The 230,686-nt window shown below is 45.8% G+C and carries 213 protein-coding genes, 9 tRNA genes, 1 other RNA gene and 1 pseudogene (1 of these 224 only partly in view); 137 read left to right on the top strand and 87 right to left on the bottom strand.

Annotated elements, in window-relative coordinates:
- Positions 1-1,418, bottom strand: the 5' portion of a protein-coding gene (gene glpK, locus ACVLR6_RS11075; protein ID WP_016659445.1) for a glycerol kinase GlpK. The gene continues 67 nt to the left of window position 1, outside the view; the window shows 1,418 of its 1,485 coding nt (coding positions 1-1,418); its start codon is at positions 1,416-1,418; its stop codon lies off the left edge, out of view.
- 132 nt (positions 1,419-1,550) lie between these two features.
- On the opposite strand from glpK, the gene ssrA reads away from it, so the two are divergent.
- Positions 1,551-1,910: a transfer-messenger RNA gene (gene ssrA, locus ACVLR6_RS11070) on the top strand.
- A gap of 214 nt (positions 1,911-2,124) precedes the next feature.
- Here ssrA and ACVLR6_RS11065 read toward each other — a convergent pair.
- On the bottom strand, positions 2,125-3,057 hold the full coding sequence (locus ACVLR6_RS11065) for an IS5 family transposase (RefSeq protein WP_194087063.1): 933 nt from the start codon (positions 3,055-3,057) through the stop codon (positions 2,125-2,127).
- A gap of 221 nt (positions 3,058-3,278) precedes the next feature.
- Here ACVLR6_RS11065 and ACVLR6_RS11060 point away from each other — a divergent pair, with 221 nt between their 5' ends.
- Positions 3,279-3,389, top strand: a complete 111-nt coding sequence (locus tag ACVLR6_RS11060; protein ID WP_005179737.1) for a hypothetical protein — start codon at positions 3,279-3,281, stop codon at positions 3,387-3,389.
- A 138-nt stretch (positions 3,390-3,527) separates the two neighbouring features.
- Here the strand turns inward: ACVLR6_RS11060 and tehB are convergent, their stop codons facing one another.
- Positions 3,528-4,394: an SAM-dependent methyltransferase TehB gene (gene tehB, locus ACVLR6_RS11055; protein ID WP_455995219.1), complete on the bottom strand. Its 867-nt coding sequence runs from the start codon at positions 4,392-4,394 to the stop codon at positions 3,528-3,530.
- 443 nt (positions 4,395-4,837) lie between these two features.
- Between tehB and ACVLR6_RS11050 the strand changes: the two genes are divergently transcribed.
- From ACVLR6_RS11050 to pgaD, 5 genes are all read left to right on the top strand, one after another.
- Complete coding sequence (locus ACVLR6_RS11050; protein WP_455995218.1) at positions 4,838-5,233, top strand: transposase family protein; 396 nt, start codon at positions 4,838-4,840, stop codon at positions 5,231-5,233.
- Positions 5,181-5,651 (top strand): transposase family protein, encoded by a 471-nt coding sequence (locus ACVLR6_RS11045; protein ID WP_104470204.1) that lies wholly within the window; start codon positions 5,181-5,183, stop codon positions 5,649-5,651. The genes ACVLR6_RS11050 and ACVLR6_RS11045 overlap by 53 nt, the downstream gene beginning before the upstream one ends.
- Positions 5,652-5,889: 238 nt before the next feature.
- Positions 5,890-7,815: a poly-beta-1,6-N-acetyl-D-glucosamine N-deacetylase PgaB gene (pgaB, locus tag ACVLR6_RS11040; RefSeq protein WP_455995216.1), complete on the top strand. Its 1,926-nt coding sequence runs from the start codon at positions 5,890-5,892 to the stop codon at positions 7,813-7,815.
- Between the two features lie 17 nt (positions 7,816-7,832).
- Positions 7,833-9,092 carry a poly-beta-1,6-N-acetyl-D-glucosamine synthase gene (gene pgaC / locus ACVLR6_RS11035; protein ID WP_455995214.1) on the top strand — a complete coding sequence of 420 codons (1,260 nt, stop codon included), beginning with the start codon at positions 7,833-7,835 and terminating at the stop codon, positions 9,090-9,092.
- Positions 9,093-9,124: 32 nt separating this feature from the next.
- On the top strand, positions 9,125-9,562 hold the full coding sequence (gene pgaD, locus ACVLR6_RS11030) for a poly-beta-1,6-N-acetyl-D-glucosamine biosynthesis protein PgaD (RefSeq protein WP_160241067.1): 438 nt from the start codon (positions 9,125-9,127) through the stop codon (positions 9,560-9,562).
- Positions 9,563-9,663: 101 nt separating this feature from the next.
- On the opposite strand, the gene ACVLR6_RS11025 is transcribed toward pgaD, so the two are convergent.
- The gene (locus ACVLR6_RS11025; RefSeq protein ID WP_016659392.1) at positions 9,664-9,861 is read right to left on the bottom strand and encodes a hypothetical protein; all 198 of its coding nucleotides are present in this window, start codon (positions 9,859-9,861) and stop codon (positions 9,664-9,666) included.
- A 375-nt stretch (positions 9,862-10,236) separates the two neighbouring features.
- On the opposite strand from ACVLR6_RS11025, the gene sbmA reads away from it, so the two are divergent.
- From sbmA to ACVLR6_RS11010, 3 genes are all read left to right on the top strand, one after another.
- Complete coding sequence (gene sbmA / locus ACVLR6_RS11020; RefSeq protein ID WP_168390086.1) at positions 10,237-11,433, top strand: peptide antibiotic transporter SbmA; 1,197 nt, start codon at positions 10,237-10,239, stop codon at positions 11,431-11,433.
- Between the two features lie 230 nt (positions 11,434-11,663).
- Positions 11,664-12,629, top strand: a complete 966-nt coding sequence (locus ACVLR6_RS11015) for a hypothetical protein (RefSeq protein WP_104499288.1) — start codon at positions 11,664-11,666, stop codon at positions 12,627-12,629.
- 135 nt (positions 12,630-12,764) lie between these two features.
- A complete protein-coding gene (locus tag ACVLR6_RS11010) occupies positions 12,765-13,265 on the top strand; it encodes a hypothetical protein (RefSeq protein ID WP_168395771.1) in 501 nt (166 codons plus the stop codon).
- 289 nt (positions 13,266-13,554) lie between these two features.
- Here ACVLR6_RS11010 and ACVLR6_RS11005 read toward each other — a convergent pair whose 3' ends face one another.
- Positions 13,555-13,806, bottom strand: a complete 252-nt coding sequence (locus ACVLR6_RS11005) for a hypothetical protein (protein ID WP_455995212.1) — start codon at positions 13,804-13,806, stop codon at positions 13,555-13,557.
- Positions 13,807-13,847: 41 nt separating this feature from the next.
- Here ACVLR6_RS11005 and ACVLR6_RS11000 point away from each other — a divergent pair, with 41 nt between their 5' ends.
- On the top strand, positions 13,848-14,780 hold the full coding sequence (locus ACVLR6_RS11000) for an IS5 family transposase (protein ID WP_194087063.1): 933 nt from the start codon (positions 13,848-13,850) through the stop codon (positions 14,778-14,780).
- A gap of 330 nt (positions 14,781-15,110) precedes the next feature.
- Positions 15,111-16,316, top strand: a complete 1,206-nt coding sequence (locus ACVLR6_RS10995) for an IS256 family transposase (protein WP_004911237.1) — start codon at positions 15,111-15,113, stop codon at positions 16,314-16,316.
- Here ACVLR6_RS10995 and ACVLR6_RS10990 read toward each other — a convergent pair.
- From ACVLR6_RS10990 to gatC, 4 genes are all read right to left on the bottom strand, one after another.
- Entirely contained in the window at positions 16,313-16,888 is a 576-nt protein-coding gene (locus tag ACVLR6_RS10990; protein WP_455995210.1) for a hypothetical protein, read from the bottom strand. The two genes, ACVLR6_RS10995 and ACVLR6_RS10990, sit on opposite strands and share 4 nt — an antisense overlap.
- 61 nt (positions 16,889-16,949) lie before the next feature.
- Complete coding sequence (gene gatB / locus ACVLR6_RS10985; protein ID WP_455995208.1) at positions 16,950-18,425, bottom strand: Asp-tRNA(Asn)/Glu-tRNA(Gln) amidotransferase subunit GatB; 1,476 nt, start codon at positions 18,423-18,425, stop codon at positions 16,950-16,952.
- Positions 18,425-19,903 (bottom strand): Asp-tRNA(Asn)/Glu-tRNA(Gln) amidotransferase subunit GatA, encoded by a 1,479-nt coding sequence (gene gatA, locus ACVLR6_RS10980; protein WP_104470939.1) that lies wholly within the window; start codon positions 19,901-19,903, stop codon positions 18,425-18,427. Before gatA ends, gatB begins: the two co-directional genes overlap by 1 nt.
- A 49-nt stretch (positions 19,904-19,952) precedes the next feature.
- Entirely contained in the window at positions 19,953-20,267 is a 315-nt protein-coding gene (gene gatC / locus ACVLR6_RS10975) for an Asp-tRNA(Asn)/Glu-tRNA(Gln) amidotransferase subunit GatC (protein WP_005179709.1), read from the bottom strand.
- Between the two features lie 132 nt (positions 20,268-20,399).
- On the opposite strand from gatC, the gene ACVLR6_RS10970 reads away from it, so the two are divergent.
- From ACVLR6_RS10970 to ACVLR6_RS10945, 6 genes are all read left to right on the top strand, one after another.
- On the top strand, positions 20,400-21,446 hold the full coding sequence (locus tag ACVLR6_RS10970) for a rod shape-determining protein (RefSeq protein ID WP_005179708.1): 1,047 nt from the start codon (positions 20,400-20,402) through the stop codon (positions 21,444-21,446).
- 16 nt (positions 21,447-21,462) lie between these two features.
- Complete coding sequence (gene mreC, locus ACVLR6_RS10965; protein ID WP_168384258.1) at positions 21,463-22,320, top strand: rod shape-determining protein MreC; 858 nt, start codon at positions 21,463-21,465, stop codon at positions 22,318-22,320.
- Complete coding sequence (gene mreD, locus ACVLR6_RS10960; RefSeq protein ID WP_455995206.1) at positions 22,307-22,801, top strand: rod shape-determining protein MreD; 495 nt, start codon at positions 22,307-22,309, stop codon at positions 22,799-22,801. Before mreC ends, mreD begins: the two co-directional genes overlap by 14 nt.
- Positions 22,786-23,355 (top strand): Maf family nucleotide pyrophosphatase, encoded by a 570-nt coding sequence (locus ACVLR6_RS10955; protein WP_455995204.1) that lies wholly within the window; start codon positions 22,786-22,788, stop codon positions 23,353-23,355. The genes mreD and ACVLR6_RS10955 overlap by 16 nt, the downstream gene beginning before the upstream one ends.
- A gap of 40 nt (positions 23,356-23,395) precedes the next feature.
- The gene (rng, locus tag ACVLR6_RS10950) at positions 23,396-24,850 is read left to right on the top strand and encodes a ribonuclease G (protein WP_005179701.1); all 1,455 of its coding nucleotides are present in this window, start codon (positions 23,396-23,398) and stop codon (positions 24,848-24,850) included.
- 132 nt (positions 24,851-24,982) lie between these two features.
- On the top strand, positions 24,983-25,156 hold the full coding sequence (locus ACVLR6_RS10945) for a PA1571 family protein (protein ID WP_171293480.1): 174 nt from the start codon (positions 24,983-24,985) through the stop codon (positions 25,154-25,156).
- Between the two features lie 109 nt (positions 25,157-25,265).
- Here the strand turns inward: ACVLR6_RS10945 and ACVLR6_RS10940 are convergent, their stop codons facing one another.
- Together ACVLR6_RS10940 and ACVLR6_RS10935 are read right to left on the bottom strand one after the other, a co-directional pair.
- Entirely contained in the window at positions 25,266-26,657 is a 1,392-nt protein-coding gene (locus ACVLR6_RS10940; RefSeq protein ID WP_005179696.1) for a WS/DGAT/MGAT family O-acyltransferase, read from the bottom strand.
- A 163-nt stretch (positions 26,658-26,820) separates the two neighbouring features.
- Complete coding sequence (locus ACVLR6_RS10935; protein ID WP_005179693.1) at positions 26,821-27,555, bottom strand: phosphoadenylyl-sulfate reductase; 735 nt, start codon at positions 27,553-27,555, stop codon at positions 26,821-26,823.
- Positions 27,556-27,757: 202 nt separating this feature from the next.
- On the opposite strand from ACVLR6_RS10935, the gene thrH reads away from it, so the two are divergent.
- The gene (gene thrH / locus ACVLR6_RS10930; RefSeq protein ID WP_075168141.1) at positions 27,758-28,375 is read left to right on the top strand and encodes a bifunctional phosphoserine phosphatase/homoserine phosphotransferase ThrH; all 618 of its coding nucleotides are present in this window, start codon (positions 27,758-27,760) and stop codon (positions 28,373-28,375) included.
- A 127-nt stretch (positions 28,376-28,502) separates the two neighbouring features.
- Here the strand turns inward: thrH and ACVLR6_RS10925 are convergent, their stop codons facing one another.
- The 7 genes from ACVLR6_RS10925 to fahA all read right to left on the bottom strand — a co-directional run bounded on the left by ACVLR6_RS10925 (position 28,503) and on the right by fahA (position 35,802).
- A complete protein-coding gene (locus ACVLR6_RS10925; RefSeq protein ID WP_180061858.1) occupies positions 28,503-29,627 on the bottom strand; it encodes an OmpP1/FadL family transporter in 1,125 nt (374 codons plus the stop codon).
- Between the two features lie 309 nt (positions 29,628-29,936).
- Positions 29,937-31,439 (bottom strand): outer membrane protein transport protein, encoded by a 1,503-nt coding sequence (locus ACVLR6_RS10920; RefSeq protein WP_455995201.1) that lies wholly within the window; start codon positions 31,437-31,439, stop codon positions 29,937-29,939.
- A 455-nt stretch (positions 31,440-31,894) separates the two neighbouring features.
- Complete coding sequence (locus ACVLR6_RS10915) at positions 31,895-32,542, bottom strand: 3-oxoacid CoA-transferase subunit B (RefSeq protein ID WP_455995199.1); 648 nt, start codon at positions 32,540-32,542, stop codon at positions 31,895-31,897.
- 3 nt (positions 32,543-32,545) lie between these two features.
- Positions 32,546-33,247, bottom strand: a complete 702-nt coding sequence (locus ACVLR6_RS10910; protein WP_455995197.1) for a CoA transferase subunit A — start codon at positions 33,245-33,247, stop codon at positions 32,546-32,548.
- An 18-nt stretch (positions 33,248-33,265) separates the two neighbouring features.
- On the bottom strand, positions 33,266-33,841 hold the full coding sequence (locus ACVLR6_RS10905; protein ID WP_005179677.1) for a VOC family protein: 576 nt from the start codon (positions 33,839-33,841) through the stop codon (positions 33,266-33,268).
- A 25-nt stretch (positions 33,842-33,866) separates the two neighbouring features.
- The gene (gene maiA / locus ACVLR6_RS10900; protein WP_104472661.1) at positions 33,867-34,505 is read right to left on the bottom strand and encodes a maleylacetoacetate isomerase; all 639 of its coding nucleotides are present in this window, start codon (positions 34,503-34,505) and stop codon (positions 33,867-33,869) included.
- The gene (gene fahA, locus ACVLR6_RS10895; protein ID WP_104511580.1) at positions 34,492-35,802 is read right to left on the bottom strand and encodes a fumarylacetoacetase; all 1,311 of its coding nucleotides are present in this window, start codon (positions 35,800-35,802) and stop codon (positions 34,492-34,494) included. Before fahA ends, maiA begins: the two co-directional genes overlap by 14 nt.
- A gap of 296 nt (positions 35,803-36,098) precedes the next feature.
- On the opposite strand from fahA, the gene ACVLR6_RS10890 reads away from it, so the two are divergent.
- Together ACVLR6_RS10890 and ACVLR6_RS10885 are read left to right on the top strand one after the other, a co-directional pair.
- Entirely contained in the window at positions 36,099-37,166 is a 1,068-nt protein-coding gene (locus ACVLR6_RS10890; RefSeq protein WP_455995195.1) for an RNA-guided endonuclease InsQ/TnpB family protein, read from the top strand.
- Between the two features lie 62 nt (positions 37,167-37,228).
- Complete coding sequence (locus tag ACVLR6_RS10885) at positions 37,229-38,005, top strand: IclR family transcriptional regulator (protein WP_005179671.1); 777 nt, start codon at positions 37,229-37,231, stop codon at positions 38,003-38,005.
- A gap of 105 nt (positions 38,006-38,110) precedes the next feature.
- Here the strand turns inward: ACVLR6_RS10885 and ACVLR6_RS10880 are convergent.
- Positions 38,111-38,186, bottom strand: a tRNA-Arg gene (locus ACVLR6_RS10880).
- An 85-nt stretch (positions 38,187-38,271) separates the two neighbouring features.
- Entirely contained in the window at positions 38,272-39,627 is a 1,356-nt protein-coding gene (locus tag ACVLR6_RS10875; RefSeq protein WP_034597873.1) for an amino acid permease, read from the bottom strand.
- Between the two features lie 328 nt (positions 39,628-39,955).
- Between ACVLR6_RS10875 and prpF the strand changes: the two genes are divergently transcribed.
- Together prpF and ACVLR6_RS10865 are read left to right on the top strand one after the other, a co-directional pair.
- Positions 39,956-41,146, top strand: coding sequence for a 2-methylaconitate cis-trans isomerase PrpF (gene prpF / locus ACVLR6_RS10870; protein WP_168395425.1), 1,191 nt, complete (start codon positions 39,956-39,958; stop codon positions 41,144-41,146).
- A gap of 207 nt (positions 41,147-41,353) precedes the next feature.
- Positions 41,354-42,262: a farnesyl diphosphate synthase gene (locus tag ACVLR6_RS10865; RefSeq protein ID WP_005179661.1), complete on the top strand. Its 909-nt coding sequence runs from the start codon at positions 41,354-41,356 to the stop codon at positions 42,260-42,262.
- Between the two features lie 36 nt (positions 42,263-42,298).
- Here the strand turns inward: ACVLR6_RS10865 and ACVLR6_RS10860 are convergent, their stop codons facing one another.
- The gene (locus ACVLR6_RS10860) at positions 42,299-42,655 is read right to left on the bottom strand and encodes a hypothetical protein (protein WP_005179658.1); all 357 of its coding nucleotides are present in this window, start codon (positions 42,653-42,655) and stop codon (positions 42,299-42,301) included.
- A 470-nt stretch (positions 42,656-43,125) separates the two neighbouring features.
- Here ACVLR6_RS10860 and ndhC point away from each other — a divergent pair, with 470 nt between their 5' ends.
- The 16 genes from ndhC to ACVLR6_RS10780 all read left to right on the top strand — a co-directional run bounded on the left by ndhC (position 43,126) and on the right by ACVLR6_RS10780 (position 60,112).
- Positions 43,126-43,671 carry an NADH-quinone oxidoreductase subunit A gene (gene ndhC, locus ACVLR6_RS10855; protein WP_005179655.1) on the top strand — a complete coding sequence of 182 codons (546 nt, stop codon included), beginning with the start codon at positions 43,126-43,128 and terminating at the stop codon, positions 43,669-43,671.
- A 6-nt stretch (positions 43,672-43,677) separates the two neighbouring features.
- Complete coding sequence (locus ACVLR6_RS10850; RefSeq protein ID WP_005179652.1) at positions 43,678-44,355, top strand: NuoB/complex I 20 kDa subunit family protein; 678 nt, start codon at positions 43,678-43,680, stop codon at positions 44,353-44,355.
- A gap of 87 nt (positions 44,356-44,442) precedes the next feature.
- Positions 44,443-46,230: an NADH-quinone oxidoreductase subunit C/D gene (nuoC, locus tag ACVLR6_RS10845; protein ID WP_005179647.1), complete on the top strand. Its 1,788-nt coding sequence runs from the start codon at positions 44,443-44,445 to the stop codon at positions 46,228-46,230.
- A 14-nt stretch (positions 46,231-46,244) separates the two neighbouring features.
- Positions 46,245-46,754 carry an NADH-quinone oxidoreductase subunit NuoE gene (gene nuoE, locus ACVLR6_RS10840; RefSeq protein ID WP_005179645.1) on the top strand — a complete coding sequence of 170 codons (510 nt, stop codon included), beginning with the start codon at positions 46,245-46,247 and terminating at the stop codon, positions 46,752-46,754.
- Positions 46,751-48,082: an NADH-quinone oxidoreductase subunit NuoF gene (gene nuoF / locus ACVLR6_RS10835; RefSeq protein ID WP_005179643.1), complete on the top strand. Its 1,332-nt coding sequence runs from the start codon at positions 46,751-46,753 to the stop codon at positions 48,080-48,082. The genes nuoE and nuoF overlap by 4 nt, the downstream gene beginning before the upstream one ends.
- An 11-nt stretch (positions 48,083-48,093) precedes the next feature.
- Entirely contained in the window at positions 48,094-50,772 is a 2,679-nt protein-coding gene (gene nuoG, locus ACVLR6_RS10830) for an NADH-quinone oxidoreductase subunit NuoG (RefSeq protein WP_455995192.1), read from the top strand.
- Between the two features lie 3 nt (positions 50,773-50,775).
- Entirely contained in the window at positions 50,776-51,777 is a 1,002-nt protein-coding gene (gene nuoH, locus ACVLR6_RS10825) for an NADH-quinone oxidoreductase subunit NuoH (protein ID WP_005179637.1), read from the top strand.
- Positions 51,778-51,793: 16 nt separating this feature from the next.
- On the top strand, positions 51,794-52,336 hold the full coding sequence (gene nuoI / locus ACVLR6_RS10820) for an NADH-quinone oxidoreductase subunit NuoI (protein WP_005179629.1): 543 nt from the start codon (positions 51,794-51,796) through the stop codon (positions 52,334-52,336).
- On the top strand, positions 52,336-52,854 hold the full coding sequence (gene nuoJ / locus ACVLR6_RS10815) for an NADH-quinone oxidoreductase subunit J (RefSeq protein ID WP_171065113.1): 519 nt from the start codon (positions 52,336-52,338) through the stop codon (positions 52,852-52,854). Before nuoI ends, nuoJ begins: the two co-directional genes overlap by 1 nt.
- Complete coding sequence (nuoK, locus tag ACVLR6_RS10810; protein ID WP_005179622.1) at positions 52,854-53,162, top strand: NADH-quinone oxidoreductase subunit NuoK; 309 nt, start codon at positions 52,854-52,856, stop codon at positions 53,160-53,162. The genes nuoJ and nuoK overlap by 1 nt, the downstream gene beginning before the upstream one ends.
- The gene (gene nuoL / locus ACVLR6_RS10805; RefSeq protein WP_005179621.1) at positions 53,159-55,054 is read left to right on the top strand and encodes an NADH-quinone oxidoreductase subunit L; all 1,896 of its coding nucleotides are present in this window, start codon (positions 53,159-53,161) and stop codon (positions 55,052-55,054) included. The genes nuoK and nuoL overlap by 4 nt, the downstream gene beginning before the upstream one ends.
- A gap of 1 nt (position 55,055) precedes the next feature.
- Entirely contained in the window at positions 55,056-56,669 is a 1,614-nt protein-coding gene (gene nuoM, locus ACVLR6_RS10800; RefSeq protein WP_104491474.1) for an NADH-quinone oxidoreductase subunit M, read from the top strand.
- A gap of 3 nt (positions 56,670-56,672) precedes the next feature.
- The gene (gene nuoN / locus ACVLR6_RS10795) at positions 56,673-58,166 is read left to right on the top strand and encodes an NADH-quinone oxidoreductase subunit NuoN (RefSeq protein WP_005179615.1); all 1,494 of its coding nucleotides are present in this window, start codon (positions 56,673-56,675) and stop codon (positions 58,164-58,166) included.
- Between the two features lie 122 nt (positions 58,167-58,288).
- The gene (gene upp / locus ACVLR6_RS10790; RefSeq protein ID WP_045796291.1) at positions 58,289-58,924 is read left to right on the top strand and encodes a uracil phosphoribosyltransferase; all 636 of its coding nucleotides are present in this window, start codon (positions 58,289-58,291) and stop codon (positions 58,922-58,924) included.
- An 80-nt stretch (positions 58,925-59,004) separates the two neighbouring features.
- Positions 59,005-59,298 carry a cold-shock protein gene (locus tag ACVLR6_RS10785; RefSeq protein WP_005179613.1) on the top strand — a complete coding sequence of 98 codons (294 nt, stop codon included), beginning with the start codon at positions 59,005-59,007 and terminating at the stop codon, positions 59,296-59,298.
- A 112-nt stretch (positions 59,299-59,410) separates the two neighbouring features.
- On the top strand, positions 59,411-60,112 hold the full coding sequence (locus ACVLR6_RS10780) for a cold shock domain-containing protein (protein ID WP_016659365.1): 702 nt from the start codon (positions 59,411-59,413) through the stop codon (positions 60,110-60,112).
- Positions 60,113-60,161: 49 nt separating this feature from the next.
- Here the strand turns inward: ACVLR6_RS10780 and gigC are convergent, their stop codons facing one another.
- The gene (gene gigC, locus ACVLR6_RS10775) at positions 60,162-61,043 is read right to left on the bottom strand and encodes a LysR family transcriptional regulator GigC (RefSeq protein WP_005179612.1); all 882 of its coding nucleotides are present in this window, start codon (positions 61,041-61,043) and stop codon (positions 60,162-60,164) included.
- Between the two features lie 85 nt (positions 61,044-61,128).
- Between gigC and ACVLR6_RS10770 the strand changes: the two genes are divergently transcribed.
- From ACVLR6_RS10770 to ACVLR6_RS10755, 4 genes are all read left to right on the top strand, one after another.
- Complete coding sequence (locus tag ACVLR6_RS10770) at positions 61,129-61,890, top strand: ferredoxin--NADP reductase (RefSeq protein WP_034597870.1); 762 nt, start codon at positions 61,129-61,131, stop codon at positions 61,888-61,890.
- 70 nt (positions 61,891-61,960) lie between these two features.
- Positions 61,961-62,143 (top strand): hypothetical protein, encoded by a 183-nt coding sequence (locus ACVLR6_RS10765; RefSeq protein ID WP_455995189.1) that lies wholly within the window; start codon positions 61,961-61,963, stop codon positions 62,141-62,143.
- 48 nt (positions 62,144-62,191) lie between these two features.
- Positions 62,192-62,344 (top strand): hypothetical protein, encoded by a 153-nt coding sequence (locus tag ACVLR6_RS10760; RefSeq protein WP_455995187.1) that lies wholly within the window; start codon positions 62,192-62,194, stop codon positions 62,342-62,344.
- Between the two features lie 3 nt (positions 62,345-62,347).
- Positions 62,348-62,623 carry a hypothetical protein gene (locus ACVLR6_RS10755; protein WP_104505627.1) on the top strand — a complete coding sequence of 92 codons (276 nt, stop codon included), beginning with the start codon at positions 62,348-62,350 and terminating at the stop codon, positions 62,621-62,623.
- Between the two features lie 94 nt (positions 62,624-62,717).
- Here the strand turns inward: ACVLR6_RS10755 and ACVLR6_RS10750 are convergent, their stop codons facing one another.
- Positions 62,718-63,140 carry a hypothetical protein gene (locus tag ACVLR6_RS10750; protein WP_034598216.1) on the bottom strand — a complete coding sequence of 141 codons (423 nt, stop codon included), beginning with the start codon at positions 63,138-63,140 and terminating at the stop codon, positions 62,718-62,720.
- 442 nt (positions 63,141-63,582) lie between these two features.
- Here ACVLR6_RS10750 and ACVLR6_RS10745 point away from each other — a divergent pair, with 442 nt between their 5' ends.
- From ACVLR6_RS10745 to ACVLR6_RS10730, 4 genes are all read left to right on the top strand, one after another.
- Positions 63,583-63,915: a flagellar basal body-associated FliL family protein gene (locus tag ACVLR6_RS10745; RefSeq protein WP_005179600.1), complete on the top strand. Its 333-nt coding sequence runs from the start codon at positions 63,583-63,585 to the stop codon at positions 63,913-63,915.
- Between the two features lie 199 nt (positions 63,916-64,114).
- Positions 64,115-65,905, top strand: a complete 1,791-nt coding sequence (locus tag ACVLR6_RS10740) for a mechanosensitive ion channel (protein ID WP_455995185.1) — start codon at positions 64,115-64,117, stop codon at positions 65,903-65,905.
- Between the two features lie 76 nt (positions 65,906-65,981).
- The gene (locus ACVLR6_RS10735; RefSeq protein ID WP_005179595.1) at positions 65,982-66,176 is read left to right on the top strand and encodes a hypothetical protein; all 195 of its coding nucleotides are present in this window, start codon (positions 65,982-65,984) and stop codon (positions 66,174-66,176) included.
- Between the two features lie 133 nt (positions 66,177-66,309).
- Positions 66,310-66,456 carry a hypothetical protein gene (locus tag ACVLR6_RS10730; protein WP_005179593.1) on the top strand — a complete coding sequence of 49 codons (147 nt, stop codon included), beginning with the start codon at positions 66,310-66,312 and terminating at the stop codon, positions 66,454-66,456.
- Positions 66,457-66,480: 24 nt separating this feature from the next.
- Here the strand turns inward: ACVLR6_RS10730 and ACVLR6_RS10725 are convergent, their stop codons facing one another.
- Positions 66,481-67,683, bottom strand: a complete 1,203-nt coding sequence (locus ACVLR6_RS10725) for an NAD(P)/FAD-dependent oxidoreductase (protein WP_455995183.1) — start codon at positions 67,681-67,683, stop codon at positions 66,481-66,483.
- A gap of 330 nt (positions 67,684-68,013) precedes the next feature.
- On the opposite strand from ACVLR6_RS10725, the gene ACVLR6_RS10720 reads away from it, so the two are divergent.
- From ACVLR6_RS10720 to ACVLR6_RS10710, 3 genes are all read left to right on the top strand, one after another.
- Positions 68,014-68,286 (top strand): hypothetical protein, encoded by a 273-nt coding sequence (locus tag ACVLR6_RS10720; RefSeq protein ID WP_455995182.1) that lies wholly within the window; start codon positions 68,014-68,016, stop codon positions 68,284-68,286.
- Between the two features lie 12 nt (positions 68,287-68,298).
- The gene (locus ACVLR6_RS10715) at positions 68,299-70,239 is read left to right on the top strand and encodes a YncE family protein (protein ID WP_455995180.1); all 1,941 of its coding nucleotides are present in this window, start codon (positions 68,299-68,301) and stop codon (positions 70,237-70,239) included.
- A 263-nt stretch (positions 70,240-70,502) separates the two neighbouring features.
- Positions 70,503-70,832: a DUF4870 family protein gene (locus tag ACVLR6_RS10710; protein ID WP_104499095.1), complete on the top strand. Its 330-nt coding sequence runs from the start codon at positions 70,503-70,505 to the stop codon at positions 70,830-70,832.
- Positions 70,833-70,857: 25 nt separating this feature from the next.
- Here ACVLR6_RS10710 and ACVLR6_RS10705 read toward each other — a convergent pair whose 3' ends face one another.
- The gene (locus tag ACVLR6_RS10705; RefSeq protein ID WP_455995178.1) at positions 70,858-71,718 is read right to left on the bottom strand and encodes a 1-aminocyclopropane-1-carboxylate deaminase/D-cysteine desulfhydrase; all 861 of its coding nucleotides are present in this window, start codon (positions 71,716-71,718) and stop codon (positions 70,858-70,860) included.
- Between the two features lie 157 nt (positions 71,719-71,875).
- Between ACVLR6_RS10705 and ACVLR6_RS10700 the strand changes: the two genes are divergently transcribed.
- Positions 71,876-72,085, top strand: a complete 210-nt coding sequence (locus ACVLR6_RS10700; RefSeq protein WP_410113937.1) for an NF038215 family lipoprotein — start codon at positions 71,876-71,878, stop codon at positions 72,083-72,085.
- 235 nt (positions 72,086-72,320) lie between these two features.
- The gene (locus ACVLR6_RS10695; RefSeq protein WP_455995176.1) at positions 72,321-72,944 is read left to right on the top strand and encodes a LysE family translocator; all 624 of its coding nucleotides are present in this window, start codon (positions 72,321-72,323) and stop codon (positions 72,942-72,944) included.
- A 73-nt stretch (positions 72,945-73,017) separates the two neighbouring features.
- On the opposite strand, the pseudogene ACVLR6_RS10690 reads toward ACVLR6_RS10695, so the two are convergent.
- A pseudogene (locus ACVLR6_RS10690) lies at positions 73,018-74,206 on the bottom strand (ammonium transporter).
- A 449-nt stretch (positions 74,207-74,655) separates the two neighbouring features.
- The gene (locus ACVLR6_RS10685; protein WP_455995174.1) at positions 74,656-75,627 is read right to left on the bottom strand and encodes an MBL fold metallo-hydrolase; all 972 of its coding nucleotides are present in this window, start codon (positions 75,625-75,627) and stop codon (positions 74,656-74,658) included.
- A 348-nt stretch (positions 75,628-75,975) separates the two neighbouring features.
- On the opposite strand from ACVLR6_RS10685, the gene ACVLR6_RS10680 reads away from it, so the two are divergent.
- Positions 75,976-77,051 (top strand): IS3 family transposase gene (locus ACVLR6_RS10680; RefSeq protein ID WP_455995172.1). Its coding sequence is split into 2 segments (ribosomal slippage): positions 75,976-76,228 and positions 76,228-77,051, totalling 1,077 coding nucleotides; the frame shifts between segments, so codons are not numbered across the junction.
- 75 nt (positions 77,052-77,126) lie between these two features.
- The gene (locus tag ACVLR6_RS10675; protein ID WP_455995170.1) at positions 77,127-77,357 is read left to right on the top strand and encodes a hypothetical protein; all 231 of its coding nucleotides are present in this window, start codon (positions 77,127-77,129) and stop codon (positions 77,355-77,357) included.
- A gap of 27 nt (positions 77,358-77,384) precedes the next feature.
- On the opposite strand, the gene metG is transcribed toward ACVLR6_RS10675, so the two are convergent.
- On the bottom strand, positions 77,385-79,442 hold the full coding sequence (gene metG / locus ACVLR6_RS10670; protein WP_455995168.1) for a methionine--tRNA ligase: 2,058 nt from the start codon (positions 79,440-79,442) through the stop codon (positions 77,385-77,387).
- Positions 79,443-79,692: 250 nt separating this feature from the next.
- Between metG and apbC the strand changes: the two genes are divergently transcribed.
- On the top strand, positions 79,693-80,970 hold the full coding sequence (gene apbC / locus ACVLR6_RS10665) for an iron-sulfur cluster carrier protein ApbC (protein ID WP_005179565.1): 1,278 nt from the start codon (positions 79,693-79,695) through the stop codon (positions 80,968-80,970).
- A 53-nt stretch (positions 80,971-81,023) separates the two neighbouring features.
- Here the strand turns inward: apbC and ACVLR6_RS10660 are convergent, their stop codons facing one another.
- Genes ACVLR6_RS10660 through ACVLR6_RS10650 form a run of 3 tightly spaced genes read right to left on the bottom strand, consistent with a single transcriptional unit; the run spans position 81,024 to position 84,537 of the window.
- Entirely contained in the window at positions 81,024-83,042 is a 2,019-nt protein-coding gene (locus tag ACVLR6_RS10660) for a TRAP transporter permease (protein ID WP_455995166.1), read from the bottom strand.
- Complete coding sequence (locus ACVLR6_RS10655; RefSeq protein WP_160242911.1) at positions 83,039-83,536, bottom strand: DUF1850 domain-containing protein; 498 nt, start codon at positions 83,534-83,536, stop codon at positions 83,039-83,041. Before ACVLR6_RS10655 ends, ACVLR6_RS10660 begins: the two co-directional genes overlap by 4 nt.
- Positions 83,536-84,537, bottom strand: a complete 1,002-nt coding sequence (locus ACVLR6_RS10650) for a TAXI family TRAP transporter solute-binding subunit (RefSeq protein WP_168399715.1) — start codon at positions 84,535-84,537, stop codon at positions 83,536-83,538. Before ACVLR6_RS10650 ends, ACVLR6_RS10655 begins: the two co-directional genes overlap by 1 nt.
- Positions 84,538-84,944: 407 nt before the next feature.
- On the opposite strand from ACVLR6_RS10650, the gene ACVLR6_RS10645 reads away from it, so the two are divergent.
- The 6 genes from ACVLR6_RS10645 (at position 84,945) to ACVLR6_RS10620 (ending at position 92,224) form a co-directional block, all read left to right on the top strand.
- Positions 84,945-85,538 carry a LysE family translocator gene (locus ACVLR6_RS10645; protein WP_127798614.1) on the top strand — a complete coding sequence of 198 codons (594 nt, stop codon included), beginning with the start codon at positions 84,945-84,947 and terminating at the stop codon, positions 85,536-85,538.
- Between the two features lie 112 nt (positions 85,539-85,650).
- The gene (dcd, locus tag ACVLR6_RS10640) at positions 85,651-86,220 is read left to right on the top strand and encodes a dCTP deaminase (RefSeq protein ID WP_005179553.1); all 570 of its coding nucleotides are present in this window, start codon (positions 85,651-85,653) and stop codon (positions 86,218-86,220) included.
- 244 nt (positions 86,221-86,464) lie between these two features.
- On the top strand, positions 86,465-87,925 hold the full coding sequence (locus ACVLR6_RS10635) for a hypothetical protein (RefSeq protein ID WP_104487475.1): 1,461 nt from the start codon (positions 86,465-86,467) through the stop codon (positions 87,923-87,925).
- A gap of 13 nt (positions 87,926-87,938) precedes the next feature.
- Complete coding sequence (locus tag ACVLR6_RS10630; protein ID WP_455995163.1) at positions 87,939-88,592, top strand: hypothetical protein; 654 nt, start codon at positions 87,939-87,941, stop codon at positions 88,590-88,592.
- Positions 88,593-88,619: 27 nt separating this feature from the next.
- Entirely contained in the window at positions 88,620-90,875 is a 2,256-nt protein-coding gene (locus ACVLR6_RS10625) for a DUF6160 family protein (protein ID WP_455995161.1), read from the top strand.
- A gap of 29 nt (positions 90,876-90,904) precedes the next feature.
- Positions 90,905-92,224: a hypothetical protein gene (locus ACVLR6_RS10620; protein ID WP_455995159.1), complete on the top strand. Its 1,320-nt coding sequence runs from the start codon at positions 90,905-90,907 to the stop codon at positions 92,222-92,224.
- A 55-nt stretch (positions 92,225-92,279) separates the two neighbouring features.
- On the opposite strand, the gene ACVLR6_RS10615 is transcribed toward ACVLR6_RS10620, so the two are convergent.
- The 4 genes from ACVLR6_RS10615 to ACVLR6_RS10600 form a co-directional block, all read right to left on the bottom strand.
- Entirely contained in the window at positions 92,280-93,995 is a 1,716-nt protein-coding gene (locus tag ACVLR6_RS10615; RefSeq protein ID WP_455995157.1) for a proline--tRNA ligase, read from the bottom strand.
- Positions 93,996-94,092: 97 nt separating this feature from the next.
- Positions 94,093-97,197: an efflux RND transporter permease subunit gene (locus tag ACVLR6_RS10610; protein WP_455995155.1), complete on the bottom strand. Its 3,105-nt coding sequence runs from the start codon at positions 97,195-97,197 to the stop codon at positions 94,093-94,095.
- 6 nt (positions 97,198-97,203) lie between these two features.
- Entirely contained in the window at positions 97,204-98,349 is a 1,146-nt protein-coding gene (locus tag ACVLR6_RS10605) for an efflux RND transporter periplasmic adaptor subunit (protein WP_168399066.1), read from the bottom strand.
- A gap of 54 nt (positions 98,350-98,403) precedes the next feature.
- Complete coding sequence (locus ACVLR6_RS10600; RefSeq protein ID WP_225876431.1) at positions 98,404-98,955, bottom strand: hypothetical protein; 552 nt, start codon at positions 98,953-98,955, stop codon at positions 98,404-98,406.
- Positions 98,956-99,326: 371 nt separating this feature from the next.
- Between ACVLR6_RS10600 and pilG the strand changes: the two genes are divergently transcribed.
- The 6 genes from pilG (at position 99,327) to ACVLR6_RS10570 (ending at position 107,861) form a co-directional block, all read left to right on the top strand.
- Positions 99,327-99,710 carry a twitching motility response regulator PilG gene (gene pilG / locus ACVLR6_RS10595; protein ID WP_104505638.1) on the top strand — a complete coding sequence of 128 codons (384 nt, stop codon included), beginning with the start codon at positions 99,327-99,329 and terminating at the stop codon, positions 99,708-99,710.
- A 16-nt stretch (positions 99,711-99,726) separates the two neighbouring features.
- The gene (locus ACVLR6_RS10590; protein ID WP_005179539.1) at positions 99,727-100,095 is read left to right on the top strand and encodes a response regulator; all 369 of its coding nucleotides are present in this window, start codon (positions 99,727-99,729) and stop codon (positions 100,093-100,095) included.
- Positions 100,096-100,098: 3 nt separating this feature from the next.
- Positions 100,099-100,635, top strand: a complete 537-nt coding sequence (locus ACVLR6_RS10585) for a chemotaxis protein CheW (RefSeq protein ID WP_005179538.1) — start codon at positions 100,099-100,101, stop codon at positions 100,633-100,635.
- 45 nt (positions 100,636-100,680) lie between these two features.
- On the top strand, positions 100,681-102,753 hold the full coding sequence (locus ACVLR6_RS10580; protein ID WP_168399065.1) for a methyl-accepting chemotaxis protein: 2,073 nt from the start codon (positions 100,681-100,683) through the stop codon (positions 102,751-102,753).
- 156 nt (positions 102,754-102,909) lie between these two features.
- Entirely contained in the window at positions 102,910-107,403 is a 4,494-nt protein-coding gene (locus ACVLR6_RS10575; protein WP_455995153.1) for an Hpt domain-containing protein, read from the top strand.
- Positions 107,400-107,861 (top strand): hypothetical protein, encoded by a 462-nt coding sequence (locus ACVLR6_RS10570; RefSeq protein WP_075167114.1) that lies wholly within the window; start codon positions 107,400-107,402, stop codon positions 107,859-107,861. The genes ACVLR6_RS10575 and ACVLR6_RS10570 overlap by 4 nt, the downstream gene beginning before the upstream one ends.
- Positions 107,862-107,930: 69 nt before the next feature.
- Here the strand turns inward: ACVLR6_RS10570 and dapE are convergent, their stop codons facing one another.
- The 3 genes from dapE to ACVLR6_RS10555 all read right to left on the bottom strand — a co-directional run bounded on the left by dapE (position 107,931) and on the right by ACVLR6_RS10555 (position 110,340).
- Positions 107,931-109,064 (bottom strand): succinyl-diaminopimelate desuccinylase, encoded by a 1,134-nt coding sequence (gene dapE, locus ACVLR6_RS10565; RefSeq protein ID WP_005179534.1) that lies wholly within the window; start codon positions 109,062-109,064, stop codon positions 107,931-107,933.
- Positions 109,065-109,190: 126 nt separating this feature from the next.
- On the bottom strand, positions 109,191-109,337 hold the full coding sequence (locus tag ACVLR6_RS10560; protein ID WP_005179532.1) for an entericidin A/B family lipoprotein: 147 nt from the start codon (positions 109,335-109,337) through the stop codon (positions 109,191-109,193).
- Positions 109,338-109,437: 100 nt separating this feature from the next.
- On the bottom strand, positions 109,438-110,340 hold the full coding sequence (locus ACVLR6_RS10555; RefSeq protein WP_016659332.1) for a DUF1853 family protein: 903 nt from the start codon (positions 110,338-110,340) through the stop codon (positions 109,438-109,440).
- Between the two features lie 90 nt (positions 110,341-110,430).
- On the opposite strand from ACVLR6_RS10555, the gene ACVLR6_RS10550 reads away from it, so the two are divergent.
- The 11 genes from ACVLR6_RS10550 (at position 110,431) to ACVLR6_RS10500 (ending at position 113,099) form a co-directional block, all read left to right on the top strand.
- A complete protein-coding gene (locus tag ACVLR6_RS10550; RefSeq protein WP_075167111.1) occupies positions 110,431-110,820 on the top strand; it encodes a YbaN family protein in 390 nt (129 codons plus the stop codon).
- On the top strand, positions 110,817-111,347 hold the full coding sequence (gene elsL / locus ACVLR6_RS10545) for a cell wall-recycling L,D-carboxypeptidase ElsL (RefSeq protein WP_104488696.1): 531 nt from the start codon (positions 110,817-110,819) through the stop codon (positions 111,345-111,347). The genes ACVLR6_RS10550 and elsL overlap by 4 nt, the downstream gene beginning before the upstream one ends.
- Before the next feature lie 276 nt (positions 111,348-111,623).
- Positions 111,624-111,699: transfer RNA gene (locus tag ACVLR6_RS10540), tRNA-Val, on the top strand.
- Positions 111,700-111,725: 26 nt separating this feature from the next.
- Positions 111,726-111,802: transfer RNA gene (locus ACVLR6_RS10535), tRNA-Asp, on the top strand.
- A 51-nt stretch (positions 111,803-111,853) separates the two neighbouring features.
- Positions 111,854-111,930, top strand: a tRNA-Asp gene (locus tag ACVLR6_RS10530).
- A gap of 20 nt (positions 111,931-111,950) precedes the next feature.
- A tRNA-Val gene (locus ACVLR6_RS10525) sits at positions 111,951-112,026 on the top strand.
- A gap of 15 nt (positions 112,027-112,041) precedes the next feature.
- A tRNA-Asp gene (locus ACVLR6_RS10520) sits at positions 112,042-112,118 on the top strand.
- Positions 112,119-112,183: 65 nt separating this feature from the next.
- Positions 112,184-112,259 (top strand) — tRNA-Val (locus tag ACVLR6_RS10515).
- Between the two features lie 51 nt (positions 112,260-112,310).
- A tRNA-Asp gene (locus tag ACVLR6_RS10510) sits at positions 112,311-112,387 on the top strand.
- A gap of 99 nt (positions 112,388-112,486) precedes the next feature.
- Positions 112,487-112,562, top strand: a tRNA-Val gene (locus tag ACVLR6_RS10505).
- A gap of 75 nt (positions 112,563-112,637) precedes the next feature.
- Complete coding sequence (locus ACVLR6_RS10500; protein ID WP_005179520.1) at positions 112,638-113,099, top strand: DUF2750 domain-containing protein; 462 nt, start codon at positions 112,638-112,640, stop codon at positions 113,097-113,099.
- A gap of 13 nt (positions 113,100-113,112) precedes the next feature.
- Here the strand turns inward: ACVLR6_RS10500 and ACVLR6_RS10495 are convergent, their stop codons facing one another.
- From ACVLR6_RS10495 to yccS, 4 genes are all read right to left on the bottom strand, one after another.
- Positions 113,113-113,907, bottom strand: coding sequence for a YdcF family protein (locus tag ACVLR6_RS10495; RefSeq protein WP_455995152.1), 795 nt, complete (start codon positions 113,905-113,907; stop codon positions 113,113-113,115).
- 114 nt (positions 113,908-114,021) lie between these two features.
- Positions 114,022-116,622, bottom strand: a complete 2,601-nt coding sequence (locus ACVLR6_RS10490) for a PepSY domain-containing protein (protein ID WP_455995150.1) — start codon at positions 116,620-116,622, stop codon at positions 114,022-114,024.
- A 166-nt stretch (positions 116,623-116,788) separates the two neighbouring features.
- Complete coding sequence (locus tag ACVLR6_RS10485) at positions 116,789-117,349, bottom strand: YcxB family protein (RefSeq protein WP_005179510.1); 561 nt, start codon at positions 117,347-117,349, stop codon at positions 116,789-116,791.
- 84 nt (positions 117,350-117,433) lie between these two features.
- Positions 117,434-119,608 (bottom strand): YccS family putative transporter, encoded by a 2,175-nt coding sequence (yccS, locus tag ACVLR6_RS10480; protein ID WP_104488698.1) that lies wholly within the window; start codon positions 119,606-119,608, stop codon positions 117,434-117,436.
- A gap of 135 nt (positions 119,609-119,743) precedes the next feature.
- Between yccS and ACVLR6_RS10475 the strand changes: the two genes are divergently transcribed.
- Complete coding sequence (locus ACVLR6_RS10475; RefSeq protein WP_455995148.1) at positions 119,744-120,964, top strand: multidrug effflux MFS transporter; 1,221 nt, start codon at positions 119,744-119,746, stop codon at positions 120,962-120,964.
- A gap of 93 nt (positions 120,965-121,057) precedes the next feature.
- On the opposite strand, the gene ACVLR6_RS10470 is transcribed toward ACVLR6_RS10475, so the two are convergent.
- Positions 121,058-121,762: a nitroreductase gene (locus tag ACVLR6_RS10470; RefSeq protein WP_455995146.1), complete on the bottom strand. Its 705-nt coding sequence runs from the start codon at positions 121,760-121,762 to the stop codon at positions 121,058-121,060.
- A gap of 384 nt (positions 121,763-122,146) precedes the next feature.
- On the opposite strand from ACVLR6_RS10470, the gene ACVLR6_RS10465 reads away from it, so the two are divergent.
- The 4 genes from ACVLR6_RS10465 to ACVLR6_RS10450 all read left to right on the top strand — a co-directional run bounded on the left by ACVLR6_RS10465 (position 122,147) and on the right by ACVLR6_RS10450 (position 128,059).
- On the top strand, positions 122,147-123,394 hold the full coding sequence (locus ACVLR6_RS10465) for a DcaP family trimeric outer membrane transporter (protein ID WP_455995144.1): 1,248 nt from the start codon (positions 122,147-122,149) through the stop codon (positions 123,392-123,394).
- A gap of 126 nt (positions 123,395-123,520) precedes the next feature.
- A complete protein-coding gene (locus tag ACVLR6_RS10460) occupies positions 123,521-124,672 on the top strand; it encodes an IS4-like element ISAbe18 family transposase (protein WP_005176703.1) in 1,152 nt (383 codons plus the stop codon).
- Positions 124,673-125,270: 598 nt separating this feature from the next.
- Positions 125,271-126,509 (top strand): sodium/glutamate symporter, encoded by a 1,239-nt coding sequence (gltS, locus tag ACVLR6_RS10455; protein ID WP_168389851.1) that lies wholly within the window; start codon positions 125,271-125,273, stop codon positions 126,507-126,509.
- A 74-nt stretch (positions 126,510-126,583) separates the two neighbouring features.
- Complete coding sequence (locus tag ACVLR6_RS10450) at positions 126,584-128,059, top strand: alanine/glycine:cation symporter family protein (RefSeq protein ID WP_160241105.1); 1,476 nt, start codon at positions 126,584-126,586, stop codon at positions 128,057-128,059.
- 64 nt (positions 128,060-128,123) lie between these two features.
- Here the strand turns inward: ACVLR6_RS10450 and chrA are convergent, their stop codons facing one another.
- Positions 128,124-129,323: a chromate efflux transporter gene (gene chrA, locus ACVLR6_RS10445; protein ID WP_455995142.1), complete on the bottom strand. Its 1,200-nt coding sequence runs from the start codon at positions 129,321-129,323 to the stop codon at positions 128,124-128,126.
- Positions 129,324-129,452: 129 nt separating this feature from the next.
- On the opposite strand from chrA, the gene ACVLR6_RS10440 reads away from it, so the two are divergent.
- The 7 genes from ACVLR6_RS10440 to ACVLR6_RS10410 all read left to right on the top strand — a co-directional run bounded on the left by ACVLR6_RS10440 (position 129,453) and on the right by ACVLR6_RS10410 (position 135,344).
- The gene (locus ACVLR6_RS10440; protein WP_104491508.1) at positions 129,453-130,484 is read left to right on the top strand and encodes a patatin-like phospholipase family protein; all 1,032 of its coding nucleotides are present in this window, start codon (positions 129,453-129,455) and stop codon (positions 130,482-130,484) included.
- Positions 130,485-130,753: 269 nt separating this feature from the next.
- Positions 130,754-130,933, top strand: coding sequence for a hypothetical protein (locus tag ACVLR6_RS10435; protein WP_225876368.1), 180 nt, complete (start codon positions 130,754-130,756; stop codon positions 130,931-130,933).
- A 286-nt stretch (positions 130,934-131,219) separates the two neighbouring features.
- Positions 131,220-131,735: an acyl-CoA thioesterase gene (locus ACVLR6_RS10430; protein WP_005179490.1), complete on the top strand. Its 516-nt coding sequence runs from the start codon at positions 131,220-131,222 to the stop codon at positions 131,733-131,735.
- Between the two features lie 153 nt (positions 131,736-131,888).
- Positions 131,889-132,470 (top strand): TetR/AcrR family transcriptional regulator, encoded by a 582-nt coding sequence (locus ACVLR6_RS10425; protein WP_104488704.1) that lies wholly within the window; start codon positions 131,889-131,891, stop codon positions 132,468-132,470.
- 4 nt (positions 132,471-132,474) lie between these two features.
- Complete coding sequence (locus ACVLR6_RS10420) at positions 132,475-133,674, top strand: MFS transporter (protein WP_127801585.1); 1,200 nt, start codon at positions 132,475-132,477, stop codon at positions 133,672-133,674.
- Positions 133,675-133,685: 11 nt separating this feature from the next.
- On the top strand, positions 133,686-134,579 hold the full coding sequence (locus ACVLR6_RS10415; protein ID WP_075174579.1) for a LysR substrate-binding domain-containing protein: 894 nt from the start codon (positions 133,686-133,688) through the stop codon (positions 134,577-134,579).
- Between the two features lie 147 nt (positions 134,580-134,726).
- Entirely contained in the window at positions 134,727-135,344 is a 618-nt protein-coding gene (locus ACVLR6_RS10410) for a glutathione S-transferase family protein (protein WP_005179481.1), read from the top strand.
- Between the two features lie 70 nt (positions 135,345-135,414).
- On the opposite strand, the gene ACVLR6_RS10405 is transcribed toward ACVLR6_RS10410, so the two are convergent.
- Together ACVLR6_RS10405 and ACVLR6_RS10400 are read right to left on the bottom strand one after the other, a co-directional pair.
- Entirely contained in the window at positions 135,415-137,019 is a 1,605-nt protein-coding gene (locus tag ACVLR6_RS10405; protein WP_168390807.1) for a bifunctional 3-(3-hydroxy-phenyl)propionate/3-hydroxycinnamic acid hydroxylase, read from the bottom strand.
- 311 nt (positions 137,020-137,330) lie between these two features.
- A complete protein-coding gene (locus ACVLR6_RS10400; RefSeq protein ID WP_104488708.1) occupies positions 137,331-137,543 on the bottom strand; it encodes a hypothetical protein in 213 nt (70 codons plus the stop codon).
- A gap of 456 nt (positions 137,544-137,999) precedes the next feature.
- Between ACVLR6_RS10400 and ACVLR6_RS10395 the strand changes: the two genes are divergently transcribed.
- The 4 genes from ACVLR6_RS10395 to ACVLR6_RS10380 all read left to right on the top strand — a co-directional run bounded on the left by ACVLR6_RS10395 (position 138,000) and on the right by ACVLR6_RS10380 (position 142,069).
- Positions 138,000-139,007 carry a CobW family GTP-binding protein gene (locus ACVLR6_RS10395; protein ID WP_104471181.1) on the top strand — a complete coding sequence of 336 codons (1,008 nt, stop codon included), beginning with the start codon at positions 138,000-138,002 and terminating at the stop codon, positions 139,005-139,007.
- A 63-nt stretch (positions 139,008-139,070) separates the two neighbouring features.
- Positions 139,071-139,601 carry a YaeQ family protein gene (locus ACVLR6_RS10390; protein WP_016659315.1) on the top strand — a complete coding sequence of 177 codons (531 nt, stop codon included), beginning with the start codon at positions 139,071-139,073 and terminating at the stop codon, positions 139,599-139,601.
- A 125-nt stretch (positions 139,602-139,726) separates the two neighbouring features.
- Complete coding sequence (locus ACVLR6_RS10385) at positions 139,727-140,068, top strand: FKBP-type peptidyl-prolyl cis-trans isomerase (RefSeq protein WP_005179461.1); 342 nt, start codon at positions 139,727-139,729, stop codon at positions 140,066-140,068.
- 117 nt (positions 140,069-140,185) lie between these two features.
- The gene (locus ACVLR6_RS10380) at positions 140,186-142,069 is read left to right on the top strand and encodes a diguanylate cyclase domain-containing protein (RefSeq protein ID WP_455995137.1); all 1,884 of its coding nucleotides are present in this window, start codon (positions 140,186-140,188) and stop codon (positions 142,067-142,069) included.
- Between the two features lie 17 nt (positions 142,070-142,086).
- On the opposite strand, the gene ACVLR6_RS10375 is transcribed toward ACVLR6_RS10380, so the two are convergent.
- Positions 142,087-142,485: a GNAT family N-acetyltransferase gene (locus ACVLR6_RS10375; RefSeq protein WP_228148571.1), complete on the bottom strand. Its 399-nt coding sequence runs from the start codon at positions 142,483-142,485 to the stop codon at positions 142,087-142,089.
- Positions 142,486-142,840: 355 nt separating this feature from the next.
- Here ACVLR6_RS10375 and ACVLR6_RS10370 point away from each other — a divergent pair, with 355 nt between their 5' ends.
- On the top strand, positions 142,841-143,308 hold the full coding sequence (locus ACVLR6_RS10370; RefSeq protein ID WP_286426796.1) for a hypothetical protein: 468 nt from the start codon (positions 142,841-142,843) through the stop codon (positions 143,306-143,308).
- Here the strand turns inward: ACVLR6_RS10370 and ACVLR6_RS10365 are convergent, their stop codons facing one another.
- A complete protein-coding gene (locus ACVLR6_RS10365; RefSeq protein WP_163170307.1) occupies positions 143,309-144,229 on the bottom strand; it encodes an alpha/beta hydrolase family protein in 921 nt (306 codons plus the stop codon).
- Between the two features lie 141 nt (positions 144,230-144,370).
- On the opposite strand from ACVLR6_RS10365, the gene ACVLR6_RS10360 reads away from it, so the two are divergent.
- Together ACVLR6_RS10360 and ACVLR6_RS10355 are read left to right on the top strand one after the other, a co-directional pair.
- Complete coding sequence (locus ACVLR6_RS10360; RefSeq protein ID WP_455995136.1) at positions 144,371-144,667, top strand: hypothetical protein; 297 nt, start codon at positions 144,371-144,373, stop codon at positions 144,665-144,667.
- A 106-nt stretch (positions 144,668-144,773) separates the two neighbouring features.
- Entirely contained in the window at positions 144,774-145,271 is a 498-nt protein-coding gene (locus ACVLR6_RS10355) for a DUF2505 family protein (protein ID WP_016659309.1), read from the top strand.
- A gap of 61 nt (positions 145,272-145,332) precedes the next feature.
- Here ACVLR6_RS10355 and ACVLR6_RS10350 read toward each other — a convergent pair whose 3' ends face one another.
- Positions 145,333-146,619: an MFS transporter gene (locus tag ACVLR6_RS10350; protein ID WP_005179439.1), complete on the bottom strand. Its 1,287-nt coding sequence runs from the start codon at positions 146,617-146,619 to the stop codon at positions 145,333-145,335.
- A 127-nt stretch (positions 146,620-146,746) separates the two neighbouring features.
- The gene (locus tag ACVLR6_RS10345) at positions 146,747-147,760 is read right to left on the bottom strand and encodes a GGDEF domain-containing protein (protein WP_455995135.1); all 1,014 of its coding nucleotides are present in this window, start codon (positions 147,758-147,760) and stop codon (positions 146,747-146,749) included.
- A 355-nt stretch (positions 147,761-148,115) separates the two neighbouring features.
- On the opposite strand from ACVLR6_RS10345, the gene ACVLR6_RS10340 reads away from it, so the two are divergent.
- Positions 148,116-149,390, top strand: coding sequence for a glutaminase (locus ACVLR6_RS10340; protein ID WP_455995134.1), 1,275 nt, complete (start codon positions 148,116-148,118; stop codon positions 149,388-149,390).
- 211 nt (positions 149,391-149,601) lie between these two features.
- Here ACVLR6_RS10340 and metH read toward each other — a convergent pair whose 3' ends face one another.
- Complete coding sequence (gene metH, locus ACVLR6_RS10335; RefSeq protein ID WP_168390106.1) at positions 149,602-153,291, bottom strand: methionine synthase; 3,690 nt, start codon at positions 153,289-153,291, stop codon at positions 149,602-149,604.
- Between the two features lie 481 nt (positions 153,292-153,772).
- On the opposite strand from metH, the gene ACVLR6_RS10330 reads away from it, so the two are divergent.
- A complete protein-coding gene (locus tag ACVLR6_RS10330; protein WP_005179429.1) occupies positions 153,773-155,392 on the top strand; it encodes an inorganic phosphate transporter in 1,620 nt (539 codons plus the stop codon).
- Positions 155,393-155,716: 324 nt separating this feature from the next.
- Here ACVLR6_RS10330 and ACVLR6_RS10325 read toward each other — a convergent pair whose 3' ends face one another.
- The 3 genes from ACVLR6_RS10325 to ACVLR6_RS10315 form a co-directional block, all read right to left on the bottom strand.
- Positions 155,717-157,255, bottom strand: a complete 1,539-nt coding sequence (locus ACVLR6_RS10325; RefSeq protein ID WP_455995133.1) for a hypothetical protein — start codon at positions 157,253-157,255, stop codon at positions 155,717-155,719.
- Positions 157,256-157,429: 174 nt separating this feature from the next.
- Positions 157,430-157,588, bottom strand: coding sequence for a putative periplasmic lipoprotein (locus tag ACVLR6_RS10320; RefSeq protein ID WP_005179424.1), 159 nt, complete (start codon positions 157,586-157,588; stop codon positions 157,430-157,432).
- 122 nt (positions 157,589-157,710) lie between these two features.
- The gene (locus ACVLR6_RS10315) at positions 157,711-158,328 is read right to left on the bottom strand and encodes a rhomboid family intramembrane serine protease (RefSeq protein ID WP_005179422.1); all 618 of its coding nucleotides are present in this window, start codon (positions 158,326-158,328) and stop codon (positions 157,711-157,713) included.
- 159 nt (positions 158,329-158,487) lie between these two features.
- Between ACVLR6_RS10315 and nfuA the strand changes: the two genes are divergently transcribed.
- Together nfuA and ACVLR6_RS10305 are read left to right on the top strand one after the other, a co-directional pair.
- Positions 158,488-159,126: a Fe-S biogenesis protein NfuA gene (gene nfuA / locus ACVLR6_RS10310; RefSeq protein ID WP_005179419.1), complete on the top strand. Its 639-nt coding sequence runs from the start codon at positions 158,488-158,490 to the stop codon at positions 159,124-159,126.
- Positions 159,127-159,304: 178 nt separating this feature from the next.
- Positions 159,305-161,491: a TonB-dependent receptor domain-containing protein gene (locus ACVLR6_RS10305; RefSeq protein ID WP_455995132.1), complete on the top strand. Its 2,187-nt coding sequence runs from the start codon at positions 159,305-159,307 to the stop codon at positions 161,489-161,491.
- Positions 161,492-161,530: 39 nt separating this feature from the next.
- Here ACVLR6_RS10305 and ACVLR6_RS10300 read toward each other — a convergent pair whose 3' ends face one another.
- Complete coding sequence (locus ACVLR6_RS10300; RefSeq protein ID WP_455995131.1) at positions 161,531-162,538, bottom strand: hypothetical protein; 1,008 nt, start codon at positions 162,536-162,538, stop codon at positions 161,531-161,533.
- Between the two features lie 14 nt (positions 162,539-162,552).
- Complete coding sequence (locus ACVLR6_RS10295) at positions 162,553-163,575, bottom strand: alpha/beta fold hydrolase (protein ID WP_455995130.1); 1,023 nt, start codon at positions 163,573-163,575, stop codon at positions 162,553-162,555.
- Positions 163,576-163,884: 309 nt separating this feature from the next.
- Between ACVLR6_RS10295 and ACVLR6_RS10290 the strand changes: the two genes are divergently transcribed.
- Positions 163,885-164,499: a carbonic anhydrase gene (locus tag ACVLR6_RS10290; RefSeq protein WP_034598190.1), complete on the top strand. Its 615-nt coding sequence runs from the start codon at positions 163,885-163,887 to the stop codon at positions 164,497-164,499.
- 96 nt (positions 164,500-164,595) lie between these two features.
- Here ACVLR6_RS10290 and ACVLR6_RS10285 read toward each other — a convergent pair whose 3' ends face one another.
- The gene (locus tag ACVLR6_RS10285; RefSeq protein ID WP_016659292.1) at positions 164,596-165,207 is read right to left on the bottom strand and encodes an arylesterase; all 612 of its coding nucleotides are present in this window, start codon (positions 165,205-165,207) and stop codon (positions 164,596-164,598) included.
- 32 nt (positions 165,208-165,239) lie between these two features.
- On the opposite strand from ACVLR6_RS10285, the gene ACVLR6_RS10280 reads away from it, so the two are divergent.
- Positions 165,240-165,965, top strand: coding sequence for an ABC transporter ATP-binding protein (locus ACVLR6_RS10280; protein ID WP_005179393.1), 726 nt, complete (start codon positions 165,240-165,242; stop codon positions 165,963-165,965).
- Position 165,966: 1 nt separating this feature from the next.
- Positions 165,967-168,450 carry an ABC transporter permease gene (locus tag ACVLR6_RS10275; protein ID WP_455995129.1) on the top strand — a complete coding sequence of 828 codons (2,484 nt, stop codon included), beginning with the start codon at positions 165,967-165,969 and terminating at the stop codon, positions 168,448-168,450.
- Positions 168,451-168,484: 34 nt separating this feature from the next.
- Here the strand turns inward: ACVLR6_RS10275 and ACVLR6_RS10270 are convergent, their stop codons facing one another.
- Entirely contained in the window at positions 168,485-169,303 is an 819-nt protein-coding gene (locus tag ACVLR6_RS10270) for a rhomboid family intramembrane serine protease (RefSeq protein WP_455995128.1), read from the bottom strand.
- Between the two features lie 78 nt (positions 169,304-169,381).
- Between ACVLR6_RS10270 and mtgA the strand changes: the two genes are divergently transcribed.
- Both mtgA and ppk1 read left to right on the top strand, forming a co-directional pair.
- A complete protein-coding gene (gene mtgA / locus ACVLR6_RS10265) occupies positions 169,382-170,056 on the top strand; it encodes a monofunctional biosynthetic peptidoglycan transglycosylase (RefSeq protein WP_005179383.1) in 675 nt (224 codons plus the stop codon).
- Between the two features lie 111 nt (positions 170,057-170,167).
- Complete coding sequence (gene ppk1 / locus ACVLR6_RS10260; RefSeq protein WP_455995127.1) at positions 170,168-172,249, top strand: polyphosphate kinase 1; 2,082 nt, start codon at positions 170,168-170,170, stop codon at positions 172,247-172,249.
- 93 nt (positions 172,250-172,342) lie between these two features.
- On the opposite strand, the gene oxyR is transcribed toward ppk1, so the two are convergent.
- The 4 genes from oxyR to rubA form a co-directional block, all read right to left on the bottom strand.
- A complete protein-coding gene (gene oxyR / locus ACVLR6_RS10255; RefSeq protein ID WP_005179377.1) occupies positions 172,343-173,242 on the bottom strand; it encodes a LysR family transcriptional regulator OxyR in 900 nt (299 codons plus the stop codon).
- 13 nt (positions 173,243-173,255) lie between these two features.
- The gene (locus tag ACVLR6_RS10250; protein WP_045796061.1) at positions 173,256-174,191 is read right to left on the bottom strand and encodes an alpha/beta fold hydrolase; all 936 of its coding nucleotides are present in this window, start codon (positions 174,189-174,191) and stop codon (positions 173,256-173,258) included.
- A gap of 51 nt (positions 174,192-174,242) precedes the next feature.
- Complete coding sequence (locus ACVLR6_RS10245) at positions 174,243-175,421, bottom strand: NAD(P)/FAD-dependent oxidoreductase (protein ID WP_005179371.1); 1,179 nt, start codon at positions 175,419-175,421, stop codon at positions 174,243-174,245.
- Between the two features lie 77 nt (positions 175,422-175,498).
- Positions 175,499-175,663: a rubredoxin RubA gene (rubA, locus tag ACVLR6_RS10240; protein WP_005179369.1), complete on the bottom strand. Its 165-nt coding sequence runs from the start codon at positions 175,661-175,663 to the stop codon at positions 175,499-175,501.
- A 504-nt stretch (positions 175,664-176,167) separates the two neighbouring features.
- On the opposite strand from rubA, the gene ACVLR6_RS10235 reads away from it, so the two are divergent.
- On the top strand, positions 176,168-176,710 hold the full coding sequence (locus ACVLR6_RS10235; RefSeq protein WP_005179368.1) for an adenine phosphoribosyltransferase: 543 nt from the start codon (positions 176,168-176,170) through the stop codon (positions 176,708-176,710).
- A 53-nt stretch (positions 176,711-176,763) separates the two neighbouring features.
- Here the strand turns inward: ACVLR6_RS10235 and ACVLR6_RS10230 are convergent, their stop codons facing one another.
- The gene (locus tag ACVLR6_RS10230) at positions 176,764-177,270 is read right to left on the bottom strand and encodes a YqiA/YcfP family alpha/beta fold hydrolase (protein ID WP_034598188.1); all 507 of its coding nucleotides are present in this window, start codon (positions 177,268-177,270) and stop codon (positions 176,764-176,766) included.
- A 256-nt stretch (positions 177,271-177,526) separates the two neighbouring features.
- On the opposite strand from ACVLR6_RS10230, the gene lysS reads away from it, so the two are divergent.
- The gene (gene lysS / locus ACVLR6_RS10225) at positions 177,527-179,053 is read left to right on the top strand and encodes a lysine--tRNA ligase (protein ID WP_005179355.1); all 1,527 of its coding nucleotides are present in this window, start codon (positions 177,527-177,529) and stop codon (positions 179,051-179,053) included.
- A gap of 94 nt (positions 179,054-179,147) precedes the next feature.
- Here the strand turns inward: lysS and ACVLR6_RS10220 are convergent, their stop codons facing one another.
- Positions 179,148-179,690 carry a hypothetical protein gene (locus ACVLR6_RS10220; protein WP_016659284.1) on the bottom strand — a complete coding sequence of 181 codons (543 nt, stop codon included), beginning with the start codon at positions 179,688-179,690 and terminating at the stop codon, positions 179,148-179,150.
- Between the two features lie 324 nt (positions 179,691-180,014).
- Between ACVLR6_RS10220 and cysD the strand changes: the two genes are divergently transcribed.
- From cysD to ACVLR6_RS10205, 3 genes are all read left to right on the top strand, one after another.
- A complete protein-coding gene (cysD, locus tag ACVLR6_RS10215) occupies positions 180,015-180,929 on the top strand; it encodes a sulfate adenylyltransferase subunit CysD (RefSeq protein ID WP_005179347.1) in 915 nt (304 codons plus the stop codon).
- 102 nt (positions 180,930-181,031) lie between these two features.
- Positions 181,032-182,645 (top strand): sulfate adenylyltransferase subunit CysN, encoded by a 1,614-nt coding sequence (cysN, locus tag ACVLR6_RS10210; protein ID WP_286423041.1) that lies wholly within the window; start codon positions 181,032-181,034, stop codon positions 182,643-182,645.
- 144 nt (positions 182,646-182,789) lie between these two features.
- A complete protein-coding gene (locus ACVLR6_RS10205; RefSeq protein ID WP_005179342.1) occupies positions 182,790-183,062 on the top strand; it encodes a hypothetical protein in 273 nt (90 codons plus the stop codon).
- 70 nt (positions 183,063-183,132) lie between these two features.
- Here ACVLR6_RS10205 and ACVLR6_RS10200 read toward each other — a convergent pair whose 3' ends face one another.
- A complete protein-coding gene (locus ACVLR6_RS10200) occupies positions 183,133-183,477 on the bottom strand; it encodes a thioredoxin family protein (protein WP_455995126.1) in 345 nt (114 codons plus the stop codon).
- A gap of 129 nt (positions 183,478-183,606) precedes the next feature.
- Here ACVLR6_RS10200 and ACVLR6_RS10195 point away from each other — a divergent pair, with 129 nt between their 5' ends.
- The 4 genes from ACVLR6_RS10195 to ACVLR6_RS10180 all read left to right on the top strand — a co-directional run bounded on the left by ACVLR6_RS10195 (position 183,607) and on the right by ACVLR6_RS10180 (position 186,706).
- Positions 183,607-184,599, top strand: coding sequence for an NAD(P)H-quinone oxidoreductase (locus tag ACVLR6_RS10195; protein ID WP_455995125.1), 993 nt, complete (start codon positions 183,607-183,609; stop codon positions 184,597-184,599).
- Positions 184,600-184,823: 224 nt separating this feature from the next.
- Positions 184,824-184,994 carry a hypothetical protein gene (locus ACVLR6_RS10190; protein WP_005179332.1) on the top strand — a complete coding sequence of 57 codons (171 nt, stop codon included), beginning with the start codon at positions 184,824-184,826 and terminating at the stop codon, positions 184,992-184,994.
- 168 nt (positions 184,995-185,162) lie between these two features.
- On the top strand, positions 185,163-186,059 hold the full coding sequence (locus ACVLR6_RS10185) for a helix-turn-helix transcriptional regulator (protein ID WP_005179331.1): 897 nt from the start codon (positions 185,163-185,165) through the stop codon (positions 186,057-186,059).
- Positions 186,060-186,199: 140 nt separating this feature from the next.
- Positions 186,200-186,706 carry a hypothetical protein gene (locus ACVLR6_RS10180; protein ID WP_016659280.1) on the top strand — a complete coding sequence of 169 codons (507 nt, stop codon included), beginning with the start codon at positions 186,200-186,202 and terminating at the stop codon, positions 186,704-186,706.
- A gap of 74 nt (positions 186,707-186,780) precedes the next feature.
- Here ACVLR6_RS10180 and ACVLR6_RS10175 read toward each other — a convergent pair whose 3' ends face one another.
- Complete coding sequence (locus tag ACVLR6_RS10175; protein ID WP_005179329.1) at positions 186,781-188,097, bottom strand: hemolysin family protein; 1,317 nt, start codon at positions 188,095-188,097, stop codon at positions 186,781-186,783.
- Between the two features lie 124 nt (positions 188,098-188,221).
- Positions 188,222-189,211 carry a LysR family transcriptional regulator gene (locus tag ACVLR6_RS10170; protein WP_168399263.1) on the bottom strand — a complete coding sequence of 330 codons (990 nt, stop codon included), beginning with the start codon at positions 189,209-189,211 and terminating at the stop codon, positions 188,222-188,224.
- Positions 189,212-189,848: 637 nt separating this feature from the next.
- Here ACVLR6_RS10170 and ACVLR6_RS10165 point away from each other — a divergent pair.
- Entirely contained in the window at positions 189,849-191,450 is a 1,602-nt protein-coding gene (locus tag ACVLR6_RS10165) for an isocitrate lyase (protein ID WP_005179327.1), read from the top strand.
- Between the two features lie 101 nt (positions 191,451-191,551).
- Here the strand turns inward: ACVLR6_RS10165 and tnpA are convergent, their stop codons facing one another.
- Positions 191,552-192,001 carry an IS200/IS605 family transposase gene (tnpA, locus tag ACVLR6_RS10160; RefSeq protein ID WP_016659780.1) on the bottom strand — a complete coding sequence of 150 codons (450 nt, stop codon included), beginning with the start codon at positions 191,999-192,001 and terminating at the stop codon, positions 191,552-191,554.
- Between the two features lie 72 nt (positions 192,002-192,073).
- Here tnpA and ACVLR6_RS10155 point away from each other — a divergent pair, with 72 nt between their 5' ends.
- On the top strand, positions 192,074-193,465 hold the full coding sequence (locus ACVLR6_RS10155) for an RNA-guided endonuclease InsQ/TnpB family protein (protein WP_016658436.1): 1,392 nt from the start codon (positions 192,074-192,076) through the stop codon (positions 193,463-193,465).
- A 142-nt stretch (positions 193,466-193,607) separates the two neighbouring features.
- Here the strand turns inward: ACVLR6_RS10155 and ACVLR6_RS10150 are convergent, their stop codons facing one another.
- Together ACVLR6_RS10150 and ACVLR6_RS10145 are read right to left on the bottom strand one after the other, a co-directional pair.
- Positions 193,608-194,372 (bottom strand): copper resistance protein NlpE N-terminal domain-containing protein, encoded by a 765-nt coding sequence (locus ACVLR6_RS10150; RefSeq protein WP_455995124.1) that lies wholly within the window; start codon positions 194,370-194,372, stop codon positions 193,608-193,610.
- Positions 194,373-194,550: 178 nt separating this feature from the next.
- Positions 194,551-195,015, bottom strand: a complete 465-nt coding sequence (locus ACVLR6_RS10145; RefSeq protein WP_160241119.1) for a copper resistance protein NlpE — start codon at positions 195,013-195,015, stop codon at positions 194,551-194,553.
- A 264-nt stretch (positions 195,016-195,279) separates the two neighbouring features.
- On the opposite strand from ACVLR6_RS10145, the gene ACVLR6_RS10140 reads away from it, so the two are divergent.
- A complete protein-coding gene (locus ACVLR6_RS10140; RefSeq protein WP_455995123.1) occupies positions 195,280-195,873 on the top strand; it encodes a 1-acyl-sn-glycerol-3-phosphate acyltransferase in 594 nt (197 codons plus the stop codon).
- A 162-nt stretch (positions 195,874-196,035) separates the two neighbouring features.
- On the opposite strand, the gene ACVLR6_RS10135 is transcribed toward ACVLR6_RS10140, so the two are convergent.
- Together ACVLR6_RS10135 and ACVLR6_RS10130 are read right to left on the bottom strand one after the other, a co-directional pair.
- Positions 196,036-196,368 (bottom strand): hypothetical protein, encoded by a 333-nt coding sequence (locus ACVLR6_RS10135; RefSeq protein ID WP_005179319.1) that lies wholly within the window; start codon positions 196,366-196,368, stop codon positions 196,036-196,038.
- A 124-nt stretch (positions 196,369-196,492) separates the two neighbouring features.
- Positions 196,493-197,254: a 3-oxoacyl-ACP reductase gene (locus tag ACVLR6_RS10130; RefSeq protein ID WP_455995122.1), complete on the bottom strand. Its 762-nt coding sequence runs from the start codon at positions 197,252-197,254 to the stop codon at positions 196,493-196,495.
- 143 nt (positions 197,255-197,397) lie between these two features.
- On the opposite strand from ACVLR6_RS10130, the gene ACVLR6_RS10125 reads away from it, so the two are divergent.
- The 5 genes from ACVLR6_RS10125 (at position 197,398) to ACVLR6_RS10105 (ending at position 201,997) form a co-directional block, all read left to right on the top strand.
- The gene (locus ACVLR6_RS10125; protein WP_016659274.1) at positions 197,398-198,273 is read left to right on the top strand and encodes an urease accessory protein UreD; all 876 of its coding nucleotides are present in this window, start codon (positions 197,398-197,400) and stop codon (positions 198,271-198,273) included.
- 155 nt (positions 198,274-198,428) lie between these two features.
- Complete coding sequence (ureA, locus tag ACVLR6_RS10120; RefSeq protein WP_005179314.1) at positions 198,429-198,731, top strand: urease subunit gamma; 303 nt, start codon at positions 198,429-198,431, stop codon at positions 198,729-198,731.
- A gap of 9 nt (positions 198,732-198,740) precedes the next feature.
- Positions 198,741-199,049 carry an urease subunit beta gene (locus tag ACVLR6_RS10115; RefSeq protein ID WP_005179311.1) on the top strand — a complete coding sequence of 103 codons (309 nt, stop codon included), beginning with the start codon at positions 198,741-198,743 and terminating at the stop codon, positions 199,047-199,049.
- 12 nt (positions 199,050-199,061) lie between these two features.
- Positions 199,062-200,762 (top strand): urease subunit alpha, encoded by a 1,701-nt coding sequence (ureC, locus tag ACVLR6_RS10110; RefSeq protein WP_168384311.1) that lies wholly within the window; start codon positions 199,062-199,064, stop codon positions 200,760-200,762.
- A 102-nt stretch (positions 200,763-200,864) separates the two neighbouring features.
- Positions 200,865-201,997, top strand: a protein-coding gene (locus ACVLR6_RS10105; protein ID WP_455995121.1) for an IS3 family transposase whose coding sequence is annotated in 2 segments (ribosomal slippage) — positions 200,865-201,117 and positions 201,117-201,997 — 1,134 coding nt in all. Because the reading frame shifts where the segments join, the coding sequence is not laid out codon by codon here.
- On the opposite strand, the gene ACVLR6_RS10100 is transcribed toward ACVLR6_RS10105, so the two are convergent.
- Complete coding sequence (locus tag ACVLR6_RS10100; RefSeq protein WP_455995120.1) at positions 201,950-203,155, bottom strand: IS256 family transposase; 1,206 nt, start codon at positions 203,153-203,155, stop codon at positions 201,950-201,952. The two genes, ACVLR6_RS10105 and ACVLR6_RS10100, sit on opposite strands and share 48 nt — an antisense overlap.
- Before the next feature lie 357 nt (positions 203,156-203,512).
- Here ACVLR6_RS10100 and ACVLR6_RS10095 point away from each other — a divergent pair, with 357 nt between their 5' ends.
- The 5 genes from ACVLR6_RS10095 (at position 203,513) to ACVLR6_RS10075 (ending at position 206,517) form a co-directional block, all read left to right on the top strand.
- Entirely contained in the window at positions 203,513-203,722 is a 210-nt protein-coding gene (locus ACVLR6_RS10095) for a hypothetical protein (RefSeq protein ID WP_455995119.1), read from the top strand.
- Positions 203,723-203,849: 127 nt separating this feature from the next.
- On the top strand, positions 203,850-204,335 hold the full coding sequence (ureE, locus tag ACVLR6_RS10090; protein WP_104487343.1) for an urease accessory protein UreE: 486 nt from the start codon (positions 203,850-203,852) through the stop codon (positions 204,333-204,335).
- Positions 204,322-204,987, top strand: coding sequence for an urease accessory protein UreF (locus ACVLR6_RS10085; RefSeq protein ID WP_005179301.1), 666 nt, complete (start codon positions 204,322-204,324; stop codon positions 204,985-204,987). Before ureE ends, ACVLR6_RS10085 begins: the two co-directional genes overlap by 14 nt.
- Positions 204,988-205,132: 145 nt before the next feature.
- Entirely contained in the window at positions 205,133-205,747 is a 615-nt protein-coding gene (ureG, locus tag ACVLR6_RS10080) for an urease accessory protein UreG (protein ID WP_005179298.1), read from the top strand.
- 338 nt (positions 205,748-206,085) lie between these two features.
- Positions 206,086-206,517: a hypothetical protein gene (locus ACVLR6_RS10075; RefSeq protein ID WP_286409190.1), complete on the top strand. Its 432-nt coding sequence runs from the start codon at positions 206,086-206,088 to the stop codon at positions 206,515-206,517.
- A 52-nt stretch (positions 206,518-206,569) separates the two neighbouring features.
- Here ACVLR6_RS10075 and rsmD read toward each other — a convergent pair whose 3' ends face one another.
- Both rsmD and mrdA read right to left on the bottom strand, forming a co-directional pair.
- Positions 206,570-207,124 (bottom strand): 16S rRNA (guanine(966)-N(2))-methyltransferase RsmD, encoded by a 555-nt coding sequence (gene rsmD, locus ACVLR6_RS10070; RefSeq protein ID WP_160241127.1) that lies wholly within the window; start codon positions 207,122-207,124, stop codon positions 206,570-206,572.
- 3 nt (positions 207,125-207,127) lie between these two features.
- Positions 207,128-209,140 (bottom strand): penicillin-binding protein 2, encoded by a 2,013-nt coding sequence (gene mrdA, locus ACVLR6_RS10065; RefSeq protein WP_104473178.1) that lies wholly within the window; start codon positions 209,138-209,140, stop codon positions 207,128-207,130.
- Between the two features lie 239 nt (positions 209,141-209,379).
- Between mrdA and ACVLR6_RS10060 the strand changes: the two genes are divergently transcribed.
- From ACVLR6_RS10060 to ACVLR6_RS10045, 4 genes are all read left to right on the top strand, one after another.
- Positions 209,380-209,898, top strand: coding sequence for a hypothetical protein (locus tag ACVLR6_RS10060; protein WP_104484164.1), 519 nt, complete (start codon positions 209,380-209,382; stop codon positions 209,896-209,898).
- 62 nt (positions 209,899-209,960) lie between these two features.
- Positions 209,961-211,277 carry a hypothetical protein gene (locus ACVLR6_RS10055; protein WP_005179289.1) on the top strand — a complete coding sequence of 439 codons (1,317 nt, stop codon included), beginning with the start codon at positions 209,961-209,963 and terminating at the stop codon, positions 211,275-211,277.
- An 82-nt stretch (positions 211,278-211,359) separates the two neighbouring features.
- Entirely contained in the window at positions 211,360-212,019 is a 660-nt protein-coding gene (gene adk, locus ACVLR6_RS10050) for an adenylate kinase (RefSeq protein WP_005179287.1), read from the top strand.
- 88 nt (positions 212,020-212,107) lie between these two features.
- Positions 212,108-212,314, top strand: a complete 207-nt coding sequence (locus ACVLR6_RS10045) for a hypothetical protein (protein ID WP_168405578.1) — start codon at positions 212,108-212,110, stop codon at positions 212,312-212,314.
- Positions 212,315-212,407: 93 nt separating this feature from the next.
- Here the strand turns inward: ACVLR6_RS10045 and nth are convergent, their stop codons facing one another.
- Positions 212,408-213,118, bottom strand: a complete 711-nt coding sequence (nth, locus tag ACVLR6_RS10040) for an endonuclease III (protein WP_005179284.1) — start codon at positions 213,116-213,118, stop codon at positions 212,408-212,410.
- A 3-nt stretch (positions 213,119-213,121) separates the two neighbouring features.
- Positions 213,122-213,919, bottom strand: a complete 798-nt coding sequence (locus ACVLR6_RS10035) for an RnfABCDGE type electron transport complex subunit B (RefSeq protein WP_104470011.1) — start codon at positions 213,917-213,919, stop codon at positions 213,122-213,124.
- Between the two features lie 341 nt (positions 213,920-214,260).
- On the opposite strand from ACVLR6_RS10035, the gene gdhA reads away from it, so the two are divergent.
- On the top strand, positions 214,261-215,604 hold the full coding sequence (gene gdhA / locus ACVLR6_RS10030) for an NADP-specific glutamate dehydrogenase (protein ID WP_168399686.1): 1,344 nt from the start codon (positions 214,261-214,263) through the stop codon (positions 215,602-215,604).
- 78 nt (positions 215,605-215,682) lie between these two features.
- On the opposite strand, the gene ACVLR6_RS10025 is transcribed toward gdhA, so the two are convergent.
- The 3 genes from ACVLR6_RS10025 to rlmH form a co-directional block, all read right to left on the bottom strand.
- On the bottom strand, positions 215,683-216,444 hold the full coding sequence (locus tag ACVLR6_RS10025) for an META and DUF4377 domain-containing protein (RefSeq protein ID WP_016659258.1): 762 nt from the start codon (positions 216,442-216,444) through the stop codon (positions 215,683-215,685).
- Positions 216,445-216,581: 137 nt separating this feature from the next.
- Positions 216,582-217,358, bottom strand: coding sequence for a dioxygenase family protein (locus tag ACVLR6_RS10020; protein ID WP_168395342.1), 777 nt, complete (start codon positions 217,356-217,358; stop codon positions 216,582-216,584).
- A gap of 112 nt (positions 217,359-217,470) precedes the next feature.
- Positions 217,471-217,953: a 23S rRNA (pseudouridine(1915)-N(3))-methyltransferase RlmH gene (rlmH, locus tag ACVLR6_RS10015; protein WP_005179274.1), complete on the bottom strand. Its 483-nt coding sequence runs from the start codon at positions 217,951-217,953 to the stop codon at positions 217,471-217,473.
- 152 nt (positions 217,954-218,105) lie between these two features.
- Between rlmH and ACVLR6_RS10010 the strand changes: the two genes are divergently transcribed.
- The gene (locus ACVLR6_RS10010; protein WP_005179272.1) at positions 218,106-219,068 is read left to right on the top strand and encodes a M28 family peptidase; all 963 of its coding nucleotides are present in this window, start codon (positions 218,106-218,108) and stop codon (positions 219,066-219,068) included.
- A gap of 236 nt (positions 219,069-219,304) precedes the next feature.
- On the opposite strand, the gene lon is transcribed toward ACVLR6_RS10010, so the two are convergent.
- Both lon and ACVLR6_RS10000 read right to left on the bottom strand, forming a co-directional pair.
- Entirely contained in the window at positions 219,305-221,731 is a 2,427-nt protein-coding gene (lon, locus tag ACVLR6_RS10005) for an endopeptidase La (RefSeq protein WP_016659256.1), read from the bottom strand.
- A gap of 126 nt (positions 221,732-221,857) precedes the next feature.
- Entirely contained in the window at positions 221,858-222,466 is a 609-nt protein-coding gene (locus tag ACVLR6_RS10000; RefSeq protein ID WP_455996179.1) for a 5-formyltetrahydrofolate cyclo-ligase, read from the bottom strand.
- A 274-nt stretch (positions 222,467-222,740) separates the two neighbouring features.
- On the opposite strand from ACVLR6_RS10000, the gene ACVLR6_RS09995 reads away from it, so the two are divergent.
- The 3 genes from ACVLR6_RS09995 (at position 222,741) to ACVLR6_RS09985 (ending at position 226,324) form a co-directional block, all read left to right on the top strand.
- Positions 222,741-223,991: a YncE family protein gene (locus ACVLR6_RS09995; RefSeq protein ID WP_455995118.1), complete on the top strand. Its 1,251-nt coding sequence runs from the start codon at positions 222,741-222,743 to the stop codon at positions 223,989-223,991.
- 37 nt (positions 223,992-224,028) lie between these two features.
- Positions 224,029-224,526: a hypothetical protein gene (locus tag ACVLR6_RS09990; RefSeq protein ID WP_455995117.1), complete on the top strand. Its 498-nt coding sequence runs from the start codon at positions 224,029-224,031 to the stop codon at positions 224,524-224,526.
- 217 nt (positions 224,527-224,743) lie between these two features.
- Positions 224,744-226,324, top strand: coding sequence for a sensor domain-containing diguanylate cyclase (locus ACVLR6_RS09985; protein ID WP_455996177.1), 1,581 nt, complete (start codon positions 224,744-224,746; stop codon positions 226,322-226,324).
- A 511-nt stretch (positions 226,325-226,835) separates the two neighbouring features.
- On the opposite strand, the gene ACVLR6_RS09980 is transcribed toward ACVLR6_RS09985, so the two are convergent.
- The 5 genes from ACVLR6_RS09980 to ACVLR6_RS09960 all read right to left on the bottom strand — a co-directional run bounded on the left by ACVLR6_RS09980 (position 226,836) and on the right by ACVLR6_RS09960 (position 230,521).
- Positions 226,836-227,111: a DNA-binding protein gene (locus ACVLR6_RS09980; RefSeq protein ID WP_321121075.1), complete on the bottom strand. Its 276-nt coding sequence runs from the start codon at positions 227,109-227,111 to the stop codon at positions 226,836-226,838.
- A gap of 284 nt (positions 227,112-227,395) precedes the next feature.
- The gene (locus tag ACVLR6_RS09975) at positions 227,396-228,010 is read right to left on the bottom strand and encodes an HAD family hydrolase (RefSeq protein WP_321121076.1); all 615 of its coding nucleotides are present in this window, start codon (positions 228,008-228,010) and stop codon (positions 227,396-227,398) included.
- 80 nt (positions 228,011-228,090) lie between these two features.
- On the bottom strand, positions 228,091-228,426 hold the full coding sequence (locus tag ACVLR6_RS09970; protein ID WP_455995116.1) for a hypothetical protein: 336 nt from the start codon (positions 228,424-228,426) through the stop codon (positions 228,091-228,093).
- Positions 228,427-228,881: 455 nt separating this feature from the next.
- The gene (locus tag ACVLR6_RS09965; RefSeq protein WP_228761291.1) at positions 228,882-229,244 is read right to left on the bottom strand and encodes a hypothetical protein; all 363 of its coding nucleotides are present in this window, start codon (positions 229,242-229,244) and stop codon (positions 228,882-228,884) included.
- A 527-nt stretch (positions 229,245-229,771) separates the two neighbouring features.
- Positions 229,772-230,521, bottom strand: coding sequence for a hypothetical protein (locus tag ACVLR6_RS09960; protein WP_423562548.1), 750 nt, complete (start codon positions 230,519-230,521; stop codon positions 229,772-229,774).
- Between the last annotated feature and the right edge of the window lie 165 nt (positions 230,522-230,686).

Below are 230,686 nucleotides of genomic sequence, written 5' to 3'. Positions count from 1 at the left end.
TCTCCCATGCCGGGTTCAAACGCGCGTTCCAGCTGCCAGTTATCAGCAATATCATTCAGGCTGTTAAACACCCCGGATTTAAGCCCGGCCATTGCCGCTGCGCCCCAGGCGGTGGATTCTCGCATTTGCGGCCTTAACACTGGCACATTGAGCAGATCGGCCTGAAACTGCATTAGCATATCATTACAGCTGGCGCCGCCATCGACCCGTAATTCTTTGAGCGGTTGCTGAATATCTGACTGCATCGCGCTGAGAACATCGGCCACCTGAAAGGCAATTGCTTCAAGCGCTGCCCGGGCGATATGGGCTTTGTGAGTGCCACGCGACATACCGCAGAGCAGGGCACGTGCATCACTGTCCCAATGCGGCGCACCTAGACCGGTAAAAGCCGGCACCAGCACCACGCCATCGGTATCGCGGACCTGACTGGCCAGCTGTTCGACCTCGGCACTCTGTTGAATGATGCCCAAACCATCGCGTAGCCATTGCACAATCGCACCGGCCATAAACACACTGCCTTCAAGCGCATAATGGGTCTGGTTCTGGCATTGCCAGGCCAAGGTGCTGAGCAGTTTATTCTGGCTGTATTGCAGTGTCGAACCGGTATTAAACAGCATAAAGCAGCCGGTGCCATAGGTGTTTTTGGCCATGCCCGGCTCAAAGCAGGACTGGCCGAACAGGGCCGATTGCTGATCACCCAGAATGCCGCTGATTGGAAGTCGGGCGCCGAGTAAGCCGGCAGCGGTATCGGCCACATAATGGTCGGAACTGATGATTTTTGGTAAGACCGAAGCGGGAATCTGAAAAAGTTGCAGCAGCTCTTCATCCCAGCTTTGGGTCTGTAAATTCATGAGCATGGTGCGTGAGGCATTGCTGACTTCAATTACATGCTCGGCGCCTTGGGTCAGGTTCCAGATTAGCCAGCTATCGACGGTACCAAAGGCAACATGACCTTGCGCTGCCAGTTCGGCCAGACCGGGAATATGCTTAAGCAACCAGACCAGCTTGCCGGCACTAAAATAAGGGTCAATTAATAATCCGGTGGTCTGCTGTATTTTTTGTTGCAGTCCCTGTTGCAGCAGCTGATTACACCAGTCGGCTGCGCGCCGGTCTTGCCAGATGATGGCCGGCGCCAAGGGCTGGCCATTGCGTTTGTCCCAGACGATGGTGGTTTCCCGCTGGTTGGTGAGGCCAATGGCCTGAATATCTTTGGCCAGAATCCGTGCAGATGCTAGCGCCTGTTGCACCACAGCCATCTGGCTGCTCCAGATTTCCTGGGCATCCTGTTCCACCCAGCCGGATTGCGGGGTGTTGATTTGGGTTTCGCGTTGCGCGCTGGCCTGAACCTGCCCATGTTCATTAAAAATAATCGCGCGACTTGAGGTCGTGCCCTGATCCAGGGCGAGTAAATAAGTCATAATTTATACTGTTATCTGACTTGAAATTTAAAATATTAGCGCAATTATGTTATTAAGCGCAGATCTTGCGGTGAATAGTTGTGAAATGATCTCGTAATTTTCAACTTTTATGCTATGATGGCGCTGTAGTCTGGGGGTGTTATTGGCTTCGACGCTGATGATGAAACTCATAGATGCATGCCGAGAGCGCATTTTCTCTCGTAAATCAAATTTGCATTTAAATAGTCGCAAACGACGAAACTTACGCTCTAGCTGCCTAAGGGCCGCTTGTCCGCTTCACTGAATACTTGTGGTCAGTGAACCCGACCGAAGCGAACGCACACAAGTCCGTATAGAGCCAAGCCTCGGGGCTTTATACCAAACTTAGAGGATCGCACTTTGAACCCTGTTCGTCGGGTCTTAAAGTGTTAAAACAATAGACGATATCTAAGCATGTAGTATTCTCGAGCGTAGTGTTGGCGGACGCGGGTTCAACTCCCGCCACCTCCACCAAAATTCAACTTCATATGATCTCATATGACATCTAAAGGCATGAAAATTAAACATTTTCATGCCTTTTTTGTTTCTTATAGTGTCTTACGGTTTCATACAGTCTCATGCGTTGTGTTGGTATAAGTGTTGGTATAAAACTATTTCCAAGCTAATTTTTGGAATGGCTTTGTTGCATAAAGATTTTAAAGATAGAGCTTTCCTAAGTTGTTTAAATTTAAGTGACAACTTGGGTATGAGCTCGGCCTAATTCTATAAATTTATTTAATACTGCCACACGTGCATGAATCTCATTCACCTGGCTTTGAAAACTCCGTGCACTGAGTTTATCTCCCAATAATTTGATGCAATGCATCTTGGTTTCTACCAAGCTTCGGCGATGATACCCAGACCACTTTTTCCAAATTGCTCTTCCTAGGCATTTAACCGTTTTCAACAATTCATTTCTTTCTAAAGATCTCAGCTTTTTGTCTTTCCAGGGCTTCGCATTTTTTCTTGGCGGAATCACCGCATGTGCCTGTCGATCTGAAATGACTTTTCTGCAGTGTTTCGTGTCATAAGCACCATCTGTATAGACAGAATCAATCTGCTCATCAAGTGGAATTTGATCAAGTAAATCTTCGAGTACTTGTGAATCACTGACATTGTTTGTCGTGAGCTGAACGGCCCGTATTTGCAGCGTTTCAGCATCTATACCAATGTGAAGTTTACGCCATTGGCGACGATATTCAGGCTGATGTTTCTTACGTTTCCATTCACCTTCACCTAAAAACTTCAAGCCAGTAGAGTCGACGAGTAGGTGGAGACCATCACGACTTTTCTGATAGCTTATCGCAATATCAATATGCTTTTGTCTTCTACAAATAGTCGAATAATCTGGCGCTGTCCAATCTAATCTACAAAGTTTAATGAGGCTCTGAACAAAGCCAGTGACCATGCGTAAAGTGAGTCTAAATAGAGATTTGATCATCAAACAGCATTGAATCGCTATGTCGGAGTAGGTTTGACTTCGACCTTGTTTGCCTTGAGGTTCTGCATACCATTGTGTTTTTGGATCGAACCAAATGGCAATATTCCCACGATTAATGAGAGCTCGGTTATATGCGGGCCAATTGGTTGTGCGGTAGATTTTGTGTGTAGGCTTCTTCATTTGGAAATTATATTGCTGAAGAAGCCGTCTATGCTAGGTTTGTGCAACAAAGTCATATGAACATAGCAAATTCAGGCAATTACACAATTTAATTTACAGTCTCGAGTGATGAGTAATTGCACTTCTGGATTTTTTTAGTCAGCACGATAAACTCCAATTTCTCTTTAAAAATCCTCAAATTGGGGTAAGATGTGACAACAGATTCTACCGTTGAGATCACAATGAGCTTTTTAAAAAAGAAAAATAGCGCGAGTTTTGTCTTCTTTATTATTACGCTGTACTCATTGATTGGTTTTGGTCTAGGCTATGTGATTTGGGAATATCTGTTGTAACATTTTCTTATTCGCTGTATCCAATAATTATTGAATCATCAGCAAGTTCTTAAACTTGCTGACCATCACTGTTTTTATTCTTCCTCTAAAGCCGACCCTCATCCAGATAATCAGCTTTTATATGTAAGGATAAATTTTTTACGCTATTTTCTGTGCCAATAACGTCGCAAAACGCTGTTGAATACGCTTGCCCTGTTCATCGACACGGTGCAGTTCACCGATATTTTCATTGTATTTCAGCAAATTCCAGCCCTCATAATAAGCCTTTAACTCTCCGGCTTTAAAGCTAAAAGGGAAGTCCGGTTGAACCGGATAATCTTCACTATCCATTGCACAAACAATCAGATTAAGGCCGCCAGCTTTGGTGCCCTGCTGCATCTGCCGAATTAGGGTTGGGATGGTGTCGGGTTGTAAAAACATCATCACCACCGTGCAATACACAAAATCGTATTGGCCCTGAATCTGTGGATTAATATTTAAATCCCGCAGTGCGGTGTGAATGTTCTGAATCTGTTCCTGCTGAATAATCTCGTTCAGGCGCTCCAGACTTTGGGCATTGACATCCCAGGCATCGACCTGAAAACCGTGCTGACTTAAAAACAGAGCATTACGACCACTGCCACAGCCAACATCCAGCGCCGTGTTGCCCTGTAAAGATGGCTGTGCGGCCAGAATTTCTGAATGGGTCGGGGTCAGTTTATATTTTTTGGCAAAGTAGTCATCGGCTGTGCAGTAGAAGCTGAGCTGACATTCAATATCGGCACTGGCTGAAACAATCTTGTGCCACACCTGCGGTTCAAGCATGGGCGGTTGCTGCTTCGGGCTAAACAGATGTTCAGACAACAGCGTGCCTGCTTCATCGAGCAAGGCAAAACGCAATTCACCTTTTAAAACCTTCAGTTGGGCCCAAGTGCCGGCTTTGGTATTGTGCTGGCGTAAAAAGCCGGGCGGGATAGTGTCTTGTGTCCAGATCGGCAGCTGTTTATAGCATACGAGCGTTTGCATCTTTTCTCCATGTGCACTTGGGGCAAATGTCATTAAACCCTAAGCCTGCACAATATGCCAGAGAGGGGAGGGTAAAGGGCATGATTTCATCGGCCCACTTCCAATCATCTAGATGGCTCAATCCATACTATTTCAGCCATGAAGATTCAGCTCAAAATGATCTCCACATTTCCATTTTTGCAGATGTATTAGCTTTTTGAAAAATGCTTCAGTATCAAATGGTGAGAATTTAAAATTGAAAACCAGATCACATTTTGGGCTTATAAAAGCGTCTACCCTTTAGAAAATTATCAACTGACCCGTTGGCGGGTGGCTAAAAAATAAGTAAAACTAAGTGAATGATATAAAATCATAAATAGATCTCTTTCATAAATCAAAAAACGATCTTCTTTTTGGTTGATATTTGCACTCCAGATTTCTTGGCATTCATGCATAATCTGCGGATGAAATACATCGATTCAAACAAGCTTTCTGATCCTCAGTTCAAGCGATACACGGGCATCTCATGGTCAACCTTTGATTTAATGGTTGAGCAATTGAAGAAACATGTCCCTGCCAAAGGCAGACCGCCCAAGTTAAGCCTGGAAGACCAGGTTCTGCTCTGTCTAAGCTATTGGCGTGAATACCGAACATTGTTCCATGTCGCAACAAGTTATGGTGTGTCAGAGCCCACAGCCTCAAGAATTGTCCGTCATGTAGAGGATTGCCTAATCAAGTCTAATCTATTTAATTTACCGAAGAATTTGCCTGAAGGCGAAGGTCTTGACTGGAATGTGGTGATCGTAGATGCCACAGAAATTCCAATCCAAAGGCCTAAAAAAACAGAAGAAAAGCTATAGCGGCAAGAAAAAGACCCACACCTTCAAAGTACAGGCCATCATTCATTATCAAACTCAAAAAATCCTGAGTTTATGTACGAGTCGTGGTGCCGTACATGATTTCGAACTCTTCAAACGTAACTTGAATCAGATTCCTGCAGGTGCATTTATCCTTGCGGATAAGGGTTATCAGGGAATTTATACAGTGTATCCAAATAGCTTGTTGCCATTAAAAGCAAAGAAGCGCTGTAAACTGGATTCCGAACTAAAAATCTATAATCAGGAAATCAATAAAAGAAGAATTGGAATTGAGCATGTATTTGGCAGTTTGAAAACCTTCAAAATTCTTGCTGAGCGATATCGCAATCGAGGCAAAAGACTAGCATTAAGATTCAATCTAATTGCTGGAATTTATAACTTGGAGCTGAGTAAAAAATGACTTATGAAAGAAATCTAATATTTTATTGCTTTATTTTGAAAGCAAGGGCAAAAAGCAAAAAAACGGGATTAATTAACAAATGTATACACAAATAATAATAAAATAATGGTTGAATCTGCGCAATTGCTCGAATGTAGCATCGTATCTTCTTGTCTGTACCATGAATTCCGCGCGCCTTATGTCTCCTCTATTTCAGTTTATTAAAGCGGTCCAGATTTTTGTTTTCTTTCTTTGTAGTATGCTCATGGGTTGGGCACAGGCGGGAAATGAAATGAAAAACTTGACGATCCTTGCCTACCACGAAGTCACTTCTGAACCACAACCGTTAATGCCTGAATATGCGATTGAGCCTAAACAATTGCAGCAGCATCTGGACTGGCTGGTACAAAATGGCTTTCAGTTTATTGGCAGTCAGCAACTGTTAGAGGCACAGCAACACAACAAGGCGCTACCGGAAAAATCAGTCTTGCTCAGTTTTGATGATGGCTATCAAAGTTTTTATCAGCATGTCTATCCTGTTTTAAAACAGCGGAATATTCCGGCTGTGTTGTCGGTGGTCGGGCACTGGTTAGAACCAGCAGAACAGCAACAGGTTAATTTTGGCGGGAAAATGGTGTCACGCCAGCATTTTTTAAGCTGGGCACAGTTAAAAGAATTACAGGCCAGCGGTCTGGTGGAAATTGCCAGCCACAGTTATGACCTGCATAAAGGCATTGTGGCCAATCCGCAGGGCAATGAATTGCCGGCCACCGTAGCACGTGCCTATTTTCCGCAGCAGCAGCGTTATGAAGATGACAACGCTTATCAAAAACGCATTCAGCAGGACTTAAAGGCCAATCAGCGTCTGTTGCAAAAACATGGTCTGAAAGCACCAAAAATTATGGTCTGGCCCTATGGTCGCTATAACTTGCATACGGTAAAAATTGCTGAAAAACTGAAGATGCCAATCAGCCTGACGCTGGATGATGCCGAGAATCAACCTGTAAACAGTTTTTCCAGATTGCCGCGAATCCTGATTCAAAAACACATGGATGCAGCGCTACTGGCCAAAGAAATCCAGAAACATCAGCAGCAGCGCACGGACAATGACCGTCCGCAAAAGATCATGCATGTCGATATTGACTATATTTATGATCCGGACCCGCAGCAGCAGGAACGTAATTTAGGCTTATTGCTGGACCGGATTCAGCAGATTGGCGTCAATACCGTATATTTGCAGGCATTTTCTGATCCGGATGGCAATGGCTCGGCCGATCTGGTCTATTTCCCGAACCGTTATATTCCAATGCGTGCCGACCTGTTTAACCGTGTGGCCTGGCAAATCCAGACCCGGACTCAGGTACGTCGTGTCTATGCCTGGATGCCGGTATTTGCCTGGGAATTACCGGTCTCGAATCCGGTGGCCAAAGATCTGGTGCAAACCGAGCAGCCACATAGCGGCAAACATCTGAACATGGGCTATCACCGTTTAAGCCCATTTTCGCCGCGCGCCCGCAACACCATTAAAGGCATTTATGAAGATCTGGCCAAATCGGCGCAGTTCAACGGTATTATTTTCCATGATGATGCCACCTTGTCCGATTATGAAGATGCTAGCAGCTGGGCCAAAAAGGCCTATCAGCAGCAGGGCTTAGCGACCGATATGGCACAACTGCGTGCTGATGATGCTGCCTTGCAGAAATGGACAGCCTATAAAGTCAAAGTAATTGATGATTTTGCCATGGAGCTGGCCGAGACCGTGCGGCAGTTTCAGCCTTATTTGCAGACCTCGCGTAACCTGTATGCGCAGGTGGCGCTGTCGGCCTATTCAGAAAACTGGTATGCCCAGTCGCTGGAACAGTCGCTAAACCGTTATGACTTCACCGCGATTATGGCCATGCCATATATGGAACAGGTCGATGATCCGGCGCAATTTTATCGGCAGCTATTGAGTCGGGTGCAGCAGTATCCGCAAGGGCTGCGTAAAACGGTGTTTGAATTGCAGGCCGTCGACTGGCGTAATGGCAATAAAATTCCATCTGCGGAAATTGCGGAAACAATTCAAACACTCTATCAGGCCGGTGTGAAGCACATTGCCTATTATCCGGATGATCCAATCCAGAATCATCCCGATCCGACTGTGCTGCGTCAAGCTTTTCAGCCTCAGCCAATATCTGCACCGTAACCGGCTAGAGAACAACCATGTTGCAAGAACTCTGGCAATCGGTGCTGAACTTTGTGTTTTATTATCCGCTGTTCATGTCCTATTTATGGATGATGGGCGCGCTGATTTTCTATGTCAAAGAGCGCAAAGATCCGGCCTTTACCCAGCCACCGGTTTTACAGGAATATCCTTTGGTGGCGGTGCTCATTCCGTGTTTTAACGAAGGTGATAATGCCGAGGAAACCATCACCCAGGCACTGGCATTAAAGTATCCCAACTTTGAAGTCATCGCGATTAATGATGGCAGCTCGGACAATACTGGCGAGGTACTGAACCGTCTGGCGGCCCAGCATCCACGGTTAAGGGTGGTGCATCTGGCAGAAAATCAGGGCAAGGCCATGGGCCTGCAAGCCGGCAGTCTGGTTACCGATGCCGAATACCTGCTTGGAATTGATGGTGATGCCTTGCTCGATCCGCATGCCGCCAGCTGGATGCTGCGCCATTTCCAGCGTGATCCGGCGGTGGCCGCCGTTACGGGCAATCCGCGAATTCGCAATCGCTCGACCTTATTGGGCCGGGTCCAGGTCGGAGAATTCTCCTCGATTATTGGCATGATTAAACGTGCCCAGCGCACCTATGGCCGTATTTTTACTGTTTCAGGGGCGATTACCGCCTTTCGTAAAAGCGCGGTGCACCAGGTCGGTTACTGGTCGCACGACATGCTGACCGAAGATATTGATATTTCCTGGAAACTGCAGCGTGCCGGCTGGAAAATTGAATTTGAACCGAATGCACTGGTCTGGGTACTGATGCCGGAAACCCTGCAAGGCTTATGGAAACAGCGTTTGCGCTGGGCCATGGGTGGGGCGCAGGTGTTAAATAAAAATATTGATGTAATTTTTAAGCCCAAGCTGAATTATTTGTGGCCGCTGATTCTGGAAATGATGCTGACTCTGGTCTGGTCATATCTGCTGCTGTTGCTGTGTCTGCTCTGGATGTTAAGTTTCTGCCTGCCTATTTTACCGTTGCCGGAACTGCAATCGCCGTTTTTACCGCAAGGGGTGGGTATTATGCTGGGCGCGACCTGTTTGTTCCAGTTTATGGTCAGCAAATGGATGGACAGCCGCTATGAAAAAAATCTGGCCAAAAACTATTTCTGGATGATCTGGTATCCGTTCATGTTCTGGCTGATTACCGTATCGGCCAGTATTGTGGCGTTTCCAAAAATGCTGCTGCGTGGGGAAGGGAAACGTGCACGCTGGATCAGTCCCGATCGTGGAATTAAACGTGACAGCTAACTGTCGCGATGTGATGTGTTGAGAGTAAAGTTGTGAAAGCCAATACTTTAATTATTGATTATCGCTATGAATTGCCGTGGCAAAAGCGTTATGCCTCGAACGTGTGTACCGCCGGCTTATGGCTGACCTGGGGCCTGTTGTGGCAGCCAGTTTTAAGCAGTCTGGGTTTACTGGATTTGGAACGGGATGCACTGATTCAGCAAGTGGCCCAGCTAATGCTAAGTATTCTGCAAAATGGCTTTAGCGCGCTGGTGGCTTGTGGCTTGAGTTTATGGCTGTGGACTAATTATATTCCGGCGCACTCCATCCAGACCATGCAACCGGCACCGCTAAACCAGTTTGCCGAGCATTTTCAGCTGGAACCGGTCATGTTAACGCAATCCCGTCAGGCCAAAATTGTCACGGTCTATCATGATCAGGAGGGCAAGATTGTCGATTTACAGGCACATTCCCAGCACCCTGTATCTTAAAGGTTGGCTGGAATTCGGCTGCTCTGGTTTTATATCTGCAAAAAAACAGGCAGCCTGATAAGCTGCCTGAATGGAGATAAGAATCGCGCTTGGAATGAGGATTAAAGCTTGCGCCAGACCTTGTGTTCATCTTGAAATGAAATGGTGAAATTAAATTCAGTGTCGGCGGTGACCAGATACGCCGTTGGCGTGGTCATCAGAACTTTTAAAATAGTGCCTGTCTCAAAATGGATAGGTGGGCAGTTCTCTTTCTCAAGTACCAGAGGCTGAATAAGTTCAACAGCTTTCACTTCCATCATGATTTCCCTCAAAAATGTATTATGTATCACATATTTATCTTAGCATTGTCTGGTCGGGAATATGGGTTTTATTTGTCAGATTATAAATAAGTAATTGATATTTTAAAAAATAAAGTTAAATTTTTAGTCTAAAAATTGGTATTTTAAGCTCTTGATTTTTTATTGTTTTACTAAAAATAGTCAGGGGGAGTATTGGGGTTTTATATTGCTTTAAATACTGGTCAGCGGAAAAATCGGTACTGAAAAGTACATGCGCTGTCGGGGAAATCTTGTATATTGCTCATGTTGAAGTCATCGCGTGGCGCATTGCACGCTGCAATGTTGTAAACGCTGCTTTTCAACATCTTGAAAAGAATAAAGGAAATAGAACACTGCATGTTTAAGTCATTTTTTCCACATCCGAAATGGTTTTTTAGTTCGCTGTTACTCTGGTTCATCTTTAATCTGGTGCTGTGGTATTCCGGTGGACAAGGCTGGGGCACTATCATCGGTTTGCCTGAAGGCTATCATGAAGCAGAACTCCCGATTGGGGTTAGCCGTTTCTGGTCACCGGCATTTCTCTGGTTCTATCTCTGGTATTTTCTGGCCACAGCCATTTTTGCAATTTTCTGGCGGATTCAATCGGATAATCCCTGGCAGCGCTGGTCGGTATGGGGCTCATCTTTCATTCTGTTTAATATCTGGTTCTGGGTGCAGGTGAGCGTGGTCATTAACGCCTGGTACAGCCCGTTTTATGACCTGATCCAGCAAATGCTGAGTAATGGCGGCGGTGATGTGAATAACCTGTATGCCGAGATCATGACCTTTTTGTATGTGGCAATTGTGGCGGTGACGGTTTCGGTATTTAACCTGTTCTTTGTCAGCCACTATGTGTTCCGCTGGCGGACGGCAATGAACAATTATTACACCGCCTACTGGGACCGCTTACGTCATATTGAAGGGGCATCGCAGCGTATTCAGGAAGATACCATGCGCTTTGCCCGTACCACCGAAGGTCTGGGGGTGAGCCTGATTGAAGCGCTCATTACCCTGATTGCCTTTTTACCGGTTTTGGTAACGCTATCGAGCCATGTGAAAACCCTGCCAATTCTGGGGGAAATTCCTTATGCGCTGGTGTGGGCGGCAATTGGTTGGGCGGTGTTTGGTACCGTACTGCTGATGGTGGTCGGTTATAAACTGCCAGGACTGGAGTTTAACAACCAGAAGGTGGAAGCGGCTTATCGTAAAGAACTGGTCTATGGGGAAGATCATGCCGAGCGTGCCGATCCGCTGACTTTAAAAGAGCTGTTTAGCAAGGTTCGTCTGAATTATTTCCGCCTGTATTTCCATTATGCCTATTTTAACCTGGTACGAATCTGGTACATGCAGCTGGACAATATTTACGGTCTGTTTGTGCTGTTCCCAAGTATTGCTGCTGGAGCGATTACCCTTGGCCTGATGATGCAGATTGGTAACGTGTTCGGTAAGGTACGTGAATCGTTCCAGTATTTAATTGCCTCCTGGCCAACCATTATTGAACTGCTGTCGATTTATAAACGTTTAAAAGCCTTTGAATCGACCCTGGATGATTAAGTCATTCCCAACTGACCCGCTGTTAAGGTGGGTTTTTTAATGATCGGATGAAAGTGTTAAGGCGTTCAGGTTTCGTTGTTAAAACTCTGGATATTTTGCATTTATCAGATGATAGTGCGGGGCAGTAGTAATAAATAAACGAGAAATATCAAGTAAAATCAATTGGCTAGATTTGTTATTTGCGCCTATTTGAGCTATGTTTTGAGTGGGGAAAAATAGAGAATAAAGACGTGAATGTCAAAACCTTCATGATGTTGGCTGGGGTCGGTGTCGTCTTTTCGGGCTGTGTCAGTGTAGAAAGTTTTAGTCCAGATGCCTTGAAGCACTTTGCTTCGCCACAAGAGCTGATTGCGAAAAAAAATCTGAATCAGGCCAATGGTTCAGCCAAAGCCTATGTGTATGACTGGGGACCACAGCGTAAAGAGCTGGCGGCAGAATCGCTGATTCCGCGCAAATATATGGGCAGCTATTGTCAGTCGCAGCAAGGACATTTAAAACTGGCCTATAAAAGTACGATGTCGATGCTGAAAAACAGCTGGTCCAAAAAACTGTTGGCGACTTATCGCGATGTTAATCAGGGCATTGGTGCCTATCGCTGTGTCAGAAAAAATGGCCCGGACTGGATTGTTTCAATCGAGCCGGTCAGCGAGCGTAAACGCGATGGCCAGGGTGAGGTGCGCATTGTGCATTTACTTACTCAAGTCATGACGGAAGATGAAGCACGGCGTTTTTATCGTTCGGCATCTTCCAGCAGCAAGAAGGCTAATACGAATACCAATCGGAATAATAAAAACACTAAAGCTGTTGCCAAAGAGCCCGAACCAAAAGAAACACCGGAACTTCCAGCCGAGAAAACCCCTGCACCCGTAAAAGCGGCGCCTGTGGTGGCTGCGACCCCACAACAGCAGCAGATGAAATATTATGTCGCTGCACGCCGTGATTTAAACAGCGGCCGCAATGAGTTAAATGCCTGTAACAGCGCACAGCGGGCCTATAATTATGGCCGGTTGCAGGGCACCAATGCGCGGAATGTCTATGCTGAATCGGGGATTTTGCTGGCGCGTTGCTTAAGCGCTGTGCCGAGTTTTAGTAACCGTTTTTCCCAGCCCAAAGCCCGGGCCAAACGGATTTTGCAGGAGCTGGCCAACCAGCATAATCATGCCGGTGCCAAGCGTATGCTCAGGCAAATGAAATAGTCAGTATAAGTAACAAGGAGAAGCACATCACTTCTCCTTTTTTATACGCGTTACACAGTCATAACAGGTGAGATTGCTACTGGCATGCTACAAATAGGCTATTTCTGGTATGAGCCGATATTAGTGAGGTATAGCATGATGCAGTTGAGTCTAAAGCAGCTACGAGGATGGGGCCTGGCGATTGCGCTCTTGGGTTGCTCACAAGTGAGTACGGCTGGTCCGGCCGTTGATCAGCTGAGTGACTGTCTGGTGAAGTCGACCACGGCAACCGATAAAACCGCGGTCTTGCAGTGGACCTTTGTGGCGCTATCTGCACATCCGGATTTGAAACACTTGAGTCAGGTAACGCCAGAACAAAAACAGGCTTTAGATCAAAAGCTGGCAACCGTTTTGCAACGGATACTGGTAGAGCAATGTTCCGCGCAGGCCAAAGCAGTGATTCAGTCTGAAGGCATCCAAGCGGTCGGTAGCAGTTTTCAGGAACTGGGACAAATTACCGGGGAAGAACTTTTAAAGACGCCTGAAATTAAAAGTCAGTTGAATGGTGTACTGCGTTATCTGGATTTAAACAAGTTGATGATGACCTTTTTGACGCCAGATGTGTGGAATAAGTTGGGGGTGATTCGGGGGCAGTGATGCGGGTTTTGTCTTCTCGCTTATACTTCGTTTTAAAATTTACCTCTCCCTAACCTCCACTAGTGCGTTAAAACTTGCTCAGGAGAGGGAAGCTTTTAATAATCCTCTCCCTAACCCTCTCCTTTTTAAAGGAGAGGGAACACCGCGTATCCAATTAATCACATGACAAAGTCTCCCTTTTTTAAAGGGAGATTTAGAGGGATTCTGAAATCACGCATACAAAATGACTTTGACAGTTGAATGCGTCCTAAGTCTTCAAGTTTGGTAATAGAGGATACTTTTTTTATAGTCATAATGAATTGGGCTTAGGATTTGACTCATGATCATTAGTTGTATTGAGATTAAGTCTTTCTGACTTTAATAAACTCGTAGTCATTTTTAGGACTTCAGTTGATGATTTGATTTGATCTTGTATTAGACTTTCCGTGGATGAATAATGTGTTTCATCTAATGGTTGTCCAAAATATTTTAAAGCGAGTTCTTTTCTTACTTCATTTTGAGCTTGGTCACTAATTGTAGATAAGAAACGACTTTGTTGCACAAACCTAGCATAGACGGCTTCTTCAGCAATATAATTTCCAAATGAAGAAGCCTACACACAAAATCTACCGCACAACCAATTGGCCCGCATATAACCGAGCTCTCATTAATCGTGGGAATATTGCCATTTGGTTCGATCCAAAAACACAATGGTATGCAGAACCTCAAGGCAAACAAGGTCGAAGTCAAACCTACTCCGACATAGCGATTCAATGCTGTTTGATGATCAAATCTCTATTTAGACTCACTTTACGCATGGTCACTGGCTTTGTTCAGAGCCTCATTAAACTTTGTAGATTAGATTGGACAGCGCCAGATTATTCGACTATTTGTAGAAGACAAAAGCATATTGATATTGCGATAAGCTATCAGAAAAGTCGTGATGGTCTCCACCTACTCGTCGACTCTACTGGCTTGAAGTTTTTAGGTGAAGGTGAATGGAAACGTAAGAAACATCAGCCTGAATATCGTCGCCAATGGCGTAAACTTCACATTGGTATAGATGCTGAAACGCTGCAAATACGGGCCGTTCAGCTCACGACAAACAATGTCAGTGATTCACAAGTACTCGAAGATTTACTTGATCAAATTCCACTTGATGAGCAGATTGATTCTGTCTATACAGATGGTGCTTATGACACGAAACACTGCAGAAAAGTCATTTCAGATCGACAGGCACATGCGGTGATTCCGCCAAGAAAAAATGCGAAGCCCTGGAAAGACAAAAAGCTGAGATCTTTAGAAAGAAATGAATTGTTGAAAACGGTTAAATGCCTAGGAAGAGCAATTTGGAAAAAGTGGTCTGGGTATCATCGCCGAAGCTTGGTAGAAACCAAGATGCATTGCATCAAATTATTGGGAGATAAACTCAGTGCACGGAGTTTTCAAAGCCAGGTGAATGAGATTCATGCACGTGTGGCAGTATTAAATAAATTTATAGAATTAGGCCGAGCTCATACCCAAGTTGTCACTTAAATTTAAACAACTTAGGAAAGCTCTATCTTTAAAATCTTTATGCAACAAAGCCATAAGAAACTAGGGATTGCTTCTAATTCTAAATGTCGTTGTTCTGCAATATCTGCTAACTTTCTATAATGTGTAGCTTGTTTAAAATAATAAGTTATTAAAAATATCGCAACTAGCAAAATTGTTACTTTTAAAGCAATCAAAGATGATAATAAGTTTTTGTGAAAGCTGTAAATTATTAAAAAAATAACAGTGCTAATTATACTTAAGCCTATTGTGGGTAGTGTTCAAAAATCTGTGTCATTTCAATAAACTGAATCAAACAGGAAATGACACATCATGGCAAACAACTTTGATTTCGAAGCAGCTTTAAAACAATTACAATCAGGACAACCCCTCACTGGTGAAAACGGTATCCTGACACCACTAATCAAACAGCTGACAGAAGCGGCTTTAAATGCTGAAATTGAAAACTATCTGGAAGAAAATCCTAAACCATCCAATCGCAGGAATGGTTACTCTCGCAAGACCGTAAAATCATCCTCCGGTTCATTTGAACTGGAAACACCTCGTGATCGCACTGGTGATTTTGAGCCTCAACTCGTCAAGAAAAATCAAACCAAACTCTCTGAAGAGATCGACAGTAAAGTCATCTCACTGTTTGCGCTCGGCATGAGCTACCGTGATATTCAAAAACATATTGCCGATATGTATGCACTGGATATTTCCGAGGGTGCCATTACCAATATTACAGACAAGCTAATCCCCGAATTACGTGCCTGGCAACAGAGGCCGCTTGATGCCGTATATCCCTTTGTGTGGCTCGATGCCATCCATTACAAGATCAAGGATGAAGGCCGTTATGTCAACAAAGCCGTTTATACCGTGCTGGGATTAAATACCGAAGGCCATAAAGAACTGCTGGGTCTTTACCTATCAGAAAGTGAAGGTGCTAATTATTGGCTCAGCGTACTCACAGATTTGCAGAACCGTGGCATACAAGACATTCTGATCGCCTGCGTTGATGGGCTTAAAGGCTTCCCTGAAGCAATTGCTGCGATATTTCCGCAGACAGAAGTGCAGTTATGTATTATTCACCAAATCCGCAATAGCTTGCGTTATGTGGCCAGTAAGGATCAAAAAGCCTTTATGGCTGATCTGAAGCCTGTTTACCGAGCAGATACCAAGCAGGCAGCTGAAATGGCGCTAGATGAGCTGGAAGCCAAATGGGGGGATAAATACGAGAAAGTCATTCGTTCATGGCGTGAAAAATGGCATTTACTCAGTGCCTATTTCAAATATCCGAAAGCGGTTAGGAAGCCAATTTATACCACCAATGCGGTTGAAGCAGTACATCGCCAATTCAGAAAACTGACCAAAACCAAGGGGGCTTTCCCGAATGAAAATAGCCTGCTGAAATTGCTGTATATTGGCATTCAACAGGCTTCTGAAAAATGGACAATGCCGGTGACAAACTGGGGGCAAACCATCACACAGTTATCGATTTACTTTGAAGGCAGGCTCGATGATATAATTAAACTCTAGCCAATTCGGCTGACACAGAATTTTGAACGCTCTCCTATTGTGCAATAACCCTGAAATTCTAATTTTTTATACCTTTTTTCATATCTTGTGTTTGCACCTTCATAAACTTTTTCAGTTGCAACCCCTTGTAATTTATTTGTTAACTGATCGATTTTTTTTAACTTTTGTTCTGCAACTTCGATTTTTTGATTAATAGCAACTTCAATAACTTGATTTACGAAATGATAGTTATGTCTAAAATTATCAATTAAATCTAATGCTGTAGTAACGTGATCAATTTGAGTTTTCATGTGTAGGTTAGAAAAGTTATTTGAGTTACTAGCTTTAATGTTATCAAACAATATTTTTATATTTCCTAATACATCTGATAACACTTTCTTTAAATTAGTAAAAGTATCTAATTCATTTCTGTAATTTGTAATTTTAGTTTCTAGTGATCCTAATTGAACTATAAGTTGTTTTAATTCTGAATCAAGTGTGGAATGTTTGGTAATCGCTGGGTCTTGAAGCTTATGACTAAAAGCGTTTGCATCATCTAAATTATTTTTGAGTATATTAAGTATTTCATTCATAGAAAAAACCCCGCATTAAGCGAGGTTTTTATAACATAAAATCAATTGATTAGCGAATAAATCAACCAATCAATTTTTTCATCAATTCATTTACTTGTGCAGGGTTAGCCTTACCACGTGATGCTTTCATCACTTGACCAACCAGACCGTTGAAAGCTTTCTCTTTACCAGATTTATACTCTTCAACCATCTTCTCATTGGCAGCAAGCACTTCCTTAATAATCGCTTCAATCGCGCCTGTATCAGTTTCCTGTTTCAAGCCTTTTTCAGCAATAATTTCGTCCGCAGTTTTGCCTTCTTCCCACATAAAGCCAAACACTTGTTTCGCGATTTTACCGCTAATGGTGTTGTCGACAATACGCGCAATCATACCGCCCAATTTCTCACTCGACACAGGAGAGTCGGCAAGGTCTAGGCCAGCTTTGTTTAAAGCACCTGAGAATTCGCCCATCACCCAGTTAGCAGCAATCTTACCTTGCGCAGCATCGCCAGCAGCTTTTACGACTTCCTCATAAAACTCTGACATTTCACGAGTCAGTGTCAATACGTGCGCATCGTACTCAGTCACACCGAAGTCAGCCACGAAACGTGCACGACGTGCAGCAGGCAGCTCAGGCATGGTTGCTTTAATTGCTTCAATTTGCTCGTCTGCAATGATCACAGGTAACAAGTCTGGATCAGGGAAGTAACGGTAGTCATTGGCTTCTTCCTTCGAACGCATTGAACGTGTTTCCATTTTCACAGGGTCGAACAAACGAGTTTCTTGGTCGATGGTGCCGTCCCATTCCAGGATTTCCATTTGACGTTCAATTTCAACATTAATCGCCTGTTCAATGAAACGGAATGAGTTCAGGTTTTTCAATTCACAACGTGTACCGAACGGTTGACCCGGACGACGTAAAGACACGTTACAGTCAGCACGGAATGAACCTTCGGCCATGTTACCGTCAGAAATACCTAACCAGCGCACCAGCGTGTGAATCGCTTTAATGTAGGCAACCGCTTCTTCAACAGAGCGCATATCGGGTTCAGATACGATTTCTAAAAGTGGTGTGCCTGCACGGTTCAAGTCGATGCCTGACATGCCTTCGAATTGGTCATGGATGGATTTACCCGCATCTTCTTCAAGGTGCGCACGGGTTACGCCAATACGTTTGGTGGTGCCATCTTCAAGCTGGATGTCGATATGACCGAGGCCCACAATCGGGTTGTCCATCTGGCTAATTTGATAGCCTTTAGGCGAATCCGGGTAGAAATAGTTTTTACGTGCAAATACAGAGGCTTGGTCGATGTAAGCATCAATCCCCAAACCAAAGCGAATTGCCAGATCAACCACTTCTTTGTTGAGTACAGGCAGTACACCTGGCATGGCTAAATCTACAAGGCTGGCCTGAGTATTTGGATCATTACCAAACTCGGTTGATGAACCGGAGAAGATTTTAGAGTTGGTCGCAAGCTGGGTGTGAATCTCGATCCCAATGACAACTTCCCAGCCATCAATCAGGTTAGATTTTGGTTTCGCGTTATTCTTCGCCATTATGCGTTCTCCTCAGCAATTGCCGCACGTTGTGTATGCCAATTGGTGGCTTGTTGGTACTGGTGCACCACAGACAACAATTGAGATTCTGACCAGTAATTACCAATCAGCTGTAAGCCAACTGGCAGGTTGTTCTGGTCAAAACCAACAGGGGCATTAATGGCAGGCAGACCGGCCAGGTTCACCGCAAGGGTGTAAATATCACCCAGATACATTTCTACCGGAGTCAGGTCAGCACCCACTTTATAGGCGGTAGTCGGTGCAGATGGCGCAGCAATCACATCCACCTGTTCAAAGGCTTTCAGGAAGTCTTGCTGGATTAAGCGGCGGACTTTCTGCGCTTTTACATAGTAGGCATCGTAATAACCGGCAGACAGGGCATAGGTACCAATCAGGATACGGCGCTGAACTTCAGCACCGAAACCTTCTGAACGAGAACGTTTGTACAGGTCCAGAATATCTTTTGGATCTTCACAGCGATAGCCATAACGTACGCCGTCATAACGTGACAGGTTAGAAGATGCTTCTGCTGGTGCAATCAGGTAATACGTCGGTACATAGGCTTCAGTCATGTTGAGATCAACCTCAACCAGAATGGCACCCATCTCTGCTAATTTTTTCAGCGATTCTTCAACGCGTGCTTTTACATCTGCGGCCAGACCGGCAACGTTAAAGTACTGTTTTGGAATACCAATACGTAAACCTTTTAACGATGTACCATTCAGGTTCGCCACGTAATCATCGACATCTTTCTCGACCGACGTTGAATCTTTGGCATCATGACCCGCCATCACGTTCATCAGATACGCACAGTCTTCCGCAGAACGCGCCATAGGACCGCCTTGGTCTAAAGATGATGCGTATGCGATCATACCGAAACGTGAAACACGGCCATAGGTTGGTTTCAGACCGGTCAAGCCACAGAAAGAAGCTGGCTGACGAATCGAACCACCGGTATCGGTACCGGTTGCAAATGGCGCCAGATCAGCCGCGACCACCGCAGCCGAACCACCTGAAGAACCACCCGGTACACGATCCAGTGCCCACGGGTTTTTGGTTGCGCCAAAGTATGAGCTTTCCGAGGTCGAACCCATTGCGAATTCGTCCATGTTCACTTTACCTAAAGTGACTAAGCCAGCAGTTTTACCTTTGGCAACCACCGTAGCATCGTAAGGCGAGATAAAGTTATCCAGCATTTTAGAACCAGCGGTGGTTTTAATGCCTTGGGTACAGAAAATATCTTTATGCGCAATAGGCACACCGGTCAGCACACCAGCGCCGCCAGCTTGACGCAACGCATCGGCAGCATCGGCTTGGGCCAGCGCCTGTTCCGCAGTTACGGTGACATAGGCATTGACCTGGGCATCAATTTTTTCGATGCGTTTTAAATAATGTTCGGTCAATTCGCGAGCAGAGAATTTTGCATTGGCTAAACCCTCAGTCAGTTCACGAATGGATAAGCGATGTAAATCTGTCATGAGAAATATTCTTTACCTGAATTCAACAAAAAGATGAGCGCTGAAAAAATTATTCAATTACGCGTGGTACCAGATACAAACCGTCCTGCACGGCAGGTGCAACGGCCTGATATTCCTCACGATGGTTATCTTCAGACACCACATCTTCACGTAGCGGTTGAGGGTGGTCAAATGGGCTTTTGAGTGGCTCAACGCCATCGGTATCGATGCCTTTTAAGGTTTCCATCATGCCTAAAATTTTATTTAGACTTTGAGCATATTCAGCAGATTGCGTATCATTGAGCGACAACCGAGCAAGATTGGCGATTGCTGAAACTGTTTGTGCATTTAAATCTGCAGAATGCTGTGCATCCGATGTAGACATAACATCACCTAATCAGTATTAAAAATTTTCAAAATATCGTGCGTTATAATAAGCGATTGACTTGTCCAAAGCATCACATTTAGTTAAAGTTGCCAACTTGCGTCCACATAAAGTTTAATCGAGAACGACTCCGTGATTCTAAAACGACTAATTGGCTTGTTTTCACCAGATCTAGCCATTGATTTAGGTACAGCAAATACACTTATTTATGCGCCAGGACGAGGCATTATATTAAATGAACCGACGGTTGTGGCAATTCGTCACAGCGGTTCACAGAAAATCGTTGCCGCAGTCGGTCTGGATGCTAAACAGATGCTGGGTCGTACACCTGCCAATATTTCTGCCATTCGTCCCATGAAAGACGGCGTCATTGCCGACTTTGAAGTGACTGAAACCATGCTGAACCAGTTCATCAGTAAAGTGCATGAAAAGCGCCTGTTTCCGCCTGCACCGCGTGTGGTGGTCTGTGTGCCATGCAAATCGACGCTGGTTGAACGTCGCGCCATTCGTGAGGCAGTGTTTAATGCCGGTGCGCGTGATGTCCGTTTAATTGAAGAACCGATGGCTGCAGCAATTGGTGCCGGTATGCCGGTTGAGCAGGCGTGTGGTTCGATGGTGGTCGATGTGGGCGGTGGTACAACTGAAATTGCGATTATTTCGCTACAAGGTTGTGTCTATGCAGATTCACTGCGTATTGGGGGCGATGTGTTTGATGAGCAGATCATCAACTATGTCCGTAAAGCGCATGGCTGTGTGATTGGTGAAACCACAGCAGAAACCATCAAGAAAGAAGTGGGCATGGCAGTTCCGGAAGAAGGTGCGAAGCCTCTGGAAATTGAAGTACGTGGCCGTAACCTGGCCGAAGGTGTGCCTCGTGCCATTACCGTGACTTCTGATGAAATTACCCAGGCGATTTCTGATCCGCTACAAAATATTGTGTCGGCAGTAAAATCGGCGCTGGAACAAACACCACCAGAATTATCTTCAGATATCGCCGAGCGCGGTATCGTCCTGACCGGCGGTGGTGCCTTGCTGCGTAATCTGGACAAGCTGCTGGCCAAAGAAACCGGCTTGCCAGTGGTTGTGGCTGAAGAACCTTTAACCTGTGTCACCCGTGGTGGTGGCAAGGTACTGGAATTCTTTGATAATCCAAACCATGACATGTTATTTGTAGGCTAATCAAAAGGACCCGGCGGTGCAATCACATCTGTTTTCCAGACAACCGCCATCTTTTCGCTCCTTTATTATTGCGGTCATTACATGCCTGGTGGTGCTGTTTTTTAACTGGCGCATGCCGCATGTAATTCAACCGGCAAGGGATCTCTTGTACGCGGCATATAATCCGATTTATGCGCTGGCAAGTTATCCGGTGTTGTCGCGAGAATGGCTAAGTCAACAAAGTAAATCTGAAGCCCAGCTGCGTCGTGAAAATACCGCGATGCAGGCCGAGCTGCTTCAGGCACAGGTACGCCTGCAAAAACTCTCCGAACTGTCTGCCGAAAATACCCGTTTACGTGGCCTGCTCGATACGCCACTGATCATTGACGGACGCATGGAAATTGCCGAAGTGATTGGGACCGATGCCGATCCGCTACGACATATTATTGTGATTAACCGCGGCGCCAACCGTCAGCTCAAAGTCGGGCAAACCGTGCTGGATGATCGTGGTATTATGGGCCAGATTGTTGATGTCTATCCGCACAGTAGCCGGGTGATGCTGCTGTCTGATAAAGAACATTCGCTGTCGGTACGTCTGGAACATACCGGTATGCGCGCGATTGTTTCGGGTATGGGTGACTTAGGTCGTTTAAAAATGGAATATGTGCCGACCAGCGCCAATATCAAAGTCGGTGAAAAAGTCTATAGCTCCGGACTCGGTGAACATTTCCCGGCAGGTTATCTGGTCGGAACTATTTCCAAGGTCAGCCGGCATAACTCGGGCGAGTTTGCGCAAATTGATGTGATTCCTGCTGCACAGCTGGCCGGTGGACATCATGTGGTGGTGTTATTCTCTGAATCCTTATCACGGGAGCAGCCACATGCCAATCGCTAAAATGGGCCAGCGCAAACCCAAAGATCCTTTATTCCCGATTATTTTTTCGGTCATTATTGCCTCGGTGCTGCTGGTTTATCCTTTGTCTTATGGCTTATCGGGCTGGCGTCCGGTATTTATGATGATGGTGATGCTGTTCTGGGTCATGAGCCAGCCGACCTGGTGCGGCGTCTGGTTTGCCTTTGGCACCGGCCTGTTTGCAGATTTGCTGCTGGATGCACCGCTGGGCATGAATGCCTTAAGTTTTGTATTAATTACTTTTGTGGCGCGATTCTTGACCCGTGAACGCCGGGTGATGACTTTTGCCAATTTATGGGTGATTGCCAGTATTGCCATTGTGGTCCATCTGGCGCTGATCTGGCTGTTACAGGTTATGGCTGGTATTGAATTTCCATTTGCCCGTCACTGGCAACCGGTGCTGTCCAGCATTCTGGTCTGGCCGGTGCTGTATTATCTGCTACGAAAATGGCGCAGCTTATAATTCTGGCCTCCAGCTCACCTCGACGCCGTGAGCTGCTTGAACAGTTGGGGCTGCAATTTGAGATTTACAGCCCGGACATCGACGAGTCTATTTTGCCAGATGAGCCAGTTGAGCAGTATGTTGAGCGGCTGGCCTGTGCCAAAGCTGATGCTGTGTTGGCACGTTTTCCAGAGGCGATTGTGATTGCCGCTGATACCAGTTTGGGCGTTGATGGGCAGATTTTAGGAAAACCAGAATCCAAGGCGCATGCCTTTGCCATGTGGCAGCAGATTTCTGGTCGAAAACATGATGTATTTTCAGGTGTTTGCGTACGCACAAAAGCAGAAAAATACAGTATAGTGGTACGTACTCAGGTTGAATTTCAAGCGCTGAGCCAAGCTGACATGGAGTGTTATTGGGCCAGTGGAGAGCCGGTGGGCAAGGCGGGAGCCTATGCCATACAGGGCATTGCAGCACGTTATATCCCGCGTATTGAAGGCAGTTATAGCAACGTGGTGGGATTGCCGCTGCATGAAACCGTACAGTTATTACAGACAGTTAAGGCACTAAATTAACTGCTGCTACAAGAATTTTTATAAGGCTTTGAGTTGTATTATGTCTGACGAGTTGTTGATTAACGTCACGCCTATGGAATGTCGTGTCGCGTTAATTCAAAACGGCACGGTCAATGAATTATTTGTTGAACGTACCGCCAAACGTGGTTTAGTAGGAAATATTTATAAAGGTAAAGTGGTACGGGTGCTGCCAGGTATGCAGGCCGCCTTTGTCGATATTGGGCTGTCACGTACCGCTTTTTTACATATCAATGACATGGTCTGGCCACGCAGCCAACCAACGCCAAATGTCTTTGAGCTGTTACAGCCGGGGCAAATCCTTACCGTGCAGGTCATGAAAGACATGCTCGGCACCAAAGGTGCGCGCCTGTCGACCGATCTGTCAATTCCTTCGCGTTATCTGGTCTTGATGCCGTTTGGTAGCCATATTGGCGTATCACAGCGGATTGAATCGGATGAAGAGCGTGACCGTTTACGCTCGATGATTGAACGGATTCAGAAACAGCATAAACTGCCGGGCTCGGTGATTGTCCGTACCGCCGCAGAAGGGGTGGAAGAAGCCGCCATTGCCCAGGACATGGCCTATCTGGCTAAACTGTGGGAGCATATTCAGCGCAAACAGAAAATTATTGCGGTGCCGTCTTTAATTTTTGAGGAGCTGCCTTTGCCGCAGCGCGTGATTCGCGATCTGGCCAATGAAGAAACCGCCAAAATCTATGTCGATTCACGTGAAATTTATGCCAAGTTGAAAGACTTTGTCGATGAGTTTGTGCCGAATATGCAAAACCGATTGTTGCATTATCCGGGCGAACGGCCGCTGTTCGATTTATACAATGTCGAAGAAGATATTCAGAAGGCACTTCAAACCCGCGTGGCGCTGAAATCGGGTGGCTATCTGATGATTGATCAGACCGAAGCCATGACCACCATTGATATCAATACTGGTTCTTATGTCGGCGGGCGTAGTCTGGAAGACACGGTCTTTAAAACCAATATGGAAGCCACGCAGGTGATTGCACGTCAGTTGCGACTGCGTAACTTGGGCGGGATTATCATTATTGATTTTATTGACATGCAGGAAGCACAGCATCGTGAAGAAGTGATGTGCCAGTTCGAGAAAATGCTGGAACGCGATCATGCTAAAACCAAAATTACCCAGGTGTCTGAACTGGGTCTGGTGGAAATGACCCGTAAGCGCACCCGTGAATCTCTGGAACATTTGCTGTGTGAGTCTTGTCCAACCTGTCAGGGCCGTGGTTATGTGAAAACAGCCGAGTCAGTGTGTTACGAGATTTTTCGAGAAATTATGCGCTATGCACGTGCCTTTGAATCTCAGCGTGGCTTTACTGTCGTTGCCCATCCATCGGTGATTGACCGGCTGTTAACCGCAGAAGCACCAGCCGTCGCGGATCTGGAGCATTTCGTGAATCGTGTCATAAAATTCCAGGTTGAAAATTTATACACGCAAGAGCAATACGATATCATTTTAAGCTGAAATTGTAACAGGATATCGTTAAACAGTTGTTACATCTGAAATTTTACTTTTTTAGGTAGATTCACAATACTAAGCATACACCAGAGCCAAAGCCGTAATCTCCCTTACGGTTTCAGCAAAATGAGGTCTATCATGGGTATGAGCGAAGTCGTGATTAATAAAAGTCTTAAAGTTTTAGAACCAAAAACTGTACACAGTGCGGCGTATATCGTAGATGAGCAAGGTAAAGAAGTACAAATTACTACCGCCATGATTCGCACCGTCTGTCAGCAATTATTAAAACAATGTCGAACCATTAAAAATTAAGGGGCCTTTTGAAAGCCCCTTAATTTTTTCTCTTATCATTACAATTTTAAAAAAGAGATTCATACTTTTCGTCTGAATCTCGATATTCTTCCGGCCTGGGCCGAGTCTTTCAACTGACTTTTTGTTCCACCTCGTCCAAGGTCACATCTACCGTTTCAATAATCCGTTCAAAACGCTGAATTTCATCTTCCAGATGCTGTAACAGGTTCTGCATTTTTGGCAGGGCATTGCGACAGGCCGTTAAACCGACTTCCAGCTTGTCCTGATAACTAGTCATGGTGATATTCAGCGCTTGACCATCCAGCACAATTGAAGCCGGATACAGTGCTTCGAGTTTGGCACCATTCCAGTACAGCGCTTCACGCGGTCCCGGTACATTGGAAATGACCAGGTTAAAGGCCTGACGTTTTGGCATTAAACCAGACACAATGTTTAGGCCGGCGGCGCTATAAACAAAGGCGCTATAGTTGAGAATCTGGTTGGCATTCATGCGTTTAAAGCGTTCTTTGGCATTCAGCACGCTGCGGCGAATAATGCTGAGACGTTCCAGCGGATTGTCCTTGTGCGTCGCCAGGTTGGCCAGAATCATGGTAATCCGGTTGGATACATCGGAATCATCGCTACGGACTGAGGCGGGTACCATGGCAATTAGTGGTTTTCTTGGCAGGGCATTCTGGCTGAGTAAATATTCACGTAAGGCACCTGAACAGATGGCCAGCACAATGTCATTAATCGTCACGCCTAGGGCCTTGGCAATTTTATGCAGACGGGCAAACTCATAGGACTGTGCAGCAAAGCGGCGTGAAGAACTGACGCGCTGATTCAGAATTGAACTTGGCGCCTGGAAGCTGGATACATAATCCGGATTACGGCCCATATCTTTCATTACGGTTTGTGATAACTCGTACATGACTCGCGGTGTGGCTTCCAGCTGGCTTTTCAGGCCTGCTGCAATATTTTTAAAGCGGCTGGCTTTTGGCTCTTTCAGGCGTTTGGCGCGGCGGCCTTCTACACACCAAGGCGGTACAATACTTTTGGCATCCGGATCGTGTGAGAGCGATTTTTCCAGTAAGCGCATGCCGGCAATGCCATCGACCATGGCATGATGGATTTTGAAGTACATGGCAAAGCGGTTGCCTTCAATGCCTTCAATAATATGACAGGTCCACAGCGGTTTGGCGCGGTCAATCAGCGCGCTGTGTTCTTGAGAAATATAGGTCAGTAATTCACGGATTCGTCCCGGATGAGGCAGGGCGATATGACGGAAATGGTGGTCCAGATCAAATTCAGGATCTTCATCCCAGAATAGTCCATTTAATTTATTGTTAAATGGTGGAATCGGCATCGATTGAGAATTACGGATGTCTTCGACCAGATCTTGAATAAAGGTTTCAGGTGCGTTCTCTGGAATCTGAAATAGGAATAACCCCCCAACATGCATTGGTTGCTGGCGTTTTTCTAAAGACAGAAAGATAAAATCAATCGGATGTAATGGACGCATAGCGTTAATTGCCTCACTGCAATATGACCGACCCTCATTGGAACGGCTTTTTAGAATTATAGGTGAACTGACTTAGTATATAGTGTTTATCATATAAACGCGGAACTTTGTTTATTCTGTTGCGTAAAAAAATAAACCACTGCTGGGCAGTGGTCTAGCGTATTTATTTTTTCAGATTTCCGGCGTGAAGTCCACATTCTTTATGGGTTGCATCTTCCCACCACCAGCGGCCTTCGCGTTCATGCTGGTTTGGTAACACCGCACGGGTACACGGTTCACAGCCAATCGAAATAAAACCTTTTTCATGTAATGGATTATATGGAATTTCCATTAAACGGATGTAATTCCAGACATCACTGCTGGACCAGTTGGCCAGCGGATTGTACTTGATGAGCTGTTTGCCAGGACCAGAAAAACCCGGGTCAGCCTGAACCACTGGAATTTCATTGCGCGTGCCCGGACTCTGGTCTTTACGCTGACCGGTAATCCAGCCATCTAGCGTGGCCAGCTTTTTACGCAGCGGCTGAACTTTACGGATGCCGCAGCATTCCTGATGACCATCGGCGTAGAAACTGAATAAGCCTTTTTCATTAACCAGTTGCTGAATCGCTTCAGTTTCCGGGAAACAGATTTCAATTGGAATATTATAGTGCTTGCGAACGGTTTCAATAAATTGATAGGTTTCGGCATGCAAACGGCCGGTATCCAGGCTAAAGACACGAAAAGGCAGACCCAGATTGGCCGCCATATCAATCAGCACCACATCTTCAGCGCCTGAAAAGGAAATCGCAATTTCACCTGGCTGGCTGAGTGCCAGTTTTAGAATTTCACTTGGAGATTTATCTGCATATTCGGCGGCAAGCGCGTCAACGAGATCAATAGTGGGAATGGTAGTCATAATATTCCTGGCTATAGGCTTGGAGATGACAAAACCTATATTAATTTATTTCGGCTGTATTTTAATAGAAATGCCAAAACCGACTTATCACTAAAAAATCAATGCTTATGAAAAAAATAGATTTAAAAAAGAACAAGTCAAAAGCGCGATCTTGGTCTATGATAGAGCAAATTTTTTTCAATGACAGATATGGGGAGCATTCATGGAAGTTGTATGTCTTGATCTTGAAGGTGTGTTGGTTCCAGAAATTTGGATTAACTTTGCAAAAAAAACTGGGATTAAAGAGCTAGAAGCGACAACCCGTGATATTCCTGACTATGATGTATTAATGACACAGCGTTTGAATATCTTAAAACAGCATGGTTTGGGTTTAAATGATATTCAGGAAGTGATTGCCGATATGGGCCCATTTCCGGGTGCCAAAGAATTTGTGGAATGGCTACGTACCCATTTCCAGCTAATTATTCTATCTGATACATTCTATGAATTTGCTCATCCGTTAATGAAGCAACTGGGCTGGCCAACTATTTTCTGCCATAAACTGGAAACTGATGAAAATGGCATGATCACCGCGTACAAGCTGCGTCAACCTGACCAGAAGCGTCAGGCCGTAAAAGCATTACATGGTTTGAATTTCCGTGTGATTGCCGCAGGCGATTCTTATAATGACACCACCATGCTTGGCGAAGCCGATGCCGGTTTCCTGTTTGATGCACCTGAAAATGTGATTGCAGAATTTCCACAGTTCCCGGCCATTCATGGCTATGAAGCGCTAAAAGAAGCGATCCGTAAAGCTTCTGTGCGTGATATTCCAGCTTAATGGATACCCGCTGAACTAAGGAAAGCCGCAAATTATGCGGCTTTTTTATTGAGATTTTCATTCATTAAAACAATAAAAAAGGGCGCCCGAAGGCGCCCCCAAACAAGCTTTGCATCAAGAGAGTGTTTTAGAAGCGATAACCGATTTTCATACCATATGCTAAAGCATAATTATTCTCGAATTGGCCTACAGGTTTGCCACCGGTTTGCGCAATTGCATCACCTAACCAGAGGTATTTAACACCGCCGGCAATAAAGTAGTTGGCAGCAGGGCTGTATTGAGCCCCTAGACCTAGGCTCCAATAACCTTCTGTTGGACCTAAAGTGGTGACAGGGTTGCCTGCACCAGAGTCATAACCTACAGAAGCAGAACCAGACCAATGACTATTAAACTTGCGACCCACGCCTACGGTTGCAGACCATTGATCATCTGAATAGTCAATAAGGTTATTGCCAGAAGCTGCATTTAAAAACTTTGGTGTGACCGCAAATTGATCCCAATGTGCCCAACGGATATTGGCAAAAGCTAAAGTGTTGGCTGCAACACCTGTTTGAAAATCAATGTTTACTGATTGCGGAGTTACAACTTCAGTGAGTGCATTTGGTCGTTGAATTGCACCAAACCCAAAAGTTTCTGTAGTATCAAGTTCATGTTTGATTTCTGAACGATAGGTAACTGCAGTTTTTAACGCGATTTCTGGAATTTGATAAGCAAAACCAGCAAGCCAACCGTATGCTTCATCTTCTTTTAAATTAATGTCGTAGCTGCCAAGTTTAGAAGCACCCCCGTACGCAAGTCCACGTAAAGATACTGTACCTTGTACGGTTTGATAAACAGGACCCGCGTAGAAATTCCAGTTTTCTGTAGGTTGGTAACCAATTAAAGCTGAAAGATTGTGTGTTTCTACTTCTACTTGGGTTGCTTCACCATTCGCGCCAAAAACTGGATTATTTGAAGGGTAGAGAGATTCGGCGCCAAATGGTTGGTCATATAAAAGACCTATAGAAATGTGTTCAGTTGCTTGTACTTTAATCGCAGCAGAAGGGAAATAATAATCTTCTGCCATATCGTTAACTTTCAATTGATTAGATTGAACTTTGGGATCTAAAACTGAAATACCTGCTTCTGCATAATTACCCGGTTGTAAAAATGCGGCAATAGATTGACCAGAACGGTCTAAACCAGCAGCAAGCGCAGGTGTAAGTGGGAGAGTACTAAGTAAAATAGCCGAATAAATTTTATTGAGCTTCATGGTCGTTCCCTGATGCTTTATGTAACAAAAAGTGCAGGAAAAGTAACATATTTGAAAAAAGAGTAAATGCTCAACTTCGCAGAATAAATGAACTGAATAAGTTATAAATAGCAGTTGATTAGAGTGAAAGTACTATTTTTAGGTCTTAAGTAAATGAATTTTATTAAATAATTTTTTAGGGTGGTATTTGGGTAAATACGTGTTTAATTGTTTTAAATTTGAACATTTGGTTAACACTTGTATAAAAACTAGAAGTTTTTAGTGCAAAAAAACCACCCCGAAGGGTGGCTCTATTGAAAAATATTGAAATTAGAAGCGGTAACCGATTTTGAGGCCATACGCCCAAGCATCGTTATCTTCGAACTCTGCTACATACTCATTGCCGCCTGCTTGAGCACCGGTCTGTGCTTTAGCATCACCTAACATGAAATATTTAACGCCCCCAGCAATGAAGTAGTTTGGTGCAGGTGAATATTGAACACCTAAACCGACATTCCAATAACCTTCTGTTGGGCCAAGTGTTGATACAGGGTTACCTGCACCTGAATCCCAACCTACAGAAACGTTACCCGCCCATTGCTCACTTAGTTTGCGACCTACACCTACAGTTGCAGAAATTTGGTCATCTTCATACTCAACTAGATTGAAGCCATTAGGACGTTCAACGATAGGGCCAACTGCTTCGGAAATTAAACCGAACTTATATGGGCGAATTGAGAAATTAGACCAATCTACCCAACGTACATTTGCGAAGGCAACAGTATTGGCCATAATACCTGTCTGGAAATCTAGATTAACAGATTGAGGTGTAGTAATTTTAGTTTCACCACTTGCCGCTGCAATAGCTGCTGCTGCTTCAGCACCTCCATCTAAAAGTGCTAAAGCAGGAAGGGTAGGAATATTCTCATTAATATTAACGTTGTGATCAATCTCTGAGCGATACGTTAGGGATGCTTTTAATGCAATTTCAGGAATTTGATAAGCAATACCTGCTAACCAACCTACAGCGCTGTCTTCTGGAATGGAGGCATCATAGCCATTGTATAGGCTGTATGCCTGACCACGTAAAGATACATTACCTTTAATAGTTTGATAAACAGCACCACCATAAATATTCCAGTTCTCAGTCGGTTGATAACCCATTACAAACGATAGATTTTGAGTATCAACTTCAACTTGAGTATTGCCTACACCCAGTAAACCATTGACATTGGCCAATCCTGCATCAACTTGAGCTTCTACTCCAGCGAGAACACCTGCATCAATTTGTTCTTTTACTGCATCAATAGTGTTGTATGCGGTTAAAGTGGCGGCATATTGAGCTTGTCCTGTTGCCGTTGTTAAATCAACTCCTTGAGCTTGTAATGCTGCGCCAACTCGTTGTTCTGGTGTTAGACTATTAAAGGCAGTATCAATAGTTTCTTGGCGAATTCCAGCGAGGGCAGCGGGATCAAGAATTGTATTTGTTGCATCGGAAACAAAGATGTTATTTCCGCTATATGCGGCATCTGCTCCATATGGTTGATCGTATAAAATACCAAATGAGAAGTTTTTAGTTGGTTGCAGTTTTAAAGCAGCACTTGGGAAATAATAATCATCTGCCATGTCACCGATGTGGCGACTAGTGTTACTAGTACCAGCTTCTTTACCAGTAACTTTTGGGTCTAATACAGAAATCCCTGCTTCAAAATAGTTACCTGGTTGTAAAAATGCAGCCATAGATTGGCCAGAACGATCTAGAGCTGCAGCAAAAGCACCTGTCATTGGTACAGTTGCTAAAATCATTGCTGTGCTAAGTGCTTTTAATTTCATTATACATTTCCCTTGGGCTATAAAGTCTTTTATGACAGTTTTTGTTGATGCTTTAAGCTTTCATTTTGGATGATTTCGATTTGTGCAAACCGAGAGCATTTGTTACTCCATGTGACAAAAATATCACAATTAAAATAAGAGTAAATGCTCTAGAAAAAACTAATCAGTATAAAAAATACGCTGAATAGAGTATTTGTTCTAATTGGTGTGGGTTTTTGGCTTTTTAGTGATTGAAAATTAAAGAATAAAATTTAAAATCAATCTCTTGTTTGAATGTTTTTAATTGATTGAAATTTGATCGATTTTGGTAGTTAAAAATTTGAGGCTTATTTATGTGAAACTATAATTTTTGAGATTTAATTCAAAATTTTAGAGACTCGCGTGCTCTTAAAAAATCAGGTGATTAGTGGGTTAAAAACAGAAGCAGCTATATCGCTGCTCCTGATCTGTGGAATTTAAGCTGCATCTAGCCCCGTTGTGATCAGCTTTGCCCCTGTAGCAGCCTGAATTTGTGCAAGGGTCACATCTTTGGCCAGTTCTACGAGCTTTAAGCCCTGTTCAGTCACATCAATCACGCCGAGATCACTAATAATCCGGTTGACGACGCCTTGACCGGTCAGGGGTAGACTACATTCGGAAAGTAGTTTTGGGCTGCCATCTTTGGCACAGTGTTCCATGAGCACCACGACTTTCTGTACCCCAACCACCAGATCCATGGCGCCGCCCATGCCTTTGACTTTTTTACCTGGAATCATCCAGTTAGCCAAATCGCCACGTTCCGACACCTCCATGGCACCTAAAATGGCAATGTTGACATGCCCACCGCGAATCATAGCGAAGGACTCTGCGCTCGAGAAAAATGATGCACCCGCTTGTGCGGTTACAGTCTGTTTCCCGGCATTAATTAGATCGGGATCAACCGTGTCCTGAGTCGGAAACTCACCAATGCCCAGCAGGCCATTTTCAGACTGTAGCCAGACGTTGATATGTTCTGGAATATAGTTAGCAACCAGGGTGGGCAGGCCAATCCCTAAATTAATATAAAAGCCATCTTGCAGCTCAAGCGCAGCACGCTGGGCCATTTCATTTCGCGTCCATGTCATGGTTTAAGCCTCCGCCTTTAAGGTCATCTGTTCAATCCGTTTTTCGGGTGTGCTGTTCAGTACCACACGGTTGATATAAATTCCAGGCAGATGGATCTCGTCCGGGTCCAGCTCGCCGATTTCCACAATCTGCTCGACTTCCGCAATGGTAAATTTGCCGGCCATGGCACATTCAGGATTAAAGTTACGGGCAGTTTTGCGGAATATTAAATTTCCGGCTTTATCTGCCTTGTAAGCTTTAATTAATGCAACATCGGCAGTTAAGGCGTGTTCCAGAATATAGGATTTTCCTTCAAATTCACGAACTTCTTTGCCTTCGGCAATCAGCGTGCCGACCCCGGTTTGTGTATAAAATGCCGGAATCCCTGCGCCGCCAGCACGTAATTTTTCTGCCAGTGTGCCTTGAGGGGTTAGTTCCACTTCCAGTTCACCACTTAAATACTGGCGTTCAAATTCCTTATTTTCACCAACATAGGAGGAGACCATCTTTTTAATCTGTTTGGTCTGTAGCAGTTTGCCCAAACCAAAATCATCGATCCCAGCATTGTTGGAAATACAGGTCAGTCCAGTCACTCCGGTATTTTTTAGCGCTTCAATTAAGGCTTCAGGAATGCCACAGAGGCCAAAACCACCTACCGCGAGCGTTTGATGATTGGCCACCACATCGGCCAACGCCAGCTCAGCAGTTGCTACTACTTTATTCATCTGTTTTAACCTGCTTGTTTAGCTGTCGACTTTGGCACTGCCAGCGTTGTTGTCTAACTCGGAGGCATGCAGGAAATGGGTATGATGCGGCGCGCGTTTGGTTTTGCTCCATTGCTCCAGCATTTCATGCTTCATGTCTTCGGTAATCAGGGCGATTTTTTCTGGCGCAGCTTCATCATCGTAGGCCAGTTCCAGACGATGGCCATTCGGATCAAAAAAGTAAATTGAATGGAAAATGCCATGATTGGTCACGCCTAAAACCTCGACACCATTGGCTTCCAGATGCGCTTTGGCTTCGAGCAGTGCAGCGCGGTCTTTGACTTTCAGGGCAATATGCTGCACCCATTTCGGGGTGTTTTCATCACGGCCCATTTCTGGCTGGGTCGGCAGTTCAAAAAAGGCCAGTACATTGCCATTGCCGGCATCCAGGAATAAATGCATGTATGGGTCAAAGGCTTTGGTCGACGGTACATAGTCTTCGGCAAAAGCCAGAATAAAGTCCATATTCAGGTTTTTTTTGTACCACTCGACGGTTTCTTTGGCATCTTTACAGCGATAGGCAACGTGGTGAATTTTTTCAATTTGAATGGTCATGGTTCAATATCCTTATTGATGAATCTTAAGCGGCATCTGCCTGTGCTTCGGGTGCGGCCTGTTGAAATGAAGGCAGAGTGAAACAATGGCTATAAATCGCGGCAATTTTTGGAAAGTCGGTTAAATCGACATGAAAGCGCTGGGCGTTATAGACCTGTGGAATCAGGCAGCAGTCTGCAAAAGTGGGCTGATCGCCAAAACAGAAACGGCCATTGGAATCGGTCAATTGTGCCTCCAGACTCTGAAAGCCCAAAGTCACCCAATGCTGATACCATGCCGTTTTCTGTTCATCGCTGAGTTGTAGCGTTCCGCTTAAATATTGCAGCACGCGCAGGTTATTAATCGGATGAATATCGCAGGCAATGCTCTGGCAAAAGGCGCGGATTTTGGCGCGTTGCTGTAGATCGGCCGGTAACAGGGCTGGCTGCGGATATTTTTCTTGCAGATATTCCAGAATGCTCAGCGACTGGCTCAGCTGAAAATCATCCTCCACCCAGGCCGGAATCAGGCCGCTTGGGTTGATTTGACGATAGGCAGGCTGATGCTGTTCGCCGCCATTGTTTAGCAAATGTACCGGAATAATCTCAGCTTTTAAGCCCTTCAGGTTTAGCGCAATCCGCACCCGGTAAGCAGCTGAACTGCGAAAATAACTATACAGTTTCATGGGCAGCATCCTGCGCTTCATCTGTGGCAAAGTTAAATTGCACTGCAGGCAAGACGGTGCCGCTGACTTCACCAAAGCCAATGCGCAGGCCATCTTTTTCACAGTAGCCTTTCATGATTAGCGTGTCGCCATCTTCTAGGAAACCACGCTGTTGACCGTTGGCCAAAGTTAACGGTTTGCTGGTGTTCCAGGTCAGTTCCAGCAAGGAGCCATAAGAATCCGGCGTTGGACCAGAAATGGTGCCGGAACCCATTAAATCGCCAACCTGAACATTACAGCCTGAAACAGTGTGATGGGTCAGTTGCTGTGCCATCGACCAGTACATATATTTAAAGTTGGTCTGGCAGATCACATCGCTCTGTTCCGATTGTGCGGCTTTGAGCTCAACCGACAAATGGATGTCATAGCTGTTATCGACCTGTTCTTCACGTAAATAGGCCAGGGGACGTGGCTCTTGCACCGGGGTACGGGTTTTAAACGGTTCCAGCGCCTCCATGGTCACAATCCATGGTGAAATGGATGAAGCAAAGGTCTTGGCATTAAACGGCCCTAAAGGCACATATTCCCATTGCTGGATATCACGTGCTGACCAGTCATTGAACAGCACCATGCCAAAAATATGCTCCCAAGCATTCTCAATTGAGATTGGTTCACCCAGTTTGTTGGGTTTGCCAACAATAAAGCCGGTTTCCAGTTCAAAATCGAGTTTACGGCAAGCCGAGAAAATTGGACGTTCGGCATTTGGTAACTTGATCTGGCCAGATGGGCGTACCACCGGTGTACCACTCACCACCACAGAACTGGCGCGGCCATTATAACCGACCGGTAATTCTGACCAGTTCGGTAATAGCGCATTTTTTGGATCGCGGAACATGCAGCCGACATTGGTGGCATGTTCTTTAGATGAATAGAAATCGGTATAGCCCGGAATATGTACCGGCAGATGCATATGCACTTCTGCCTGAGCGAAGAAAGCCTGCGCACGTAAACTGTCATTGTCACGTAATGTCGGGTTGTCAGCAGACAACAGGCTTTGTAATTCCTGACGGATTTTGCGCCAGTTGTGTTGACCCGATTCAATAAATTTATTCAGGGTTGGCTGATTAAAATAACTTTCGCCGGCCTGAATGCTGAGAAAACCGTTCGCTTCCAGCACAGCCAAATCCACCACCCATTCACCTAAGGCCACCCCAATACGGCGATGGCCCGTTGGGCTTTCGCTAAATACGCCATACGGCAGGTTCTGAATCGGGAAATCTGAATGTGCTGCAACGTCTACAAATGCTTGCTGAGTCATATGGGGTTCCTGCATATCTCGATGAAAACGGTCCAGTGTTTTCGATCTGGGGGAGTGATCTGGATCACTTGATTTTTGTCATAAATCTCATCATACTCATTTTTATTAATTACACAATAGCTAATTAAATTACGAATATCGTAAAAATGTAAATAAAAGAATTCTGCAGAGATGCATTTATCAAATGGAGCGTAAACCTCTGTCTTTCAGGTCAGAGATATAAGCGACACGACATGAAATGTCGTTTAATTGCTAAAAAACAATATTTTAAGTCTGATATGAGCTAATATAAGCCCATGAAAACACTTAAATTACGTATAAAAGACAAACATTGTAAGGTGCTAGACCAATTGGCATCTGAAGTTAATTTTGTCTGGAACTATGTCAATGATTTGTGTTTCAAACACCTACAGCGCAAACAACAATTCTTTTCAGCATACGATATTGCTAAATACACGAAAGGCGCATCAAAGGAATGTAATCTTCATAGCCAAACCATTCAGGCTGTAACAGAAGAATTGGTCACTCGCAGAAAACAGTTCAAAAAATCAAAATTGAGATGGCGTGTCAGTAATAAGAAATCAGCAAGAAGATCACTGGGTTGGATACCCTTTAAAAAGGTCGCTATTAAATACGCCGATGGATACGTTCAGTATGACAAGCATCAATTTAAGCTATGGGATAGTTACGGATTATCGAAATACAGCATTAAAACAGGCTCATTTGTAGAGGATAGTCGTGGACGTTGGTATGTCTGCTTAGTGGTTGATTCACCCAAACAAGACAAACCTACCGCCACAAAAGCCGTGGGCATTGATCTAGGCTTAAAAGATATTGCTACTTGTTCAGATGGTACGATCATTTCCAATCCCAAGTTCTACCATCAATATGAACAGAAATTAGGGATTGCTCAGAGAGCGAGAAATAAAAAGCGTGTCCGTGCATTACACGCCAAAATTGCAAACTGTCGTAAAGACCATTTGCACAAGGCTAGCACCCAGCTGGTGAAAGACAATGCACTGATTGTCGTTGGTGATCTAAGTGCGAACAAACTTGTAAAAACTAAAATGGCGAAATCTGTTTTAGATACAGGATTTTCAGCACTCAAAACCATGCTCAAGTATAAATGCGAGAACGCAGGGGTCATGTTTGAGGAAGTCAATGAGAGATTCACAACCCAAACCTGTTCGAGCTGCGGTGCAATCACCGCAAGCAGTCCGAAAGATAGAGCAGATTTGCGAATAAGAGTATGGGAATGTGAATGCGGAAGTGTAAATCAACGCGATTTAAACTCCGCCAAGAACATACTTGCGCTTGGGCATAAGCGTCTAGCAGTAGGAATCACCCTCCTTTCAGGTGGGTGAGGATGTCAAAAATCAGAACAGCACGCTAAAATGCTCGGTGTTTACAGGAGAGTAAAATTCTTATGTCAGAAAAGAATCAGGTGGGCGTGCAATCTTTAGAGGTGGGTTTAACCGTGCTGGATGCGCTGATGACCTATCGTCATCCGGTCATGCTCAAAGATTTATCTGAAAAACTGGCCATGCATCCGGCCAAGGTGCACCGTTATATGGTCAGTCTGGTACGTATGAATTATGCCAAGCAGCTGGAAGATGGTCGTTATGCACTGGGCGATCAGGCTTATCGTTTTGGTCTGAGCTGTATCCAGCGCAGTGACAGTCTGCAGGCGGCACAGGCACAGATTAATGAACTGCACCGGCATTTGGATTGTGGATTGCAGATTAGCAAATGGACGACGCAAGGCCCACTGATTGTACAGTGGCTGGAGCCGAATCAGCCAGTTTCGGTAATTACCCGTGTCGGTTCGATCATGCCGATGCTGAATTCGGCCACCGGCCGGGCTTATGCTGCGTTTATGCCGGAAGCATTGGTGCGACCTTTGCTGGAAAAAGAATGGCAGCAGCATCAGGCACAGCAGAAAGTGGTCTATCCGCAGAACTGGGATGAATTTTTAACTTTAAAACAGCAGATTCTAAGTGAAGGTGTGGCCACTGTCGCAGGCGATTTGCTGGCCGGAATTCATGCGATTTGTGTGCCGGTATTAAATCAGCACCATGAAATTGAATATGCGATTTCGGTGTTGGGCACTGCTTCGGATTTGCCGCTGGATATGCAGCATCCAAAAATCCAGTATTTAAGAGAGATGGCAGCACGTTTAAGCGCACAGTTACAGCCGATTTAAAATGGTGGGGGAATTCGCCAAGGCAGCTACGCGAGTTGCTTCATCTCGGTGAAGTGCTGAAGATAAAAAAGGAAGGAGATGCGCCTTCCTTTTTTATAGATACGATGGTGTGCCCTGCGGGACTCGAACCCACGCCGGTCGCTTAGGAGGCAACTGCTCTATCCAGTTAAGCTAAGGGCACAAAACACCCTTAATTTAGCTGAAAAAAAGCTGAAAAAAAAGTTATTACCGAAGTAATAACTTTTTCTTTTGTCAGTAAAAATAACTTAGCTGTTTTTTTGTTTTAGCAATTTAAACAGACCCCACATCAGCACAATCCAGACCGGAATCATATACACCGATTCGCTAAAGCCTTGGGTCCACATAATGTACAGGATGGTGGCAATAAACAGCAGCACAATCACGTTACCCACAGGTGACCACAGTGCAGGGAAAGAGGTGGTTTGACCTGAGTTTTTCATGGCCTGAATAAACTTCAGGTGAGTCAGGGTAATCATGGCCCAGTTCAGTACCAAGGCACCGACCACAATATAAATCAGGTGGCTTAAAGCATCTTCCGGTACAAAGTAGTTCAACAATACACAGCCAAAAATCAGCAGGGCAGAGAACAGCACCGCAGGAATTGGCACGCCTTGCTTGTTCACTTTCAGGAATACTTTTGGCGCATTGCCTTGTTGGGCCAGACCGAACAGCATCCGGCTATTGGCATACATACCACTGTTATAAACCGACAGCGCCGCCGTTAAAATAATAAAGTTCAGCAGATGTGCCGCCCAGCCAATGCCTAACTGGCTAAAGATCATCACGAATGGGCTTTTATCCAGACCGCCCAGTTCCAGCTGATTCCATGGCACTAACGACAGTAAAATCGTCAATGAACCAACATAGAAAATCAGGATACGGAACACCACCTGATTGATGGCTTTGGGAATGGTCTTTTTCGGATCCTGCGCTTCTGCTGCTGCCATACCAATTAGCTCGATCCCGCCAAAGGCAAACATCAGGAAGGCCAGCATGAAGAATAAGCCTTCAAAGCCGTGCGGGAAGAATCCGCCATGGCTCCAGAGGTTGCTAAATGAAGCAGTCGAGTTGGCATCTGCGGTCAACAGGAGGTACAGACCAAAAATGATCATCGATACTACTGCAGCCACTTTAATAATTGCCAGCCAGAATTCTGATTCCCCATAAAATTTTACATTGCCGAGGTTGATCAGGGTAATGACAATAAAGAAAAACAGGACCGAGGACCAGGCCGGAATATGCGGCCACCAGTAGTTAATATATTTGGCGACAGCGGTGAGTTCGGTCATGGCGACCAGAATATATAAAATCCAGTAATTCCAGCCGGCCAGGAAGCCAGGGAATTTCCCCCAATAGCGATAAGCAAAATGGCTGAAAGAACCTGCAACCGGTTCATGAACAATCATTTCGCCCAGTTGGCGCATAATTAAAAATGCAATCAAACCCCCAATCGCATAGCCTAAAATAATAGAGGGACCTGCGGATTGGATGACTTGAGCGGAACCTAAGAATAAGCCAGTACCAATCGCGCCGCCCATGGCGATGAGTTGGATATGACGGTTCTTTAAGCCACGCTGAAGTTGAGAAGACTCGTTGTTCAAAGTGTTCAGCCCGACAATGTATAATAAGTGGCTCGATTGTAATAGATAGTTGCAAATTAGCCTAGTAGATCACCAGTCGCTTCAGAACAGCTCATAAAATCGAAAAATGGTCATTTTGTTGAAACAATAATTGAATCAAGATATTAATTTTATTGGCTATATTTTTTTAGGCTTGAAAATTTCAAGTCTACAGCCCAAGATTTGGGTAAATTTTATACTTAAGTCCAGTTCGCCTGATTTTTTAAGCAAAAGACGTTATCATTTAAAGCAAGCAAAAACCTTGCTTTGGATTATGTAATACAACGAAAAATCAAAGGATTAGATAAGAATGCGCTGCGCTCCACAAATTAAAATTGCAGCCACCTATATGCGTGGCGGTACTAGTAAAGGTGTCTTTTTCAAATTAGATGACTTACCAGTCGAAGCGCAAGTGCCTGGAAAAATTCGTGATCAGCTACTGCTACGGGTCATTGGCAGCCCGGACCCTTATGGCAAGCAGATTGATGGCATGGGCGGCGCCACTTCCAGTACCAGTAAAACCGTGATTCTGGCCAAAAGCAGCCAGCCGGAGCATGATGTCGATTATCTATTTGGTCAGGTGGCAATTGATCAGCCTTTTGTGGACTGGAGTGGTAACTGTGGCAACCTGACTGCTGCGGTGGGTGCCTTTGCCATCAGTCAGGGCTTGGTGGATGCCGATAAAATTCCGGAAAACGGTCTGTGTACCGTACGCATCTGGCAGAAAAATATTCAGAAAACCATTATCGCGCATGTGCCAATCACCAATGGTCAGGTGCAGGAAACCGGTGATTTTGAGCTGGATGGTGTGACTTTTCCGGCAGCAGAAGTACAAATTGAATTTTTAGATCCGGCCGATGATGGCGAAGAGGGCGGGGCCATGTTTCCGACTGGCAATGTGGTGGATACCTTTGTGGTACCAGATGTCGGGACTTTTCAGGCGACTTTTATTAATGCCGGTATTCCGACCATCTTTTTAAATGCCGATGAAATTGGCTATAGCGGTACCGAATTGCAGGATGACATTAATAGTAATCCGGAGGCGCTGGCGCGTTTTGAAAAAATCCGGGCTTATGGTGCCAAGCAGATGGGGCTAATTGATGATGTAGCGGAAGCAGCAAAACGTCAGCATACTCCAAAAATTGCTTTTGTTGCGCGTCCACAGAACTATACTGCATCAAGTGGTAAAAATATTCAGGCTGAAGATGTCGATTTGCTGGTGCGTGCCTTGTCGATGGGTAAACTGCATCATGCCATGATGGGCACTGCTGCGGTGGCCATTGGGACAGCTGCTGCCGTGCCGGGGAGCTTGGTGAATCTGGCTGCTGGTGGTGGCGAGCGTGAAGCGGTGCGTTTTGGCCATCCTTCCGGGACTTTACGCGTCGGCGCGCAAGCGGTACAGGAAAACGGTCAGTGGCAGGTGAAAAAAGCGGTGATGAGCCGTAGTGCGCGGGTGCTGATGGAAGGCTGGGTACGTGTACCGGCCGAGGTGCTGGAATAACGCTGACTTTATCTTGCCTGAATTAATGAATTCGCCTCTATGTTCAATAGGGGCGTTTTTTTATGGGTTGAGATTGAAAGCTGAAAAATTGAAATATCCGCTTGTCTGTAGTTAAGGCTTAAAAAAACTTAAATTAGAGGTACAATGCGGACAGGGGTTGGCCAGTGACGGCTAACAATCTTATAGAACAACCAATTCGAGGCAAATGTGTCATCTCTCACTGACGTCCCTGTAACAGTGTTGACTGAAGCGCAACAACGTATCCAACAAGATTTATTGACAGCCTTAGACGCTTTTGCCATTCCTGAGCCTTTAAAAGGGGCGGTCTATCACGCGGTGATGCTGGGTGGAAAACGCGTGCGTCCGGCCTTGTGTTATGCCACAGCAGCCTTAAAACCGAATACCAATATGGCGGCAGTGCGCCGTGCGGCGGTGGCGATTGAGCTGATTCACTGCTATTCGCTGGCGCATGATGATTTGCCTTGTATGGACAATGATTTGCTGCGCCGTGGCCAGCCGACCTGTCATGCCGCCTTTGGTGAAGATACTGCACTGTTGGCGGGTGATATTTTGCAGTCAATGGCCTTTGAGGTATTGGGCAGCCGTTTGTTTGATCAGGGTGCGGCAGTAGATGCGACAATTGTGCTAAAGCAGATGCAGATTCTGGCGACCGCGTCTTCCAAGATGGTATGCGGACAGGTGCTGGATTTACAGGCCGAAGGCAAGCAGGTCGATCAGGCTGCGTTAGAAACGATTCATCGCAATAAAACCGGTGCTTTAATTTCTGCGGCGATTATGATGGCTGCAGTAGCGATTTTTGAGGGTACTGATCGCGCGATTCCACAACTGCGTGAATATGGGCAGGTGATTGGTCTGGCCTTCCAGGTCCAGGACGATATTCTGGATATTATTTCTGATACTGAAGTGTTAGGAAAAACTGCCGGTAAGGATGAGCAGGTGGAGAAATCGACCTATCCGGCATTGATGGGGCTGGAGCAGGCACAGGCTTATGCCACAGATTTGCATGATCAGGCTTTGCAGGCGCTAGACTATTTTGCTGAAGATGCCGCCGCATTAAGAGCCATTTCACAATTTTTATGGCAACGTAAAAGTTAATTAAAAAAGCGTGTTGTCAAAACACGCTTTTTTGTTTTATTCCTGGATTTTGGCATCCGGAGCAATCAGGGCTTTGCCTTTCTTAAGGCCTTCCAGTGCAGCCTGATTAAAGTCAAACAGCAGCTTATTGTCTTTGGCATCAATACTGTAGCGGCTAATCAGTTTCTGGTCACCGTCCAGGGTATCCACCGTGTACTCATCAGCAATATTTAAAATACCATCGAGGTTAATACTGGCTGAGGCTTTGTCCTGACGGAACAGCTCGTAAATATCACGTAAATCGAAAATGGCATTGTTCGCGTCTGGATGTTTCTCAATATAATTTTCAATATGACGCATAATTAGCTGGGCAAAGAGAAAGTACTCAGGATGATGGGTAAATTTTAAGCTCATGTATGTACTCCTTATTATTGAAATTTATAGTTCTTCTTAGGAATACCATAAGCCTTCAGATTGATGAAGCCTTAAGCGCTTTAAATTGCAAAAATATACAAATCACGCCGGCATTCAGGCGCAGAATAAGATCATCATTTTAATTCGGTGTAAATGAAGCCGAATACGGCTGGCAGGATTGGCCATTGCAAATTTAGTGATCAATAGCAGCGACTCACGCAAAATTTTGGAAAAATTAATAAATAAACATATCTTGATTTAGTAAAGCGATTATGGCCTGTAGGGGCCAACAGAATGGTGCTCTGGCATTTGTTTCGCGGAAAAATCATCCGAAAGACTAAGGCTTATAAGCTAGCAAGTGAAATCATAAATCAGGTACAATTGGCGGGATTAATTTTGTGTTTGGTGTATTTGAAGGCCAATACATACATTCTTTGTTAATAAATAGGCCTGCCAGGAGTTATCCCCGCATGAGTGCCATTACTCCATACGAATGGGCAATTATTGCCTTCGTGATCGGCGTTACATTTTTATGCGTCTTTATGCTCACTGTCCCGTTACTCCTAGGGGGTAAATCATGGGGCCGTGCCAAGCAGGAGCAGTTTGAGTCAGGTGTTGTGAGTGCAGGTGGTGCACGCATTCGCTTGTCTGCCAAGTTCTATTTAGTTGCGATTTTCTTCGTTGTGTTCGACTTAGAAGCCCTCTATCTCTACGCATGGGCAGCTTCTGTTCGTGAAGTAGGCTGGGTTGGTTTTGCAACTGCTGCTGTATTTATTTTAGTTTTACTCGTTGGTTTGATTTACGAACTGTCAACCGGTGCACTGAACTGGGCTCCATCTGACAAACGTAAAGCTGCAGGGATTAAACCTAAAATCGGTTCACCAAATATGGATCTTGCAGAAATTACCCGCTTTAACTCAATTGAAGAGCTGGTAATCGACCCTACTGGTCAAATTCCTGCTCAATCTGCTGGTCATGTGAAAAAATCACAGGCTATATCATCTGATAAGGAGTAACTCGGGATGAAATATACCTTAACCCGTGCGAATCCGGATGCTGATCAATATCCACTTCAGGAGCGCCAGATCGTTACAGATCCGCTTGAAGAAGAAGTGAATAAAAATGTGTTCATGACTCGTTTAGAAGACTTGGCACATACAGCAGTAAACTGGGGGCGTAAGAACTCAGTTTGGCCGTTTAACTTTGGTACATCTTGCTGCTACGTAGAGTATGCAACGACTTTAACCGGCGTGCATGACTTGTCACGTTTTGGTGCCGAGGTTATTCGTGCTTCACCTCGTCAGGCCGACCTCATGATTGTCGCCGGTACCTGTTTCGTGAAAATGGCCCCAGTAATCCAGCGTTTGTACGAGCAAATGCTTGAGCCAAAATGGGTCATCTCAATGGGTGCATGTGCAAACTCAGGCGGTATGTACGATATTTATTCGGTTGTACAAGGTGTGGATAAAATCATTCCTGTCGATGTGTATATCCCAGGTTGCCCACCACGTCCTGAAGCCTTAATTCAGGCATTAATGTTGTTGCAAGACCAAATTCAATTAGAGCGCCGTCCGCTGTCTGCGGTGATTGGTGATGATCTTAAGCCAGTGTATAAGCCAAAGATGATGCCAGAACGTGACCGTAAGCAAGCACAGCGTATTGCGGTGAAAAACCTGCGCTCTATGGATGAAATTAAATAATTTAAGCGACAAAATCGTGGTGCACCCGTTATGGGTGTAGTTGTCGTTTAGGTTGACTGAATTTGTATTAAATAGGAAGCCAAGCCAATGGCTGAAACTGACATTGCTATGCCAGAATCAACAGCAGTTGATTCCCGCCCAGCATTTGCAATTGTAGAAGAGCTCAAAACCAAATTTGGTGAGAACTTCTATGTGCAAACGACTTTTGAAGATTTTCCAACGGTCTGGGTTGAGCGCGCACGCGTACAAGAAGTCTTGATGTTCTTGCGTACAGTGTCACGTCCATACGTGATGCTGTTTGACCTGTCTGCGGTAGATGAGCGTTTACGTACGCACCGCGACGGATTGCCTGCATCTGACTTTACCGTGTTCTATCACCTGTTGTCGTTAGAACGTAACAGCGATATCCGTGTCAAAGTTGCGCTAAATGAGAACGATCTGAATATTCCGACTGCGACCAATATCTGGCCAAATGCCAACTGGTACGAGCGTGAAGCTTACGATATGTTCGGCATTAACTTCGAAGGGCATCCAATGCTCCGTCGTATCTTGCTGCCAACCTATTGGGAAGGTCACCCGCTGCGCAAGGAATATTCTGCACGTGCCACTGAATATACCCCGTATATGCAGAACCAGGCCAAGCAGGATTTTGAACAGGAACACTTACGTTTTGTACCGGAAGACTGGGGTCTGACCCGTGGTAACGAAGACGAAGACTTCATGTTCCTGAACTTAGGTCCTAACCACCCATCTGCGCACGGTGCGTTCCGTGTCATCTTGCAGCTGGATGGTGAAGAAGTAAAAGACTGTGTACCCGACATCGGCTACCACCACCGTGGTGTGGAAAAAATGGCTGAGCGTCAAACCTGGCACTCATTCATTCCGTATACCGACCGTGTCGACTACCTCGGTGGTTGTGCGCAAAACATGCCGTATGTGATGGGTGTGGAGCAGCTGGCCGGTATTCAGGTGCCAGAGCGTGCACAATGTATCCGTGTGATGATGTCGGAACTGTTCCGTATCAATAACCACTTGCTTTATATCGGTACAGCAATTCAGGATGCCGGCGGTATGACCCCAGTATTCTATATGTTCGCCGACCGTCAGAAGATTTATGATGCGATTGAAGCGATCACCGGTTACCGTATGCACCCAGCCTGGTTCCGTATTGGTGGTACCGCGCATGACCTTCCAAACAACTGGCAGCACCTGATCCGCGAGATTCTGGAGTGGATGCCAAAACGTCTGAAGGAATACCACACTGCAGCGCTGAAAAACTCGGTGTTTGAAGGCCGTACCCGCAATGTAGCGCAGTACGATGCAAAATCTGCATTGGCCTGGGGTGTGACAGGTACCGGTTTACGTGCAACAGGTATCGACTTTGACGTACGTAAATACCGTCCATACAGCGGCTATGAAAACTATGACTTCGAAGTGCCGGTGGAGTACGAAGGTGATGCCTATGCGCGTGTCATCGTTCACTACCGCGAAATCGAACAGTCTTTAAAAATCATCAAGCAGTGCTTGGATAACATGCCATCTGGTCCATATAAAGCGGATCATCCTCTGGCTGTTCCACCACCAAAAGACAAGACATTACAAGATATTGAAACCCTGATTACGCACTTCTTGAGCGTGTCTTGGGGTCCTGTCATGCCGGCAGGTGAAGCATCTGTAATGGCAGAAGTGGTGAAAGGGGCGTCGAACTACTACTTGACTTCAGACAAGTCAACCATGAGTTATCGTACCCGTATCCGTACACCAACCTTCACGCACTTACAGCAAATTCCTTCGGTGATTAACGGCAGTCTGGTCTCTGACTTGATCATTTATTTAGCGACAATTGATGTCGTAATGGCTGACGTGGATCGCTAAGGGGTAAACGCATTATGATGATTTTGACTGATAAAAAGCCACGTGTGAATGTTGAAGGGATTTTAACTGCAGATGAAATCCACGAAATCGAACATCACATTGGTCACTATCCGTACCCACGTGCGGCATCTCTGGATGCGCTGAAGTGTGTACAACGCCGTAATGGCTGGATTGATGACGCACAGCTCAATGCGATTGCTCAACTGCTTTCAATCAGTGTTGCTGATTTAGAAGGGGTAGCAACGTTCTATAACCGTATTTACCGTCAACCGGTAGGTCGTCACGTTATTCTTCTGTGTGACTCTATCGCGTGCTTCTTGATGGGGGCGGAAACTTTGGCAGAAGCGTTCCAGCGCGAGCTTGGCATTCAGTTTGGTCAAACGACTGCAGATGGTCGTTTCACTTTGCTGCCAATCTGCTGTCTGGGCAACTGTGACAAAGGTCCAACGTTAATGATTGATGAAGATACTCACGGTCTGGTTGAAGTGACATCAATTAAACAGTTATTGGAGAAGTATGTATGAATACCGAACCAAAACCAATTTATGGCGACGGTAACCCAGAAACTCATCCATTAACTTGGCGTTTGAGTAAACAAGAGCATGTTCGTAATGCAGATGATTACGAAGCGCTTGATGGTTATGCCGGCTTCAAAAAAGCCATTAGCATGACACCGGCCGAAGTGCTGGATGTGGTGAAAGCTGCAACCGTTAAAGGTCGTGGTGGTGCAGGCTTCCCGGCAGGCATCAAATGGTCGCTGATGGCGCCAAACGACAATTCAGGTCCACGTTACCTGATCTGTAATGCCGACGAAATGGAACCGGGTACCTTCAAAGACCGTTTGTTGATGGAAAAACTTCCACATCAATTGATTGAAGGCATGCTAATTGCGGCTTATACACTGGAAGCGACTCACGGCTATATCTTTATCCGTGGTGAGTACATCGAAGCTGCACAATACTTAAATGAAGCAATTGAGCAGATTCGTGCCAAAGGTTACCTGGGCGACAACATCCTGGGTTCTGGCTGGAACTTCGAGCTGTATGTACACACCGGCGCGGGCCGTTATATCTGTGGTGAAGAAACCGCACTGATTAACTCGCTGGAAGGTCGCCGTGCCAATCCGCGTACCAAACCGCCATTCCCGCAAGTTGCAGGGGCGTGGGGTCGTCCTACGATTGTCAACAACGTAGAAACCTACAACAACTTGCCAGCTATTTTGTTACGTGGTCCTGAGTGGTACATCAACCTGTCTGCGGGTAAATCTAAAGATCCAGGTACGAAAATTTACGGTGCATCAGGTAAGGTGAAATTCCCGGGTCTTTGGGAACTGCCTTTTGGTACCACTGCACGTGAAGTGATTGAAGAACATGCCGGTGGTATGCGTGACGGCCTGAAGCTGAAAGCATGGTTACCAGGTGGTGCATCAACAGACTTCCTTGCTGCTGAGCACATTGACCTGCCAATGGATGCAGAAAGCATCATGAAAGCGGGTTCACGTTTAGGTACCTGTCTGCTGATGGTAGTCGATGAAACCCAATGTATGGTTTCAGCAACCCGTAACTTAGAAGAATTCTTTGCGCGTGAATCATGTGGCTGGTGTACACCTTGCCGTGATGGTTTACCGTGGGCGGTGAAAGCACTGAAAGCACTCGAAGATGGTACGGGTACGAAAGAAGACATCGATCACTTACAGGAACTGACCCGTAAGCTTTGGATTGGTAAAACTTTCTGTGCACACGCACCAGGTGCGATGGAACCGTTAATGGGCGCACTCAAATATTTCCGTGGCGAGTTTGAAGCGAAAGTGGTGAATGCCGCAGCTCAGACCAGCAACGTAGAACAAGCTTAAGGAATTCGACTATGGCTACAATTCATGTCGATGGAAAATCGTATGAAGTCAACGGCTCAGAAAACTTGCTGCAAGCTTGTTTAAGCCTTGGCATCGACATCCCATATTTTTGTTGGCATCCATCCTTAGGTTCTGTCGGTTCTTGCCGTCAATGTGCTGTGACGCAATACGCGAATCCTGAAGATACGCGTGGTCGTCTGGTCATGTCATGTATGACGCCTGCTGCTGACAATACCTACATCTCGATTGAAGACAAAGAAGCAAAAGATTTCCGTGCTTCTGTTGTTGAATTCTTGATGACCAACCACCCGCACGACTGTCCGGTCTGTGAAGAAGGTGGTCACTGTCATTTACAGGATATGACTGTAATGACGCAACACGACCGTCGTCGTTACCGTTTCACCAAGCGTACGCATTACAACCAGGAACTGGGTTCGTTTATTGCGCACGAGATGAACCGCTGTATCGCCTGTTACCGTTGTGTGCGTTACTACAAAGACTATGCTGGCGGTACCGACTTTGGCGTGTATGCCAACGCATCACGTGTGTACTTCGGTCGTCCAGAATCAGGGACTTTAGAATCTGAATTCTCGGGTAACCTGACTGAAGTCTGCCCAACAGGTGTATTCACCGACAAAACTCACTCTGCGCGCTACAACCGTAAGTGGGACATGCAGTATGCGCCTAGCGTATGCCAAGGCTGTTCTTCAGGCTGTAACATTTCTCCAGGTGAGCGTTATGGTGAACTGCGTCGTGTAGAAAACCGTTTCAACGGTGAAGTGAACCAGTACTTCCTGTGTGACAAAGGCCGTTTCGGTACCGGTTATGTGAACCGTGAAGATCGTCCGCGTCAGCCACAATTCCGTGATGGTCAAAATGTCACGACTGTGTCTGTCGATCAGGCATTAGACACCGTGATTGAGAATCTTCAAGGCAAAAAAGTGCTGGGTATTGGTTCGCCACGTGCATCACTTGAATCGAACTTTGCACTGCGCGAACTGGTTGGTCAGGACAACTACTCAACCGGTATGTCGCAAAAAGAGCAAAGTCTGGTGGAACTGGCGGCATCAATCATGCAAACCGAAGGTGTTTACAACCCGGGTATGCGTGAAATTGAAAGCTATGACGCCGTGTTAATTCTGGGTGAAGACCTGACACAAACTGCACCACGTATGGCTTTATCTGTTCGTCAAGCGGCGAAAAACAAAGCCAAAGAAATGGCGGCAGAGCGTCGTACTCAAGAATGGCTGGCTGAACCAGTACAACGTATTGCGCAAGATGCGAAATCTCCGATTTACATTCTGGCTGCAACACAAACCCGTCTAGCAGATGTAGCAACTGGTGAAGTGGTTGCATCTCCAAATGACATCGCGCGTTTAGGCTTTGCTATTGCAGCTGGCGTAAAAGGCGAAGTGATTACCGGTTTAGATGACGATGCCAAAGCATTTGCGCAAACCATCGCAGATACCTTAAAAGCGGCGAAGAAGCCTTTAATCATCTCTGGTACAAGCTTACAAGACGCTGCCATCATGGAAGCTGCGGCTCAAGTGGCTCAAAACCTTGGTAATGCAGGCTTAACATTGACTGTTCCTGAAGTGAACTCAATGGGCTTGGCGATCTTTGGTGGTCAGAGCTTGGAGCAAGCCTTTGCACAAGACTATGACACCGTGATTGTGGTGGAAAATGACCTTTACCGTCGTTTACCAGCGGCTCAGGTCGATGCTGCACTTGCAGGTAAATACATTATTGTGATGGATCACTCTGAAACTGCGACTGTAGCGAAAGCAGACATCGTACTTTCAGCAGCAAGCTTCGCTGAAGGTGATGGTACTGTAGTCTCGCAAGAAGGCCGTGCACAGCGTTTCTACCAAGTGTATGACCCAAGCTACTACAAGCCGGAACTGGCGATTAAAGAATCTTGGCGCTGGTTACATGCCCTTGAAACTGGCATGAAAGGTAAAGCGATTTCATGGACCTTGCTGGATGATGTGATCGAGTCTGTAGCGAAAAACGTACCGGCATTAGAAGGTATTTTAGACGTTGCACCAGATGCGGGCTTCCGTGTCCATGGTCTGAAAGTGGCACGTGAACCACGTCGTTACTCAGGCCGTACTGCCATTCGTGCACCGCTTTCGATTCACGAACCAAAACAGCCGACCGATGTCGATTCTGCATTAACTTTCTCGATGGAAGGTTATGTCGGTAATCAGACGCCATCTGCACTGGTGCCATTTGCGTGGTCTGCAGGCTGGAACTCGCCACAGGCCTGGAACAAATTCCAGGACAACGTGGGCGGTCACTTAAAAGGTGGTGATTCAGGCGTACGTTTATTCGACCGTTTACCAAAACGTCCAGCACGTAGCTTCGTAGCACCAAGCCCTGTATTGGCCAATCCGGACAGCTTCCGTTTGGTGCCAATGCATCATATTTTTGCGTCAGGTGAATTCACCATTAAAACACCAGCGATGGAATCACGTATTCCTGAAGCCATGTTTGCCGTGGGTGAACAGGATGCAAGCCGTTTGAACCTGAAAGATGGTCAGAAGATCACTGTGAAAGCAGGCGAGACTTCAATTGTTCTTCCAGTTCAAGTGATTGAATATTTACCTACAGGTTATATTGGTTACCCAATTGGTCTAGCACCGACGGTATCTCTTGCTGAGCCTGTGTCAGTCGCGGTAGGAGTATAATTCATGGAACAAGAATTAATGCGTCAAACACCGCTTTGGGCTGAGAACTGGCCAATTGCCTATTCAGTCATTCAAGCGATTGTGATCTTGCTGGTTGTGGTACTGGTTGCAGCATTAATGTCATTTATCGAGCGTCGTCTGCTCGGTTTATGGCAAGACCGTTATGGTCCGAACCGTGTAGGTCCGGGCGGTATGTTCCAGATTGTCGCCGACATGCTGAAAATCATGTTCAAAGAAGACTGGACACCAAAATTCGCTGACAAGCTGACTTTCCGTATGGCACCTGCAGTTGCAATGGCAACTGCGGTACTGTCGTTCATGGTTATTCCTGTATCACCGTATTTAGGTGTGGCAGACATGAGCATCGGCCTGCTGTTCTTTATGGCAATGGCGGGTATTGCAGTCTATGCGGTACTGTTTGGTGGCTGGTCATCAAATAACAAATATGCATTGCTGGGTGGTCTACGTTCTGCAGCGCAAACCATTTCTTATGAAGTGTTCCTGGGTATTTCCCTGATGGGTGTGGTGGCAATTGCCGGCTCATTCAACATGCGTGAAATTGTAGAAGCACAACAAGATGTCTGGTTTGTAATTCCTCAGTTCTTGGGCTTCTTGATTTTCGTGGTTGCAGGTGTTGCGGTAACGCACCGTCACCCGTTTGACCAACCAGAAGCAGAACAGGAATTGGCAGAAGGTTATCACGTTGAATACGGCGGTATGAAATGGGGGATGTTCTTCGTTGCGGAATACGTCAACGTGGTGCTGATCTCTGCGCTGATCGTGACGTTATTCTTCGGTGGCTGGTTAGCGCCATTCGGACTTGATTTCTTACCTCCAGCATTCTGGTTCATTATCAAAACAGCATTCTTTGTAATGATGTTCGTTCTGGCACGTGGTTCTTTAATGCGTCCACGTTATGACCAGGTAATGAACTTTGGCTGGAAAATTTGCTTGCCATTAGCGTTGGTGAACCTGCTGGTTACTGGCGCGGTTATCTTGTGGTAAGGGCAGGGAGAACAAAATGTATAAGTTTCTAGCTGGATTTGGGTCAATCGTGCGCTCGTTGTGGATGGTGTTCAGCCACGCAACCCGCAAACGTGACACCATTTTATATCCGGAAGTGCCAGCCGAAGAAATCGTACCACCGCGTTTCCGTGGTCGTATCGTGCTTACACGTGACCCAGATGGCGAAGAGCGCTGCGTTGCCTGTAACCTGTGTGCCGTTGCGTGTCCAGTGGGCTGTATTTCACTGCAAAAAGCAGAGCAGGAAGATGGTCGTTGGTATCCGGAATTTTTCCGTATCAACTTCTCTCGCTGTATCTTCTGCGGTATGTGTGAAGAAGCCTGCCCGACAACCGCAATTCAGCTGACACCAGACTTTGAATTGGGTGAATATGTTCGTCAGGACCTGGTCTATGAAAAAGAACACTTGCTGATTTCAGGTCCGGGTAAATATCCTGACTATAACTTCTACCGTGTAACCGGTATGGCAGTTACAGGTAAAGACAAAGGTCAAGCACAAAAAGAAAGTGCACCTGTTGATGTACGGAGTCTATTACCATGATGTGGCCGTTTTATTTGATGGCACTCGTGGCCATTATCTCTACTGTTCGTGTTGTCACCAACACGAACCCAGTACATGCGTTACTGAGCTTGATCGTGTCATTACTTGCAGTTGCAGGGATGTTCATGATTGTGGGTGCACCGTTTGCCGGTGCCCTGGAAATTATTGTGTATGCCGGCGCGATCATGGTGTTATTCGTGTTCGTGGTGATGATGTTGAACTTGGGTCAGCAAACTGTTGAACAAGAGAGCAAATGGCTCAACTCATCTGCATGGGCATATCCAGCATTAATGAGCTTCTTGATGGGTCTGGTTCTGGTATGGATGCTTGCATCTGATTACTCCAGCACGCCAGCTGTCATGGGAACCGAAATTGTTGGTCCTAAAGAAGTCGGTCAAGCACTCTTTACTCACTATTTATTATTGGTTGAAGTTGCCGCGATGTTATTGCTAGCAGCCCTGGTTGCAGCATTCCACTTAGGTAAACGTGAACCAGGTGCAGAAGAGGAAAAACAATAATGGGCAACATCCCTTTAGAACATGGTTTGATCGTTGCAACCATTCTTTTTGCACTGGGTTTTTACGGTGTAATGGTGCGACGCAACCTGTTATTCATTTTAATGAGCCTTGAAATCATGATGAACGCAGCAGCACTTGCGTTCGTTCTGGCGGGTAGTGCCTGGGTACAACCAGATGGCCAGATCATGTTCATCTTGATTCTGACGCTGGCTGCGGCAGAGGCGTGTATCGGTCTTGCGATCGTCCTTCAGTTCTATCATCGCTTCCATCACCTGGATGTGGATGCTGCTAGTGAGATGCGCGGATGAGTTATTTATATTTAACAATTTTGTTCCCGCTAATCGGTTTTATTTTATTAGCGGCAGGGCGTCACAATCTTCCTGAGAAAGTTGCGGCGATTATCGGGGTAGGGGCAGTTGGTCTATCGGCATTATTTGCCCTGATTGCCGGCCTTGACTTTGTCAATAACGGTAAAGAACTTTACGTTCAGCATTTGTGGACGTGGTTTAGCGTGGGTGATTTTGCCCCAGGCATCAGCTTGCAGCTTGACGGCTTATCGTTGCTGATGATGGGCATGATTACCGGTGTTGGTTTCCTGATTCACATCTTCGCATCTTGGTATATGCGTGGTGAGGAAGACTTTGCACGTTTCTTCTCTTACTTCAACCTGTTCGTAGCCAGCATGTTACTGCTGGTACTGGGCGATAACCTGGCGTTATTGTTCTTGGGTTGGGAAGGTGTAGGTCTGTGTTCTTACCTGTTAATCGGTTATTACTACCAGAACCCGGCCAACGGTTTTGCTGCAATTAAAGCATTTACCGTAACGCGTGTTGGTGATGTATTCCTGCTGATTGCACTGTTCTTACTGTACCAACAGTTCGGTACCCTGAATACACAGTACATCGTTGAGAATGCTGCTGCGGTTATGACCCAAAGCTCATCAATTACCATCTGGACAGCCTTAATGTTGTTCCTGGGTGCTGCCGGTAAATCTGCGCAAATCCCGTTACAAACCTGGTTGGCAGATGCGATGGCAGGTCCGACGCCAGTATCTGCGTTAATCCACGCGGCAACCATGGTGACTGCGGGTGTTTATCTATGCTGCCGTATGTTCAGCGTATTTGAACTTGCACCAGAAGTGATGATCTTCATTTCTATTACCGGTGCAGTAACCTTGCTGGTGGCTGGTTTTGCAGCGCTGGTTCAAACCGACATCAAACGTATTCTGGCTTACTCAACCATGAGTCAGCTCGGTTATATGTTTATGGCCGTGGGTGCTGAAGCGTACCAGGCAGGTCTGTTCCACATGCTGACTCACGCATTCTTCAAGGCATTATTATTCTTGTCTTCAGGTGCGGTGATTCTGGCTTACCATCATGAACAAAACATCTTCAAGATGGGTGGTCTGTTCTACAAGAACAAATTCCTGTTTGCATGTTTCGCGATTGGTGGCGGTGCCTTGGCAGCCATTCCATTCCTGACCATCGGCTTCTTCTCTAAAGATGCGATTCTGGCCGCGGTGTGGACACAAAGTCATTTAGCTGGCGTACCAGTCTTCAATACACTGTATTGGGTGGGTGTTGCTGGTGCGTTCTTAACGTCTATTTATACTTTCCGTTTAATCTGGGTAGTATTCTTCGGCAAAGAAAACACGCCTTATCATGAAATCAAAGGCATTACTTACTGGGCTCCACTAGCAATTCTGGCAGTGCTTTCAACGGGTCTGGCGATTGTGCTGAAAGCACCAGTGATGAGCATTCTGGATGCTGCACAAATTCCAGCCTTCATTATTCCTGAAGCGCTTGAAGCCGGTGCACATGGTGCTGAATACATCGCGATTGGGGTTGCTTTGGCAGGTCTTGCTGTTGGCGTGGTGCTGTTTGCGTTTGCTTACAATGCCGTGAAAGGCTTTGCTCAGACTTCTCTGGGTTCAGGTCTGGCCAATATCTGCCGTAATGCACTTGGTTTCGATGCGTTGTATGACATCGTATTCGTGAAGCCTTACCTGCTTATCGCTAAAATTTTAGGTCGCGATCCGATTGATGGCTTGTGGCTGGTGCTTCCTGCAATTGTTAAAGCAGGCAACAGCTTTACCAGTTCACGTCAAACCGGTTCATTGCGCGAATACGCCTCTAGTATGGCCCTCGGTGTTGTTGTTTTACTGCTGGTCGTGGTCGTGACTCAGGTCGTGGGGAAATAAGATGGAAGCTCCAAACAATATCATTTTACCCGCACTGATCCTCGTTCCGTTCATTGCAGGTTTTATTTGTTGGATCGTCGACAAGCTCGACGACAAACTGCCGCGCTATATTGCGCTGGTGGGTATGCTGGTAACGCTGGGTCTGACCCTGGCGTTATGGCAATCAGGTACGTATCAATATGAATTGGGTGCACAGGTTCCAAGCTGGGCTGCCCAATTCCAGTTGCCTTGGATTCAAACCCTGGGCATTAACATTCACCTGGCGGTAGATGGCTTATCATTACTCATGGTTGGCCTGACAGCGCTGCTGGGTATTTTGGCCGTCGGCTGTTCTTGGGGTGAAATCCAGAAGAACGTGGGCTTCTTCCACCTGAACCTGTTATGGTCTTTAGGTGGCGTAATTGGTGTATTCCTGGCGATTGACCTGTTCCTGTTCTTCTTCTTCTGGGAGATGATGCTGGTTCCAATCTACTTCCTGATTGCGCTTTGGGGGCATAAAGGGGCAGATGGTAAATCGCGTGTTTACGCAGCAACCAAGTTCTTCATCTATACACAGGTTGCAGGTCTGATCATGCTGATCGGCATCCTGGGTCTGGTGATTTACGGTTACATGCTGTCAGGTACCATCTCGTTCAACTACCACTATCTGTTAGCGGTGGCGAATACACTTGATGCACAGTTACCGGCAGTGGCTTATGCCTTCATGATCTGTATGTTCATCGGCTTTGCGGTAAAACTTCCAGTTTTCCCGTTACACGGCTGGTTACCAGATGCCCACGCACAGGCACCAACAGCGGGTTCTGTTGACCTTGCAGGTATCTTGATTAAGACTGCAGCGTACGGTTTACTCCGTTTCGTGATTCCATTCTTCCCGGCGGCTTCTGCACAGTTTGCAGACATCGCGATTATTTTCGGTTTAATTGGTATTTTCTACGGCGCTTGGTGTGCCTTCCAGCAAACCGATATGAAACGCCTGTTGGCTTATACTTCTATTTCGCACATGGGCTTTGTGTTACTGGCGATTTACGCAGGTAATATCCTGACTTACCAAGGCTTAATGATCATGATGCTGGCACATGGCTTGTCATCTGCTGCATTGTTCATTATGTGTGGTCAGGTCTATGAACGTGTGCATACCCGTGACATGCGTCTGATGGGTGGTATTCGTGGTCAATTCCCGTATCTGGCCTTCTTCCTGATGTTCTTCGTGGCAGCATTGGTCGGTATCCCGGGTCTGGGTAACTTTATTGGTGAATTCCTGATTCTGATGGGTTCATTCAACCAGTTCCCTGTATTTACAATCATTGCTGCAGTGAGTCTGGTGTTTGCAGGTCTTTATGGTCTGATCCTGATTCACAAAGCATTATTTGGTACACCAAACGAAGAGCAAAAACAGCATTACAGCAATCCGTTAAAAGATCTGGATGCGCGTGAAATTGTGATTCTGTTAATTTGTGCCGTTGGTCTGTTATGGCTTGGTCTGTATCCACAAAGCTTCCTTGATATTTCCAATTCAAGCATGGCGTGGTTAGCAAACAGCTACATTCCAGTTCAAGAGCTAGTTGAAGTGACCGAACAGGTAAGCACTCAACTCGAAAATGTGGAGATCCAATAAGTCATGAACTTCACAATGTCATTTTCCGAGCTTATGCCATTAGCTCCTGTGATGATCGTGGCTTTAACTGCGATCGTCGTAATGATTCTCACCGCAATCAAGCGTAACCATAACCTGATTGCGACAGCATCTGTAGTGGGCTTAAACCTTGCTGCAGCGTATATTCTGCTCTCATTATTCGGTGGTGCTTTTGCACCAGCGAATGTCATGGGCATGTTTATGATTGATCAGTTCACACTGGTTTATCAGTTACTGATCCTGGTTGCTGCACTGGCTTGCTGTACCTTGTCACATGCTTATATTGAAAGCTATAAAGACAATCGTGAAGAGCTGTACATCCTGATGTTGTCCTCAGTTGCAGGCGCAATGCTCATGGTGGCAAGCTCGCACTATGCTTCATTCTTCATCAGCCTGGAATTGATGTCGATTCCGGTATATGGCTTGTTGGCCTATACACATCAGCGCTCGAAGTCTTTAGAAGCAGGGGTGAAATACCTGGTACTTTCAGCAACCGCATCTGCGATGTTGCTGATGGGTATGGCGTATATTTATGCCTACACCGGTTCACTGTCATTCTATGACTCTGTACAGGCGCTTATGCAGAACCTGCACCAGCCATTGGTCATTTTAGGTATTGCCTTAATTATCTTTGCGGTTGCATTCAAACTGTCTTTGGCACCATTCCACAAATGGACACCAGATGTGTATGCGGGTGCACCAGCACCAATCGCGACCTTCCTGGCGACGGCTGCCAAAGTGGCGACCATTGGTCTGTTCGTACGTTATTTGCTGACTTCAGGTGCCATCCTGCAAGAATCAGTTATTACACTGCTGACCATTATTGCCGTACTGTCGATTGTGGTCGGTAACTTCCTGGCGGTACGCCAAGTGAACTTGAAGCGTGTCCTGGCATACTCTTCAATCGCACACTTCGGTTATCTGCTGATTGGTCTGATCAGTCTGACTTATGCCAGCTTGGGTAATGTGACTGTTTATGTGATTACCTATGTATTAACCACGATTGGTGCTTTCGGTGCCGTAGCGTTAATGTCGAGTCCATATAACAACACTTCAGAAGCAGAAAGTCTGGCTGAATACCGTGGTCTGTTCTGGCGTCGTCCAGTGCTGACTGCTGTATTAACCGTGATGATGCTGTCTCTGGCCGGTATTCCACTGACTGCAGGCTTTATTGGTAAGTTCCTGATTGTCATGGCTGCGGTAACAACCCAGCACTGGTTCCTGGCAGCGATGATTATTGTCGGTTCGGGTATTGGTCTGTATTACTATTTACGTGTGATGGTGGTGATGTATATGACTCCGCCAGAAACACCAAAAATGGATGCAGTCGATCACTGGGGTCAACGTGTTGGCGGGATCATGGTTCTGCTGGCTGCACTGGCAGTATTGGTGATTGGTGTTTATCCGGATCCAATTATCCAGATGGCACTTGAAGCCGAGATTTTATCTCCAATTCACTTCATGCTGTCTCAGCAATAATCTTGAAAAAGAGAATTGTCTAGCAAAAAGCCCTCAATATTTGAGGGCTTTTTTGTTTTTATCAGGGTCAAAAAATGATTATAATAGACGGAATTTTATCTTAACCTTTTAGGTGTTCTCCCGTGGCTATCCATGAAATTCGTCATCCGCTCATTCGTCATAAACTCGGTTTACTGCGTCGTGCAGATATCAGTACTAAAAACTTCCGCGAGCTGGCGCAAGAAGTGACCATGCTGTTGACCTATGAGGCGACCAAAGATTTGCCAATGGTCGAGCATGAAATTGACGGCTGGAATGGTGCGGTCACGGTAGACCGTATTGCCGGTAAAAAAATTACGGTGGTACCAATTTTACGTGCCGGTATTGGCATGCTGGATGGTTTCCTGAACCTGATTCCAAGCGCCAAAGTGTCTGTACTGGGCTTAGAGCGTGATGAAGAAACGCTGGAAGCACGTACCTACTACAAAAAACTGGTACCGGATGTACAAAACCGTATTGCCATGATCATTGACCCAATGTTGGCCACCGGTTCATCTTTAGTGGCGGCGATTGATGTGTTAAAAGCCAGCGGCTGTAAAGATATTCGCGTGATGGTGCTGGTGGCTGCGCCAGAAGGCATTCAGCGTGTAGAAGCAGCGCATCCGGATGTGGTAATTTTCACTGCCTCTGTGGATCAGGGCCTGAATGAAAATGGCTATATCGTACCGGGCCTGGGTGATGCCGGTGACAAAATTTTCGGTTCCGTGCAAAAAGACTGATTTTGCCAGTGAACAGAGAAGGGGCTTTTATAGCCTCTTTTTTATATACTAAGCTTGAAGCGCAAAAGGGGGACAGGTCGATGAGCAACGAACAATATCAGGGTAAAGTTAAGCAATACAACGCAGACAAGGGTTACGGCTTTATTGCCTGTCCGGAAGGCGAAGTGTTTTTTCATATTTCCGATTTCCCGGCCGATGGGATAGAACCGAAGCGAAATGACCGGGTGAAATTTAATGTGGTCAAAAACGGCAACAAGTTTAAAGCAGTGAAAATTGAGCGGGTTGAAGACCAGTCGGCCAAAGCCAAAAAATCCAAAGTGGCCGCCCATAACCAGTCGATTACTTCTTCCCTGCTGTCCAATTTCCGACGTTAGTACTGAGGTAGAATTTATATATTCTGCTTAAGTCGAGTATAAGAATAGAAAAGAGGCTTTTTAGCTTCTTTTTTATTACAATTATTAAAAATATCAAAGATAAGAGCGCATTATGTTTCAAGAGGGGAAAATCAAAAGCTATCATGAAGATCGTGGTTTTGGTTTTATTCAGATAGAGAAAGAGTCAAAAGATTTATTTTTCCACATCAAAGATTTTCCCAATAAGAATGTTCCACCTAAAATCGGTGAAAATCTAAAATTTATAATTGTTGAAGATGCAGGAAAATTTAAAGCCGCGAATATTGTGCGCTTAGACCTAAAAGTATCAGAGCCTGCTGAACAGAACAATCTACGATACAGAAATATCGAGGGTAAAGTTTCGTCAAGAGATAAAAAGAAGTCTTCATGGCTTAACTCAAAGATCATTACTGTATTAGGCTTAATCATTATTTTAGGATTAAGTATTTTGGTATATAAGAAATATCAAGAATATCAAGCTCAGAAACAGCAAAAACTTGAAGAACTGATGATTGCTCAGCAACAGATCGTAGCTGAGCAAAGAGCGGTACATGGCGAATTACCGGAACTTGGACTTAGTGAAAAAGGGAAAAAGAATTTAGAAAATGTCCAAGAGAATGTAGAGCAAGCGCTGCCGGTAAGTAGCAGCTCATCTGAACAATTTAAATGTGATGGCCGCGAGCATTGTAGTCAGATGAAGTCTTATGAGGAGGCTTTATTCTTTATTCGTAATTGCCCAAATACCAAAATGGATGGTGATGGCGACGGGATTCCATGTGAAAGCCAATTTCGATAAGGTATGAAAAAAGCGCCCGCAGGCGCTTTTTTATGGATTAAATACAGTCTTATTTGCTGTCACAGAACTTCATAAAGGCTTTCAGACCTGGACCCTGGTATTTCTGACGATGCACCAGCATAAATAAAGGCCGCGCCAGTTGCCAGAATGGAGTGTCTAAAATCACCAGCTGGCCTTTTTCACGTAAAGGCTCAATCGCCAGTTTTGAAATACAGGACATGCCTAAGCCGCCGGCCACAATTTTCAGAATGGCTTCATTATGACCCAGGGTTAAACGGATTTTGGCATCTGGCACATCTTTTAAAATGGCGTTATCAAATACTTCACGCGTGCCTGAACCTTCTTCACGTAAAATCCATTCCACCTGTTTAAAGTCTTCTGCGGTTAAGGCACGGTCTAGCTGCGCCAGCGGATGATTCGGTGAACAGCAGACCGCCAGTTCATCATCACGCCAGTGGATACATTGCAGCTGCGGTAAATGACAGGAACCTTCAATCAGGGCTAAATCGAGCTGGAACTGGTTGACTGCTTCAATCATTTGACGGGTATTACCGACTTGCAGCTGTAAATGCGCCTGTGGCTGAATTTGCAGGAAGTTGGCCATTAAATCTGGCATCAGGTAATCGGAAATGGTCAGGGTCGCGCCCAGGCGCAAATCAATGCTTTGCAGCTCGCCTTTGGCGGCCTGTTCAAAGGCTTCACAGCGGCCTAGAATTTCAAGCGCCTGCGGGAGTAAAAAACGGCCCAGATCATTCAATTGCAGGCGTTTACCTAAACGGTCAAACAATGGTGCGCCTAAACCATCTTCCAGATCTGCTAAAGCCATACTCGCCGCACTTTGCGTCAGTTTGACGGCATCACTGGCCTTGGTTACTGTGCCTTCTTGAGCGACTGCTACAAAAACAGCCAATTGGCGTAAAGTCATGCGCATGAATATAGCCTTAACATTTAAAAAATATTAATAAATTATGCTGCCATGCTACCATGAGCGCAGTCTTTCATGCCACGTACAAATTATGTCAATTGAAAAATTTAGCCTAGAAACGGTGTTATCTGTACATCGCTGGACCGATACCTTGTTCAGCTTTACCATGACGCGTCCAGCCCACTTTAAATTTACTGCCGGGCAATTTGCGCGTATTGGCCTTAAAGTCGGCGATGAACTGGTGGTGCGGGCCTATTCAGTGGTGTCCTCACCTTTTGATGAAACCCTGGAATTCTTTTCAATTGTCGTACCCGATGGGGCCTTTACCTCCAATCTGCAACATCTACAGGTTGGCGATGAGCTGTATCTGGAAAAAGTCCCCTATGGCTTTTTAACCTTGGCGCGTTATCAGTTGCCTTTGCCACAAGACTTATGGCTCTTGGGTACCGGCACCGGACTGGCACCATTCCTGTCGATGCTGCAAGACTTCGACACCTGGAATAAATACCAGCATATCCATCTGGTCTATAGTGTCCGTACTGCCGCTGAACTGGCCTATGTCGAGCGGATTGAAGAAATTGCAGCGACTTTTGGCGAAGGGCATACAGGTTTTAAATTTGTGCCGATTATTACCCGTGATCCGAACGCACCTTTGCATGACCGTCTGCCGGTGTTAATCGCCAATGGCGAGCTGGAAAAAGCTGTGGGCCTGTCTTTTAATCCGGACAGCAGTCATGTGATGCTATGTGGTAACCCGCAAATGGTGGAAGATACCAAAGAAGCCCTAAAAGCGCGTGGCCTGAGCATGAATCGCCGTGGAGAAGGCAATATCGCGGTAGAGAATTACTGGTAAGCTTGAGTGTTACAGGCTTACTTCAATGGTCTGCTGTTCTCAGCCTGGTTTATTGTTCTGTGAGGATGTGATGCAAGTGTTTCAATCCATGCTTATGGCCAGCGTCGCGCTGGTGGCGGCAACTACGCTGCAGGCAAATATCACAGGCACGGAAACAGAAGTGACGGTACAAGAAAATGTGCTGATCTATACTGGCCCGCTCAGCCAAGATGCCAATACCCGTGCAGCTGCCTTGTTAAAGCAGTTCCCGTAAGTACAGACCCTGAAAATCACCAGTCAAGGGGGTGAAATTGGTCTGGGAATGGATTTGGGTGATCTGGTCTATGTGCATCAACTGAATGTAGAAGTCGGGCAATACTGTTTTTCCTCCTGCGCCAATTATGTGTTTCCGGCCGGAAAGGTCAAATATCTGAACTGGTGCAGTCAGCTGGGCTGGCATGGCGGCGCCATGTAACCAATGCAGTTTGATGATGCAGACATGGAGCAGGCCTATCAGCAGTATATTGGCCCGATGCGCGCCAGAGAAACCGCGTTTTTCCAGAAAATTCAGGTCCAGCAGGCATCGACTACAGCAGGGCAAGCGCCTGAATATGCGCGCTATCAAGATTGTATTGGCTGGCGCTATACACGCCAGAAAATGCAAAGTTTTGGAATAGATCAGGTGCGCTATAAACAGCTGATCTGGCTACCCAAATCCAGTTTTAAGCAGCAGTGTATTTTTACCATTCGCTAGCGGATTAAATGAAACGTATATTCTATTAAAAAACCTCATCTGTATGATTCAGATGAGGTTTTTTTGATGAAGTGTCAGCACCACTTGAATATGCTTAATGCACAAACATATCCATAAAATGACGGATTTCCTGAATCGCTGTTTCTGTATCAGTAGTCAGCCAGGTCGGTTCAAAAAAGCCGGCATAGTGTTCGACACGGTCTGCAGGGACCACCAGACGCACTGGACATTCTTCTTCCAGTAAGCGCCATGGAATAATCGGCACTTCATTATCGAGCCAGGCCGCGACATTACGCACATCAATCACCATGGCATTAATGCAGTCTGGAAACGGCATCACTGAAAACTCTTCAGTACGACGGCGGAAATATTCCAGATCGCCCCATTTCAGAAGAAAGCTCGGCTTACTGAACTCAATAATCCCGATTAAATGCTGATCACGCGTGTAGTGCAAAGCACATTGATGTGTGACGTCAGTGTCAAGATCAAGCGTTACACTTTGTTGACGATACGCCATAAAATTCTGGAGCATGAAAAAAAGAGTGACGTATTATAGCGCATTTGTATGCGTTAAGGCAGCGCTTGTGGTGGGCGATCTGAAGCAAATTGTTACCTGGCATTTTGCTGTATTAAGCAAGGAGGGGCTGATCAGGACTGGAGGATGCTCAGGCTGCTGATTTTTTCCTCACATCTAGGCGGCTCTATATTCCTTTTCATGTGCTTATTCTTCTAATTTTGCATCAGTTATTCATCTGCTTATTGCGACTAAAAAGTATACAAGTCCTGTCAGCTGCTAAATCCAGTTTACGTCAAAATTTTGAATAAAATGAAAGCAGTAAAAAACTTCATTTTTTGTAATTACATTTTTCACCATCTCACAATGCTTTGTCACACAACACAACAATGCTTCTTGTTAGTATAAAAATTCGACAAGCGAATAGAAAAGAAGTGAGGGAAACATGAGCCATGATTTTAACAAGCCACCTCATGTCACAAGCGCAGAAGAAGTACAAAAGAAAAAACGTATGCCAGTTTTTATCTTGATTGCTGTGGGTGTTTTTCTGCTGGCACTGGTGGTGTACATGTTTGCGGATCGTGATCCTAAACCGAGTGAGGCACCACCTGGGCATCCGAATGCCAATGTAGAACAGGCTACACCCAATAACAGTACGCCTGCAATGGCTGAAGAAGGTGTGGCGACCACAGGTGTGGATGGCGATATTGGCACCGCTGTAGATGGTGATTCAGCCACTGCCACTGATGGCGATACCGCTACGGCCACTGCTCAATAAGTCTGAAGATTGCATAAACCCTGACCATCAGTTCAGGGCTTTTTGCGATAGCCGTGCATTTTTACACGCTTGGTACTTCATAAAAACACGGTACTTAAAAACACAAAGTACTTAAACCTTTCATTTTTACCATGATCAAGATGCGCATCTTTTGCCATGAACAACGAATGTAGAAAGTCATAACAAGAGGGCAAGACATATGAATGATTATTTTGATGGAAACCCGAGAGGTGCAGGCTTCGATGCCATGTACTACTGGGAACAGTTTCATCCCATTTTATCGGCGATTGCCATACTTATTATTGGTTGGATTATTGCATTAATTGTCGGTGCAGCCATTAAAAAAGGCTTAGAAAAGCTGGGCATCAACCAGAAGCTGTCGCATGCCACCGGGCACCGTCCCAATGTAGAAAGTATTCTGTCCAGAGTTGCCTTCTGGATCATCATGATTATCGCGATTATCGCGGCGCTGAATGTGCTGAATCTGACCAGTGTCAGTGGACCGTTTAGCAATATGATTCAAAGCTTCCTGGTCTTTATTCCCCAGTTGTTGGCAGCCATTGCGGTCGGTTTTATTGCCTGGATTGTCGCAACGCTGGTCAAAATGGGCCTGCAGCGCGTACTGAACCGTACCCAGCTGGATGAAAAGCTCAGTGCCGATGTCGGGGTTAGCCCGATTAGCCGCAATATCAGTGATATTGTGTACTGGTTAATCCTGTTACTGTTCTTGCCAATTGTGCTGTCGATTCTGGGCTTAAACGGCCTGTTGTATCCAGTACAAAACATGGTGACTGAAGCCCTTTCTTATCTGCCGAATATCTTTATTGCCGGCGTGATTATTTTTGTCGGTTATATTCTGGCTAAAATTGTCCGTGGTATTGTCGAAGGTTTAATTGGTAGCCTGAATCTGCAACAGCAGGCGCAAAAAATTGGCCTGTTCAAGAACTCTAACTTGCCGAAGCTGGTCGGTTCTTTTGTTTTCGCCATTATTATCATTACTGCATTAATTATTGCATTTGAAGCCTTGGGTATTGAGGCGATTTCTCAGCCGGCAACCGCCATGCTGCATGAAATCATGTATGCAATCCCGCATATTATTGCCGCCGGTTTAATTCTGATCATTGCCTATGTGGTGTCGCGTTTCGTGGCCAATCTGGTGGTTGAAATTATTTCAGGCACAGGTGTCGATGAAATTCCGGCCAAACTGGGTGTACAGCGTTTCCTCGGTACCACCAAAGTATCGACCATGGTTGGTTGTCTGATCGTGTTCTTTACCATGCTGTTTGCTGTGTCTGAAGCGGCTAACCGTCTTGGTTTCGAGCAGGTGAGTGGTCTGATTTCCATGTTCATTTACTTCGGTGCCAATATCCTGCTGGGTGCGGTCATTCTGGTGGTCGGTTTCTGGCTGGCGAATGTGGTGGCCAAAGTGGTCGAGCGTGGTGAATACAACAGTTCACGCTGGTTAGCGACGCTGGTACGCGTACTGATTATGGGTCTGGTCGTAGCAATGGGCTTACGTGCCATGGGCATTGCCGATTCTATTGTGAACCTGGCCTTCGGTCTAACCTTGGGTGCAGTTGCGGTGGCCTTTGCTCTGGCCTTTGGTCTGGGTGGCCGTCAACCGGCAGAACGTGTTTTAACCGATCTGATTGATAAAGCCAAACGCGAAGCCAAGCAGCCGAATCCGTTGAAACAGGAGCAGGACAGTGCGGCCAATAGTGGCTTTACGACCCCAGGAGTGAATCCAATGAACAAACAGGACCCGTCACAAGGGACAAATACCCCCATGACTACGGATTTGTCGAATACCACACCGGCAACGCTGACCACTGCACCACAGGAAGATGAAGCATCCGGTGCAGATCAGGTTACACCTGATACGCTGAAGGTAGACCCGGCGCATCCGGCCAGCAATAATCCGTTTGGTTCAACTGGTGAAAAAGAACCGGATGTCGATGCACATCAACCACGAAAAGATGATCCGAAATAACCTGTCATCTATCTACAAGGTCGATCAAACTGAGTGTTGATCGACCTCGTTTTTTGTTGAAAACTGGAGAAGCAGAATGACGAAAAAGAAAGCGCCTTCCAATCTTTTTGCACCCGTAGTGATTGCAGGGATTACCCTTGGCTTTTTGGCCAGCGCCTATAAATTTATTTTTGCCAAAACTCAAAACCAAAATCAAAACCAACCCGCCCAGAGCGCTGATGATTCGGGCGATACCGGGCAAGCTGCGACCAAAGTCGATGATGTTGTATAAATGAACAATTTTTTGTTATAGTAAAGCTTCATAAAAAAGGAATAAATATTTCATATATTTTAGATGCTTATATTTAATCTGTATGAAATATTCAGGGAATAAAATCGACGAAAGTCTATTTGGGGAAGACCTTATGTTAAAAATTAGCTTAAAACAATCAGAACAGCCGGCAGTACTACCAAAGCATGTTCAGTGCGCCGTGGTGAAAATGCAGCAGACTATTTTACGTGTACAACGCCAGAATCATCTGTGCTTATTGCGCACAGATTATCTGGAATAATTCATCCACCAGTTTTATAAACCATCAGACATATTGGGCGGCGGCATGCGCTGACGCCCAGGCCCACTGGAAGTTATAACCACCTAAATGGCCCGTCACATCCAGCACCTCACCGACAAAATACAAGCCTTTCTGCTTTTTACTTTCCATGGTTTTGGAAGAAACTTCAGTGGTATCGACGCCACCTAAAGTCACCTCTGCGGTACGGTAGCCTTCGGTACCTGACGGTTTGACTTCAAAGCTGTGCAGGCGCGCTGCAATCTGCTCCAGTTTTTCATCACTCAGCTGTCCGATGGCGCTTTCCGCCTGTTCCGGCCAGATCAGCTGTTGCAGCTCTGCCACCACACTTTTCGGTAAATGTTCGGCCAGTAAGGTACGTAACAGCACTTTCGGCTGGCTGGATTTTTTGGCTTTAAAAAACTCGGCTAAATCCACGGCCGGCAGGAAGTCGATATGAAAACTTTGGCCGACATCCCAGTAATTGGACAGCTGCAGCGAACTTGGTCCGCTTAAACCGCGGTGAGTAAACAGCAAAGCTTCGGTAAAGCTGTTTAGCGTATTGGAAAGTGTGGCCTCTACGGCATTACCACTGAGGCGGGTAGTGACTTCTTTAAAACTGTCGGAAAAGGTAAACGGCACCAAGCCAGCACGGGTTGGATAGACATGATGACCAAACTGCTTGGCAATTTCATAACCGATTCCGGAACCCCCTAGCGTCGGAATGGACAGGCCGCCACTGGCGACGACCACAGATTCCGCCTGAAAATAACCTAAAGTGGTTGCGACCTGAAAACCCAAATCATCTATGGCGGTCATGGCTTTGACTTCACAGCTGGTTTTAATCTCGACCAGACCGGTTTTGTCACACTCGGCCAGCAGCATATTCAGAATGTCTTTGGCACCATTTAAGGTAAACAGCTGCCCATGTTTACGTTCTTCATAGTCAATGCCGTATTCGCAGACCAGCCCGATAAAATCCCAATTGGTATAACGACTGAGCGCGGAAATCACAAAATGCGGATTATGTGAAATATAGTTGCTTGGCTCGACATAGAGGTTGGTGAAATTGCATTTGCCACCGCCCGACATGAGGATTTTCTTGCCGACTTTATTGGCTTTTTCCAGCACCAATACTTTGCGTCCGCGCTGGGCAGCTATATAGGCGGTCATTAAACCAGACGCACCGGCACCCAAAACTAGAACATCGTATTGATTTGCTGTTGCCATGTTGCACCGAGAGAAAATGAAAGCGGACTATTATAGACTTTATCGTTTGATGATGCCGCATTTTCCAGATTGAAATGTGCGCAGAATATTTACTTTTCCTATAAAGCAGGAATGGTCTATCAATAAACCAAATCATCGTTAGCAAGGCCACATTTTACTGTTTTAAGGTGATTTTTTACGTGGCAAAGTCGTGTTTATTTGATCTGGTTTTATTTTAAAGTTGTTTTAAATCAATAGTTTAGTATTTATTAAAGGGGCATTGTTGTTCAGAATAAATAGCAATTTTTAGACATATTTTTTATGTCATGACTTTGTCTCTTGGGGAACACAATGAATAAAACATTATTAAGCCTGGCGGTAATTTTGAGTATGGCTCTCACTGGCTGCGGTGGCGGCGGTGGCAGTGACAGCAATACGGCAGCATCTTCAAATCCATCTGCACCGGCTCCTGTGACGCCAACTTCACCTGGTTCAACACCTGATACCACGCCTGTCACTGCCAGCTTGATCAATGACGTTCGCTTTGCAGATCTGGCCACCGAATTTAGTGCCCAGACTTTTGGTCTGGACAGCTGGAATCCGAAAGCGATGGTGGTGCATTAGGATATTTTGTATGTGGCCAATGACAGCGCCGAGGCAAGCATTTTGCGTTATGACCTGAAAGCCAAGCGAGTCTTGAGTTCGATCCATGCCCAGAATATTTCCGGCATTGGTCGGCCGTGGAATCGGTTGTTTGATTTAAGTGTACATAACGACCGCTTATATGCGGCTTCTTATTCGTCTAACCGGGTCGATGTCTTTGATTTAGGCTCAGGCGAACCACAATTTCTGATGTCGTTGGGAACCGGCAGTTGGTCGGGTGATCAGCACAATACCGTGGTGGTGCATCCCATGTCGGTGGCAGCGAATGATCAATATGTATTTGCCACAGATACGCATAGCCGGATTAATGTCTGGAAGCAAAGTGAGATCAGTAGCACCAATCATTTAAAAGCCAAAAAATATGCACGTTTGTCCTTGCCGAACTGTGGTTATAACTGTAGTGCGCGTTTGGAAGCTGTCGGTAATTTGCTGTATGCCAGTTTTAATAATGGCATGAGCTATGTATATGACCTGACTCATCTTGAAGAAGGCGCAACAAACGTGGCGGCGACACGACAGGAAAATGTGGGAACACGGGTATTTCATGCCGCGGATGACCAGCGTTTTTATGCAGCCCATACTTCAGGCCGGATCGACAGTTCAGCTTTACCAAATACGCAAAATCTACAGAATATTTTTCCAGCCGCAGAAGAAAGTTTTTATAAATATCGTACGGCAGGGGCGAGTACCGATCAGCAACTGGCCGGTGCCTTAGATATTCAGGTTAGTCAGGAACATTTATTCAGCCTGTTTAACGGCAAAATTGTCATGATGCCGCTTAAGCGATTGCAGCAGTTCCAGTCCAATACTGCTGCCACAGTCACGGCACTCAAGCAGCAGCAGGCCCAAAGCCGCAGTTATGTGCTGCAAGATGGGGAAAGCTGGGAAACCCTGACCAATGAAAACCTGCGCCATTTTTATATGGATAATATTTTATCGGCAAATTTACAGCATCAGCTTCTGGCCTTGCAAAGCTATAGTGCGGCACCGGTCCGTGATCTGGAAATTCACGCCAGACTGAAAGATACCGAGCAATGGTTTGTGTTGGCCCGCTTGGACCATCTGGATGCTTTTAGCCAGGTCAAACTCAAACTGAATATCAATGAAAATATGCATTTCCCATTGCTGCAGGGCACAGGTTCGGTTCAGCTAAGAAATTTAGGCAACTTCCAGCAGTTACCGGCAGATTTACTCGAGTTAAAAATCAGCTCCGCAACCGATCCGCATGTACAAAAGCTCATGAGTTTAAAGCCGAAATGGAAAATTCATTTTGGCAACTTTGCCCCTAAAACGCATGGCAATTGGGGCAAAATTACTCCAGCCTATGCGCGTGAATGGGTGATTATGATTACCAATTTTGCCTATCTGGTGAATAGCCCTGAGTTTAAACACATCTGGTTTAACCATAAAGCGGTCATGGGGCATGACTTCTTTGGCAACAAGGGCCAAGTGGTCGGAGATGGCGGTTACTTTACCGCAGCGGAGTATCAAAAATATTATGATGAGATTATGAACCGTGGCAAAGTGACGCTCGGGGTGACCACCGTGGGCGGCGGTTTAGGCGGACGCAATGTGCTGGGAGTCGATACCTGGCTGTTCTATGCGCATTATTTTAATACCAGTATTGGTATTGTGGGCCATGAGTTCAGCCATCACTGGGGCAGCCACGACAGCGCCTGGGCCAAAGGGGGCTACGGTTTACAGGAAATTAATCAGCAATTGCATCAATATTTACAGCGTAAACAACGCTTGCCGTATATGGACCCAGAGCTGAATAAATTCCACTTAACGCCACGGGCTGAGCTCTATAACGGGGTCGCAGAAAATATGCGCCGACCACGTCCGGATTCACATGTGAATCATCTGGAGCGTTATTTTGCGGCCAATCCATTGCCAGAAACCAAGCAGCCTTAAGTTCTGATTTTTTCTTCCATCCAGTTGAAACTGTATCCGCTGGATGGAAGCCCGATTGAGGACGTGACAACAGACGAACTTTGAATTTCACAGCACATACAGATCATCAACAAAACTTTCATCAGACTTTTTTATGATCTGTTTATATTAAGGTGTCGAGCTTCAACTTGACGCAGTTACACTTTGATTTGCTTAACAATAAACAGAAATGTCGGCTAGGCATCTACATCTGGTATCGGACTTTATAAAAAAGGAAAAAATCAATGAATCAAACCGCGGGGCTGGATCAGCTCAAACAATACAACCTGATCACCTATATTCTGTATATCGTCGGCTTTTTTGTCGGTGTTACGCCAATTATTGCCATTATCATGAATTATTTAAAACGTGCAGAAATGCGTGGCACCTGGCTGGAAAGTCATGTGAACTGGCAAATCAAAACTTTTTGGGTGACGCTGATTGCCTATCTGGTCGGTGCGGTTCTGACCACCATTCTGATTGGTTTTATTGTGCTGTTGCTGGCCTTTATCTGGCATATCTACCGTTTGGTGAAAGGCCTGATGGCGCTAAACAATAACCAGCCGGTATCATAAATAGACTGCACTTGAAGCTAATGCTTTAAAACGCGCGTCCCTGTAGCCCGCCAGTATGGATCAGTAAAATTTTCTGGTCTGGCCCAATTTTATCTTGATCAATCAGATCAAAGATGCCGCGCAGCATTTTGCCGGTATAAACCTGCTCCAGCGGAATATTATAACGCTGCTCAAACGTCTGAATAAACTGGATTAATTCGGGTGTGGTTTTGGCATAACCGCCACAGCAATAATTATCCAGAATACGCCAGTTGCGTTTGGTCGTGAGCTGCGCGACCTCCTGAGTTAAAAAATCACCTTTTAAGGCCGAAAATCCCAACAATTGCTGATGTTGCTGGCTGGCCTCAATCAACCCGGCAAACGTGCCACCCGTACCGACGGCACAGCAGATTAGATCGAATTGCGCATCTTCCGCTGTCAGAATTTCCCGACAGCCTTGAACCGCCAGCGCATTGGTGCCACCTTCCGGAATCAGATAAAAATCGGGATATTGCTGTTGCAGGTGCTGCAAAAAATCGGGCTGATCTTTCTGGCGATAGGCATTGCGGGAGATAAACTCCAGCTGCATGCCAAATTGCTGCGCCGTAGCCAAGGTTGGGTTTAGAGGACGCTGCGCCAGTTCTTCACCGCGAATCATGCCTAGACTCTGAAAACCAAACTGGTGTGCGGCAAAAGCGGTTGCAGCAATATGATTGGAATAGGCTCCGCCAAAGGTCAGTACTTTTTCAAACCCCTGTTGCCGGGCGGCCAGCAGGTTGTATTTCAGTTTAAAAAACTTGTTGCCCGAAATCTGCGGATGAATCAGATCCAGCCGCTTGATGCTGATGCGCTGGTGGCGATATTCAATGTGCTGATCAGGCACCTGCTGGGCAATAGAATCAAACATAGACAGAACGGAACGTTTTTGACAATTCTAACTGAAAACGGGGCGCGGTCAGTAAAGACATTTAAATAATCTCTCACGATAAAAGCCGGATCGGGCTTGCATAAAAATAGTAACTGTGTAAAAAATAAACATATAGACCTTGCAGAAAGGGAGAATAATGATGAAAAGAATCATCTTCCTGCTTATTTTAATCCAGGGTGCTTTACTGGCGGCTTGTGACCCGACCAGAGATTTAAACCAGCCCAAAACGGAAGAAACACGCAGCATGATTATTGGCGGTGTGCCGGTGCATGATCAGGATTATCTGCTGCCCAAGCAAGAAGCGAGTGTGAGGCCAGAGCAGACCGATCCATCACAGATTTATTAATATTGTATTTAATTGATGATCTTGAAAAGCGCTCAGGCCATGCTGGTATCTGGGCGCTTTTTTATGGCAAGCAAATTTCAGCAGATTGATTAAAATACGGAGTGAATTTTATAAGGTCAGTATAAAGATCTATAGTGAAAAATATCGTGAAAATCAAAACAACTGGTAAAAAATAGGAAGATATTCAAAGCACTTGCTTGTAAAATGCCGGCAGATCATTGTATTGGATAGGACTGTGGAATCCGTTTTTATTTTGGGATCAATTGCGCTGGCATTGATGTTGGGGGCCATGAGTCCGGGGCCAACATCAATTTATGTGGCGAAAAACTCGATTGCGATTTCACGTCAGCATGGTCTGTTTACCGCGCTGGGCACCGGCTTGGGTGCAGCTATCTTTGGTTTACTTGCGGTGCTTGGCTTACAGGCCTTTTTACTGGCTGTGCCATCGGCCTATCTGGCCTTAAAAATTTGTGGCGGCTTATACCTGCTGTGGCTGGCATTTAAAATTCTTAAACATGCCAAAGATCCGATTCAGGCCGATCATGCGGCTGGTACGCAAATGTCCTTACGCCGTGCTTTTATGACCGGTCTGATTACCCAATTGTCGAATCCTAAAATTGCTATTGTGCTGGCCAGTATTTTTACCGCGCTATTACCCAAAGATATTCCGCTGTATTTTTATTTTGTCCTGCCTATTCTGTGTTTCTTTATTGATGCCGGCTGGTGTTCCTTGCTGGCGGTGGCACTATCGGCGGAAAAACCGCGCGCAGTCTATTTAAAGTTTAAAAAAGTGTTTGATCGTGCGGCCGGTGTGGTGATGACGGTGCTGGGTCTAAAGCTGATTTTTGGTATGAAATAGATGGCTTAAATTGTGTTGATCGTTGATCAACATATCTCAAAAAAGCCTCCGTTTTGTCGGAGGCTTTTTTATCTTAGAACATATTTTCTTCAGAATTGGCGGAAATCCGGTGGATAGATAAATCTGCGCCATTAAATTCTTCTTCTTGGCTTAAACGGATCCCCATCAGCAGTTTCAGTACGCCGTAAACCAGGAACCCCCCGGCCAGCGCAATCAGAATTGCCAGCGCTGTGCCGAACAGCTGGGAGATCAGGGATACGCCCCCCATACCACCGAGCCATTGCTGCCCAAAGATGCCAACTGCCAGCCCACCAAAAGCACCACATACGCCATGCAATGGCCAGACACCAAGCACATCATCAATCTTGAGTTTATTCTGGGTATAGGTGAAGAGTTTGACAAACATAATCCCGGCGATGCCGCCAATCACAAAGGCACCGAGTGGATGTACCACATCGGAGCCGGCGCAGATGGCCACCAGACCGGCAAGCGGACCATTATGTAAAAAGCCCGGGTCATCTTTACCTGCAATTTTGGCGGCTATTGTGCCCCCGACCATCGCCATTAAAGAATTGATTGCCACTAGTCCGGAAATGGCATCCAGACGCTGGGCACTTATCACATTAAAGCCAAACCAGCCGACAATTAAAATCCAGGAACCCAAAGCCAGAAAAGGAATAGACGAGGGCGGATGCGCACTGATACGACCATCTTTTTTATAGCGCCCATAACGCGCGCCCAGCAGAATCACCGCGGCCAGTGCAATCCAGCCCCCCCATGGCATGTACCACCACCGAACCGGCAAAGTCATGGAAACTGGCACCAAAACTGTGTGCTAGCCAGCGTTGCAGACCAAAGTTGCCATTCCAGATCATCCCTTCAAAAAATGGATAAATCAGCGCCACCAGAAATAAGGTCGCCAAGGCCTGCGAGCGCATTTTGGCACGTTCGGCAATCCCGCCAGAAATAATGGCCGGAATCGCCGCTGCAAAGGTCAGCAGGAAAAAACAGCGCATCAGGTTGTAGCCATGATCGGCCGCCAGAGTGGTCGAGCTATGGAAAAAATGCTGGCCATAGGCAATATAATAGCCCACCAGAAAATAGGCCACCGCAGAAATGGCAAAGTCCGTGAGAATCTTGCTTAGGGCATTGACCTGATTTTTATGCCGAACGGTGCCGAGCTCTAAAAATGCAAATCCGGCATGCATGGCCAGTACCAGCACTGCACCAAGAAGGAGAAATAATAAGTCGATATTTGGCATTGTGCGTTCCAATTGAGTGCACGGGATCAGGAAAAGAAGCTCAGTATATCGAGGCGAATAGATTGTCAAAGAGGGGCAGACTGCGGAAATTTTGATGAAGAATTTCGTGAAATGAATAAGACTCGATATAAAGCACAGTGCGGTTTTTTGCACCAAATCAAGTCTTTTTTGAACGCTGTAAAATTCAATATTATTGGCTATTTTTGAAGGATTTAAATTGATTGATACAAAGATGCGCAGCAGTTTGTATGTTTACGGTGCATTTTGAAACAGGCTGGACTGTTTAGAAAATTTTAAAAATTAAGGCGAAAATTGCTGCGAGGGCTAATGTGGTTGCGTGTAGGAACAGAAAAAGTGCGAAAGAATAGCAAGGAATACTGGATGTAAAACAGCAGAACCCCATTAGCGGGGTTCTGTTTATAAAACTGACTTAGCTCAAGAGAACTGAGTTAATCGGTAAAATGTACTGGAATCCATTGATAGCTTTTGCCATCTTTTGAATAAATATGGCCGATGCCCGGGAATGGTAAATGCGCGGCCGCAATGGTCTGCCCGTCTTTGGCATATTCAGCAAAATGCTTGAGACGAGTGGCGACCGCCGCTTTCGGGTCAATATCGAACTCAATGGCGGTTTCAGGCTTATCAAACTGAATGGTATGCGAATGTACAATATCACCAATAAATACCAGTTCCTGCTGCTCATGCTTTAATTTAAAACTGTAATGTCCCGGTGTATGCCCGAATGACGGTTTAAACTCGACACCACCAAAGGCCAGAGATTTATCGGAGAAGACTTTAATCTTTTTGGCTTTTTCATAAGGTGCTAAAGCCGCTTTGATTTTTTCCACCGTACCCAAAAAGCCAGCCTGTTTATCTTTAGGCAGTTTTTTTACAGTATTGGGGTTGAGCCAGAACTCATATTCAGTTTTGGCAATATGCAAGGTCGCATTTGGATAATTGGCTACACCATTATTTGAGATGCCACAGACATGGTCAGGGTGTAAATGTGTCAGAAAGACACCATTCACTTGTTCAGGCTGATGGCCTGAGGCTTTTAAATTGTTATAGATTGAACCTAAGTGATCGCCAAAACAGCTGGCTGCACCGCTATCAACCAGATAAAGCTGACTGCCGGTATTCACCAGAAAAGCATTGACGGAGGTCTGGATGCCTTTGGCTTGATCGGCATAGTATTTTTGCAGAATCTCGCTAACTTCCTGATCTGCCGCACCTTTAAATTGTGAGCGGTTGAGATAGTTGGTGCCATCGAGCAGGGCGGTAATCTGATAAGGCCCAAACTGATGCTGATAATAGCCCGCGACCTGTTTTTGTTGGGGGATGGTTGGTTCAACGGCTTGGACTGTGGTGATAGTTGTGGTGCTTAGGGTTAGAGCGAGAAGGATTGGTTTTAAAGTTTTCATAGAGTTCTTATAAGTTTTAAAGTGATACATCTTTTTATCATATTTATTGGTGAAATTTACAACTAGTTGAAAGCTTCTTCTCTTGCGCCATAGATGACTCAGGGAGAAGGTTGGGATGAGGGTTATAGCTTTTCGCCTTACTTTTGTCGGGGCAAAAGTAATAAAACCCCTTTGTTCGTTAGAGGGCACGTCCGTGTGCCCCTAACGAACGGGCGACATCCATGTCGCAAGTCATGTAATCAAATTTCTTGGAAAAATATCAAAGATGAAGTTACATGGTAATCCCCCCTAAAAATAAAAGGATCTAAAAGTAGAATTTTCTCTTAAGATACGAGCAGGAGATTCTGCATGAAAACATCTAAATTTACTGACAGCCAGATCATGTCCATTTTAAAACAGGCGGAGTCTGGCACACCTGTAGCCACCCTTTGTCGTGAACATGGCATGAGTAATGCCACGTTTTATAAATGGCGTGCCAAATATGGCGGTATGGATACCTCATTGATGGCTCGACTGAAAGAGCTGGAAGCAGAAAATACCAGACTAAAAAAAATGTATGCTGAAGAGCGATTAAAGGCAGAGATTGTTCAGGAAGCAATGTCAAAAAAGTGGTGAAGCCATCTTGCCGACGTCAGATGGCTCAACAAGCCGTTGCCCTGCATGCGGTTAGTATCCGTTTAGCTTGCTCTGCATTTGGCATTAGTGAAACCTGCTACCGTTATCAGGCTAAACTTTGCGATGACAATGCATTAATTGCTAAACAGCTCATTGAACTCACTGAGGAAAATTCCGATTGGGGATTTGGTCTGTGCTTCTCATATTTACGACATGTTGAGAGTCACTGCTGGAATCACAAGCGGGTTTACCGCATTTACTGTGAGTTGGCACTAAATCTGCGTATTAAACCGAGAAGAAGACTAAAACGGCACGCGCCTGAACCATTGAAAGAACCAATCCGAGAAAATCAGGTCTGGTCATTAGATTTTATGCATGATCAGCTGATCGATGGTCGAAAGTTCCGATTATTAAATGTGATTGATGACTACCGTCGAGAAGGCTTAGCGATTGAAGCAGGATTCTCATTACCTACAATCCGAGTTATTCGTACGTTGAATCAGTTGCTGGAGTGGCGAGAAAAGCCGTTAGTTATTCGGTGTGACAATGGCCCGGAGTTTATCAGTCATGAATTTGTACGCTGGGCAACTGAACAAGGTATTCGTATTGAATATATTCAACCAGGTAAGCCACAGCAGAATGCGTATATTGAACGTTATAATCGGACTATACGTTATAGCTGGCTAAGCAAGCATCTATTTGACACACTGGAAGAAGTACAAGATTATGCAACGAGTTGGCTGTGGCATTACAACTATGAAAGACCACACCAAGCAAACAAAGGAAGGCCACCTCTAATGGCTGCTTAACCTCTACTTTTAACTTCGGTTATTTATGGGAGGATTACCGGTTCTTTATACGCAATGAAGGAATCAAAAGAAGATATGTTACTTGTAGGTCAGTCTAATTCTGGTTTGACTGATCCTGCACATTTTACTGCAATTAGTTTATCTCAAATTACTTCAATTTTTTTAACAGCATATTTAGAAGATAAAGAAAGTGAATTGAATTATACCGATTCACTTATATTTATTAAAATTATTGAAAATTATGTACAAGAAGTTGGTGAAGCTTTTTTACAAATTCAGAAAAATAAAAAAGCCCCTACAACGTAGAGGCTTTTTCTCATCTTAATCTAACAATTAAGACACTTTATCACCCGGTTTAGCACCAGTTTCAGGTGAAATTACCCAAACACCATCGCCATTACCCGCAGCTAACACCATACCGTTTGAAATACCAAAACGCATCTTACGTGGTGCAAGGTTTGCCACCATCACCACCAATTTGCCTTTTAAGTCTTCAGGTTGGTAGAACTCACGAATACCGCTAAATACGTTACGTGGTTCAGCTTCACCTACATTTAACGTCAATTGAAGAAGTTTATCAGAACCTTCAACCGTTGCAGCATCCAGAACTTCAGCTACACGCAGGTCAACTTTAATGAAGTCATCAATCGTGATGATTTCAGCTTCACCGACTTTAGGCTCAGCTTTCTTCTCTTTAGCTTTCTCTTTTTTCTTCTCAGCTTTTGGTGCTTCAGCAGGTGCAGCTAAAGAATCCTTAGACGCATCGACCATCGCAGCCACAGCTTTCGGATCAACACGTTGCATCAGTGGCTGGAACAACGCAATTTCATGACCAGTCAAAATTTCAGTGCGAGAAGCAAAGTCGAAAGAAGCCAGTTTAAGAAAGTCCTGAACCTGAGCAGCCAATGTTGGTAACACTGGAGACAGGTAAACAGCCAATTGACGGAACAGGTTGATACCTACAGAACATACATCGTGAACCTGTTGTTCTTCGCCTTCAATTTTCGCTAAAGCCCAAGGTTTTTTCTCATCAATGTACTGGTTGGCTTTATCTGCAAGTGCCATGATTTCACGGATCGCTGCCGAGAATTCACGAGTTTCATAAGCTTTGGCAATTGAATCGCCAGCATCAATAAAGCTTTGAACCAGTTCAGGCTCGGCACAAGTTGCACTTAGCTTGTTATCAAACTTGGTATTGATGAATTTTGCACAGCGGCTTGCAATGTTTACGACTTTACCCACAAGGTCTGAATTCACTTTCTGAACGAAGTCATCCAGATTCAGGTCAGAATCTTCCACCTTGTCAGAAAGTTTAGACGCGAAGTAGTAACGCAGGTATTCAGGGTTCAAATGCTGTAAATAAGTTTCAGCCTTAATGAAGGTACCGCGAGATTTCGACATCTTCTGGCCGTTTACAGTCAAGAAACCGTTTACAAATAAACCGGTTGGGGTGCGGTAATTAGCACCTTCCAACATTGCTGGCCAGAACAGCGCGTGGAAATAGACAATATCTTTACCAATGAAGTGATAGACCTCATTGTCAGAATCTTTTTTCCAGTAATCATCAAAATTCAGGTCTGGACGTTTGGTTTTGACGTAGTTTTCAAAGCTCGACATATAGCCGATAGGTGCATCGACCCAAACGTAGAAATATTTATTTGGCGCATCTGGAATTTCAAAGCCGAAGTAAGGTGCATCACGGGAGATGTCCCAATCGTTCAGGCCATTGTCAAACCATTCATCTAACTTGTTGGCGATTGATACCGGCAAACGGCCTTCATCACGGGTCCATTTTTGCAGGTATTCACCAAAGTTTGGCAGTTTAAAGAAGTAGTGATCCGATGATTTCTCAACTGGTGTAGCACCGCTTAACGTCGATTTCGGATTTAACAGTTCAGTGGCGTTATACGTGGTTCCGCAGACTTCACATGAGTCGCCGTACTGATCTTCGGCTTTACATTTCGGGCAGGTGCCTTTAATGAAACGGTCCGACAGGAACATGCCTTTTTCCGGGTCGAACAGTTGTGTCACAGGACGAACGGCAATATTGCCGGCATCACGGTTCTTGAGATAAATTTCTTGCGCGCGCGCCTTGTTGGTGTCGCTATGGGTGGAATCATAATGATCAAAATCGACCTTAAAGCCGGCAAAATCACGCATATGTTCGGCCTGAACATTGGCAATCTGCTGTTCTGGTGAAATACCGTTGGCTTCAGCACGTAGCATGATGGCGGTACCGTGAGCATCATCCGCACAGACATAAGTCACTTCATGGCCCATTGCACGCATGGCACGAACCCAGATATCTGCCTGGATATAACCGAGTAAGTGGCCCATATGGATTGGACCATTGGCGTATGGAAGGGCGTTGGTGACTAAAATTTTACGCACGGATTAACTCTCTCATTCGTATTCATTATGCAATGTCCGCGATTTTACCTTAGATGATGCAGGCTTGCACAAGGGAATCGGTGAATTCTTTTCAGGACCGGATAAAATCTGCATTTCTGTGCCGAAAAAACAGAAAAAACCAAGTCTTTGACTAAGATTTATAATTCCTGTGGCTGCGCTGGCTTAACCTTCGTTTAAATACCCGTTAAACTAGGGCATTCGGTTGTATATCCAGATTTGGAGTAACTTTATGTCGTGGCTTTCTTCACTAAAATCGGTCTTTGCTCCTGCACAGGAGGTGAAAGAGGAAGAAATCCAGAAGGTACTGCAAAACTATGTACTTCCTGCTTCCCAAAACGCACTCAAAGAGCGTATTTCTCAGGTCAATGTACAGGGACAAATCCTGCAATTAACCATCAATACTTATCCGGAAGAAAAACAGTATTTGCAGCAGATTCATGATGAACTAGCCGATGCACTCGAGCAATGCGGCATCAAGGAACTGAATCTGCATGTGGTGCAGCAAAAAACCGGGGCGAAAAAAGAGGGCGGCTGTGGTCATAACCATGCCGAAGGTGAAAGCTGTTCCAGCAAGCCACAAGTTGCAGCAAAATCCAGTCTGCCACCTGTGGTCGATGCTTCGGCAAGTTCAGATGCGCTCAAGCAAGCCAATGCCAACTATCAACCCCAGCAAGAAGAAGCGCCAATTCAAAAAGCTGCACCGCAGCAGCGTGATGTGCCAAAACATCCACGTATTCAAAACGTAATTCTGGTGTCATCCGGTAAAGGTGGGGTTGGAAAATCAACCACTACCGTTAATCTGGCCTTGGCGATGCAACAGCTGGGTCTGAAAGTGGGTGTATTGGATGCCGATATTTATGGCCCGAGTATTCCAACCATGCTCGGCAATGCCGGCCAAACCCCGATGATTGAAGCCGAGCATTTTGTGCCTTTAGATGCTTATGGGATGGCGGTGCTGTCGATTGGTCATTTAACTGGTGATCATAATACCCCGGTGGCTTGGCGTGGACCAAAAGCTACGGGTGCCCTGATGCAGTTATTCAATCAGACCTTGTGGCCAGATTTAGATGTACTGGTGATTGATATGCCGCCGGGAACCGGTGATATCCAGTTAACCCTGGCGCAGCGTATTCCGGTCACGGGTGCCGTAATTGTCACTACACCGCAAAACGTAGCCTTAATGGATGCGACCAAAGGCATTGAGCTGTTTAACCGTGTACAGATTCCGGTGATAGGTGTGATTGAAAATATGTCGACGCACATCTGTTCTAACTGTGGTTTTGAAGAGCAAATTTTTGGGACCGGTGGTGGCGATCAACTGGCCGAGCAATACGATATTCCATTACTGGGCCGTTTGCCGCTGAATGTACAGATTCGTGAAAATGCCGATGCCGGTAAACCGTCTGTGATTGCCGAAGATGATGCAGCCGACAGCTATCGGGAAATTGCCCAGAAAATCATGGATAAACTGCCAAAAGCAGACAAAGACCAGAACCGGATTTTTTAATTCTGTAATGTAGTGAATAGAAAAAAGCCCAATCTTCAGATTGGGCTTTTATTTTAGGCAGATGATAAACCGGATGGCGTCGATTTTTGCTTTCTGGCTTGCAGCACATTAACAGCCACTGCAATCACCACCATGATGGTACCGGCAATATCGGTATAGGTTTCCGGAATAATCATCATTAAGGCACCCACCCCCATGAAAATTCGCCAGAACCAGTTTAAACCGGTTTTGAAATAGCCCTCGACCGCCGCGCCCAAGGCTAGAATCCCAATAACTGAAGTCACGGTAATGCTGACAATGGTGGTCCAGGCCGGGAGGGCAAATTCACGCGCATTAACGGCCACATTGGTGGTATCAATCATCAGCATGGCCGGGTTATATACAAACAGGAACGGCACAATAAAACCGGCCAGTGACAGTTTCAGTGCCTGAAAACCGGTCCGCATCGGGTCGCCGCCAGCAATCCCGGCACCGGCAAAGGCGGCCAGCGCCACTGGCGGGGTGATATTGGCAAACAGACCAAAATAGAACACAAACATGTGCGCTACCAAGGTCGGAATATCAAAATGGGCCAAGGCTGGTGCAGCCATGGTCGCGGTAATGATATAGGCCGGAATCGAAGGCAGGCCCATGCCCAGAATCATGGAAGCCAGCATGGTAAAGAACAGGGTCAGGAACAGGCTGCCCGCACCAATACTCATAATAGATGAGGTCATGACGGTACCGAAACTGGTCAGGCTGACCACCCCAATGATAATCCCGACCACTGCACAGGCCGCCATCACAGATAAAGACTGCCGGGCACCATCGGCCAGGGCATCCAGAATCTCCCGAATTCCCATGCGGGTAGATTTTCTAAAGGCTGCCACAATAACCGTAAGCACAATGGTATACACTGCGGCATAACTGACCGGAATTGACTGGAACAGGAAAAACACCAGCGCCACAATTGGAATCAGCAAATGTCCGCGCTCTTTCAGCACTTCTTTAACCCGGGGCAAATCTGCTTTGGGTACCCCTTTTAGGTTGTCTTTCCCGGCACGAAAATGGACTTGGGCCATCACGCCTAAATAATACAACAGCGCCGGCAGGGTCGCGGCTAGGGCGATGGTGCCATAACTGACGCCGGTGGTTTCCGCCATAATAAAGGCACTGGCGCCCATCACTGGCGGTAAAATCTGTCCGCCGACCGAAGCACTGGCTTCCACCGCGCCGGCAAAATTTTTGTGATAACCAATCTTTTTCATCAGCGGGATGGTAAAGGAACCGGTGCCGACCACATTGGCCACTGCCGTACCATTAATACTGCCCATAAAGCCACTGGAAATAACCGCCACCTTGGCCGGGCCACCCTGTTTATGTCCGGCCAGTGCCATGGCCAGATCATTAAATAATTTGCCCATCCCCGATTTGGCCAGAAAAGCGCCAAATAAAATAAACAGGAAAATGAAAGTCACCGATGCGCCAATCGCCGATGAATACAGGCCTTCGGTTTTCAGATACATCTGCCCGAAAATATCACTCACGGTATAAGGCCGGGTCAGTAGCCGTTCCGGCATCCAGTTAAAATGACTGATAAAAGGATAAGCCAGGAAAATCAGCCCGAGAATCGGCAGCATCCAGCCCATGACCCGTCGTGCTGCTTCCACTACCAGCACCACGGTCATAATTGAAAACACAATATCCAGTACATTGGGAATCCCGCCGCGGGTGGTCATAATGGCCTGATATTCTTTCCATAAATATAAAAATGAAGAGAGAGAGGCGAGGGCCAGAATCCAGTCGAACCAGGCCACATGCTGGCGGGAACTGGACTGTCGTGCCGGATAAAGCAAAAATACCAGCACCAGACCAATGGCCACGTGCGCCGAGCGTTGTAGCAGCTCTGGAAGCGGGTTAAAGGTAATAAACAGATGAAACAGCGAATAGCTGATGGCAATCGCGGCAATAAACCAGCTGACCGATTTGCTGCGAGGCTGACGCGTGACCGATTCCCGGTCAAATTTTTCCAGCAGGGCCTGCTGTTCTTTTTCATCCAGCTGTTCAATGGTTACTTTTTCTTGTTGTGTCATACGCAGTCTCCTTGACCCCACCATTTCCAGAACGGTCGTTGCTGTACCGAAAAATGCACCACCGTGTAATCAGGAAAATCTTCGGCTATGGGCCAGCGTTTCTGATTGATCTGGAGCTGTCCTTGCATACGGCGTGAAATGGTCCAATGTAATTCTTTTAAATGATGATTGACCTGCATACGTACCTGGCCATTGGCTTGGCGCAGCACAGGATAATGATCCGGTGTACCGGCACCAAAGGACACCAGGTCGGTATGCGTTAAAATAAAATGCTGATCTTCACGCTGATAATGTTCCTTCCAGCGGGTTTTTTCTACCGAATGTTGCCACTGCAACTGAAACTGTTGCGGGCGAATCACACAGCTGGTGTTAGGACCTTTATGACTCTCTTCAATCTTGACTAAGGTATAACTTTGCGGAAACCACAAGCCGAGCAGGATGATCAGCATCAACAGAAAAAGTGCAGCCCAAACTGCACTTTTATGGCTGAACATTAAGGTGCTGCCACCTCATCATAATAACGTTTCGCCCCTGGGTGCAGCGGTGCAACCAGACCTTGCTGGGCTTTTTCCAGAGTAATATCTGTAGCGGCCTGATGGGCATTGGCCAAATTGCCTAAATTGTCAAAGAAGGTTTTGGTCAGCTTATATACATCATCTTCAGACAGGTCGGAACGTACCACCAAGGCATTCATAATGGCCGCGGTCTGCACATCTTCTGCATTGCCATACGTGCCTTTTGGAATCACCATCGGCAGGAAGTAAGACTGGTTCTGGGCAATCTGTTTGACTTTGTCTGCATTAATACTCACCAGTTGCAGATCAAAACTCTGCTGTAGTTCCATCAATGATGAATTTGGAATACCACTGGTCAGGAAGGCCGCATCCAGTTTGCCACCTTTTAAGGCATCGGCGGCTTCGGCATAACCTAGGTAATCGACTTTGACATCGTCATAGCTAATCCCAAAACCATTCAGCAGGGTACGCGCATTAACTTCCACCCCGGAGTTTTGTGCACCCACGGCAATACGTTTGCCTTTTAAATCTTCAATAGAGCGAATCCCGGATTTTTTTGAAGCCACAATCTGCACATAGTTAGGATATAAAGCCGCAATTTGCTGCACATTGCCAATTTTATCTTTAAAGCTGCCTGTGCCCTGAATGGCTTCGGTCAGACTATCACTCATCACAAAAGCCATTTCGACTTTATTCTGTTTTAGCAGGTTCAGGTTTTCAACCGAAGCGCCGGTGGTCTGGGTTTTGGAGTTAACGCCGTAGGTTTTGTTATACAGTTCGGCCAGACTGGTCCCGATCACGTTATAGGGACCGGAGGCGCCACCCGTGGCAATACTGACAAAACGGGTTTGCAGTTTGTCGGCAGCAGCGGCACTGCTTTGTGGATCGGCCTGGGTGTTGTTCTGGCCCGGATCATTGGAACAAGCACTTACACCAGCTAAGGCCAGCGTCAGTAAGGTCAGTTGCGTCCATTTTTTCATTGACTTCTCCTGTGATTATTATCGTCATCCATTGTTGAAATATTGAAAGATTTCAAACTTAAAGCTGGTTCTGGTTATTCTGATTAAGGCAGCTTGTTGAGTTAAAAATTAACCGAATAATTTGAACTTGAACAGTTTTTTTACGCATTTATACAATTAGAGGTGGGTAAAAATGGACTAAAAACTCTTGATTTATTGGAGATGAACGGCCCAGTTTTGATGACTGTTATATATTCTTTAATATGTTTTTAAGTTTATGATAATTAATAATAAATATATTGTAATTGACTGTGTTTTTAGTTGAGGAATTCCTCTGTTTTGCTGCACACTGAGGCCAGTTACAATTTATTTTTTGCCTATGCCTTGCAACTCCATTACATTTGCAGCATTCGCGCATGAGGCTGGCTATGATTTCATGGTTTTTTATTGGTTTGGTGATCACCATCTTGTTGACACCTGGTCCAACCAACACCTTGCTGGCCTCTTCCGGAATTCAGGTCGGCATCCGTAAATCTTTTCATTTAATTCCCGCTGAAGCCTTTGGTTATCTGATTTCCATTACCCTGTGGGGCATACTAATCGGGCAGGTGTCGAGCCAGTTACCGTTATTGCCTACTGTACTAAAACTATTTAGTGCGGTTTATATCATTTATCTGGCCATCAAGTTGTGGCGTACTGCCAATGTCGAACAGCAGTTTCAGCAGCCGACCATTCGTGCACGTGAACTGTTTGTGGCCACTTTACTAAATCCGAAGGCCTTGCTGTTTGCTTCTGCAATTTTTCCGGCCATCGCCTGGACCAGCGCCGCACATTATGTGGCACATATTCTGATGTTTCTGATCCTGATTATTCCCATTGCATTTTTCTGGACCCTGATTGGTTCCTTTTTGGCCAGCAATAAAATCCGCTGGCTTAATCCGGCCAATCTGCAAAAAACAGCATCCTTGCTGCTGTTCAGCTTTTCAATTCCGTTAAGCTATTCGGCGCTTTTAAGGCTTTAAATGACCCATCTACAGCAGGCAGAAAAGTCGACTTCATGCCTGCTTATTTCCATTGGTGCCGATTTCAGTTAAAGTACAGCGCAGTAAAACATTCGCTTTTGGATAGAAATAAATGGCAATTAAGTCTGATCGTTGGATTCGCGAAATGAGCGAAAAACACGGCATGATTGAACCGTATGCACATAATCAGGTTCGATTTGATGAAAATGGCAACAAACTGATTTCCTATGGCGTTTCAAGTTATGGTTATGACGTCCGTTGTGCGCGTGAATTTAAAGTATTCACCAATGTCCATTCTGCCATTGTTGATCCAAAAAACTTTGATGAAAAAAGCTTTATTGATATTGAATCGGATGTCTGCATTATTCCACCAAACTCGTTTGCCTTGGCGCGTACAGTTGAATATTTCCGTATTCCACGTAATGTTTTAACCGTGTGTCTGGGCAAATCGACCTATGCGCGCTGCGGTATTATTGTCAATGTCACGCCGCTCGAACCAGAGTGGGAAGGGCATGTGACCTTGGAATTCTCTAATACCACCAACCTGCCTGCACGTATTTACGCGGGTGAAGGCGTTGCACAGATGCTATTCTTTGAATCAGACGAAGTGTGTGAAACCTCCTATAAAGATCGTGGTGGTAAATATCAGGGCCAAACCGGGGTAACCTTACCGAAAGCCTGATAGTGGAAACTTAAAATAAAAACAAGCGAGCCGTTGTGCTCGCTTGTTTTTTCTCCAATTCATTCATCGGAAAAACGGGCTTTTTGGCCCGTATTTTTTTGCAATTGATAAATTATTACGCATAATGAACAACAATTATGACTTGGTAATCGCATGTTTTTAAGGATAAAAACACATAAATAAATAGCCAAGTTCTGGATAAATAAAAGAATGATGCGGAGCATCTGGGAATAGGATGGTCGAGATGACTGAATATGGAATTGGCCTAAATTTTAGAAAAAGTTGCTTAGCTGCCTTGGTCGGGATGTTGCTAAGTTCTCCTGCATATGCTTTACAGAATCTATCCGATGAACATCTGGCAAATACCACAGGTGAAGGGATTGCCTTGCTTCCTGAAAATTTCAAAATGGTATTTCAGCGCCCGAATGATGTGTCTGCGGCATCAAGTTATACCCGTAATCTCGATAATCCGGAACAATATGACACCGGTTTTATTCGCATCATTCCGGTAGGTGAAAATTACGATAATTTAACCCTCAGTCAGACTGATGCTGCCAATCAGAGAACCAAAGCGGATATTTTTATTTATGGTCTGGCGCTCTCTGAAACCAATAACAATATGAACCAGCGCTATAGTAATCAGGGGTTTGATTGGGGCAGTGCTGCGAATCCCTGGTTATTTCGCGCTGGTACAGCCGAAAATATCCGTCAATTTGACAGTACGAATGCAGCGGCCGATATCAGTTATATTTCTTTAGAAGCTCCTTTGGCCAAAGTGGATGCTGATGATCAGGACAATAATATTAAACTTGGGCTTTGGTTAGATGCTTTTTCACGCAGCTGGAACTCAAGTAACAAGGTGGACCCAATTACGGGGGCACCTGTCACGACCGATGCGGTCAATGATCCTGACTTATTAAAAAATCAGCGAATTCGTTTGCAATTGGTGGCCAATGGTCTAAGCCTAAGTGGTTCACAGGTTCGACTGTTTCAAACCATGCCTTCTACCAATGCGGTAGAAAGTCAGACTTTAGGTATGGCCAGTCTTATCCGTCTGAATACCAATGATAATCCTGAAGCTCTAATTTATGAAAATACCCAGGCTAATAAAGAACTGCTCAATGCCAGAGGTTTGCGTATAAGTACAGCAACCCTCAATGATGGTACCGCGGTTACGCCTGCACTCGACCGTTCTTTAGCCCCAATTTTCCATGCTGAAGAGGGTTTGTATTTGTATAGCCCTAACATCAATTTAGTGCTCGGCAATATGCACCAACCGTTTATTTTGGGCTCGGAAGGCCAGAATATTATTTTAGAAGTGACCCGCATTCCGAATGTCCCTGAAATTTATAAACAGATTTATACCTATTATGCCGATATTGATGGTGATAACACCGAGATCAACCCTGCTGACTATAAAGGCTCAACCTGTAATGTTGCTTATTGTGGCTCTAATATTTCCCAAGTACTTTCAGGGGCAGGAACCACCAACTATCAGGGAACCAATGCAACACATAGCAGTATTTCAATTGGTAGTGTGACACGTGATCCGACCACGAATCTGTTAAAAGCCAACACTGCGAGTAATTCTACCGGTGTGGTATTTAGAAGTCCGCATGCAACTACAGCACCTGTAAACTTGGGCTCGGTGGCAATTGATGGTGTGCTGATCCAGCACTTGAAGTTTAAGACCACGGGACTATAAGAGGGAATTTGAGATGCTGAAAAAAATCTGCTTTCCACTGGCTCTTTGTGTCAGCACATTCAGTTCTGCTCAACTGGTTAGTTTAAATCAAGATGAACTGTTAAATACGGTCGGGCAGGGCGGTGCCGATTTAAGCTGGACGCTTTCTTTAAACCATAAATATGCCAATGACATGAGTCTCAAGAATATTTCCGAACTCAGTAATGGTGAGGTCACTACGGCAAATTATCAGTATGAATGTAGCAATGATGTGTTATGCCGTTTTGCTTTTTCTCCCAATAATCATCGTGATGAAAATGGTCAGAAGTGGCTGGTGTTTAAACAGATTCAAGGCACGATTCAGATTGATAAATTCTCCTTGGAAGGCACCACCATTATTAATAAGGATAAAAATCCACAAACAGCGATGCTGCTTAAATTTTATGATCAGCATCCTCTGAAAATCAGGAATCTAGGTTTTGCGAGTCTGGCGGTTGAGTCAGGTAATGAAGGTTATTTAAACAATACCCGATATACCACCTATAACAATGGTTCCCAGGTTCCTTCATTTGATCAGGGACAGGAACAGGGATTTATGGGACTGAATGTTCATGGCAACTTGCATCTGTCAGGAGATATCAAAATTTTCAGTTATAACTGCTCAGGAGCTGTAACCAGCCGCTGTTAAGCGTTGGGATTTCAAAAGGACATTGAAATGAATAAAACAATAAAATTAAATGTACTTGCCTTATCTATCTGTTTAGCTCAGCAGGCATACGCACTACAGCCTATTTCTGATCGTAGTCTCAGTCAGGTGACAGGGCAGGATGGTATTTCTATTACCCATGAAGTTTCGAAGGTGACAATTGATCAATTGAACTGGGTGGACTATCACAATACCGGAAGTATGAAACTGGGGATGCATGATATTGAAGTGCTCAGCTCGGGGGGGCAGAATATTAAAAGTACCCTTGATGTTGACGTTGGTACCACAGCAAATGGTGTCGGCATGCATATCCAGGCGAGTATTTCACCATTTAAATCTACGGTTCAGAACATCATGCTCATTTGTGAGCCGAACTGTGGTGATAACCAAACGGATCAGAACCTGGGGTCTTTAAGCTTTCATACTATTTCACCACTACGTTTTAACTTAATTACCAGTAATGGATTATTTAACCGAAATGATCTGGCTCATTTAGATTTTGAGCTTAAAAATGCCAGTATTTCTTATGGTCTAAATGGCCAGAACCTGACCTTAAAAGATTTTAACTTTAACCTGTCTGCAGATGGGTATATGTATTTGGATCAGGATGAAGGGATTGTGCTGGCAACTAAAAACAGTCCTACTGGCCAAGACCATATTGTAAATTTAGGACGGGTAGAAGATCTGACCAATGTATCCGATAACCGGTCAGGAGCAACCAATCCAGGGGTGAATATCGATTTACGTTATGGTCCAGAGGGAAGCCAGAATAACCTGATTCGTATGGGGGCTTCTGGAGCAGTGACCAACGGTAAGCTCTTTATTAATGCTAACCAGGCTGGAATTGGAAAGTTTAATACGGTTAGTCGTAATTCAAGCGATTTGACCGAAACAACACGGCAAGCCGGTGGTTATGATATAGCCGGCCCGGGTGGTTTACATCTGGGGATGTCTGCCGAATTTACCCGAGAAGGCAACCCGCTACTCAATGGCAGGGCTCCGACTACACTCGAGATTGGGCATACAGGTGCAGGCAGCTATGCACTTGAATTTTCTAACTTATCGCCACTTGCAGTACGTGATAGTATTAATGTTGATGACTTGACTAAACGCAACGCCTATATTGATTTTGGTGATATTTTTATTAATACCGTTCAGGCCAAATCTTTAAACTTTATTATCAATGAGAATATGCAAAAGGTGCTGGGCAGTAATACTCTAGAATTGATTTATAACATTAGCCCTGATCAGAATGCACAAAATTTAGCGCTTATTGCGGTGCGAGGTATGGATTTTCAGGCCATCGCGCGTAAGGCCAGATTCATTTCAGATAACTCGATTGATGCCATTACCGCGACTTCTGGCGAGTGGGGGATTGGTATTCCAATCTTTAACTTAAATACCAACCTGGCTTTGTATGCAAAAAATTATAGTCGTAATGGCATTGACCGTTCTGGTTTAGGCTATAACCTGGCACTTTCGACGGAAGGCTATGGTATTGACCAGAAAACAGGCGCACCAAGTACAACCTCTATTCTGATTATTGATGGTGCGACCGGTAAATACAGTGGTGAAGAAGTCAACTATTATGCGGGCCTAAGAAATATAGATGCGTACCTGAAATCGGATGGGGTGATTGGTTTTGAAGAAGATGGCATTTATGTCAAGGCAGATAACTTGCTGCTGGCTGCAAAAGCTGAAATTGCAATTGGTCAGTTGCCTGGCTCTTTATATAACTGTGCTGAAGTGGAGTGCCAGAACCGGGTAGTTCCTATCGATAACTTTGCCAGAAAAGATGACATCTTGGCTTCTTTAGCCTTCAAGCTTGATGGTAAAGGTGAACTTATGATTATTCCTGGTCTTGAGTCCACGAATGCCACACCCGATACTAATTTTTTATCTTTAAAAGCAAATTTTGAATTTAATCCGATTGCAGAGACAGATAAAGATAATCCAAGTGTTTTGGGCAGTTATATCAGCCTGATTAATGAAGACCGGAATGGCGTCGGGACTAAAACCTCCAGTGTAAATTTAAACAAAATGCAAGGTCATGTTGGTTTAGATGCCCGTGTTCTAGTGAAACAAGATACGGTGGTCTTAGATAATCAGGTGAACTTTAATTATAAAGCGACAATGCAGCCTGGATTGGGACAAGCTTTTAAAGCAGAAATGGCGATGTCTCCATCTGGAACGATGCAAAAAATTGCTGATTTTGCCATTCCTGGTGGCAATATGCGTAGCACTTTAGGGATCACACCACGCTAAGTAGATGAAATAGGCTTAAGGATTTGAGTATGAAAAAAACAATAATGTGGGCTCTTATAGGTTCAGCTTTATCCATGACGAACACAAGTCATGCCTTATCTATGCTTGAAGATGCTGAATTATCGGATGTGACAGGACAGGCTTTACTTAATTTAGAAATGCAAATGGGTGAAGATACAAGAGATGCTTTAAATAACACTTATAATCAATCGAATATTAGCTTTTATAAGTTAGGTTTAAGTGCCGAAATGGAGCTGAATGCGAATATTAAAAAACTACAACTGGGTTGTGGTGGAGTTAACAACTCACTTATTTCAAATACCTGTGATATTGATATCGATAATATTTCTTTAAGTGGTTTACCTGCAAGTACTGATTACACAGCAGATCAGCGGGCAGCAAGTTCTGCAATCATTACTAACCCTTTTATTCAGTTTGCAATTAGAAATGGAAATTCAACAGCAACTCGCGAAATATTGGGTTTTCGTATAAGTGCTGAAAAAATCGCCGGTTTAATGACGTTAGGTACTGAAAATAGCAATGTTCCGAATGGTATTAATACTTTTAGCGGTTATATGAAAACTAAAACAGCCTCAGGTGTTGCGATTACAGAAGAACGTAATATGGCCTATGCTGATACAGGTATGAAAATTAAAGGAGAAGTATCAGGTGGTCTGGGGATTGGTAATTGTGGTGGATTCTTTAACCCTTGTTTAGATATTGAGTACGAGTCAGACCAGTATAATTTAAAATTAAGTTCTACAAATGCTCCTTTTACTATTCAGTCTACTGTGGTTTCGGGTACGCGATTAACAGATGTTAAATTGAAAGGAGCAGGGACGGTTGGCCAAATTAACTTTGAGGGACCATTAACAGCAACTGTTTTAGGTTTTTTAAATTTAGAAAAACAGGTAACGGGTAATATTACGGGATTAACAACAGATATTACTGTATCTCAAGACCTTGGCCTGATTCATGCGTTATATTTAAATAACCCTGCCTCTCTTTCTTTGCAAGCTGAGAATATTTTGTGGCCAGGTGCTTCAGTGGGGGCAAATAGAGGTTGGTGGCTTGCTCTGGAAGATGAGGTTGAATTAGGAAGTTTAAGTCCAACTACTAAAGTTGCAATTAGTAATGCTGTACTTCAGCAGACAATTAATGGAATTAATGCAGATTTAACAAATAATCCAAGAGCATGTGGTAACTTGTTAACGGGGTGTATAGGTGGTGATGCTTTAGAGGTCGGAAATATTCCTTTGACAACTGATCTGGATTTTCCTTTAACAAATCTGGTCTTGCAGGGGCAGGAGTTTAAATCAAACTGCTACGGTGGTATGAAATTCTGCTAAGCCTTAAAACTAAAAAATCCCGCTGAAGCGGGATTTTTTTATAAGCCAAGATTTATTATTTTGCGAGCTTCGCCAATAACTCATCTTTGCTTAAGTTGGTTGATTCAGCATCACGGCGACCTTTATATTCAAAAGTACCCGCATCTAAGCCTTTTTCACCAATCACAATACGATGTGGAATACCGGTTAACTCCAGATCAGAGAATTTCACTCCTGGGCGTTCATTACGGTCATCCAGTAGTACATCATAACCGGCAGCACTTAATTCTGCATATAAGGCTTCTGCAGCTTCTAATGTGCGCGGTGACTTGTGTGCATTCATTGGTACAATTGCGACTTCAAATGGAGCAATGGCAGCTGGCCAGATAATCCCTTTCTCATCGTAATTCTGTTCAATTGCAGAAGCCACGACACGGGTCACACCAATACCATAACAGCCCATGGTTACTACAAATGGTTTGCCATCTTCGCCTAACACTTTACAGTTCAGTGCTTCAGAATATTTTTGGCCCAGCTGGAAAATATGGCCCACTTCAATTCCGCGTTTAATTTGAAGTACACCTTTACCATCTGGAGATGGATCGCCTTCCACCACATTACGAAGATCATAGACCTCAGTAAACTGTGCATCACGCTCCCAGTTCACACCCGTAGCGTGTTGATCTGCGGCGTTGGCACCTGCAACAAAGTCAGACAAGACAGAAGCAGCACGATCGACAATCACAGTCATGCCTTTTTCAACTAGACCTTGTGGACCCACAAAACCAGCGGTCAGACCCAGTGCAGCAATTTGCTCTTCAGTGGCGAAGGTTAATGGCGCTGCAATTAAAGGATGCTTTTCAGCTTTAATTTCATTCAGTTCATGGTCGCCGCGCAGGAACAGGGCAATCACCGGAACAGTGCCATTTTCATCGGCAATGCCTTGTACCAGTAAAGCTTTAACAGAATGCGCAGGATCAGTACCGAGGAAGCTTGATACATCCGCGATGGTCTTTTGATTTGGAGTATCTACAACAGTTAAGGCTTGGCTTGGCGCTGCGCGCTCACCGACCAGAATCGCTTCCGCCATTTCAATATTGGCTGCGTAATCTGATTCAGTCGAGAAGGCGATATCATCTTCACCGCTGTCTGCCAGAACGTGGAATTCATGGGAACCTGAACCACCAATTGAGCCGGTATCGGCCTGTACCGGACGGAAATTCAGACCAAGACGGCTAAAGATCCGGCAGTAGGTGTCATACATGACATCATAGGTTTCTTGCAAAGAAGCCTGATCAACGTGGAAAGAATAGGCATCTTTCATGATGAATTCACGTGAACGCATCACCCCGAAACGTGGACGGATTTCGTCACGGAATTTGGTCTGAATCTGATAGAAGTTCATTGGCAGCTGTTTGTAACTTTTCAGCTCAGTGCGTGCCAGATCGGTAATCACTTCTTCATGGGTTGGGCCCAGCACAAACGGGTTGTTGTGACGGTCGGTAAAACGCAGTAATTCCGGACCATATTGCACATAACGGCCTGATTCTTCCCATAACGATGCAGGCTGGGTCACTGGCATAAAGGTTTCTAAAGCGCCGGCGCGGTTCATTTCTTCACGGACAATCGCTTCGACTTTATTTAATACGCGTACCCCCATCGGCAACCAGGTATACAGACCTGAAGCCAATTTACGGATCATCCCCGCACGTAACATGAGCTGATGTGAAATCACTTCAGCATCATTTGGGGTTTCTCTTAACGTAGCAAACAAAAAGCGACTCGCGCGCATGGAAACTGTCCTGATAATTAATCGTGAAAGCAGAGATTATACGATAAAAAAATGAGGTGAACATTCGGAATGTCACCTCATTGTGTTTTCTTCTGGCTCAAGACATCAGTTTGCGGCTTTGGCGTAGCATGAAATTCTTGAAATCATCCAGATAGGTGAAGATGACGGGCACCACCACCAGCGTGAGCAGGGTCGAGGTAATTAACCCGCCAATTACCGCATGGGCCATGGGCGCACTCTGTTCGCCGCCTTCACCCAGACCGAGTGCCAGCGGGACCATGCCCATCACCATGGCAGAGGTAGTCATTAGAATCGGGCGTAAACGGGTTTTACCGGCCTGAATAATCGCCTCATATCGCGGCTCACCTCTGTCCATGGCCTTTTTAATAAAGTCGATCAGCAAGATGGCATTCTTGGTGACCAGTCCCATCAGCATGATAATCCCGATAATCGAGAACAGGTTCATGGTGGAGTTCAGCAGGAACAGCGCCAAAAACACCCCAATCAGCGACAGTGGCAACGAGGCCATAATCGCAGCTGGGTGAATAAAGCTGTTAAATTGCGAGCCCAGCACAATGTAAATAAACACAATCGACAGGGTGATGGCGGTCAGTGCATAACCCGCAGATTCAGCCATATCGGCATTGGAACCTTGGGTATCGAAGCTGTAACCCGGCGGCAATTCAAAGTTATTTTGAATGGCTTCAATGTCCCGGCCAATATCACCAGCTGGGCGACCTGCGGTATTGGCTTCGACCAGAACCTCACGGGCCAGATCACGACGGTTAATCTGTGAAGCGCCGAGGTTTTCTTCAAAGCTGGCCACACTGGCCAACGGCACCAGAATGGCTTGACCATTGGCATCGGTTTTTTGTGAGGTCAGCGACATTTGCTGGACATCACCCGGCAGGCTGCGGCGGTCTTCAGTCAGACGGACATTTACATCATAGGTTTCGCCGTTTTCATCTTGCCAGGTGGTGACGTCATCGCCGGCAATCAGCGGACGAATCACGTTGGCAATCTGGTTCACAGAGAGGCCTAAATCACTGGCCAGTACCCGGTTGATCTGCACTTCCAGTGTTGGTTTCGGCTCTTTCAGGGAGCTTTCCAGGTCGACAATGCCATCTACCTTGACAATTTCCAGCATAAAGCGGTCGGAAATCTGTTGTAGCTGGTTTAAATCCGGCCCTTTAATCGAAATCATTACTGGTTTTTGCCCGCCCGATACGGTTTCATCTGCCGAGGCCACCGAAGTAACGCGAATGCCAGCCACGGTTTGCAGGCGTTCACGGAATTCATTGTTCAGCTCGGTCAGGGTTTGTTCACGCTCATTTCGCGGTGTAACCCGCACGCGTAAATTGACATGGTTTTTACCGCGGTCAGTCAGGCTGTTGACCGAACCATAGGTAGAAATGACCTGTGGATGCTGGCGAATAATCTGATCGACCTGTTTCAGTTTGGCTTGTGAATATTCCAGCGAGGCATCCACCGGAGTTTCAAACTTAATCCGGATTTCACCTTTGTCCGGTACCGGTACAAATTCGGTACCAATCAGTTTGGATAAACCGAGTGCGCCAAATAACGAGGCCACCGCAATCAGTAGGGTAATCAGGCGGAAGCGTAAGGCCAGTTTCAGCAGCTTTTCATAGACATGACTAAGATTGTCCAGTTTGGTGGAAATCCAGTTCAGGAAACGTTTAACCCGGCCTGGCTGTTTGTTGGGATTTTTACGCTCGGCCCAGTGTGCCGACAGCATTGGGTCCAGGGTAAAGCTAACAAACATGGAAATTAAAACTGCGGTACTGACCGTGACCCCAAACTGATAGAAGAAACGGCCAATAATCCCGCCCATAAAGGCCACCGGCAGGAATACCGCAACAATGGTCAGGGTGGTGGCCAGAACCGCCAGACCAATTTCTTTAGTACCATCCAGCGCTGCGCTAACATGGTCTTTGCCCATATCGGCATGACGGACAATATTTTCCCGCACCACAATCGCGTCATCAATCAGCAGACCAATACTTAAGGACAGGGCCAGCAAGGTCATCATGTTGATGGTAAAACCAAAGGCCCAGATAAAGGTCAATGTGCCGAGCAGGGCAATTGGCAGGGTCAGGCCGGTAATGGCGGTGGAGCGGAACGAGCCTAAAAACAGCAGGACGATCAGTACTGCCAGTGCTGCACCTTCAATAATGGTGCGGGCCACATCACGGATACTGCCGCGAATGCCTTTGGAACTGTCGACCACCACTTTGGCTGTGGTGCCCTCAGGCAATTGTTGCTGAAGGTCATCCAGCACTTTATAGGTGTTATCGACCACCTCAATGACATTAGAATCTGAACTGCGCAGAATATCCACCGCAACCGCAGTTTTGCCATCTAAAAAGGCACTGGACTCTAGCTCGGCCTGGCTATCCTGAATGTCAGCGACCTGTTTCAGATAAATCGGTGCACCATTTTTATTGGCAATAATCAGGTCCCCAAAGGCCAGCGGATGGATAACCTTGGAGTTAATTTCAACCACCAGCTCGCTGTTGGCTTGTTTCAGGGTGCCGCCCGGCACTTCAACATTTTCTGCTTTTAGGGTGTTGATGACCTGATCTACACCAATCCCGAAACTTTGCAGTTTTTCCGGTTGTACTTCAATCCGGATCTGGCGCTGTGCATCACCGAGTAAATTGACTGTTCCCACCCCCGGTACAGTGCGCAGTTGCGGCACAATGCGTTGGTCCAGATAAGCACTTAAATCACGCAGTGACATCTGCTCGGATTCAAACACAATCGACATAATCGCGTTGGCCGTCGGGTCGTAACGCTCCACCACCGGGTCCTGGATTTCATCACGGAATTCGGCGGTGACACTGGCAATTTTATCGCGTACATCCTGCGCTGCTACGGCAGAAGATACCTCCAAGTTGAACTCGGCAATAATGGTGGAGAGGCCCTCACTGGACTGGGAAATTACCTGTTTGAGACCGGAAATGGTGTTGATCTGATCTTCCATTTTCTTGGTAATTTCAGATTCAACCGTTTCCGGCGAGGCGCCCGGATAGTTGGTATAGACCACCACAAACGGGAAATCGACATCCGGAAATTCTTCAACGCCCATACGCTGCCAGGAAGCCAGACCCAGCACCATCAGACACAGCATCATCATGACCGTAAAAACGGGATATTTGACACTAATTCGGGTAAACCACATAGTTTTCTATCCTGAGGCGTTTTCGGCGGTCTGGCTGATGCTGACCGGTTGCTGTTCATTCTGCGGACTAAACTTGACCCGACTCACTAAATCGCCGGCCTGCAATCCGCTTACAATGGCGGTATTGTCACTATAGCGCTGCTCGAGCACGTGAATATCGATCCGGACAATCTTGTTCTGGCGAATGGCCCAGACATAAGGTTTGTTTTGTATATCCTGAATGGTGTCTAAAGGAATCAGCTGACCAGAAATCGAGTTGGATGAAACAATATTGCCTTCAACAAAGGCACCGATGCTGAGCGAGTTGATGGATTCATTGGGTGTGGCAAAAAACTCGATCTGACGGCTGGCCAGATCGGCAATCGGGGATACCCGGCTTAAGGTGGCGGTCAGTTGGGCCGGATTGCCCTGAATTTTATATTCAATCTTTTGGCCGACCTTGAGTGCAGACTGCTGGTCACTTGGCAGTTTGGCCTGAATTTCCAGCCGGTCCGGATTGACAATTTCAAACAGGGTCTGGCCGGCAGAAACCGTCTGGCCGGGTTCAACCTGACGCTGGGTAATCACGCCGCTAATCGGGCTGAGAATGGTGCCATCGCGATCGGCTTTTTCGGCAATATCGACATTGGCCTGCTGGGCACGGACATTTTCCAGCTGGGCACGATAATCGACCTGACTTTGTTCATATTCAACTTTGGAAATAAAGCCCTGATTCAGCAGGCGACGTTTACGCTCCATCATCACCCGGGCCTGATTGGCTTGTGCCTGCGTGGAGGCAAGGTTGGCGCGTGCTTGCGCCAGACGCGCGGCATTATCCTGATTGTTTAAACGGACCAGCACCTGACCTTTGCTAACCCGCTGACCCACTTGCGCATTGACTGCACTGGCGGTGGCAGTGACCTGTGCCTGAATGCTACTGTGTTGTACGGCACGAATAGTGCCGGTAAAGGCAGTTTTGGACACCGAGTCGCCGGTTTGCACGGCCACCACATCATCCTGAATCAGTTCAATGGTTTCTGGTTCGCTACGGGCCTGTTCCGGTTCTGAGTTCTGGCAGGCGGTCAGCAGCAGGCACAGGCAAAGTGTACTGAGGCCGAGTAGGGGCGTACGAAAACGGGTAGAGGTATGTGATATACGCGGTGCTGGTCGCATGCATATTTATCCTTATTTTTCTTGTCACATGACAATTCAATTAAAAACTTCACTTTATTCAAGTGCTTTTAAGCGAGTAATAATTCTGTCGTATTCTGCCTGTGTTTTTCGATAGCTCGTTTGTAACGATTGAATCTGCTGTCTTTTCTGATTTAAGTTGGTCAGGTTGTTGTTTAAATTGTTTTTCAGCTGTTCCGGGACCGGTTTGACTTTGCGCAGATATTCCATTTCCTGACGTTTAAACACAATCCGGTCATTCTGTAATTGTTTTAACTGTTCCTGCTGAAAGGCAATCTGCTTTTTAATATGTGCCAGCGCATTGTCACGTTGCTGGGTAGCAATATGACTGTTGGTATAGGCCTGTTTTAGTTTTAAATCCTGCTCGCGCTGACGGGCCTGCGCGGCACGTTGTGGCGCCTGACGGGCATCGGTTTCGCTATTATAGGGACGCGCACGCTGAATCACCTGCATGTTGCGGTCCAGTGCTTCATAGCCATAGCGGATATGGTTTGGCGTAACATTGCTGCTGATATTGGCCACGCCGTTTTTATCGTAGTAGCGATACCAGGCCGGCTTGTTATCGGTATTGGCAGACAGCTGTCCCATCTGTAAAGCCAGCAGCAAGCCCAGTAATGATTTACTGAACAATGATGTATGCGCCCTTTTTGTGAGAGCTTTTTGAAAAAAAGTACGCACAAGCTTCCCCGAGATAAAGTTGACTAATTTACTTATTTTTAAGTCTTTAAACTGTTATATTAGACCAGAATCAGAAATTTAAAAAATACAATAGACAAAAAAAAATCAATGGTCATGGAAAAGTGTGAAGCAGTTATACAAAGTTTCTATAAAGTGTAGGTTTGGGCAAAAACTGTTCATTGAAACCTAAAGTAAAGATATGTTAAAAATAACCATAATTATGTAAATAAAATTCTACTACACCGAATTGCTTGTACAAACAAAATGGGAAGGGTCATTAAATGGACGATAAACTCCAAAATCTAAAAGTCATGGTGATTGATGATTCAAAAACCATTCGTCGTACAGCTGAAACTTTATTACAGCGTGAAGGCTATGAAGTGGTCACTGCCGTCGACGGTTTTGAAGCATTGTCTAAAATTGCCGATGCAAATCCGGATATCGTTTTTGTTGACATCATGATGCCACGTCTAGATGGCTATCAAACCTGCGCATTAATTAAAAACTCGCAAAACTACCAGAATATTCCAGTCATCATGCTGTCCAGTAAAGATGGTCTGTTCGATCAGGCCAAAGGCCGCGTGGTGGGTTCAGATGAATATTTAACCAAACCTTTTAGTAAAGATGAGCTTTTAAACGCGATTCGTAATCACGTAAGCGTATAACTCGGGGAATATAAAGATGGCACGTATTTTAATTGTAGATGATTCTCCAACAGAAACATTCCGCTTCAAAGAAATTCTGACCAAGCATGGTTTTGAAGTGCTTGAAGCAGCCAATGGTGCAGACGGGGTGACCATGGCACAGGCCGAGCTTCCTGACTTGGTGCTGATGGATGTGGTGATGCCGGGTGTAAACGGTTTCCAGGCAACCCGTCAAATTGCCCGTGGGGATACCACCAAGCATATTCCAATTGTGATCGTGAGTACCAAAGACCAAGCCACTGACCGCGTTTGGGGGAAACGTCAGGGTGCCAGCGATTATCTGACTAAACCTGTAGATGAACAACAATTAATAGACGTTATTAATCAACACCTGAATGCAGGATAACTTATGGCCGCAAATGGATTTATCGAATTACTTCGGTTGTCTAAACGGGGAAATAAAAACTACGTTACAACTGAAAATGAAGTAAACCGATGGTCTGGCATTGCGTTTGAGATGATGGGGCAATATTTCGTTGCCCCGTTGGGGGAAGTCACTGAGGTTATCTATCCACCAAAATATACGCCGGTACCTAACACCCAGAACTGGGTGATGGGACTGGCCAATATCCGGGGCCGATTACTCTCAGTTTCAGACTTGGCACATTATGTTTCTGGACATAGCAGTGCTTATTCACCGACTCAAAAAGTAATGTGTATTAGTCATCAAGACCATTATGTCGGTTTGGTTGTAGATCAAGTTTTGGGGATCCAACACTTTAATAAGAAAAGTTTCTTTTCTAAACACAATGATTTAGATAGTAATTTACAAGAATATTGTCAGGGGTATTTCCACCAGCATAACCAGCAATGGCATATTTTCTTATTTAGTCGTTTATTGCAAAACCCAAAATTTATGAACGCATCTATAAAATTTATAAATTAACTATCGCGTACGCATATATAAAGGCGAAAATCGGGGAGAAGCTGCATGGGCTTTAAACTTAAAAAGAAAAACTCAGGCGATGGAACCAACCGCAAAAGCGGTTCGGCATCGGTCGCAAAATTACAGACGCAAATTGACCAGTTTGCGCGTGTATTCGGTGATACCAATAAATCAAAGCCACTTATTTTCATTGCCGCAGTTGCGCTGTTGGTCTCGATTATCAGTCTTTTGTCTTTATTCTATAGCGTACCGCGTACCAACCAGTTAACCCAGAGTCTGGGTGAATTACGTTTGTTATCGCAGACCATTTCACGTCAGGCCACTGAAGCCACTGCTTCAGGCACCAAAGAATCGATCCAGAAGCTGACCCAGTCACAACAAAGCTTTAAAGAAAATCTGGAAACGGTAAAAGATATTGGCAGTAACTCGGCCGAGCTGGAAAAAGTCGAAGCCGACTGGGCCAAAGTTTCTCAGAATATTGATGCGATCAGCTCGCAACAGGCTATTATTAGCAAACTGTATGACACCAACATCGCGATCAGTGAAACCATTCCGGGGATTCAGGCCGAATATAACCTGATGGTTGACCAGATGGCACGTCAGGACATGCCAAGTAGCCAGGTGGTTATTGCCAAGAACCAGGTGTTTATTGCAGAACGTATCCTGCGTTCAATCAGCTCGGTATTAACCGGTTCAGAAAACTCGCGTGAATCTGCTGATGACTTCAGTGCCGATACCGAAACATTCGGTGCTTACTTAAATGCCCAGCTGAACGGTAGTGCAGAGCTCGGTGTACAGCGTATTGCTGACCCAGGCCTACGTGAAGCTTTAGAAGGCATCCAGTTTGAATATGATGACGTTTTAAAATCTGCATCGGTAACGGTATTAAATAACTCGGCGCAGATTGTACGTGTACGTCAGGCTGCATCGGACATTTTCAGTCAGTCAGATGAGCTGTTAAACCAGTTAAACAAATTATCCAGCGGTGCAGGCCCGGCAGTCATTATTCCGGCCGTACTGTTAATTGCCAGCTTATTGGTCTTCCTGGTACTGGTATTCAAATTACTGACGTTACGTGGTCAATCCGATAAACAGCGTGTAACCCGTCTGCAAGACGAATATGACCGTAACCAGAACGCGATTTTACGTTTACTGGATGAAATTGCCGACCTGGCGGATGGTGACTTACGTTCATACGCGACCGTATCGGAAGACTTTACCGGTGCGATTGCCGACTCGATTAACTTCGCAATTGACCAGTTACGTGACCTGGTATCGCGTATTCATGAAACTTCTCACGAAGTAGCGCGTTATACCGCCAATACTCAGGAAATTACCAACCAGCTGGCCGAAGCATCTGAACACCAGGCGCAGGAAATTGCCGGTGCATCTGCCGCGATTAACGAAATGGCGATGTCGATTGACCAGGTATCTGCCAACGCCGAAGAATCTGCAGCGGTTGCGGAACGTTCAGTACAAATTGCATCGAATGGTGCGGAAGTTGTAAACCGTTCAATTCAGGGTATGGATATCATTCGTGAGCAGATTCAGGAAACCTCGAAACGTATTAAACGTCTGGGTGAATCTTCGCAGGAAATTGGTAACATCGTTGCCCTGATTAACGATATTGCCGACCAGACTAACATTCTGGCTTTAAACGCAGCAATTCAGGCGTCGATGGCCGGTGAAGCAGGTCGTGGTTTCGCGGTCGTAGCCGACGAAGTACAGCGTCTTGCGGAACGTTCAGCATCTGCAACCAAGCAGATTGAAACGCTGGTTAAAACCATTCAGACCGATACCAACGAAGCGGTAATTTCGATGGAACAAACCACCTCTGAGGTTGTTCGTGGTGCGAACTTGACCAAGGATGCCGGTGTGGCACTGGATGAAATTCAGACTGTATCGAATAACCTGGCGAAACTGATTGCCAACATTTCTGACGCTGCGAAACTGCAGTCGGCTTCGGCGGGTCATATTGCGACCACGATGAACGTCGTACAGGAAATTACCTCGCAAACCACAACAGCAACCTTCGATACGGCACGTTCGGTTTCTGAACTGGCCAGCATGGCAGAATCATTACGTGAATCTGTAACCGACTTTAAACTTCCGGACTAAGGAAGCCACAGAGAGCTTCTTTCGGGAAGCTCTCTGTTTTACACAGATCAAGCCAAGCATCGACAAGATCAGCTTAACTTCAGGGTTAGGTTACACGTGATGGTTACAATTAAGTTTGAGTGCCGCTGGGCGCTGAAAACATAAGAAGCCTTAGCTATGAAAGAAATATTAAAAAATTTAGTTGAAACGACTGCGCTTCCTGAAGATAGTTATCTTGATCAAGATGCAGAAATTCTAGAAATTTTTGTTGAAGAAATTGAAGAAATCTTCGTTGAGCTAAAAGACCTGTTGGCTCAATGGGCCACGCAGCCTAACGATCAGGAAACGCTAACCACCATTCGCCGTCATTTTCATACCTTAAAAGGTTCTGGACGCATGGTTGGTGCCAAGTCGGCAGGAGAGCTGGCCTGGACGGTTGAAGATACCTTAAACCGGGTCATTTCCGGTAGCCTGACCCTGTCAGCGCAGGTGCAGCAGTTTGCAACCGCGGTGGCGAACGTCTTTGAATACAAACTTTATCCAAGCTTTAAACATGCTCAGCCGATGGCACTAGACCTGCGTCCATTGGTGCTATTAGGACAACAATTACAACAAAATTTAAGCCCTGAACCGGCTTTAGAAGAGCTGTTACAACTGGCAAGCAGCCTAACATCCAGCGACAGTATCACCGGTCTGGAGTTTGATACAGCAAGTACTGATGAGCAGGTTGCTGCAGACACCGAGCTGGCTGTGGCTGATAGTGTTGAAGAAGATCCGCTAGCAGCTGAAACACTGGCCATCTTTATTGAAGAAGCGGAAGAACACCTGTTAACAGTGGATCGCTTCCTGGCACATGATGAGCTGAAAACCCAAGATTACAATGGCCTGATTCGTGCCCTGCATACCTTGCGCGGCAGTTCATCCATGGCACACATCGAGCAGATTTTTGATGCCAGCTCCAAGGTCGAAAACCTGTTCAAGACCCTGTTGCAGGATGAAATTGAATCGACCTCTAAAGAAACCGCACTGTTGCTGCAATATGCTGAATTTGTGCGGGATTATCTGCATCTGTTGCCGCAGAATGACAGTGCCGGCATGGACCGGATTTATCAGACCTTCAATACTGCATGGCAGAACTATGGCTTTAGCCTGGAAGATGTTGATGAATCAGTGAATCCGCAAGGTCTGGTATCCAAGCTGATTGAACTGAATATTGATCAGTTGCTCGATGCTGAGTTCGAATTTGACCAGCGTGCGCAGGCTGAATATCCGGAATATATCCAGACCCTGAGCCATCAGGCGAAGCTGCTGGTAGAGCGTACCGATAACCGCGCCTCTCAGGGTATTCATGATTTTACCCAGGAATTACAACTGGCCTATGCGGCCTTGCTGGACAAGCCAAGCCTGCTGCATAGCGATTATGCCTTTGAATTATTTGGACAGGCGCATCAGGAATTTATCCATCTGTTTGATACCCTGGCTGCCGGACAACGCGTCAGCTTAAGCGAAGATGCCCAGCAGATCATCAATAACCTGAGTGCCTTTGTACAGCAGGATATTGAAGCGCTAAGCTCAGAAACTGGCACCACAGAAGCTGTCACCGAAACGGTTGAAGCCGGTGCCGGGCTGAATCTGGCCGTATTGTCACAGCGTCTGGAAGCTGACCGTCAATACATGGATAGCGCTGAAGCCAACAAGGACTTTGATCCAGACCTGCTGGAAATTTTCCTGGAAGAGGCCGAAGAGTTACTTACGGGTATTGACCAGGATGTTAACAGCTGGAGCCAAGACCCGAGCAATACTGCTGCGCTGAACAATCTGATGCGCCATTTGCACACCTTAAAAGGTGGTGCCAACATGATTGCAGCCAGCCATATCGGTCTGATTGCGCACCATTTAGAAACCATTTATGAGCGCATCATTAACCGTCAAATGAATGCATCAACCGCATTGATCCAGATTATCCGTCTGGTTCAGGACAATATTGCGGACCGTATCCAGACCATCCGTGAACAGCAGGTCGATTATCCGGCGCAAGAATCACTGGCGATTCTGGAAAATATTAGCGAACTGGCCCAAGGTCAACTGGTTGAAGCTGAATCGCTGGCAGTGGCGGCTGAAGCAACCTCTAGCGCAGATGTACAACAGTCTGATGCATCTGCACTTGAGTTTGAACTGGAACAGCCAGCACCTGCAGAAACAGCCTATACTGCGCCTGAAGATGAGCAGCCAGACACCAGCAGCGAACCGGTACTGGAAGATGCACCGACCCTGGCTGAGCAAACCATCCCTACAGATGCGGTATCTACTACTGAAAATGACGGTGAAGACAATCTGCATTCGATTGTGGAAGAAACCTTCCTGGAAGAAGCTGAAGAGCTGCTCGACACCACAGAAAGCCTGTTAAAGCAGTGGTTTGACCATCGTAGTGATCGAAGCATTTTGCTGCAGTTACAACGTGCTGCGCACAGCCTGAAAGGCGGCGCGCGTATGGCCGAAATCGAGCCGGTGGCCGTGATTGCCTATCAGCTGGAAAATACCTTTGAACAGTTCGCGGTGCATCAGTTTAATTCCAATGCCTATGATGCCTTGCTCAACACCACTGTGGCTTGGTTAAAAGAAGCCATCTTCCAGCGCGATTACAGCAATTTTGATAGCCTGAAAGCCAGCCTGGAGTCGATTGAATACGTCAATGCGACGGCGCAGCTGCCAGAACGCTTCAATACCGCCGATCTGCTGGCGCCAAGCAAAACCTTCGAATTTGTGCAGGGTGATGGTGCCGAGCCGCCATCCATGCAGGGCGAATGGAGCGAAACCGCACAGCTGGATAACAGCAATGAGATGATCCGTATTTCGGCTGATCTGGTTGAGAAGATGATTGACCTGTCGGGTGAAAACGCGATTAACCGCTCGCGAATCGAGATGGAGCTGGGTCAGCTGGGCGGTACCCTGAATGAAATGGAACTGGCGATTAAGCGTCTGGCCGATCAGTTACGCCGAATGGAAGGCGAGCTGGAAAGCCAGATTATTGCCAAACATGGTGATGAACATTCACGCTATACCGACTTCGACCCGCTGGAGATGGACCAGTACTCCTCCTTGAACCAGCTGTCAAAATCGTTGGCGGAATCGGCGTCGGACTTGGTGGACTTTAAGACCACGCTGGCGGACAAGATTCGTGATGCCGAAGGTCTGTTACTGCAACAGTCGCGGATTCAGGCAGAAATTCAGGAAAGCCTGATGCGTACCCGTCTGGTACCGTTCTCGCGCATGTTGCCACGTTTACAGCGGATTGTGCGTCAGACTTCATCGACCTTAAACCGTCCTGCCGAGCTGGTGGTACACAATACCGAAGGCGAGCTGGACCGGACCATTCTGGAACGCCTGATTTCACCATTTGAACACATGCTGCGTAATGCGGTGGACCATGGTCTGGAAGATGCCGCTGTACGTAAACAGGCAGCGAAGCCGGAAGTGGGCCAGATTGAGCTGAACATCGGCCGTCAGGGTACCGATGTACTGATTAGCTTTACCGATGATGGTAAAGGTATTGATGAAACCAAGATTCACGCCAAAGCCCTGAGCCTTGGCCTGATTCAGCCAGAGCAGCAGCTGGACAAGAAAGAAATTCTGCAGCTGATTTTCCATCCGGGCTTTAGTACCGCACAAGCCGTGACCCAGATTTCAGGTCGTGGCGTCGGTCTGGACGTGGTGCAAAGCGAAATTAAAGCGCTGGGCGGCCATGTCGAGGTCGATTCTGAACTCGGTAAAGGCACTACTTTCAGTATTCGCGTACCGACCACAGTGGCGGTATCCGATGCCCTGATGGTAAAAGTTGGCGATCAGCAGTTCGCAATTCCATTGGCGCAAATTGACCGTATTGTACGAATTTCACCTTCTGCGCTGGAAAGTTACTTCAGCAGCAAAGATGACTACTTCAAGATTGATCAGCAAAACTATAAGTTGCGCTATCTGTCCGAGTTTGTTGCCAATCAGCCATTGCCGCGTTTAAGCAATATCGCGCATTCATTGCCGGTGCTGCTGATTAAAGGCAATACTGGTCAGACCATTGCCTTACTGGTCGATCAGCTGATTGGTTCACGTGGCCAGATTGTGATGAAACCGATTGGGCAGCAGTTCTCCAGCGTGGGTTCGATTGCCGGCGCGACCATTCTCGGTGATGGTCAGGTCTGTCTGATTCTGGATGGTCAGAATATTGCCCGTCAAATTCAGGCAACCCAGCGCATCAAGCATGTGATGGAACCGCGTGAAGTACAGCGTCGTGATACCCGTCGTCTGGTGATGATTGTGGATGACTCGGTGACCGTACGTAAGGTCACGTCACGTCTGCTCGAACGTCAGGGCTTTGATGTGGTCACAGCCAAAGATGGTGTCGATGCGATTGAGCAGCTGGAAAATGTTAAACCGGATCTGATGCTGCTGGATATTGAAATGCCGCGTATGGATGGCTTTGAGGTGACCAACCTGGTACGCCACCATGACATCCATCGTGACTTGCCAATTATCATGATTACCTCGCGTACCGGTGAAAAACACCGCGAACGTGCCTTTAGCTTGGGGGTAACGCACTATATGGGTAAACCGTTCCAGGAAGCAGAATTGCTTGCCAATATTGAAAACATTTTGCATAGCAGTGAGGCTAAAGCATGAGTCAAAGCAACAGCACCAGCAAAATCGACCAGATTAGCCAGCAGGAACTGCAACATCTGATTACCGTTTCGACCGGTTTTATTGATGCCTATATTGTGGAATGTCATGATCAGGAAGATATGCTGATTCCGCAGAATATTGTCCTGTCGGCGCTGGACAGTTCTACCGCAGTCGATCATGTCGAGTGGCATGATCTAAAACTGCCGGTATATCGTGTTACCCATCCAGAGCAAAATCAGGGCGTTGCCTTGGTGATTGAAGGCGATGAAATTGACCAGCGTTTTGCCCTGATGTGTAATGCCATGCCAAAAACCATCCGTCTGCGTATTTCGGAAGTGGTTGATGATGAGCGTGAAGGCCAACATCCGGCGGTATTCCAGTATGTGCGTATGGGTGAGCAGGTATTCCATGTCCCGAATCTGGCACATATTCAGGCCAGTCTGGGTTTGAATAGCTAATTTAACAGTTGGCAACAGACACAAAAAAAGGAACTCCGCGGAGTTCCTTTTTTATGCAACAGTAAAAAATTAAGTCAGCAGGCCTTCAAGAATCTGCTCATAAATTTCAGCCAGTGGTTCTAAATCATCAATATTCACGTGTTCATTGATCTGGTGAATGGTCGCGTTCAGCACACCGAGTTCCAGCACTTGTGCACCGGTTGGCGCGATAAAGCGGCCATCTGATGTTCCGCCCGAAGTAGACAGTTCAGTTTCAACACCGGTCACATTGCGAATTGCATTTTTGGCGGCATTGACCAGTTCACCAACTGGGGTCAGGAATGGTAAACCGGACAGTGTCCATTGAATGTCATAGTTCAGTTGATGGCGGTCCAGAATTTCCAGTACCCGGGCTTTGAGCTGCTCAGCAGTCACTTCAGTCGAGTAGCGGAAGTTAAAGGTCACGGTCATGGTACCCGGTACCACGTTGGTTGCACCGGTACCGGCCTGAATATTCGACACCTGGAAAGAGGTGGCCGGGAAGTATTCGTTGCCATTGTCCCAAACGGTTTCGCACAGTTCAGCCAGCGCTTTAGAGGCGGTATGAATCGGGTTAATCGCCAGATGCGGATAAGCCACATGGCCCTGTTTGCCTTTCACGGTTAATACCGCATTTAATGAACCACGACGGCCATTTTTGACAATATCACCCAGACGATGGGTGCTTGATGGTTCACCGACCAGACACCAGTCCATTTTTTCATTACGTGCTTCCAGGGTTTCAACCACCTTTACGGTACCGTTAATGGATGGACCTTCTTCATCTGAGGTAATTAAGAACGCAATTGAGCCTTTATGATCTGGATGTTTGGCCACAAAGCGTTCTGAAGCCACCACCATGGCTGCCAATGCCGTTTTCATATCGGCACTACCGCGGCCATAGAGCTTGCCATCACGAATTTCTGGAGCAAACGGGTCAGAATGCCAGGCATCTAAACTACCGGTAGGGACCACATCGGTATGACCGGCAAAACAGAACACCGGGCCTTCTGTGCCTTTACGCGCCCAAAGATTATCGACATCTTCAAAACGCATTGATTCAATATTAAAGCCAATCTTTTTTAAGCGTTCCGCCATGATGTCTTGGCAGTTATGATCAACGGGTGTTACGGAAGGTTGACGTAATAACTGTAAGCTGAGCTCGAGCGTATCTGAGTGGTTCATGGCTTTGGAATCATGCAAAAATTTGCCCCCTATAATAGGGGAATCATGCCGAGAAGGGGAGTTTTTAATATAAAAAAACCTTATCAGGAGATAAGGTTTTTGCCGGGAATTTGCATTGAAATTTGATTATTGACGGATTTCATCCTGAGTTTTTTCAGCCGTATTACTTACCGCATTACCTGCTGAAGAGACATCTTCACCTAGACCTTTTACTGTATTACAACCAGTCAGAACAAACATCATTAGTAATGAAGTCGCTAGAATTTTTTTCATCATCATCTCCGTATCATTAAGCATAAATTATTCTGATGTGAAAATTAGAGTAAGAAATATACAGCCAAAAAAATATAGTGCTTTGATTGTGGTTGAGTAATTAAATGTTGTTCAAAGATAGGCTTTTAGTCCAATAGTGCTGATAACAGGCATCCATCAGCACCGGGTTACGATACATATAAAATGCTGACTGATCCTGATTCAGATATAAGCCATTGCTCCAGAATGCGTTGGCTGAACTGCTTGGACTGGCATGTGGGCAAATCCATTCATGCCGTTGCAGTCGGTAAAAATCCTGATGATTTTTCGGCAAATGCTGGCCCCAGGTGCCAATTCTGCGCTCGGGATTGACCCAGTCAGGAAGAGCCTGTGCAGTAGCATGTTCAGGCAGATACAGCTGGCCTTTTAACACGGCAAAGCGCTGCTGAATGGTATGACCTTGGGCCTGCTGAAACTGAAACTGCTTTTGGGTAAAGTGGGTTAACTTGCGTAATAAGGTGTCGCTGCGGTTCAGCCCATACCAGTAGGGCAGACTCAAATCACGTTCAGCCAGATAATATTTGAGCGCCACTTCCCAATGTTCAACTTGCTGGTGGTCATGGTTTAGCAGCAGAAAATCGAGTTCGCCCGTGGTGCGTGGTCCATCAATTATCTGAATGCTATGTCCGAGCAATTCATAAGGATGATAGTCACGCTCGGTCAGCCAGAACCAGAGCAGCATTTCAAACCGTAGCCCTAGCCGGGTACTTTTGAGCTGGCTTAAAAAATCTTCCAGTGCAGCCGGATGCTGGTCTAAATGCTTCAGCCGGCTTTGATAATGATCAAAGTGCTGCAACCAGCAATCTGTGGGATGAAAATCAAAGCCATAACGCTGCTCCAGTGCTGGTGGCAGCTGCTGTAAAATGTTGGGACTGGCCACGCTAAAGGCCAGTTGCCGCACCAGCGGATTGCGGAAATTTAACCAGGGTTCAGCAGAAATATCAGTAAAGGTGTTAGGCGACATCAGTAAATCCATGGTTAAACAGCAGAATTACAACGAAGAAAAGTTTAAAAACGCTTTATACTAGCGCAATTCGACGGGTAGGGTTGCGGTATGAGAGTATTGTTTTGGCGAAGTTTGGTGGTGATTTTTGTCATCCTCGGCTTCATTGGTGCAGTGTTGCCCGGTATGCCAACAACAGTCTTTCTGATTTTAGCTGCCTGGGCCGCATCCAAAGGCTGGCCGCAAATGGATGCCTGGTTGTTGAACCATCCCAAATATGGCCAGACCTTAAGAGACTGGCGTGCCAATGGTACCGTACCACGTAAAGCCAAATGGTTTGCCACCATCATGATGCTGATCAGTGCCTGCATCATGTTATTTACCACGGCTCCGCTGGCAGTCAAAATTTTTACCAACCTGACCATGTTTGTGGTGGCAATCTGGTTATGGCTACGCCCTGAACCTGTTGTTGTCACTCCACCAAAGGTAAAGCAAGAATGATCTACCCTCTACATGCTGCAGATATTCTGGTCGATTTATCTGAGCAGACCTTATATCTGCCAAAACACAATAAACTGTATGTGGTGTCTACCGGTGAAAAGGGCATTGGTGAAGCGGAAAATAGTGGCAAAACCCCACGTGGCTGGCATCAGGTGGCCCTCAAGTTTGGTGCAGATGCGCCGGAAAATACCGTGTTTATTGCCCGTCAGCCAACGGGTGAAATTTATGATGATGAGCTGGCCGAACAGTTTCCTGAACGTGACTGGATTTTGTCCCGTATTTTATGGCTATCAGGGCTGGAGGATGGTTTTAACCAGGGCGCTGGCTGTGACACCTTTAAACGTTATATTTATTTGCATGGCACGCCAGATACCGAACCGATGGGCATTCCCAAGTCACATGGCTGTATCCGGATGCGCAATCGCGACATTATCGAGCTGTTCGAGCTGATTCCAGAACAGGCATTGGTGTATTTGTCTGAAAAGCGGCTGGATTTTAGCCCCTTGGCCATTGAACCACAGCCATAAGACTTAAGCCTGAATTTGCTGCCATTTTTCACAGGGAAAAAATAAAAATGTGCAGGCGAGCAGGGGGGTAATTGCAAGAAATTTCTTCTATTCTCAAGTGGGCTAAAAATAAAATTTTTTGAATAAAGTCAAATAACATACAGAATTTGTTTGTTTTTCTAGCGAATCACTTATTTTTTAATCACTCAGTCATAAAAAAGTGAAAACTGGCAGAAAAGCGTTTGACAGGCGGTAAAGATTCTCTATAATGCACCTCACAAACGATGAAGACGTTAAGGGCGCTTAGCTCAGTTGGTAGAGCGTCTGCCTTACAAGCAGAATGTCGGCGGTTCGATCCCGTCAGCGCCCACCAAGCCTTTACGTTAAAGATTCTTACGTGCAGCGGTAGTTCAGTTGGTTAGAATACCGGCCTGTCACGCCGGGGGTCGCGGGTTCGAGCCCCGTCCGCTGCGCCACTTAAGCTTCTTTAATATTCGTTTGAACCACAATAGTGACTTTGTGTAAGTGCAGCGGTAGTTCAGTTGGTTAGAATACCGGCCTGTCACGCCGGGGGTCGCGGGTTCGAGCCCCGTCCGCTGCGCCATTTACATAAAATGCTTTTGAGGGCGCTTAGCTCAGTTGGTAGAGCGTCTGCCTTACAAGCAGAATGTCGGCGGTTCGATCCCGTCAGCGCCCACCATGATTCTTTTGCGATGCAGCGGTAGTTCAGTTGGTTAGAATACCGGCCTGTCACGCCGGGGGTCGCGGGTTCGAGCCCCGTCCGCTGCGCCATCTCAAAGAATAGCCTTATAAGTTTCCTGAGCTTATAGTGGACTCAAGATTGACAATCTTAATCAGGGCGCTTAGCTCAGTTGGTAGAGCGTCTGCCTTACAAGCAGAATGTCGGCGGTTCGATCCCGTCAGCGCCCACCATATTCAAGCTGTAAAGCTTAAAAGACCTTAATTGCTTACGCAATTACCGTTGCAGCGGTAGTTCAGTTGGTTAGAATACCGGCCTGTCACGCCGGGGGTCGCGGGTTCGAGCCCCGTCCGCTGCGCCATTTTTCATGCCCTGATGTGAAAAATGTGATCAATTACCAAGACTACACACTTCGTTGGTCTTGCGTCGTAAAAAATAATATATTATTTTTTACTCTTCAGGGCGCTTAGCTCAGTTGGTAGAGCGTCTGCCTTACAAGCAGAATGTCGGCGGTTCGATCCCGTCAGCGCCCACCATATCTTTCTTGCCTAAATCTTAAATATTCCATAGAATCCCAGCATTATAAAACAATAAAATGGACTGGATGATCTATGCGCAATCCATATCAACGCAAAGCCGCGTCTAAATCTCAAACTTCAAGCTATAATGTTCAAGATATTTACAAACAGTTTATTGAAATCATGGTCAGCCAGGGACAAGTGTTTGCGCTGTATCATGACGGCTGGGCCTTATGTGCCACACCCACCGGACAGCGCGCTTTTGCGGTCTGGCAAAATAAAAGTCTGGCCAAACTGCTGGTCAAAGACAACTGGGAAAATTACGATATTCAGGAAGTCAGCTTTAAAGATTTTATTGAAAAAGTCCTGCCATTTTTAAGGCAGGAAAGCACACTGGTGTCGATGAATCTTAGTCCTGAAGGGCAGAATGTGCTGGTGGCACCGGAAAAGCTGCTGCTGGATATTAAAAACTATCTTTACCAGATTTATTTGCAAAAACCTGAGGTCTATAAAAACCTGCAACTGCCTTCGCCACGTTCCATTCGCCTTAATTAATATTTATTGGGTATTAATATTCATTGAGCAGCCAACCACTTACATAAGCAAAATATTCGCGTAACCAAGAGTTATAGCGAATATAGAGTGGTGTAGGAGCGCTATAGGGCAAGGGCTGCTGATAGCCCTGTTTGCGGGCAATGGCCAGCGCACGCGGTAAATGAAAATCACTGGTCACCACGGCAATCGGATCACTGAGCTGAATATCGTGTTGTACCAGCAAGGCCTTGGAATTGTGGAAATTCAGAGCGGTACTGGTGCTGCGTGCTTCCAACAGAATTCGTGTTTTCGGAAGATGATGTTGCTCTGTTAAATAGTGCGCCATCACTTCGGCTTCGGTCCACTGATTCCCAAAAGCGGCGCCACCACTGACGATAATGGGAATCTGTGGCAGCTGCTTGGCCAACACTGCCCCGGCATCCAGGCGTTTGGCCAAGGTCGGTGTTGGCTGGTTGTGTTGAATACCACCACCTAAGATCAGAATCGCCTGCGTATTTGGATTGGGTTGGTTATGCAGGCTTTGCCGGTGTAAGTAGCCAAAGAACAGCGCTACACTGAGTAGCCAGGCCCAGAAAGCACCCCATACTAAACGCCAGCCTTGTTGATAGATCGGGCGCTGTCGAATCCAGCGCTGTAGCGGAACATAAGCCAAGGCATAAATGAACAGTGCTGCACCGAACAGCATCGGCAGCAGGGTACCAAAATGAAAGCTGTTCAGACTGAGCAACCACAGACCATTGGCCAGTAGTAGAATTGCAGCCATCAGGCTCAGAAGACGTTTCAGTGGGGCGTGGTTGTGACTCTGCATGGCGGAATGATCATAAATAGCGTGATGTATCTGCAGATTATAAAAGATCAAGATGAAAAAACCGGACATCAAGTCCGGTTTTTTCAATTTTAGTTTTCAGCAAGTTAGCAAAACTTAGTAGACATCACGGCGGTAACGGCCTTCACTGCGTAACTGATCCACCGTAGCTTCACCAAGCAGTTCAATCAGGGTCTGGTCAACATTGCTGGCCATGCCATCAATACTGCCGCAGACATAAATCACGGCACCTTGCTCAATCCAGCGTTGCAGTTCTTCGGCCTGTTCACGCAATTTATGGTGTACATAAACTTTCTGTTCCTGATCACGCGAGAAGGCCACGTCCAGACGCTGCAACATGCCGGTGCTTTGCCATGCAGACACAATAGTTTCATAGAAAAAGTCATGTGCGCGCTGACGTTCCCCGAAAATCAGCCAGTTCTGGGTATAGTCGTGACGGATACGTGCCTGTAACAGACTCATCAGTCCGGCAATACCAGTCCCGTTACCAATACAGATGATTGGACGGTTGTCATCAATCAGGTGGAACGACTCATTGGTGCGAATGCGCAGGGCAATACTGCTCTGTAGCGGCGCATGTTGGGTGAGCCAGCCCGAACCAAGACCCAGTTGACCTTGGGCATCGGATTGCTGACGGACCACCAGACGCAGAATCTGCTGCGATGGAATGCTGGCAATTGAGTATTCACGTGCAGGCAGGGTCGGTAACTGTTCCAGTAACTGTTCCAGATTGGCAAACGGCTCGACTTCAATGGTCAGGTCTTTGTCCCAGAGCGCCTGTTCAATCGGTTCACCGGCCGAATCTAGCAGGGTACCCGGCTGAATCTGATGCTGTTGTATAAAGGCTGCCAGACGCTCAGGACTGTTCCCTGGCTGGATTTCGGCAATATCACCGGCTTCCCAGTGTGCTTCGTGTTGCGGCGCCAGCTCGATATTATAGGCTGGTGCACCCAGACTGTTCGGATTGAGCAGATCACGCTGTTTCAGAATCCAGCTGTCAAAGGTCTTGTGAATGTCCATGCCTTGCAATTCAAGCTGGGTGGCTTGAGCTAGTGCTGTATTCCAGCGCTGGATATCTTCATTGCTGGCATTGTCCACTTCAATGGTGGCAAACAGAGGCTGCGCCTGATTGCGTTGTAACCACTGATCAATTTTATGACCAAAGCTGCAGTAGCTGTCCGGATATTCCCTGGAGCCCAGCGCCAGTACCGCATAACGCAGATGCTGTAAATTGGCCGAGCTGCTCAGGATTTTCTTGTCAAAGCTGGAGGCTAAATCAGGTGCTTCACCGGTACCATAGGTACTGGCTACAAACAGCACCTGTTCTACCGATTGCAGATCTTCCAGACTCAATTGCTGGACCGGTTTCACGGTCACCGGCTGATGCGCTTCCTGCAAACTGGTCGCAGTACGCCAGGCCAGCTGTTCAGCCACGCCGGTTTGGGTGGCGTAGGCAATCAGCCACGGTTTGGCATTTGGATCAACCGTGACGGCGCTTGCGCTATTCCGTGCTGCCTGGGTCAGTTTCTTCTGCTTGCGACGTTTCAGATACAGCATCCAGCCGGTGACAAAGAACAGCGGCATCAGCAGGGAAGCGACCATGGCAAAGAACTGGTACACCGGACCAAAGAAGCTGCCACGGTGAACCGGTAACATGCTGCTCATGATTTTTTCATTGAGTTTTTTATCTTCATACAGGCTGATGTCGGTGAGGCTGGCCGTCTGATAGTTATAGGTTGCACTATTGCGGGCACGTTCATGCTGCGGTACTGCATCGACAAAGTTCAGGCTGACTTCACCATTGGCCTGTTTGGGCAGGTTCAGGGTCATGGTTGAGTAGTCACGTCCCAGTTGTGCCTGTACGCCAATCCAGGTCTGGTTCAATACCGCCTGCATTTGCAGCGAATCCAGTCCTTCTGCACGCTCACCACGACCTTCACGCGCAGCACCTTCGCCACGTTCACGGCCTTGCGGCGCACCACGCTGACCTTGCGGCGCGGCATTGGCCTGCATTTGCGGTTGTGGACGCTCTACGCCCAGCACCTTGAACATGCCATTACGCCACCAGTCATAGGACCAGTACAGACCGGTACAGGCCAGAATCAGGTAGAAAATCACCACCCAGGTGCCGACAACGGCGTGTAAATCCCAGATGAAGTTCCGGCCTTTAAGTTTCGGCTTCACAAAGAACCACTGTTTTACCGAATGCTTTTTCGGCCAGCGTAGATACAGACCACTCAAGACAAAGAAAATCAGCATCAAGGCACAGGCGCCGGTAATCTGCTTGCCGACCGGGCCAACGGTCAGGTTACGGTGTAACTGCTGGATAAACTGGAAAAATTCACGGCCTTTAATCTCGGGTAACACTTCTGCGCTGTAGGGGTTAATCAGCACATTCTGGCCGCGACGTGCGCCTTCTTTGGCAATATTGACACTCGAAGATGCTGCCGGATCGGAGGCGATAGTAATGCTATTAATTTTGGTTTCAGGTTGAGTCAGCTGAAAATGCTGATAGATTTCCGCCGGGGTGAGCTTGGCCCGGTTTTCGACCTGCACGGTATAACTGTCCGGATTCATCCATTTTAGAATTTGTTGTTCATAGGAATAAATCGCACCGGTAACACCCATCAGTGCGAGAATCAGGCCCGCACTAATTCCAAGGAACCAGTGCAGCTGGAAAAATATTTTTTTAAGCATAGCAATACAGCAGCAGTGTGAAGAGAACAATGGGCGAAATTATAACTGAAGAATAGCGAGATGGAATAGAGTTTGAATATAATATTTATTCTCATTATCATTTAGATTGGTACAAACCGGATAAAAAAACCTCCAGCAGGGTGGAGGTTTTTTTGAGCTTACAGGCTTAAAGCTGTTTTGGCTCACCTACAGATTCAAGCAGGTGCTTACGAATGGTTTTAAAAGAAAAGTTTTTAGAATCCAGACGTTTTGGCAAGATATAAGCGCCTTGCTGACCTTTGACGGTAAAGTTCACCAGAATGAAATCCGGGGTAGAATACCATTCATAAATATCTTTCCAGCTAATCGCGCCCATGCCTTCTTGCAGGCCCATTTGCTGACGCATGATGATGCCGTGCGGTTGTACGCCTAGACGGATGCCTTTAATTTCCTGTACCGGAAATTCGTTCATTTTACGTTTGGCATACCATTCCAGACCGAATTTACGGATCAGGAAGTACAGCACTACACAGACCAGAGCCACCCAGCAGAAAATGGTGGAATAGTTCTTGATCAGGATAATCCCCAGAATAGACAGGGCCGTAATAATGCCCATGATCGCCCAGGCTTTGGTGCCAATTTTGTTGGTGCTACGCCAAATTAAAAGCTGGGCATGACGTTGCTCGGCTTCGCTAATGTCGTAGTTCACAGGCTGTAAAGTATAAGCGTATAAATTTTTCGCGGTCATAGTGGAACTAACAAATTTCAAACTCAGAAAAGTTTAGCATTAATTACAGCATTTCAGGAGTCTATTGTTGCAAAATCATCCGAATTATAACGAGGCCAGTTCGGTGGCATCCTGATCACGGTCATGGCTTAAACTCTGTTTTAGCTGACTCAGTTGATGCAGGATGGTCAGCATCAGCGATAACTGCTGCAAAATAATCAGTCCCTGTTGATCTTCCTGATGATTTTGGCTTAAACGCTGCCGGATGGTATGCAGCATATTTTGCGAAGACAGATCGGGTACTTCATCGTTCAGCAAGGCACCGCGAATATCTTCCAGCGCTTTATCCAGCAGGGTTAAAATCTCCGGATCTTCAATTTTTTCCCGGTGTGCGCCCAGCGCGGCAATATAGCTGATAAAGGTATGATTCAGGCACAGCAGTTCAAAGGCTTGAGCTTTTTGCGAGGCATCAAAATCCGGCTCAGTGGCCAAGGTAGAAATGAGCGAAGCTAACTCGGCATCGGTATTATGCGCTGCACGGCGTACCACGCGATAGGTCAGGCCGTTATTGCGCCCGGTTTTGTATTGTTCAACCACTTCGGTCAGATAATCACACTGCGCATTTAAGGCACGACGGATGGTGCGCGGCAAGCGGCGGAATTTCCAGTCCGGGAAAATAAAGCTGACGCCAAACCAGGCCAGTGCACAGCCAATTAAAGTATCAATCATACGCGGCAGGGCGGCGGCAAAGCCCATACCATCGAGGTTAAAGTTAATCAGTGCCAGAATGGTAATAAAGGCGGTGGCTTGTGCATACTGCTTACTGCGTAATTCAAAGAACAGAATTCCGCTGACTACCAGCAGCAACAGCTGACCTTCGACCGATGGAATAAAATATAAGATGCTATAACCGACCAGAATCCCGACCAGGGTGCCGACAATCCGCAGGCGTAAGCGGCGTTTGGTGGCGTTAAAGTTGGGTTGGGTGACAAACAGCGCGGTCAGTAAAATCCAGTAGCCGTATTCAATATTGGTGACCTGGACAAAAATATAGCCAATCAGCAGTACCGCCGATAATCGGATGGCATGCCGGAACAGCACCGATTCCGGAGTTAAATGCTGCTTGATCCGGATGACCATATCATCCCAGCCTTTCAGGTCATCATCTTTAAGCTGGTTTTCAATATGTTTGGTTTTATCCAGCTTGATATAACGCTCGGTTTCCAGGTTGCGTAACTGCGCGTCAATAGATTTAAGGTTCTGATACAGGGCAAACAGGGCATTGACCCAGACCTGATCATACTGCTGTTCGCTACGTAGCTTTTGCAGCGAGTGTTTCAGGTTTTCAAAGGCATGTTTAAAACGTTTGCTGTGAATATAGGGTTCACGCTTCAGGATGCTTTCGCTTAAATCTTTACAGGCCTTGCCCTGAATCGCCAGAATGCGCTGGAAACGGAACAGGATGTCGCTGTGCTCAAAAATTTTGGCCAGTTTCTGATAGTCAATATGCGCAGAGTCGGCACGTTCATGAATATCCTGGGCAATAAAATAATACTGCAGGCTGCGGCGGGTATCTTTCTGGCCACGGTCACCTTTTAAACGGGTCAGTAGCGCGGTTTTCAGTTCATTAAACAGGCCAATCAGCTTGCCATTTTCCATTGACAGGTCAATCAGGCTTTGCTGATAGCTGCCGGGTGTCATATCGACATCAAACAGATTGGATTTGCCAAACAGGAAATCGCCTAACGAGGCATAGCTTTGCGAAAGTTTGTCTTGTAGCTGCCGTACCGGAAACAGTAAAAAGCTGATGGTGGAAATCAGCCCGTACCAGACTGCACCAACCACCAGCAAGGCTGGCTGGGTGTACCAGTCTTCAAACAGGTCCACGCCGAGCATGGCATAAACCGAAATCACCAGACAGCCATAGGCAATGGTGGCATAACGCCGGCCCAGAGAACCAAGCAGAATCAGGCCGATACAGGAGATAATCAGGCCAATGGCAAACAGCACCGGATGTGGAAACAGCAGCTGAATGGAGGCGGCGGTAATAAAAAAGCCGATATAGGTATAAGTCTGGTTCAGGATTCTTAAAGAGAAGCGGTCATCAATATCGCTTAAACCGGCTGCGACCACGCCCAAGGTTAGCGGAATGGTGGCCAGCTGATAGCCGAGCAGATAAGGAACAAAGGCGGTGCCGGCAAAGGCGATCATCATCCGGATGTTATAGATAAAGGCCGTGTTGTAGGCAAAGTGTTTGAGACGTGTGAGCCAGGATTTCAAGACTGTTCCTTAAACGAAGCCAGATGCTATGCAGCGGGCAGCAATTATGTGAAACTTCACTTTCAGTACCCTGAAATAATACTATGGACTGTGTACTTTGTCTTTAAATCAGTCATTTAAAAAAGAAATATGAATATGTCCGATTCCCATGCCAGTGCAAGCCCGCAGCAGTATCCATCTTCCTGGATTTTACTGCTGGCTTTGCTGACCTCGCTTGGTCCGCTATCAATTGATATGTATCTGCCGGCCTTGCCTCAAATGGCAGATGATTTTGGCGTCAGCACGCAAATGGTGGCCAACAGTCTGCCGGCTTATTTTCTGGGGCTGGCGATTGGACAGTTAATTTATGGCCCTTTGAGTGACCGGATTGGCCGTAAAACCCCACTGTATTTTGGTTTGGGACTGTATTTTCTGGCCAGTCTGCTCTGTGTTTATGCCCAGGATGAATGGAGCCTGATTGCAGCGCGGGTGTTGCAGGCCTTAGGGGGCTGTGTCGGGGTGGTAATTGCCCGTGCGGCAATTCGTGACCGGCTGGATATGCAGGCCTCCGCGCAGGCTTTTTCCAGCATGATGATTGTGACCGCCATTGCGCCCATTATTGCGCCGGGTCTGGGGGCCATCGTCCTGAGCTTTTTTGACTGGCAGGCGATTTTTGTCTGTCTGGCCATCATGAGTTTAGTCTGCTGGTTATGTGTTCATTTTTTCTTTCAGGAAACCTTGCCGCCAGAGCGCCGTCTGAAATTGAATTTCTATCAGGTGCTGACCCTCTATCTGGCGATTTTTAAGGACCGCAGTCTTTATTTACCGATGATTGCCGGCTGTTTTACCGGCGGGGCGATGTTCTGTTATATCAGCAGTTCTGCCGCTGTTCTGATGGATGGTTATGGCCTGAACCAGCAGCAGTTTTCGATTGCTTTTGGTGCCAATGCGGTCGGTATTATGCTGGCCTCGACCTTAAACAAGCATTTGGCAACCAGCAGCTCTTTAATGACCCGTTTAAAAATAGGCGGTACGGTGCAGGGCACTGGCGCGCTAATTCTGGTCATCGCCGGGCTGATGAGCCATGCGCCGATTGTTGTGGTTTTTGCCGGGCTGTTTTTAGCTGTGGCCGGAATTGGTTTTACTGGCCCCAATGCCATGGCGTTGGCGATGTCGGAGCAGGGTGCCCGTGCCGGTACAGCTAGCGCGATTATGGGCAGTATGCAATTTAGCTGCGGTTTAATTGGCGGCTTAATGTTGAATGTACTGATCTGGGATGCTTTATTAAATATGGGCAGTGTGATGCTGCTGTTTATTCTGATTGGGGTGAGTGCGATGTATATCATGCATCGGGAGCGGAAATTAAAAACAGCCTAACCCCGATTCATTCTTATAAATAAAAAGAAGAAACCCGGGCGGTTTCTTCTTTGCTCTTTAAGCTGTTGCAGCGTGAGGGCCAGAGCTAAAAAATTATTCTACAAATACGGCAAATTCTTCGACCGGTACGCGCGGGGTAATAAAGCTATTTACAATATGCTCTGGATCGGCATAACCCAAGGCCATACCACAGACCAGTTCTTCATCGGCCGGGGCATTTAAGACCTCCAGTACAATGCGATGAAAACTATTCCATGCCGCTTGTGGGCAGGTGTCCAGCCCGCGTGCCTTGGCGGCAATCATCACGTTTTGCATCATCATAGAAAGATCCATTTTTGAACCAATTTCCAGGTCGCGATGCAGGGTAAAAAACAGGCCTACCGGTGCATCAAACAGCTGAAAATTACGCAGATGCTGCGCGGCCATCTTCTGTTTTTCGCCTTTTTCAATATTGAGCAGGCCATACAGTCCCCAGCCATTTTCACGGCGCCGCTCAATAAACGGCGAGAACCATTGTTCCGGATAATAGGAAAAGGTGGCCTGATAATCGACCGCACGTTCAGGATGTAAATACAGTTCAGTTTGTGCCTGACAGACCCGATCAATGAGTTCCTGACGCTTTTCACCGGTCACCACATACACCTTCCACGGCTGAATATTGGTGCCGGATGGTGCGCGGCTGGCCACGCTTAGAATATCTTTAATCATTTGCGGATCGACCGGACGATCTAAAAAGGCGCGCACCGAATGACGCGAGCTAATGGCCTGATCGACCAGTTGTACTAGTCCTTTATCCATGAAAAATCCCTTAAAATGTTTATGTTCTAATCAACTGTCGCTATATACAATAGTCTAATATTTAACCGGGTAAGCAGCTTTTACTTTTCGATAAAACCATGATAATTCGATATTTTTGCAAATGAGAATTAGAAAAATTGATCAGTCCTTTATCCTTATACGTTAAAAGTGATTTTAATAAAATAAATTAATTGTTAGATTGAAAGCATAAAACGATTACAGTTTTGTGTAATTCTTTATCGATAAGACTTTTAATTATTTGATAAATAGCAAAAGTGTGATGATTAAATGACATTTAAATCAGGGATGCTTGCCATCTGAGTCAGTATTTAAAATGTCTTAAAAGAGCACGGATGAGCATTATTTTTTACTCTGGAGAAACTCATGGATCGTAAAATCCAAACTTCACTTATCACAAAAACATTAGCGGTCGCAATTACAGCAGCAATGGCCTCTACGGTACAGGCAGCAAGCACTGAACAACAACAAATTCAAGAATTACGCCAGGAAGTACAAGCACTCAAAGCTTTAATTCAACAGCAGCAACAGGTTCAGCAACAGCAACAAGTCCAGATCCAGCAAGTTCAGGCGCAACCGGCACCTGCAGCAAAATCGGCTTCACCATTTTCCTTAAAGTCGAAAGGTGGTGCTGAAGTCAATCTGTACGGTTTTGTGCGTGGGGATGCTGCGTATCAAATTGAAGGTGGTAATGGAATTTTTAACCGTATCCACGCCGTTAGCTTGGGCGATGACAATAACGCAACTGAAGACCGTTTTGATTCAACCGCAACCACTACACGCCTTGGTTTAGACTTTAAAGGTCCAGTCGCAGGGAAAGATGTCGGCGGTAAAATTGAGATTGATTTCCGTGGTACTAATGACAGCGTACGTATTCGCCACGCTTACTTAACTATGGACAACTGGTTATTAGGTCAAACCACTTCATCCTTCCTTTCCGGTGAAACTACACCTGAAATGCTGGACTTTAACTCACCACTCGGTATTGGTACTTACCGTACACCACAAGTGCGTTATAGCGACAAACTTAATGCAGACACGACTTATTTTGTTGGTTTAGAAAAAGGGCATGACGATAACAGACTGCCGGCAGCAACCGCAAAGGTTGCACATAAATTTGCTGAAGGTGCAGGTACGCTGACAGGTCGAGCGCTGGTCCAGGAAGTTCGTGCGCGTGATGTAGCTGACGAAACAGATTTTAGCTGGGGCTTGGCTGCGGGTGTAAACTTTAAACCAACTGAAACCTTAACTTTAAATGCCGACTACTCTCATGTAACGGGTGATGACAAGTTTATTCTATACACCAATGGGAATGAGCGTTATTCAGTAGATGGTAATGACATCGACTTAAAAGAATTTGATGCATTTACTTTAGGCGCTACTTTGAAAATTACACCAAAACTTCGTAGTACATTAGGTTATGGTGCAGTCTTTTTTAATGATGCTGTAGATGAAGAAAATGACGAATTACAGCAAGGCTGGTTAAATGTCATGTATAACCCGGTACAACCAATTACCTTGGGTGCTGAATATGTTTACGGTGAACGTGAAACAGCTGATGGCCAAACAGGTAAAGATAACCGTTTTGGTTTAATGGCACGTTATAACTTCTAAGTGCTGAACCAAAAAAGAGGTGGCTTGCCCACTGCTGTCCCATAGTTTGCTTTAAATAAAAAAACCTGAGTCCTAACAGTTAAAATATGAGTGCAAACAAACACTTTAACGACCAGGATTCAGGTTTTGTCACATCAGAATACCGTATTTCATGAGCTAATTAAACCTGTTGTGCGACAGGATTTTGAACAACTTGCTAAAGTACACCATGTTGGACAGAAATTTAGAGCGGCTTCCCGGTGGGATCAGTTTATTGCCATATTGATGTCTCAATTCTCTTGTAGGCAAAGTCTGAGAGATATTCAATCCAATTTGGAGTGCCAACAGGAAAAGCTGAGTCATCTCGGAGCAAAGTCTATTCCCCGAAGCACGCTGGCACGAATCAATGAGCAGCAGCCTGCTGCCTTGTATCAACAGCTATTTTACAAGTTGCTTAAATACTATGAACACTCAAAAGTAGCTCATAAATTTCGCTTTAAGAATCCCTTGTATTCCTTGGATGCCAGTCATATTGACTTGTCGCTTTCCTTATGTGAATGGGCCAAAGTTCACGACTCAAAAGCCAGCATGAAACTCAGTATAGGATTGAATCACAGCAATGATATTCCTGAGTTTGTTGCAGTTGAAAATGGCAAAGAAAATGACATGGTACAAGGCCGCAAATTCCAGTTTCCTGCTGGCAGCATTGTAGTTTTTGATAAAGGCTATGTCGATTACCAATGGTATGCAAATCTGACTGCTCAAAACATTGGATTTGTCACACGTTTTAGGCCTAAATCTGTGTATCAGGTGATCCAGCAACATCCAGTGCTTGAATCCAAAGGTATTCTAAAAGATGAAACCATTCAGCTGAATAGCGCACATGCCCTAAAAAGAAAAGCCCCAGTGTTAAGAAGAATTGAATATAGAGATCAGCAAAGTGGCAAGCACTTTAGCTTTCTCAGCAATAACTTTCATTTAGCCGCCTCCACCATTGCAGCGATTTATAAAGATCGTTGGAAAGTTGAGCTGTTCTTTAAGGCGATTAAGCAGAATCTCAAATTAAAAGCGTTTCTAGGCCGCAGCAGGAACGCAATTCAGACACAAATCTGGATTGCGATGATCGCCTATTTATTGGTGAGTTTCGCTCGACATTTAGGAAAAACAGGTTGGACAGTTCAACGTTTACTCAGAATAATTCAAGTGAATTTGTTTGAAAGAAGAACTTTAAAAGCTTTATTTTCACCCGATAAAATACCCATAAAACAAGAGGAAGCTCAAATGAGCTTCCTCTTGTGAAAAATTGTGGGACAGCAATGGTGGCTTGCCACCTCTTTTTTTTATTTACCGATTTTTAAAAAACAATTTTAAATTCAGTTGCTTAAATTTATAGTTAAAAGCAATAAGTTAGACTAATAGCGAATAGCGTTAAAAAAATAAAGATTTTTAGAGAAAAAGATGCATAATGTGCGATTTTTTAAGCTGTATTGTTCAGCTTTTTCTATGAATTAAGATGTATTTGTTGGCTACATGAAGCAATGCATTTTCTATGTTTAGGAGCCTATATGAGATTATCTTTCTATAGTAAGCCTATTCAGAGATTTCAGCCTGACATTACCCTGCCACTGAAGTGTCTGTATTTTATTTTTCACTCCCTCTTTTTCAGGCAGTGCCGGTTGATATGAATTTGAGGAGCGAAGCTGAGTCTTGCGCTCCAGCTCAGATGCTTCTTCGCCAACTCAGAACTTTTTCTGATTTACATTATTCATATTGCAGAGTTTTCCCGTTTATTTAAATTAAACAGAGCAGCCTTATCATAAAAGGTGCTTATATCATCAGGTTTAAATAATCAGAACCGGAAAACAATAAGCATTGACCATATTAAATGGATATTGCCATGGAATTTACTTTTAATGCGTTTTACACCTTAATTGCGGCTGTAATCGTTCTCCTTTTGGGACGTTTTTTAGTTAACAATATTGATTTTCTAAGACGTTACAACATCCCGGAACCTGTCGCGGGCGGTTTGGTCGCTGCGGTAGTGTCTTTAATCGTGCACAATTTCTGGGGCTACAGCATTACCACCAGTAGTGCGCTACAAACCAGTTTTATGCTGATTTTCTTTGCCTCCATCGGTTTAAGTGCCAACTTTGCCAAACTGCGTGAAGGCGGTATTGGTCTGGTGATCTTTCTGATCGCAATTTCACTATTCATCATTGTACAAAACTTTGTCGGGATTAGTCTGGCGACAGTATTGGGCATTGATCCGCTAATTGGTATGATTGCCGGTTCCATTACCTTAACCGGTGGTCACGGGACTGCGGGTGCATGGGGTGAAATCCTTGAGGTTGAACATGGTATTCAGGGGGCTTTGGCCCTGGGGATGGCCAGTGCGACCTTCGGTCTGATTATTGGTGGTATTATTGGTGGGCCATTGGCCAAACTGCTGATCAACCGTTATCAGTTGGCTACACCACGTACCGATGCGCAAATTGAACAGCGTGACAATACGCCAGTTGAACCGGTACCGGGTGAGTTTGTGCCATTTGAATATCCGCATCAGGTGCGTTTAATTACCGCAGACAATGCCATTACCACTTTAGGTTTATTTGCAGCCTGTCTGGCCTTTGCCGAGTTTATGACTGGTTATGCCAAAGGTACGCTGTTTGAGTTGCCAACTTTCGTCTGGGCTTTGGCTGGTGGGGTAATTCTGCGTAACGTATTAGAAGGTATTTTCAAAGTCACTATTTTTGACCGTGCGATTGACGTATTTGGTAACGCTTCATTGTCTTTATATTTGGCGATGGCATTGCTGTCATTGAAATTATGGCAACTGGCAGATCTGGCGGGCCCGCTAATGGTCATTCTAGGCGCGCAAACCATCACCATGGCCTTGTATGTGGCCTTCATTACCTTCCGTGTTATGGGTAAAAACTATGATGCTGCTGTACTGGCTGCGGGTCACTGTGGTTTTGGTATGGGTGCAACACCTACTGCGGTTGCCAACATGCAGGCCGTTACCAATATGTACGGTGCTTCTCATAAAGCCTTCCTGATTGTACCGCTGTGTGGTGCTTTCTTTGTCGACTTGATTAATGCGACTGTCATTCAAGTCATTCTTAAGTTTTTTGTTTAAGTAATTTGAGTGGAAAAGCCTTGTTAAAAGGCTTTTCTTTTTAGGATGACTCAATCAGCAAAGGGTGCGAAAAAATGAATGAACAATTAAATGAAACCCTAATGTCCTGGGTGACGCTTCTAAATACCCCGCTGTGGGATTTTCTGGTGATCTTTCTGGTTGGTGTCGGGATATTTTATACCCTGATCACCGGCGCTGTACAAATTCGCCTGTTCTGGCACAGTATTAAAGCCATGAGGTCGAGCCGTAAAAAAGGCGAAGACAGTTATGGGATTACCCCATTTCAGGCCCTTGTGACCGGTTTGGCCAGTCGGGTCGGGGTCGGTAACGTTGCCGGTGTTGCGATTGCGATTGCGATTGGTGGTCCGGGTGCGGTGTTCTGGATGTGGTTTACCGCATTTTTAGGCATGAGTTCGGCCTTTGTCGAATCTTCACTGGCGCAGCTATTTAAGGTGCGTGATACCAGCAACCATCAGTTCCGTGGTGGTCCGGCCTATTACATTACCCAAGGCCTGAAACAGAAATGGCTGGGTGTAGTATTTGCGGTTGCCCTGATTTTAACTTACGGTTTCGTGTTTAACGCGGTGCAGGCCAACTCGATTATCAGTGCCACATCACATGCCTGGGGCTGGAATCAGGCCAATCTGACTGTTCCAATGGGTGCATTCAGTTTTGAACTGTCCTGGTTGGGTCTGGTTCTGGTCGTCATGACCGCCATGATTATTTTTGGCGGGATTAAACGTATTGCCAAAGTGGCAGAGAAATTTGTCCCGATTATGGCGCTGCTGTATCTGGTGGTGGCATTGTATATCGCCGTGATTAACCTGCCGATTATTCCGGATATTTTCCGCCTGATTTTCAGCAAGGCTTTTGAATTTGATGCCGCTGCCGGTGGTTTCTTTGGGGCGATGGTGTCGATGGCGATGATGATGGGCATCAAGCGTGGTCTGTTCTCCAATGAAGCGGGGATGGGTTCTGCACCAAACGCGGCTGCTGTGTCGGATGTAAAACATCCAGTGAATCAGGGGCTGGTACAGATGCTGGGCGTATTCGTGGACACCTTTATTGTCTGTTCATGTACCGCAATTATCATCCTGTCTTCCGGTTTATATCAGAATGCCGGTTTTGAAGGGGTGACCCTGACCCAGATGGCGCTGGAAAGCCAGATTGGCCATTGGGGCGATGACTTCCTGGCCATTATCCTGTTTATGTTTACTTATTCGTCGATTATTGGGAACTACGCCTATGCCGAAGGTAACGTGCAGTTCATTAACAACAACCGCAAGATCATGCTGATTTTCCGTCTGCTGGTGCTGTTTATGGTGTATTTCGGCGCGATTGCCACCGTACCACTGATCTGGTCGATGGCCGATCTGTTTATGGGCGTGATGGCCACCATCAACCTGTTTGCCATTTTACTGCTGACGCCATTTGTGCTGATGTTGCTAAAAGACTTCAAAGCACAGCTGAAGCGTGGCGTGAAAGAGCCGGAATTTAAACTGGACAATCATCCTAAATTTAAAGACCGGGTTAATTCCGATATCTGGTAATGCAAACAACAACAGCCTCATCATGAGGCTGTTGTTTTATCAAGAGAATATTCTTTTAGATGCGTTAGCTCAGCAAAGACAGCAAACCCATATACACGCCAAAGCTACCAATCAGGCTGACCCACACCGGCAGTTTGCTTTTCAGTAAAACAATCACAAACATCACAAACGCCAGATCCAGCACTGATGTTAAATAATCCTGTCCCATATCAACAATGAGCGCGAGCAATAAACCCACCACCGCGGCATTAATACCAATCACCGCATGTTTGATTTTGTCCTGATGCATCAGCCAGGACCAATGCGGCAGGGTAGCAAAAATCAGAAAGAACGAGGGCAGGAAAATGGCGATGGTGGCAATGATCGCGTTCAGCACAGGATAGGCAGTTAAATCCAGAAAATAGCCGACATAGCTGGCAAAGCTGAATAAAGGACCCGGCATGAGCTGGGCAAAGGCATAGCCTAAATCAAACTGCTGGGCTGAGATCATGCCGGTACTGACAAAGTCCTGATGCAGCAGCGGTAAAATAATATGCCCACCACCAAAGACCAGTGCAGCAGACTGATAAAAGCCTAAAAAGCCTTCAGCCAGCAGATGCGGATTGATCCAGTTCAGCGCACCGAGCAGCAGAAACGGACAGATCAACAAGATTAGCCAGAGTGTAGTTGAGCCGAAACTGCGCTGTTCCAGCTGAAAACTCGGCGTGGTATTACTACCAGTTTGAGGTTGTGTTTTGGCAATCCACATGCCGGCCAGACCAGCCAGCACAATCACCAGAATCTGGTTATATGACAGTGGCAGGAACCAGATCATGAGCGCAGACACAAGCATCAGCAGGTATTGCCACCAGCTTTTGCAAAAGCTTTTCAGCATTTGCCAGAAGGCCCAGAACACCACCGCCAGTACAATCAGTTGAATGGCATGAAAATACGCCGAACTGATCCACGGGAATAACTGCTGACCGATAAAGGCCAGTAGGGTCATCAGCAAGGCCGAGGGCAGGGTAAAACCCAGCCAGGCCACCACCGAGCCTAAATAGCTACGTTTTAAATAGCCAATGGCCAGTCCAACCTGACTGCTGGTCGGGCCGGGCAACAGTTGCGCTAAAGCGACGACCTGGGCATAGTCTTCATCTTTGAGCCAGTGCAAACGCTGCACAAAAGTCTGGTGAAAAAACACCAGATGCGCGGCTGGGCCCCCAAAAGATAAGCATCCCAGCTTAAAGAAAATCAGAAAAATCTGTGAATAAGATAAAGAAGACATTGGCTAGAATTTTAAAAAACCCGACTTAAGTTTAAACTGAGCAGATGACAGTTTAACGAATTTAAACAATGCACTGCAGAAAATCTCCTTAGACTACAGCAGGCCTGTCGAGTTCAGATCAAGGAATTCATGTTGAATAAAAATCTTGGCTTTATCAGTGTGATGGGGGCAGTCATGCTGACCTTAGGCGCCTGTCAGCATCTGCCAGAACAGCATCAGGGGGTGTCCTCTCAATTACTGGCGACCCCGGCAATGGCTGAGGCCAGCCAGCAGAATGCACGCATGAACTTTAAAACATTGCCGCAATATACCGGACAGGACCCGGTCATTGCCTTGGTGCTGGGCAGCGGCGGCGCGCGCGGTTATGCTCATATTGGCGTGATTGAAGTGCTGGAGCAAAATGGCATCCGTCCGGATTTTATCGTCGGGACCAGTGCCGGCAGTATTGTCGGGTCGATTTATGCCAGCGGCAAAAGCGCGCATGAGCTGCGTCAGATTGCCCTGAACATGAAAGCCAATGATGTCCGTGACATCAAACTGGATATGAAAGGTTTCTTCGATGGCAAAAAAGTCGAGAACTATGTCAATACGCAGGTCAACCAGTTGCCGTTAGAGCAGCTGCCAATTCCGATGTATGTGGTGGCCACTGAATTAAAACAGGGCAAGAAAGTGGTGTTTAATGCCGGCAATACCGGACAGGCGGTACGGGCTTCGGTGTCCATTCCAAGCATGTTTATTCCGACCCGAATTGCCGATGCCGAATATGTCGATGGTGGACTGGTCAGCCCGGTGCCGGTAAATGTCGCCCGCGAGCTGGGTGCGGACATTGTGATTGCAGTCGATATTCTGGCCCAGCCGATGTATACCGAAACCAGCCATGTCTGGGGACTATTTAACCAGAATATTAATATCATGCAGAAGCATCTGGCCCAGGAAGAGCTGAAACATGCCGATATTGTAATTCAGCCAGATTTACGCGAAAAAGCACATATTTTTGATGTGCAGGGCCGCGAAGCCACCATGCAGGCCGGTGTAGTGGCGGCTTATGGCAAGCTGGGGCAGATTTCGCAAGTCTATCAGCATAAAGGCTATGCCGATGGTCACCGGATTCAAACCTATAACCTGCAACAAAATACTGTTGAGATACATTCGGGGCGCTAGAATGCTGCCGGTTTTTTCTATAACTTAAGTCGAATAAAAATGGCAAGAATGCTCATATTGAAATTTGCTTTTGGCGTTAATTGCCTGATGTTATTCAATAAAGGTATTTCGATTCATGCTCAAAAGGTTGTGATTAATATTTAAAGTTTATATATAAGTGTATTTTAATTCAGCTATTTAAGTTTACCTGTTGTTAATAAAGCTCTTATACTGGCCGCATCAGAATATAACGATTTATCTTAGAAGCTAAAACTGAGCAGGGCATGAGCATGAAGCAATTACACATTGGACAATCTGTACAACTGGCCAACATGGAACAAATTATTTTTACCATTAAAAAAATTAATGCCGATGGTTCCTATGAAATTGAAGCCCAGCTCGATGTACAAAATGTTTTAAATTATGGTCACGTGTCGCCGGAAATGTTGCGTCATATCAACCCGGCTTAAAAGCTCAGGCAGTAAAAAGTCCAATTTTGGGCTGAACTCATCTGCCCGAATGGAAAAAATCCACCTCCTGACGCGCCTGCTGAAATCCTGTTCAAGTGGTGTCGGGATGTGGATAAATAATTGAAAATTCAAGTAATAGCGCAAAACACTATATATTTTTCTAAATAATACCCCAATCACCATAAATAATAATGATGACTTTATTGCCGAATTGAACATTTAATTTGTGTTAAAAACGATATAATAATATTCACATATCCTGTCTTTTATAAGAGCCGAAAACAAGATGTCCCCATTAGATCAGCTTAAACCCATCTTAGAAGATCAATCTGAATTAACCATGTCGGTGTTAATGACGCCAGATATGGCAAACTTTTCCGGTAATGTTCATGGGGGAACAATTCTAAAATTACTGGATCAGGTGGCTTATGCCTGTGCCAGCCGTTATTCAGGCAGCTATGTGGTGACACTTTCGGTAGATAAAGTGAACTTTAAGGAACCAATTCATGTCGGTGAGTTGGTGACTTTCCTGGCCAGTGTGAACCATGTAGGCCGTACTTCCATGGAAATTGGCATTCGCGTCGAAGCGCAGAACATTCAAAAACGCACCGTGCGTCATACCAACAGTTGCTATTTTACCATGGTCGCAGTTGATGAGCAGGGCAAACCCAAACAGGTGCCGGCCTTAAATCTGGACAATGACTGGAAACGCTGCCGTTTTGAAGCGGCAGAACAGCGTAAAGTGGCACGTTTACAGGAAGGTACTCATCCATCTTGCAGTATTTACAAGAAGTCGATTTAAGTCCGACTTTCACTGTGTTGAAGAAAGACCTGAAATTTCAGGTCTTTTTTTATTGCCAAATTTTTTCATACCAGACGACAAAAGAATCACTCGCCAGCCGGCACCAACTGGCTTATTATAAAACGATACGTATCGTTTCGTTTTGGGCTAGGTATGGAAACTGAAAAATCATCACGGCGGCAGCAATGTATTTTAAATGCTGTGGTCGAGGCACTGGCAGAGTATGACTATAGCCATCTGACCATTGAGGATATTGCCACGCGGGCCGGTGTGGGGAAATCGACCATCTACCGCTGGTGGAAACATAAATCCGAACTGGTGTTCGATGCCTTTAAGCTGCAAACCGCCTCGATTTTTGAACTCGACTTTAGCCAGTCTTTGCAGTTTAACCTGACCCAGCAATTGTTTAAGCTGAGTCAGGCGCTGAACCATCAGGTTGGGCGGGCGGTACTGGTGGTGATGGCCGAGCAGCGTGAAACTGCCGCAGCATTTTTTCGTGAATATTTGCTGCCACGGCGTGAACAGATGCGCAAGCTGATTCAGCTGGCGATTCAGCGTGGCGAAATTGTGGCGCAGTATCCGTTTGAACTGATGCTCGACACGCTATATGCACCGATTCATTACCAGATTATTTTCTTTAACCGGATGCCCGATGCCGACTATATTCAGCAGCTGATTGAGATGGTGCTGGCACCAGTCCGGGTTCAGCCGCTTATTGATGCGCAGGAGCGCTAAGCCTATGTCTGCTCAAAGTTCTGCTGCATTATGGAATCGTGCATTTATTCTGTGTCTTTTCAATAACCTGTTTCTGTTTGTTTATTATTTTGCCCTGCTAGCCGTATTACCAATTTATATCATGAATGATCTGGGCGGCACGGTCAAAGAAGCCGGTTTGGCTCTGACCCTGTTTCTGGTGTCCTCGATTGCCATCCGGCCGTTTTCCGGTTTAATCGTGGAAAAGCTGGGCAAGAAACTGTCTTTTCGTGGTTCTGAGCTGTGCTTTGTGCTGTTTGCCTTTTGCTATATCTGGATTGACAGCATGTGGAGCCTGCTGCTGGTGCGTTTTTTACATGGCATCTGGTTCAGTATTTTAACCACGGTGGCGGTGCCGGTGGCCAGTGACTTTATTCCAGAAGCGCGTAAAGGCGAGGGCATTGGTTATTTTGTGATGTCGACCAATTTGGGCGTGGTTTTTGGGCCTTTAATTGCCTTAACCACCATCCAGTTCACCAGTTTTCGGGTGTTGTTTGCCGTGCTGGCAGTGATTATGGCGATGGGTTTTCTGTTCTGCCTTAGCCTGAAATTACAGGATGATCGGGTCAAACCGGCCAATCCGCCCGATCCATCTGCCATGAAACCCCGGCTGAGCCTGCATGATATTGTCGAAACCCGGGTCATTCCGGTAGGGCTGGTGGCAATGCTGACTGCCTTGGCCTATTCCAGCGTGATCAGTTTTATTACTGCCTATAGTGAAGCCAAGCAGTTACTGGCCTATACCAGTCTGTTCTTTGTGGTCTTTGCTGTGTCCATGATTGTGGTGCGGCCGTGGGTCGGCAAGCGTTATGATCGTAAAGGTCCAAGTGCGGTGATGTATCCGTCCTTTGTGTGTTTTGCCATGGGACTGGTGATTGTCAGCTTTTTATCTAATCCGTGGATTTTATGGCTGTCGGCGGTGTTTATTGGTATTGGCTACGGCACCTTGTTTCCGTGTCTGCAAACCGTGGCCATTCAAACGGTCAATAAACAGCGCATGGGTCATGCGATTTCAACGTTCTTTACCCTGTTTGATCTGGGGCTGGCACTCGGTTCCGTGCTGATGGGCATCCTGATTGCCTGGATGGGCTTCCAGCTGACCTATTTACTCTGCGCCGTGCTGGTGCTGTTGACCTTGCTGCTTTACAAAGCCATGGTCACACCAACCTTGCGTCAGGCTCCCTAAGAGGCTTCAACATGGAATTAAGACATTTACGTTATTTTGTTGCGGTGGCAGAAGAGCTGAACTTTACCCGGGCCGCAGCCAGAATGTATACCGTGCAGCCATCTTTAAGCCAGCAAATTAAAGATCTGGAACAGGAGGTCGGGGTGCAGTTATTGCTGCGTTCCAACCGTAAAGTAGAACTGACTCCAGAAGGCGAGGCCTTTTTAAAGCAGGCGCGTTTGTGTCTGGACTATGCCGACAAAGCCATTCAGGAAGCGCGGCAAGTGGCACAGGCGCAAAAAGCACAGTTGAATATCGGCTTTGTGCCGGTGGCCGAAATGAAAGTGTTTCCTTATATCATGCCGAATATTCGTGCCCAGTTTCCCGATTTAAAAATCCATTTTCATAGCCTGCCGGATGCCGAGCAGTTTAAGGCCTTAAGTCGGGCGGAAATTGATATTGCTTTTACCCGCTATCCAGATGAATCGGGAGCGTTTGAGTCAATCCGGATTTTTGATGAACCACTGACCCTGATTGTGCCGAAGGATTCTCCGGCGGCCAGCTTAAAACATATCAGCATCAAAAGTTTTCAGCAGCAGGATTTTGTGATTAGTGATGAGCACGCCTCACCGCAGCTGTACAAAATTATTCAGGACTTTTTAAAGCAGTCTAGGCTGGAGATTCATGTGGTGCAGCATTCCACCAATATTCTGATGAACGTTAATCTGGTCGGGATGGGCGTCGGCTGGAGTCTGGTGCCCGCTTATGTGATTCCGCTACTTGGCGATAAAATTGTGGTGAAAAACACATTGGAACCACTGCCGATGATTGGCCTCTATGCCAGCTATCGCAAACAACATCGCAGCGAAGCGATTGAGCTGATTTTAAAAGTATTGAAAGCACAGTTTTATATGGATTTTGGCTAAAGCAAACGTGTTACGCCCAACTACATATCGGCGCAGCCGGTTTTTTAAAATTGGTGAAGCCGTTAAAGATGGACACAAATCAACAGCGTTTCTCGCCGGACAGCAGGCTTAAAATATAAGCATTGATGCACTGTCGAGGAACTCCACATGCAACTGTATACGCATCCTCAATCACGTGGTCAGACCCTAATGCCGCTATTACAGGAGCTGCAGATTCAGGATCAGATCGAGATTATTCAGGTCAGTTGGGAAGATCTGCAACAGCCAGAGTATCGGGCCATGAATCCTTTGGGCAAAGTGCCGCTACTGGTCGATGGCCCGGTTTTTATTAGTGAAACCCCGGCAATTTTTGCCTATCTGGCTGATCATTTCTTTGAACAAGGTTTGGCCCCGGCCCTGGATGATCCGCAGCGCGGCGCCTATTTCAAATGGCTATTTTTCTGTCATGGCCCATTAACCGAATGGATTGACTTGAGCAATTTCCAGATCAGTCAGGCCCAGCTCGAACAGCATAAACGCGGTTTAGGGATGGGATTGCCGGAAGATCTGATGGCGTTTTTAAAACAGGGACTGCAGCAGGCCAACCCCTATTTGCTCGGTGAGCGTATGAGTGCCGCAGATTTGTATCTGGCGTACTGGCTGGCCTATGCCATTGCTCTGAAGGCCATTCCTTATCTGGAAGAATTCCGGCCGTATCTGCAATGGATGGCGCAGCGGCCATCCTTAAGTCAGGTGATCTGGTTTCAGCAGCTGGATCAGCATTGAAACAGCGGCATGAACATGAGCGCGAATAGCAAAAAACCACGCCTGAGCGTGGTTTTTTGAAGGGTTCATCTTATTGGGCATGCAGTTTCTGGAACAGTTGCTGACTGGTACTTTCCAGGGTTTGCGGAATTGCCAGCGCCGCAACGAAACGGTCAGGGCGTAAAATTACCACCGAGCCTGTGGTTTTGCCAAACCAGCTGCGAATTTCTGTGCCCAGATCACCAATGGTAATCACATCTGCAGAGTGTTTCGGCTGTGGATGTTTGAGCTGCACCGCAGGAATTACCTGAATAAATTTCACCCCCAGTTTCTGCCATTGCTGCATGCTGCTGTCAGACAGTCCCCATTTTGGATCAACCCCCCAGGCGATAATCGCAAAGTCATTGCCCAGTACGTCATCCAGCAGCACCGTTTCACCTGAGGCCAGTTGTACCTGCGGCTGAATAAACATTTTACCGACCGGCGAGTGTTTATCGGTTTGTGGCAACAGGGCGCCATCCTGATATTTCGGCATCGGCTTAAAGCGCATTTCCAGCAAATACTGTTTGATTGGCTTGATGTAATTCAGCACATAGGAAATACCATCACGGATAATACCTTGCCATTGTTTTGGCGGTGCCAGCACATGCCCGGCCATCACCGATAAATCAATCATGGCTTTGGCATGGTCTTTACGTTCAATCTGGTATGAATCGAGCAGCTCGGCAGCGGCTTTGCCCTGAATCACCAGCGCCATTTTCCAGGCCAGGTTAAAGGCATCACGCATGCCGCTGTTATAGCCCTGACCCTGCCACACCGGCATAATATGTGCTGCATCACCGGCCAGTAAAATCCGGTCAACACGGAATTTTTCGGCAATACGCGCATTGTGGGTATAGACGCGCTGGCGAATGACCTCGATGCCATCGGTGGTTGGCAGTACTTTAGACAGTAACTTGGCGATATTTTCCGGTTTGCTCAGTTCTTCCTGGGTTTCGCCCGGCATCACCATAAACTCGAAACGGCGGATGCCATGTGGCAGGGCGGCGGACACATAAGGACGCACCGGGTCACAGCACAGATAAATATGCGGCGTGGCCAGTGGATCATTATCAATATCAATCACAATCCACTGGTTCGGAGCTGTTTTACCATCAAAGGCAATATTCAGACGACGGCGTACCAGAGAGTTGCCGCCATCGCAGGCAATCAGATATTGTGCCTGAATCACTTCCTGCTGACCCTCACGGGTATGCAGTTTGAGCGTCACGCCGTTGGCATCCTGAATAAATTCGGTCAGTTCCCGGGAAAAAAGCACTTGGGTCTGTTCATATTGGGTCAAGCCGTTTAACAGCACCTGATCAACCTGCGGCTGGATAAAGGCATTACGGCGCGAGAAACCAAATTCGCGGGTCAGCGGTTGAATATCGGCAAAGCAGCGGCCTTTCGGGGTAAGAAAACGCATGGCATGATTGGGCGTGGTATGCGGCAAGACCTGATCGACCAGACCTAAAGACTGAATGGTCCGCAACGATTCATCATCAATCCCGATGGCGCGTGGGTAATCAATCAGGCGATCCAGCTGTTCCACCACCATCACCTGAATACCTTGTTTGCTTAAATAATTGGCGATGGTTAAGCCGACCGGACCGGCACCCAAAATTGCCACTTCAGTTGTATAGTTTGTTGTGTTCATCGCGAGGTCCATCAATCACGTCAGATTAACGCCCATTAACGGTGAAAGGCCGGGATTCAACAAGTTATGCCATAGTGGAAACAGAGGGGGACTGTAGAGGATAGTAAATAAGATGATTTTTATAATTTGTTGATTAGATGAATATTTATAATAAAAATACAATCATTCAGGATGATGTTACGATCATTTATTTCTATAGTAAGAAGATCATTTTTATAAAAGTGAAACCGCATCAAAGCGGTTCCACCTTCACGCAATAGTATTGAATACGGTGCTGCCATCAAAGATAGCAACGCACAGTATGGCAATTATTAACGTGCAGTTTTCTCTTTTTCATCGCTTGATACGGCTTCAGACGCAGGCTGATCTGCTGCCCCGGCATTGGCCGCTGCTGCTGGCTGCTCCTGGGTGCTGACAATCACTTTGTCTTCAGTTTGGGTATTGGCTGGTGCTGCCGGTGCAGCAAAAGTGGTTGCGGTAGCAGCCGCAAACGTGGTCGCAAGTAAAATTTGAGTTAATTTCATGTTAGGCATCCTTTAATATTCATTTTAGAGTTGACCTCGTATGCACATCACCTGCATCGAGGACAGGCTTCATGCTATGCCGCAGTAGGAGATTGAGCAATCGAAGCAACAAAGCAAAAAATCTGCTTAACATTGGCTCTACATGAATGAAGAAAATGTAGCAATTGGGTAAGAATTTACCGTTTTTTGCATCTAAAATCGGCGAACTTACAGAGGAGATAGCTCGAACTATCCCCATGCCAAGATAAATAAAATTACATTGCTACCGATATTGCAGCGTTACAGGAAAAAACTGCGGGCAGATAAATGTAATTAAATTTTTCTAAAAGATAGCAAAGGTAGGCGCATTTTCTGGCTCAAGCTGAAAAAATCTCAGCCAGAAAGCCGCAGTGCTGGCTTGAACCACATGGCAATCTTGCATAGCATGCAAACGTTGCCCAGCCAAAGAGTAGACCTGTGAAACTGATTGCACCGACACGCGCCGTTCCAACCCATATTATTTCCGGTTTTCTGGGAGCCGGGAAAACCACGCTGTTACAGCAATTGCTGCGTCAAAAGCCGGAGCAGGAAGTCTGGGCGGTGTTGATGAACGAATTTGGCCAGATCGGCATCGACCAGCAGATTTTGCCGCAAAGTGACGGTTTTGAAATTAAGGAACTGCTCGGTGGCTGTTTATGTTGCAGCAGCCAGTTACCAATGCAGATTGCCTTGTCACGCTTACTGGATGAAGCCAAGCCCGACCGGCTGTTTATTGAACCTACCGGATTGGGCCATCCGCTGCAATTACTGGAACAGCTGACCGAACCGCACTGGCACAGCCATCTGGATATGCGCGCCTTGGTCACGGTGGTGGATGGTTCACGTTTGCACGATGCCGACTGGACCCAGCAAAACCTGTATACCGACCAGTTAAAAGCCGCCCAGATTATTGTGATTTCACATCCGGATCAGATGCAGCCGGCAGATGAACAGGGCCTGGAAAAATTAAAACAGGAATATCAGGCCTATGCACCGCGCTGGCTAGCTGCTGAAAACGGTCAGCTGCCATTGGCTGAAATTGATCTGGCCCATGTCGGCATCCAGCGTAAAATCCAGCCTTTATTGCAGCTGCAACGCACACTGCCGGCACAGGCAGAGCTGCCGGAAATTAAACAGTTGCCCTATCATTATGTGGAAACGGCGCAGGGGTATTCGGTGGCCGGCTGGAAATTTTCCCGGCGCTGGCAATTTGACTTTTATGCATTGCTGGATCTGCTCTGTGAACAGCAGGACTGGTTGCGGATTAAAGCAATTTTTCACACCAATCAGGGCTGGAAAACCTTTAATTTCAATCCGCAGCAATTTAACTATCAGTCATCGCCCGAAAATACCGATAACCGGATCGAGCTGATTTATCGTAACGCCCGGGACTGGAGCGCGTTTGAGGAACAGCTGCTGGCCTGTCGCATTGACAATACTGCCTAGAATCTGTTCAGCACGGGGCAGCAAAATCCGATATGCTAGGCGCCAAATTTGAGGATCACGTGTATGGCGCTTAAAGCAACAATTTATAAAGCAGATTTAAATATTGCCAATATGGATGTGCATCAATATGGTGACTATCAGCTCACCATGGCCTTGCATCCGTCTGAAACCATCGAGCGCCTGATGGTGCGTATTCTGGCATTTGCCCGCTATGCCGATGAGGCACTGGAATTCACCAAAGACCTGTTTGAAACCGATGAGCCGGCGCTGTGGCAAAAAGATCTCACAGGTCAGCTAATAAACTGGATTGAAGTCGGCTGCCCGGATGAAGACAAGGTCAAAAAAGCCAGCGCCCGTTGCCAACAGGTGGCGGTGGTGGCCTATGGCAGCAATGTCGATGACTGGTATAAACGCTCCAGCAAGCTGAAAACCCTGAAAAATGTTCAGGTCTGGAAACTGTCTACCGCCACCACCGAAGCAATTCAGCAACTGTGTGAACGTACCATGCAGCTACAGTTAAATGTGATGGATGGCGAATGGACCTTAATTGGCGATCAGGCCCAGGCTGTGATTGAATGGGAACAGTTGCAGTAACCCATCCGGTTGCTGCTGTGGTGTCAGGTCAATAAACGGCTGCAATTTAGCGGCCTAAATTATGCAGCTGTCATCAATTCCTTTTATACTCATGCACAATTGATTTGGTTGAAGAGAGCAGACGCATGTCAAAAGAATTAGAAATTATTGATTTAAAAGTGGGTGAGGGCAAAGAAGCGGTCAAAGGCGCTTTAATTACCACTCACTATACCGGCTGGCTGGAAGATGGTACCAAGTTCGACTCTTCCATTGACCGCGGTAACTATTTTGAAACCGTGATTGGTACCGGCCGTGTGATTAAAGGTTGGGATCAGGGCATTCTCGGGATGAAAGTTGGCGGTAAGCGCAAGCTGATCGTGCCATCCCATTTGGCATATGGCGAGCGTAAAATTGGCAATATTATTCCGGCCAATTCCAACCTGATTTTTGAAATTGAATTATTTGACGTGAAAACCCGCGACGAATAAGCCTTCCACATTCCCTGACCGGAGAACAGGATGTCTCTGGTCGGCTTGTGCAAAAATAGTGCAAAAAGTAATTTGAAAGCCCTTCAATACACAGTACATTAAAATCATTCCTTTCCAATGTCTGCAGGGATTATCATTTTATTGGAACAGCGCGCGTACTTTCGGATTTCTCTCCTGTTGATGGCCTGGCTGTGTCTGTGTGCACTCAGCCTTGCTCCGGCGCGAGCACATCATTATGATTCCCCACCAGACTCCTATTATCAGCAGCAGCTGATTACGACCCTGCAGTTTAGTGAACGCTCCAGCACCAATTTGGATGGTTCGTGGCTGTTTTACAATCAGCAGTTTATTCAACAGCCCAGTGCAGTACTGACTGCAGAACGGGTGCATTTACCGGCTTCTTTTCAGCAACTGACTGGCCAAATGGAAGGCTATGGCACATTTATTGGGCATTTTCAGTTGCCAAAAGAGTTTGTCGGTCGCCGCATTGCGATCTGGATGCCTAGCCAGCAGGGTGCCTACCGGGTGTATTTAAATGGTGAGCCGCTGGCACGCGTGGGGGAAGCCGGTCCTGATGCTGCCCGCCATGAAAACGGCAATAGTCATCGGCTTGCCTATTTTATTGCCGACAGTGAATATTTTACCCTGGCGATTCAGGCCTCCAGTTTCCAGAACTTCAGGGGCGGGCTGGAACATTCAATAAAAATTGGACTTAGCCGTACCATAAACTACCAATACCAGCGCCTGATGATGAGCGTGGCCATGATCAGCGGTGGGGTGCTCGGGATTGGACTGTTTACCCTGGTCTTTTCCTTTTTCCGTGGGGTGATGCCGCCGAATGCACAAAGTGTGTTTGTATTTGGCATTTTTATTGTGTTTCTGGCGCTGCATAACCTGTTTGCAGCCCCGTATGCCTATACCGCCTTTACCGGCATCAACTGGATTTGGGGATTGCGGCTGCAATATCTGTTCAGCTTTCTGGCCATTTTATTTTTCTTGAGCTATATGTTCCTGTTTAACCAGCGTTATTTACATCGCTGGGTATATTGTGCTGCGCTGTTGCTCATTGCCATTAATCTGGTCGCTGCATTATGGGCACCGCCGATGGTGCTGGAACAGCTGGCGTTATGGAGTTCTTTATTCAGTCTGCTGGTACTGGTCAATTTTATCTACGGTTTTGCCGAAACTTTGCGGCAGAAACTGAGTTATTCCAAATTAACCGTATGTGCAGTGTTGCTGCTGTTTGGCAGCTTTATTCATGATCTGCTGCTGGCCTTAAACCTGATTGAATCAATTGCTTTATCGTTTATTTCTACCAGTCTGTATGCCTTGCTGATTATGCTGCAGCAGGCACGTAACTATGCGCGTGATACTGCCTATATTGAAAAACTGAATAACCGTTTGCTGAGCCTGAATAATTCGCTGGATGTTAAAGTCAAGGAACGTACCGCCCAGTTAAGTCAGTTAAATGCCAAGCTGGAATTGCAGGTAAAAATTGATGCGCTGACCGGTGCCTATAATCGCCGTGCCTTGAATGATGAAATCCTGCTACGTTTTGAGCAGACCTGTCAGCAGCCTGAATATACCCTGGCGTTTGTGATGCTGGATGTCGATTATTTTAAAAAATATAACGACCATTATGGCCACTTAAAAGGAGATCAGGTTTTGCAGCAGCTGGTGCTGATCTTAAATCGTGCCTTGCCTGAAAATGCCTTTGTGGCACGTTATGGCGGTGAAGAATTTGCCTTGATACTGCACAATGTCCCGATTGCCTTATTAGAGCCGATGATGGCACAGGTATTACAGGCGGTTCGTGCCGAGCAAATGCAGCACATTGCCCGTCAGGATACGAAAGACTATGTTACGGTCAGTATGGGCGTGGCCTGGATGACCGGCAAGCAGCCCTATGCCAGTGTACTGGAATTTATGAAAGCGGCCGATCAGCAGCTGTATCTGGCCAAAGAAGCCGGCCGGGATCAGTGCAGAATTGCCGGGCACTAAGCCAGAGAAAAAAATCTTTAGTCCAGATATTTGACCAGGGGAATATGTAAAACAGGTTCAATTGCCTGTGGCTGAATCTGAAAGCCATATTTTTGATAAAAGGGCAGCGCCGTGCGGGTGCTGGCCAGCACAATCCGTTTCATCTGGCGTTGCTGATAATAATGCAGCACTTCATTGAGCAGCAGCTTGCCAATACCGCGCTGCTGGACATCGGGCGCGACATAATTCATTAATACTTCACCCTGATCGCTGGCCAGAATAAAACCGACCACCTGATGCTGTAGCTCATACACCCAGCAGTTGTTATAGTGCATCAGTAACAGCAGATTTTCCTGATTTTTATTTTCGAGCAGGCGTTGAATCTTGATTTCACGATGTTGATGATCGAGGCTACAGGATCGGATACTGTCGTGCAAAACGCGAATAAGGCTCGGGACATCTTGAATTCGAGCGGATCTAATCATTGTGTTGGTAAAGGCAAACAAGCACCTATTTGAATGTAAATAAACCTTCAATAAAATGACAATCTTGTTGTGATTTACGCAGTTTTTTAGGCGTTGTGAGAATTTTTTATTGGGGGATTGATACTGTTTTGTGTCAAAATGAATAAAAAGACAGCAGTTTGGCAGCGCAGATGCGATGGGGGCATCTTGATGAGCGCATGGAATCATCCTCATCGTCAGGCATGATCCATCTGTAAGAGCGCTGAGATAAGAGACACGAGACCAAACGTTGGGAAATGAGAACCGAACCATTGAGGTAAGCGGGCTTATGGCAAAAATACTGGCAATCCTCCTGATTTTTCTGGTCTTTTATGCGCTGTGGAAAGTCATGATCAAAATCAGAATTAACCGTGCCTTTCAGAAACATCAGGCCGCCTATTGCAATATGGTGCAAGGCCCGATTAGCCAGAAATGCCCGCGACCGGTTGAAGAGGTGATTGAAGAAGTCGCTGCCTATGAACAGCAACTGTTTGATGATGTGGCGGACATCTTTATGCAGGACGCATTAGTTGTACAGCATAAAGAGGATGGCTCAATGCTGCAGGAACAGGTATTGCGTAAAATGCCGGCCAAAACCCAGACCCGGATTGCAGATACCGATCTGGGCGAATGGGCCATTTACTGGACCTTCTATGAGCAGTCGCTGGAATACTATGTGAGCCAGTACGGTATTTTTATCACCCATGTGGATCGGGAGGGCCGTGAAACCCAGCAGCGCCTGTCTTTACCGTCCTGATTACTTTGAAATGCTCACTTCGGTGTTTGCATCGGATGGCAGATATAGGTCAAACGTGGCCGCCACCTGATCCCAGATTTGTTCTGCGCCTTGGCGGAAATAGCCCATATGTCCAATCTGGCTTAAGCCAAACTGCTGCGGACTCAGGTTGATCATTTTCACTGAGGCATTGCAATAATGCTGCATAAAGGCATACCGGGAATTGGGTAAGGCCCAGTCATCATCCAGTGAAGAAGCGGCATAAATTGGGGTTTTGACCTGTGCATAACATTCAAACAGCGCCTGTTGTGCCGGGTCACCAAAAAAGTAAGTCGGATTTTTACACCATTTACGCCATTCCTGATATACGCCCAGCGGCAGGTCTGCGCCCATGTTCAGCTTGCTCCACGGCAAATAACCGGCCAGGGCCACCATTGGCGGGAAAATCAGGTTCCAGACAAATTGCACTTTAATTTTTTCTTTTAGTGGCATATAGCCATGCCAGCCGGCGCCGGTACCAAAACAGTACAGTGCCGTGACCTGCGCATGATTCGGTGCCAATCCCAGCGCTTGTCCGCCATAGGAATGACCGACCATAAATAGCGGCATCTGCTCACGTTTAAAATAGGCAATCGCACCGGCCAGATCCAGTTTGCCCCAATCCAGATAGGACATCTGAAAACCTTTCAGCCGTTTAGGTGCCGATTTGGCCACACCGCGATAATCAAAACACAGCACCTGATATTGATATTGGCTCATGTACTCGGCAAAGCGGCGATAAAAGGCTTGCGGCACACCGGTTGCACAGGCCACCAGCAGCTGCGCCTTAACTTGTGGCGGGGTATAACAGGTGCCGGTCAGCAGATAACCATCGCTGGCCGGGAAAGTAACGCTGCTGATTTCAAGCGGCGATGTGTGAATTGCAGAAGCAGTGGTGTTCATCCTGAACTCGTATATTTTTAGACTGGCTCTAGTTTGAATGTTGCAGAGGGGCAGTGTCAAAACTGGCGCGTTCATCGGCCAGAAGGTTTAAAATAAACAGCGATAGAAATAAACAGCAATAAAAGCAGGATGAGATAAGCCATGCTGATTGATTTTCGCCAGCAGCAACAGGCCAGGTTTGAACAGGTGGCACAGCGTCTGCAACAGGCCGCTGCCGAGGGCCTGCATTTTGATTCAGTCGCCGATTTTTATCAGTCGGGCTGGCTTGAGCAGTTTCCGGCCGGCATTCGCTGGTCGGTGACCGGACTGGATGATGGTGCTGAACAGTTTTATGGCCGGATTGATTATCTGGACTGTTTTGTCCGGATTGATGCCGGTGAGATGCTGCGGATTGAATATGGCCGACACCAGAACAATCCGACCACATTCAGCCAATGACAGCGCGTGCAGAATTCTTTTAAATAAACAGGCGATGAACCGGCTGCAACAGCAGGTTCCCCACCAAGAACAAGACCGAAGAAAAAGACAAAATCAGGGATCAACTATGGCGCATCAATTTACTGTCAATGCCACCATTCAGGGTGTTTCATTGAGCGAATTCAAACAGCTGGCTGCAAATACCGCATTACATGAAAATGTGTGCAAACGCATTCCGGGGGAAAATCTGGAGATTCTGGAATCGCAGATCCAAGGTGATATTTACACCTTGCGCCGTGCCTATAACCTGGATGTGAATATTCCAGACATCGCCAAAAAACTGCTAAAAGATGCTTTTCGTTTAAAGCGCACCGATGTCACCAATCTGAGTGCATTGACCTCGACCATTGATTTAGGTGCGAACTTACCCTTAGAGGCCCGCTGCGCACGTTCGGTGACAGGCAATGATCAGCAGGTTCAGATCCAGCTGAACTGGACAGTAAAAGTGAAAGTGCCGTTAATTGGCGGGATGCTGGAAAAACATGCAGAAGGTGAAATTCGCCGCTTTAGCGAAGTGGAAATTAATATTGTTGAAGATGAACTCAAGAAGAATTTAAAAAGTTAAAATCTGCACATCTTTGTATAAAAAGCCCGGATGAATCCGGGCTCTTTTGTTTTGAGGTGGATTAAACCGAAGATCGGGCACGCTCAAAGCGCTGCTGATAAAACCAGGCGGTTATAAACGCCACCAGACACACCACCCAGATATAATATAGCGCGCCAATATTGCTATACAGGCTTAGCCACTGCACCAGCGGTAAGGTGATGCCACCGGCAATGGCATAAGCCACATTATAAGAAAATGAAATACCGGAAAAACGGATTTGTGCCGGGAACATTTTTACCATGCTATATGACACCATCCCGACTGTTCCAGAGGCCAGACCCAAGAGCATATACAGCATAAAGATTGTTGATGCTTCAACATGGCCCAGGCTGTTATAGAACAGTGAGGCAATTGCAGCGACCAGCAGGGAGCCGAATAAAATAACGCGGCCAGCACCAAAACGGTCGGCCAGTAGCCCGGCCACAATACAGCCAATCATCTGCATGACAATGGCGGCACTTTGCATTTTAAAGGCATCGGCGCGGTCAAAACCAAATGCACCGACCAGCAGATTTGGCATGGCCAAAATCAGCACCACCACACAGGCGGTCAGGAACCAGGTAAAGAACATGCCCATCACCACACCGCTACGATGCTGCGCCAGCACCTGTTTCACTGGTAATTCCTTGGCCAGTTCCTTGCGTGCCTGCATGGCTTTAAATACCGGGGTTTCATGTAAATAACTGCGTAAATACAGCGCTACCAGACCAAAAATCCCACCAACAATAAACGGAATACGCCATGCCCAGTCCTGAATTTCGGCTGCAGTAAATTGCAGTGAAATAAACAGCGACATTAACGCACCGAGTAAAATCCCCAAGGATAAGCCGGCGGTCAGCAGTCCATTGGCAAAACCAATTCTTTTTTCTGGCACATGCTCGGAAACAAAGGTCCAGGCCGCAGGAATTTCACCACCAATGGCAATGCCTTGTACCACGCGCATTAGCAGTAACAATAATGGCGCGGCATAACCAATGCTTTCAAAGGTCGGCATGATGCCAATAAACAGCGTGGGTAGGGCCATCAATAAAATCGACAGGCTAAACAGTCGCTTACGGCCAATTAAATCGCCAAAATGCGCCATCACCACACCGCCGAGTGGACGGAAAAAATAACCGGCTGCAAAAATCCCATAGGTATTCAGCATGGCCCAAAATGGACTGAGTGTGCTTGGGAAAAACAGATCGGAAATAATTTTGGCGTAAAAGACATAAATGACAAAGTCATAAAATTCGAGTGCACCGCCGAGTGAGGACAGGCCAAGTGTGCGTTTGTCTTCGCGGCTTAAACGGGGAGTAGCATCCATGCGTATCTTCTGACAGGATTAAAAACAGGAACCGTAATTTTAAAGAAGAGCTATAGCTATGAATAATCAAACTTTATTTGGGAAAAATAAACTAATAGTTATAAAAGTCTGCACGTGTGGATGATTGTTATTGTTGCCAGTGCAGCTGGTTGTGGCCCAGATTTTTGGCCTGATATAGCAATAAATCGGCCTGCTGCGCGGCCTGAGAAAACTCATCAAAGTGCTGGAAAAAGCTGATGCCGAAACTGCCGGTCATTGAAATGACCTGACCACTCTGAATCAGTGGTGTGGTTTCGATGCCGCTGCGAATCCGTTCTGCCACCTGAATTGCGATATCCAGCGGGGTATCTTGCAGTAAAATCAGAAATTCTTCACCGCCCATCCGGCAGATTTCATCGTATTTGCGTACCGCTTTGCTGATAATTTCGGTGACATGCTGTAGCGCGACATCGCCAACCTTATGGCCATATTGATCATTAATCTGCTTAAAAAAGTCCAGATCACACAGAATAATCGCATTCTGTCTGGAACGGCTGTGCTGTTTTAAGCGTTTCAGCCGTTCCTCCAGCGCCCGGCGATTCAGCAAGCCGGTTAATGGATCAAGATTCCGTTCTTTTTGCAGCTGCTGGAAAATATCCTGATAGGCACTATGAAACAGCAGCCCGGCCATCAGCAGGCTCAGGCAGAGAATAATCAGCTGGGTGCCGGCAGCGACCAAGTTGTTACTTAAAATCTGGTTGGTCGGCTGTAATACCACAAACAGATACAGGGTGCGCAGCGCAATCACCGCGCTTAACAGCAACAGTGACAGGCGTAACAGGCGATCCAGTTTCTGCTTGAGCTTGACCTGATATAAAGCCTTTAAATTATGCGAAAAAATCAGGGTAATGGTGATGGTCAGCACCAGCATCCGCTGTGCATATTGCTCATCAAACACCGAAAAATACACATAAATTGACTCGGCAATGGTAATTAGCACCAGCAGAAATGCCCAGCGCGTGGTGACATTCAGCCGTAAATGAATGGCATGGGTGAACATCGCACAGCTGATAAACAGCAGCGTGGACGGAATAAAGCTAAAGGTCGGCAACACTTGGGCGGAGACCACAGTAATGATCAGTACGGCCAGACCCGTACACAAGGTCGATGCGGCATACTACAGAAAATAGGTGGGAATCGGTTGGAACAGCCGCAGCAGCAGAATGACGCTGCCAAAGGCCATCATAAACAGCGGGATTAGCACACTGTAGAGGGAGAAATTTTCGGCTAACATGAACAAATTGCAGGTAAGTCAAAAAATCGCGCCATCATAGCAGCTTCTCCCAGACAGTGATCTAAAAAAGTGCACAATCTTGAACGCATAATTGAATCAAGAAGATTTAGAAAAGCGATGCGTGTAGCGATGCTGTAACTGCCGGGCCAAAACGTGCCGGCTTGCGGTATAAAATAAAGTTGCCATCTACAACAATGATAATGCCCAAAGAAGGACCCACCCTATGCAAACGCCTGTTCCAGATTATTTAAAGCATGTTTTGTCACAATGTCAGCGCAATGTGGGCGGGCAGCTGGCCGATTATATTCCGGAACTGGCACAGGCTGATCCTAACAAGCTGGCGCTGGCCCTGTCCACCGCAGATGGCATGATCTATTCCAGCGGTGATGATGGTCATGAATTTACCATCCAGTCCATGTCCAAACCCTTTGCCTATGCACTGGTGCTGGAGCAGTTGGGCATTGAAGAAGTTTTGCAAAAAGTAGGTGTTGAACCCTCCGGAGAAGCCTTTAACCAGATTTCCTTAGACAAAGAACTGAATATTCCGAAAAACCCGATGATCAACTCGGGGGCGATTACCACCCATTCATTAATTCAAACTACGGCTGGCATTTCACGGGCCGAGCAGCTGCGCCGTTTTTTAAGTGAACTGGCCGGACGGGAATTAAGTTTTGATGAGCAGGTCTATACCTCCGAAATGAAGACCGCATTCCGGAACCTGTCGATTGGCTATATGTTGCGTACTGTCGGTGCACTGGACACTGACCCGGTCGAGATTGTGAATGGGTATATCCAGCAGTGTGCAATTAAGGTCACGGTTAAGGATTTGGCACACATTGCCAGTGTCTTGGCCAATGGCGGCCTACATCCGAAAACGGGCGAATGTTTACTGGATCGGGCCGTGGTGCGGCAGGTGTTAAGCGTGATGCTGAGCTGTGGTATGTATGATGCTGCCGGAGACTGGCTCACGACAGTGGGGATTCCGGCCAAAAGTGGCGTTTCAGGTGGGATTATTGGTGTGCTGCCGGGTCAGGTCGGTATTGCGGTATTTTCACCGCGCGTAGATGAACATGGTAACAGTGTCCGCGGGATTAATATTTTCGAGCGCTTATCTGCCGATATGGGCCTGCATCTGATGGAAGGGACGCCTTCCGCACAAACCATTATTCAAAGCTGTTATTGGGCTGGCAAAAATGATGATGTTCGCGTCTATGAACTGCGTGGGGTGTTGCAGTTTACCGAGTCAGAAATGTTGCTGCGCAATTTACAGGAAGAGCCACCGGGTGATACGACGATTGTACTCGATCTGACCAACCTCACCTTAATTCATGATGTGGGTGCACGGATGCTGTTTGAAGGAGTAGAGCGTTTGCAGCAAGATGGACATCGTGTGGTGGTGGTTGATTCGGAAGGACTGTTAAGTCAAACGCAAATTCAGAAGCATGCAGCGGTGCTGGTTCAGGAAGAGCTAGAGCGTTATTTGCAACAGTATGAATGAGGAAAGGGCCTCTCCTTCAACTTTTCTGGCGCTTTGTTTTAAATACCTCTCCCTGACCCTCTCCTGAGAGGCAGAGGGGGAACTTTACGCGAATTTGGTGGTGGTTTTGAATTCGTAATTCATTTAATCACATGACAAAGTCCCCCTTTGAAAAAGGGGGATTTAGGGGGATTTTTAGTTCCCCCTTTAATAAAGAGGACTAGAGAGATTCTTAAGAAATCGAATCATCCAAATTTGGCGCTAACCAACGTTTCGCTTCATCCAGTGTCCAACCTTTACGCTGCGCATAATCTTCAAGCTGGTCGCCTGCGATTTTACCCACGTTAAAGTACTGGCTTTCAGGGTTGGCATAGTAGAAACCACTGACTGATGAAGGTGGCCACATCGCAAAGCTGCTGGTCAGTTGCGTACCAATCTTGTCAGTTGAGCCTAACCAGTCAAATAAAGGCGCTTTTTCAGAGTGCTCTGGGCAAGCAGGGTAGCCCGGTGCAGGACGAATCCCGACATACTTCTCTTTAATCAGCTCTTCATTTGACAGTTGTTCATTGGCCTGATAGCCCCAGAACTCTTTACGGATACGTTCATGCAAATGCTCGGCAAAGGCTTCGGCAAAACGGTCACCTAAAGACTGTACCAGAATGGCATTGTAGTCATCGCCTTTGGCTTTGTACTCATTGGCCATTTCTTCTGCACCAAAGATCGACACGGTAAAGCCACCTAAATAGTCTTCCGCTTCACCTTTTGGCGCGACAAAATCGGCCAGTGACAGGTTCGGTTTGCCAGTGACTTTGTCTGACTGCTGACGAACGTGCTGGAAAGTATGCGTGACATGCGTACCTGTTGCATCATACACTTCGACTGAATCTGCACCGGAACGGTTGGCCGGATACAGGCCAAATACCGCGCGCGCATCAAAGCGTTTATTGTCGATAATATCTTTCAGCATCGCCTGCGCCTGATTGTATAAGTCGGTCGCTGCTTCACCCACCACTTCATCGGTCAGGATGGCGGGGAATTTACCGGCCAGACTCCATGAAATAAAGAATGGCGTCCAGTCAAAATATTCAACCAGTGTTTCCAGCGGATAGTTGGTCAGGGTCTGGGTACCAATAAAGTTTGGTTTTACCGGTGTATTGGCTTTAAAGTCAATTTTCAGGCCGTTTTCAATTGATTCTGCATAAGACAGTTTCGCCGCTTTCGGCTGCTTGTTGGCAATCCGCTCACGTACTTTGGCATATTCAGCACGGGTGTCTGCTACAAAGGCTGGTTTCATCTCTTGTGACAGCAGGGTAGTTGCAACACCAACAGCACGTGAAGCATCAGCCACATAAATCACCGCATCATTGGAATATTGTGGATCAATTTTCACAGCAGTATGCGCTTTCGAGGTGGTCGCACCGCCAATCATCAATGGAATATTGAAGCCTTTACGCTGCATTTCTTTGGCCACAAAGACCATTTCATCCAAAGATGGAGTGATCAGACCCGACAGGCCAATAATATCGACTTTTTCATCAATCGCGGTTTGCAGGATTTTCTCTGCCGGTACCATCACGCCTAGGTCAATAATGTCATAGCCGTTACAGCCCAAGACCACACCGACAATATTTTTACCAATATCGTGGACATCGCCTTTTACCGTGGCCATCAGCACTTTACCTTTGGACTCGCCCACAGTTTTTTCTGCTTCGATGTACGGGTTTAACCAGGCCACCGCCTGTTTCATCACACGGGCCGATTTCACTACTTGCGGCAGGAACATTTTACCGGCACCAAACAGATCGCCGACCACGTTCATACCGTCCATGAGTGGACCTTCAATCACATCTAGCGGACGTTTGGCTTTTAAGCGGGCTTCTTCGGTGTCTTCATTAATAAAGGTGGTAATTCCTTTGACCAGCGCATATTCCAGACGTTTTTCCACCGGCTGGTTACGCCATTCCAGGTTTTCTTCTTCTTTTTTAACGCCCGACTGACCGCGATATTTTTCCGCGACTTCCAGCAGTTTTTCCGTAGCATCCTGACCGCTGGTACCCTGATTCTGGTTCAGAATCACGTTCTCAACCGCATCTTTCAGTTCCGGGTCAATATCATCATAAATGGCTAGCTGACCAGCGTTTACAATACCCATGGTCAGGCCCTGTTTAATCGCATAGTACAGGAACACGGCATGAATTGCTTCACGCACTGGCTCATTACCACGGAAAGAGAACGACACGTTAGAAATACCGCCAGAAATCATGGCATGTGGCAGATTCTGTTTAATCCAGCCCGTCGCTTCAATGAAATCTACCGCATAGTTGTTGTGTTCTTCAATACCGGTTGCAACCGCAAACACGTTCGGGTCAAAGATAATATCTTCAGCCGGGAAGCCCACGTCATTGACCAGCACATCATAAGAACGTTTACAGATTTCTTTTTTACGTGCGGCAGTATCGGCCTGACCATTTTCATCAAAGGCCATCACAATCACGGCAGCACCATACTGACGGCATAGACGCGCTTTTTCGACAAACTCGTCATAACCTTCTTTCAGGGAAATCGAGTTGACGACAGCTTTACCTTGTACACATTTCAGACCGGCTTCAATAATTTCCCATTTAGATGAGTCAATCATGATTGGCACACGGGAAATGTCCGGCTCAGAGGCCACCAGATTCAGGAAGTGCACCATCGCGCCCTGTGAATCGAGCATGCCTTCATCCATGTTGATGTCGATGACCTGTGCACCGCTTTCAACCTGTTGACGGGCCACATCCAGCGCTTCGGCAAAGTTTTCTTCACGAATCAGGCGCAGGAATTTTTTCGAACCGGTGACGTTGGTCCGTTCACCGACGTTCACGAACAAGGAATCTTTGGTGATGTTAAATGGCTCTAAACCACTTAAACGGCAGGCAGGTTCAATTTCTGGCAGTTGACGCGGTGCAATACCTTCTACCGCCTGCGCAATGGCACGGATATGATCCGGCGTGGTGCCACAGCAACCACCGGTAATATTAATTAGACCGCTTTCGGCAAATTCTTTTAAGAAGGCAGCAGTTTGTTCCGGGGTTTCATCATAACCGCCAAAGGCATTTGGCAAGCCGGCATTCGGGTGTGCAGAAACAAAGACATCGGCCACATCGGATACGGTTTTTACGTGTGGACGCATGGCATCTGCACCTAAGGCACAGTTAAAGCCAATAGAGAGTAAATCACCATGACGCACCGAGTTCCAGAACGCTTCGGCAGTCTGGCCGGTTAAGGTACGGCCTGAGGCATCGGTGATGGTGCCGGAAATCATCAGCGGTAATTCGCGGCCCAGCTGTTTAAAGACTTCTTTTACCGCAAAAATTGCCGCTTTACAGTTCAGGGTATCGAAAACGGTTTCAATCAGCAGAATATCGGCACCGCCTTCAATCAGGGCGTGCGCAGCTTCAATATAGTTTTCTTTGAGTTCATCAAAAGTGATATTACGAAATGCCGGATCATTCACGTTTGGTGAAATTGAACAGGTGCGTGAGGTTGGCCCCAAGACACCCGCCACAAAACGTGGTTTTTCCGGTGTTGAATATTTTTCACAGGCAGCTTTGGCCAGACGCGCAGCTTCACGGTTAATTTCCGGAACCAGCGTTTCCATGTGGTAATCCGCCATGGAAACACGTGTGCCGTTAAAGCTGTTGGTTTCAATAATATCGGCGCCGGCATCTAGGTAGGCTTCATGAATGCCTTGAATAATCTGCGGCTGGGTCAGTACCAGCAGGTCATTGTTGCCTTTCAGGTCATAGGCCCAGTCAGCAAAACGCTCACCACGATAATCGGCTTCTTCCAATTTATGGCGTTGGATCATGGTACCCATAGCACCATCAATAATTAAAATTCTTTTGGCAAGAAGTTCTTTCAGGGTAGCAAGCGTGGACATAAAAAACCCTTGTTTTGATGAATCAGAAATGCGCAATATTTTAGCAGAGTTCGACTGCTTTTTTCCGTAATTGATGGGATGGAACGGAACTTTGTGGCATCTTTGCTGAAAAAGTATACGTTTTTATGGGCTTATTTTGAAAATATACACATCGTTATAAATAAATCATTGTAAGGATTCATAAAATTGTCATATAGCTATGGCAGCATGAGAAGGTCTAAAAATGGGCCGGGTTTTACTGTGCTTGTAATATTTCAAGGTCATCAAAGATGACAGCAATGACAGAAAACCGGATGAAGATGAGATGGTGGTTTATAAGTTTTTGATTTATTTTGAATAGTTTGATTTTTTGTCTATAAAATTATCAGGAAATTGTGGCAAATAAAGTAGAAAAATTACTTTATTTGACCTGCTTTTGTCATATAATTGTCACAATTTAACTGAACAATAAGGGGATTTTGTATCCTCTTTTCCTGCTTGCATGAATTCTAATCAAACTCCCGTAGATTCAGCACACCAGTCGGCTCCGAAAAAGTCGACCAATGTTCATGTGCCAACACCGAAATTCTTTATGCCGGTGTTTCTAACGCTTATTATTTCAACGCTTATTTATATTGGCTTTCAATTATCGGCAGATTTATCGCATGTTCCGGCGCTTAGCCTGTATTCGGTGATTCTGCTGGCCACCGCTTTATTTATTGCGCTGGGCTTTGAATTTGTTAACGGTTTCCATGACACCGCCAACGCGGTGGCTACGGTCATTTATACCAATGCCTTGTCTGCACCAGTTGCGGTAATGTGGGCAGGTTTCTGTAACTTCCTTGGGGTGATGGTCGCCAGTGGTGCCGTAGCCTACGGTATTATTGCCTTACTACCGGTCGAGCTGATCATGAATGTTGGCTCAGGCGCAGGTTTTGCCATGGTCTTTGCCATGCTGATTGCGGCCATTCTCTGGAACTTAGGCACCTGGTTCCTCGGTATTCCGGCTTCAAGTTCGCATACCTTAATTGGTTCCATTCTGGGTGTGGGAATTATGAACTACATCCTCAATGCGGGCGCTGGTGCATCCGGCGTGGATATGGAACAGGTGATGAAAGTCGGTAAGGCTTTACTGTTCTCGCCATTAATTGGTTTTGCCTTTGCTGCCGTACTGTTCCTGCTGGTGAAAAAGATTTTCAAACGTCAGCTGGAACTGTTCCAGCCGCCTGAAGGCAACAAACCGCCACCACCATTAATCCGTGCCATCCTGATCTTTACCTGTACTGGGGTGAGCTTTGCCCACGGTTCTAATGACGGTCAGAAAGGCATGGGCTTAATCATGCTGATCCTGATTGGGATTGTGCCATTGGCTTATTCCTTGAATAAGGAACTGGACAACCAGCATATTCAGTCTTTCCAGCAATTGTCGACGCAAACCGCGTCTGCAATTTATGCCAACCATACCGATATTCCGGATGCGCAGGCCCGTGAAGTAATCACCAAGTACATCCAGACCAAGGAAATCACCCCGGAAGTGGTACCGGCTTTGGCCAGTTTGACTGATCATTTAGGTGAGCGCGTGGGTCAATACGGCGACTTGAAAAATATTCCGGAAGCAGAAGTGGCAGCATTGCGTAATGATATGTACCTCAGCACCACGTCATTCAAGCGTCTGGATAAAGCGGAAGCTTTACCTGCCATGAGCAAGGAACAGGAAAAAGTGGTCGATGATTACCGTGACCATCTCGATTCCTTCCTGCAATATATTCCAACCTGGGTTAAAGTTGCGGTGGCACTGGCACTGGGCTTAGGAACCATGGTCGGCTGGAAGCGTATTGTGGTCACCGTGGGTGAACGGATTGGTAAACAGCACATGACTTATGGTCAGGGTATGTCAGCCGAGCTGGTGGCGATGTCGACCATTGCTGCAGCAGATGGCTTTGGTATGCCGGTATCGACCACGCATGTCTTGAACAGTGCGGTGGCCGGGACCATGGTGGCGAATAAATCTGGCCTGAATTTCCAGATGGTTAAAACCATTCTATCGGCGTGGATTTTCACCTTGCCTGCAACCATCTGTTTATCGGGTGGCCTGTTCTGGTTATTCCTGAAAGTATTCTAAGCCGGTTCATCCGCAATAAAAAACGCTGCCTGGGCAGCGTTTTTTTATATCTGTAGATGAAACAGATGATCCAAATGCTAAGTCGTGACGTCCTTTATTTTTTAGATAGACAGCAAATCTACAATGCATTCTCTCAAGGGGTGAGGGCTGGGGGGTAAGGAAATAGCCTAAGCAATATCAAAGCTTCTCTTTCTTTAATGAACCTATCCACTCTTTTATCTTTCAGGTAGACAGCAGGTCTCTAAAAAAATCTCCCTCTCCGTTTTGGATACGTAGCACCGCTACACAAGAGAGAGGGAACGATCGAAGAGAGATTAAAATCTCTTATTTCTTTAACTTGGCCAGTAAGCCTTTAGGCAGCTTCTCGGTAGCAAAACCATATAAGGCTGCAAAAGGCAGGGCAGTACGGGCCAAATATGCGACACGCCATAAACCGCCATGGTTGGCCCCTTCCATCATCAACTCTAAAGGATGGTTCAGAGTCACTTCCGGATTGGCCACGGACTGTGGATTACGCAGGTCATGAATCCAGAGCGCGGCCATAATCGCATTGGTGGTTTCTGGCGCAAAAGCTTCTACATCAAACAGGCTGGCACCATTAAATGCCGCTTTTAATAACGGATTTTTAGTCACCGAATAGGTCGTGGTTGATGGTGCAATATTAATGCTGACGCGTTGTCCCTGATGACGGGCGAGGGTGGCGCGCCATTGCTGAATACGTTTGGCCAGCGCATAGTTCGGTCCTTGTTCCACCACCAGACAGTCGGCAATCCCGTAATCCTGTCCATTGTCTGAATGCACCAGATCATGCAGGTTTTTCTGGAAGAAATGTTGCGCCGTGACCGTTGAAACCCCACGGGTCAGCAGTTGCTGGGCTTTCGAGCGTTGCTGATACTTGTCTTTTGAGGCCTGAATCACATCGGCAGGCACTGCATAGACATCGGTTGGGGTGCACATAAACATCAGGCTGGTATCGGCTTTTTGCGTGCTGACGGCCTGCATAATTGCATCCATCGCCATGGCCACACGCACGTGTTTTTCACCATCTAAATAGGCAATGGCAGCCAAATCCAGCTGCTGTTCAAACTGGGTTAGCCACTGGGCAATTTCAGGAGTTTGGGTCAGCAAATTGGTGCCGAGCTGCTCTTTTAATAGCTCAGTCGCGCTGTTTTCATCTAGCGCTTCAGTCGCTGGTGCATACAGGGTGGCATTACCTTGTTGCACGGTCTCTAGAATTTTGTTCCAGACCCGGGCATTGGGTAAATCGACCGCGACAATATTGGCTTTCCATTTCGATAGCCAGGTCAGAGGGCCAGCTTCAGAAGCAGCGCCAAACAGCACCATGGTACGGTCTGATAAATCGAACCATTCTGGATGAGCCACTGCTGCACGTAAAGCTTGAGCATGACTGTGTTCAATAATCCCGCCATCTTCCCAGCGCTGGATTTGCTCAAGCAGTGTCTGACCTTGCAGTTTCTGTCCCTGATACGGCACATACCATTCCGGCGCCGCCGTGCTTTGGCCCTGGATTTTAACTGTGTGCAAAGGCTGGGCATCGAGGCTCATCACATCTTTCAGCAGATGTTTTTGACCATGTCGATAAAACTCGAAACTGCCATGTGCTTTATTCAGGCCCTGTTCAGCAATTTGAATCGGGTTCTGGCAGGTCTGAATGCCGTATTCGACCAGCGCCTTAAAATATTTGGGATACTGTTTGCGCCAGTTTTTTTCAGACAGGGTTTGCTGGGACAGTTGCGGTGCAACACCGGCCAGTGCCTCGGCAATAATCGCACGTCCTGTGCGTGAAGTACTGGGTTTCTGGTTTTCGAAATGTGGAAATTGTAGGCCGTCTAATGTGGACATGCAAAAACTCGCAGCTTGAAAGCAAATTAATATACAGATGTATACATTATCTATGCCAAATTGTGAGATGGGGTGGCATTAACTACCAAAATTGTATGAATTATCCAATGAAATTGCAGTTTATGAGGACGCAGTAAAAAGCCTCCATTCTGGAGACTAAATGGAAAAATGGGCTTAGCAGCGGCCTTTTTTGGCCTGACCTGGTGGGCAGAAATCTCCTGGATGACCATAAATACGTGAGTCAGGATCAATCACCAAACGGCCTTCTGGGGTATGGACGGCACAGGCACTCAAGCTCAGTAAACAGCCGGCAATCAGAAATAACTTTTTCATCTCTCATGTTCCATCTTCGTTATTATTCGAGTTATTTTAGACGCCAACCGCTGAGGCATACTGTGTTAATTTGTAGTTATGCGTTGTCAAAATATACCGCAGGCGCTTCAGATTGCTCAAATTTAGAACGGAAGCTGGCTAAGTTTATTCAGGAAATGTGGAATTAAACGCGGCTCAATCATGATGGTGATAATCACCCCATAGGCTGCTCCCCACAAATGCGCGCTGTGGTTAATATTGGAATTGCCACGTTTACCCGACCAGATGCTATAGGCCACATACAGCACCGCAAAAATAATAGCCGGAACCGGAATAAAGAACACGAAAATCAGTTTCCACGGTTCAAACAGAATATAGGCAAACAGTACTGCAGACACCGCACCGGAAGCGCCTAGACTGGCCCAGCGATGATCATTTTTGTGTTTCAGATAACTCGGTAAAATTGCGGCAATCAGACCGCCTAAATAAAACAGTACAAAGCCCAGATCATACAGATATTGACGGTAAAAGCTTTCAATAATACTGCCGAAGAAAAACAGGGTAATCATGTTAAACAGCAAGTGGGTACCATCGGCATGGACAAAACCGTGGGTAATGAAGCGGTCATATTGACCCCGTTCCAACGCCGGTGGCCAGAAAATCAGCCGGTTCATGACTTTTTCTTTGGAAAAAGCAATAAAGGAGATAATCGCTGTAATCACAATCAGCGTAACAGTATGATTAAACGGTAAATCTAACATAAACAGATGTTCTTCTTTTCGGGTTTCCTGATCATAATGCCATTAAAAAACAAATGAAACAGAACTTTCATAGGATAATTCCGACAATTTTAGTTGAATTTTTTTAATTCCCCCGCATCTTCAGTTAAAATGGCAACTTCAGCATGAGGAAATATTGTTATGTCGACTGAGAACCACAGCACTGCAGTTGCAGAAGAGATTCCAAACTTATTGATCACCCCAAATGCTCAAGAGTATTTAAAAGATTTATTGGCAAAGCAAAATACACCGGGGATTGGTGTGCGCGTTTTTGTTGAGAATCCTGGAACGCCGCGTGCTGAGTGTTGTATGGCTTATAGTGCGCCAGAAGAAGTCGTACCAACAGATTATAAGCAGGATTATCCGGATTTTCCGGCCTATATCGACACCCCGTCTATTCCATATTTACTGGATGCGGTTATTGATTACAACAAAGACCGTTTTGGGGGCCAGCTGACCTTCCGTGCGCCTAACTCGAAAGTGCCACGCGTGGGTCCGGATGCCTCAATCGAAGAGCGTATTACTTACGTATTACAGTCTGAAATTAACCCGGGCCTTGCCGGTCACGGCGGTAACTGTGCCTTGGTGGAAGTGGTTGAAGATCCGGAACACGGTTTAACCGCGATCCTGAAATTCGGTGGCGGTTGTCAGGGCTGTTCAGCGATTGATGTCACGCTGAAACAGGGTGTGGAAACCACATTAAAACAGCATGTGCCTGAATTAATGCGTGTGGTAGACCAGACTGACCACAGCCAGGCCGAAGGTGCTTATTTCAAATAAGTCTTTAAGCTATTTAAGTTTAACTTAAAAAAAACCTCGAATATTCGAGGTTTTTTAACAACACTAAGGTTAATGATAATAATTATTAATAACAATTGCATTTAGATGTTTTTCCGTTACAATGCTTCACAAATTCATCACTTTTTATTCATAAATTACCTGTGGGGCACCTTCGGATATGAACAAGCCGTTTATGAAATCGACTTTAGCTTTTGCTGTACTTTCAACATTGGCTGCTTCAGTACAAGCACAAAATAAATCAGTTGAAGAGCAACAACCAGTCGCGCAGTCTGAAGCTACAAAACTGCAGACTATTGTTGTAACGGCAAGTGGTTCTGAAGTAAATGTAAAAGATGCTCCTGCTTCTATTACAGTCCTCACCGCAGAAGAAATTGCCAAGCAACCAGTAAAAAGTATTTCTGAGCTTCTGGCAAAAGTACCTGGTGTATCAGGTGGTATGGGTCTAAATGGTGAAGGTGCGAAAATTAAACTTCGTGGTTTACCTTCTGAATACTCTTTGATTCTGGTTGATGGACGCCGTATTGGTAATTCATCACGTACAGCTTATCGTACAGACTTACAACGTCAGGATTTAAACTGGATTAATCCAGAGAATATTGAGCGAATTGAAGTTGTAAAAGGCCCAATGTCGTCTTTATATGGTTCAGATGCGATGGGCGGTGTAATTAATATTATTACCAAAAAGACAGCTCAAGAATGGGGTGGCTCAGCGACTATCAATTTAGAAAAACCTGCAGATAGTACAGAAGGCGATACTCTTCAAATATCAGCAACTGCGAGTGGTGCAATCACAGATACAGTGAGTGCTCGTATTACAGCAGGCCGTACTGAACGTGAAGCTGACCAGAATGTTAAAGATCTTGAAAGTTCAACAACTGGTATGCGTAATGATACGGTTGAAGGAAGTCTTGTTTACCGCCCAACAGATAATCATCAGTTTGAGCTTTTTGGTAGTTATGGTAGTCAAACCAATACGAATCCGACCTATGCACCAAATGTTTCTGATGGGGAATTCTGGTTAGGTTCAGCTGGTGATAAAAATGAAACAGAATCTCAACGTCTTGGTCTGGCTTGGGATGGAATATATTCTTGGGGAAGTTCAAATCTAAGTGTTTATCAAAATAAATATGATCGCAGTACTACAACAGAAGTTGATGGGGTATTTAGCCCAACTGTTCAAAAGACAGAATTAACTGTTGTTGATGCTAAAGTGAATTTACCGTTTGATTTTGTTGTGCCGCATAAATTAACTGTAGGTGGTCAATTCCGTTCTGAAGAATTAACTAATGATCGTACTTTAGGTATTGATTCAAATGGTGCACCTTCGATTGATGGTAATGATTACACAGGTGATTCAACAGTAGCGGCTGATGTTTGGGCGCTATTCTTTGAAGATATTTTAAGTATTACACCTAATTTCGATGTGACAATTGGTGGTCGTCTGGATAAAGATGAACGCTATGATGCGAACTTCAGCCCACGTGTATACGGTGTATATCATTTCAATGACGCATTAACATTCAAAGGCGGCGTTTCTACGGCTTTCCGTGCTCCTGATCTTGTTCAAACTGCGCCAGGTTTCAGTACAGGTTCACGTGGTAAAGGTTGTACTTCTCAATTTGGAACATATGATCCTGTAACTAATCCTACCGGTTTCCAAAGTAGCTATGATGCAAATACTAATCCGTTTGTAAACTGCTATAATACTGGTAATCCTAATCTGGAAGCAGAGGAATCAACAAACTATGAATTAGGCTTCCAATATGATGACGAAAAATATTCAGGTGGTTTAACTTATTTCCATACCGATTTTGATAACAAACTGGTGAACATGCCTGTTAAGCATATTCCTGCTGAACAAATTAATGACCCGCGTTATCCGAAAGGCGTATGGTATATCGCACCTGATAATGCTGAAAAAGCTCGTATTCGTGGCCTAGAAGGCACCTTTGCAGTTAATCTGACTGATTATGCACGTTGGTCAACAAATGCAACTTATTTCTTTGAATCTAAAAATTTAGATACTGGTGCGGCATTAATCAGTACACCTGAGCTGTCAGTTCATTCAGCACTAGATTTACAAGCTTCTGATGCACTCGCTTTGCAAATGAACCTGCAGTATATTGGTAAGCAATATACAACAGAAACAACAGATGTAAATGCGTGGGCAAAAGCCTATACCTTATATGGTGTGAATGCGAACTACACTTTGAATGATAATGTCACTGTGCGTGCTGGTATATCAAATTTATTTGATGAATCCATGGAAACTACCGATAGTTCTGAAGATTATTATTCAATTCAAGGTCGTACTTATTTCGTTGGTTTAACGACACGTTTCTAATTTTATAAGTAAAAAAAGCCGCTTGAAAGCGGCTTTTTTTTAGTCTTCAATCTTTAAAATTTTTAAGGTATTTTCAGCATAATAGAATTTTGCCAGATAGACACGGGCACGTTCCCGTAAATACTGCTGCGACAGCATCTGCTGAATCACCGGGTTCAAAAGCTGCTGTAATTCTTGCTGAATCAGGGCTTCATCAATATTCAGATCACGCAATAACAGGTCAAAAGTGCGTTCCTGATTACGTACATACCAGGCGTGTACCCCATCATGTAGCTGCTGTTTTAAATAATCGCTCTGGCGCATAAAGTCCCAGATTTCATGGCCCAGCGCTACAGTCTGTGGCAGGTCCTGTACTTCAATATAATTTTTTAAGACCGACAAAGGCAGGTCTTTAATCTTGTGCCAGATATTGGCCTGCAGATGATAGAGCTTGTCATTATCAAAATGCTGGTTCAGGACCGACTCACTCATCTGGCTAAGCTTTAAGATATTCTTTTGCAAATAGGCGCTGACTGCACTGTCTAAACTGGAATCGGTCACTGTTTCCAGTACCGATTTACCCATTTTCATAAAACGCGATACACCAGGCACGCTTTTGGCAATCAGTGAATTGTCCAGATAATCCTGAATCGAGTGCTGGATTAACTGGCTAATCATTGCAGAAAAGGCCGGATTGCTTACTACGGTTTTAATCAGACGCTGACGATGACCACTTTTGCTGGCCACATACTGGGCAATTTTATCAATGGTCAGTACCGGAATGACATCGGCAATTTTGGCGCTGTCATTTACCGGATGCACCAGGGCAAAGCGGATGTGTTCTGCAATCTGTTCAATCAGAAAGGCGCTGGCCGGCGTGTCCAGAATCTGTTTTTGCAGCAGGTCATTCAGCTGTTCGCAGCTCCAGAGATCTTTCAGATGCTGCTTGCGGAACCAGTGATAAAAATGCAGAAATTCCTGCTGTACGGTTTCAGACTGAGAAAACTCATGTGCTAAAAAGTCAAGATGAGCTTCAATCAACTGCTCAAGCATCGGGTTTTGCTGCATACAATCTCTGGAACTTAATTTAAAGGAATCAGTTTATCAGCTAGCGGGTTTTTTAGGTTCTGTGTTTTGGCCAGGAAGGGTAAATAATGTTGTACCACCTGCTGTTCGGCTTCCAGCATTGGCACATGACCGACATTATTTAAAATGACCGGGGTTTCTGCGCGTTTAAACAGACCCTGTAATTCTTTGGCCACTTCAACATTAAGAATTTTATCGTGCTTGCCCCAGAGAATCAGGGTCGGTGCTTCAATATTGCGGGTGAGACGGGCAAAGCTGTCCGGGGTGTAAATCCGGTTTAGGGTCACCATCTGGTCAATAAATTTTAAGGATTGACTGGCCCGTGAAATTAACAGTTTTTCCTGGGCAGATTTAAACTGCTCTGGCACTTTCGGCGGGTTTTGCATCAGCTGATGCGCAATATGGTCTAAATCGCCCGGCGCGGTGACCACCAGATTTTTCAGTAACAGCGGATCTTTGGTATAAGGCGTATTGGAGTGTTTATAAATACCGGCACTGTTCAGCAGGAACAGGCTTTGGGTATCAAACGGATATTGGGCTGCATAGACCGTTGCCACAGAGCCACCCAATGAGTGCCCGGCAATATTCAGCTTGTCGGCAATATTCAAGGTTTCTACCAGCTGACGCAATTGTGCGCTCATGCTTGGTACAGACAGGTCGAAATTGCCCGAACTCTGGGTTTCACCGGTATTGGGTAAATCGGGGATAATCACATGATAGGACGGGGTGAGAAATTTGGCCACCCGGTTCCAGTTGTCGCGGTGTCCGGCAAAGCCATGTAACAGCAAAATGGTTGGCCGATTAACATCGCCGCCTTCATTATAGCGCCAGGTAATATTGCCAATTTTCAAGCTTTTCGAGACCAGACCCGCCGCCTGGCGTTCAGTCTGATAATAATGCTGCACCACCTGCTGTTCAGGCGAGAGTTTGGCGGCAGAGCTGAGCAGAGGCGCAGACAGTGCCAGTGCCAGGACTGCCAGTCGTGGCCAAGACAAAAATCGCGAAGAATCCTGCTTCATTGACGATATCCCCAAGAATATTTTTTAAATAGGCGTCGGCTTGGCTTGTTTGAATTGTGTAAATTTTCGCCTTAAGTCGAATTGAAAATGCTGTTTCTGGTTATTGTAAGGGCTTTGCAGAAAATGTCACCTAGCTGTTTTTTGACCGGGTTGGTGTGCTGCTTTTGAAGTGTGATGTAAATCGCAATTACTTTAGGAAAATTTGAAAAAATTTATCTTATAAAAATTGATCAGCTATTTTTTTTGCAAGTGACTTTGCCCCGGCAGAGGATTAAAATGCTGAAAATTCAAAAACTGGTGGTAACAAGAATGCTCACAGCTCAAGAGGCTTTAGAACGTCTTAAACAAGGAAACCAACGTTTTGTTTCGGGCAATACCAATCATCCGAAACAACTAACCCACCATCAACGTGCAGAGATGGCCGAAGACCAGAATCCTTTTGCGATTGTGCTCGGTTGTTCTGATTCACGTGTACCTGCAGAAATGGTTTTTGATCAGGGACTCGGCGATCTGTTTGTGATTCGTGTGGCAGGGAATATTGTTGCGCCATCTCAGGTCGGCAGTGTTGAATTTGCGGCAGAGCGTTATGACTGCGCCGTGGTTGTGGTTTTGGGCCATAGTCACTGTGGCGCGATTCAGGCCACCATTGATACCTTGATGTGCCCGGACTGTCCACCATCTGCCAATCTGATGTCAATTGTGAACCGTGTTCGCCCGTCCGTAGAAACGCTGATGCAGACTGAACTGAAAAATGATTTGGCCAAGCTGTCGAAACATGCGGTTCGTTCCAATGTGTTTGCCTCAGTCAATCAGCTACGTCATGGTTCAGCAGTGTTAGAAAACCTGATTGAGCAGGGTCAGCTGAAAGTCGTAGGTGCAGAATATTCATTAGAAACCGGTGAAGTAACTTTCTTTGATTTTTAATTGATTCTAAAAATAATCAAAAAGCGGGCATTGATGTCCCGCTTTTTTTATGGCTGAAATCCGGATCTTGAAAACCATCTCAGCGTTGAATCGGCTTTATTTTAATGCTGCCTGAATCAAGGGATAGGCATTTTTCAGCAAAATGGGCTGGGCTGCAGCCGTCGGATGGATCAGATCTTTTTGCATCAGGGTATTTTTACCGGCGACACCGTCTAGGAAGAAGGGCAGTAATTTGACCTGATAACGCTGGCTCACCACTTTGTAGTTATTTTCAAACGCCTTGCTGTAGGCGCTGCCATAATTGGGTGGCATTTTCATGCCAAATACAATCACCTTGGCTTTGGCCTGTTGACTGTGCTGAATCAGCCGCGCCAGATTATTTTGAATCAGCTGCGGTGGTTGACCACGCAAGCCATCATTACCGCCCAGTTCAATTACCACCACATGCGGCTTATGCGTTTGCAGTAATTTGGGCAAACGTGCCAGCGCGCCGCTGGTGGTTTCGCCACTCACACTTGCATTGACCACTTTATGCTGTTTCGGATACTGTTGTTCTAAACGTTTTTGTAACAGATGGACCCAGCCTTGTTGTGGTTGCAAACCGTAACCGGCACTTAAGCTGTCACCCAGAATCATGATGGTTTTGGCAGACACCAGCATGGGCATGAAGGCAAGCCCCGCCACAGCGAAATAAGCAAAACAACTCATTTTGAAATTGCGAATGTGCATTTAAGGATACTATGACTCAATTCACTACAGATACCGCCATCATGCCACAAAGCATTATTTCTGCCCAACAATTGACACAAAAGATACAACTTGCACAAAAAACACTGACGATTTTTGAAAATTTAAATCTGGAGATCCGGGCGGGGGAACAGGTGGCGATTACCGGCCGTTCCGGTTCAGGCAAATCAACCTTATTGGGGATTCTGGCGACCTTGGATCAGGCCAGTGCCGGGCAGTTAACGGTCTGTGGTGAATCAATTCAGGAGCTGAATGAAGAACAGCGTGCGCTGGTGCGGCTGAAATATATTGGTTTTGTATTTCAGTCATTCCAGTTATTGCCGCATTTAACCGCACTGGAAAATGTCATGCTGCCGCTACGCTTGCAACCGAATTTTAAATTTGCCGAGGCCGAACACAAGGCGCGTAATCTACTGAAAAAAGTCGGACTGGAACGGCAGGCAGAGCAGACCCCGAAAGTCCTGTCGGGTGGTGAGCAGCAACGGGTGGCGATTGCCCGGGCTTTAATCAGTGAACCTAAAATCATTTTTGCTGATGAACCGACCGGGAATTTAGATGGCGAAACCGCCAAAGAAATTGAACAGCTGTTATTTCAACTGAACCGTGAACTGGGGACCACCTTGGTGCTGGTGACGCATGATCCGAAACTGGCGCAGCAATGTCAGCGCCATTTTGAACTCAGTCAGGGACAATTGCTGGAACACCCGGCAGGAGGATGAGATGAACCCGCTATTTCGTCCTTTACTGACCCAGAGTTTTAAAAGTACCGGTGTTTATCTGTTACTGATTGCGCTAATTCTGGCAATTAGTGCCACAACCGCGCTGAAATTCAGCAATGAGCAGATTCAAAATGCGGTGGCTTTGCAGGCGGCAGAAATGCTGGCCGGTGATCTGGTGCTGTCCGACAATAAACCGATTGCACCGCGCTGGGAAGCGGCGGCCGATGAATTGGCGCTAAAGCAGTCACATGTTACGGTGTTTAGCTCGATGGCACATACCGGCGATGAATTTGTGATGGTGAATGTCAAAGCCATTGATCAGGCCTTCCCGTTACGCGGTGAGCTGCGGGTTGCGCCCCAACCTGCTGCTGCCATTCAACCGGGCGAGGTCTGGGTTAGCCAGCGCGCGATAGAGCTGCTGAAAATTCAGGTGGGCGATACCTTAAATATTGCCGATGGCGCCTTTCAGGTCACGGCCAGCATCGAGCATGATTCCAATCAGGAACTGGGCTTTAGCGGTTTTTCACCGACGGTGATCATTGCCCAGCAAGATGTGGCGCGTACCAATGCCATTCAGGTCGGCAGCCGGATTAATTACCGCTTGCTGATGGCCGGTACACCCCAGCATACTCGCCAGTTCGAGCAGGATTTTAAACAGTATCAGGAAAGCTTGCCCAAGACCCAGGAAATTGACGGGCAGAATATCAGTGAGCCGGATGGGCTGCGCCTGCGCAATGCCAGTGAAGGCAATACCCGCTTGATGCGTCCAATTGCCAATCTGGATACCTTTTTACAGCTGGCCAATATTCTCACCATTTTACTGTGTGGCATTGCCATTGCCCTGACCAGCCAGCGTTATGTGCAGCAGAATCAGGATCATATTGCTTTAATGCGTTGCATTGGCGCGACCAAGAAACAGATTCTGGGCGCTTATCTGACCTTGTTGGCGGTGGTGCTGTTACTGGCGATGCTGCTCGGTAGTGCGGTCGGCATTACGCTAGGCTATGGGCTGTTGCAATTGATGTTACAGCTGATTCCGCATTTGCAATTGCAGTTTTCGGCTGTCGAGATGCTGCTGGGGCCACTCCCGATTGCCATGCTGACCAGTGCCGTGGTACTGCTGGGCTTTATTCTGCCAAGTCTGTGGCAGCTGCTCAATACCCCACCAATCCGGGTGATTCGCCAGCAGGAAAAATCAGTCCAGTCGATGCTATGGATGCTGCTGACCGGCACACTCAGCCTGATGCTGTTTAGTGTGGTGCTGACCGAAAATATTGTGCTGACGCTATGGGTCATGGGCGCCATCATCCTGCTGTGCAGCGTACTCTATGCCGTAGTCTGGAGCTTCCTGAAACTGATCCGCAATTTAAAAAGCGGCATCTCGGCCTATGTGCGCACGCCGTATCAGACTGCATTTCAGATTACCGCACTGGCGCTGGGCCTTAGCCTGATTACCGTGCTGGCAGTATTACGTACCGATCTGCTGGATCGCTGGCAGCAGCAATTGCCGGAAGGTACGCCAAACCAGTTTGTCTATGGTTTACCACCGTTTGATATGCCAGAGTTTCAGGCGCAACTTGAACAGCAGGGCTGGCACAGTACGCCGCTGTACCCAAATGTGCGCGGGCGGCTGGTGGCCAAAAACGATCAGCCCTTTGCAGAAGCGCTAATCCAGCACAATAATTCGCTCCGACGTGAACTGAACCTGACCCAGGCCGAACGCTTTCCGGCCGATAACCTAATTGTGGCCGGACAGGAACAGTTTAGTCAGGTCGGGCAGGTTTCGGTTGAAGCCAATACTGCGCAAGAACTGGGCATTGAGATTGGCGATACGCTGACCTTTAGTTTGCCAGAAGGCTTGTTGCAGGCCAAAGTCATTAATCTGCGCAGCGTGGAATGGGAAAGCTTTAGCCCGAATTTCTTCTTTATTTTTTCACCGCAGACCATGGATGAAAATGCCGGCAGTTATCTGGGCAGTTTCTATGTGCCAGAGCAGGACCGGCCGGCACTGGTGCAGCTGATCCAGCAGTTTTCCAATACCGTATTTATTGATGTCAGTCTGATTCTGGAAGAGATTAAACGGATTGTGAATGTGTTGGTACAGATTATTACCATTCTGGCAGTGTTGGTGGCCGTGTCCGGGATTCTGGTGCTGATTGCCTGTTTAAACCTGCTGATGGATGAGCGGAAACGTGAGGTGGCCTTGCTGCGTTCTTTTGGTAGTTCCAAGCAGAAATTAAAACGGATGATGAGTCTGGAAATTGGCCTGATTGGCGGAATTGCCGGAGTGGTGGCCTGTCTGTTTGCCGAGGTGATTAGTGCGATTGCCAGTTACCGGATGGAACTGGCAATTCAGCCACACTGGGAAATCTGGCTAATCTTGCCGGTTGTAATGACTTTATTGTGTGCTTTAATTGGCCGTTATAGGCTTAGTTATTTATCTGATATTCCGCCTTTGCAAAGCCTGCGAGAGATGAATCAATAAGTTTCATCTCTGCATTAAAATGGTGGGGTATGCGTTACAGCTGCAATTGCTGGCGCATCATCTGTAGAATTTCCTGCCACAGCGGGGCAAGCATCTGTACCTGTTGCAGACAGTACTGATAAAACAGCCAGCTGATGATGGCGGCGCCGGTCAGCGCCAGCAGTGAAAACAGCGCTGACTTGTGCAGCTTCTGGCCAATGTACCAAAGTGCTGCCAAGGCTGCACCCATCACCATGCCGCCAATATGTGCGGCATTGTTAATTCCGCTAATCATAAAGCCCATAAACAGGTTCAGGCCCATCACCAGTAACAGGGTTTTCTTATCCAGCAGAAAACGCTGTTTCGGCAGGCGTGGCAATAATGATAAAACCGTCAGGGAAGCACCCAAACCCATCACCGCACCGGATGCACCAGCGCTCACACTTGGCAGTAAATCCGGGCTGGTCAGGCCATGCGCGAGAATCTGTAAGGAATCCTGAATCTGTAAATAGCCACTGAGCAGGCTGCCCATCAGTCCGGCCAGTACATACAGGCCTAAAAAATACGGCCGGCCAAAAAGCTGTTCGGCCACGCTGCCAAAAATATACAGGGCCCACATATTCAGCATCAGGTGAATCATGCCAAAATGGAAAAACATGCTGCTGAACAGACGCTGCGGCTGTTCGAGAAAGGTCAGGGGAGCATAGTCAGCGCCCCAGAGAATCGCATCTCGGGTGCTGGGCTGGCTGGCATCGACACCGGTCAGGATTTGCCAGGAAAATACACCAATATTGAGGGCAATCAACAGGGCCGTCAGCCACCATAAATGCGTTTCGGGTTTACGGTGAATCAGCGGCGGTGAATATTCAGACATGCTATTTTTATACAATGATGATTTATTTCGTTATAAGCTTAACACGAAAAATTCACGCCTCAGGAGCCCCAAGCTGACATGAAAGCTTTTATTGTCCGTACCTTATTAATTCTTGTCAGTCTGTTTTTATTGATCCAGTTGTGGATTTTCTCGAGTCTGGCCTGGTGGCGAACCCAGCCGGTACAAAGTACCATGATGATGCGCCTGGACTACTGGTCAGATACTTCCCAGCCTATCCGGCATGAATGGCGTGACTATGACCAGATCAGTGAATATCTGAAAAAAGCCGTGGTCGCTGCCGAAGATGGCAAGTTTATGCAGCATCATGGCTTTGACTGGGAAGGTATTCAGCATGCACTAGAACGTAATAAAGATCAGGGTCAGGTGGTGGCTGGCGGTTCGACCATTTCCCAGCAGCTGGCGAAAAACCTGTTTTTATTTAACCAGCGTTCGTTTTTGCGTAAAGGTCAGGAAGCCATTGCCACTTGGATGATGGAACGCATGTGGAGCAAGCAGCGGATTCTGGAAGTGTATTTAAACTCGGTAGAGTTTGGCGACAATATTTACGGTATTGAGGCGGCGACCCAGCATTATTTTGGCAAGTCTTCACGCAGCCTCAGCCGTGAAGAAGCGATTTTTCTGGCCGCGATTTTACCGAATCCGAAATATTATCAGGACAACCGTTACGGTCGTGGTCTGGAACCACGTAAACGCATGATCCGTAAATACATGCGTTACAGCGAGATTCCTTGAGTTGTAAAATTGAAAAAAAGCCCACAGCAGTGGGCTTTTTTTATGAAATTGTCACAAAATTGAAGCATACTTATGAATAGTGAATACTTGAGAAAAAGTCATAGGGTGCATATGAATACGGCAGCGAGCGCGACCCCTGCGCAAATAGACTATACCTATAATGATCGATACATCAATCGTGAGCTTTCTATCCTCGATTTCCATTTGCGCGTGCTGGAGCAGGCAGTCGATCCTTTGCATCCGTTGCTGGAACGTATGAACTTTTTACTCATCTTTTCACGTAACTTAGATGAGTTTTTTGAAATTCGTGTTGCAGGTGTCATGGAGCAGCTGGATTTGGGTAATGAAAGCCGTAGCCCGGATGGCTTGACTCCAAAACAGGTACTGGAGCAGATTTCACAAACTGCGCATACTGCCATTGAGCGCCAATACCGTATTTTAAACCAGGAAATTCTGCCTAAACTGCGTGAAGAAGACATCTGTTTCTTGCGCCGTGGTGAGCTGACACCGGCTCAATCGGCCTGGGTGAAAAAATATTTTCAGGAACAGGTGGCACCGGTCTTAACCCCAATCAGCCTGGACCCGGCTCATCCATTCCCGCGTCTGGTCAATAAAAGCCTGAACTTTATTGTGACGCTGGAAGGGAAAGATGCCTTCGGCCGTCAGATTGACCTGGCTGTGGTGCCAGCGCCGCGCTCTTTACCACGTGTGGTGCGTTTACCAGATGAACTGACCGGTGGTAAAGAACATCACGTGATGCTGTCTGCGATTATTCATGAACATGTATCGGACCTGTTCCCGGGCATGACTGCGACTGGCTGTTATCAGTTCCGTGTCACCCGTAATGCTGACTTGGCCTTAAACGAAGATGTCGAAGATCTGGCCAAAGCGCTGAAAGGCGAGCTGAACTCCCGCCGTTTTGGCCGCGCGGTGCGTCTGGAAGTGACCCAGAACTGTCCGCAACCGATTTATGAATATCTACTAAATGAGTTTGATCTGCATGAAGACCAGCTCTATAAAGTGGATGGTCCAGTGAATCTGGCGCGTTTATTGTCTAACTTTAAACGTCCGCATTTACGTTATGATTCACATACGCCAGTGATTCCGAAAGTGTTGAAAAAGTCCGAGAATATTTTTTCGGCCATGCAAAAGCAGGATATCTTGCTGCATCATCCGTTTGAATCCTTTGCCCCGGTGATTAACCTGCTGCGTGAAGCGGCGCGTGACCCGCAGGTACTGGCAATTAAACAGACCTTGTATCGTAGTGGTGCCGATTCTGAAATTGTACAAGTCTTAGCGGAAGCGGCGCGTAACGGTAAAGAAGTGACCGCGGTCATTGAGCTGCGTGCGCGCTTTGATGAAGAATCCAATATTGCTGTGGCCAACGTGCTGCAAGAAGCTGGCGCGGTGGTGGTCTATGGCATTGTCGGTTATAAAACCCATGCCAAAATGATTCTGGTGGTGCGCCGTGAAAACAACAAGCTGGTGCGTTATGTGCATTTGGGCACCGGTAACTATCATGCCGGTAACGCGCGGATTTATACCGACTACGGCTTGCTCACCACCGACAAGGAACTCTGTGAAGATGTACACCGTATTTTCCAGGAACTAACCGGCATGGGCAAAATGGCCAAGCTGAAAAAGCTGTTACATGCGCCGTTTACCCTGCATACCCAGCTGATCAACTTTATTGATGATGAAATTGCCAATGCTAAAGCCGGTAAACCAGCACAAATTATTGTGAAGGTGAATGCCTTAACTGAAATGCAGCTGATCAATAAACTGTATGAAGCTTCCCAGGCTGGCGTGCAGATTGACCTGATTATCCGTTCGATTTGCTGCCTGCGTCCGGGCTTGCCGGGGTTGTCGGAAAATATCCGGGTACGTTCCATTGTCGGCCGATTCCTGGAACATACCCGCGTGTATTACTTCAGCAATAATGGTGATGCACGTATTTACTGTTCAAGTGCTGACTGGATGGACCGTAACCTGTTTAACCGGGTGGAAGCCTGCTTCCCGATTGAAGATCCGGCACTGAAAAAACGCATTTATCAGCAAGGTCTGCAAATTTATCTGCAAGATAACCAGCAGGCGTGGCTACTGCAGGGGGATGGCACCTGGGTTCGTGCACAGGCCGCAAAAGGCGAGCCAGCTTCCAATGCGCAGCGCACCCTGATCGAGATGATTCAGTAAGCGAAGCAAGCCTGATATTTAAAGAATGTCAGGCTTTTATCCGCTAAAAAAATAAGGAGCTGATGCTCCTTATTTTTATGGGTATTGAAGAACTTAGCTGTGCGATATTTTTTGCAGAATCTGCAATAACACATCAAATTCGCTTTGCAGCGGAGTACTCTTACGCGTTACTAAGGCCAGGGTGCGGGTAGGTGCTGCGTCAATCTGTTTTACCACCAGTTCTGAATTGGCCTGAATCATATTGGTATGAATGGCAATTTCAGGCAGCAGGGTAAAGCCGAGGTTGGCTGATACCATTTCCACCAGGGTTGGTAGCGAGCTGGCTTTTAAACGATGATCATTTTTACGCTCGCCAATCGGGCAGGCACTTAAGGCATGATCACGCAAGCAGTGGCCTTCTTCCAGCAGCATCAGGCGAGACAGGTCCAGATCTTCTAAAGACTTGGCCTGAGCCGAGTGTGCATCGGATTTATGGTGGACCAGTACCAGATTTTCTTTGGCAATTTCGGCAACTTTCAGACTGCGGGTATCAAACGGCAGCGCCAGTAACACCATATCCAGGTTACCATGTTCCAGTTTTTCTACAATTTTTTCACTTTGTGCTTCATGCAGGTGTAACTGGATTTTTGGCAGTTGCTTATGCACTTCATCTAACAGCTGCGACAAAATGAACGGTGCAATGGTTGGAATCACACCTAAATGCAGGTCGCCGGTTAAGGGCTCGCTCATTTCACGGCTTAGGCGCATCAAGTCCTGCGCATCAGCCAATAGAACACGCGCTCGGGCTACAACTTGTTCACCGAGAGGAGTCAAACGTACATTCTGGCGATCGCGTTCAACCAATACGCCACCCAATAAGCGCTCTAACTCCATGATTCCGCCCGACAATGTCGATTGAGTCACGAATGAACGGCGCGCCGCTTCTGTAAAATGCAACGTTTCAGACAGTGTAACGAGGTATGACAGCTGTCTTAAGGATGGTAATGCAGCCATAGTGTCCTAATGCTTATAATTTAAAGTGATGAGCAAATAATTCGCTAAGATATGGAATGAAATGCGGAGGGATATCATGCCCCATTCCTTCAATTAATTCAAATTTAGCGTCAGGTATTGCTTTCGCAACAGCCTTACCATGTGCAGGTGGAAGTAAGCGGTCACGAGAACCATGAACAACCAGCGTGGGCTGTTGGATCTGCTTGTCCAGACTGCGCAATGAGCCTGTACATAATATTGCTAAAAACTGCTGAAGTACACCCGCTGGATGGTAACTTCGCTGATATAATTTACGGGCGGTCTGTACCGCTTCCATTTCATTCAGATAACCTGGCGAACCAATCACTTTAAACAGTTTCAGGCTGTGGTTAATAATGCCTTCTTCATCATTGGATGCCGGCTTGCCCACTAGGCTGAACAGCTGTTTCGGGAAAGGAGGCGGTAGGAAAGGCTGGTTGTTGCTGGTAAACAATAGTGCCAGTTTTCTGACCTTGTCCGGATAGCGGGCCGCCAGAATCTGTGCAATCATGCCGCCCATTGAAGCGCCAATCACATCAACCTGTTCCAGCTCCAGTTTATCAATCAGCAGGGCCACATCATCGGCCATATCATACAGGTTATAAGGCGCCCCCTGATTTTCTAAACCCAAGGCAAAACGGCCCATCAGTTTTAGGGTATTCAGGCGCTCGCCCTGATGGCGTACTTTAGAGGACAGGCCAATATCGCGGTTATCAAAACGGATGACCCGAAAGCCTTGGTCAATGAGTGACTTGCAGAAAAAGTCTGGCCAATACAGCAGCTGTGCACCCAGTCCCATGACCAGTAAAATGGTCGGATTGCCAATTTCGCCGCCCATTTCGACATGCAATTCAATGCCATTGCCCAAGTCGACTTTGGTTTCGTGCATAAAACTGCTGTAAGGTGAAACATTTAACCGCAAACTATTCATTCTTATATTCCTTTCTTCAAGGTGAGCGCGCACCCCTGATGGATTAAAGCGCTAAACTGCCGCTGGAATCAAGTCAGGAACAAGTTTACTTAAAGCCAGGCGCTGTTTGCCGGCTGTTGGCCCGAGCAGCACAAAGCCGCGTAAGGTGGCAGTGCTGTCAAAGGCTTTGGCAATCATGCCATCGTCCAGTTCTTCATTTTGCCAGGTCACTTCCACATCTACCGGGGCCGGTAACACCGTTAATGGTGCCGCCGGGGTTTTCACTGCAACCGGCATAGCCGGGTAGTGCACTTGTGTGGTTTCACCATTTAAGGTTTTGGCCAGGGCGCGTGCCTGCTGCATGATTGGCATGACATACGGCAATAAAGTCCCGTTGACTTCAGCGCAGTCGCCCACTGCATAAATATCAGCCAGGTTGGTTTCCAGTAAGCCATTGGTGAGCACGCCGCGACTGGTATGAATGCCGGCTTCTTTGGCTAAAGTGATATTCGGCTGTAAACCGACGGCGGATAGCACCACATCGGCACTCAGGCTACGGCCATCGGCCAGTGTCACCAGATAATCACCCTTATCCAGTTTTGATACTTTATCGACCGTGGTGCCCAAGACAAAATGAATCCCAGTTTCTTCCAGGTTCTGTTTAAATGCAGTGGCAATAAATTCAGGCAATAAACGGCCCAGCGGTTGAGGTGCCAGATCAATCACCGTGACTTGATGCTCGGTGTTTTGCAGGTCATTGGCAAATTCACAGCCAATCAGGCCCGCGCCTAAAATCACCACACGTTTATCCTGACGCGCTGCCAGCTGTTCGCGGAAGGCTTTATAGTCATTTAAATTATTGACCACGTGAATATCATCACTGCCATCGCCAGAAATGGCCAGACGAATCGGGTTGGCACCGACTGCCAGTACCAGTTTGGCATAGGCTTGCTGGCTTTCGACGCCATCTTTCTCTAAAGTCAGCAGATGCTGCTCGGCATCAATGGCTTTGACCCAGGTATGCACTTCAATACGCATATTCAGCTGTGCCCCCATTTTTGCGGCATCCCCCAGCGCAATCTGTTCGGGTGCTTTTTTGCCGGCCAGGGCATTGGAGAGGGTAGGTTTTGCATAGTTGATTGCATCATCTGCGCAAATCATGACCAGTTCCTGTTCAGGGTTCAGTTTGCGAAATTCACGGGCGACTGTATAGCCAGCCATACCAGAACCAATGATGACAATCGGATGCATTATTTTCTCCATAAAAGGTTGAGCATAAGTTTCAAGACATAAAAAAAGACCATGCAGTTATGGTCTTCGAGGCGTACTTAGATTTCGACCATTTCAAAATCGACTTTAGATACGCCACAGTCCGGGCAGGTCCAGTCATCTGGAATATCTTCCCATTTGGTGCCCGCGACGATGCCATCTTGCGGCCAGCCTTCTGCCTCGTCATAAATCCATCCACAAACGATGCATTGATACTTTTTCATTTGACTCTCCAAAAGCCGATCTTCAATAAACCTGACCGGCAAAAAATTCCCTAACCAGCATGACTCAGTTGATATGATTTTAACACTTCATATTCGCTTAAATTTTTACGCAGTTATGAGGTTAAAGTAAAGTAAATATCGGAGTCTAATGCTTCATTTCTAAAGCTGAATGGCTAAGAAGGACAAAATTTATCTTTAAAATCTCAAACATTGCATAGTGTCGGACAATATGCACACTAAAAACCAGCGCAAATCTTTTCAAAATATATGAGAGATCACCTAAATTTCGACTAAAGTCGGACAGCTATTTTTGCTTAAATAGGCTATTCTATAATTAGGATAATCTATATTGGTTATTTAGTATAAAAATACCAATAATAAAAACAATGATTTACTAATTTTAATCGGGTTTTATTTAAACCTGAAGGGCGGACTTTGGCTGGTCTTCGCGGTCAAGACGCTGTAAAATTCACCTATTCTTTTTAATCTCTCTCCGATCTCCTTATGAGCAAGCTGTCTACAACGTTGTGGTCTCACATTCGTACTGTCCAAAACTTTCCTAAAGCCGGTATTTGTTTTTATGACTTGACCCCTTTATTCATGAAAAATATTGGTCCGTTGACAGATGCTTTAATTGAAAGTATTCCTGCAGAAAAACTGGCTGAAGTAGATAGCTTTATTGCGGTAGAAGCACGTGGTTTTGTGCTGGCCAGCCTGTTGGCACAGCGTACTGGCAAGGGCTTATTGCTGGTGCGTAAAGCCGGTAAATTACCACCACCGGTAGTAGGTGTGGGGTATAGCCTGGAATACGGTCTGGACCGTCTGGAAATGGCGGCGGATGTCACCGGTCAGAAAGTTATTATTGTGGATGATGTTTTAGCGACTGGCGGTACCTTAAAAGCAGTGAAACAACTGGCAGAAAAATGTCAGCATGAAATTCTGGGTGCGAGCATTTTCCTGGATTTACCAGATTTACACGCAGATTTGGGTCTGAACATCTGGTCGGTACTGGATGAACGCTCTAAGCCGGTGGAAGCAGTTGCTTAAGTCTGAGCACTACCCTGTGAAACATAGAAAGCCTTGCCGAGTGCAAGGCTTTTTTATTTGTGCAGTGATTGCTGTTCCAGTTGCCAGATTAAAGGATTGATATTTTCCGGACACACCAGTCGATGATGACCGCCTTTAAAAGCATGAATTGGCATGTAATTTTCCAGCTGGGTTTGTACCCAGTGCATGTCCAGCTGTTCATCGCCGAGTTCCAGATAGGCCAGCTGCGGAATATCATGGTCCAGTTCCTGTTCGGAAATCTGCGGATAGTCCGGTCGAAAGTCGGGCTGTAAACTCGGATTGGCAATCACGCAGGGAATACCATGCAGCGCCGACATTTTTAAGGCCCAATAGCCGCCGAGGCTATGTCCGACAATAATTTCAGGCTGGATTTTAACAATAATATCGTTATAGAAACTGGCCACAGTCTGGTAGTTCAGATTGCGATAATCCACAGTAATACAGTATTTTTTATCTGCGCAGATGGCATGGAACTTACTCGATTCACGTGAGGAATCCAGCCCATGCAGAAATAGGATTTTCGAGGTGCATCTATTCATTGTTTTCATTCACACTCAAGCGTCTATTGAATAGTTGAAAAGTTCCCTTTTCAATTAATTTCTCCTGCTTATTGTAAGAGTGGTGGTGCAAGAAAGAAGTTAGCTATTGGTCTAACAGTTCAGCAAAAGGCGAGGTGCTGTTTAGCAGAGGTTTAGAAAATGAAAAAAATGGCTTAGGATTCAGCAGAGCATACGAAAAGCCAAATAAATCTGATATGCTATTGCACTTCATTTTTTAGTAATTTTTGAGGCAGAGATGACGCAACCAAACGCTCAGTCGACTTCTGAACCCACTATTTCCGAAAACGATTTAATTGCACAGCGTCATGCCAAGTTAAAGCAAATCCAAGAAAAGGCTCAGGAAAGCAACAGTAGCCCATGGCCAAACACCTTCAAGCGTGAACATTACGCGCAAGATTTACAAGAACAGTTTGCCGACAAATCTAAAGAAGAAATTGAAGGCGGCGACAAGGTGTATGTGTCGGTGGCTGGCCGTGTCATGCTCAACCGTGGTTCATTTATCGTAATTCAGGACATGACGGGTCGTATCCAGCTGTATGTGGCCCGTAAAGAACTTAGCCCTGAAACCTTGGAAACCATTAAAGGTTTGGACCTCGGCGATATTATTGCTGTTAAAGGTTATATCGGCCGTTCAGGTAAAGGCGATTTATATGTGCATATCGAGCACTTTGAATTGCTGACCAAATCGCTGCGTCCATTACCAGACAAGTTCCATGGCCTGACCGATACTGAAGTGAAGTATCGTAAGCGTTATCTGGACCTGATTGTAAACGAAGAAACCCGTAAGACTTTTGAAATTCGTGCCAAAGTGGTATCGGGCATCCGTGCGTTTTTAACTGAAAAACGTTTCATGGAAGTCGAAACCCCAATGATGCACGTGATTCCAGGTGGTGCATCGGCGCGTCCATTTGAAACCCATCACAATGCGCTGGATATGCCATTATTCCTGCGTATTGCGCCAGAACTTTATTTAAAACGTTTGGTGGTGGGCGGTTTTGAACGCGTGTTCGAAATTAACCGTAACTTCCGTAACGAAGGTGTATCGACCCGTCATAACCCGGAATTCACCATGATTGAATTCTATCAGGCTTATGCAGACTACAAAGATTTGATGGAACTGACCGAGCAGATGCTGGAGAAACTGGCCATCGACATCTTGGGTTCGACCGATGTGCCGTATGGCGATGAAGTGTATAGCTTCAAAGGTCCGTTCAAGAAAATCTCGATGTTTGATGCGATTCTTGAGCACAACCCGCAATTCACGCCTGAAAACGTCAATGACCGTGAATTTCTGGCCAACTTCGTACAAAACGAACTGAAAGAGCAGGTAAAACCGGGCTTTGGTTTAGGCAAGCTGCAAACCATCGTGTTTGAAGAAACGGTTGAAACTCAACTGCGTCAGCCAACCTTCATTACTGAATACCCAGCAGAAACCTCACCGCTGGCTCGCCGTAATGATGAGAACCCGCACATCACTGACCGTTTTGAATTCTTCATTGGTGGTCGTGAGCTGGCAAACGGCTTCTCAGAGTTAAATGATCCAATTGATCAGGCGGAGCGTTTCCAGGCACAGGTGGCTGAGAAAGATGCTGGTGATGATGAAGCGATGCACTACGATGCAGACTTCGTTGAAGCACTGGAATATGGCTTGCCACCTACAGCAGGTGAAGGGATCGGGATTGACCGTCTGGTGATGTTATTCGCCAATGCACCAAGTATCCGTGATGTGATTTTGTTCCCACATATGCGTCACAAGAACTAAAATCTGCTACATCAAATAACCCGCGAATCTCGCGGGTTATTTTTTTGTTTGAGTATCATCAAGCTATACGTAAAGCACAGATCAGAAGAATCGCTTAGATTAAACTGGTCTGAATACGCACTTTCATGTTCAGGCTTTGCTGCACAATAAAGGATTTCATCCACTGCACCTGTTCACCCATTGGATTGGTTTTGACTGCGGTGTCGAGGAAGGCCAGTTCCGGGCGCTGGAACAGTTGCTGTTCAATGGCCTGTTCCAGCTGGCTTGAGGTGGAGGCCAGTGGCATGCTGACCAGATAAAAGGCCTTTGGATAATTATAAAAGGCATACATCAGGTTAAAGGCTTTCTGGTCACCTTTTAAATTGCCGGCACCAATTTCATAACCGCGATCCTGATTACTGTGGGTCAGACCAATCAAAAACTCGATATTATGGTCCGAAAGTCGTAGACCAAATTGCAGCCCGATCTGATCGGCACTGAACTCGTGCTGGACAAAGGTATTTAGTGCAGAACCATCTTCATCAAACGCTTCCTGCAACACCAGCATGTGCTGCTGATGCTGATACAGAAAGCCGGCAAGCTGCGCCTGTTCCAGCTGGGCTTTTAAGGTGGCTAAATCGTAATGACTATAAGGCATGGGAGCAATCAGAAAAAATTAAAATTTGTTTTATTTTAGGTGTTTCACTTGGAAAATGAAGCGATCTATTAGAGCTTTTAACAATAACTCAATAGATAGAAGTGAGCATAAAAACGGCGACTGGAAAATAGTGATCAGGCTAAAAATAAGCGATGCTGTGCAGGGTATGAGTAAACTTTGATAGCAATATCAGTAATCCTGTATATGACGTTTTTGCATATTAATATAATAAAACAAGCAATAGTACAGATAACTAAATCTCTATAATGAATATAAATTTTATAAAGTGTAATAAGTACACGTTGATTTAAGCTGGTGTTGTCCATGTCATTAAATGAGGAAAGACTTACTCATCTGAAACAGCTTGAAGCTGAGAGTATTCATATCATCCGTGAAGTTGCTGCCGAGTTTGAAAATCCGGTTATGCTGTACTCGATTGGTAAAGATTCTGCGGTGATGCTGCATCTTGCCTTGAAAGCCTTCTATCCTGCAAAACTTCCATTCCCTCTGTTACATGTCGATACAGGCTGGAAATTCAAAGATATGATTGAATTCCGCGACAACATGGCCAAGAAACATGGTTTTGATCTGATTGTGCATCAGAACCAGGAAGGCCGTGACGCCGGAATCAATCCATTTGATCATGGTAGCTCAAAATACACCGACATCATGAAAACCCAGGGGCTGAAACAGGCGCTGGACAAATACGGTTTTGATGCTGCATTTGGTGGTGCGCGCCGTGACGAAGAAAAATCACGTGCCAAAGAACGTGTCTATTCTTTCCGTGATTCCAAACACCGTTGGGACCCGAAAAACCAGCGTCCAGAACTGTGGAACCTTTATAACGGTAAGGTCAACAAGGGCGAAAGCATTCGTGTGTTCCCATTGTCGAACTGGACCGAGCTGGACATCTGGCAATACATTTATCTCGAGCAGATTCCAATTGTTCCATTGTACTTTGCTGCTGAACGTCCAGTGGTAGAACGTAGCGGCACACTCATTATGGTTGATGATGAGCGTATGCGTTTACATGAAGGCGAAGTGCCACAAATGAAATCGGTACGTTTCCGTACACTTGGCTGTTACCCACTGACCGGTGCAGTTGAGTCAGGCGCAGATACCTTGCCCGAAATTATTCAGGAAATGTTGCTGGCCACCAGCTCGGAACGTCAGGGTCGTATGATTGACCATGATGAAGCCGGCTCGATGGAGAAGAAGAAGCAAGAGGGCTACTTCTAATTTCTCCCGACTTCTCTTTCTAAAGAGAGAAAATTTCCCCTAGGTAAAAGGGGGATACAGGGAGATTAAACCGGTTTCTAAAGAATTTGTGGAGTTTGAGCAATGTCTCATCAATCAGAACTCATTAGCCAAGATATTTTGGCCTATTTAAAACAGCACGAAAATAAAGACTTATTGCGTTTCCTGACCTGCGGTAACGTCGATGATGGTAAATCGACCTTAATTGGTCGTCTGCTTTATGATTCAAAACTGATTTATGAAGATCAGTTGCAAGCGGTAACCCGTGACTCGAAAAAAGTCGGGACGACAGGGGATGCACCTGACCTGGCTTTACTGGTCGATGGCCTGCAGGCAGAACGTGAGCAGGGTATTACCATTGATGTGGCGTATCGCTATTTCTCGACTGAAAAGCGTAAGTTCATCATTGCCGATACCCCGGGACATGAGCAATATACCCGTAACATGGCCACTGGTGCATCAACTGCGGATCTGGCAATTATTTTAATTGATGCACGTTATGGCGTGCAGACCCAAACCCGTCGTCATACCTTTATTGCCAGCCTGCTGGGTATTAAGAACATTATTGTTGCCATCAACAAAATGGACCTGGTGGAATTCTCTGAAGCACGCTTCAATGAAATTCAGGCGCAATATAACGAGTTTGTGAATCAGCTTGGTGATCGTAAACCGGCCAATATCATTTTCACCCCAATTTCTGCCCTGAATGGCGATAACGTGGTGAACAAGTCGGCCAATACTCCTTGGTACAACGGCGAAACCTTGATGGAAACGCTGGAAAACGTGGAAATTAGCCGGACTTCAGGTAAAAACGAATTCCGCTTCCCGGTGCAATATGTCAACCGTCCAAACCTCGACTTCCGTGGTTTTGCTGGCACCATTGCTTCGGGCGACATCCGTGTGGGTGATGAAATTGTCGCGTTGCCATCAGGCAAACGTTCTACCGTCAAAGACATTGTAACTTTTGATGGCAATTTGGAACGTGCTTTTGTCGGTCAGGCGGTTACCCTTACCCTGAATGACGAAATTGATATTTCACGCGGTAACCTGCTGGTCAAAGCGGGCGATCAACCGGAAATTTCACGTTCTGCACGCGCAACTGTGGTGTGGATGAATGATCAGCCACTGGTCAAAGGCAAGCTGTACAACATTAAGCTCGGTACGCAAACTGTTCCAGCCAAAATTGCTGAAATTAACTATCGTGTAAACGTGAATACGCTGGAAAAAACTCAGGTAGAGCAGCTGGAACTGAACGCGATTGCTGATGTTCAGATCGAGTTTGATGCGCCAGTGGTATTTGACCGTTATCAGGACAGCCGTTATACCGGCTCGTTTATTTTCATTGACCGTTTAAGCAACGTGACCGTTGGTGCGGGCATGGTGGAAGCAGTGGTAGAATGGACTGCGCATGATGAACCTGTGACTGCGGAAGACCGTGCTGCCCGTTTAGGTCAAAAACCTGCTGCGGTGACTGTAACAGCACAAGCACTGGAAAATGCACAAGCGCTGGAAAGTCTGTTGATTCAGCAAGGTGTAGTTGCAATTGCAAAAGCGGGTCTGAATGCTGCTCAAGTGGCATTACTTCGTGAAACTGGTGTTGTGGTGGTCACCGATGTTGCTGAAGGCACTGACGTAAGCTATGGCACCGAAGCCGTTGAAGAACTGGCTGAGAAAATTGTGGAGCTGGTTCGTCTATAAGACTGGACTGGTTTAAAAACCCGTCTGATTGGCGGGTTTTTTATTGCCTAAATTTTGATTGCATGAGAATCATTCGATTGGTCAAAATGTGATCTTTCAATTTACCGGTCAATTAATACAATGCTCCCTAGATTTAGGGGATATATGAAAAAATTAATATTGCTGGCTGGCTTGTGTGTGGCTTTTGGAGCTGAAGCCAAACAGAGCAGCCAAAGCATTGAAGCAATCAAGCAGAAAATAATCCAGCAGTCGATTGAGAATTATCCGGGAAATTGTCCGTGTCCTTACAATACTGCAAGTAATGGTAGTCGTTGTGGTAAGCGTAGTGCTTATAATCGTGTAGGCGGATATGCACCGCTATGTTATCCGGAAGATGTGAGTGATCGAATGGTAAAGGAATATAAAGGGTGTAGTTAATTAAAGGCTCCGTATTTTAGATAGCGAGCTAAAGGAAATATTTTTGTTGGATTTAGTTTTATATGGATAATCATTCATAAGAATCATTGAGGATTAAGGCCAGAATAGATTTCATCTCTGTCAGACATTTGACCCCTGCAATTCTGTGGATGATCTGTCCCTGCTTGAAAATCAGGGTCGAAGGTAATCCATAGACATGATAACGCAGGGTGAGAATGGGAGATTGATCCACATTGATCTTGCCAAATTTAATCTCTGGCTGATGGTGGGCATAATAGCCGGCCAGTTCGGCAAACACCGGAAAATTCTGTACGCAGGGTGCACACCAGTCTGCATAAAAACGGATCACGGCAAAGCCATCAAACCATTCAAATTCACTGTAATTATTTTCGTTATAGTCGATGACCTTGGCCATGGCTCACCTGAGTTATCAATCTGCGAAATATACATCTCATTATACATAAGTCCGGCTTGGCTTCATTCCGTCATTTTTCTATGTTCAAATAGAGTACAGAAACTTGCACTGAACAATTAAGGAAAATCCATGTCACAAGCGACGATGCAGCAGGTCATTATTACAGAACCAGGCGGCCCGGAAAAACTGGCCTATGAAAGTGTGGCTATTCCGACACCAGCAGCCAATGAGGTGCTGGTTAAGGTTCATGCCTTTGGTTTAAACCGCCCGGATATCTTGCAGCGCCAAGGCCTCTATCCAATGCCGAAAGGGGTGACGCCTGTGCCGGGATTGGAAGTGGCAGGTGAAGTGGTAGCGGTAGGCGAAGAGGTCAGCAAATTTAAAGTCGGCGATAAAGTTTGTGGCCTGACCAATGGCGGTGGCTATGCAGAATACTGCGTGGTTCCGGAAAGCCAGACCCTGACCATTCCTGAAGGCTTGAGTTTTGTACAAGCTGCGGCTATTCCGGAAACCTTCTTTACCGTATGGGCCAACGTGTTCCAGATGGGGCAAGCCAAGGCTGGCGAAACAGTACTGGTCCATGGGGGTAGCAGCGGTATTGGTACCACAGCGCTGATGTTATGTAATGCGCTGGGCATGAAAACCTTTGCCACTGTCGGTTCAGATGAAAAAGTACAGGCTATTTCCCATCTGACCACCGCCATTAACTACAAGACACAAGATTTTGAGCAGGTGATTAATGAGCAGACTGACAATGGCGGCGTCGATGTTATTTTAGATATCGTTGGTGCACCTTATCTGGAACGTAACCTGAACCTGTTACGCCGTGATGGTCGTCTGGTTTATATCGCGTTCTTGGGCGGTGCCAAAGCCAAAGATGTGAAACTTGGCCCGATTATGATGAAGCGCCTGACCATTACCGGTTCAACCATGCGTGCGCGTAACACCGAAGAAAAAGCCGAAATTGCCCAAGGCTTGCAAGACACAGTGTGGCCATTATTGAGCAAAGGTGAATGTCTGCCGATGATTTTTAAAACCTTTAAATTTGATCAGATCCAGGAAGCGCATGCGGCCATGGATACCGGTGATCATATTGGCAAGGTTGTGGTAGAAATTATTTAATTCTGCACCTAAAAAAGACCGGCTATTGCCGGTCTTTTTTATGCTTATTTCAAGTTAGTACATAGATGTTTATTACTTAAACTGTACAAGTTTTACTAAAAATTAAAATATATGTGATGTATTTGACACAACCTGTCGAAACTGTGTTGTACATTAGCCCACATCCAAAACAGACATCATAAAAATAAACTGGATATTTCAATGAAGAGACAGAGGGCAGAATCATGAGAATTTCATCTACAGCATATACCACCACCCAGAATATACGTGCTTTAAGGCGCATTCATCGGGCCATTATCCGTCAAAAAATAGGTCTGGCAGATATCCACCGGGTGTATAGTGCCATGCTGCATTTAGAGCGTTATGTTGATCGCCTAGATCAGAATAAGCCTTAAGTTTAAGCTGAATGCAGCCTTGTGATACGTATTTTGATTTACTTTTAACGTAAATGTATTTAAAGTTTTGGTCTAATTATTTATATGATTTTTATTTAATAAATTTCAATTTACGGTTGTTTAATTGATAGAAAAAACAGTGCCTTAAAACAGCACCATGAGGGTATCATGAAGTGTGTTACTTCAACACATGAACGACTGGCTGAACGGCTGGTCAGTATTTTAACCAAACTCAATGTAGGGCATCAGCTGAGTATTCCGGAACTGGCCCAGGAATTTAAAGTCAGCACCCGCACCATTGAACGTGACTTTGATCGGCTGAATGCCTATCTACCTTTATTGCAGGACAAACGCAGCAAAAAATACTATCTTGATGCTTCCTATTTGGGACGGTTTAAACTTCAGGATATCCAGAACTTTGCCCAGTTGTCGGGCATTAGCGATCTTTATCCCTCGCTGGATATTTCGTTCCTACGTGAGCTGATGGATCATCGTGCCAATCTGGTGTTTTCCGCCAAAGGTTATGATTATGAAGACAGTAGCCAATATGCCGAACATTTTAAAACCCTGACCCAAGCCATTCAGCAGCGTCAGTACATTGGCTTTGTCTATAAAAACAAGTCCCGCCGGGTGCAGCCTTATCGCCTGATTCATCATCATGGTAACTGGTATCTGGCTGCGGTGCATTCGGACACTTTAAAAGTGTATCGCCTGAGCCTGATTGAGCAGATTGAACTCAGCTATGAACTGGACCCGTTTGAGCATGATCCGGCTATTCTGCAACAGTTGGAAGATGAAGAAGGTATCTGGTTTGGTCATGAACAGCAGGAAGTGCATTTATCGGTTGCGGCAGATGCCGCGCTGTATTTTAAACAGCGCCGGCTGTTTCCAAAGCAGCAGATTCTGGAAGAAAAGCCGTGTGGCAGCCTGTTGATTTCCTGCCAGATTCGCCATCATATTCAGCTTTATCCGCTGGTACGCTACTGGATTCCCTATGTCAAAATTGTAGCGCCGCTGCATTTACAAACCGAGCTGGAGCAGAGCCTTAGCCATTATCTGCATTAATTCGTATTGTGGGTATGCATTTGAGTTTTGATGACCATTAAGACTGGCCTCTTATTCCTGCCATAATTGCTACGGAATCTGTCGAGCTTTAAGTGAAATTATGCGAAAATAGCGTTTTACTTTTTGCCCAAGGCTATTTCATGATTGACCAGTCTCCTGAATCTTTAAGCGATATTGAAATTATAGACATCCTTCAGAGTATGAAGAATGATGTGCTCAATAGCGAAGCCAAAGAGATTATCCGCAAAGGCGGAAAAGTGGGACGTCAGGAAGCGCATAAACAGGCCTTGGTGGCATTGCATCAATCTTTTGAGGAAAAATTTGTTGAAGCGGTGACGCTGGCATTGAGCTTGAATGAAGCACAAGCCAAAAAAATCCGCTATAAAAAAGACCGGATTCGTATTTTAAAAGCCCGTCAGATTGATTATCTGGCCATTGATGGCGCAGAAACCGCCCAGGTGCTGGCACAAATTGCACAAGCCATTGTCCGTGAAGATGCGATTGTGACCCATGACCTGCACAATATTTTCCCGTTCTGGAAAGAAGGCTGGCCAATGGTGCAGTTCGACAGCGCCTATAAAATTCTGGAAGATGATATTGCCATTCACTATCAGGCGGTGCTGGATGAATTGCTGCGTCAGTTTTAAGTGAATTGCTGCATGAAAAAAACCTTCTAGAGTCTAGAAGGTTTTTTTATCGCTCTTGATTGGAGGAAGATGGATTATTCCTGTTCCGGCGGCTGGTTATTTTCCAGTAAACGTGTCACCAACAGCTGGTCAATTTTAAAATGATCGACATCGACCACTTCAAATTTATAACCGCCATATAACACGGTATCGGCTGGACGCGGAATTTTACGCAGCTGATACATCATAAAACCGGCTAAGGTTTCATAGTTTTCTTCATCGGGCATTTCTTCAATTTCAAGTGCATGTTTCATGTCTTCAATTGGGGTACTGCCGTCAATCAGCCATGAATTATTATCACGTTTAATAATCTGCTGTTCTTCTTCAATAGGGGTTACCCAGTCGCCCATTACGGTAATCATAATATCGGACAGGGTAATGACGCCGACCACCAGTGCGTACTCATTAATCACCACCGCAAATTTTTCTTTGGTCGAGCGGAAGCGGTCCAGCACTTCAGACAGGGTCAGGGTATCGGGAATGGTGAGTACATTACGAATGGTTGATTCATTCAGCTGGTTGATTTTCTGGTTATTTAGAATCCGTACCAGAATATCTTTGGCATCAACATAGCCAATCACCTGATCAATATTCTCATTACAGACCAGAAATTTGGAATAGGGGAACTCGGCCAGTTTCTGGCGAATACTGTCTTCGGCTTCATTTAGGGTAAAGTACACCACATTTTCACGCGTGGTCATGCTGGATGGGACATTACGTTCTTCCAGTTCAAACACGTTTTCAATAAAGTGATGTTCCTGTTTTTGCAACACACCCGCTTGGGCTCCGGCATCCATCACTGCGGAAATATCATCAAAGGTAATATTGTCATCGCGGATGGTATTGACCTTAAACAGCCGGAACAGCATATTGGCGATGGCATTAATAAACCAGGCCAGCGGTTTGCAGACGGTAATAAATACCTGTACTGGATTGATCACGGAAATAGAAATTTTCTCTGGTGCAATCATGGCCAGGCGTTTCGGCATCAGGTCGGCGAACAGAATAAATAAAGAGGTGACTAAGGTAAAAGACAGCGCGAAGCTGAGGGTTTCCGCCCACGGTCCGGTATAGAAGCGGGTGACAAAATCGTAGAAATACGGGCGAAAAGCACCTTCTCCTAAAATACCGCCTAAAATGGCAATCGCATTCAAGCCAATTTGCGAGGCGGCAAAAAAGTCTGCCGAGTTTTCCTGTAAATCCAGCACTTTTTGCGCACGTTCATCTCCGGCTTCAGCCAGAATTTTTAATTTGACCTTACGCGCACCGGCCAGGGCGATCTCGGTCAGTGATAAAAAACCTGCTCCTGCAATCAGTATGAAAATAATAACAATGTTCTGGAAGAGGCTCACGAATCCACCTGCGGATTTTTATTCTGAATATTTTTAACGTCAAAAACATCGAGTAGTGCACCGGGCACTACTCATGTTCATCTTAGTATAAGCTTTAAAAAGAGAGATTTATGAGCGTTTTTTGTCAAAATTGAGAAAATTGTGAGTTATTCATTAAAAACTCACGGTTTTCTTCTTCAATCATTTGACGGGCTACATACAGAATCAGCTGACGTAACCAGCGATGCGCCGGATGATGATGCAGTAACGGACACCAGGCCATCTTCAATTCAAATTCCGGAATATAAAACGGCGGGTCTTTAATCAGCAGATTCTGGCTTTTGGCCTGTAAACGGGCAATTCGGGTCGGTAAGGTGGCCACCAGATCCACATTGGATGCCAATAGTGCCGGCATCTGATAATGACGGGTAAAGACTGAAATCTTGCGTTTTTGACCAATCCGCTCCAGCGCCTGATCAATCCAGCCTAATCCGGCCTGTTTTTCAGGATTAACGCCAAAGCCAACGCCCATACCGGTTTTAGAGACCCAGATATGCTGTGCATCTAAATAGCTTTTTAGGTTCAGGTTGCCGGCCGCCGGGTGTTTCTGATTGAGTAGACAGGAAAAACTGTCACGCCAGACCAGTACCTGGTGGAAACTTTGCGGAATTTCATTAAAGCGGTTGATGGCTAGGTCTACCTTGCCTTGTTCCATGTCACGATAGGAGACATCACTTGGGGTCAGAAAGTCGAGCACCACATTTGGCGCTTCAGAACGCAAGGCTTTGACCAGACGCGGCACCAGAGTGGCTTCGGCATAGTCTGAAGTCATAATCCGGAATACGCGATTGGAGGTATACGGGCGGAACTCGGTACGGGGTTCCAGAATCATCGACAAGTCAGCCAGGGCATCACGAATACGCGGTTGTAATTCAAGTGCGCGTTCGGTCGGGGTCATCCCTTCAGATGAACGGATGAGCAGGGGATCATTAAATAAGTTACGTAGACGACGTAAAATGTTACTCATGGCGGGTTGGGTAACGCCCAATTGTTCAGCTGCTCGAGTGACATTTTTTTCGCGAAGTAATACGTCCAGGTAAATTAGTAGGTTGAGATCGACCCGCTCCAGATTCATAAAAAAAATACCGAAAATAAACCCAAGAAATTATTTGGATTATGCCATAAGCCTGAAGGCTTGGGTAGAACAATTACCGAAAAAGCCTGTTCCCTGATCGGATCAATTCCTGCATATTTACCGGGTTTTTCGGCCCAATTCGCGCGGGGTTTAAGCGGCTTAAATCAGCGCGTGTCGGGTTGATTCAAACCTCATCGCATCCACCTGCAGAAATGCTTGAGTTGAGCGACTCAACACAAGCATGGTCTTCTTCTATTCACTGTCAGGTTGGCTCTACCAGGCTAAAAATAAGCCGGATATTGCCTTGATTTTGTACGGAAAAAGCCGTACCCGACTTAAGTATAATGAATATAAAAAAAGCAAATGGTGTGTTTTTTAATCGGTTATTTGAATTGTAAAATAAAATTTATTTAATAAAAATCAAATATTTGTTTTGTAATATAAATTTTCGGATACGACTTTGATCTACATATTTTTTAAATAAATAGTGAAGATTCTTTGAGGATATTGGATTAATTTTCTAACTCACTCTAATCTGTACTCAACACGACGAAGTGCTCTAAATCTGAACACATCCAGAGGTATGATTTTAGTCATTTCGTTGGAGAAAATCCTAAAATTAATACAGGAAAATATCATGACTACATACCAAACAGCGATTGATGCAATCCGCGAATTGAAAGCGAAATTCGGTAACACTTGGGCAGACATCAGTCCTGAAGATGCTGCGCGTATGCAGATGCAAAACCGTTTCAAAACTGGTTTAGACATTGCTAAATATACAGCTGCGATTATGCGTCGTGATATGGCTGAATACGATGCAGACAGCAGCAAGTATACTCAATCATTAGGTTGCTGGCACGGTTTCGTTGCGCAACAAAAAATGATTGCGAACAAAAAATACTTCGGTACAACCTCTAAGCGTTATATCTACCTGTCTGGCTGGATGGTTGCTGCACTTCGTTCAGAATTCGGTCCACTTCCTGACCAATCTATGCACGAAAAAACTTCTGTTCCTGCATTGATCGAAGAAATCTACACTTTCTTACGTCAAGCTGACGCAAAAGAATTAAACGATTTGTTCCGTGCACTGAAAAAAGCACAAGACGCAGGTGATACTGCTAAAGCAGCTGAAATCACTGCTCAAATCGACAACTTTGAAACTCACGTTGTGCCAATTATTGCCGACATCGACGCTGGTTTCGGTAACGAAGAAGCAACTTACTTACTTGCGAAGAAAATGATCGAAGCGGGTGCTTGTGCACTGCAAATCGAAAACCAGGTTTCTGATGCGAAACAATGTGGTCACCAAGCAGGTAAAGTAACTGTTCCACACGAAGACTTCATCGCGAAAATCCACGCGCTTCGCTATGCGTTCCTGGAAATGGGTCTTGACGACGGTATCATCGTTGCACGTACTGACTCTGAAGGCGCTGACTTGACTCAAAAAATCCCAGTGGTTAAAGAGCCAGGTGACATCGCTTCTCAATACATCAGCTACTTAGACACTCAAGAAATTGACATCTCTGAAGCGAAAGAAGACGAAATCCTGATCAAGCGTGATGGTAAATTACACCGTCCTAAGCGTTTAGCATCTGGCCTGTACCAGTTCCGTGAAGGCACTCAAATTGACCGCGTTGTACTTGACTGTGTAACCAGCTTACAAAACGGTGCTGACCTGCTTTGGATCGAAACTGCAACGCCTAACGTTGAAGAAATCGCTCACATGGTGAACCGTGTACGTGAAGTTGTGCCAAATGCGAAGCTTGTTTATAACAACTCTCCATCGTTCAACTGGACTTTAAACTTCCGTCAACAAGCGTACGACCGTTGGGTTGCTGAAGGTAAAGATGTATCTGCATACGACCGTGCTAAGTTAATGAGTGCTGAGTACGACAACACTGAATTAGCTGCTGAAGCTGACGAAAAAGTACGTACATTCCAAGCAGATGCTTCTCGTGAAGCGGGTGTATTCCATCACTTAATCACACTTCCGACTTACCACACAGCTGCGCTTTCTACTCACGAGCTTGCTCAAGGTTACTTCGGTTCTGAAGGTATGTTGGCTTATGTTGCTGGCGTACAACGTAAAGAAATCCGTGGCGGTATCGCTTGTGTGAAACACCAAGCAATGGCGGGTTCTGATATCGGTGATGACCACAAAGAAATCTTCGCTGGTGACAACGCGCTTAAAGCGGGTGACGATGCGAAAAACACAATGAACCAGTTCAACGGCTAATCGTTAGACGGTTTAGAAAAAACCCTGCATCTGCAGGGTTTTTTTATGCTTGAATGACATGGACAAAACTAAGAGCGCATTCTCGCTCTTTTAAGGGCGAGTTAGCTCTTTTTTAATGACATGGACTTTTTAGCATTTTTTTCTGACGTTGGTATTCTTTGTTCTTCAATGTATTTTTTCACTACATCCAAACTTGCGCCACCACAGGATACAGCGCAGTAACTAGGCGACCAAAAGTGATTGCCCCATAGTTTTTCCTTAACTTCATCCCAAAATGAACGCCTTAAAACATAAGAACTTTTCCCTTTCAGTTTTCCAACTAGGTTGGAAACTGAGTGCTTTGGATGAACACTTACAAGCAGGTGGATGTGATCATCTTCACCATTAAACTCAATAAGCTCACAATCCATTTGCAAACAGGTTTCTTCCATAATCTCTTTTAGGGAGGAAAGCATGTCTTTTGTTAATACATCTCTTCTGTATTTCGTAACAAATACTAAATGAACAATGTTTTTATAAATGCATGATCTACCTGTTCTCCACTCGTACATCTTATCCTCATACTAGATTTACTTTAACCTTATTTTAAGCTAAAATAACCTCAACACCTAGAGGTTTTTCAATTGCTAACAGGCATCCAATTAAGAGCATACCCAACACAACATCAAAAGCTGATTTTAAGTCAGTGGATGGGTTGTGCTCGTTTCGTTTGGAATGCCAAATGCGATGAGGATAAATACTTTCGAGGATTTGCCCGTAAGTTTGCAACTTTTGATCACTATTATGAAACCCAAGATCAAAAATACGCTCACTTTAAATCAGATGAGATTAGTTCATGGCTTGCAAACTGCCCTAGTACAATACAAAAGAACTCAACCGTTAATTGGTACAACACACTCAAAAAATCTATTAAAGGTTTATGTGGGCGACCAAAACGTAAAAAGAAGACAGATAAAGGTTCGATTCATTTAACCTCTGATTTATTCGAGTTTCGCACGGAAAGAAATAAGCGCAAGCTATATATCGGTGGTAAAAAATTTAATATAGGCTCATTAAGTTTTAAGGCTCATGCTAACTTTAAAGAACCGAAATCCCTTTATATTCGCAAAGAGCGTGGTCAATATTTCGTTTCTTTCTGCTATGAAGATGGTGTTGAGATTCAAGAGTTTGACGGTAAGAAATTCGATGCTAAAAAATACGCCAAAAGACAGTTAGATCATTTGCAGGGCATGGACGAAGAACAACTACAAAAAATAGTGGTTGGTATAGATCGTGGTGTCACCATTCCTGTTCATGCAGGCTATGAAGAATTTGATTTCTCTAAAGAACAAAAGAATCATTTAACAAAAGCAGATCGCTACATTAAGCGACTGCAAAGAAAACTCGCTCGACAAGTAAAAGGCTCAAACCGAAGAGCTAAGACTAAACATCGAATTGCGGTGCATCACTCTAAGAAAGCCAATATTCGCAAGGACTTTGCTCATAAGACAAGTCATAGCCTAGTTAATGGTTTAGCTAAGGTATTTATCTTTGAAAAATTAAATACCAAGAGCATGACTAAAAAGCCTTTACCAAAGATCGATGAATCAGGTCGATTTATTCCTAATAAGGCTAAAGCCAAAGCAGGCTTAAACAAATCTATCCTGAACGTGGGTTGGCATAGAATTGCATCATTCCTAGCTTACAAAGCAGTTAAGCTAGGTAAAGCGGTATTTACCATCAATGCTTCTTATACAAGTCAAGAGTGCGCTTTATGCGGTCACACTCACCCCGACAATCGCAAAAGCCAAGACAAGTTTAAATGCGTGAGTTGTGGACACATTGACAATGCAGATCACAATGCATCAGTTGTTATTAAGAACAGGGCGATTAATTTAATTTTAGACAGTGGAACGCTGTTGGATGACAATCATTTGTCATCTAGTGGGCGCAGAGGTGTTCGTAAGACGACTAAGGGTGTTAAAGCCCTTTTTCGCAGTACCAATGAAGCGTCAAAAGAGATGTGTGCAACTTAGGTTGCACTACGGAAACTCGGTTGCTTTAGTTGCTTTAGCTCCGAGTAGTTCATTAAAAAGAATAAATAAGAAAGAAAAAAGAAGATCAGTACAGCAAGATAAAAAGAAACGGCAGAATAGAAAATGAAAGAAAAAAGAAAAGCTATTTCACCTTAATATAGTCCGCCACCGCATTGTCCGGATAATTAAAGCTGATTTTATTGTAGCGGGTTTGCTGGGCCGGAATAGGTTCTAAAAAGCTTTCATCAACCAGCGCGTTATATTCCTGATAGTTTTGATCGACCAGAATAATATCGCTGACTTTCAGTTTTAGCGGCTGATCTGACTGGTTATGAATACGCATATAGTAGTCATGCGCTTTGACGGTATCGATAATATCGCGAAAGTTTAAGCTATCAATATGTTCGGCCTGAATGTCGGCATGTTTCAGCGCATTGCTGACTTCAATGGTCGCAACACGTTCCAGTTTTAGTGCTGGCTGTTTGGATGAGGTATCTACAAGTTCCAGCCCGTTTGCTGTGGGCTGCAATTGTTGAATCTGTTGATCAGTACTGATTAATTGGGCAGTCTGTTCATTGGTATAGCTGACCTGACCTTGTGTATTCTGGCTACGCTGACGGCGAGCATAGATACGGGTATCTTGCAGGCTGTAGCTCTGATCCGGATGAATCTTTAACTCAAGAATACGCTGCTGGCAATCATCACAGTCAAGGATGGTTTTGTAGTGACCGGCCAGCGGCTCCGGCTGTGGTGCTGCTGTTTCAGCAGCAGGCATTAGGCTGTCTTGCGGTTGGGTTTCAGTTTGGGCCTGGGCATTGCTCATGGTACTGCTTTTTTCAGCTTGCCCACCGCAACCACTTAAACACAAGGACAAGGTGCTAATTGCAAGAAGAGGACGAGATAACATGGCAACAGATCAATCTTTGGATAAGGTATTAAACATAAACTTTTCGGGCATATTCGCCTAGAGCAGAGGGCTAAATTGAGCCGCTGTTTTGTAGCAAATTTTATCGCGGGCAAAAAACCGTTTTGAAACAAGAAAAGCCACCAAAGTGGTGACTTTTAGCGATGCTAGATCTTGTGCTTTATTGCAGGTCTTTTTGCAGACGATAATTCTGGCTGGCATCAATATTGTCGCCATTGTTGACATCGCGCGCTTCAATAAAGTTTTCACCGACAAAGAATTTACGGTTATTGGCAGCCTGATCCAGAATAATAACGGCAGGATCATTCGGGTCAAATTCAAATGTACCGGTAATTTTGGACTCCTGACCATTGGCGCGGCCTAGGAATTCCTCATTCAGCTCATAGGTTTTATCCATTTTTAGCTCAAGCTCGGTTTCAATGCCTTGACAGTCGCTACACGGCAAGACCCCTTTATATTCTCCCGGCCAGTCCAGTGCGGTGGCGGCTGTATCATTGGCGCTCATGTCAGTGGCTGCGGCAGGCGAGGTGGTTTCTGCATCGCGGGCGGTTTCAGGGGTTTTATTGTTATCACAGGCGGCCAGTAACAGCGCCGTGAGGGCAAGGCTCAAAATTTTTATTTTCACCGATCAATCTCCTGACAGGACAGATAGGGTCAGCATAGCCTGATTGTAAAAATTGCCCTGTTGGGTTTCTGTGAGTATTTATTTTCAGTTTCCGGCATCCGGTTTATTTAAGAAAAACCCGAAAGATTGGCAGGAATGGCGATTGACGGTTTGGCTAATTGTATACATTTATATATTAATTGATTAAATATTCGGCAATCTGCTCTTTTTTAAATCTGTTGAGTTGTTAAACTTCGCGCAATTTTTATTGTGTGGATTGTGCTTGTGTTTGAGAAGTTGGCAGAACAGAGCTTGGGGCTGATGGGCTGGGAAATTGACAATCACTGGCCGCTGGATTTGGACCAGTGTGTGATGATTGCCGCGCCGCATACCAGTAACTGGGATGCACTATATGCACGTTTGGCGCTTAAAGCCTTGGGCGTGAATGTTCGCCTGACCATTAAAGACAGTTATATGAAGTTTCCGTTTGGGCCTTTTGTCCGTGCAATGGGCGGAATTGGCATTGACCGTCGTCCGAAGGCAGCCGGTGAGCAGCGTCCGAGCATGGTGCAGCTGATGAGTGATTTGTTCAAGCAGAATCCCAAGCTGGTGATGCTGGTTACGCCAGAAGGTACACGTGCCAAACAGGAACAGTGGAAAACCGGTTTTTACCATGTGGCAGTAACGGCTGGCGTGCCGATTGCATTGGCCTATATGGACTACGCCCAGAAAAAATGTGGGGTGGGTAAAATTGTCTATCCATCGGGAGATATGGAAAAAGACATGGCCGAAATCATGGCGTTTTATGCCAGCATTGCCGCCAAATTCCCGGAACAGTTTAGTGTCGATACCCGTTACTATGCAGAACCGGCTGAATAATCGTTCATCGTTAAAAAAAGAAGACAGGGCATCGACCCTGTCTTTTCATTTATGCACTTTCAATATCAACATTGGCCGTACATCAAGATGTGAGAGATTGAAGCTTCTCTCTGATTGATCCGCTGTTTTGTGTGATCAAACTTCTAAATATCTAATTTTGATTTAAGGCTGTTCTGCTTTGGGAAAAATCCCGCCCAACGATTGGCAGGCTGCGGTATAAAGCTGATATTGCTGCTGCACAATTTCATCCACCGCCAGGCTGGATTGCTGTTCACCTTCCCGATACTGTTCCACATAACGGCTGGCTTTTTGCCGGGCGGCAACCAGTGCATGTTCGTGATAGCTGTTAATGGCACTATGTGTCATTAGCGCGGTTTCAATATTGTGGCATTCAAATTGCGCCAGCAATTGTTCAGCGCGTTTTAATTCTTGGGAGTTACCGAACATACAGGCGCTCAGCAGGGTGCAGCAGGCCAAAGCAAACAGGGGTTTCATGTTAGCAAAATAGTGAAGAGAGGATAGGCCATAGTCTAGCGAATTCAGCCCACCTCTAGCATGACAAACCGGTTTAACTGCTTAAAAATTAGTTTACTGTGATAAAAGTCACACAAAACTGCAGTTAACCTTTGACCAGACCGCCATCGACAATCAGGTTTTGCCCGGTGACTGCACGCGAATACGGTGACAGGAACATCATAATGGCAGCAGCAAATTCTTCCGGGGTGGTAACGCGGCGTAGTGGCGTCGAGGCAGCAATTAAATCAAATACCGCATCTGGCGTGGCTTTGCTGGCATCGGTGGTTTGGAGCAGCCCGCCAGACAACATATTCACGTTAATACCATATTGGCCCAGATCATGCGCTGCAGTACGGGTAAAGGCCAACAGTGCGGCTTTGGCGGTGGTGTAGTCATGATAAGGCACCACCGGATTCTGCACGAGGTTGGTACCAATATTCACAATACGGCCAAATCCGGCAGTTTTCATATCCTCGAGCGCTGCTTGGGTGGTATTGAGGGCAGCCACAACTGCACCATCAAACTGTTGCTGCATGATGGCCAGCGTCAGATCTTCGACTTTGGGACGGGCATCACCATTAAACTCAAAGTTAATTAAGGCATTGTTGATGACACTATGAATGGCCTGACCAAAATGCGCCTTGGCTGCGGCAAAGAGTGCCTGCACCTGGGCTTTGTCAGTGACATCGGCCTGATGGGCAAAGACCTGCTCAGGATACTGTTGCACCAGTTGCTCGGCAGCAGCGGCACTGTTTAAATAATTTACCACTACACGCGCCCCTTCCGCCAATAAGGTTCGGGTAATCGCCAGGCCTAAACCGCGTGCGCCGCCAGTCACTAAAACAATTTGATCACGAATTTGCATATTGTTCACATCCTCATTCCCTATGCAGATGCACCATAGCAAGAAATGGCAGTCAGCCAAAGCGAAATCTGCGCCGATAGAAACTGGTGCAGTTATTGCTTAATGCCAGGGCATAGACTTCAAAAAGATACGAATTGAGCAAAATGAATCAGCTGGTGGCAACAGAAGTGAAGCCTGCGGTGCAATATTGGTTTGCACAGCTCGAACTTGGCTTTAAAGGCGCAGAAAATCGCACCGTATTGGAACATCGTAAACATCATGGTCCTGTTCGGGTGCAAAAAATGCTGTGGCCGGAAAAAACCGGGGTGTGCCACGCCATTATTGTGCATCCACCGGCAGGCATTGCCGGGGGTGATCATTTAACCTTTCAGATGTCGGCAGAGCAGGCCGCACATGCCTTGGTGACCACGCCGGGTGCAGGAAAATGGTACAAGACCAATCAAAAACAGGCTTTCCAACATATTGATATTACAGTTAAAGATGCCTCTATTTTTGAATGGCTACCACAAGAAACCATGCTCTTTAATGGTGCACATGCCAATTCTGAAACCAGAGTTATTTTGGAGGATGCCGCCAGTTTTATTGGTTGGGATATGTTGGTACTGGGCCGTCAGGCGCGCCATGAAACATTTATCGAGGGCAGTTATCAAAATCGATTTCAGCTGTACCGGAACAATAAATTACTGGTCACTGACCGTTTGAGTTTTAGTGGCAATGACCGCTGGCTCAGCTCCTGTTTGGGAATGAACGGTCATGCAGTCATGGCTAGCTTCTGGGCAGTGCCGCCAGAAAAATTCCGCTCAAAATTCTATTTAGATCAGCAGATTGATCAAATCCGTGAGCTGATTATGCGCATGGATATTAAGGTGACGTTAACCCTGCTGGATGATGTGGTGACAGCACGTTATCTGGGGGATGACGTACGCCAGTGTCATGATGCCTTTGCCGCAATACGTGCCAAGCTGCGCCGTGACTGGTTTGATTTAGATGAAGAATTTCCGAGGATTTGGCGGACATAAAATGAAGTTCTCCCTCCCAATGGGAGGGAGCTAGAGGGAGGGTAAATACATTGGGTTTATTACCTCTCCCTAACCCTCTCCTGAAAGGAGAGGGAATATCATTTTTTAGCACACATTTTGCATTACATCCTTTAGAACAAATTTAGGAACGAGATATGGAACTCAATCCCACTGAAAAAGACAAAATGCTGATTTTTACTGCGGGCTTGGTGGCCGAACGTCGTAAAGCACGTGGGCTAAAACTGAACTATCCCGAGGCGATTGCTTATATTTCTGCCGCGTTGTTAGAGGGCGCGCGTGATGGTATGAGCGTGAGTGAGCTGATGCATTACGGTACCACGTTATTAAAACGTGAAGATGTGATGGAAGGTATACCGGAAATGATTGCCGAAGTTCAGGTTGAAGCGACTTTTCCAGATGGCTCAAAACTGGTCACGGTTCATCAACCGATTGTCTAGGAGTCAAACATGATACCCGGAGAAGTGATTACCCCAGACTCAGACATTGAAATGAATGTCGGACGTCAGACCTTAAAAATGACCGTCAGTAATATCGGAGATCGTCCGATTCAAGTCGGTTCACATTTTCATTTTTATGAGGCCAATGATGCTTTGCAATTTAACCGTGAAGCAGCGCGAGGCTATCGTCTAAATATTGCAGCAGGGACTGCGGTACGTTTTGAGCCAGGTCAAAGCCGGGATATTGAACTGGTCGCTTTGGCAGGTAAACGGGAAGTGTACGGTTTTGCAGGTCGTGTCATGGGTCCATTGGATTAAGGAAAAATTAAAATGAAAATGTCACGCCGCGCCTATGCGGAAATGTTTGGTCCAACGGTGGGTGATCGGGTTCGTTTGGCCGATACCGAACTATTTATTGAAGTCGAGCAAGACCTGACCACCTATGGCGAAGAGGTGAAATTTGGTGGCGGTAAAGTCATCCGAGATGGCATGGGGCAGTCACAACTTTTGGCTGATGATGTTGCCGATACCGTCATTACCAATGCTTTAATTGTAGATTGGTGGGGCATTGTTAAAGCTGATGTCGGTTTAAAGAACGGCCGTATCTGGAAAATTGGTAAAGCCGGCAACCCTGATATTCAGCCGGATATTACCATTCCACTTGGTGCTGCTACTGAAGTGATTGCAGGTGAAGGACAAATTTTAACAGCAGGTGGTGTGGATACCCATATTCATTGGATTTGCCCACAACAAGTGGAAACTGCACTCATGTCAGGCGTCACCACCATGATTGGTGGCGGTACAGGTCCTGCGGCAGGAACATCGGCAACCACGGTGACACCGGGACCGTGGCATATCTCGACCATGCTACAAGCCATAGATGATTTACCAATGAATATTGGCTTACTCGGCAAAGGTAATTTAAGCCAGCCTGAACCGATTGCCGAGCAAATTCGTGCAGGTGTAGTGGGTTTAAAACTGCATGAAGATTGGGGCTCGACACCTGCAGCGATTGATAACTGTTTGACTGTGGCAGATGAATTTGACGTGCAAGTCGCAATTCATACCGACACTTTAAATGAAAGTGGTTTCTTGGAAGAAACGTTGGCGGCATTTAAAAACCGTACCATTCACACTTATCATACCGAAGGTGCCGGTGGTGGACATGCGCCTGATATTTTAAGAGCCATTGGTCAGCCGAATGTGTTGCCATCGTCGACCAATCCAACCCGTCCTTATACCATCAACACCATTGATGAACATCTGGATATGTTGATGGTCTGTCACCATTTAGATCCTGCAATTTCGGAAGATGTGGCGTTTGCGGAAAGTCGTATTCGCCGTGAAACCATTGCTGCGGAAGATATTTTGCAAGACTTAGGCGCAATTGCCATGATGTCATCGGATTCGCAAGCGATGGGGCGTGTTGGAGAAGTGGTGATACGCACATGGCAAACCGCACATAAAATGAAAGTGCAGCGTGGACCTTTAGAGGGTGACAATGCCACGCATGACAATCATCGTGTGAAGCGTTATATCGCCAAATATACGATTAACCCTGCGATTACCCATGGTTTAAGTCATGAAATTGGCTCGGTGGAAGTCGGTAAACTGGCCGATTTAGTGTTGTGGAAGCCCGCATTTTTTGGTGTAAAACCATCGATGATTATTAAAGGCGGGATGATTGCGGCAGCGCCAATGGGCGATATTAATGCGTCAATTCCAACACCGCAGCCAGTGCATTATCGTCCGATGTTTGGTGCCAATGCCCGTGGTGTGCATAACACCTGTATTACGTTTTTGTCGCAAGTGGCGATTGATGCGAGTGTGCATGAAAAGCTAGGGCTGAAAAAGTTGATTAGCCCATGTAAAGGCACACGGGATATTCAGAAGAAAGATATGAAGCTGAATACTTACTGCCCTGTGATGGAAGTTGATCCTGAAATTTATGAGGTTCGGGCGGATGGGAAATTACTGACGTGTGAACCTGCGGAAGTGTTGCCGATGGCACAGCGGTATTTTTTGTTTTAAGAATCTCCCTAAATCCCTCTTTAAAAAAGAGGGACTTTCTGTAGTGGTTTAATAAAGTTGGACACCAAATTAGGTGATAATAGATTCACCAATGAGGTGCTTATGAAACCAAGACGTACATTTACTCCAGAGTTTAAAGTTGAAGCTGCTAGCCTTGTACTCGATCAGGGCTATTCTATCTTACAGGCTTGCCGCGCTTTAGATGTTGGTCAAACTGCTATGAGACGCTGGGTTGACCAGCTTCAACTCGAACGTAGCGGACAAACTCCAGTAGTAAATGCTTTAACTCCTGAACAGCGCAAGATACAAGAACTTGAAGCCCGTATTTATCAGCTCGAACAGGAGAAGATGATTCTAAAAAAGGCTACAGCTCTCTTAATGTCAGACGAGTTCAAACATATGCACTGATAGACCAGTTAAGAAAGTTACGTCCTGTTGAGTTGGTCTGTCGTGCCTTTGGTATTCTGCGTTCAAGTTACTATCACTATCGTGCTCAACGTGATCTCTGCCGTCCAAGCAGAGTTAAGTTGAAGGTGTTGATTTCCAGTATCTTTAAGCAAAGCCGTGGTTCTTTAGGAAGCCGTGGCATCAGATACGTCTTACAAAGCCAAGGCATCAAGGTGGGGCGATACCTAATACGTAAACTTATGCGCAGTCTAGGATTGATTTCAAAACAGCGCAGAAAGCATAGATATCAAGGTAGTAAAGGCGATGATATCCATACAGACAATGTACTAAATAGACAGTTTAATCCTACGTGGCCAAATCGTGTATGGACGAGTGACATCACTTATATTTGGATAGGTAAAAGCTGGGCATATTTAGCGGTTGTACTCGATCTTTACGCACGCAGGGTGATTGGATGGTCTATGTCAGATCAAGCCTGTCAGCATTTAGTGACTAATACTTTAGAAGATGCTTGGCGATCCAGAGGTAGACCTACAGGCGTAATATTTCATACCGATCAAGGCAGTCAGTATAAAAGTTATCTGTTCAGATATAGGCTTCAGCAATATGCAATGGTGCAGAGTATGAGCCGCAGAGGGAATTGTTGGGATAATGCACCTACAGAGAGACTCTTTAGAAGTCTTAAAACGGAATGGATCCCAAAACTTGGTTACCATTCCATTCAAGAAGCCAAAGCAGACATTGGGAGAGCGTTCAAAATTCTGTGTCAGCCGAATTGGCTAGAGTTTAATTATATCATCGAGCCTGCCTTCAAAGTAAATCGATAACTGTGTGATGGTTTGCCCCCAGTTTGTCACCGGCATTGTCCATTTTTCAGAAGCCTGTTGAATGCCAATATACAGCAATTTCAGCAGGCTATTTTCATTCGGGAAAGCCCCCTTGGTTTTGGTCAGTTTTCTGAATTGGCGATGTACTGCTTCAACCGCATTGGTGGTATAAATTGGCTTCCTAACCGCTTTCGGATATTTGAAATAGGCACTGAGTAAATGCCATTTTTCACGCCATGAACGAATGACTTTCTCGTATTTATCCCCCCATTTGGCTTCCAGCTCATCTAGCGCCATTTCAGCTGCCTGCTTGGTATCTGCTCGGTAAACAGGCTTCAGATCAGCCATAAAGGCTTTTTGATCCTTACTGGCCACATAACGCAAGCTATTGCGGATTTGGTGAATAATACATAACTGCACTTCTGTCTGCGGAAATATCGCAGCAACTGCTTCAGGGAAGCCTTTAAGCCCATCAACGCAGGCGATCAGAATGTCTTGTATGCCACGGTTCTGCAAATCTGTGAGTACGCTGAGCCAATAATTAGCACCTTCACTTTCTGATAGGTAAAGACCCAGCAGTTCTTTATGGCCTTCGGTATTTAATCCCAGCACGGTATAAACGGCTTTGTTGACATAACGGCCTTCATCCTTGATCTTGTAATGGATGGCATCGAGCCACACAAAGGGATATACGGCATCAAGCGGCCTCTGTTGCCAGGCACGTAATTCGGGGATTAGCTTGTCTGTAATATTGGTAATGGCACCCTCGGAAATATCCAGTGCATACATATCGGCAATATGTTTTTGAATATCACGGTAGCTCATGCCGAGCGCAAACAGTGAGATGACTTTACTGTCGATCTCTTCAGAGAGTTTGGTTTGATTTTTCTTGACGAGTTGAGGCTCAAAATCACCAGTGCGATCACGAGGTGTTTCCAGTTCAAATGAACCGGAGGATGATTTTACGGTCTTGCGAGAGTAACCATTCCTGCGATTGGATGGTTTAGGATTTTCTTCCAGATAGTTTTCAATTTCAGCATTTAAAGCCGCTTCTGTCAGCTGTTTGATTAGTGGTGTCAGGATACCGTTTTCACCAGTGAGGGGTTGTCCTGATTGTAATTGTTTTAAAGCTGCTTCGAAATCAAAGTTGTTTGCCATGATGTGTCATTTCCTGTTTGATTCAGTTTATTGAAATGACACAGATTTTTGAACACTACCGACATTGGTTTTTATTTAATGCAGTACTACAACCGCATCCGACCACATCATTTTAATCAAGGGGTCAGCCCTTATGAGGCTGAACAAAAACTTAAAACTGTGTCCAATATTTGTTGACCACTACAGGCCATTACTCCATTGACTCTGATCATATTTTCTTTTTTGGGATTTCTAATAAAAGGTGAGGATATTCTAAAGTACCTGTTATATGTAATGTTCCCTGTTTCAACATTTATGCTGATTATTCTGTATTTTGTAAGAGTGAGTTTACAGCACGTCCGTTCTGTACAATCTCAAATGATGCAGCTTGAACTACGAATGACACTTTGTCAGTTTATTCATAACTATGCTGAAGATTCAGAAAAACTACATAAGAAAAATGCAGCAGGCTTTGATAAATTTGAAAATATTATCTTTTCACCCCTTGTATCATCAGATGACAAAATCCCAACCACATTTGATGGTATGGAACAACTTGCTAAATTAGTGAGTGAATTTAGGAAGTAAACGCACCAATAAAACTCATAATTGGCATAAAAAATGCTTACTTTTGATGCGTAAATTTACAGATGTTTTGCTTTGAAATTGAAAAACATAAGCCAAAGCAAAACATCTTCGTGACAAAAGGAACAGCATGAACATCTACACTCAACGAATAGAACACATTTCAGAGGGAAGCACTTTTGAAACCGTCGAACTCAGTTTTGACACCCGCCAAAAGAGCCGATTTCGTGCAACATTAAAATCAGGCGCCGATATTGGTGCAGACCTGCCGCGTACCGGCATTTTGCGTAGCGGCTCATTTATTGCCACTGAACAAGGGGATGTACTCCGGGTCGATGCAAAACCTGAACACCTGATGCAAGTGGTCGCCCAAACCGATTTTGATTTATTGAAAGCGGCGTATCACCTCGGCAACCGCCATGTACCGCTGATGCTCACGCCAACTGCACTGTATTTTGAACCAGATCATGTGCTGGCTGAAATGGTCATTGGACTGGGTCTGACTGTGAGTGAAGTCGAGCATCCCTTTGAACCAGAAAGCGGGGCATACGCACAGCACAGTCATGATCATCGTTTAAGCCCGATCAAGGCTATTCACGCCCATGCCCATCACTAATGCAGCGCAACTGCTCAAACTGCTAACCCTGTCCTCGACAGCGTTACCGGTCGGAGCGTATTGCTATTCGCAAGGGGTAGAAAGTGCGATTGATCAGGGCCTGATTCAAGATGAAAGCAGTAGCATCGCCTACTTTGAAGAAGTCTTGGAGATGCTACTGGTACGTTTTGAACTACCGGTCTTAAAACGGCTGATGCAATTTTATGATGATGACACACAGTTTGATCATTGGGCGCAGATTTATCGTGCCAGTCGGGAAAGCCGTGAACTTTTAGCAGAATCACAGCAGCTGGCATTTTCTCTTAATGCATGGATTAAAGATGTGCTGAAAATGCCGGTGACGGTGAAAAAACAGCTAGGTTTTGTGCCGGTTTATGCCCAGCTCTGCGGCCAGTTGGGTCTCAATGACGCAGATGTATTAACCGCTTATACCTTTACTGTGCTGGAAAATCAGGTGCTGGCGGCTGTGAAAACTGTCCCGCTGGGGCAGATGAGTGGGCAACGGATTTTATGGTATTTACATGAGCAGGTTCCGGCAGCCATCGAAAAAGCCTTAACGCTGGAAGATGAGCAGCTCAGTAGCGCCTTACCCAATTACGCCATGCTGAGTATGGCGCATGAAACTCAGTATTCACGCTTATTTCGTTCTTAAAGTCTTCCTTTTTAAAGGGAGATTGAGAGGGCTCAAAAATTTAATCAATATTCTCTCTCCCTTTGGGAAAGGGAAATCACCTCACCTTAGCGCAGTATGACTGCTTATCTCCTAAGAGGAGAGGGACAAGAAAAGGAAAATCAACATGACAGAACGTTCTCCATTACGTGTCGGCATCGGTGGTCCAGTCGGTTCAGGTAAAACTGCACTTACTCTCAATTTATGTCAGGCCTTGCGCCAGCGCTATAACATGGCGGTGGTCACCAATGACATTTATACCAAGGAAGACTCCAACTTTCTTACCCGCAACGAAGCCATGAGCCCAGACCGGATTGTCGGTGTCGAAACAGGTGGCTGTCCGCACACTGCCATCCGTGAAGATGCTTCGATTAACCTGGCAGCGATTGACGACTTGTGTGAAAAGTTCGATGGCTTGGAATTGATCATTATTGAAAGTGGTGGCGATAACTTGGCGGCAACCTTTAGTCCGGAATTATCCGATCTGACTTTATATGTGATTGATGTGGCCGGTGGTGAAAAAATTCCACGTAAAGGTGGGCCGGGCATTACCAAATCTGATTTACTGATTATTAACAAAACCGATTTAGCCCCAATGGTCGGCGCCAGTCTGGAAGTAATGGATCAGGATGCCAAGCGCATGCGTGGTGATAAACCATTTTTATTTTCCAATATGAAAACCAAAGATGGTTTGGAGCAGATTATTGAGTTTATTGAAAAACAGGGCCTGTTTAAAAACTAAATAGCCTAAGCAATATCTCTATTTTTCCCTGATTCTAAAAAGATGGCTATGGCTGTCTTTTTTCTTGTGAGCATTTAACATTTGCACTGCTTGAATATCGAGTCAAAAGCTCATCTTTCTGAACCAATTTTGATCTCCACTTGCAAATAGTAGATCAGGCAGGGCAGATAAAACCTTAACTCGGCAGAAACTTGGCCAGTCTTTTCTTTTATCCACCAGAAAAATAGCCTAGATATGGATGAAATATGAACTTGCACATACAGGAACGCAACAAAAAATTGCCAGTAAATTCATGCTGATTGCTGAAAATGCAGCCATCTGAACAGGGAATAAATTGCATGAAAAAGCTGGCTTTTGTGTCGCTGGTGGCGGTGGCACTTACCGGGTGTGTGGTCACGCCGTATGAGAATGGTCCACGACATAGCGTTTATACCGGTTATGATCGAGGCTATTCAAACTATCCATATACCGTGTCGCGTTGGGAAAATGAACGCCGTCCGGTGTATATTCAGCAGCGTCCATCGGTTAAGCCAGTGAATCGTCCACATGCTCAACGTCCGCATGGGCAAAAACCGGGTCAGGCCAATCGTCCTGCACATAAACCGACACAGAGTAAACCTGCACAAAGCAAACCGGTAAAGCCAAATCGTCCGGTGGCCAACAAGCCGCCCGTGAAGAAGCCACAGGTGAGTAATCCAGCTAAGGCCAAACCAGTGACGGCTTTGCCGCCGACTTCTGGAGTGCAGCGTCCATTACGACCGGGCGTATAAATCAAAAAGGATTCCATCTGGAATCCTTTTTTTATAACCGTTCAATCAAACGTTAAAGTGATTTCTGATACAGTCCGGCGCGGACCGTACCGGCTTTGGTTTCCTTGATTTGCTGCCAGGAGGCCGGCAGTTTTAGCTGGTTTAGATCACGGTCGGCTTCGACATAAATCAGGCCTTTATCCTGAATTAATGGATCAGCCAATTGTGCCAGCTGTTCCCATAAATCCAGGTTATAAGGCGGATCAAGAAACACCAGATCATAGCTGTCTTTCAGGCTGGCCAGCGCCTGCTGTGCAGTACTGATTTTTAACTGGGCGCGGGCTTTGGTGACTTTTAACAGTTCTAGGTTCTGGGTCAGGAACTGGGCTTGAGTGCGGTCCGGTTCAATCATGGTGACCTGTGCAGCACCACGTGATAGCGCTTCAAAGGAAAGCGCCCCCGAGCCGGCACACAGGTCCAGCACTTTGGCATTTTGCACATCCCACATCAGCCAGTTAAACAGGGTTTCACGCACCCGGTCCGGCGTCGGGCGTAAACCGTCAATACTGGCAAAGGCCAACTGGCGACGTTTCCAGTCTCCACCAATAATTCGTAGCTGGTTTTTCATGGTTTAGTCACTCTCTATTGTGGCAGATGGGGCAGCGGCCGGTGTTGCTGGCGCAGATGCAGCAGTATCCTGAGCCGGAGTGGTGGTGCTACGAGCACCTTCGGCACTTGGCAGTTCACTTGGCTTTAAACCGGCGGTCATCAGGCCACCACTAATTTGGGCCGCAGATGGGCGAATCGGATTCTTGTCTTTGTTGAGTAGCCAGTAATCCAGAATTGGACGGGCCAGGGCAGTGGCAGCACTCCCACCACGGCCATTTTCCAGAATCACCGCAATGGCAATTTCAGGTTTTTCTGCCGGAGCGAAGCCGACAAATAAACCGTGGTCAAGCTGACGGTCGGTGAGCAGTGCTTCATTATAGCGTTTGCCCTGGGCAATACTTTTGACCTGCGCTGTCCCGGTTTTTCCGGCAATTGAATATTGCAGGCCGCCTTTAATACCTTTACCGGTGCCTGATTGAATGACATCCACCATGGCATCGCGCATTTTAATCCAGTCTTCGTCGGTCCCGTTAAATTCAATGCGGCCATTGGTACCATTATGCACCTTAAATGGACGCGCACCGCGGCTTTCACGCAGCACGTGTGGCGTGACTTTAAAGCCCTGGTTGGCGGTAATGGCAGTGGCCATGGCCAGTTGTAATGGTGTCGCGGTAAAAGCACCCTGACCAATACTGACGGAAATGGTTTCGCCGCGCATCCATTTGGCATTACGGGTACGCATCTTCCATTCCGGACTTGGATATAGGCCGGTGCTTTCACTTGGTAAATCGACGCCAGTGCGCTCACTAAAACCAAACTGGCGCATCCAGTCATTCATCTTTTCAATGCCCATCCGGTAGGACAATACATAGAAATAGGTATCACAGGACACCACCTGAGCGGTGTGCATGTTGACAATGCCATGCCCCGATTTTTTATGGTCACGGAAGCGGTGGCTGTCGCCTGGTAAGGTGAAATAGCCATAATCCTGAATCGCAGTGCTCCAGTCGACCAGACCATAATGAATCCCGCCTAAACCAAACATTGGCTTAATGATCGAGCCGGGCGGATACACCCCTTGCACGGCACGGTTATACAGCGGCTGGTCAATATTGTCACGCAGGGCGGCATAGTTGGTATGGCTGATGCCGGTGACAAAGAGGTTCGGGTTAAAGCTGGGGCTCGACACCAGCGCCAGAATTTCCCCGGTACGTGGATCAAGCGCGACAATCGCACCACGGCGGCCAGCCAGCTGTTCAGAGGCCACCACTTGCAGGCCATAATCTAAGGACAGATATAGATCATTACCGCGAACCGGATCTTTACGGCCCAAATGACGCAGTACATTACCGTGTGCATCGGCCTCGACCGATTCATTACCCGGTACGCCGTGCAGTAAATGCTCATATGATTTTTCTACGCCAATTTTACCAATCAGGTTGGTGCCGGCGTAGGCATCTTTATCAATCTCTTTCAGCTCTTTGTCATTGATCCGGCCCACATAACCAATCACATGCGCAAACAGCTCACCATGTGGATAGTAACGGGTCATCTGGGTTTCAATATTCACCCCGGGAAACTGGAATTTTACTTCACTGAAACGGGCAATATCGGTTTCGTTCAGATTCAGTTTAATGGAGACCCGTTCAGTTTTACGCGCGGTTTTAATCCGGCTCTGGAAGCGTTCAATATCTTCTTCAGTCAGTTCCAGAATCGGGGTCAGCCGTTCGATGGTGGCATCAATATCTTCGACATCGGCCCGGCTTAAGGTCGCGGTAAAGACCGGATAGTTATCGGCCAGCAACACCCCATTACGGTCATAGATATAACCGCGTGCGGGCGCTAAGGGTTGCAGGCGAATCCGGTTTTTGTCAGATGCGGTGGCAAACTCATCAAAGCTACTGATTTGCAGATAGGCATAACGTACCACCAGCAGCAGTAAAAAGAAACTGACCAGCCCGATAGAGATGAATACCCGATTGCGAAAAATGCGCTTTTCTTGCTGAACGTTTTTTAAAGGAAAGTGCTGTTTCATATGCAATCGGCTTAAACAGATCAAGGAGATGAGAATAGGGCTGTTATTCTAGCCGATAACACAGCGCTTTGCGTATGCCTGCATGACCGATTCGACACAAATAATGTGATTTAGGTTTTTGACTTTTGCGACAATAAAAAGATCGGCTGCTGTATATAAGAATCCGGGTAAATCTGCTACAGTCAAAAAAATAAAACAGGATTGTTTTACAATTAGAATTAAGGAACTTGGTGAAAATAATGAAAAAAGTATATTCCTTAGTGGCATGTATTGCACTGTGCAATGTGGCCTATGCCGAAGAATCTTCTTTTTTCCCACAGGCAAAATTGACCGGGGAAGATACAAAAACCTGGAATATCGGGGCAGGAATTACACAAAAATTACTTCATTTAAATGCAGAATGGGTCAATCCCTACGGCATTGCCTATGCCAAAGCCGGGGCATTTTTAAATGGGGATCATGAACCGGGTGGACAAATTGGCTTTCGCTTGCCATATCATTTCACCGGTAAAGATAAAAATGGTTATTATATCGGAGCTTATGCGGGTCATCTTGAATCCAAAGTGGTCGACCAGAAAGAGAAAGCACGTCTGGGCGCTGGTGTAGATCTTGCTTATGTCTTGCTGAGCCGTGAACGGATCAGCACCTTTAGTGTGGGGATTGGTGCAGGTGAAAAACTGGAAGATCGGGCCGGTCGGGTGATTGCAGAAACCGAGCCAAAACTACAATTTTCCTATACTTTAAGTGTGGGTTTATAGCCAGAATAGCGAGTTAAATGCTTTTAGAATCCGGTAATTAGAAATAAATATGGAAAATATGCATGCTTGAGTACATCAATCAGTTGTGGCAAACCTTTTTGAATCGCCCGGATTTTTGGGCTGTGCTCAGCATTATCCCTGTCACCGCTTTTGTGACCTGGGCCCACGTGTGGATGGCACTGAAAATGGTGTTCTATCCCATTAATTTCTGGGGCTTTCATCTGGGGCCGTTGCCGGTGGGCTGGCAGGGGATTGTGCCGAGAAAAGCCGGGCGTATTTCAGGCATTATTACCGACAATACCTTGTCTAAACTGGGCTCATTGCGCGAATTTCTGGATGCCATGGACCCGGAAGATATGGCACGGATTATTGGCGAGCAGGTCGGTTTCGAGCTGGAGCATTTAATTGATGAGGTGATGATCGACCGCAATGCTGTGCTGTGGGAGAACCTGCCCTATTCAATTAAACGCCGCATTTATGCCCAGGCACATAAACAGCTGCCTGCGGTGCTACGTGAACTGGTCACTGAACTGACTTTGAATGTCGAGTCACTGGTGGATATGCGCGAAATGGTGGTACGCCAGATGGAAGGCGACCGCCGTTTAATGGTGCGCATGTTCCTGAAAGTGGGCCAGAAAGAAATTAACTTTATCTGGCATATCAGTGCGTTAATCGGGATGTTCTTTGGTATATTCCAGATGATTGTCTGGTTTATTGTGCCGTGGCACTGGACCGTACCATTCTGGGCCGCCATCTGGGGCTTTTTAACCAACTGGATTGCGATCTGGATGGTGTTCAACCCGATTGAACCGCATTATGTGAAGTATCCACAATTTTTTACGCGAACACAGAGTCGCAAATTTCCGTGGATTAAACCTGTTATTCCGCGCATTGGCACCTATAATGTTCAGGGTGCCTTTATGAAGCGCCAGGAAGAGGTGTCTGATGTATTTGCCAGTGTGGTCACCGAAGATTTAATTACTTTAAAATCCATTATGACCGAAATGATGTATGGCAGTAAAAAAGACAAGACCCGTCGGATTGTTAAACGCCATATTAATGAAATTATGGAAACCCCACTGGTCAGAACCTCTTTACAATTGTCTTTAGGGCCAAAAGAATACGCAAAACTCAAGACAGACTTGATCGATCGCTCAATTGAAATTACGATGGTGCCTGTATGCGACCCAGCCTTTAATGCGAGCCGTGCACAGAAAATCTATCAAATGTTTAGAGAACGTATTCTTGAACTTACACCAAGAGAGTTTCAAAATTTATTGCGTCCTGCCTTTCAGGAAGATGAATGGATCTTGATTGTATTGGGAGGGGTAACCGGTTTTATTGCTGGTTTAATACATTTGTTTGTCGCTTTCTTATAATTGGATGCTGGACAGCATGTCGAACCTGAGTTCGTCATGAACAAAGTGTCATGTACATTGTTAAAAATGAGGATGTTTTTTTATGCGCATTATCTTACTCGGACCACCTGGAGCAGGTAAAGGTACACAAGCTCAGTTGATCTGTAAGCGCTACAATATCCCACAAATTTCAACCGGTGATATGCTCCGTGCTGCGATTCGTGAAGGTACTGAATTAGGTCTACAGGCTAAAAACGTAATGGAAAGCGGTGGTCTGGTTTCAGATGAATTGATCATCGGTTTAGTGAAAGAGCGTATTGCTCAACCTGATTGTGCCAATGGCTGCATTTTTGATGGTTTCCCGCGTACTATTCCACAAGCGGAAGCGCTGGAAAAAGAAGGTATCAACATTGATCACGTGATTGAAATTGATGTACCGGACGAAGAAATCGTACAGCGTCTGTCTGGTCGCCGTCAGCACCCGGCTTCTGGTCGTGTTTATCACATCGTTTACAATCCGCCAAAAGTGGAAGGTAAAGATGATGAAACGGGTGAAGATCTGGTACAACGTCCAGATGACCAGGAAGAAACCATTCGTAAGCGTTTAGCGTCTTACCACACTGAAACTGAGCAACTGGTTGGTTTCTACCAAGGCCGCGCAGCGACAGGTGAAAATGCACCGACGTATGACAAACTTAACGGTCTACGTCCAATTGAAGATGTACAAGCGGATCTGTTCGCAATTTTAGATCAGGCAAAATAATCACCCGCTGATTGTTTTGACTTTAAGGGAGTCCTCGGTCATAGTAGGGCTCCTTTTTTATTTGCGTGCGTATAAGGAAACTGCCTCGGTGAAAATTGGTGTGTTAATTTTAATGGTGCTGTTCCTGGCCATGTTGGTGGGTCTGTTTTATATCAGCTATAAAATGCTGCTAAAAGTGCGTCAGGAAGAACGTGCTGCAAATGCCAACCAGCCACAGCAGCGTCAATTGCATCCTAAATTGCAGGCGCAATTAGAGCAGCAGAAAAAAGCACAGGATAAAGACGCACAAGACTAAGCGGGTTTTTATCGCCCGACTTACATCAGCATTATTGAATGATCTACCTCGAATATGCAGCGCAGGTCATCTTCAAGTATAAAAAAGCTGAATTCAGGATTCAGCTTCAATATTTTTGACTGCAATCTGGCGCGCAGCTCCAAACTCAAACCGGTCTGGCCAGTTACAGACATCGGCCACTACACATTCATAGCATTTAGGCTTGCGGGCAATACAGCAATAGCGGCCATGCAGAATTAGCCAGTGATGTGCATCAACGATAAATTCTTTCGGAATCACTTTCACCAGACGGTGTTCCACTTCCAGCACATTTTTACCCACGGCTAAACCGGTCCGGTTGCCGACACGGAAAATATGGGTATCAACTGCCATGGTCGGTTGACCAAACGCTGTGTTCAGCACCACATTGGCTGTTTTACGCCCCACACCCGGCAAGGCTTCCAGATCGGCCCGATTTTCCGGTACCTGGCTGTTATGCTTTTCAATCAGGATTTTACAGGCCTTAATCACATTTTCCGCTTTGGAATTATATAGGCCAATGGTCTTGATATAGTCCTTTAGCCCATCAACCCCCAGTGCATAAATCGCTTCCGGAGTATTCGCTACTGGAAATAATTTGTCTGTGGCTTTGTTCACGCTAACATCGGTGGCCTGCGCCGATAAGGTCACTGCCACCAGCAATTCAAACGGTGAGGAGAAATTCAGTTCGGTGGTTGGATGCGGACGCTGTTCACGCAAGCGCTCAAAAAAGGTATAGACCTGCTTTCGGGTCAAGTTTTTTACCGGTTTGACTGCGCTGCTCATGAATTAGGCCTCTCCCTGTAAGTGCTGTAATTGTTGCTGAAGCTGCGCCAGTTGCGCGCGCTTGTTGGCATCTTCACGCACACTCAGCTGTTTTTCTAATTTTTTGATCTGGGTTCTGAGCTTGGCCAGCTCGATGGTGGTTTTGGCATCGTGGGTGACAGCCGGATGATCGGCTTTTTCAACCATCTGGATTTCCGGTACGGCATCGGTCTGCTGCGAGAACTGGGCGAACAGCGCGGTATCAATCTCAGCACGCACCACGGGCCCTTTACGGTGCAGGCGGCGCAGCTCTTCACGCTGAATGTGCGCATAATAGCGCTGGCGTAAATCCTTCTGCTCGCTCATCCGTTCCGCGTCTGTGGGTACGGGTTTGACATCTTCAACCAGATCAATACAGTCCACCGGGCAGGGTGGAATACACAGTTCACAGCCGGTACACAGGTCGGTCAGAATGCTGTGCATCAGTTTACCGGAACCTAAAATGGCATCGACCGGGCAGGCATTAATACATTTGGTACAGCCAATACATTCATCTTCACGAATCACCGCTTTCATACGCTGCGGACGGCCATCGGACTGAATGGGCCAGACACTGGCTTCGGCGGTTAAGCGTTCTCTGCCCAGCAGTTTGGCCAGCGCATCGGCAACCGGTTGACCGCCCGGTACACATTTATTGGCGGCTTCACCTTCGGCAATCGACTTTGCATAGGGTAAACATCCATCCCGATGTCCACATAAACCGCATTGGGTTTGAGGAAGCAGGGCATCAATATTCTGGATGAGAGCAATTTGCGAATTCATGTAAAAACCACGGCTGCGAAGGGCGCAGAGAAAGCGAACAATAAACCTGAGCCGCAGATTCTAGCATGTTTTCAAGCATTAAGCTTGTGTACAAAGTTGGACCATAATCTGCTTTATTTTTGGGCAAAATGGTCAATTTTAAATACATATTTGCTTACAAAAAATGGAATAATTTTTCAATTTTGATCAATCTAATTTATTGAAAATATGGATTAAATAAAGTTTTTTGAAAAAAACTATTGTAGATTGTTAACAAAAGATATTTAATATTTTGCGCCAAAATAAATCATTGATTGAAATTTTGCCCAATTTTGATCCAACATTCTGCTGAGGATTAAGCGTTGAAATATAACAGCCTTAACGATTTCCTAGATTACGTTAAAATACGTGATGCCTATCAACCAGAGTTTCTACAAGCAGTAGAAGAGGTGATGACCAGCCTGTGGCCATTCATTGAAAAGAATCCTCAATACGCTGCACATGGTCTGTTAGAGCGTTTAGTCGAGCCAGAACGTGCGATCCAGTTCCGCGTTTCCTGGGTAGATGATCAGGGTCAAACTCATGTGAACCGTGCGTTCCGTGTTCAATACAACTCGGCAATTGGTCCATTCAAAGGTGGTATGCGTTTTCACCCGTCAGTGAACTTGTCTATCCTGAAATTCTTAGGTTTTGAACAGACTTTCAAAAATGCCTTAACTACTTTGCCAATGGGCGGCGGTAAAGGCGGTTCAGACTTTGACCCTAAAGGTAAATCTGAAGGCGAAATCATGCGTTTCTGCCAGGCGTTAATGATCGAGCTTTATCGTCATTTAGGTTCAGACACAGATATCCCGGCGGGTGATATTGGTGTAGGTGGCCGTGAAGTTGGCTATATGGCCGGTATGATGAAAAAGCTGAGCAATGACACTTCATGTGTGTTCACGGGCAAAGGCTTAACATTTGGTGGTTCTTTGGCACGTCCAGAAGCAACAGGTTACGGTACAGTTTATTTCGCTGAGGAAATGCTGAAAACTCGTGGCGACAGCTTCAAAGACAAAGTCGTAGCAATCTCTGGTTCAGGTAACGTCGCGCAATACGCTGCTGAAAAAGCCATGTTCCTGGGCGCGAAAGTGGTTTCACTGTCTGACTCTAACGGTACTGTGTATGTGAAAGATGGTTTCACAGACGAATTGCTGAAAGAAGTGATGGATCTGAAAAACATCAAACGTGGCCGTATCTCTGAATTTGCGTCTAAACATGGTTTTGAATACTTGGAAGGCAAACGTCCTTGGGGTATCAAGTGTGACATCGCGCTGCCATGTGCAACTCAAAACGAGTTAAACAGTGAAGATGCTGAGGTATTACTGGCTAACGGTGCAATCTGTGTGGCTGAAGGTGCCAACATGCCGTCTACTTTAGACGCAGTTGAGAAATTCGTTGAGGCGAAAATTCTGTATGCACCAGGTAAAGCATCAAATGCTGGTGGTGTAGCGACTTCTGGTCTGGAAATGTCTCAAAACGCATTACGTTTGGGCTGGACGTTTGAAGAAGTAGATGAGCGTTTACACGCAATCATGAAAGAAATTCACCGTAACTGCGTGAAATACGGTACTCAGGAAGATGGTACTGTTAACTACGTAGACGGCGCAAACATTGCAGGCTTCGTAAAAGTTGCTGATGCAATGCTGGCTCAAGGCGTATACTAAGTTTTAACTGCGTATAAGCTGAAAAAACCGAGGCACTGACCTCGGTTTTTTTTATGGGTTATTTTTTAAGATCTGCTGTTAATTGATCCGGCCAGTTTCAACCGTCATATCGTGTACATAGGCATATTTGGATTGATCAGCCGCCGGGTTTTTCAGTTCATAACGCTTGACCCGAATAATCTGGCGTTCATTCGGATTGTGCTGAAAGCCTTCAATTTGGTCATAGAATAAAGTCCAGTCCTGATCAACTTGGGTTTTCAGACCCTGTTCATTGTATTTGACTTCGCGTACCTGCAAGCAGGTTTGTGGAGCAACGCCGGTACAGGCTTTGGTTTCCGGGGAAATTTCCAGGAAGATGGTTTCACCGGCCGACTGGTATTTGGTTTCCGGCGTCATTTTGCCCTGAAAAGTATGTTGCTGGCCATCTGCAGCGGTCAAGATTAAGCTCGGTTGTTGCGTATTTTTCATGTCCAGCTGCACGCTGACAGGTTTTTGGAACAGGGCAGCAGCAAAACGTTCCTGCTGCATGGCGCTGGCTTCACAGGCCATTTCGGTACTGATTAACATACCCACCTGTAACTGGTTGTTGTTAATCTGCCAGTTACCACCCATCTGGTTACAGCTGGTGCCAATACTTAAACGGCCATTGTCATTAAAATTCAGGGTCAGGGGTTTGGCTGCACCGGTATCTAAAGACCATTGGTAAGCGCTGACAATCTTATCGGTATTTTGTTGTTGTAATACAGACACTGCAAGATCTCCCGCACGTTGCAGATCACTACTCTGGCAAGCGGCCAAGCTTAAAGGGAAAAGTAAAATGGCTAAATATTTGAGTTTCATTTTATAAATAAAGCACTTATCGGAAATTCATCAGAATATAACCGATTTGCTATTTAAAAAAATGGATACATTTGCCCTTTTCCGGTTGCAAAATGTATCCATAAATAATAAAAAGTTATGTTTGGTCGCGCTAGATTTTAGTCAAAACGGTAAATATCCATACCCAGTGCACCCATGGTAAAACTGCTATGCACAATACTAAAACGATGACCGGTGCCCATGCTAAAAAACAGGGGTGCCAGATGTTCGATAGTGGGATGGTTGCGATTGACATACGGAATGGTCGGCCAGTCCAGTACCGCATCATAGTCCTGATGTGCCAGTTTGCTGACCACATAATTACGGAAGGTCGAAGCCCATTCCGGCACCGCGCTGTGCTGGTTGTCCCAAGATAGCTCTCTTAAATTGTGGGTAATACTACCTGAACCAATCAGCAGAATTTGGCGTTCACGTAACACCGCCAAGGTCTGGCCAATCTTGTACAGATCTGCAGCTTGCAGATGCATCGGCAACGACACTTCAATTACCGGAATATCGGCTTCAGGATACATATGCAGCAAAGGCATCCATACCCCATGATCGCGCGGGCGGGTGCTGTTGGCATGCGCATTAAAACCGGCATTGGCCAGTAGCTGTAATACTTCTTCGGCCAGCTCAGGTTGTCCCGGTGCCGGATAGCGAATCTGGTACAGCTCTTCCGGGAAGCCTCGGAAATCATGCCAGGTTTCTGGACGAATACCGGTGTTGACTTCAAGACTGCGACTTTCCCAATGCGCCGACATCACCACAATCGCCTGCGGTTTGGGCAGGTTGGTGCTTAAACGGGCAAGCGCCGGCCCGACCTGTTCAGGATTGAGCGCGAGCATAGGCGAACCATGCGATATAAATAAGCCGGGAAGGGTCTGTAAATTCATAATGAAAGCCTATGTCACGATTCTGATCCTATCATGTCAAAGCGACATGCTTTATTAAACCGGGTCGGGTTCAACAGAATGTTCTAAATACGAAACAATGGGTAGGGTTTTCTTAACCCGCCCGATGATAAGGATGATTATGGTTAATGCTCATGGCCCGGTACAGCTGTTCAATCAGCATCACTCGCACCAGTGGATGCGGAAGGGTCAGTTTAGATAAAGACCAGTGCCATGCTGCAGCTTTACGCACTGCTTCCGAATGACCATCCGGGCCGCCAATGGCCAGGGCAATATCATTGCCTTCCAGCATCCAGCCTTTCATGGTTTCAGCCAGTTTTTCGGTGCTGAATTCACGCCCACCCACTTCCAGTGCAATCAGGGTTTCATTGGCTTTCAGAGCATTTAAGATGCTATCACCTTCAATCTGCCGGTATTTTAAAATATCGGCTTCTGAATCATTTTTGCCACGTTTGGCCATCGGCAATTCAATAATCTGGGTTTGTACAAAAGGCTGTATACGTTTGAAATAATCTTCAAAACCAGTCAGTACCCAAGCCGGCATTTTTTGACCAATGGTCAGAATACGAATTTTCATAATAAAACAGGCAAGAAAATGAAAAGTAATTATAACCTTGAAAGCCGCTTGTGCAGGAGAAAAGACACAATTTGAAATTGTAATCTGTATGCTGCTGTTGGTTTAATGAGCCACAGGACAATAAAACCTGCTTTTGTATGGAACAATAATAAATGTGGTTATTTCAACAGATTAAAAACGGTTTAGGGATATTGGGTTGTACTTTGCTGCTGGGCTGGATGCAGCCGCTATCCGCCGCCATTTCATTATATGAACCGGCTGATCCGCAAAATTTGAAAGTCTATTTGCAGCAGATTATCGGGCCGCCGGGCGTGTACCGTAATCATAAAAATATTGAAGAATTGAACCGGGTTTCGGCCTGGATTAAAGAGCAGATGCGTTTATTCGGCATTCCATGCCAGTACCAGACTTATCCGGTGAATGGAAAAAGTTATCGCAATGTGGTCTGTCATTTAAAGGTTGGCCGTTCAGATCGGGTGATTTTAGGTGCGCATTATGATGTGCATGGCAACCAGAAGGGCGCTGATGACAATGCTTCCGGTGTGGCCGGATTAATTGAAATAGCGCGTATTTTAAGCCAGGAAAAAACCAAGCTGCCGCATAATGTCGAGTTTGTTTTTTATACCCTGCAAGAAGCACCGTATTATCAGACCGAGTTTATGGGCAGTCAGGTACATGCCAAATCTATTCTGGCCGAAAAAGAGCATATTCAGGCAGTCTATGTGCTGGAAATGATTGGCTACTATGATTCGCGTTTAATCCAGCAGTATCCGATGGGGTTAAAATGGATTTATCCAAGTCATGGCAATTATATTGCCGCGATCAGTAATTTTCAGTCCAATGCGCTGGGTGAGCAATACTGTCAACAGATGCGCCTGTTAGATAAATTGCAGTGTGAACGGCTGGTGATGCCGGCGTTTGTCAGTGCAGCCGGTTTCTCGGATCATCGCAGTTATTGGCAGCATGATATTCCGGCGCTACTGATTACCGATACTTCGCATTATCGTAATCCGAATTATCATACCGAAAAGGATACGCTGGATACTTTAAATGTCACCAAAATGGGCCAGGTGATTGATGGGCTGATTCATCAACTGCTCGGGGCAACGCCATAAGCGGCCATAAAAAACGCAGCCCTGAAATAGAGTAGGACTGCGGTCAAACAGGCCATTCATCTGGAGTTTGAATGGCCATACGATGAGCAGGAATAAAGAAAGAAACTTACAGCAATATGCTCTGTATTATTATAGATGGAGATGAACGGAAATTTTTCAAGTGGAACATTTCATCACCCGAAAACAACAAAAGAGAGCCGAAGCTCTCTTTTGTGGAGAAGATATGAAGGCACCACTTAGTGACGTGCAGCCTTACCCTCTTCTACCGGTTTTACAATCGGTGCTTTCACCAGTGGTTTTGGCATTGAGGTTAATGCCAGCGGTAAAATCTCATCAATGGATTTCACTGCTTTAATTTCCAGACCGTCTTTGACGTTATCCGGAATTTCCGCCAGGTCACGGACGTTTTCCTGTGGAATAAACACCAGTTTAATACCACCACGGTGTGCGGCTAACAGTTTCTCTTTCAAGCCACCAATGCGCATAGCACGACCACGCAAGCTGGTTTCACCGGTCATGGCAATATCCGGACGGATTGGAATACCGGTAAAGGCTGATACCAGCGCGGTAGTTAGCGCCAGACCTGCCGATGGACCATCTTTTGGTGTAGCACCTTCAGGTAAATGCACGTGTACATCGGTTTCAGCAAAGACTGAAGACTCAATGCCTAAAGAGTCGGCACGGGTACGCACCACAGTCATGGCTGCTTTAATCGACTCCTGCATGACATCACCGAGTGAACCGGTGGTAATGAAAGTGCCTTTGCCTTTCATGGTCGCCACTTCAATGGTCAGTAATTCACCGCCCACAGAGGTCCAGGCCAAACCATTTACGCGACCCACTTCTGCTTCTTCTTCCGCCATGCCGAAGTCGAATTTGTGTGGACCCAAGTAGTCTGGCAAGTTGCCCGCGTTGACCTCAACCTGCAGGTTTTTGGCTTTTTTGCTGACCGCTTCTTTGACCACTTTACGTGCAATTTTAGAGACTTCACGTTCCAGGCTACGCACACCGGCTTCACGGGTATAACGACGTACAATGTCACGAATCGCTTCTTCATGTACGGTTAGTTCTTTGCCACGTAAACCGTTATTCTTGATGGCTTTTGGCACCAGGTAACGATCGGCGATATTCACTTTTTCTTCTTCGGTATAACCCGGAAGACGAATCACTTCCATACGATCCAGAAGTGCTTCAGGAATATTCATGCTGTTGGCGGTACAGATAAACATCACTTCAGACAGGTCCAGGTCCAGATCTAGATAGTGATCATTGAACTTGTTGTTCTGTGATGGATCGAGTACTTCCAGCATCGCCGAGGCAGGATCGCCACGGTAATCTTGCGCCATCTTGTCAATTTCGTCGAGCAGGAACAGCGGGTTCTTGACGCCAACTTTGGTTAAAGACTGCACAATTTTACCCGGCATTGCACCAATATAGGTACGACGGTGACCACGGATTTCCGCTTCATCACGGACCCCGCCTAGCGCCATGCGCACAAATTCACGGCCAGTGGCTTTAGCAATTGATTCACCTAAAGAGGTTTTACCAACACCCGGAGGACCCACCAGACACAGAATCGGGCCACGCAGTTTTTTCACGCGTGATTGAACTGCCAGATATTCCACAATACGTTCTTTGACTTCGTCCAGACCATAGTGATCGGCATCCAGAATTTCCTGCGCTTTATTCAGGTTGATGCTGACTTTGCTGGCCTTGTTCCACGGCGTATCCAGAATCACTTCAAGATAGTTGCGGACCACCGCCGCTTCACTCGACGCCGGTTGCATGGCTTTTAACTTGCGCAGTTCAGACTCGGCTTTTTTACGCACGTGTTCCGGTAAATCGGCTTCGGCCAAACGTTTTTCAATTTCCGCAACGTCATCTTCCGCACCGCCATTCATATCGGAAAGTTCGCGCTGAATGACTTTCATTTTTTCATTCAGGAAGTATTCGCGCTGGTTTTTTTCCATCTGGCGTTTGACAGAATCATGCAGGGTTTGCTCAATCTGCTGTTCTTCAGACTGTTGCAGCAAATAGGTCATGAGTTCCTGTAAATGTGCTTCAAACTCGTCGTGTTCCAGGAATTTCTGTTTCACTTCGATATTCAGTGGAACGCGGGTCGCCACAAAAAACAGCAATTGCAGCAGGTCATCAATTTTGTTGACCGCAGCAATCAGTTCACGCGCATTACGTAATTTTGCTTCGGCATATTGTGCAAACAGGGCACGCAATTCGAGCACACGTGTGGCCTGAACCTCACTGTCTACCGCAACCGTCATTGGGCTTAACTGATGTTCTGCTTTTAGATGGTCCTCTTCTTCGATAATTTCGACCAGCTTCGAGCGATGTAGACCTTCAATCAGGACTTTGATGCAGTTCTCATCATTTTCGTGATTCACAACTTGCACAATCTTCGCGACAGTACCGTATTGATATAAATTGTCGTGATCAATTTCTTCTGTAAGCGAATCTTTTTGCGCAACTACAAATACTAGATTGTCACTGTTACGAGCCACATCAACTGCATTGATCGATTTTTCACGACCTACAAATAGCGCAATTTGCATGTGCGGATAAACCACCACGTCACGTAGCGCTAAAAGCGGTAATACACTTGGAACCTGAGGCTCTAAGGTTTGTTCATTCATAATAATTTCAGACATGGGCACTCCTAATGAGTGACAACGGTGTTGCCATGTTTTTTATAGTGATGGGTAATTTAAAAATTACAAGGGCCGAAGTCTATAAATTGTTGGAAATTTAGCTAAGTTGATGATTTTAATTCATTGTTAATGATTATAAATCGCAAACTTGCGCTGAAAAGAATACTGGAAATGTGGACTGATCAGGGCATCTAACGGCTGATCCCAGGCCTCACGCGCCAAAGGGACATCCACAATCTGGAAATCATGACACAGCCCGACCCGCAGCGGTGTGGTCGGGGCGCTGGCCAGCGTTTTATCATAATAGCCGCCGCCCATCCCAATCCGGGTTCCGTGCCGGTCACAGGCCAGTAAAGGCATCAAGAGCAGATCAAGTTCGGAGACATGCTGGCCACGACTGGCCATCGGTTCCTGCATACCCAAACGATGGTAGGCAAAGCGTTTATTACGATATTGACCTTTCTGGACACGCACCCAGACCAGCCGGTCATTCATATTACAGATCATTGGTAAATACACCTGTTTACCTTGGGCAAAACAGAGTTCAATGATTTTAGTGGTATGAATTTCACCAAAGGCATGTAAATACACGCCAATTTTCTGAGCCTGCCGATACGCCGGCCATGCACGTAACCGCTGCAATACCTGCTGCTCAGCCTGACGTTGCTGAAAGCGGTTTAACTGGCGGCGTTGTTTGCGCAGCTGTTTACGGAGCTGGATCAGGTCGTGGGTCACAGAGCAGGGCATAAAAACAAGTGGTGCCCGCAGTTTAATCCTTTCTGCACAACTTGCAAAGGGAGCAGGACCGTTACAGATTTTCACTAATAAGATGTATTGCAAAAACCGGAGCTTATTGATGCTCGATCTGCAAGATCAAATGGGCTTCCGTCGGATTTTACAGCAAGCGGATAGATTTCTAGGGCCTGTTGTCTTTATGCTGATGCAGTGTTGATACGTGAGTATGACAAGAACAAATTAAAAATGAACACATGGTTAGGAAAACAATAACATGGACTATAAAAATACCCTGCGTAAATATCTGCTGCCGGCCGTTTGTGCTGTCACGGCACTCAGCGCCAACGTTGCTCAGGCAGCCTCTACAGAAATGCCTGCACCGGCCAATTCCAAACAGGTTTTCTTTGTGGGCAATAACTGGGATGGAACGGTCACAGTGATTCGTCCTTCCGGTGATTTTGGCAAGATTGGGGTGGTGAATATGATTCCGGACCGCAAACAGCGGCTGCTGGAAATTCATTTAAATCCAATCAAGCTAATTGCCTATACCTACATTCAGCAAACCGCGGGCGAGGGCAATGACCAGCTGGTCGATGATATGTACTCCACTCCAGATGGCCAGTCAATTGTGGCCTCGCGGCCAAGCTTTGCCGATGTGGTGTCAATTAATATCAAAACCGGAAAAATTAACTGGCGCACACCGGTAGAAGGCTTCCGTGCGGATCATATGGCGGTATCACCAGATGGTCAGCGTGTGGCGGTGTCAGCTTCTTCTGGTAATGTGGTGCATGTCTTGGACATTCATACCGGTAAAGAGCTGGGCCGTTTTGCAACGGGCGATAAGCCCCATGAAAACATCTATTTTGCCAATGGCAGCAAAATTCTGAACTCGGCAATTGGCAATGTGGAAACCTCACTCGATGCACAGTGGCAGGATTTCACCAAGGGCAAACGCTATATTACCATCGCCGATGCCAATACCTATAAGGTGCTGAAAAAAATTGATTTGCGTCCGGCTTTAGATGCTTTTGGACGTAAAGACCTGTCGAACTCGGTACGTCCGATGGTGTTCAGTAAAGATGAAAGCAAGATCTATGCGCAGGTATCTTTCTTTAATGGTCTGGTCGAATATGATTTAAATCAGGACAAGATTACCCGCATCGCCCAGCTGCCGGGCAGTAGCACTATTCCTAAAGACCGGACCAAATGGGTCAATGACTCGCGCCATCATGGTTTATCCATTAGTGCCGATGGGGAAAAGCTCTGTGTAGCAGGCACCATGGATGACTATGCCACTATTGTGGACCGGCGCACCTTACAGGCCACTCAGCTCATTCCGGCCGGTAAACCGTATTGGGCTACGCGCAGTCCAGATGGCAGAAGCTGTGTAATTTCAGAAAGTGAAACTGATGTAGTGACCGTGATTGATTTTGCAACGGGCAATAAAGTGCTGAGTGTGCCAGTGGGGAACCATCCGCAACGGGTTCGTGTTGGTTATGTGCCAGCCGACTGGTCGACGCCTTAATGGTTGAGCTGTGAGGAGGAGTCAGACAGCAGCAGGAATGCGCTGGCTGATTCTGCCCGTTGATATGCCTATGAAAAAAATCAATCTTGGATTGTGGCTTGGAATTGGCCTGTTGGTGCTGTTAACCGGATTGATCTTGTGGTTTTTCCGGCCAGCATCGCAACAGGCTGTTGCTAAACCTAAGCCAGTTTCATCCTCTGTTACTGCTGTGAATCCAGCGGTAGATGTAAGTCAGGCAGAGCCGAATGTTTCTGAATCGGTAGTGGATACCCGTACAGAGCATTCACCTGAATTATTGGCACGCCGTGAGCAATTATATCGGCAATTTGCTGAAATCAGTACTGGCTTCGGGCAGGGGCAAAAGCCGGAGTTGCGTGCCGTTAGTCAATTGCTGGCAGAGCAGAAAGTGCTGGTGGCAGCAAGGGTTGTGCAAAAATCAGAAGCCATCAGTCTGCTGGATTTTTTACAGCAGGTCTTACCTGAAATGAGTCATGAAATTGAGCAGAATAAAAGGGAGATTGAAGGGATTAAATAGCAAGAAAAGTTAAATATTTATTAAGATGGTAATAGAGATAAGGTTAAGACTTTTCAAGCACATCACAACATCTCTCATCTTCCGCAATAGCAGCGCGGCTATTTGTTAGTACAACTAAAAATGGTCAAATTAAAACCTTAATTTTAGATGTCAAAATATAAAATTATGATAAAGTGATACATATCACGCTTTTTTGTCTGGTTTGGGGTTAGTGTTGCTGAAGCGTTTACTTTTATCACTAAGGCTAAATCTGCGTAAACTGATTCTGTACTCGACCATTTTAAGTGTGTCGGGCTTATTCGTGGTGAGCTTGTTTATTTTGAATTATGTGATTAAAGATCAGTTAATTCAAAACTCTCTATCAGTAAATGAAAAATATGCAGAAAAAATAGCGGTCAGCGCCAACCAGCACTTTAGTGATATGCTTAAAGAGCTGGAATATAGCGCCAAACAATTAGAACAGGATATTAATAATCCGGAATTAACCTATGCCGAAGTGAAGCGGCTCAAATATCAGTCAGATAATTTTAACAGCATTTTACTGATCGATCCTCAACAGCAGATGCTGGCCTATGCACCCAAAAGTTTAGCTTTAAGTTTTCAGAAAACCTATAGCACGCCCGGAATTATTGAGTCCTTACAGCAGAAAAAAACCTATATTTCATCGCCTTACTGGTCGGTAAAGGGCAATCTGGTCATTCTGATGTCACAGCCAATTTATCATCAGCAGCAGTATCTGGGCATGATTAGCGGGACCATTTATCTACAACAGAAAAATGTCATTAATGACATGCTCTCGACCCAATATGATTATAAAAACAGTCATCTGTATGTACTGGATCAGGATGACCGGATTATTTTCCATCCCGATGAAAATCGTATTGGCGAAAAAATTATCAATAATAGCGGACTGGCTTATATTCGACAGCATCAGAACGGTTCCATTCAGCTGACCAACAGTTTGGGTGTCGATAATCTTGCCGGTTTTGCCCATATTCCCAGTGTCAACTGGATCGTGATTTCACAGCAACCAACAGATGCCTTGCTGGCACAAGCGCATACTTTACTGTTCAAAGTATCGGTGGGCATTTTTATTTTCTATCTGTTTATCTTTTTGTTGGTCTGGTGGATTTCCAACTTTATTTCATCGCCTTTAAACCGCTTGGCCAAAATGGCCAGTATGCTGAATCAGCATGATATTCAGGATAAAATTAAAAAAGTCGATCCCTGGTATTTTGAGGTCTTAAAATTCAGAACCTCGTTATTACTTAGCTCGGAAAATTTTAGAAACCGGATTACGGAGCTGAAACAGCATGTCAATACCGACCCCTTGACCGGTTTATATAATCGCCGTGGTATGGAGGTGTTTTTAAAGGAGCTCGTCAATACCCAGACCGCATTTGCGGCCTTGGCCATTGATATTGATTTTTTTAAGAAAATTAATGATCAGTATGGGCATGATCAAGGTGACGTGGTACTAAAAACGCTCGCGCAAATAATGCAAACTAATTTTAGGGAACATGATATTTGCTGTCGTAGTGGTGGCGAAGAATTTTTGGTACTGATGACCACGGCAGATCCGCTTGTAGCACATAAAGCCGCTGAACGACTCAGACTAACCATGCAAGACAACCAGATTAACCAGATGGGACAAATCACGATTTCTATTGGCATCGCGTTCTGGCCAAAAGATGCCGTCGATGTGGCTGCAGTACTAAAAATTGCAGATAATAAACTTTATGAAGCAAAACATAGTGGGCGGAATTGCATCCGTTCTACAGTCAAGTCGTCTGCTTAAAAATTTTGCTGAACTGCAATCTTGTGAAGATGTTAATCAAATCGATCTTACTGATTTAATTCGGGATGGCGTTCTTTTAAGATGGGTTGTATCTACAAGAGGGCTTAACGGTTAGTTGGAAGCTTTAAAAGATTAGAGCGAGAGAATCATTACTTATAAAAAAGAGGAAATATAGAAATTCTGAGGACTGAATAGAGGATAAATCAGCTAAACCCTCCGACGGTGCCGCTGCATGTCGTTACCCTGAACCCGATGAGTTCAAAGCTGGTTGCATGAATTAAGCAATATTAGAATGTATTGAACAATAAAAATAAATCCATAACAAATTAATTTTCATAAATATTTTTGCTAATACGCTATCTAAATATAGAAAACGATTTTAAGCAATATTTTTACAGTATACACTGGGTATACATGGAATTTAAGCTGTATTTTTTGCATTGAGGTATACACTGGGTATACATTTTATAGAATAAAAAAAGGCCTATATGGCCTTTGATAAAATTGAGTATTAATTGGATTGGGAGGTATTCATATACCTATTTTTAACTAAAAACTCTATTACATCTCTTTTTGTGTAACCAACTTTTCTAGGCCCTACTTTAACAAAAGGAATTCCATTACCCTGGCATCGTTTAGCCTGAAGCCATGAGAGTGACATATCGCATACTAATGCGACTACTTCGGGTGAGAACACTGCATCCTCGGGAAGATTCCAAAATTGATGAATTGAGCTCAAACGTTGCTCTTCTGACATACGAGCAATACGATCTAATCTTTGTTTCATTAAATTTTTTATTTCCTATAACAGTTTTGCTATTTAGATATATCTGGAGAAATATCTTGTGATGGCTAAAACGTAACACATGATTTTTTTTTAAAACTCGTTTCGTTTAAAAATTCAAAAAAATGGTTATTAATAAAATTTATGAAATAAAAAAAATCACATCTATGCTTGCTGAATTAATCATTTAAGCCTGCTTGTTATGTACAAGATTTGGTACTTAAACCCCAAATGTCATGAGTTAAGTACCAAATTTGGTATCTTAAGCATCAACTTAAAAATGATTTTTATTTTTTCAAAAAGGGTTGGAGCACATCTAAAAGACTCTCACCATTTTTACGATGGATTATTTGTGCAGACATCCCCAATTTTTTTGGTCCATCCACATCAGCTAGTTGGGTATCGCCAATGAACAATACTTCATTGGGTTGGCACTTTAATTGATTTAAAAAATATCGATATATCGTTGGATCAGGTTTATTTGCACCGACCTTAAAGCTCCATGCATAAGCATCTAAAGGTGGAAGTAGGTGCTGTACTCGTTCACCATAAGGCGTTGCTGCATTGGAGCAGACTGCCAATTTGTAGCCTAGCTTTCTAAGCTCAAGCAACATTGGTATAGAATCATCAAAAGCACGCATATGCTTTAAGTCATGTTGAAGAGCATTATTCATTTCCTCCAATAAAGTAGAAGGAAGCTGATAACCGAAATAAGAAGCTAATGTTTCAAAGTTGCCATCTAGTGACATGATCATTGCCGCATCATTTGGTTGTGGTTTACGCCCTTGCTGTTTAAGCCACTTCATCATTTTTTTATAAGGAGATTGGCTGTTTTGAATTTCTATTAGTGTGCCAAAAACATCAAAAACGACTGCTTTATAAGGTTGGTTATTCATCATCATTATTATCTCATTAGAAATACAAACACATGCTTTTAAGCTGTTTCCCATCATTAGCTAAGTATGATTTGGGGAAATGAGAGCTATTGCGTTAATCTTAAATTTAAACCAATTTGTTCAGGGGTAAACCAACGCATTTTAAGGTGTCCGAGTTGGTCTTTGAGATAGGCCGCTTTGTGAACAATAAATTTCTTGTTTTCCAGCCATTCATCTAGGCGAGCATCGTCATAGTGAATATCCACTTTTAGCTGTAAAAGTTGGTGATATAAGCTGCGCTTTTCAGTAGACATCGCTTCTAGTGTCGCAGCTGATGCCATAGGTGCTAAGGGAGAAGGTAGACCTTGTGCATTATTTGACTGATCAGGTCTTCTACAAGGAATGGCATTCGTTACCTTTACAGTAGATGTCTGCTTGATCACGTTGTGCGATGATTGGGCAGAAATCGCTTGGATGTTTTCCTGAGTTACTGTCTCAGGCTCAACTGATTGAATAGAGCTTTTTAGCAGAGAGCTGAGCTTTCGATAGTTGATTGCATAGAAGTTGGTTTGAATCCATTTATTTTGAGATAGTTTTTTGACTACTAAAATACCGACTTTTTTTAGCTTGGAAACTATACGTTTGATTGTGGATGGACTGTATGTACCTAAGGTCTTAGCCCATTGCTCATAGCTGTGATTGTTAGCGGCAGTGATAAAAGTACTTCTGTTGCTGAATTACTTGAGCTTCACTACTTTGCAGGCAGTAATGAAGCTTTTGAAGGAAGATCGCTGATGGCACCCCATACGCTTGGGCAAGCGTAGGAGATGCAATAAGAGGGTAGTCGCCTTGGACTAGTAGTTTTGTTTTTTTAGTCATGAGAATACTCACTTAAGGCTTAGTAAGTGGTATTAGACGATTTGGGGTGCGGACGTTGCTGAGTTCGGCGTAGCCAATCTTCAGGATACTCCTGACTATAAGATTCATAATGCTGACCAGACCAATATTCTTGGTTGAGTTCATCATAAAATTGGTTTTGAGGGCATGCTAGATGCTGCTGTTCAGCTTGTAAGTCTTGCGGAATGTTATCTTCAGCTTGATCTAAAGTTTTGTAAATATCAAGTAAGGCTTGGCGCTGTATAGGCGATAGAATTTTTGCGCTTTCAACAAGAAGTTGTTTGGCAAGTTTTTTTGGCGTGCAAGGGATTGCACCATTGAATTTGTGATTCATAGTCGTATGTTCTTGGTCGGTTGTTAACATACCACCATTCTTTTTCCACAAAGAGTGGTGGCAGCATGACAGGGGTGGAAATACCGTTCCAAGAGTACGGCCAGCATAAAGCTGCCCTGTCAAGCCGCCATAACGACTGCTTAACAGTGGGCAAAAAAAATGCCGCCTGAGCGACTTTAATTTTGCACTCTTGGATAATATCAGGTTTCCACGCCTGAACACAGATTTTGCTGTGTTGAATTTAGGTTATCCCGCTATGCTAAATAGGTCAAGGCCTTGAAATAAAATTTTTTAAAAAAGATGGAAAGTAGAGTGATAGCTAACATGTGCTAAATATATTCAATTATTTTTATTGTTTATTTTATTTATAAAGAAGAACAGACCACTTTGACCCAATGGAGTAGTTCAAACTGCGCCAATCATTCAGCTCAATGTGATCTAGATTGAAATATGCACATATATTAGAGAAGAGTGAGCTAAATAAATCGACAAATCAGGTGAGTCGATTGAGAGAGATTGTAGCGAGTGCATTAGGAGATGATCCCTCGACAATTCGATCAGGAAGCAGTTTCTTTATTCATTGGATTTCTACTATCTGATTTGATTTCATCTAGCTTGTTTTCTAATGCTAGGAAAGGGGGTAAGTGGCGATATTTTTCGAATAAATTGGCTAGCTTTGGATCATGTTGAGCATTAAATTTATATATGTAAAAAACTTTGATCATGATGCTAAGTGCATCTGTTGAAGATGGGGATTCATCAGAAAAAAACTCCCTATAGAGTGATAAAAAAGCACCACCTAAAAAGAATTTTTCGTTATTTAGAGTTTTTCTAGCTTTGATTTTTTCTTGTTCATGAGTTTTATCTTCAGGGGATACCATATTTTTAGAAACACTATTTTTAATCATTTCACTATGATGACTACGATAGTTGTTAAGTTGTTTTTGTAGATTAAAATATTCATCACTTGTTAGGGTGTTAAAATTTTCATAGATATTTAAAATTTTATTTTCAATTGGTTTTAATTTTTCGCTTGGAATACTTTTTAAATATTTAATTATCTCATTATTTTTTCTTCTTTCCTTTAATTTATATTCACATTGGTTTATTAGCTTTATATTATTTAATTTAAATTCATCATATTTAGCTTTATCACGGGATAAAATTTCTAAATCAATATTATCTAGAAGAGAGATTAGTTTTGTTTCGCATTGATATTTGGGATCAAAGAATAGTTCCTGCTTATATATATAAAGTAAGCCATATAAATCATCTTTTGTAATCGTTTTTTTAGGTCTACCAGCCATGTTTTTGCTCCAGTTGTAAATGAATTTTTATTTATAACAGGAACCAAAATTACATGATTTGTTTCATATAAAATTTGAAAAAATTGCAGAACTGCTCTTTTAAAAAACGTTTAATAGGAAGCTGTCGCTTAAGAATTTTTTGGGCTGCGCACAAAAAATTCTTAT

Source organism: Acinetobacter sp. T63, from assembly GCF_053852345.1.
The sequence above is the reverse complement of the archived record's forward strand: the minus strand, read 5'-3'. Positions and strand labels throughout refer to the sequence as shown.

What these genes read in the sequence shown, in the direction of transcription:
- ACVLR6_RS11065 (WP_194087063.1), bottom strand. Translation starts at nt 3,057, where the DNA reads ATGAAGAAGCCTACACACAAAATCTACCGCACAACCAATTGGCCCGCA.
- ACVLR6_RS11060 (WP_005179737.1), top strand. Translation starts at nt 3,279, where the DNA reads ATGAGCTTTTTAAAAAAGAAAAATAGCGCGAGTTTTGTCTTCTTTATT.
- tehB (WP_455995219.1), bottom strand. Translation starts at nt 4,394, where the DNA reads ATGCAAACGCTCGTATGCTATAAACAGCTGCCGATCTGGACACAAGAC.
- ACVLR6_RS11050 (WP_455995218.1), top strand. Translation starts at nt 4,838, where the DNA reads ATGAAATACATCGATTCAAACAAGCTTTCTGATCCTCAGTTCAAGCGA.
- ACVLR6_RS11045 (WP_104470204.1), top strand. Translation starts at nt 5,181, where the DNA reads ATGCCACAGAAATTCCAATCCAAAGGCCTAAAAAAACAGAAGAAAAGC.
- pgaB (WP_455995216.1), top strand. Translation starts at nt 5,890, where the DNA reads ATGCTCATGGGTTGGGCACAGGCGGGAAATGAAATGAAAAACTTGACG.
- pgaC (WP_455995214.1), top strand. Translation starts at nt 7,833, where the DNA reads ATGTTGCAAGAACTCTGGCAATCGGTGCTGAACTTTGTGTTTTATTAT.
- ACVLR6_RS11025 (WP_016659392.1), bottom strand. Translation starts at nt 9,861, where the DNA reads ATGATGGAAGTGAAAGCTGTTGAACTTATTCAGCCTCTGGTACTTGAG.
- sbmA (WP_168390086.1), top strand. Translation starts at nt 10,237, where the DNA reads ATGTTTAAGTCATTTTTTCCACATCCGAAATGGTTTTTTAGTTCGCTG.
- ACVLR6_RS11010 (WP_168395771.1), top strand. Translation starts at nt 12,765, where the DNA reads ATGATGCAGTTGAGTCTAAAGCAGCTACGAGGATGGGGCCTGGCGATT.
- ACVLR6_RS11000 (WP_194087063.1), top strand. Translation starts at nt 13,848, where the DNA reads ATGAAGAAGCCTACACACAAAATCTACCGCACAACCAATTGGCCCGCA.
- ACVLR6_RS10995 (WP_004911237.1), top strand. Translation starts at nt 15,111, where the DNA reads ATGGCAAACAACTTTGATTTCGAAGCAGCTTTAAAACAATTACAATCA.
- ACVLR6_RS10990 (WP_455995210.1), bottom strand. Translation starts at nt 16,888, where the DNA reads ATGAATGAAATACTTAATATACTCAAAAATAATTTAGATGATGCAAAC.
- gatB (WP_455995208.1), bottom strand. Translation starts at nt 18,425, where the DNA reads ATGGCGAAGAATAACGCGAAACCAAAATCTAACCTGATTGATGGCTGG.
- gatA (WP_104470939.1), bottom strand. Translation starts at nt 19,903, where the DNA reads ATGACAGATTTACATCGCTTATCCATTCGTGAACTGACTGAGGGTTTA.
- gatC (WP_005179709.1), bottom strand. Translation starts at nt 20,267, where the DNA reads ATGTCTACATCGGATGCACAGCATTCTGCAGATTTAAATGCACAAACA.
- mreD (WP_455995206.1), top strand. Translation starts at nt 22,307, where the DNA reads ATGCCAATCGCTAAAATGGGCCAGCGCAAACCCAAAGATCCTTTATTC.
- ACVLR6_RS10955 (WP_455995204.1), top strand. Translation starts at nt 22,786, where the DNA reads ATGGCGCAGCTTATAATTCTGGCCTCCAGCTCACCTCGACGCCGTGAG.
- rng (WP_005179701.1), top strand. Translation starts at nt 23,396, where the DNA reads ATGTCTGACGAGTTGTTGATTAACGTCACGCCTATGGAATGTCGTGTC.
- ACVLR6_RS10945 (WP_171293480.1), top strand. Translation starts at nt 24,983, where the DNA reads ATGGGTATGAGCGAAGTCGTGATTAATAAAAGTCTTAAAGTTTTAGAA.
- ACVLR6_RS10940 (WP_005179696.1), bottom strand. Translation starts at nt 26,657, where the DNA reads ATGCGTCCATTACATCCGATTGATTTTATCTTTCTGTCTTTAGAAAAA.
- ACVLR6_RS10935 (WP_005179693.1), bottom strand. Translation starts at nt 27,555, where the DNA reads ATGACTACCATTCCCACTATTGATCTCGTTGACGCGCTTGCCGCCGAA.
- thrH (WP_075168141.1), top strand. Translation starts at nt 27,758, where the DNA reads ATGGAAGTTGTATGTCTTGATCTTGAAGGTGTGTTGGTTCCAGAAATT.
- ACVLR6_RS10925 (WP_180061858.1), bottom strand. Translation starts at nt 29,627, where the DNA reads ATGAAGCTCAATAAAATTTATTCGGCTATTTTACTTAGTACTCTCCCA.
- ACVLR6_RS10920 (WP_455995201.1), bottom strand. Translation starts at nt 31,439, where the DNA reads ATGAAATTAAAAGCACTTAGCACAGCAATGATTTTAGCAACTGTACCA.
- ACVLR6_RS10915 (WP_455995199.1), bottom strand. Translation starts at nt 32,542, where the DNA reads ATGACATGGACGCGAAATGAAATGGCCCAGCGTGCTGCGCTTGAGCTG.
- ACVLR6_RS10910 (WP_455995197.1), bottom strand. Translation starts at nt 33,247, where the DNA reads ATGAATAAAGTAGTAGCAACTGCTGAGCTGGCGTTGGCCGATGTGGTG.
- ACVLR6_RS10905 (WP_005179677.1), bottom strand. Translation starts at nt 33,841, where the DNA reads ATGACCATTCAAATTGAAAAAATTCACCACGTTGCCTATCGCTGTAAA.
- maiA (WP_104472661.1), bottom strand. Translation starts at nt 34,505, where the DNA reads ATGAAACTGTATAGTTATTTTCGCAGTTCAGCTGCTTACCGGGTGCGG.
- fahA (WP_104511580.1), bottom strand. Translation starts at nt 35,802, where the DNA reads ATGACTCAGCAAGCATTTGTAGACGTTGCAGCACATTCAGATTTCCCG.
- ACVLR6_RS10890 (WP_455995195.1), top strand. Translation starts at nt 36,099, where the DNA reads ATGAAAACACTTAAATTACGTATAAAAGACAAACATTGTAAGGTGCTA.
- ACVLR6_RS10885 (WP_005179671.1), top strand. Translation starts at nt 37,229, where the DNA reads ATGTCAGAAAAGAATCAGGTGGGCGTGCAATCTTTAGAGGTGGGTTTA.
- prpF (WP_168395425.1), top strand. Translation starts at nt 39,956, where the DNA reads ATGCGCTGCGCTCCACAAATTAAAATTGCAGCCACCTATATGCGTGGC.
- ACVLR6_RS10860 (WP_005179658.1), bottom strand. Translation starts at nt 42,655, where the DNA reads ATGAGCTTAAAATTTACCCATCATCCTGAGTACTTTCTCTTTGCCCAG.
- ndhC (WP_005179655.1), top strand. Translation starts at nt 43,126, where the DNA reads ATGAGTGCCATTACTCCATACGAATGGGCAATTATTGCCTTCGTGATC.
- ACVLR6_RS10850 (WP_005179652.1), top strand. Translation starts at nt 43,678, where the DNA reads ATGAAATATACCTTAACCCGTGCGAATCCGGATGCTGATCAATATCCA.
- nuoC (WP_005179647.1), top strand. Translation starts at nt 44,443, where the DNA reads ATGGCTGAAACTGACATTGCTATGCCAGAATCAACAGCAGTTGATTCC.
- nuoE (WP_005179645.1), top strand. Translation starts at nt 46,245, where the DNA reads ATGATGATTTTGACTGATAAAAAGCCACGTGTGAATGTTGAAGGGATT.
- nuoF (WP_005179643.1), top strand. Translation starts at nt 46,751, where the DNA reads ATGAATACCGAACCAAAACCAATTTATGGCGACGGTAACCCAGAAACT.
- nuoG (WP_455995192.1), top strand. Translation starts at nt 48,094, where the DNA reads ATGGCTACAATTCATGTCGATGGAAAATCGTATGAAGTCAACGGCTCA.
- nuoH (WP_005179637.1), top strand. Translation starts at nt 50,776, where the DNA reads ATGGAACAAGAATTAATGCGTCAAACACCGCTTTGGGCTGAGAACTGG.
- nuoI (WP_005179629.1), top strand. Translation starts at nt 51,794, where the DNA reads ATGTATAAGTTTCTAGCTGGATTTGGGTCAATCGTGCGCTCGTTGTGG.
- nuoJ (WP_171065113.1), top strand. Translation starts at nt 52,336, where the DNA reads ATGTGGCCGTTTTATTTGATGGCACTCGTGGCCATTATCTCTACTGTT.
- nuoK (WP_005179622.1), top strand. Translation starts at nt 52,854, where the DNA reads ATGGGCAACATCCCTTTAGAACATGGTTTGATCGTTGCAACCATTCTT.
- nuoL (WP_005179621.1), top strand. Translation starts at nt 53,159, where the DNA reads ATGAGTTATTTATATTTAACAATTTTGTTCCCGCTAATCGGTTTTATT.
- nuoM (WP_104491474.1), top strand. Translation starts at nt 55,056, where the DNA reads ATGGAAGCTCCAAACAATATCATTTTACCCGCACTGATCCTCGTTCCG.
- nuoN (WP_005179615.1), top strand. Translation starts at nt 56,673, where the DNA reads ATGAACTTCACAATGTCATTTTCCGAGCTTATGCCATTAGCTCCTGTG.
- ACVLR6_RS10785 (WP_005179613.1), top strand. Translation starts at nt 59,005, where the DNA reads ATGAGCAACGAACAATATCAGGGTAAAGTTAAGCAATACAACGCAGAC.
- ACVLR6_RS10780 (WP_016659365.1), top strand. Translation starts at nt 59,411, where the DNA reads ATGTTTCAAGAGGGGAAAATCAAAAGCTATCATGAAGATCGTGGTTTT.
- gigC (WP_005179612.1), bottom strand. Translation starts at nt 61,043, where the DNA reads ATGCGCATGACTTTACGCCAATTGGCTGTTTTTGTAGCAGTCGCTCAA.
- ACVLR6_RS10770 (WP_034597870.1), top strand. Translation starts at nt 61,129, where the DNA reads ATGTCAATTGAAAAATTTAGCCTAGAAACGGTGTTATCTGTACATCGC.
- ACVLR6_RS10765 (WP_455995189.1), top strand. Translation starts at nt 61,961, where the DNA reads ATGCAAGTGTTTCAATCCATGCTTATGGCCAGCGTCGCGCTGGTGGCG.
- ACVLR6_RS10760 (WP_455995187.1), top strand. Translation starts at nt 62,192, where the DNA reads ATGGATTTGGGTGATCTGGTCTATGTGCATCAACTGAATGTAGAAGTC.
- ACVLR6_RS10755 (WP_104505627.1), top strand. Translation starts at nt 62,348, where the DNA reads ATGCAGTTTGATGATGCAGACATGGAGCAGGCCTATCAGCAGTATATT.
- ACVLR6_RS10750 (WP_034598216.1), bottom strand. Translation starts at nt 63,140, where the DNA reads ATGGCGTATCGTCAACAAAGTGTAACGCTTGATCTTGACACTGACGTC.
- ACVLR6_RS10745 (WP_005179600.1), top strand. Translation starts at nt 63,583, where the DNA reads ATGAGCCATGATTTTAACAAGCCACCTCATGTCACAAGCGCAGAAGAA.
- ACVLR6_RS10740 (WP_455995185.1), top strand. Translation starts at nt 64,115, where the DNA reads ATGAATGATTATTTTGATGGAAACCCGAGAGGTGCAGGCTTCGATGCC.
- ACVLR6_RS10735 (WP_005179595.1), top strand. Translation starts at nt 65,982, where the DNA reads ATGACGAAAAAGAAAGCGCCTTCCAATCTTTTTGCACCCGTAGTGATT.
- ACVLR6_RS10730 (WP_005179593.1), top strand. Translation starts at nt 66,310, where the DNA reads ATGTTAAAAATTAGCTTAAAACAATCAGAACAGCCGGCAGTACTACCA.
- ACVLR6_RS10725 (WP_455995183.1), bottom strand. Translation starts at nt 67,683, where the DNA reads ATGGCAACAGCAAATCAATACGATGTTCTAGTTTTGGGTGCCGGTGCG.
- ACVLR6_RS10720 (WP_455995182.1), top strand. Translation starts at nt 68,014, where the DNA reads ATGAATAAAACATTATTAAGCCTGGCGGTAATTTTGAGTATGGCTCTC.
- ACVLR6_RS10710 (WP_104499095.1), top strand. Translation starts at nt 70,503, where the DNA reads ATGAATCAAACCGCGGGGCTGGATCAGCTCAAACAATACAACCTGATC.
- ACVLR6_RS10705 (WP_455995178.1), bottom strand. Translation starts at nt 71,718, where the DNA reads ATGTTTGATTCTATTGCCCAGCAGGTGCCTGATCAGCACATTGAATAT.
- ACVLR6_RS10700 (WP_410113937.1), top strand. Translation starts at nt 71,876, where the DNA reads ATGATGAAAAGAATCATCTTCCTGCTTATTTTAATCCAGGGTGCTTTA.
- ACVLR6_RS10685 (WP_455995174.1), bottom strand. Translation starts at nt 75,627, where the DNA reads ATGAAAACTTTAAAACCAATCCTTCTCGCTCTAACCCTAAGCACCACA.
- ACVLR6_RS10675 (WP_455995170.1), top strand. Translation starts at nt 77,127, where the DNA reads ATGTTACTTGTAGGTCAGTCTAATTCTGGTTTGACTGATCCTGCACAT.
- apbC (WP_005179565.1), top strand. Translation starts at nt 79,693, where the DNA reads ATGTCGTGGCTTTCTTCACTAAAATCGGTCTTTGCTCCTGCACAGGAG.
- ACVLR6_RS10660 (WP_455995166.1), bottom strand. Translation starts at nt 83,042, where the DNA reads ATGACACAACAAGAAAAAGTAACCATTGAACAGCTGGATGAAAAAGAA.
- ACVLR6_RS10655 (WP_160242911.1), bottom strand. Translation starts at nt 83,536, where the DNA reads ATGTTCAGCCATAAAAGTGCAGTTTGGGCTGCACTTTTTCTGTTGATG.
- ACVLR6_RS10650 (WP_168399715.1), bottom strand. Translation starts at nt 84,537, where the DNA reads ATGAAAAAATGGACGCAACTGACCTTACTGACGCTGGCCTTAGCTGGT.
- ACVLR6_RS10645 (WP_127798614.1), top strand. Translation starts at nt 84,945, where the DNA reads ATGATTTCATGGTTTTTTATTGGTTTGGTGATCACCATCTTGTTGACA.
- dcd (WP_005179553.1), top strand. Translation starts at nt 85,651, where the DNA reads ATGGCAATTAAGTCTGATCGTTGGATTCGCGAAATGAGCGAAAAACAC.
- ACVLR6_RS10635 (WP_104487475.1), top strand. Translation starts at nt 86,465, where the DNA reads ATGACTGAATATGGAATTGGCCTAAATTTTAGAAAAAGTTGCTTAGCT.
- ACVLR6_RS10630 (WP_455995163.1), top strand. Translation starts at nt 87,939, where the DNA reads ATGCTGAAAAAAATCTGCTTTCCACTGGCTCTTTGTGTCAGCACATTC.
- ACVLR6_RS10625 (WP_455995161.1), top strand. Translation starts at nt 88,620, where the DNA reads ATGAATAAAACAATAAAATTAAATGTACTTGCCTTATCTATCTGTTTA.
- ACVLR6_RS10620 (WP_455995159.1), top strand. Translation starts at nt 90,905, where the DNA reads ATGAAAAAAACAATAATGTGGGCTCTTATAGGTTCAGCTTTATCCATG.
- ACVLR6_RS10615 (WP_455995157.1), bottom strand. Translation starts at nt 93,995, where the DNA reads ATGCGCGCGAGTCGCTTTTTGTTTGCTACGTTAAGAGAAACCCCAAAT.
- ACVLR6_RS10610 (WP_455995155.1), bottom strand. Translation starts at nt 97,197, where the DNA reads ATGTGGTTTACCCGAATTAGTGTCAAATATCCCGTTTTTACGGTCATG.
- ACVLR6_RS10605 (WP_168399066.1), bottom strand. Translation starts at nt 98,349, where the DNA reads ATGCGACCAGCACCGCGTATATCACATACCTCTACCCGTTTTCGTACG.
- ACVLR6_RS10600 (WP_225876431.1), bottom strand. Translation starts at nt 98,955, where the DNA reads ATGGGACAGCTGTCTGCCAATACCGATAACAAGCCGGCCTGGTATCGC.
- pilG (WP_104505638.1), top strand. Translation starts at nt 99,327, where the DNA reads ATGGACGATAAACTCCAAAATCTAAAAGTCATGGTGATTGATGATTCA.
- ACVLR6_RS10590 (WP_005179539.1), top strand. Translation starts at nt 99,727, where the DNA reads ATGGCACGTATTTTAATTGTAGATGATTCTCCAACAGAAACATTCCGC.
- ACVLR6_RS10585 (WP_005179538.1), top strand. Translation starts at nt 100,099, where the DNA reads ATGGCCGCAAATGGATTTATCGAATTACTTCGGTTGTCTAAACGGGGA.
- ACVLR6_RS10580 (WP_168399065.1), top strand. Translation starts at nt 100,681, where the DNA reads ATGGGCTTTAAACTTAAAAAGAAAAACTCAGGCGATGGAACCAACCGC.
- ACVLR6_RS10575 (WP_455995153.1), top strand. Translation starts at nt 102,910, where the DNA reads ATGAAAGAAATATTAAAAAATTTAGTTGAAACGACTGCGCTTCCTGAA.
- ACVLR6_RS10570 (WP_075167114.1), top strand. Translation starts at nt 107,400, where the DNA reads ATGAGTCAAAGCAACAGCACCAGCAAAATCGACCAGATTAGCCAGCAG.
- dapE (WP_005179534.1), bottom strand. Translation starts at nt 109,064, where the DNA reads ATGAACCACTCAGATACGCTCGAGCTCAGCTTACAGTTATTACGTCAA.
- ACVLR6_RS10560 (WP_005179532.1), bottom strand. Translation starts at nt 109,337, where the DNA reads ATGAAAAAAATTCTAGCGACTTCATTACTAATGATGTTTGTTCTGACT.
- ACVLR6_RS10555 (WP_016659332.1), bottom strand. Translation starts at nt 110,340, where the DNA reads ATGTCGCCTAACACCTTTACTGATATTTCTGCTGAACCCTGGTTAAAT.
- ACVLR6_RS10550 (WP_075167111.1), top strand. Translation starts at nt 110,431, where the DNA reads ATGAGAGTATTGTTTTGGCGAAGTTTGGTGGTGATTTTTGTCATCCTC.
- elsL (WP_104488696.1), top strand. Translation starts at nt 110,817, where the DNA reads ATGATCTACCCTCTACATGCTGCAGATATTCTGGTCGATTTATCTGAG.
- ACVLR6_RS10500 (WP_005179520.1), top strand. Translation starts at nt 112,638, where the DNA reads ATGCGCAATCCATATCAACGCAAAGCCGCGTCTAAATCTCAAACTTCA.
- ACVLR6_RS10495 (WP_455995152.1), bottom strand. Translation starts at nt 113,907, where the DNA reads ATGCAGAGTCACAACCACGCCCCACTGAAACGTCTTCTGAGCCTGATG.
- ACVLR6_RS10490 (WP_455995150.1), bottom strand. Translation starts at nt 116,622, where the DNA reads ATGCTTAAAAAAATATTTTTCCAGCTGCACTGGTTCCTTGGAATTAGT.
- ACVLR6_RS10485 (WP_005179510.1), bottom strand. Translation starts at nt 117,349, where the DNA reads ATGACCGCGAAAAATTTATACGCTTATACTTTACAGCCTGTGAACTAC.
- ACVLR6_RS10475 (WP_455995148.1), top strand. Translation starts at nt 119,744, where the DNA reads ATGTCCGATTCCCATGCCAGTGCAAGCCCGCAGCAGTATCCATCTTCC.
- ACVLR6_RS10470 (WP_455995146.1), bottom strand. Translation starts at nt 121,762, where the DNA reads ATGGATAAAGGACTAGTACAACTGGTCGATCAGGCCATTAGCTCGCGT.
- ACVLR6_RS10465 (WP_455995144.1), top strand. Translation starts at nt 122,147, where the DNA reads ATGGATCGTAAAATCCAAACTTCACTTATCACAAAAACATTAGCGGTC.
- gltS (WP_168389851.1), top strand. Translation starts at nt 125,271, where the DNA reads ATGGAATTTACTTTTAATGCGTTTTACACCTTAATTGCGGCTGTAATC.
- ACVLR6_RS10450 (WP_160241105.1), top strand. Translation starts at nt 126,584, where the DNA reads ATGAATGAACAATTAAATGAAACCCTAATGTCCTGGGTGACGCTTCTA.
- chrA (WP_455995142.1), bottom strand. Translation starts at nt 129,323, where the DNA reads ATGTCTTCTTTATCTTATTCACAGATTTTTCTGATTTTCTTTAAGCTG.
- ACVLR6_RS10440 (WP_104491508.1), top strand. Translation starts at nt 129,453, where the DNA reads ATGTTGAATAAAAATCTTGGCTTTATCAGTGTGATGGGGGCAGTCATG.
- ACVLR6_RS10435 (WP_225876368.1), top strand. Translation starts at nt 130,754, where the DNA reads ATGAAGCAATTACACATTGGACAATCTGTACAACTGGCCAACATGGAA.
- ACVLR6_RS10430 (WP_005179490.1), top strand. Translation starts at nt 131,220, where the DNA reads ATGTCCCCATTAGATCAGCTTAAACCCATCTTAGAAGATCAATCTGAA.
- ACVLR6_RS10425 (WP_104488704.1), top strand. Translation starts at nt 131,889, where the DNA reads ATGGAAACTGAAAAATCATCACGGCGGCAGCAATGTATTTTAAATGCT.
- ACVLR6_RS10420 (WP_127801585.1), top strand. Translation starts at nt 132,475, where the DNA reads ATGTCTGCTCAAAGTTCTGCTGCATTATGGAATCGTGCATTTATTCTG.
- ACVLR6_RS10415 (WP_075174579.1), top strand. Translation starts at nt 133,686, where the DNA reads ATGGAATTAAGACATTTACGTTATTTTGTTGCGGTGGCAGAAGAGCTG.
- ACVLR6_RS10410 (WP_005179481.1), top strand. Translation starts at nt 134,727, where the DNA reads ATGCAACTGTATACGCATCCTCAATCACGTGGTCAGACCCTAATGCCG.
- ACVLR6_RS10405 (WP_168390807.1), bottom strand. Translation starts at nt 137,019, where the DNA reads ATGAACACAACAAACTATACAACTGAAGTGGCAATTTTGGGTGCCGGT.
- ACVLR6_RS10400 (WP_104488708.1), bottom strand. Translation starts at nt 137,543, where the DNA reads ATGAAATTAACTCAAATTTTACTTGCGACCACGTTTGCGGCTGCTACC.
- ACVLR6_RS10390 (WP_016659315.1), top strand. Translation starts at nt 139,071, where the DNA reads ATGGCGCTTAAAGCAACAATTTATAAAGCAGATTTAAATATTGCCAAT.
- ACVLR6_RS10385 (WP_005179461.1), top strand. Translation starts at nt 139,727, where the DNA reads ATGTCAAAAGAATTAGAAATTATTGATTTAAAAGTGGGTGAGGGCAAA.
- ACVLR6_RS10380 (WP_455995137.1), top strand. Translation starts at nt 140,186, where the DNA reads ATGTCTGCAGGGATTATCATTTTATTGGAACAGCGCGCGTACTTTCGG.
- ACVLR6_RS10370 (WP_286426796.1), top strand. Translation starts at nt 142,841, where the DNA reads ATGGCAAAAATACTGGCAATCCTCCTGATTTTTCTGGTCTTTTATGCG.
- ACVLR6_RS10365 (WP_163170307.1), bottom strand. Translation starts at nt 144,229, where the DNA reads ATGAACACCACTGCTTCTGCAATTCACACATCGCCGCTTGAAATCAGC.
- ACVLR6_RS10360 (WP_455995136.1), top strand. Translation starts at nt 144,371, where the DNA reads ATGCTGATTGATTTTCGCCAGCAGCAACAGGCCAGGTTTGAACAGGTG.
- ACVLR6_RS10355 (WP_016659309.1), top strand. Translation starts at nt 144,774, where the DNA reads ATGGCGCATCAATTTACTGTCAATGCCACCATTCAGGGTGTTTCATTG.
- ACVLR6_RS10350 (WP_005179439.1), bottom strand. Translation starts at nt 146,619, where the DNA reads ATGGATGCTACTCCCCGTTTAAGCCGCGAAGACAAACGCACACTTGGC.
- ACVLR6_RS10340 (WP_455995134.1), top strand. Translation starts at nt 148,116, where the DNA reads ATGCAAACGCCTGTTCCAGATTATTTAAAGCATGTTTTGTCACAATGT.
- metH (WP_168390106.1), bottom strand. Translation starts at nt 153,291, where the DNA reads ATGTCCACGCTTGCTACCCTGAAAGAACTTCTTGCCAAAAGAATTTTA.
- ACVLR6_RS10330 (WP_005179429.1), top strand. Translation starts at nt 153,773, where the DNA reads ATGAATTCTAATCAAACTCCCGTAGATTCAGCACACCAGTCGGCTCCG.
- ACVLR6_RS10325 (WP_455995133.1), bottom strand. Translation starts at nt 157,255, where the DNA reads ATGTCCACATTAGACGGCCTACAATTTCCACATTTCGAAAACCAGAAA.
- ACVLR6_RS10320 (WP_005179424.1), bottom strand. Translation starts at nt 157,588, where the DNA reads ATGAAAAAGTTATTTCTGATTGCCGGCTGTTTACTGAGCTTGAGTGCC.
- ACVLR6_RS10315 (WP_005179422.1), bottom strand. Translation starts at nt 158,328, where the DNA reads ATGTTAGATTTACCGTTTAATCATACTGTTACGCTGATTGTGATTACA.
- nfuA (WP_005179419.1), top strand. Translation starts at nt 158,488, where the DNA reads ATGTCGACTGAGAACCACAGCACTGCAGTTGCAGAAGAGATTCCAAAC.
- ACVLR6_RS10305 (WP_455995132.1), top strand. Translation starts at nt 159,305, where the DNA reads ATGAACAAGCCGTTTATGAAATCGACTTTAGCTTTTGCTGTACTTTCA.
- ACVLR6_RS10300 (WP_455995131.1), bottom strand. Translation starts at nt 162,538, where the DNA reads ATGCAGCAAAACCCGATGCTTGAGCAGTTGATTGAAGCTCATCTTGAC.
- ACVLR6_RS10295 (WP_455995130.1), bottom strand. Translation starts at nt 163,575, where the DNA reads ATGAAGCAGGATTCTTCGCGATTTTTGTCTTGGCCACGACTGGCAGTC.
- ACVLR6_RS10290 (WP_034598190.1), top strand. Translation starts at nt 163,885, where the DNA reads ATGCTCACAGCTCAAGAGGCTTTAGAACGTCTTAAACAAGGAAACCAA.
- ACVLR6_RS10285 (WP_016659292.1), bottom strand. Translation starts at nt 165,207, where the DNA reads ATGAGTTGTTTTGCTTATTTCGCTGTGGCGGGGCTTGCCTTCATGCCC.
- ACVLR6_RS10280 (WP_005179393.1), top strand. Translation starts at nt 165,240, where the DNA reads ATGACTCAATTCACTACAGATACCGCCATCATGCCACAAAGCATTATT.
- ACVLR6_RS10275 (WP_455995129.1), top strand. Translation starts at nt 165,967, where the DNA reads ATGAACCCGCTATTTCGTCCTTTACTGACCCAGAGTTTTAAAAGTACC.
- ACVLR6_RS10270 (WP_455995128.1), bottom strand. Translation starts at nt 169,303, where the DNA reads ATGTCTGAATATTCACCGCCGCTGATTCACCGTAAACCCGAAACGCAT.
- mtgA (WP_005179383.1), top strand. Translation starts at nt 169,382, where the DNA reads ATGAAAGCTTTTATTGTCCGTACCTTATTAATTCTTGTCAGTCTGTTT.
- ppk1 (WP_455995127.1), top strand. Translation starts at nt 170,168, where the DNA reads ATGAATACGGCAGCGAGCGCGACCCCTGCGCAAATAGACTATACCTAT.
- oxyR (WP_005179377.1), bottom strand. Translation starts at nt 173,242, where the DNA reads ATGGCTGCATTACCATCCTTAAGACAGCTGTCATACCTCGTTACACTG.
- ACVLR6_RS10250 (WP_045796061.1), bottom strand. Translation starts at nt 174,191, where the DNA reads ATGAATAGTTTGCGGTTAAATGTTTCACCTTACAGCAGTTTTATGCAC.
- ACVLR6_RS10245 (WP_005179371.1), bottom strand. Translation starts at nt 175,421, where the DNA reads ATGCATCCGATTGTCATCATTGGTTCTGGTATGGCTGGCTATACAGTC.
- rubA (WP_005179369.1), bottom strand. Translation starts at nt 175,663, where the DNA reads ATGAAAAAGTATCAATGCATCGTTTGTGGATGGATTTATGACGAGGCA.
- ACVLR6_RS10235 (WP_005179368.1), top strand. Translation starts at nt 176,168, where the DNA reads ATGAGCAAGCTGTCTACAACGTTGTGGTCTCACATTCGTACTGTCCAA.
- ACVLR6_RS10230 (WP_034598188.1), bottom strand. Translation starts at nt 177,270, where the DNA reads ATGAATAGATGCACCTCGAAAATCCTATTTCTGCATGGGCTGGATTCC.
- lysS (WP_005179355.1), top strand. Translation starts at nt 177,527, where the DNA reads ATGACGCAACCAAACGCTCAGTCGACTTCTGAACCCACTATTTCCGAA.
- ACVLR6_RS10220 (WP_016659284.1), bottom strand. Translation starts at nt 179,690, where the DNA reads ATGCCTTATAGTCATTACGATTTAGCCACCTTAAAAGCCCAGCTGGAA.
- cysD (WP_005179347.1), top strand. Translation starts at nt 180,015, where the DNA reads ATGTCATTAAATGAGGAAAGACTTACTCATCTGAAACAGCTTGAAGCT.
- cysN (WP_286423041.1), top strand. Translation starts at nt 181,032, where the DNA reads ATGTCTCATCAATCAGAACTCATTAGCCAAGATATTTTGGCCTATTTA.
- ACVLR6_RS10205 (WP_005179342.1), top strand. Translation starts at nt 182,790, where the DNA reads ATGAAAAAATTAATATTGCTGGCTGGCTTGTGTGTGGCTTTTGGAGCT.
- ACVLR6_RS10200 (WP_455995126.1), bottom strand. Translation starts at nt 183,477, where the DNA reads ATGGCCAAGGTCATCGACTATAACGAAAATAATTACAGTGAATTTGAA.
- ACVLR6_RS10195 (WP_455995125.1), top strand. Translation starts at nt 183,607, where the DNA reads ATGTCACAAGCGACGATGCAGCAGGTCATTATTACAGAACCAGGCGGC.
- ACVLR6_RS10190 (WP_005179332.1), top strand. Translation starts at nt 184,824, where the DNA reads ATGAGAATTTCATCTACAGCATATACCACCACCCAGAATATACGTGCT.
- ACVLR6_RS10185 (WP_005179331.1), top strand. Translation starts at nt 185,163, where the DNA reads ATGAAGTGTGTTACTTCAACACATGAACGACTGGCTGAACGGCTGGTC.
- ACVLR6_RS10180 (WP_016659280.1), top strand. Translation starts at nt 186,200, where the DNA reads ATGATTGACCAGTCTCCTGAATCTTTAAGCGATATTGAAATTATAGAC.
- ACVLR6_RS10170 (WP_168399263.1), bottom strand. Translation starts at nt 189,211, where the DNA reads ATGAATCTGGAGCGGGTCGATCTCAACCTACTAATTTACCTGGACGTA.
- ACVLR6_RS10165 (WP_005179327.1), top strand. Translation starts at nt 189,849, where the DNA reads ATGACTACATACCAAACAGCGATTGATGCAATCCGCGAATTGAAAGCG.
- tnpA (WP_016659780.1), bottom strand. Translation starts at nt 192,001, where the DNA reads ATGTACGAGTGGAGAACAGGTAGATCATGCATTTATAAAAACATTGTT.
- ACVLR6_RS10150 (WP_455995124.1), bottom strand. Translation starts at nt 194,372, where the DNA reads ATGTTATCTCGTCCTCTTCTTGCAATTAGCACCTTGTCCTTGTGTTTA.
- ACVLR6_RS10135 (WP_005179319.1), bottom strand. Translation starts at nt 196,368, where the DNA reads ATGAAACCCCTGTTTGCTTTGGCCTGCTGCACCCTGCTGAGCGCCTGT.
- ACVLR6_RS10130 (WP_455995122.1), bottom strand. Translation starts at nt 197,254, where the DNA reads ATGCAAATTCGTGATCAAATTGTTTTAGTGACTGGCGGCGCACGCGGT.
- ACVLR6_RS10125 (WP_016659274.1), top strand. Translation starts at nt 197,398, where the DNA reads ATGAATCAGCTGGTGGCAACAGAAGTGAAGCCTGCGGTGCAATATTGG.
- ureA (WP_005179314.1), top strand. Translation starts at nt 198,429, where the DNA reads ATGGAACTCAATCCCACTGAAAAAGACAAAATGCTGATTTTTACTGCG.
- ACVLR6_RS10115 (WP_005179311.1), top strand. Translation starts at nt 198,741, where the DNA reads ATGATACCCGGAGAAGTGATTACCCCAGACTCAGACATTGAAATGAAT.
- ureC (WP_168384311.1), top strand. Translation starts at nt 199,062, where the DNA reads ATGAAAATGTCACGCCGCGCCTATGCGGAAATGTTTGGTCCAACGGTG.
- ACVLR6_RS10100 (WP_455995120.1), bottom strand. Translation starts at nt 203,155, where the DNA reads ATGGCAAACAACTTTGATTTCGAAGCAGCTTTAAAACAATTACAATCA.
- ACVLR6_RS10095 (WP_455995119.1), top strand. Translation starts at nt 203,513, where the DNA reads ATGATGCAGCTTGAACTACGAATGACACTTTGTCAGTTTATTCATAAC.
- ureE (WP_104487343.1), top strand. Translation starts at nt 203,850, where the DNA reads ATGAACATCTACACTCAACGAATAGAACACATTTCAGAGGGAAGCACT.
- ACVLR6_RS10085 (WP_005179301.1), top strand. Translation starts at nt 204,322, where the DNA reads ATGCCCATCACTAATGCAGCGCAACTGCTCAAACTGCTAACCCTGTCC.
- ureG (WP_005179298.1), top strand. Translation starts at nt 205,133, where the DNA reads ATGACAGAACGTTCTCCATTACGTGTCGGCATCGGTGGTCCAGTCGGT.
- ACVLR6_RS10075 (WP_286409190.1), top strand. Translation starts at nt 206,086, where the DNA reads ATGAAAAAGCTGGCTTTTGTGTCGCTGGTGGCGGTGGCACTTACCGGG.
- rsmD (WP_160241127.1), bottom strand. Translation starts at nt 207,124, where the DNA reads ATGAAAAACCAGCTACGAATTATTGGTGGAGACTGGAAACGTCGCCAG.
- mrdA (WP_104473178.1), bottom strand. Translation starts at nt 209,140, where the DNA reads ATGAAACAGCACTTTCCTTTAAAAAACGTTCAGCAAGAAAAGCGCATT.
- ACVLR6_RS10060 (WP_104484164.1), top strand. Translation starts at nt 209,380, where the DNA reads ATGAAAAAAGTATATTCCTTAGTGGCATGTATTGCACTGTGCAATGTG.
- ACVLR6_RS10055 (WP_005179289.1), top strand. Translation starts at nt 209,961, where the DNA reads ATGCTTGAGTACATCAATCAGTTGTGGCAAACCTTTTTGAATCGCCCG.
- adk (WP_005179287.1), top strand. Translation starts at nt 211,360, where the DNA reads ATGCGCATTATCTTACTCGGACCACCTGGAGCAGGTAAAGGTACACAA.
- nth (WP_005179284.1), bottom strand. Translation starts at nt 213,118, where the DNA reads ATGAGCAGCGCAGTCAAACCGGTAAAAAACTTGACCCGAAAGCAGGTC.
- ACVLR6_RS10035 (WP_104470011.1), bottom strand. Translation starts at nt 213,919, where the DNA reads ATGAATTCGCAAATTGCTCTCATCCAGAATATTGATGCCCTGCTTCCT.
- ACVLR6_RS10025 (WP_016659258.1), bottom strand. Translation starts at nt 216,444, where the DNA reads ATGAAACTCAAATATTTAGCCATTTTACTTTTCCCTTTAAGCTTGGCC.
- ACVLR6_RS10020 (WP_168395342.1), bottom strand. Translation starts at nt 217,358, where the DNA reads ATGAATTTACAGACCCTTCCCGGCTTATTTATATCGCATGGTTCGCCT.
- rlmH (WP_005179274.1), bottom strand. Translation starts at nt 217,953, where the DNA reads ATGAAAATTCGTATTCTGACCATTGGTCAAAAAATGCCGGCTTGGGTA.
- ACVLR6_RS10010 (WP_005179272.1), top strand. Translation starts at nt 218,106, where the DNA reads ATGTGGTTATTTCAACAGATTAAAAACGGTTTAGGGATATTGGGTTGT.
- lon (WP_016659256.1), bottom strand. Translation starts at nt 221,731, where the DNA reads ATGTCTGAAATTATTATGAATGAACAAACCTTAGAGCCTCAGGTTCCA.
- ACVLR6_RS09995 (WP_455995118.1), top strand. Translation starts at nt 222,741, where the DNA reads ATGGACTATAAAAATACCCTGCGTAAATATCTGCTGCCGGCCGTTTGT.
- ACVLR6_RS09990 (WP_455995117.1), top strand. Translation starts at nt 224,029, where the DNA reads ATGCGCTGGCTGATTCTGCCCGTTGATATGCCTATGAAAAAAATCAAT.
- ACVLR6_RS09980 (WP_321121075.1), bottom strand. Translation starts at nt 227,111, where the DNA reads ATGAAACAAAGATTAGATCGTATTGCTCGTATGTCAGAAGAGCAACGT.
- ACVLR6_RS09975 (WP_321121076.1), bottom strand. Translation starts at nt 228,010, where the DNA reads ATGATGATGAATAACCAACCTTATAAAGCAGTCGTTTTTGATGTTTTT.
- ACVLR6_RS09965 (WP_228761291.1), bottom strand. Translation starts at nt 229,244, where the DNA reads ATGTTAACAACCGACCAAGAACATACGACTATGAATCACAAATTCAAT.
- ACVLR6_RS09960 (WP_423562548.1), bottom strand. Translation starts at nt 230,521, where the DNA reads ATGGCTGGTAGACCTAAAAAAACGATTACAAAAGATGATTTATATGGC.